At 33.9% G+C, this 230686-nt stretch carries 202 protein-coding genes, 2 tRNA genes and 3 pseudogenes (2 of these 207 running past the window's edge); 112 read left to right on the top strand and 95 right to left on the bottom strand.

Features of this window, described 5'->3' with window-relative positions:
- Positions 1 to 964: the 3' portion of an excinuclease ABC subunit UvrB gene (gene uvrB / locus LNP81_RS12570; protein ID WP_230036281.1), read on the top strand. It extends 1028 nt beyond the left edge of the window; only the last 964 of its 1992 coding nucleotides appear in the window; its start codon lies beyond the left edge, outside the window; its stop codon occupies positions 962 to 964.
- On the opposite strand, the gene LNP81_RS12565 is transcribed toward uvrB, so the two are convergent.
- Positions 961 to 1362, bottom strand: coding sequence for an excinuclease ABC subunit B (locus LNP81_RS12565; protein ID WP_230036279.1), 402 nt, complete (start codon positions 1360 to 1362; stop codon positions 961 to 963). The genes uvrB and LNP81_RS12565 overlap by 4 nt on opposite strands.
- 55 nt (positions 1363 to 1417) lie before the next feature.
- On the opposite strand from LNP81_RS12565, the gene LNP81_RS12560 reads away from it, so the two are divergent.
- The 4 genes from LNP81_RS12560 to LNP81_RS12545 all read left to right on the top strand — a co-directional run bounded on the left by LNP81_RS12560 (position 1418) and on the right by LNP81_RS12545 (position 4894).
- Positions 1418 to 2218 carry an alpha/beta hydrolase gene (locus LNP81_RS12560; protein WP_230036277.1) on the top strand — a complete coding sequence of 267 codons (801 nt, stop codon included), beginning with the start codon at positions 1418 to 1420 and terminating at the stop codon, positions 2216 to 2218.
- A gap of 22 nt (positions 2219 to 2240) precedes the next feature.
- On the top strand, positions 2241 to 3251 hold the full coding sequence (locus LNP81_RS12555; protein WP_230036275.1) for a dipeptide epimerase: 1011 nt from the start codon (positions 2241 to 2243) through the stop codon (positions 3249 to 3251).
- Between the two features lie 5 nt (positions 3252 to 3256).
- Complete coding sequence (locus tag LNP81_RS12550) at positions 3257 to 4282, top strand: aminotransferase class I/II-fold pyridoxal phosphate-dependent enzyme (protein WP_230036273.1); 1026 nt, start codon at positions 3257 to 3259, stop codon at positions 4280 to 4282.
- A gap of 147 nt (positions 4283 to 4429) precedes the next feature.
- A complete protein-coding gene (locus LNP81_RS12545) occupies positions 4430 to 4894 on the top strand; it encodes a DUF1456 family protein (RefSeq protein WP_194616402.1) in 465 nt (154 codons plus the stop codon).
- A 159-nt stretch (positions 4895 to 5053) separates the two neighbouring features.
- Here LNP81_RS12545 and LNP81_RS12540 read toward each other — a convergent pair whose 3' ends face one another.
- Both LNP81_RS12540 and LNP81_RS12535 read right to left on the bottom strand, forming a co-directional pair.
- Entirely contained in the window at positions 5054 to 5758 is a 705-nt protein-coding gene (locus tag LNP81_RS12540; protein WP_230036270.1) for a LytR/AlgR family response regulator transcription factor, read from the bottom strand.
- A gap of 4 nt (positions 5759 to 5762) precedes the next feature.
- Positions 5763 to 6803: a sensor histidine kinase gene (locus LNP81_RS12535; protein ID WP_230036268.1), complete on the bottom strand. Its 1041-nt coding sequence runs from the start codon at positions 6801 to 6803 to the stop codon at positions 5763 to 5765.
- Between the two features lie 220 nt (positions 6804 to 7023).
- On the opposite strand from LNP81_RS12535, the gene LNP81_RS12530 reads away from it, so the two are divergent.
- The gene (locus LNP81_RS12530; protein WP_230036266.1) at positions 7024 to 7827 is read left to right on the top strand and encodes a DUF5694 domain-containing protein; all 804 of its coding nucleotides are present in this window, start codon (positions 7024 to 7026) and stop codon (positions 7825 to 7827) included.
- Positions 7828 to 8147: 320 nt separating this feature from the next.
- Here the strand turns inward: LNP81_RS12530 and sucC are convergent, their stop codons facing one another.
- The gene (gene sucC / locus LNP81_RS12525; protein ID WP_065448167.1) at positions 8148 to 9341 is read right to left on the bottom strand and encodes an ADP-forming succinate--CoA ligase subunit beta; all 1194 of its coding nucleotides are present in this window, start codon (positions 9339 to 9341) and stop codon (positions 8148 to 8150) included.
- A 415-nt stretch (positions 9342 to 9756) separates the two neighbouring features.
- Between sucC and gltB the strand changes: the two genes are divergently transcribed.
- The 12 genes from gltB to LNP81_RS12465 all read left to right on the top strand — a co-directional run bounded on the left by gltB (position 9757) and on the right by LNP81_RS12465 (position 24800).
- A complete protein-coding gene (gene gltB, locus LNP81_RS12520) occupies positions 9757 to 14271 on the top strand; it encodes a glutamate synthase large subunit (protein WP_230036265.1) in 4515 nt (1504 codons plus the stop codon).
- 106 nt (positions 14272 to 14377) lie between these two features.
- Entirely contained in the window at positions 14378 to 15832 is a 1455-nt protein-coding gene (locus LNP81_RS12515; protein WP_230036264.1) for a glutamate synthase subunit beta, read from the top strand.
- A gap of 839 nt (positions 15833 to 16671) precedes the next feature.
- Positions 16672 to 17895 (top strand): diaminopimelate decarboxylase, encoded by a 1224-nt coding sequence (lysA, locus tag LNP81_RS12510; protein WP_194616396.1) that lies wholly within the window; start codon positions 16672 to 16674, stop codon positions 17893 to 17895.
- A gap of 583 nt (positions 17896 to 18478) precedes the next feature.
- Complete coding sequence (locus tag LNP81_RS12505) at positions 18479 to 19168, top strand: hypothetical protein (protein WP_230036263.1); 690 nt, start codon at positions 18479 to 18481, stop codon at positions 19166 to 19168.
- 521 nt (positions 19169 to 19689) lie between these two features.
- A complete protein-coding gene (locus LNP81_RS12500) occupies positions 19690 to 20139 on the top strand; it encodes a hypothetical protein (RefSeq protein WP_230036262.1) in 450 nt (149 codons plus the stop codon).
- 548 nt (positions 20140 to 20687) lie between these two features.
- Positions 20688 to 21050 (top strand): hypothetical protein, encoded by a 363-nt coding sequence (locus LNP81_RS12495; RefSeq protein ID WP_230036260.1) that lies wholly within the window; start codon positions 20688 to 20690, stop codon positions 21048 to 21050.
- Positions 21051 to 21197: 147 nt separating this feature from the next.
- A complete protein-coding gene (locus LNP81_RS12490) occupies positions 21198 to 21587 on the top strand; it encodes a VOC family protein (RefSeq protein WP_230036258.1) in 390 nt (129 codons plus the stop codon).
- A 61-nt stretch (positions 21588 to 21648) separates the two neighbouring features.
- Positions 21649 to 22734, top strand: coding sequence for a DUF6688 domain-containing protein (locus LNP81_RS12485; RefSeq protein WP_230036256.1), 1086 nt, complete (start codon positions 21649 to 21651; stop codon positions 22732 to 22734).
- Positions 22735 to 22745: 11 nt separating this feature from the next.
- On the top strand, positions 22746 to 23465 hold the full coding sequence (locus tag LNP81_RS12480) for a PA3715 family protein (protein WP_230036254.1): 720 nt from the start codon (positions 22746 to 22748) through the stop codon (positions 23463 to 23465).
- Positions 23446 to 23934, top strand: coding sequence for a DUF2947 family protein (locus LNP81_RS12475; protein ID WP_230036252.1), 489 nt, complete (start codon positions 23446 to 23448; stop codon positions 23932 to 23934). The genes LNP81_RS12480 and LNP81_RS12475 overlap by 20 nt, the downstream gene beginning before the upstream one ends.
- Positions 23935 to 23945: 11 nt before the next feature.
- On the top strand, positions 23946 to 24314 hold the full coding sequence (locus LNP81_RS12470; protein ID WP_230036250.1) for a DUF5071 domain-containing protein: 369 nt from the start codon (positions 23946 to 23948) through the stop codon (positions 24312 to 24314).
- Between the two features lie 6 nt (positions 24315 to 24320).
- Complete coding sequence (locus tag LNP81_RS12465; protein ID WP_230036248.1) at positions 24321 to 24800, top strand: DUF3592 domain-containing protein; 480 nt, start codon at positions 24321 to 24323, stop codon at positions 24798 to 24800.
- A gap of 11 nt (positions 24801 to 24811) precedes the next feature.
- Here LNP81_RS12465 and LNP81_RS12460 read toward each other — a convergent pair whose 3' ends face one another.
- The gene (locus LNP81_RS12460) at positions 24812 to 25132 is read right to left on the bottom strand and encodes a nucleoside triphosphate pyrophosphohydrolase family protein (protein ID WP_230036245.1); all 321 of its coding nucleotides are present in this window, start codon (positions 25130 to 25132) and stop codon (positions 24812 to 24814) included.
- Positions 25133 to 25664: 532 nt separating this feature from the next.
- Here LNP81_RS12460 and LNP81_RS12455 point away from each other — a divergent pair.
- The 10 genes from LNP81_RS12455 to LNP81_RS12410 all read left to right on the top strand — a co-directional run bounded on the left by LNP81_RS12455 (position 25665) and on the right by LNP81_RS12410 (position 33036).
- A complete protein-coding gene (locus LNP81_RS12455; protein WP_230036243.1) occupies positions 25665 to 26852 on the top strand; it encodes a COG3014 family protein in 1188 nt (395 codons plus the stop codon).
- A 76-nt stretch (positions 26853 to 26928) separates the two neighbouring features.
- The gene (locus LNP81_RS12450; RefSeq protein WP_230036241.1) at positions 26929 to 27675 is read left to right on the top strand and encodes an ankyrin repeat domain-containing protein; all 747 of its coding nucleotides are present in this window, start codon (positions 26929 to 26931) and stop codon (positions 27673 to 27675) included.
- A 39-nt stretch (positions 27676 to 27714) separates the two neighbouring features.
- Positions 27715 to 28260 carry a hypothetical protein gene (locus tag LNP81_RS12445; protein ID WP_230036239.1) on the top strand — a complete coding sequence of 182 codons (546 nt, stop codon included), beginning with the start codon at positions 27715 to 27717 and terminating at the stop codon, positions 28258 to 28260.
- Between the two features lie 24 nt (positions 28261 to 28284).
- Positions 28285 to 28995 carry a M949_RS01915 family surface polysaccharide biosynthesis protein gene (locus tag LNP81_RS12440; protein ID WP_230036237.1) on the top strand — a complete coding sequence of 237 codons (711 nt, stop codon included), beginning with the start codon at positions 28285 to 28287 and terminating at the stop codon, positions 28993 to 28995.
- Between the two features lie 202 nt (positions 28996 to 29197).
- Positions 29198 to 29524, top strand: coding sequence for an ArsR/SmtB family transcription factor (locus tag LNP81_RS12435; protein ID WP_065448153.1), 327 nt, complete (start codon positions 29198 to 29200; stop codon positions 29522 to 29524).
- Positions 29514 to 30014 (top strand): SRPBCC family protein, encoded by a 501-nt coding sequence (locus LNP81_RS12430; protein WP_230036235.1) that lies wholly within the window; start codon positions 29514 to 29516, stop codon positions 30012 to 30014. Before LNP81_RS12435 ends, LNP81_RS12430 begins: the two co-directional genes overlap by 11 nt.
- 50 nt (positions 30015 to 30064) lie before the next feature.
- A complete protein-coding gene (locus LNP81_RS12425) occupies positions 30065 to 30565 on the top strand; it encodes an SRPBCC family protein (RefSeq protein WP_230036233.1) in 501 nt (166 codons plus the stop codon).
- Positions 30566 to 30772: 207 nt separating this feature from the next.
- Positions 30773 to 31336 (top strand): HD domain-containing protein, encoded by a 564-nt coding sequence (locus LNP81_RS12420; protein WP_230036231.1) that lies wholly within the window; start codon positions 30773 to 30775, stop codon positions 31334 to 31336.
- A 97-nt stretch (positions 31337 to 31433) separates the two neighbouring features.
- Positions 31434 to 32306 (top strand): alpha/beta hydrolase, encoded by an 873-nt coding sequence (locus LNP81_RS12415; RefSeq protein ID WP_230036229.1) that lies wholly within the window; start codon positions 31434 to 31436, stop codon positions 32304 to 32306.
- Between the two features lie 43 nt (positions 32307 to 32349).
- The gene (locus LNP81_RS12410) at positions 32350 to 33036 is read left to right on the top strand and encodes a GNAT family N-acetyltransferase (protein ID WP_230036227.1); all 687 of its coding nucleotides are present in this window, start codon (positions 32350 to 32352) and stop codon (positions 33034 to 33036) included.
- A gap of 64 nt (positions 33037 to 33100) precedes the next feature.
- Here LNP81_RS12410 and ccsA read toward each other — a convergent pair whose 3' ends face one another.
- The 4 genes from ccsA to nrfH all read right to left on the bottom strand — a co-directional run bounded on the left by ccsA (position 33101) and on the right by nrfH (position 37465).
- On the bottom strand, positions 33101 to 33904 hold the full coding sequence (gene ccsA / locus LNP81_RS12405) for a cytochrome c biogenesis protein CcsA (RefSeq protein ID WP_230036225.1): 804 nt from the start codon (positions 33902 to 33904) through the stop codon (positions 33101 to 33103).
- A gap of 55 nt (positions 33905 to 33959) precedes the next feature.
- Positions 33960 to 35207, bottom strand: coding sequence for a cytochrome c biogenesis ResB family protein (locus LNP81_RS12400; protein ID WP_230036222.1), 1248 nt, complete (start codon positions 35205 to 35207; stop codon positions 33960 to 33962).
- 110 nt (positions 35208 to 35317) lie between these two features.
- Entirely contained in the window at positions 35318 to 36784 is a 1467-nt protein-coding gene (gene nrfA / locus LNP81_RS12395; protein WP_230040906.1) for an ammonia-forming cytochrome c nitrite reductase, read from the bottom strand.
- Between the two features lie 60 nt (positions 36785 to 36844).
- A complete protein-coding gene (gene nrfH / locus LNP81_RS12390) occupies positions 36845 to 37465 on the bottom strand; it encodes a cytochrome c nitrite reductase small subunit (protein ID WP_230036220.1) in 621 nt (206 codons plus the stop codon).
- Between the two features lie 236 nt (positions 37466 to 37701).
- Here nrfH and LNP81_RS12385 point away from each other — a divergent pair, with 236 nt between their 5' ends.
- Together LNP81_RS12385 and LNP81_RS12380 are read left to right on the top strand one after the other, a co-directional pair.
- Complete coding sequence (locus LNP81_RS12385) at positions 37702 to 38004, top strand: hypothetical protein (protein WP_230036218.1); 303 nt, start codon at positions 37702 to 37704, stop codon at positions 38002 to 38004.
- Between the two features lie 58 nt (positions 38005 to 38062).
- Complete coding sequence (locus tag LNP81_RS12380) at positions 38063 to 38431, top strand: nuclear transport factor 2 family protein (RefSeq protein ID WP_230036215.1); 369 nt, start codon at positions 38063 to 38065, stop codon at positions 38429 to 38431.
- Positions 38432 to 38861: 430 nt separating this feature from the next.
- Here LNP81_RS12380 and LNP81_RS12375 read toward each other — a convergent pair whose 3' ends face one another.
- The gene (locus LNP81_RS12375; protein ID WP_230036213.1) at positions 38862 to 40397 is read right to left on the bottom strand and encodes a YifB family Mg chelatase-like AAA ATPase; all 1536 of its coding nucleotides are present in this window, start codon (positions 40395 to 40397) and stop codon (positions 38862 to 38864) included.
- Positions 40398 to 40517: 120 nt separating this feature from the next.
- Here LNP81_RS12375 and LNP81_RS12370 point away from each other — a divergent pair, with 120 nt between their 5' ends.
- The 6 genes from LNP81_RS12370 to LNP81_RS12345 all read left to right on the top strand — a co-directional run bounded on the left by LNP81_RS12370 (position 40518) and on the right by LNP81_RS12345 (position 45529).
- Positions 40518 to 40802 (top strand): hypothetical protein, encoded by a 285-nt coding sequence (locus LNP81_RS12370; RefSeq protein ID WP_230036211.1) that lies wholly within the window; start codon positions 40518 to 40520, stop codon positions 40800 to 40802.
- A gap of 658 nt (positions 40803 to 41460) precedes the next feature.
- Entirely contained in the window at positions 41461 to 41895 is a 435-nt protein-coding gene (locus tag LNP81_RS12365; protein ID WP_230036209.1) for a GNAT family N-acetyltransferase, read from the top strand.
- 36 nt (positions 41896 to 41931) lie between these two features.
- Positions 41932 to 43005, top strand: a complete 1074-nt coding sequence (locus LNP81_RS12360; RefSeq protein ID WP_230036207.1) for an alanine/ornithine racemase family PLP-dependent enzyme — start codon at positions 41932 to 41934, stop codon at positions 43003 to 43005.
- 126 nt (positions 43006 to 43131) lie between these two features.
- Positions 43132 to 43830 (top strand): DUF1963 domain-containing protein, encoded by a 699-nt coding sequence (locus LNP81_RS12355; protein WP_230036205.1) that lies wholly within the window; start codon positions 43132 to 43134, stop codon positions 43828 to 43830.
- A gap of 57 nt (positions 43831 to 43887) precedes the next feature.
- On the top strand, positions 43888 to 44307 hold the full coding sequence (locus LNP81_RS12350) for a hypothetical protein (RefSeq protein WP_230036203.1): 420 nt from the start codon (positions 43888 to 43890) through the stop codon (positions 44305 to 44307).
- Positions 44308 to 44410: 103 nt separating this feature from the next.
- The gene (locus tag LNP81_RS12345) at positions 44411 to 45529 is read left to right on the top strand and encodes an ankyrin repeat domain-containing protein (protein ID WP_230036201.1); all 1119 of its coding nucleotides are present in this window, start codon (positions 44411 to 44413) and stop codon (positions 45527 to 45529) included.
- Between the two features lie 25 nt (positions 45530 to 45554).
- Here LNP81_RS12345 and LNP81_RS12340 read toward each other — a convergent pair whose 3' ends face one another.
- On the bottom strand, positions 45555 to 46532 hold the full coding sequence (locus tag LNP81_RS12340; protein WP_230036199.1) for a Gfo/Idh/MocA family protein: 978 nt from the start codon (positions 46530 to 46532) through the stop codon (positions 45555 to 45557).
- A gap of 128 nt (positions 46533 to 46660) precedes the next feature.
- Between LNP81_RS12340 and LNP81_RS12335 the strand changes: the two genes are divergently transcribed.
- From LNP81_RS12335 to LNP81_RS12325, 3 genes are all read left to right on the top strand, one after another.
- Positions 46661 to 49651 carry an amidohydrolase family protein gene (locus LNP81_RS12335; RefSeq protein WP_230036197.1) on the top strand — a complete coding sequence of 997 codons (2991 nt, stop codon included), beginning with the start codon at positions 46661 to 46663 and terminating at the stop codon, positions 49649 to 49651.
- A gap of 40 nt (positions 49652 to 49691) precedes the next feature.
- Complete coding sequence (locus tag LNP81_RS12330; protein WP_230036195.1) at positions 49692 to 50999, top strand: amidohydrolase family protein; 1308 nt, start codon at positions 49692 to 49694, stop codon at positions 50997 to 50999.
- A gap of 340 nt (positions 51000 to 51339) precedes the next feature.
- The gene (locus tag LNP81_RS12325; protein ID WP_065448139.1) at positions 51340 to 52656 is read left to right on the top strand and encodes an ammonium transporter; all 1317 of its coding nucleotides are present in this window, start codon (positions 51340 to 51342) and stop codon (positions 52654 to 52656) included.
- Between the two features lie 464 nt (positions 52657 to 53120).
- Here LNP81_RS12325 and LNP81_RS12320 read toward each other — a convergent pair whose 3' ends face one another.
- The 3 genes from LNP81_RS12320 to LNP81_RS12310 all read right to left on the bottom strand — a co-directional run bounded on the left by LNP81_RS12320 (position 53121) and on the right by LNP81_RS12310 (position 58152).
- Positions 53121 to 55214, bottom strand: a complete 2094-nt coding sequence (locus tag LNP81_RS12320) for a protein-disulfide reductase DsbD family protein (RefSeq protein WP_230036192.1) — start codon at positions 55212 to 55214, stop codon at positions 53121 to 53123.
- On the bottom strand, positions 55204 to 56523 hold the full coding sequence (gene tilS, locus LNP81_RS12315) for a tRNA lysidine(34) synthetase TilS (RefSeq protein WP_230036190.1): 1320 nt from the start codon (positions 56521 to 56523) through the stop codon (positions 55204 to 55206). The genes LNP81_RS12320 and tilS overlap by 11 nt, the downstream gene beginning before the upstream one ends.
- A gap of 342 nt (positions 56524 to 56865) precedes the next feature.
- Entirely contained in the window at positions 56866 to 58152 is a 1287-nt protein-coding gene (locus tag LNP81_RS12310) for an anthranilate synthase component I family protein (protein ID WP_230036188.1), read from the bottom strand.
- Between the two features lie 186 nt (positions 58153 to 58338).
- Between LNP81_RS12310 and LNP81_RS12305 the strand changes: the two genes are divergently transcribed.
- Both LNP81_RS12305 and LNP81_RS12300 read left to right on the top strand, forming a co-directional pair.
- Complete coding sequence (locus tag LNP81_RS12305) at positions 58339 to 59235, top strand: DUF4349 domain-containing protein (RefSeq protein WP_230036186.1); 897 nt, start codon at positions 58339 to 58341, stop codon at positions 59233 to 59235.
- A gap of 208 nt (positions 59236 to 59443) precedes the next feature.
- Positions 59444 to 59818, top strand: a complete 375-nt coding sequence (locus tag LNP81_RS12300; protein WP_056247280.1) for a DoxX family membrane protein — start codon at positions 59444 to 59446, stop codon at positions 59816 to 59818.
- Positions 59819 to 59903: 85 nt separating this feature from the next.
- Here LNP81_RS12300 and LNP81_RS12295 read toward each other — a convergent pair whose 3' ends face one another.
- The 6 genes from LNP81_RS12295 to LNP81_RS12270 form a co-directional block, all read right to left on the bottom strand.
- Entirely contained in the window at positions 59904 to 60446 is a 543-nt protein-coding gene (locus tag LNP81_RS12295) for a lipocalin family protein (protein ID WP_230036184.1), read from the bottom strand.
- A 288-nt stretch (positions 60447 to 60734) separates the two neighbouring features.
- Positions 60735 to 62138, bottom strand: coding sequence for a dihydrolipoyl dehydrogenase (lpdA, locus tag LNP81_RS12290; RefSeq protein ID WP_072964517.1), 1404 nt, complete (start codon positions 62136 to 62138; stop codon positions 60735 to 60737).
- Positions 62139 to 62376: 238 nt separating this feature from the next.
- Positions 62377 to 62889 (bottom strand): hypothetical protein, encoded by a 513-nt coding sequence (locus tag LNP81_RS12285; RefSeq protein WP_230040963.1) that lies wholly within the window; start codon positions 62887 to 62889, stop codon positions 62377 to 62379.
- Complete coding sequence (locus tag LNP81_RS12280) at positions 62831 to 63013, bottom strand: type II toxin-antitoxin system RelE/ParE family toxin (protein WP_230036182.1); 183 nt, start codon at positions 63011 to 63013, stop codon at positions 62831 to 62833. The genes LNP81_RS12285 and LNP81_RS12280 overlap by 59 nt, the downstream gene beginning before the upstream one ends.
- A gap of 97 nt (positions 63014 to 63110) precedes the next feature.
- Positions 63111 to 63356, bottom strand: coding sequence for a hypothetical protein (locus LNP81_RS12275; protein WP_230036180.1), 246 nt, complete (start codon positions 63354 to 63356; stop codon positions 63111 to 63113).
- A gap of 333 nt (positions 63357 to 63689) precedes the next feature.
- Positions 63690 to 64145, bottom strand: coding sequence for an Lrp/AsnC family transcriptional regulator (locus tag LNP81_RS12270; protein WP_099711220.1), 456 nt, complete (start codon positions 64143 to 64145; stop codon positions 63690 to 63692).
- Between the two features lie 335 nt (positions 64146 to 64480).
- Here LNP81_RS12270 and LNP81_RS12265 point away from each other — a divergent pair, with 335 nt between their 5' ends.
- Positions 64481 to 65683 (top strand): aminotransferase class I/II-fold pyridoxal phosphate-dependent enzyme, encoded by a 1203-nt coding sequence (locus LNP81_RS12265; protein ID WP_230036179.1) that lies wholly within the window; start codon positions 64481 to 64483, stop codon positions 65681 to 65683.
- 263 nt (positions 65684 to 65946) lie between these two features.
- On the opposite strand, the gene LNP81_RS12260 is transcribed toward LNP81_RS12265, so the two are convergent.
- From LNP81_RS12260 to LNP81_RS12215, 10 genes are all read right to left on the bottom strand, one after another.
- On the bottom strand, positions 65947 to 67041 hold the full coding sequence (locus LNP81_RS12260; RefSeq protein ID WP_230036177.1) for a DUF695 domain-containing protein: 1095 nt from the start codon (positions 67039 to 67041) through the stop codon (positions 65947 to 65949).
- 159 nt (positions 67042 to 67200) lie between these two features.
- Positions 67201 to 69135, bottom strand: coding sequence for an amino acid permease (locus LNP81_RS12255; RefSeq protein ID WP_230036175.1), 1935 nt, complete (start codon positions 69133 to 69135; stop codon positions 67201 to 67203).
- A 644-nt stretch (positions 69136 to 69779) separates the two neighbouring features.
- Positions 69780 to 72686 (bottom strand): FAD-binding and (Fe-S)-binding domain-containing protein, encoded by a 2907-nt coding sequence (locus LNP81_RS12250; protein WP_230036173.1) that lies wholly within the window; start codon positions 72684 to 72686, stop codon positions 69780 to 69782.
- Between the two features lie 337 nt (positions 72687 to 73023).
- Entirely contained in the window at positions 73024 to 73245 is a 222-nt protein-coding gene (locus LNP81_RS12245; protein WP_072975947.1) for a hypothetical protein, read from the bottom strand.
- A gap of 167 nt (positions 73246 to 73412) precedes the next feature.
- Positions 73413 to 73850, bottom strand: a complete 438-nt coding sequence (locus tag LNP81_RS12240; protein ID WP_230036171.1) for a DUF6896 domain-containing protein — start codon at positions 73848 to 73850, stop codon at positions 73413 to 73415.
- Positions 73851 to 74152: 302 nt separating this feature from the next.
- Positions 74153 to 74665: a hypothetical protein gene (locus LNP81_RS12235; RefSeq protein WP_230036169.1), complete on the bottom strand. Its 513-nt coding sequence runs from the start codon at positions 74663 to 74665 to the stop codon at positions 74153 to 74155.
- A gap of 215 nt (positions 74666 to 74880) precedes the next feature.
- The gene (locus LNP81_RS12230) at positions 74881 to 76281 is read right to left on the bottom strand and encodes an SIR2 family NAD-dependent protein deacylase (protein WP_230036167.1); all 1401 of its coding nucleotides are present in this window, start codon (positions 76279 to 76281) and stop codon (positions 74881 to 74883) included.
- Between the two features lie 123 nt (positions 76282 to 76404).
- Entirely contained in the window at positions 76405 to 77088 is a 684-nt protein-coding gene (locus LNP81_RS12225; protein ID WP_230036165.1) for a hypothetical protein, read from the bottom strand.
- Positions 77089 to 77335: 247 nt separating this feature from the next.
- A complete protein-coding gene (locus LNP81_RS12220; protein ID WP_230036163.1) occupies positions 77336 to 78292 on the bottom strand; it encodes a DUF3137 domain-containing protein in 957 nt (318 codons plus the stop codon).
- Complete coding sequence (locus LNP81_RS12215; RefSeq protein WP_230036161.1) at positions 78292 to 78849, bottom strand: LemA family protein; 558 nt, start codon at positions 78847 to 78849, stop codon at positions 78292 to 78294. Before LNP81_RS12215 ends, LNP81_RS12220 begins: the two co-directional genes overlap by 1 nt.
- Before the next feature lie 422 nt (positions 78850 to 79271).
- Here LNP81_RS12215 and LNP81_RS12210 point away from each other — a divergent pair, with 422 nt between their 5' ends.
- The 20 genes and pseudogenes from LNP81_RS12210 to LNP81_RS12115 all read left to right on the top strand — a co-directional run bounded on the left by LNP81_RS12210 (position 79272) and on the right by LNP81_RS12115 (position 99656).
- Positions 79272 to 80843, top strand: coding sequence for a glycoside hydrolase family 10-like protein (locus LNP81_RS12210; protein WP_230036159.1), 1572 nt, complete (start codon positions 79272 to 79274; stop codon positions 80841 to 80843).
- Positions 80830 to 82146, top strand: coding sequence for an MFS transporter (locus LNP81_RS12205; protein WP_230036157.1), 1317 nt, complete (start codon positions 80830 to 80832; stop codon positions 82144 to 82146). The genes LNP81_RS12210 and LNP81_RS12205 overlap by 14 nt, the downstream gene beginning before the upstream one ends.
- A 21-nt stretch (positions 82147 to 82167) precedes the next feature.
- Positions 82168 to 82509 carry a hypothetical protein gene (locus tag LNP81_RS12200; RefSeq protein ID WP_078008433.1) on the top strand — a complete coding sequence of 114 codons (342 nt, stop codon included), beginning with the start codon at positions 82168 to 82170 and terminating at the stop codon, positions 82507 to 82509.
- A 168-nt stretch (positions 82510 to 82677) separates the two neighbouring features.
- Positions 82678 to 83127 (top strand): GNAT family N-acetyltransferase, encoded by a 450-nt coding sequence (locus LNP81_RS12195; protein WP_230036155.1) that lies wholly within the window; start codon positions 82678 to 82680, stop codon positions 83125 to 83127.
- A 2-nt stretch (positions 83128 to 83129) separates the two neighbouring features.
- A complete protein-coding gene (locus LNP81_RS12190; protein ID WP_230036153.1) occupies positions 83130 to 84743 on the top strand; it encodes a glycoside hydrolase family 3 protein in 1614 nt (537 codons plus the stop codon).
- Positions 84744 to 84879: 136 nt separating this feature from the next.
- Positions 84880 to 85518, top strand: a complete 639-nt coding sequence (locus LNP81_RS12185) for a peroxiredoxin (protein WP_230036151.1) — start codon at positions 84880 to 84882, stop codon at positions 85516 to 85518.
- Between the two features lie 246 nt (positions 85519 to 85764).
- Positions 85765 to 86073, top strand: coding sequence for a thioredoxin family protein (locus LNP81_RS12180; RefSeq protein WP_230036149.1), 309 nt, complete (start codon positions 85765 to 85767; stop codon positions 86071 to 86073).
- Between the two features lie 109 nt (positions 86074 to 86182).
- On the top strand, positions 86183 to 86440 hold the full coding sequence (locus LNP81_RS12175; protein WP_017495510.1) for a DUF6952 family protein: 258 nt from the start codon (positions 86183 to 86185) through the stop codon (positions 86438 to 86440).
- A gap of 712 nt (positions 86441 to 87152) precedes the next feature.
- Positions 87153 to 88127, top strand: a complete 975-nt coding sequence (locus LNP81_RS12170) for an IS110 family RNA-guided transposase (RefSeq protein WP_230033283.1) — start codon at positions 87153 to 87155, stop codon at positions 88125 to 88127.
- Positions 88128 to 88342: 215 nt separating this feature from the next.
- Entirely contained in the window at positions 88343 to 88840 is a 498-nt protein-coding gene (gene tpx / locus LNP81_RS12165) for a thiol peroxidase (protein ID WP_230036147.1), read from the top strand.
- A gap of 9 nt (positions 88841 to 88849) precedes the next feature.
- Positions 88850 to 89224, top strand: a complete 375-nt coding sequence (locus tag LNP81_RS12160; protein WP_230036145.1) for a diacylglycerol kinase — start codon at positions 88850 to 88852, stop codon at positions 89222 to 89224.
- A gap of 18 nt (positions 89225 to 89242) precedes the next feature.
- On the top strand, positions 89243 to 91690 hold the full coding sequence (locus LNP81_RS12155; RefSeq protein ID WP_230036142.1) for a DNA translocase FtsK: 2448 nt from the start codon (positions 89243 to 89245) through the stop codon (positions 91688 to 91690).
- Between the two features lie 52 nt (positions 91691 to 91742).
- A complete protein-coding gene (gene lolA1, locus LNP81_RS12150) occupies positions 91743 to 92390 on the top strand; it encodes an outer membrane lipoprotein periplasmic chaperone LolA1 (protein ID WP_487318664.1) in 648 nt (215 codons plus the stop codon).
- A gap of 9 nt (positions 92391 to 92399) precedes the next feature.
- Positions 92400 to 93827 (top strand): annotated as a pseudogene (locus LNP81_RS12145) (LptF/LptG family permease); the annotation flags it as partial.
- 575 nt (positions 93828 to 94402) lie between these two features.
- Positions 94403 to 95536 carry a 3,4-dihydroxy-2-butanone-4-phosphate synthase gene (ribB, locus tag LNP81_RS12140; RefSeq protein ID WP_230036138.1) on the top strand — a complete coding sequence of 378 codons (1134 nt, stop codon included), beginning with the start codon at positions 94403 to 94405 and terminating at the stop codon, positions 95534 to 95536.
- 1 nt (position 95537) lies between these two features.
- On the top strand, positions 95538 to 95936 hold the full coding sequence (locus LNP81_RS12135) for an acyl-CoA thioesterase (protein ID WP_173970686.1): 399 nt from the start codon (positions 95538 to 95540) through the stop codon (positions 95934 to 95936).
- Positions 95937 to 96076: 140 nt separating this feature from the next.
- Positions 96077 to 96164: transfer RNA gene (locus tag LNP81_RS12130), tRNA-Ser, on the top strand.
- Between the two features lie 260 nt (positions 96165 to 96424).
- Complete coding sequence (locus tag LNP81_RS12125) at positions 96425 to 97648, top strand: site-specific integrase (protein ID WP_230036136.1); 1224 nt, start codon at positions 96425 to 96427, stop codon at positions 97646 to 97648.
- Positions 97649 to 98223: 575 nt separating this feature from the next.
- Positions 98224 to 98805, top strand: a complete 582-nt coding sequence (locus tag LNP81_RS12120) for a type IV toxin-antitoxin system AbiEi family antitoxin domain-containing protein (protein WP_230036134.1) — start codon at positions 98224 to 98226, stop codon at positions 98803 to 98805.
- Positions 98802 to 99656, top strand: coding sequence for a nucleotidyl transferase AbiEii/AbiGii toxin family protein (locus LNP81_RS12115; protein ID WP_230036132.1), 855 nt, complete (start codon positions 98802 to 98804; stop codon positions 99654 to 99656). Before LNP81_RS12120 ends, LNP81_RS12115 begins: the two co-directional genes overlap by 4 nt.
- Positions 99657 to 99795: 139 nt before the next feature.
- Here the strand turns inward: LNP81_RS12115 and LNP81_RS12110 are convergent, their stop codons facing one another.
- On the bottom strand, positions 99796 to 100011 hold the full coding sequence (locus LNP81_RS12110; RefSeq protein WP_230036129.1) for a DUF1016 N-terminal domain-containing protein: 216 nt from the start codon (positions 100009 to 100011) through the stop codon (positions 99796 to 99798).
- A gap of 15 nt (positions 100012 to 100026) precedes the next feature.
- On the opposite strand from LNP81_RS12110, the gene LNP81_RS12105 reads away from it, so the two are divergent.
- The gene (locus LNP81_RS12105) at positions 100027 to 100188 is read left to right on the top strand and encodes a hypothetical protein (RefSeq protein WP_230036127.1); all 162 of its coding nucleotides are present in this window, start codon (positions 100027 to 100029) and stop codon (positions 100186 to 100188) included.
- A gap of 362 nt (positions 100189 to 100550) precedes the next feature.
- Here LNP81_RS12105 and LNP81_RS12100 read toward each other — a convergent pair whose 3' ends face one another.
- The 4 genes from LNP81_RS12100 to LNP81_RS12085 form a co-directional block, all read right to left on the bottom strand.
- Positions 100551 to 101474: a HipA domain-containing protein gene (locus tag LNP81_RS12100; RefSeq protein ID WP_230036125.1), complete on the bottom strand. Its 924-nt coding sequence runs from the start codon at positions 101472 to 101474 to the stop codon at positions 100551 to 100553.
- Positions 101467 to 101781: a HipA N-terminal domain-containing protein gene (locus tag LNP81_RS12095; RefSeq protein WP_230036123.1), complete on the bottom strand. Its 315-nt coding sequence runs from the start codon at positions 101779 to 101781 to the stop codon at positions 101467 to 101469. Before LNP81_RS12095 ends, LNP81_RS12100 begins: the two co-directional genes overlap by 8 nt.
- A gap of 3 nt (positions 101782 to 101784) precedes the next feature.
- On the bottom strand, positions 101785 to 101994 hold the full coding sequence (locus LNP81_RS12090; RefSeq protein WP_230036120.1) for a helix-turn-helix domain-containing protein: 210 nt from the start codon (positions 101992 to 101994) through the stop codon (positions 101785 to 101787).
- A gap of 789 nt (positions 101995 to 102783) precedes the next feature.
- Complete coding sequence (locus LNP81_RS12085; RefSeq protein WP_230036118.1) at positions 102784 to 104976, bottom strand: alpha-galactosidase; 2193 nt, start codon at positions 104974 to 104976, stop codon at positions 102784 to 102786.
- A gap of 243 nt (positions 104977 to 105219) precedes the next feature.
- Here LNP81_RS12085 and istA point away from each other — a divergent pair, with 243 nt between their 5' ends.
- From istA to LNP81_RS12065, 4 genes are all read left to right on the top strand, one after another.
- Positions 105220 to 106767, top strand: coding sequence for an IS21 family transposase (gene istA, locus LNP81_RS12080; protein ID WP_127340990.1), 1548 nt, complete (start codon positions 105220 to 105222; stop codon positions 106765 to 106767).
- A gap of 15 nt (positions 106768 to 106782) precedes the next feature.
- Positions 106783 to 107520, top strand: coding sequence for an IS21-like element helper ATPase IstB (istB, locus tag LNP81_RS12075; protein WP_056251131.1), 738 nt, complete (start codon positions 106783 to 106785; stop codon positions 107518 to 107520).
- Positions 107521 to 107814: 294 nt separating this feature from the next.
- A complete protein-coding gene (locus LNP81_RS12070; RefSeq protein ID WP_230036116.1) occupies positions 107815 to 108687 on the top strand; it encodes an AraC family transcriptional regulator in 873 nt (290 codons plus the stop codon).
- 82 nt (positions 108688 to 108769) lie between these two features.
- The gene (locus tag LNP81_RS12065) at positions 108770 to 109558 is read left to right on the top strand and encodes an alpha/beta fold hydrolase (RefSeq protein WP_230036114.1); all 789 of its coding nucleotides are present in this window, start codon (positions 108770 to 108772) and stop codon (positions 109556 to 109558) included.
- Positions 109559 to 109679: 121 nt separating this feature from the next.
- Here the strand turns inward: LNP81_RS12065 and LNP81_RS12060 are convergent, their stop codons facing one another.
- The 14 genes from LNP81_RS12060 to LNP81_RS11995 form a co-directional block, all read right to left on the bottom strand.
- On the bottom strand, positions 109680 to 110528 hold the full coding sequence (locus LNP81_RS12060) for an enoyl-CoA hydratase/isomerase family protein (protein ID WP_230036112.1): 849 nt from the start codon (positions 110526 to 110528) through the stop codon (positions 109680 to 109682).
- 59 nt (positions 110529 to 110587) lie between these two features.
- Entirely contained in the window at positions 110588 to 111559 is a 972-nt protein-coding gene (locus LNP81_RS12055) for an SMEK domain-containing protein (RefSeq protein ID WP_230036110.1), read from the bottom strand.
- Positions 111560 to 111706: 147 nt separating this feature from the next.
- A complete protein-coding gene (locus LNP81_RS12050) occupies positions 111707 to 112696 on the bottom strand; it encodes a DUF4238 domain-containing protein (protein WP_230036108.1) in 990 nt (329 codons plus the stop codon).
- Between the two features lie 56 nt (positions 112697 to 112752).
- Positions 112753 to 113553 (bottom strand): hypothetical protein, encoded by an 801-nt coding sequence (locus tag LNP81_RS12045; protein WP_230036106.1) that lies wholly within the window; start codon positions 113551 to 113553, stop codon positions 112753 to 112755.
- Positions 113554 to 113708: 155 nt separating this feature from the next.
- Complete coding sequence (locus tag LNP81_RS12040; protein WP_230036105.1) at positions 113709 to 116087, bottom strand: TonB-dependent receptor; 2379 nt, start codon at positions 116085 to 116087, stop codon at positions 113709 to 113711.
- A 161-nt stretch (positions 116088 to 116248) separates the two neighbouring features.
- Positions 116249 to 117346: a DJ-1/PfpI family protein gene (locus LNP81_RS12035; protein ID WP_230036103.1), complete on the bottom strand. Its 1098-nt coding sequence runs from the start codon at positions 117344 to 117346 to the stop codon at positions 116249 to 116251.
- A 274-nt stretch (positions 117347 to 117620) separates the two neighbouring features.
- Positions 117621 to 117917, bottom strand: a complete 297-nt coding sequence (locus LNP81_RS12030; protein WP_230036100.1) for a hypothetical protein — start codon at positions 117915 to 117917, stop codon at positions 117621 to 117623.
- A gap of 180 nt (positions 117918 to 118097) precedes the next feature.
- Positions 118098 to 118814, bottom strand: a complete 717-nt coding sequence (locus LNP81_RS12025; protein WP_230036098.1) for a competence protein CoiA — start codon at positions 118812 to 118814, stop codon at positions 118098 to 118100.
- A 28-nt stretch (positions 118815 to 118842) separates the two neighbouring features.
- The gene (locus LNP81_RS12020) at positions 118843 to 119487 is read right to left on the bottom strand and encodes a hypothetical protein (protein WP_230036096.1); all 645 of its coding nucleotides are present in this window, start codon (positions 119485 to 119487) and stop codon (positions 118843 to 118845) included.
- Positions 119488 to 119641: 154 nt separating this feature from the next.
- On the bottom strand, positions 119642 to 120058 hold the full coding sequence (locus LNP81_RS12015; protein WP_230036094.1) for a hypothetical protein: 417 nt from the start codon (positions 120056 to 120058) through the stop codon (positions 119642 to 119644).
- A gap of 139 nt (positions 120059 to 120197) precedes the next feature.
- On the bottom strand, positions 120198 to 120872 hold the full coding sequence (locus tag LNP81_RS12010) for a DUF4339 domain-containing protein (protein ID WP_230036092.1): 675 nt from the start codon (positions 120870 to 120872) through the stop codon (positions 120198 to 120200).
- A 154-nt stretch (positions 120873 to 121026) separates the two neighbouring features.
- Positions 121027 to 121812 (bottom strand): hypothetical protein, encoded by a 786-nt coding sequence (locus LNP81_RS12005; protein ID WP_230036090.1) that lies wholly within the window; start codon positions 121810 to 121812, stop codon positions 121027 to 121029.
- Between the two features lie 74 nt (positions 121813 to 121886).
- Entirely contained in the window at positions 121887 to 122408 is a 522-nt protein-coding gene (locus LNP81_RS12000; RefSeq protein WP_230036088.1) for a hypothetical protein, read from the bottom strand.
- 166 nt (positions 122409 to 122574) lie between these two features.
- Complete coding sequence (locus LNP81_RS11995; RefSeq protein WP_230036086.1) at positions 122575 to 123672, bottom strand: DUF4238 domain-containing protein; 1098 nt, start codon at positions 123670 to 123672, stop codon at positions 122575 to 122577.
- 289 nt (positions 123673 to 123961) lie between these two features.
- Between LNP81_RS11995 and LNP81_RS11990 the strand changes: the two genes are divergently transcribed.
- From LNP81_RS11990 to LNP81_RS11960, 7 genes are all read left to right on the top strand, one after another.
- Positions 123962 to 124843, top strand: a complete 882-nt coding sequence (locus LNP81_RS11990) for a site-specific integrase (protein WP_230036084.1) — start codon at positions 123962 to 123964, stop codon at positions 124841 to 124843.
- Positions 124844 to 125433: 590 nt separating this feature from the next.
- Positions 125434 to 126192 (top strand): metallophosphoesterase, encoded by a 759-nt coding sequence (locus tag LNP81_RS11985; protein WP_131427288.1) that lies wholly within the window; start codon positions 125434 to 125436, stop codon positions 126190 to 126192.
- A gap of 131 nt (positions 126193 to 126323) precedes the next feature.
- A complete protein-coding gene (locus tag LNP81_RS11980) occupies positions 126324 to 127313 on the top strand; it encodes a MarR family transcriptional regulator (protein WP_041519131.1) in 990 nt (329 codons plus the stop codon).
- Positions 127307 to 128071 (top strand): nucleotidyl transferase AbiEii/AbiGii toxin family protein, encoded by a 765-nt coding sequence (locus tag LNP81_RS11975; protein WP_041519130.1) that lies wholly within the window; start codon positions 127307 to 127309, stop codon positions 128069 to 128071. The genes LNP81_RS11980 and LNP81_RS11975 overlap by 7 nt, the downstream gene beginning before the upstream one ends.
- Before the next feature lie 237 nt (positions 128072 to 128308).
- Positions 128309 to 128527 carry a type II toxin-antitoxin system Y4mF family antitoxin gene (locus tag LNP81_RS11970; protein WP_083558753.1) on the top strand — a complete coding sequence of 73 codons (219 nt, stop codon included), beginning with the start codon at positions 128309 to 128311 and terminating at the stop codon, positions 128525 to 128527.
- Positions 128528 to 128532: 5 nt separating this feature from the next.
- Positions 128533 to 128865: a HipA N-terminal domain-containing protein gene (locus LNP81_RS11965; RefSeq protein ID WP_041519127.1), complete on the top strand. Its 333-nt coding sequence runs from the start codon at positions 128533 to 128535 to the stop codon at positions 128863 to 128865.
- Positions 128858 to 129811, top strand: coding sequence for a HipA domain-containing protein (locus LNP81_RS11960; RefSeq protein ID WP_041519126.1), 954 nt, complete (start codon positions 128858 to 128860; stop codon positions 129809 to 129811). The genes LNP81_RS11965 and LNP81_RS11960 overlap by 8 nt, the downstream gene beginning before the upstream one ends.
- Positions 129812 to 130190: 379 nt before the next feature.
- On the opposite strand, the gene LNP81_RS11955 is transcribed toward LNP81_RS11960, so the two are convergent.
- The 8 genes from LNP81_RS11955 to LNP81_RS11920 all read right to left on the bottom strand — a co-directional run bounded on the left by LNP81_RS11955 (position 130191) and on the right by LNP81_RS11920 (position 142957).
- The gene (locus LNP81_RS11955) at positions 130191 to 131180 is read right to left on the bottom strand and encodes a glycoside hydrolase family 43 protein (protein ID WP_230036082.1); all 990 of its coding nucleotides are present in this window, start codon (positions 131178 to 131180) and stop codon (positions 130191 to 130193) included.
- A gap of 238 nt (positions 131181 to 131418) precedes the next feature.
- Positions 131419 to 132594: an aldose epimerase family protein gene (locus LNP81_RS11950; RefSeq protein WP_041519123.1), complete on the bottom strand. Its 1176-nt coding sequence runs from the start codon at positions 132592 to 132594 to the stop codon at positions 131419 to 131421.
- A gap of 74 nt (positions 132595 to 132668) precedes the next feature.
- Positions 132669 to 133697 carry a glycoside hydrolase family 43 protein gene (locus tag LNP81_RS11945; protein WP_041519121.1) on the bottom strand — a complete coding sequence of 343 codons (1029 nt, stop codon included), beginning with the start codon at positions 133695 to 133697 and terminating at the stop codon, positions 132669 to 132671.
- 367 nt (positions 133698 to 134064) lie between these two features.
- Entirely contained in the window at positions 134065 to 135876 is a 1812-nt protein-coding gene (locus LNP81_RS11940; RefSeq protein WP_041519119.1) for a glycoside hydrolase family 2 protein, read from the bottom strand.
- A gap of 191 nt (positions 135877 to 136067) precedes the next feature.
- Positions 136068 to 137096 carry a glycoside hydrolase family 43 protein gene (locus LNP81_RS11935; RefSeq protein WP_041519117.1) on the bottom strand — a complete coding sequence of 343 codons (1029 nt, stop codon included), beginning with the start codon at positions 137094 to 137096 and terminating at the stop codon, positions 136068 to 136070.
- A gap of 54 nt (positions 137097 to 137150) precedes the next feature.
- On the bottom strand, positions 137151 to 138326 hold the full coding sequence (locus LNP81_RS11930; RefSeq protein WP_131427290.1) for a glycoside hydrolase 5 family protein: 1176 nt from the start codon (positions 138324 to 138326) through the stop codon (positions 137151 to 137153).
- Between the two features lie 79 nt (positions 138327 to 138405).
- A complete protein-coding gene (locus tag LNP81_RS11925) occupies positions 138406 to 139932 on the bottom strand; it encodes a RagB/SusD family nutrient uptake outer membrane protein (protein ID WP_041519115.1) in 1527 nt (508 codons plus the stop codon).
- Positions 139933 to 139948: 16 nt separating this feature from the next.
- The gene (locus tag LNP81_RS11920) at positions 139949 to 142957 is read right to left on the bottom strand and encodes a SusC/RagA family TonB-linked outer membrane protein (RefSeq protein ID WP_230036080.1); all 3009 of its coding nucleotides are present in this window, start codon (positions 142955 to 142957) and stop codon (positions 139949 to 139951) included.
- A gap of 390 nt (positions 142958 to 143347) precedes the next feature.
- Here LNP81_RS11920 and LNP81_RS11915 point away from each other — a divergent pair, with 390 nt between their 5' ends.
- Positions 143348 to 147304, top strand: a complete 3957-nt coding sequence (locus tag LNP81_RS11915; protein ID WP_230036078.1) for a hybrid sensor histidine kinase/response regulator transcription factor — start codon at positions 143348 to 143350, stop codon at positions 147302 to 147304.
- A 132-nt stretch (positions 147305 to 147436) separates the two neighbouring features.
- Here LNP81_RS11915 and LNP81_RS11910 read toward each other — a convergent pair.
- Positions 147437 to 148109 (bottom strand): annotated as a pseudogene (locus tag LNP81_RS11910) (IS6 family transposase).
- 186 nt (positions 148110 to 148295) lie between these two features.
- On the opposite strand from LNP81_RS11910, the gene LNP81_RS11905 reads away from it, so the two are divergent.
- The 8 genes from LNP81_RS11905 (at position 148296) to LNP81_RS11870 (ending at position 154189) form a co-directional block, all read left to right on the top strand.
- The gene (locus tag LNP81_RS11905) at positions 148296 to 149084 is read left to right on the top strand and encodes a helix-turn-helix domain-containing protein (RefSeq protein ID WP_230036076.1); all 789 of its coding nucleotides are present in this window, start codon (positions 148296 to 148298) and stop codon (positions 149082 to 149084) included.
- A gap of 71 nt (positions 149085 to 149155) precedes the next feature.
- Positions 149156 to 149665 carry a dihydrofolate reductase family protein gene (locus LNP81_RS11900; RefSeq protein ID WP_041519107.1) on the top strand — a complete coding sequence of 170 codons (510 nt, stop codon included), beginning with the start codon at positions 149156 to 149158 and terminating at the stop codon, positions 149663 to 149665.
- Between the two features lie 23 nt (positions 149666 to 149688).
- Entirely contained in the window at positions 149689 to 150354 is a 666-nt protein-coding gene (locus tag LNP81_RS11895; RefSeq protein ID WP_041519189.1) for an NAD(P)H-binding protein, read from the top strand.
- A gap of 135 nt (positions 150355 to 150489) precedes the next feature.
- Complete coding sequence (locus LNP81_RS11890) at positions 150490 to 151416, top strand: AraC family transcriptional regulator (RefSeq protein WP_041519105.1); 927 nt, start codon at positions 150490 to 150492, stop codon at positions 151414 to 151416.
- 204 nt (positions 151417 to 151620) lie between these two features.
- The gene (locus LNP81_RS11885; RefSeq protein WP_041519103.1) at positions 151621 to 152373 is read left to right on the top strand and encodes an SDR family oxidoreductase; all 753 of its coding nucleotides are present in this window, start codon (positions 151621 to 151623) and stop codon (positions 152371 to 152373) included.
- A 13-nt stretch (positions 152374 to 152386) separates the two neighbouring features.
- Positions 152387 to 152782, top strand: coding sequence for a hypothetical protein (locus LNP81_RS11880; protein WP_230036074.1), 396 nt, complete (start codon positions 152387 to 152389; stop codon positions 152780 to 152782).
- Positions 152783 to 152930: 148 nt separating this feature from the next.
- The gene (locus tag LNP81_RS11875) at positions 152931 to 153671 is read left to right on the top strand and encodes an SDR family oxidoreductase (protein ID WP_041519187.1); all 741 of its coding nucleotides are present in this window, start codon (positions 152931 to 152933) and stop codon (positions 153669 to 153671) included.
- 47 nt (positions 153672 to 153718) lie between these two features.
- On the top strand, positions 153719 to 154189 hold the full coding sequence (locus LNP81_RS11870) for a DUF1097 domain-containing protein (RefSeq protein WP_041519100.1): 471 nt from the start codon (positions 153719 to 153721) through the stop codon (positions 154187 to 154189).
- A 267-nt stretch (positions 154190 to 154456) separates the two neighbouring features.
- Here LNP81_RS11870 and LNP81_RS11865 read toward each other — a convergent pair whose 3' ends face one another.
- The 4 genes from LNP81_RS11865 to LNP81_RS11850 all read right to left on the bottom strand — a co-directional run bounded on the left by LNP81_RS11865 (position 154457) and on the right by LNP81_RS11850 (position 157518).
- Positions 154457 to 154618: a hypothetical protein gene (locus LNP81_RS11865; protein WP_165587340.1), complete on the bottom strand. Its 162-nt coding sequence runs from the start codon at positions 154616 to 154618 to the stop codon at positions 154457 to 154459.
- Positions 154615 to 155190, bottom strand: coding sequence for an ATPase (locus LNP81_RS11860; RefSeq protein ID WP_041519098.1), 576 nt, complete (start codon positions 155188 to 155190; stop codon positions 154615 to 154617). The genes LNP81_RS11865 and LNP81_RS11860 overlap by 4 nt, the downstream gene beginning before the upstream one ends.
- A gap of 467 nt (positions 155191 to 155657) precedes the next feature.
- Positions 155658 to 156593, bottom strand: a complete 936-nt coding sequence (locus LNP81_RS11855) for a hypothetical protein (protein ID WP_230036071.1) — start codon at positions 156591 to 156593, stop codon at positions 155658 to 155660.
- 163 nt (positions 156594 to 156756) lie between these two features.
- On the bottom strand, positions 156757 to 157518 hold the full coding sequence (locus LNP81_RS11850; RefSeq protein WP_230036069.1) for a Cthe_2314 family HEPN domain-containing protein: 762 nt from the start codon (positions 157516 to 157518) through the stop codon (positions 156757 to 156759).
- 525 nt (positions 157519 to 158043) lie between these two features.
- Here LNP81_RS11850 and LNP81_RS11845 point away from each other — a divergent pair.
- The 3 genes from LNP81_RS11845 to LNP81_RS11835 all read left to right on the top strand — a co-directional run bounded on the left by LNP81_RS11845 (position 158044) and on the right by LNP81_RS11835 (position 166002).
- Complete coding sequence (locus tag LNP81_RS11845) at positions 158044 to 158541, top strand: hypothetical protein (RefSeq protein WP_230036067.1); 498 nt, start codon at positions 158044 to 158046, stop codon at positions 158539 to 158541.
- An 81-nt stretch (positions 158542 to 158622) separates the two neighbouring features.
- Positions 158623 to 163266: an anti-phage protein ProA gene (gene proA, locus LNP81_RS11840; RefSeq protein WP_230036065.1), complete on the top strand. Its 4644-nt coding sequence runs from the start codon at positions 158623 to 158625 to the stop codon at positions 163264 to 163266.
- Between the two features lie 69 nt (positions 163267 to 163335).
- Positions 163336 to 166002 carry a UvrD-helicase domain-containing protein gene (locus LNP81_RS11835; RefSeq protein ID WP_230036063.1) on the top strand — a complete coding sequence of 889 codons (2667 nt, stop codon included), beginning with the start codon at positions 163336 to 163338 and terminating at the stop codon, positions 166000 to 166002.
- 363 nt (positions 166003 to 166365) lie between these two features.
- On the opposite strand, the gene LNP81_RS11830 is transcribed toward LNP81_RS11835, so the two are convergent.
- From LNP81_RS11830 to LNP81_RS11820, 3 genes are all read right to left on the bottom strand, one after another.
- Positions 166366 to 166602, bottom strand: a complete 237-nt coding sequence (locus tag LNP81_RS11830; protein ID WP_230036061.1) for a hypothetical protein — start codon at positions 166600 to 166602, stop codon at positions 166366 to 166368.
- A 113-nt stretch (positions 166603 to 166715) separates the two neighbouring features.
- A complete protein-coding gene (locus LNP81_RS11825) occupies positions 166716 to 168071 on the bottom strand; it encodes a HEPN domain-containing protein (RefSeq protein WP_230036059.1) in 1356 nt (451 codons plus the stop codon).
- A 290-nt stretch (positions 168072 to 168361) separates the two neighbouring features.
- On the bottom strand, positions 168362 to 169162 hold the full coding sequence (locus LNP81_RS11820) for a hypothetical protein (RefSeq protein WP_230036057.1): 801 nt from the start codon (positions 169160 to 169162) through the stop codon (positions 168362 to 168364).
- 443 nt (positions 169163 to 169605) lie between these two features.
- Between LNP81_RS11820 and LNP81_RS27350 the strand changes: the two genes are divergently transcribed.
- Both LNP81_RS27350 and LNP81_RS11815 read left to right on the top strand, forming a co-directional pair.
- Positions 169606 to 169740: a hypothetical protein gene (locus tag LNP81_RS27350; protein WP_255700748.1), complete on the top strand. Its 135-nt coding sequence runs from the start codon at positions 169606 to 169608 to the stop codon at positions 169738 to 169740.
- Between the two features lie 646 nt (positions 169741 to 170386).
- Positions 170387 to 170474: transfer RNA gene (locus tag LNP81_RS11815), tRNA-Ser, on the top strand.
- A 171-nt stretch (positions 170475 to 170645) separates the two neighbouring features.
- Here LNP81_RS11815 and LNP81_RS11810 read toward each other — a convergent pair.
- The 19 genes and pseudogenes from LNP81_RS11810 to LNP81_RS11715 form a co-directional block, all read right to left on the bottom strand.
- Complete coding sequence (locus tag LNP81_RS11810) at positions 170646 to 170927, bottom strand: helix-turn-helix domain-containing protein (protein WP_230036055.1); 282 nt, start codon at positions 170925 to 170927, stop codon at positions 170646 to 170648.
- Positions 170928 to 170975: 48 nt separating this feature from the next.
- Positions 170976 to 171398 carry a hypothetical protein gene (locus LNP81_RS11805; protein ID WP_073411894.1) on the bottom strand — a complete coding sequence of 141 codons (423 nt, stop codon included), beginning with the start codon at positions 171396 to 171398 and terminating at the stop codon, positions 170976 to 170978.
- An 18-nt stretch (positions 171399 to 171416) separates the two neighbouring features.
- Positions 171417 to 171704, bottom strand: coding sequence for a hypothetical protein (locus tag LNP81_RS11800; RefSeq protein WP_073411892.1), 288 nt, complete (start codon positions 171702 to 171704; stop codon positions 171417 to 171419).
- A 5-nt stretch (positions 171705 to 171709) separates the two neighbouring features.
- On the bottom strand, positions 171710 to 172495 hold the full coding sequence (locus LNP81_RS11795) for a hypothetical protein (RefSeq protein ID WP_230036053.1): 786 nt from the start codon (positions 172493 to 172495) through the stop codon (positions 171710 to 171712).
- Positions 172496 to 172522: 27 nt separating this feature from the next.
- Complete coding sequence (traN, locus tag LNP81_RS11790) at positions 172523 to 173353, bottom strand: conjugative transposon protein TraN (RefSeq protein ID WP_230036051.1); 831 nt, start codon at positions 173351 to 173353, stop codon at positions 172523 to 172525.
- An 18-nt stretch (positions 173354 to 173371) separates the two neighbouring features.
- Entirely contained in the window at positions 173372 to 174667 is a 1296-nt protein-coding gene (gene traM, locus LNP81_RS11785; RefSeq protein ID WP_230036049.1) for a conjugative transposon protein TraM, read from the bottom strand.
- 4 nt (positions 174668 to 174671) lie between these two features.
- Positions 174672 to 175130 carry a hypothetical protein gene (locus tag LNP81_RS11780; RefSeq protein ID WP_230036046.1) on the bottom strand — a complete coding sequence of 153 codons (459 nt, stop codon included), beginning with the start codon at positions 175128 to 175130 and terminating at the stop codon, positions 174672 to 174674.
- Entirely contained in the window at positions 175127 to 175735 is a 609-nt protein-coding gene (gene traK / locus LNP81_RS11775) for a conjugative transposon protein TraK (RefSeq protein ID WP_230036044.1), read from the bottom strand. Before traK ends, LNP81_RS11780 begins: the two co-directional genes overlap by 4 nt.
- 29 nt (positions 175736 to 175764) lie before the next feature.
- Positions 175765 to 176964: a conjugative transposon protein TraJ gene (gene traJ, locus LNP81_RS11770; protein ID WP_230036042.1), complete on the bottom strand. Its 1200-nt coding sequence runs from the start codon at positions 176962 to 176964 to the stop codon at positions 175765 to 175767.
- 11 nt (positions 176965 to 176975) lie between these two features.
- The gene (locus LNP81_RS11765; protein WP_073411880.1) at positions 176976 to 177611 is read right to left on the bottom strand and encodes a hypothetical protein; all 636 of its coding nucleotides are present in this window, start codon (positions 177609 to 177611) and stop codon (positions 176976 to 176978) included.
- Between the two features lie 11 nt (positions 177612 to 177622).
- Entirely contained in the window at positions 177623 to 178237 is a 615-nt protein-coding gene (locus LNP81_RS11760) for a hypothetical protein (protein ID WP_230036040.1), read from the bottom strand.
- Positions 178238 to 178251: 14 nt separating this feature from the next.
- Positions 178252 to 178940, bottom strand: a pseudogene (locus tag LNP81_RS27560) (conjugal transfer protein TraI).
- A gap of 13 nt (positions 178941 to 178953) precedes the next feature.
- On the bottom strand, positions 178954 to 181422 hold the full coding sequence (locus LNP81_RS11745; RefSeq protein ID WP_230036034.1) for a TraG family conjugative transposon ATPase: 2469 nt from the start codon (positions 181420 to 181422) through the stop codon (positions 178954 to 178956).
- A 35-nt stretch (positions 181423 to 181457) separates the two neighbouring features.
- Positions 181458 to 181769, bottom strand: a complete 312-nt coding sequence (locus LNP81_RS11740; RefSeq protein WP_230036032.1) for a DUF4133 domain-containing protein — start codon at positions 181767 to 181769, stop codon at positions 181458 to 181460.
- Positions 181770 to 181790: 21 nt separating this feature from the next.
- On the bottom strand, positions 181791 to 182129 hold the full coding sequence (locus LNP81_RS11735) for a DUF4134 domain-containing protein (protein ID WP_073411870.1): 339 nt from the start codon (positions 182127 to 182129) through the stop codon (positions 181791 to 181793).
- Positions 182130 to 182259: 130 nt separating this feature from the next.
- Positions 182260 to 182745, bottom strand: a complete 486-nt coding sequence (locus LNP81_RS11730) for a hypothetical protein (protein WP_230036030.1) — start codon at positions 182743 to 182745, stop codon at positions 182260 to 182262.
- A gap of 201 nt (positions 182746 to 182946) precedes the next feature.
- A complete protein-coding gene (locus LNP81_RS11725) occupies positions 182947 to 184146 on the bottom strand; it encodes a hypothetical protein (protein WP_230036028.1) in 1200 nt (399 codons plus the stop codon).
- A gap of 49 nt (positions 184147 to 184195) precedes the next feature.
- A complete protein-coding gene (locus LNP81_RS11720; RefSeq protein WP_230036026.1) occupies positions 184196 to 185074 on the bottom strand; it encodes a helix-turn-helix domain-containing protein in 879 nt (292 codons plus the stop codon).
- Positions 185075 to 185422: 348 nt separating this feature from the next.
- Positions 185423 to 186031 (bottom strand): hypothetical protein, encoded by a 609-nt coding sequence (locus LNP81_RS11715; RefSeq protein ID WP_230036024.1) that lies wholly within the window; start codon positions 186029 to 186031, stop codon positions 185423 to 185425.
- Between the two features lie 331 nt (positions 186032 to 186362).
- Here LNP81_RS11715 and LNP81_RS11710 point away from each other — a divergent pair, with 331 nt between their 5' ends.
- The 11 genes from LNP81_RS11710 to LNP81_RS11660 all read left to right on the top strand — a co-directional run bounded on the left by LNP81_RS11710 (position 186363) and on the right by LNP81_RS11660 (position 202223).
- On the top strand, positions 186363 to 188036 hold the full coding sequence (locus tag LNP81_RS11710; protein ID WP_230036022.1) for an AraC family transcriptional regulator: 1674 nt from the start codon (positions 186363 to 186365) through the stop codon (positions 188034 to 188036).
- Positions 188037 to 188114: 78 nt separating this feature from the next.
- Complete coding sequence (locus tag LNP81_RS11705) at positions 188115 to 188291, top strand: histone H1 (RefSeq protein WP_072974225.1); 177 nt, start codon at positions 188115 to 188117, stop codon at positions 188289 to 188291.
- A 321-nt stretch (positions 188292 to 188612) separates the two neighbouring features.
- Positions 188613 to 191537, top strand: coding sequence for an ATP-dependent helicase (locus tag LNP81_RS11700; RefSeq protein WP_230036020.1), 2925 nt, complete (start codon positions 188613 to 188615; stop codon positions 191535 to 191537).
- A gap of 5 nt (positions 191538 to 191542) precedes the next feature.
- Complete coding sequence (locus tag LNP81_RS27345; protein ID WP_305070236.1) at positions 191543 to 193465, top strand: site-specific DNA-methyltransferase; 1923 nt, start codon at positions 191543 to 191545, stop codon at positions 193463 to 193465.
- Entirely contained in the window at positions 193458 to 196082 is a 2625-nt protein-coding gene (locus LNP81_RS11690; protein ID WP_230036018.1) for a TnsA endonuclease N-terminal domain-containing protein, read from the top strand. The genes LNP81_RS27345 and LNP81_RS11690 overlap by 8 nt, the downstream gene beginning before the upstream one ends.
- Positions 196083 to 196120: 38 nt before the next feature.
- Positions 196121 to 197548, top strand: coding sequence for a MotA/TolQ/ExbB proton channel family protein (locus LNP81_RS11685; RefSeq protein ID WP_230036016.1), 1428 nt, complete (start codon positions 196121 to 196123; stop codon positions 197546 to 197548).
- Positions 197549 to 197550: 2 nt separating this feature from the next.
- On the top strand, positions 197551 to 198267 hold the full coding sequence (locus LNP81_RS11680) for an OmpA/MotB family protein (RefSeq protein ID WP_230036014.1): 717 nt from the start codon (positions 197551 to 197553) through the stop codon (positions 198265 to 198267).
- Complete coding sequence (locus tag LNP81_RS11675; protein ID WP_230036012.1) at positions 198264 to 199079, top strand: hypothetical protein; 816 nt, start codon at positions 198264 to 198266, stop codon at positions 199077 to 199079. Before LNP81_RS11680 ends, LNP81_RS11675 begins: the two co-directional genes overlap by 4 nt.
- 80 nt (positions 199080 to 199159) lie before the next feature.
- Positions 199160 to 199615, top strand: coding sequence for a hypothetical protein (locus LNP81_RS11670; RefSeq protein WP_230036010.1), 456 nt, complete (start codon positions 199160 to 199162; stop codon positions 199613 to 199615).
- A 6-nt stretch (positions 199616 to 199621) separates the two neighbouring features.
- Entirely contained in the window at positions 199622 to 199804 is a 183-nt protein-coding gene (locus LNP81_RS11665; RefSeq protein ID WP_230036008.1) for a hypothetical protein, read from the top strand.
- A complete protein-coding gene (locus tag LNP81_RS11660; protein ID WP_230036006.1) occupies positions 199794 to 202223 on the top strand; it encodes a hypothetical protein in 2430 nt (809 codons plus the stop codon). Before LNP81_RS11665 ends, LNP81_RS11660 begins: the two co-directional genes overlap by 11 nt.
- 129 nt (positions 202224 to 202352) lie before the next feature.
- Here LNP81_RS11660 and LNP81_RS11655 read toward each other — a convergent pair whose 3' ends face one another.
- The 8 genes from LNP81_RS11655 to LNP81_RS11620 all read right to left on the bottom strand — a co-directional run bounded on the left by LNP81_RS11655 (position 202353) and on the right by LNP81_RS11620 (position 211253).
- Positions 202353 to 202832 (bottom strand): hypothetical protein, encoded by a 480-nt coding sequence (locus LNP81_RS11655; RefSeq protein ID WP_230036004.1) that lies wholly within the window; start codon positions 202830 to 202832, stop codon positions 202353 to 202355.
- Between the two features lie 157 nt (positions 202833 to 202989).
- Entirely contained in the window at positions 202990 to 204015 is a 1026-nt protein-coding gene (locus LNP81_RS11650) for a Kiwa anti-phage protein KwaB-like domain-containing protein (protein WP_230036002.1), read from the bottom strand.
- Entirely contained in the window at positions 204008 to 204598 is a 591-nt protein-coding gene (locus LNP81_RS11645) for a hypothetical protein (protein WP_230036000.1), read from the bottom strand. The genes LNP81_RS11650 and LNP81_RS11645 overlap by 8 nt, the downstream gene beginning before the upstream one ends.
- 181 nt (positions 204599 to 204779) lie before the next feature.
- Positions 204780 to 205511 carry a hypothetical protein gene (locus LNP81_RS11640; protein WP_230035998.1) on the bottom strand — a complete coding sequence of 244 codons (732 nt, stop codon included), beginning with the start codon at positions 205509 to 205511 and terminating at the stop codon, positions 204780 to 204782.
- A gap of 200 nt (positions 205512 to 205711) precedes the next feature.
- Positions 205712 to 206674: an HTH domain-containing protein gene (locus LNP81_RS11635; RefSeq protein WP_230035996.1), complete on the bottom strand. Its 963-nt coding sequence runs from the start codon at positions 206672 to 206674 to the stop codon at positions 205712 to 205714.
- A 159-nt stretch (positions 206675 to 206833) separates the two neighbouring features.
- Positions 206834 to 208174, bottom strand: a complete 1341-nt coding sequence (locus LNP81_RS11630) for a DUF2971 domain-containing protein (protein WP_230035994.1) — start codon at positions 208172 to 208174, stop codon at positions 206834 to 206836.
- A 192-nt stretch (positions 208175 to 208366) separates the two neighbouring features.
- Positions 208367 to 210694 carry a coiled-coil domain-containing protein gene (locus LNP81_RS11625; RefSeq protein WP_230035992.1) on the bottom strand — a complete coding sequence of 776 codons (2328 nt, stop codon included), beginning with the start codon at positions 210692 to 210694 and terminating at the stop codon, positions 208367 to 208369.
- Positions 210695 to 211016: 322 nt separating this feature from the next.
- Positions 211017 to 211253: a helix-turn-helix domain-containing protein gene (locus LNP81_RS11620; protein WP_230035990.1), complete on the bottom strand. Its 237-nt coding sequence runs from the start codon at positions 211251 to 211253 to the stop codon at positions 211017 to 211019.
- Positions 211254 to 211804: 551 nt separating this feature from the next.
- Here LNP81_RS11620 and LNP81_RS11615 point away from each other — a divergent pair.
- The 3 genes from LNP81_RS11615 to LNP81_RS11605 are packed head-to-tail and all read left to right on the top strand — an operon-like array spanning position 211805 to position 218900.
- Entirely contained in the window at positions 211805 to 214828 is a 3024-nt protein-coding gene (locus LNP81_RS11615; RefSeq protein WP_230035988.1) for a SusC/RagA family TonB-linked outer membrane protein, read from the top strand.
- A 10-nt stretch (positions 214829 to 214838) separates the two neighbouring features.
- On the top strand, positions 214839 to 216221 hold the full coding sequence (locus LNP81_RS11610; protein WP_230035986.1) for a RagB/SusD family nutrient uptake outer membrane protein: 1383 nt from the start codon (positions 214839 to 214841) through the stop codon (positions 216219 to 216221).
- A 15-nt stretch (positions 216222 to 216236) separates the two neighbouring features.
- Positions 216237 to 218900 carry an alpha/beta hydrolase family protein gene (locus LNP81_RS11605; protein WP_230035984.1) on the top strand — a complete coding sequence of 888 codons (2664 nt, stop codon included), beginning with the start codon at positions 216237 to 216239 and terminating at the stop codon, positions 218898 to 218900.
- Between the two features lie 65 nt (positions 218901 to 218965).
- Here LNP81_RS11605 and LNP81_RS11600 read toward each other — a convergent pair whose 3' ends face one another.
- The 3 genes from LNP81_RS11600 to LNP81_RS11590 all read right to left on the bottom strand — a co-directional run bounded on the left by LNP81_RS11600 (position 218966) and on the right by LNP81_RS11590 (position 221383).
- A complete protein-coding gene (locus LNP81_RS11600) occupies positions 218966 to 219256 on the bottom strand; it encodes a DUF6520 family protein (RefSeq protein ID WP_230035982.1) in 291 nt (96 codons plus the stop codon).
- Positions 219257 to 219357: 101 nt separating this feature from the next.
- Positions 219358 to 220878, bottom strand: a complete 1521-nt coding sequence (locus LNP81_RS11595; protein ID WP_230035980.1) for a DoxX family protein — start codon at positions 220876 to 220878, stop codon at positions 219358 to 219360.
- A gap of 214 nt (positions 220879 to 221092) precedes the next feature.
- A complete protein-coding gene (locus LNP81_RS11590; RefSeq protein ID WP_230035978.1) occupies positions 221093 to 221383 on the bottom strand; it encodes a hypothetical protein in 291 nt (96 codons plus the stop codon).
- A gap of 356 nt (positions 221384 to 221739) precedes the next feature.
- On the opposite strand from LNP81_RS11590, the gene LNP81_RS11585 reads away from it, so the two are divergent.
- From LNP81_RS11585 to LNP81_RS11540, 10 genes are all read left to right on the top strand, one after another.
- Entirely contained in the window at positions 221740 to 222132 is a 393-nt protein-coding gene (locus LNP81_RS11585) for a plasmid mobilization protein (RefSeq protein ID WP_230035976.1), read from the top strand.
- Entirely contained in the window at positions 222117 to 223385 is a 1269-nt protein-coding gene (locus LNP81_RS11580) for a relaxase/mobilization nuclease domain-containing protein (protein ID WP_230035974.1), read from the top strand. Before LNP81_RS11585 ends, LNP81_RS11580 begins: the two co-directional genes overlap by 16 nt.
- A gap of 21 nt (positions 223386 to 223406) precedes the next feature.
- Positions 223407 to 225401, top strand: coding sequence for a conjugal transfer protein MobC (gene mobC, locus LNP81_RS11575; protein ID WP_230035972.1), 1995 nt, complete (start codon positions 223407 to 223409; stop codon positions 225399 to 225401).
- Positions 225402 to 225622: 221 nt separating this feature from the next.
- On the top strand, positions 225623 to 225919 hold the full coding sequence (locus LNP81_RS11570; RefSeq protein WP_230035970.1) for a hypothetical protein: 297 nt from the start codon (positions 225623 to 225625) through the stop codon (positions 225917 to 225919).
- 234 nt (positions 225920 to 226153) lie between these two features.
- Positions 226154 to 226546, top strand: a complete 393-nt coding sequence (locus tag LNP81_RS11565) for a single-stranded DNA-binding protein (protein ID WP_230035968.1) — start codon at positions 226154 to 226156, stop codon at positions 226544 to 226546.
- Between the two features lie 27 nt (positions 226547 to 226573).
- Positions 226574 to 227602 (top strand): DUF932 domain-containing protein, encoded by a 1029-nt coding sequence (locus LNP81_RS11560; protein WP_230035966.1) that lies wholly within the window; start codon positions 226574 to 226576, stop codon positions 227600 to 227602.
- 263 nt (positions 227603 to 227865) lie between these two features.
- The gene (locus LNP81_RS11555) at positions 227866 to 228330 is read left to right on the top strand and encodes a JAB domain-containing protein (RefSeq protein ID WP_230035964.1); all 465 of its coding nucleotides are present in this window, start codon (positions 227866 to 227868) and stop codon (positions 228328 to 228330) included.
- A 373-nt stretch (positions 228331 to 228703) separates the two neighbouring features.
- The gene (locus tag LNP81_RS11550; protein WP_230035962.1) at positions 228704 to 229267 is read left to right on the top strand and encodes a hypothetical protein; all 564 of its coding nucleotides are present in this window, start codon (positions 228704 to 228706) and stop codon (positions 229265 to 229267) included.
- A 1-nt stretch (position 229268) separates the two neighbouring features.
- The gene (locus LNP81_RS11545; protein WP_230035960.1) at positions 229269 to 229859 is read left to right on the top strand and encodes a hypothetical protein; all 591 of its coding nucleotides are present in this window, start codon (positions 229269 to 229271) and stop codon (positions 229857 to 229859) included.
- A 167-nt stretch (positions 229860 to 230026) separates the two neighbouring features.
- Positions 230027 to 230686, top strand: the 5' portion of a protein-coding gene (locus tag LNP81_RS11540; protein ID WP_230035958.1) for a hypothetical protein. The gene runs 129 nt beyond the window's last position; only the first 660 of its 789 coding nucleotides appear in the window; the start codon lies at positions 230027 to 230029; its stop codon lies beyond the right edge, outside the window.

The following is a 230686-nucleotide window of genomic DNA, read 5'->3' as shown; positions in this document are numbered from 1 at the left end:
TCAGGTTCACGCCATGTACGGAGGCGACAGAAGCCGTAAAGAAAATCTGGTGGAGTACGGTTTTCGTTTACCTGCGGCAATGGACAACAGACCTTTGAAATTTGAAGAGTTTGAAGCCATCCAAAATCAGGTAATTTATGTATCTGCAACTCCGGCAGATTACGAATTACAAAAAACAGATGGTGTTTATGTAGAACAAATTATTCGCCCAACGGGATTATTAGATCCAGTTATCGAAGTAAGACCAAGTTTGAATCAAATTGATGATTTAATCGAAGAAATTCAGGTGCGTTGCGAATTGGACGAAAGAGTTTTAGTGACCACACTGACTAAAAGAATGGCCGAAGAACTAGCCAAATATTTGACTAAAGTAAACATTCGTTGTCGTTATATACATTCTGAAGTAGATACGCTGGAACGTATCGAAATCATGCAGGATTTACGAAAAGGTATTTTTGATGTTTTGATTGGAGTAAACTTGCTTCGTGAAGGTCTTGATTTACCCGAGGTTTCGCTAGTTGCGATTTTAGATGCTGATAAAGAAGGTTTTCTTCGTAATCACAGATCTCTAACACAAACTATTGGTCGCGCGGCAAGAAACCTGAACGGAAAAGCCATTTTGTATGCCGATAAAGTTACGGCAAGTATGCAACGAACAATAGATGAAACAGATTATCGCAGAACCAAACAGATCAATTATAATACAGAGCACGGCATTACGCCACAGGCTTTAAACAAAAAAATCGAAAGTGCTTTTACTAAAAATCCTTTGGTAGAATACGAATTGGGTCATACATTATCTGTTGCTGCAGAACCGGAAACGGCTTATTTATCGAAAACAGAATTAGAAAAAATGATTCGTGAGAAACGTAAATCTATGGAGAAAGCAGCAAAAGAACTGGACTTTTTACAAGCGGCTAAGTTGCGTGACGATATCAAAAAACTACAGGAACAATTGGCTTAATTGTGTTGTTCCTGAAAAACTTTCAATAAAACATTAGGATCAATAATAGCGTTTGGTGCGTTTTTCATTAAATCCAAAACGCGTTTGGTTGCATTTGGATTCAAACCCATTTCAATAGCGATTTGCTGAATAGCTTTGGCTTCTTTTTCGTGCAAAATACCGTCACAATACATGATCAAAGCCAGTCTGTAGAATTGCTGAATGCGCTGAAACTCTGATTTTATAATCGAATGGGGATTTTCCTGATGAAATAAGTCATGAAAAACAGCTAAATCAATGCTTAATTCCTGAGCCACAAGCCACAAAAAATCATACTCTCTTTTGTGCAAATGCCCATCAACAGTAGAAAAAGCAATCATTTCTAAAAGTAAACTTCTCTTTTCTGTTTCGGTATTCATCAATTTATTATTTTTAGCTAAAATATTGTTTTTAAATCTAAAATGCAAAGAACTCATGATTAGAGGATTCTTCTTTTTTATAATGCTTTGGATAACCTCTGTCACAAGCGCGCAAGAAAGTACCGCTTCAAAAAACGTATCTACTTTTACGATCGAAGCGCCTCAACTTAAAACCACTAAAAAAATCTGGATTTACCTTCCGAAAGATTATTCGGCTACAGCCAAAAAATATAGCGTGATTTATATGCACGATGCCCAAAATCTATTCGATTCTAAAACCGCTTATTCCGGAGAATGGAATGTCGATGAAAAACTGGATAGCCTGAAAGCCCAGGTAATTGTAGTGGGAATCGAGCACGGAAATGAAAAACGCATCGACGAATTAACACCATTTAAAAATGAAAAATATGGTGGCGGAAATGCCGATAATTATCTTGATTTTATTGTAAAAACATTAAAACCTCATATCGACAAAAATTACAGAACCAAACCAAAAGCCAAAAACACTATTATTATCGGAAGTTCTCTTGGCGGATTAGTTTCATATTATGCCATTCTAAAATATCCCGAAACATTTGGCAAAGCAGGCGTTTTTTCGCCTTCCTTTTGGTTTTCGAATGACATTTATACTTTAACGGAAAAAGCTCCCAAAATAAAAACCAAAATTTATTTTTTGTGTGGAGATAAAGAAAGTGATGATATGGTAAAAGATATGACCAAAATGGAACGTTTATTAGATACAAAACGTTGCTATTGCTTACATCTTACCAAGTCTAAAATTGTAAAAGGCGGCGAACATAACGAGAAACTCTGGCGGGATGGATTCGTAAAAGCAGTGCTTTGGCTAGGTTATTAATAAAAAACAATCAAAAAATATTATGGAATTAATTTTAAGAGAATACAATCTAAAACTAAAACATACTTTCACTATATCAAGAGAATCAATTGATTTTCAGCCGTCGTTAATTGTCGAACTCAAAAGTGATGGTTTCTCGGGTTTTGGAGAAGCTACTTCAAATCCGTATTATAAAACTACGGTTCCTATGATGATGCAGGATTTAGAAGAAATCAGGAACATTATTGAAACGACCGAAAATGAAACTCCTGAAGTATTTTGGGCAAAAATCTATCCGTATTTAAAAGACGATATGTTTGCTTTGTGCGCTTTAGACTTGGCGCATAACGACTTGTACGCACGCAAGAAAGGAAAGAAATTGTATGAATTATGGAATTATTCAATCGAAAAAAATCCGCTTACAGATTATACCATTGGGATTGCTTCGATAGAAAAAATGGTTTCGAAAATGCAGGAACTTCCGTGGCCAATTTATAAAATAAAATTAGGTACCAAAGAAGATATTGCGATTGTAAAGGAACTCAGAAAACATACTAATGCCATTTTTAGAATCGATGCCAATTGCGGTTGGGGCGTTGAAGAGACGATAAACAACGCGATTGAGCTCAAAAAATTAGGCGTAGAATTTCTGGAACAGCCTATGAAAGCCGATAATTGGGAAGCGCATAAAGAAGTTTTCAAACATTCTGTCCTGCCTGTAATTGCTGATGAAAGCTGTATTATCGAAGAAGATGTTGCCAAATGTTTCAACCATTTTCATGGTGTAAATGTAAAACTGGTAAAATGTGGCGGATTAACTCCCGGAAAGCGCATGATAGAAGAAGCGAAAAAACTGGGCTTAAAAACCATGGTGGGCTGCATGACCGAATCGACTGTGGGAATTTCGGCAATTGCACATTTATTACCTCAATTGGATTATGTAGACATGGACGGAGCATTACTTTTGGCAGAAGACATTGCAACCGGAGTAACAATAAAAAATGGTGTTATTCATTATTCTGAACTTGACGGAACCGGAGTTACTTTATTATAAAAGCTATGAATGTCAATCAATTTCCGGATAGGATTATCGAAATCGACCAGGAACAGTATTTGTATTTTGGAGGAACGGCTTATTTGGGATTACCAACCAATAAGGAGTTTCAGGAATTGGTGATTAAAAACATTCGGAATTGGGGAACAACTTACGGTAGCTCGAGAAGTGCCAATATAAAACTAACGGCCTATGAAAATGGTGAGACTTTTTTAGCCCATCATATCAAAGCCGAAAGTGCTGTTACGGTTTCTTCCGGAATGCTCGCAGGTAAACTCGTTATTGATGAACTAAAAAAACAAACAGATTCTTTTTTCCACTTTCCGAATACACATCCTGCAATTCAGATTAAGGATAGTTCGCCTGTTTTTTTTAATGGAAATATAAACCCACGTTTGTTAGATTCTCAATCAGAAAAAATCACGATTTTAACTGATGGTGTTTCAGGGTTTCAGACTAAGGCGATTGATTTGTCTATTTTGGCCACGATTCCTGATCATAAAGAAATTACGCTTCTTATTGATGAATCGCATTCGTTTGGAATTTTAGGCGAAAATGGCTGTGGAATTTATTCTGAAATAGATCTTCCAATCAAACGAAAAATCATGATTTCGTCTTTAGGAAAAGCATTTGGTTTAAGCGGTGGCGTTATTGCAAGTGATGCTTCTTTTATTAATCAAATAAAAAATCTCGACATTTTTATTTCTGCTGCGGGAATGAATCCTGCCTTTGTTCAGACTTTGGCTGATGCAGCAAATCTTTATAAAACTCAACATCAAAAATTACTGGAGAATCTGAATTATATTGATCGAAAGTTAATCAAAAATCAAAGTATCAAATTTAACAAAACCTATCCTCTGATTTATTTAGAAAACGAGAATTTGATAGAAACATTAAAAGCCAACAAAATCATTATTGCCAATTTTAAATATCAGGAAAACGCCAATAATCTAAACAGAATTGTAGTTACGGCTAATCATCTTCGTGAAGATTTAGACAAATTAATAAATATCTTAAACGAAAAGGTTTGACACTAATTTCACAAATTTTCACGAATTAAAATTTAAGCGCAATAGAATTTGCGGAAATTCGTGAAATTCGTGGCAAAAAAACTTAGCTCAACTCAATAAATTGCATTCAAATTACTTTTAAAACGTACCTTTGTAAAAAATTAAACGATGACGAACAACGATATCCTAAAAAAACTTCGCGTGGCTTTGATGCTCCGTGACGACCAAATAGTTGAAATTTTAGAATTAGTAGATTTTAGAATTTCAAAATCTGAATTGGGAGCTTTTTTTAGAGCCGAAGATCATGAAAATTACATGGAATGTGGTGATCAGGTTTTGCGTAATTTCTTAAACGGATTGGTAATTCATTTAAGAGGAACGAAAGAAAACCCTAAAAACCCAAATGATGTTTTAGCAAAACATAAAGCTGAAATTCCTAAAAAAGACAGTACTAAAGAAAGACCTGAATTTAAAGCCAGTGCAAAAGATGCTGAAAAAGGAAGAGGCGATAAAGCTCCTTCTAAAACAGGACCTGCCGCTAAAAAACCTTTCAAGAAAAACAATACTAAAACTGCTCCTAAAGTACAGGTTGTAGAAAAAGTTGTTTACAAAAACGGAAAAAATAAGAAATAAAATTTAACCGCAAAGGGCGCTAAGAATTACGCAAAGTTCGCAAAGTTTTATTGATAAAGCTTTGCGAACTTTGCGTTTATATAAATTCTTATAATTAAAAATCCTTGCTCCCGATAGCTATCGGGATTGCGGTTAAATCATCATCAAAATAAAATAGATCTATATCTTATTCTGATCAATTCGTTCAAAAAAAGCATCTTTATACGTTGCCCCTATAGGCAATTCTTTACTATTAATAAAAACAGAAAAACTATCTGTAGATTCTATTTGTTTTAACGAAACTACAAAGGATTTATGTATTTGGATAAAGTCTTTTTCGGGCAATGATTCAAGTACGTTTTTTAAAGAAGAGTGAGTAATTAACTGCTGTTTTTGAGTATGAATACAAACATAATTCTGAAGACTTTCTACATATAAAATATTCTCTAAAAACAATTTCTGGAATTTATTTTTCCCATCGGTTTTCACAAAAATAAACTCAGATGAATTATTGGTTACAACTTCTGTTTTTGGTTCAGCATTTAGTTTAGAAACTGCCTGATAAAAACGTTCGAAAGCAATTGGTTTCAGTAGATAATCAATAGCATTAAGCTCAAAACCTTCTAATGCAAAATCAGGATATGCTGTTGTAAAAATGACTTTTATATCTTTTGAAATTATCCTGGAGACCTGCAAACCTGTGAGTTGCGGCATCTGAATATCCAAAAAAATAACATCGACGCTTTGTGTATTCAGAAATTCTAATGCTTTTAATGAATCATTAAAAACGCCTACTTTTTCGAGAAAAGATACTTTTTCGATATAATTTTCGAGTATGCGCGTTGCTGGCGGTTCATCATCAACAATGATACATTTAAAATTCATGGAATTATTTTTTTAGTGGTATTTTTAAATAGGTTTTAAAGGTATTATTTTCTGCTATTTTCTCCAGTATAAATTGATCTTTATATGTGTACTCTAAACGTTTGGTCAGATTTTCGAAACCAATTCCGGTCGAGGAATAATTCTCTCCTCCTACGTTATAATTAAAGGTTGATAGCTCTAAAAAGTCTCCTTTTATTTGGATCGAAATAATCGCTTTTTCATCCGGATTATTGAGTTTTGCATGTTTAAAAACATTTTCGATAAAATGAATTAAAGCCGATGACAGAATTTTTTCGGTTGCATAATTTCCTTCAATTTCAAAGTCCAGACAAAGCTGATCTTCAAATCGTTTTTGCTGCAAATGAATGTAGTTTTGCACAAACTGAATTTCATTAGAAAGTAACACTTCATCTTTCTCTGTTTCTGTAATCACGTAGCGCAACAAATCTGATAACACTAAAATATCCGAAGCCATTTTATCGTCTTTCAAAATCAACTGACTATAAAACGAATTAAGCGTATTAAACAAAAAATGCGGACTTACCTGCGATTTAAGCATTTGAAGCTGAGCCTTTTTATTTTCTAATAACAATTCCTGGTTTTGCTTATTGGCATCCTGAAATTGCCAAAACAAATAATTAAGAGCGCTTAAAATTACAGATGGTAATCCGAAGAAAAAATTATCCCGAATATAATATCCAATTTTACGTGTTTCCTCTCCGTAATTGTGAATTCCCGTAATTTCAAACACAACTACTTCCTGCAAAAAATAACGGACTCCTGCAAAAATTAACAATGAAACAGGAACGCTTAAAAAGTACCATAACATCCTTTTTTTATTTAAAAACCAGTCACAAAATGTATAAAAATTCAGAAGATAAACGATGAAAATAGAGAGTAAAAAACCTGAATTAAAAAAGAAATACATGATACTGAAAACAGACTCCAATTTTCGATTACTCACGCCAATATCCCAAAGATAAAAGGTTAGAAACAATCCTAAGAAAAGGAGAATATGATAATAAAAAGGGATTTTGAGCTTCATAATAATGCTGTTGTTATTTCAAAAATACAACTATGCAATTACATGAATACTATGTTTATACAAAATAGCTATTTTCTGTGACGAACTATTAAAAACGATACACGAAATTTTTTGACAGCTTATTTTTAATGTTTGTGATTTGAAATATCATGTTCATCAAAAACTAAAATATGATGAGAAAAGCTGCAATACATTTGCCTTGAATTTAAAACAAATCATCATGAAAAAAATCGCTTTATTACTCGTTTTTACAATGGTATTAACGACTGTTTCTGCTCAAACAAAAAAGAAACAAATATTATTATTTGGAAGTTTCCATTTTGAAAATCCGGGACTTGACGTTGCCAAAGTAAATACCTTTAATGTAATGTCAGACAAAAGCCAGAAAGAACTTGAAAACATGACAAATAAAATTAAAAAGTTTGGTCCCGATAAAATCTTCATTGAATGGAATTATCAAAAACAAGCCAAATTAGATCAATTTTATGCCAAGAACACTGATAGTTTACTTAAGAATGATTCAGATGAAATAGTACAAATAGCTTTAAGATCAGCTAAAAAATTAGGTCACAAAAAGCTATACGGAATTGATTACAAAGGCGCTGATTTCCCGTATGACAGTTTGGTAAAAGGAATGAAAGAAGCTGGTCAGCTTGATTTAATCAAAAGAAATGACGAGACTATGAAGCATTATGAAACAGATTTCAATACAAAAATTACAAAGTATTCTTTAACAGAACTTCTTTTAGATATTAATACAAAAGCATCAAATGGCGACAATCTCCAGTGGTATCTTGAAACTGCCATCAAAGGTGGAAAAACTGATAATTTTGTGGGTGCTTTTTTAGTTTCAGAATGGTACAGAAGAAATCTTTATATGTATGCTTTAATTCAAAAACTAACCGAAAGCAAAGATGATAAAATAATGGTTTTACTAGGCGCCGGCCATACGGCAATGATTCGAGAATTTGTCAAGCATAATCCTGAATTTGAAATTGTTGAATTGGCTACGGTTTTAAAATAGTTTTCTAACCGCAGAATTGTGATAGTTTTTACTCGCAAAGTCGCAAAGTTTTTGAATAGCCTCCGGTTTTAACTGGAGGTATGAGAATTAATTAGAAAAAGGCTTTAGCCAAACCGTTACAAGTTTGGCTAAAGCCTTTTTCTTCTAATCTATATTGTCATCCAGCTGAAGCTGGACGCTATTCAATCTGCTTAATCTTTAAACTTTGCGTCTCTGCATCTTTGTGAGATTATTTTTATACACTCCGTTAAATTAAACTCCAAAAAAAATCCTTCCAATGACTGGAAGGATTTTCTATATATAATTGATTTCTTATTTGATTAAGAAAGTGCAGCTTTAACTTGATCAGCAGCTTCTTGAAATTGAGTAGCTGATAAGATTGGCATACCTGAATTGTCAATTAATTCTTTTGCAATTTCAGCATTTGTTCCTTGCAAACGAACTATAATTGGCACATTGATAGCATCACCCATATTTTTGTAAGCATCAACAACTCCTTGCGCCACACGGTCACAACGAACGATTCCACCAAAAATATTGATTAAAATAGCTTTTACGTTAGGATCTTTTAAGATAATTCTAAAAGCAGTTTCAACACGTTTTGCATCAGCAGTTCCACCAACGTCTAAGAAGTTAGCAGGCTCAAAACCAGCGTATTTAATTAAATCCATAGTTGCCATTGCAAGACCTGCTCCGTTTACCATACATCCTACAGTACCGTCAAGATCTACATAGTTCAAACCTACTTCTTTAGCTTCAACTTCGATTGGATTCTCCTCACGGATATCTCTCATCTCAGCATATTTTGGTTGTCTGTATAAAGCATTATCATCGATATTTACTTTAGCATCAACAGCCATAATTTTATTATCTGAAGTTTTCAAAACCGGGTTGATTTCAAACATAGAAGCATCAGAACCAATGTAAGCATTGTATAATGAATCGATGAATTTCACCATTTCTTTGAAAGCATTTCCAGAAAGACCTAAGTTAAAAGCAATTCTTCTTGCCTGAAAACCTTGTAATCCAACAGAAGGATCAACTTCTTCAGTAAAAATTAAATGAGGAGTGTGCTCAGCAACTTCTTCAATATCCATTCCACCTTCAGTAGAATACATAATCATGTTACGACCAGTAGCTCTATTTAATAAAACAGAAACATAAAATTCAGAAGTTTCACTTTCACCAGGATAGTAAACATCTTCTGCAACTAATATTTTGTTTACTTTTTTACCTTCTGCAGAAGTTTGAGGTGTAATCAATTGCATTCCGATGATTTGTCCAGCAATTTCTTCAACTTGTTGCAAGTTTTTTGCTAACTTAACTCCACCACCTTTTCCACGACCACCTGCGTGAATTTGTGCTTTTATTACGTGCCATCCTGTACCAGTCTCGGCAGTTAATTGTTTTGCAGCAGCCACAGCTTCGACTGCATTGTTAGCCACAATTCCGCGTTGAATGCGTACTCCGTAACTTGCTAAAATTTCTTTTCCTTGATATTCGTGTATGTTCATAATATAGAATTTGTCTGGTTCTGAATTTATTTCAGAATAAAAGTGCGACAAAAGTAGCAAAATTCAACTGAATAGTAAAATCTTTTTCAATTAAAAAACGTGTGAGATATTTATAAAACGTTTATTCTTTTTCAATGCAAAGAAATAGTTAACTAAACAATTTGTTAATATTAACTCAAAACGACTAAAACGTTTGATATTTAACAAAAACTTCACTGTATTTACTAGCCTTACGGTGATTTTTCTTAATATATTTTAATAGCCGTTATCATTTTATCAATTCGCAATGGTTAATATAATATTATTATCAATTAAGAAGCGTTTTTCTAATATTACAATAAAAATGTAAGTCGAATTACTATTCCACTACATTATATTTAACGAAATCTTTATTTTTGTAGAAAAAATATCAAGAATGAAAGTTAAAGAACAAGGGCTTTATTTGCCTGAATTTGAACACGACAATTGTGGTGCAGGATTTATTTGTAATTTGAATGGTATTAAATCTAACGATATTATTCACAAAGCATTGGATATCTTAATAAAATTGGAACATCGTGGTGCCGTTAGTTCTGATGGAAGAACTGGAGACGGGGCTGGAATTTTATTCGATATCCCACACGCTTTCTTTAAAAAAGTATGTGACTTTGAAATCCCTGAAACACGTGAGTATGCAGTAGGAATGGTTTTTTTACCAAAAAGCAAAAACCAGGTTTCTTTTTGTATCAACGCTTTCGAATCGACTATTAAGGATCAGAACTTAAAGATCCTGGGTTGGAGAGATGTACCTGTTGAAGTAGAAAATTTAGGGCAGATTGCCGCAGAAAAAGAACCAACAGTTAAACAGGTTTTTGTTAGCAAGAACGGTCAGGATTTAACTGAAAACGAATTTAATGCAAAACTTTTTGCAGCTAGAAAAATTGCTGAACATGCCGTAAGAGGATCTAAAACCTCTGAAAGCCATATGTTTTATTTCTCTAGTTTATCGACAACTACCATAATATATAAAGGTCTATTGATGCCGGAAGACATCAGCCGTTATTATGTTGACTTAAAAGATCCAGATTTAGTGACTCGTTTGGCGTTAGTGCACCAACGTTTCTCTACTAATACTTTCCCTTCATGGGAGTTAGCGCAGCCGTTTAGATACATGTGTCATAATGGTGAGATTAATACATTACGTGGAAACGTAAGCCGTATGCGTGCTCGTGAAGAATTGATGGAAAGCAAAGTTTTTGGAAATGATATCAAAAAATTATTCCCAATTATCTTAGAAGGAAAATCAGATTCTGCTTCTATGGATATGGTGGTAGAACTTTTATTAATGACAGGTCGTTCATTGCCGGAAGCGATGATGATGGTGGTTCCTGAAGCTTGGGAAAAACACCAAACGATGTCTCCTGAAAAAAGAGCATTCTACGAATTCAACTCTTGCATTATGGAGCCTTGGGATGGCCCTGCTTCTATCCCGTTTACAGATGGTAACGTAATTGGTGCCTTATTAGACCGTAACGGTTTGCGTCCTTCTCGTTATACATTAACCAAAAGCGGTTTCGTAATCATGTCATCAGAAATTGGTGTATTGGATGTTGAGCCGGAAGATGTAGTACAACACGGTCGTTTAGAGCCAGGAAAAATGTTCTTGGTTGATATGAACGAAGGTCGTATTATTGAAGATGATGAAATTAAAAAAGCAATTGTAACCAAACGTCCTTACCAGGAATGGATCGATGCTAACTTGTTACAATTATCTCAAATACCTTATACTAATAATCCAACTCCTGTTGAGAAACTTGATTTTCTAACAAGACAAAAATTATTTGGTTATACTATCGAAGATTTAAAAACAATCATTAACCCAATGGGAGCTCAGGGCGCTGAAGCCATCAGTTCTATGGGTAACGATACACCATTGGCTGTATTATCAGATCAGCCACAATTATTGTACAACTATTTCAAACAATTATTTGCTCAGGTTACCAACCCGCCTTTGGATGGTATTCGTGAAGAAATCATTACTGATATTAGTTTAGCAATTGGTGGAGATTTTAATATTTTTGAAATTGAATCTAAACAATGTAAAAAACTAAAAATCCAGAATCCGGTTATTTCTAATGAGGATTTGGATAAAATAAGAAACATTGATCACGCAGATTTCAAATCGGCTACTATTTCTACTTTATACAAAATAGAAAAAGGAGTTAACGGTTTAGAAAGAGCATTAGAAAAATGTGTTCAGGCAACTTTTAAGGCTGTTTCTGAAGGATGCAACATCATCATTTTGTCAGACAGAGGAGTTAGCGAAGAATTGGCTCCAATACCAATGTTATTGGCTTGTTCTTACATTCACCACTCTTTGAACATTTTACAGGTTCGTTCTAAATTCGGAATCATCATCGAATCTGCCGAACCACGTGAGCCGCATCATTTTGCTTTATTGTTTGGATATGGTGCAAGTGCCATCAATCCTTACATGGTAAACGAGATCATTCACGATCAGGTAAACCAAGGATTCATTACAGGAGTAAAAGCTGATTATGCGATTGTAAATTACAACAAAGCGATCGCAAAAGGTATCCTTAAAATCATGAACAAAATTGGTATCTCGACTTTACATTCGTACAGAGCTGCTCAGATTTTCGAGATTTTAGGTTTAAACAAAACTTTTACTAATAAATATTTCCCATTCACTCCTTCAAGAATCGAAGGAATTGGTTTGATGGAAGTAGAAAAAGAAGTGAAGAAACGTTTCCAAAAAGCATTTCCAAACTCTAAAATTGCCAACTTGCTTTCTTTAGAAATTGGAGGTATTTACAGATGGAGACGTGGTGGAGAAAAACACATGTTTAATCCAACAACGATTTCAAAATTACAACAGGCCGTTCGTTTAAACAGTCCTGAAAGTTATAAAGAATATTCTAATATGGTCAATGAGCAAAGCTCAAACTTAATGACTATTAGAGGTTTATTCGAATTCAATAATTTAGACCCTATTTCTATTGATGAAGTAGAACCTTGGACAGAAATTGTAAAAAAATTCAAAACGGGTGCGATGTCTTACGGATCTATCAGTAGAGAAGCACATGAGAATTTAGCGATTGCAATGAACAGAATTGGCGGAAAAAGTAACTCTGGAGAAGGTGGAGAAGATCCTAAACGTTTCCAGAAAGAAATTAACGGAGATTCAAGAAACAGTGCTATCAAACAAGTGGCTTCTGGACGTTTTGGTGTTTCGATTAACTATTTGACAAACGCTAAAGAAATCCAGATTAAAATGGCTCAGGGCGCAAAACCTGGTGAAGGTGGTCAGCTTCCTGGAGAAAAAGTAGTGCCGTGGATTGCTGAAACAAGAAACTCTACTCCTTATGTAGGTTTGATTTCGCCTCCGCCACACCACGATATTTATTCTATTGAGGATTTATCTCAGTTGATTTTCGACTTGAAAAATGCCAATCGTGAAGCACGTGTCAACGTAAAATTAGTTTCTGAAGTTGGAGTTGGAACTATCGCTGCCGGTGTTGCCAAAGCAAAAGCTGACGTTATCCTGATTTCAGGTTATGACGGAGGAACTGGTGCTGCACCATTGACATCTTTACAACACACTGGAATTCCGTGGGAACTTGGTTTAGCAGAAGCACAACAAACTTTGATCTTGAACGATTTAAGAAGCCGTGTGGTTCTTGAATGTGATGGACAATTGAAAACGGGTCGTGACGTAGCTATCGCTGCATTGTTAGGAGCCGAAGAATTTGGTTTTGCTACTGCACCGCTTGTTGCTTCTGGTTGTATCATGATGAGAGCTTGTCACTTGAATACTTGCCCGGTTGGTATTGCTACTCAGGATCCTGAATTGAGAAAAAATTTCAAAGGAACTCCGGAGCACGTTATTAACTTCATGTATTTTATTGCAGAGGAATTAAGAGAAATCATGGCGCAGTTAGGTTTCAGAACCTTAAAAGAAATGGTGGGGCAGTCACAAAAATTAAATGTGAACAAAGCGATCAAACATTACAAAGCAAATGGATTAGATTTATCATCAATTTTATACAAACCGGAAAAAGCTAAAACAGAGCCAAATCATAATACAACTACACAAGATCACCAGCTTGAAAATGTATTGGATTTTGATATCATTAAAGAAGCTATTCCTTCTATTTATAGAAAAGAAAAAACAAGAGTTACATTTAAAATTAAAAATACAGACCGTTCTGTAGGTGCTATTTTGAGTAATGAAATCTCAAAAATATATGGCGCACAAGGTTTACCTGAAGACACTATTTTAGTTGATTTTGAAGGTTCTGCCGGACAAAGTTTTGGTGCTTTTGCAACAAACGGATTGTCGTTTAAAATTCACGGAAACTGTAATGATTACTTAGGAAAAGGTCTTTCTGGAGGAAAACTAATTGTAAAAGTACCTCCTACTGCAACTTTCAAACCTGAAGACAACATCATTATTGGAAACGTTGCCCTTTACGGAGCTATTACCGGAGAGGCTTATATTAATGGAATGGCCGGTGAGCGTTTTTGTGTGAGAAACTCTGGAGCAACTGCTGTTGTTGAAGGAATTGGAGATCACGGATGCGAATACATGACAGGTGGTACAGTGGTTGTTTTAGGAAAAACAGGAAGAAACTTCGCAGCGGGTATGAGCGGTGGTGTTGCTTATGTTTACGATCCTAAACAACAATTTGATGCAACAGTATGCAACATGGAAATGGTTGCTTTTGATCCTATCGAAGAAGAAGATGTGACTAAATTGAGAAAACTAATCAAAAATCACTCTTTGTACACCAACAGTCCATTAGCAAAAAGAATTTTAGCAGACTGGGAAAATGAACAAAACCATTTCGTAAAAGTAATGCCAACTGATTACAAAAAAGCATTGCAACGAATTGCAGAAGAGAAAAAAATAGAAGAATTAATTGCTTAATAAAAATCAATTTCAAAAATCAAATTTCAATGGCAATGCCAAAACGCAATGTCAATAACAATTGAAATTTGGAATTTAAAGAAATTGGAATTTTAATTAAAAAGTCATGGGTAAAATAGGCGGATTTAAAGAATATAACAGAGCCGACGAAAGTAATTTAGCAGTAGCAGAACGCGTTTCTAACTATAATGAATTTACAATTCCGTTAGCAAAAGATAAAATAAAAGAACAAGGTTCAAGATGTATGGATTGTGGTATTCCTTTTTGCCACAGTGCTTGTCCGTTAGGGAATTTAATTCCTGACTTCAACGACATGGTACATCAGGAAGAATGGCAGAGCGCATTAAATATTTTGCAGTCAACCAATAACTTTCCTGAATTTACAGGCCGCTTATGCCCTGCTCCATGTGAGAAATCATGTGTATTAGGAATCATCAAAGAACCTGTTGCGATCGAAAACATCGAGAAAAATATCATCGAAAGAGGTTTTGCAGAAGGATGGATCAAACCACAAGCACCAAAAACCAGAACAGGAAAAACGGTTGCCGTTATTGGTTCAGGTCCTGCAGGTTTAGCAGCAGCTCAACAATTAAACAGAGCCGGTCACACGGTAACTGTTTTTGAAAGAGACAACGCCATTGGAGGTTTATTACGTTACGGGATTCCAAACTTCAAATTGGAAAAAGGAATTATCGACAGACGTGTATTAATCCTTGAAGCTGAAGGAATCACCTTTAAAACTAATGTAAACGTTGGGGTAAACTTTAGCGTTGAAGAACTTAATGCTTTTGACTCTATCGTATTATGCGGTGGAGCAACCGAAAGAAGAAGTTTGCCAACTAAAGGAATCGAAAGCAAAGGTGTTGTTCAGGCAATGGATTTCCTTACTCAACAAACTAAAGTTTTATACGGAGAGTCAATTCCGGATCAGGTTAAAGCGACTGGAAAAGATGTAATCGTAATTGGTGGTGGAGATACAGGTTCTGACTGCGTTGGAACATCAAACCGTCACGGTGCAAAATCAGTAACTAACTTTGAGATTTTACCAAAACCTCCGGTTGGAAGAAGCGAATCTACGCCTTGGCCTTTCTGGCCTTTGCAGTTGAAAACTTCGTCTTCTCACGAAGAAGGTTGCGACAGAAACTGGTTAATTAATACTAAGGAATTTTTAGCTAACGAAAAAGGTGAATTAGTTGGATTAAAAACAGTTGAAGTACAATGGAAAATGACTCCGGGTCAGCGTCCTGAATTGATCGAAAAAGAAGGCTCTGAGAAAATCTGGCCTTGCGATTTGGCTTTATTGGCTCTTGGATTTACAGGTCCTGAAAAAACTTTAAGCGAGCAATTGGGTCTTGAAGTTGACATGAGAAGCAACTATAAAGCAAAAAATTATCAAACGAATGTTCCTCATATTTTCACCGCTGGTGATATGCGTCGTGGACAATCATTAATTGTATGGGCTATTTCAGAAGGTCGCGAAGCAGCAAGAGAAGTAGATTTGTTCTTAATGGGCTCTACTAACTTGCCAACCAAAGGAAACGGAGACTTACCGAGTTTATAAACTAAGGTTCTAAGTTGCTAAGATTCTAAGAGACTGAGTTTTTCTCTTATTCTCTTACATTTATGAACTTAAAGATAAGCATCAGGACTTTATTCCGATAAACAACATAACTACTAACAAACCCTTGAATTTATATTCAGGGGTTTTGTTTTTTGCCACAGATTATATGGATTAAATTGATTTTTTGTTTGCCACAAATTTTCAAAAATTTTCATTTTCTGGCTGATTTCTATATTTCAAATATAGCCCGTGGTTTCAACCACGGGAATGCAATATATGATTATGTTCAATCCGTAACGACTCCCGTGGTTTCAACCACGGGCTATGTTTTATGCATTTTGTAGAAATTCAAAATAAAAATTTGTGAGAATTCGTGAAATTCGTGGCAGAAAAAAATAAAAAATCTCTGATAATCTTATAATGTGTGGCAAAAAAACTTATTTCCTTAGTCCCGATAACTATCGGGATAGCAGCTTAGCAAATTTTCTTCAAAAAACCAATTGTTCTAATCTAGCCCCGATAGAGGCGATATCCTCGCAGTGAAACGGAGAGATAAAGCCGAAAGCGGGAACTATGTTTCTTAAAATGCCAATTGTGCTGCTCCAAAAAAATATAAAAATCTGTGGTAAAAACTTTTCATCGAAATAAAAATCTTAGTATCTTAGAACCTCAGCAACTTAGAATCTTTTTTTACTAGGCACGCATTGTAGTTTTATAAAAAATCATTTTAAGTCGATTTTTGTTTAAAAACAAACAATTTGTTACAATTTGTTATTTTTCTACAAAAAATTTGCTGTTAGTCAAAAGTGTAATAACTTTGCTCAAAATAGTTTAAACAAATGCAAGCAAAAGATTTACTGCAGTTAGCAGACCAATTTGGAAGTCCATTATATGTTTATGATGCCGAAAAAATCCAATCACAGTACAATAGGTTAACTAAAGCTTTCTCTAAGGTAGAAAACTTGAGAGTTAATTACGCCATGAAGGCATTGTCGAACGTTGCGATTCTTCAGTTATTAAAGAACATGGGGTCTGGCTTAGATACTGTATCTATTCAGGAAGTTTTATTAGGACTTCATGCTGGCTATGATCCTGACAAAATTTTCTTTACACCGAACGGAGTTTCTCTTGAAGAAATCGAAGAAGTTGCCGCAATGGGTGTACAAATCAATATTGACAACTTATCTATTCTGGAGCAATTCGGAACAAAATATCCACAAATTCCGGTATGTATTCGTATCAATCCACACGTAATGGCGGGAGGAAATGCAAATATTTCGGTAGGACATATCGATAGTAAATTCGGAATCTCTGTTCACCAAATTCCGCATATCTTACGAATTGTAGAGAATACAAAAATGAGCATTGTAGGTATTCACATGCACACAGGATCTGATATCCTTGATATCGAAGTATTCTTGTATGCTGCCGAAATCTTGTTTGATACTGCAAAACACTTCAAAGATCTTGAATTTTTAGATTTCGGAAGCGGATTTAAAGTTCCTTACAAAAAAGACGATATAGAAACTGATATAGAAGAATTAGGTAAAAAATTATCAAAAAGATTTAATGCTTTCTGTACAGAGTATGGCAGAGATTTAACTTTGATTTTCGAACCAGGGAAATTCCTTGTGAGCGAAGCAGGTTTCTTTTTAGCGAAAGTAAACGTAGTAAAACAAACAACTTCGACAGTTTTTGCCGGAATCGATAGTGGTTTCAACCATTTAATCCGTCCTATGTTTTACGGTTCACAACATTATATCGAAAACATCTCGAACCCTAAAGGAAAAGAGCGTTTTTACTCTGTTGTAGGATACATTTGCGAAACAGATACTTTTGCGAACAACCGCAGAATTTCAGAAATTACCGAAGGTGATATCTTAGCGTTCAGAAACGCCGGAGCATATTGTTTCTCTATGGCATCGAACTACAACTCAAGATACAAACCAGCCGAGGTTTTATGGAAAGACGGAAAAGGAATCTTAATTCGTCAACACGAAACATTCGAAGATTTGCTTAAAAATCAAATTCCGTTGCCACAAGAAGTTGCTGCAACAGTTTAAAAATAAAAAAAAAGAGAATATCTATTGAATCCCGTTTCTTAATTGAGGCGGGATTTTTTTATTTTAGATTTTAGATTGCTGATTTTAGATTTTGAACCTGTTGTCAGGCTGAGCGGAGTCGAAGCCCACGCAAAGTTGACCATACCACAAAACAAGTCGCCAGTATAGAACGCGGATGACGCGGATTTGCTTTGCAAAAACACGGATTAAAACGGATTTTTTATGACAATATTCTAGACTCAATTTTGTCAGGCTGAGCGAAGTCGAAGCCTACGCAAAGTAACCATAATGTTTGTCATTCTGAGGAACGAAGAATCTCCGCAAGTAACTCCACAAAATATATCAAATCCAGAGCTAAAAAAAAAAGAAAGAAAAATCTTTAAATTAAATTTCTAACTTTAGCCAAAAATTAAAAATGCAATTACAAGAAGGCTATCACAGTTATTACATATACCCGTGCTATCGTCCCGCTCGTGAACACAAGCCATTCAAAATCTACAAGCATAAAAACTTTATTGGCACGAGCGAGATGCTCGCGCTAGCGATGAGAAACAAAAACTTATGATTATTAACCTTTTATAAGATGAAAAAACTATTTTCAACAATTATAACTACATTATTGTTTGCGACTTGTATTGGGCAAAAAAAGCCAATACCTCAAAAACCAGTTTCGATTACAAAACTAATCTATAAAACAGCTTGTGGAGATTCAGAAATCAAATTTAAGAAAACTGATAGTTGGTATAATAATAAAAATATAGCAACAATCATAAACTATGATTTCAAACATTCTAAAAGTATTGAAGTTATTAAGAAACAATATAGTATGAAAAACGGAGTACTATATTATAAAGACAAAGAAATTGATAGCCTTCAAATTTTTTATCGTTCAAATGAAGAAATTGACTATATCATTTATATAATTAAAGGAAAACCTATGCGCTACACAATAAATGTAAATAACAATCCTGGTCCTAGTATGTATTCTGTTTCATATAATAGTGAAGGAGATATACAGTATAATTTTATTAACCAAAATGTTTTGCTTTTAAAAGGAAATGGTATTTTTAAAAACTATTATTATGGCGAATGGAATAGTAAAAATCAAAAATTTAGTAATGAGATTTTAAAAGAAGAGGGCGAAATAAAAAATAATTTCAAATTGGGAGAATGGAAATATTATAATAAAAACGGATCAATAGACCATATAAAAACATATGAAATGAAAGATTCTGTAGATATTCGCTTTCCACATTGTATTTTCCTCCACTAGACAACTATCGGAGAACATACATTAACAGGATTATAAAATCAGAAAAACAGCAATAATTAATTTGTGCGAAGAATTAGATCTAAGAAAATAAAAACATATTAGGTAAATACTATGAAAATCATAATACGAATATTATTTTTTATTGGGCTTTTTCTTTTCATTGGCAGCTATTTTATTACTCCATATATTATCGATGACGAACCATATATTGTAATTGACAGAGATGGTGTAGCATTCTTAAAGATGTTATATACCATAACTAGTATTATTTTTGGCTATGTCCTTTTTGCATTTCTTAGAATTTTTAAAAATAAAATTTATCTGATTTTTTCTTTTATTTTTCTTTCTTTAAGTTTACTATTTTTAGCTAAAATGTTTTTGTATTTTAATACTTTTTTAGAATAAGGGCACGAGCAAAATTCTCGCGATAGCATTTCCTTCTAAAAATTTATTCCAACATTTTAAAATAAAAAAACTATTTTAGCTTTAGCACAAATCCCCAAACCTAACCCCAAAAACTAATGAAAATTACGATTCCCCTATCGCTATTATTACTGTTATTCACTACTACTATATTCAGCCAAACTATTGCTGATTTAAAACTAAAACAAAAAGAAATCCCTAAAGGTTATACCTTAAATGATGGAAATATTTGCATTACACCTCAAGCCTGCACTTTCTATAATGATATCGAAACTTACAGCAACCTTGTTGGAACCTTAAAGAGTAAATCGATTCAAAGTTTTAAAAATAAAACGGATCGCGGATCTATCATGTATTTTGAATTTGAACACACCTTCAAAGGCGATAGATTTTTGCAAGGATTACTTTGGGGAAAAGAAGGTCAGCCAACAGATGAGCGCCCGGAAGAGTATCTTGCAAAAGGAAAATTTCTCATAATCTGGAGTTTTCGTCCGGACAGTGCTTTAAAGGAGAAATCTGAAGCTAAAATAGAAAAGATTTTGCAATAAATAAGTGTATACACTAATAATCAAAATTGAATGATAATAAAATTTATAACGTTAATTCTATTTAGTTTCTTTTCGCTTTCAATATTTAGTATGAATATGTCCAAATCGTCAAGAGACACAATTCAGAATGAAAAGAAATGTTCAAATGAGAACATAGAACTAAAAACGGAAAGAGTTGAAAAAAAACGAAAATTTGTTTTTTGGAAATTGCGTCATAAAAAGATAATTATTACTGATCGGGTGATTACTAGAGATCAAAAATTAATAGTAAGGACGCGTTCTATTCATATTTGTTCTCTAGATGCTTGCGACACTAGAAAATTTCGACGTATAAAAATTATAAAAAATGAAATATGGATATTTCAATATAACAGAGATCCTGAAAAAGCAATAATAAAACGTTATAATTCTTGTGGAAATTTTTTAAGTAAAGAAAATTGGGACGAAAAAAAGTCATTTGAAGATTATTAAAAAACCGTTTTTTAAATATACCTTAATTACAGCTTCATTTTTAATTCGTAATTTCGCCAAAGCAAAATAAATTTCAAATGAAACCACAAATAAGAATTCTAATTTATTCGATCCTATTTTTTCTATATCTTTCTACAACTTCACCTTTACTTTCGTTAGGAGAATTATTAAAAACAGATCCCTACATTACTTTAGGCTGTGGTTTTGCCGTTTTAAATCTTATTTACGCTTTCTTAGCTCTCAAATGGACACCTTTATTGAATATAATTTGTTCTATCGCAATTGCAGCAGCATCTTTATTTTTAGCGGTACAATTTGCCAATTTGCATTTGTTGGCAAAGTACGATCCATATTTGGTTAAAACAGCAATATTTACAAATGCTGTTTTATCAATATTATTTTGGGAAATTGTGTATCAGGTAAAAAGCAGAAAATCATAAAACATACCAAATGTTAGACGCACTGCTGTACGTCTCTACGATTACATCGCCACATCTCAATCTGCAAAGTTACACTACAGCAGATCTCAGTCCCTATCTTAATTTTAAATTTCATAAATTTATATAGTATTACTTAAAATAAATCTTATGAAAACTAGTAAAATATGGGCCAATTTAGGCGTAGAAGATCTGCAACGAACAACAAAATTTTATAGCGAACTAGGTTTTAAACCCAACGGAACAAATACAGAACTGACAAGTTTTATGTTTGGAGAGGATAATTTTATTATTCATTTTTTTGTAAAAGAGAGATTTAAATGGGCGGTTAATGATGAGGTAGCCGACTTGAAACAAGGAAATGAAATTATATTTTCTCTCTCTGCAGAAAGTGTAGACGAAGTACATCAGTGGTTGTTGGCTGTTAAAAATGCCGGTGGAAGAATTTTTGCTGAGCCTCAGAGTTTTGAAAAAGGTTATTTCTTCGGGTTTTCTGATCCGGATGGTCATAAATTTAATGTTTTATATTGGCCAAAGTAAACGACAAAAACTCTCTGATATCAAAAGAGAAATTTCAAAAACCAAACACCAACACCTTTATATGATTTTTTTTTATGCCTCATTAACTGCTTTAGCAGTAATTACTACTGTTGTTTTAGTTCTTAAAAAAATTAAAAAAGACATTTCGATTTTAGAACTTATTCTGGCTGTTGGTTATGTTTTTTCATTCGTATTTTTTTTTTTTGGATTACTAATGCACGATAATGAATATTATACAGCTATTGATCCTGTCGATGTCGAATGCTATATTCCTTTTGGTGAGAAACACATTCTCACTTTACTATTTTATTTTATTGCTTTCAATATATCAATTGCATTAATATGGTTAAAAGGTAATAAATTGCCTCCTCTGGCTCAGGTTTTGTCTTTTAGTTTTCTTATAATTGGTACAATTATCTCATTTTTAGTTTTTCTGCAAATATCAGAACACAATACCGAAAGTATAGATATGTATGATAAAACAGATCATATCCTTTTTTTCATATTTGCTCCGGTTGTAAGTCTTATTATTTCGACAAGCCTTATAATTCAAACTGTGACAAATACGATGATAGTTGCCAGTCAAAAAACATATTCTAATAAATTTTTGAATAGATTAAATCAGTTTTTTGCTAAAAAAAGCAATCTGCCACTTTGGAGTATTATTTTGATAATTCCGTTATTATTATTGGTAACCATTGTTCTTATTTTGTTTGGTCAGGATTCTAATTCGCTTATAAAAGTATTTACAGAAACAACTACCTGGAGGTTTTCGCAACAAATGCATCCGCCCATCCTTGATCATAAAGGACATTATTTATGTACGGTTGCAGCATCAGGAGATCCTGAAATTGTAAAACCGCTAAGATTTGGAAAAAGAAACGGTAATACCATAATTGTCAATCGGCAATTGCTTATTGCAAATGCATTCGAGGAAATGATTCAGGATTTCTCTCCAAAATTGCATCGTTTTATACGTGGCAATTATGATAAATACGGGTATAATTTATCGCTAAAAATCAATACAAACCGAATGTCTAATTTGACCTATTTATTAATGAAACCTCTAGAATGGGTATTTTTACTTTGCCTTTATTTATTTTGCGAAAAACCCGAGGAAAGAATTGGCAGACAATACAAGTTTTAAAATAAATTCTAATGAAAAAAATACTACTTGCTTTAATGCTTTGCTTTCAGTTTTCGTTTTCTCAAAATACAGATCACTTAAATACTGTTTTAAAACAGCTCAATATTAAAAAAAGTGAAGTACATCAGGAATTTTTTACTCAAAAAATCTTACCGTATGACAAGGGTAAGAGTGTTTTGGTTATTCCTAAATATGATATTAATGAACAAGATAATGAAGGCCATGATTATTTTGTGTTGGATGCCTATATCGTTGTGATCGATAATGCAACAGGTAAAATAATCTGCAAATTTATCGAACCCAATGCCTGGACATCTGATGCATTAATGTTAAGCAGTATTTCGATTGATACCGGATTATATCACCTTAATAAAACTACAAGAGCCTTTGGAGTTAGGGTGTCTTATAACGGCAGCAGCAGGCCTAATCCTTTTAGTGAAACTCACTTATCATTGTACATTATAAACAAAAATTCTTTGAAGCCAGTGCTCAACAATTATTCTATTTCGCGATCTGGCGGAGAATGGGATACCAATTGTGCAGGAGAATTTGAGGATCGTAATTCGACTTTTGATATAGACAAAACGCAAACCAATAATTACAACAATATCATAGTGAAGACCACAACTATAAAAAGCATCAGCACTCCTACAAATGATGATTGTGTCTCTAAGGAAACGACTAAAAAATCGACATCAAAATTAATTTTTAATGGAAAAGATTATAAATAAATATGAGGCTCTGGAAAAATTCTATTATTTTGAAAATGATTATTGTGAACCTCAATTAACCGATGTTGATAAACCTGAAATAAAGGCTTTGACTGATGATTATTGTGCTGCACTTTGGACTGAATATGTTTCGGAAAATAAAAGACATTTGATGCTTATCAATCATCCTGAAGAATTGAAAATAAAAAATGAGATTAAAAAGGAATATAACTGGCAAAACGATTGGAATGAATCTAATATTGACGCATTCGACAAAAATTTAAAAAATCTTATTGATTGGGAAGATGATGATTCGGTTATCTTTTTTTGGAACAAAACTTCGGGAATAGAATCTAAATGGGCTTTGATTTGCAAATACTGGATTTCATTTTTATATGAAGATGAAGCCAATATTATTATCAATCCTAAAAGCAGGAAAGCCATTATTTTAAGCACAAACGGAAACTTGTCTATTGCTTATCGATTATAAATGAACCTTTTATGGATATTAAAAGCTTGATACCAAAAGATAAATTTGATCTTGAAACTGTTGAAAAACTAAAACAGCATTCTTTTGGAGATATCGAACCAATTATTCCGGATTTATTAGAATGGCTGCAAGATATGAACTGGCCAGTTGGCCAACCCATTGCTGCATTTTTACTTCCGTTCTCTGAAAAAATTGCTCCTGAAACAGTAAAAATATTAAAAGGCAAAGACGAAATGTGGAAGTATTGGATTCTTGTTACTTTTGGAAAAAACATCAAAAATAAATGGGTCGTTCAGGAGATTACTCGAATTGCCGAAAATCCAACGCAGGATGAAATAGATCATGAACTTAATGTGATTGCACACGAAATAAATCAATAATTTAATATGGAAACTGCATCATTAATCTGGAAATCGGCTTGGGATATTTTACTTGTTCTTATAGGTTTGATATTAATGTTTATGGGTATTAAAGTATATATCAAACAACAAAGAATTATAAAAACCGGAATAAAAACAATTGCAACCGTTATAGGTTTTAGCAATGAAAAGTCATTAGCAGAAAATGAAGCACCTGTTAAAATACCACTTTTTATATTTTATGACACCTCAAGGAATCAGATAAGTGTAAAAGGAAAAAGCAATTCAATTTGTACTATACACGAAACAACACCTATTTACTACAATCCGGCAAAACCCGAAACTGAATATTATTTGCCAAAGAAAGATTTTTTAGTAAAATTTTTGTTCTTTTTTGTTGGTTTGTTTTTCCTAAGTTTAGGTATCTATTATTTACGTACACACAATATTGTATTCGATAACTTTTATATTGGAATCGAAGAAAAATTATCATCAATTATTTCCTAAAAGATACCTTGCTACTCATCAGCATTTAATGTTAGATACGAAAACCATTTATCTTCCATAGACTTCTCTATATCAATATCGTGATAATTTGCGAATAATAAAATCTGCCCCAGAATGTCAGCTACTTCATTCGACATATTTTGCTTTAATTCTTCTGGTGTTAGATTTCTTTTCCTTCCTCTAAGCGTATAGGAAAGATAATTCTGTGTCAATTCTCCAACTTCTTCATGTAATTTTAAAATATACCAATCTGCATCTCTTTTAATATCACAGTTTTTTTCATACTGATCAGATACCATTACTACTTTCTTTGTTATTATTTTTAAATCCATTAGATTTTGTTTGTTTTAAATTATTTAATTGATTGCCTGTTTATCTGTTTTTTTCTGCTGTTACAAACGAAAAAACAAAGTCTTCAAAGATAAGAATCATATTTGCTTTTTGTAAATAAAGTTTTACAGAAAAAAAATACTATTTATTAAATACATCTTATTTAATCTTAAGAATTCATAAGTACTAAGAACCTCTTTTGAAAGCACTGAATCTTAATCAAGGATAAAACACACATTGCTTCATCTCTGCAAAAAAAAATCAAAATTGGATTCATGAGATTGTTTTGTATTAAGGAAAAAAGTTCTTACTCGCATAAACAATACAGTTCATCTTAAGAGAACAAAAATTCTAAACTAGCCCCGATAGAGCCGATATCCTCTCCTCCAGATGGCTATCGGGAGGAGAGATAAAGGTGAAAGCGGGACAGGTGATTCTTATGAAAAATGAAATTTATGCTCCTGAAAATAAATCAAAAAAAGGCATAGTTGTTGAATGTTAAAAAAGATATATTTACACCTTCAAAAAAATACTATGAAAAAAATTACTTTACTGTTTTCTATATTATTTTTAGCACTTTCGTCATGTGGTGTAAAAACCACCCAATCGTTGCTAAGCGACGGAAATTATGACGCTGCAATAGACCGCGCCGTAGAGGCATTGAGAACCAAAAAAGATTCAAAAGGGAAACAAGATTATGTGTTTTTGCTCGAAGAGGCTTTTGCAAAAGCAAAGGACAGGGATTTACGCAATCTTGATTTGATGATAAAAGAAGCTACTCCAGCCAATGCAGAACGAGTTTATAATACGTATTTGCAATTGAATAATCGTCAGGAAAAAATTAGGCCTTTACTGCCGTTGCCTTTACTAAAACAGGGTAAAAATGCTTCGTTTGTATTTGATAATTATTCGGATCAGATTGTGAGCAGTAAAATTGCGCTTTCTAAGTACTTATATGAGAATGCTTCGGCACTTTTAAAATCAAAAAACAAACTGGATTTTAGAAAAGCATATGATGATTTTTTCTATTTGGAAAGTCTGAGTCCAAATTATAAAAACACCAAAAAATTGATGGAAGATGCACAGTTTAAAGGGACTGATTTTGTGGATGTTTATGCCAAAAATGAAACCAATATGGTAATTCCGAAAGTACTTCAGGATGATTTACTGGATTTTAAAACCTACGGATTAAATGATAAGTGGACAGTTTATCATAACCTGAGACAAAAAAATGTTACGTACGATTATAGTTTGGTGATCAATTTTAGACAAATTAATATTTCGCCGGAACAAATTAAGGAGAAAGAATTTATTAAAGAAAGACAGGTAAAAGATGGTGTAAAAACACTATTGGACAGCAGAGGAAGACCTGTAAAGGATAGTTTGGGCAAGGAAATAAAAGTCGATAACTACAGAACGCTTCGTGCAAATGTATATGAATTCAGACAATTTAAATCCTGTCAGGTAACGGCTCAAATAGATTATGTTGATGTGAAAACGAATCAGTTACTACAATCATTTCCGATAACTAGCGAATTTATTTTTGAGAATATTTATTCTACTTATAAAGGAGACAGAAGCGCCTGCGAGGAGAATTATATGTCGTATTTTAATAAGCGCGCTGTGCCTTTCCCTAATAATGAACAAATGGTTTTTGATACGGGAGAAGACTTAAAGGCGAGACTTAAAAATATAATTGTCAGTAATAAATTTAGGGGATAAGTCACATTCTTATGTATTTCAATATGGATTTTAAAATATTTTCGGCATCCTAAAAAATGAAAAAATAACCTTAGTTATGAAAAAAATAAAACTGATTGTTTTAACTCTCCTGGCCCTTTCTTTGAGTAGCTGTTTTTCAGAATCAAAACAAGTCGTTCCTTCACCAGAAGTTGTGGATGAATTTTATGATGCTGTTTTTGCAAATAATACTCAAAAAGCACTTAAAATGATTGGTACAAAATTCCCTGCCAATTATGAACCAAAGAATAAAATTGCGCCTCTGCAGGCTGCCATCTGGCAAAATAATCTCGCGGTGGTTAAGGCTCTTGTAGAAGGCGGAGCGGTAATTAACAAACCTAAAAGCGACGAATCGTATGTTGAAACTGCGGCTGATAAAGGAACTTTGGAAATATTAAAATATCTAATACAAAAAGGAGGAAATATAAACAACTCTGATGCTTTCAACACTGCTGGTTTTGGTAATTTTTACGACTGTGCAAAACTGCTTTTATTAAAAGGTGCCAATCAGGAAAAAGGAGATATTCGAGGGAAATTTCATGTATTTGAAGAAGCTGTAAGAAGATCTGATTATGAGGTTTTGAATGCTTTAAAATTCAATAAAGGCGATATAGACGGAGAAACTGCATTGATAATTGCTGTAAAAAAGAATAATCCGGAGATGGTGAAATACCTTTTGAAAAAAGGTGCAGATAAAAACAAACCTGAAACTTTTGATGCCGGAGATGATATTTCGTACGGAGAAAAGCCAATTCAAATTGCTACAAAAATGAAATTTACAGAGATTGTTAAAGAATTGAAATAAATTTTTAAAATATTATGCTATTCAAAAAAGAAGCAAATTATGAAAATTAGAATTCTGGTAATTATTACGCTTGTTTTCATTTCGTGCAAGAAAGAAGAGAAACAACAAACAGAAATAAAAACTGTAAAAACCGACAGTATAAAAAAGCCAGTTGAAAATACAAACAATGCCGACACTATTCTTATTTCGACAAAGCATAAAGTAAATAAAATTGTCTGTGATCTTGACGGCGACAATCTTGACGAAACTGTCGAAATTGTACGAAGCACAAAAAGCGGAAAAAGCGGTTTGAGAATAACATTTGGCAACGGAAATAAGACGGATTATTTAGGGCTAGGAAATAATGTTTTGAGTCAGGGTTTTGATGAAATTGACTGGGCAGGAATATTCGAAAAAGCACCTAAAAATGAGGTTTACTGGAATAATGTAAATGACGATGGCGAAATAATGGGCGATGAAGAAATCAAGGAAGAAGATAAGATAAAACTCCTGAATGACGGAATACTTATTCATGCCGAAGAAAGCTGCGGCGGTGGCGTAATTTATTTGAAAGACGGTAAATACGAATGGATTCAGCAGGAATAAATCATTTCTTTTAAACACTTTTCTATGAAAAATATTGCCTTTTTATGCCTGTTACTTATTACTTTTTCAAGCTGTAAATCAGATAAAAAAGAGTCCCGAGAAGAAGTTGAAACCTCAGCATTAACAGAGGAAAAAGAATATTCTTTAGTTGTAAACAAAATCGATTCTACTCAGTTTCCGGGTTCCATAAAATACGAAGGTTTTATAAAAAGTGCCGTTCGCTGGAAAGATAAATCCGGAGATAATATTGTCATTACAACTGAAACCGGCATATATCATAATGAGCAACTGAAACATGAATTTGAAGATGGTAGTGATGCTGAATTATATGCCTATCACTTTATACTTTCAAATAATGTAGCAACTCAAACCTGGAGAGTGAAGGATTTTATTGTCGATTGTCCCGTTGATATTACTGCTTCTTTTGTTAAAAATACTTTTAAAATCACCGACTTAAATAAAAACGGAATTGCCGAAGTATGGCTTATGTATAAAACCGTTTGCCATGGTGATGTGAGTCCGTCTAACATGAAAATAATCATGTACGAGGGAAATAATAAATATGCCATGCGCGGAGAAAATAAGGTTCAGGTTGGAAGTGATGTAAATGATAAAGCATCTTTTATTGGCGGTGAATATAAATTGGATGCCAATTTTAAAAATGGCCCAAAAGTATTCAGGGAATATGCTCAAAATTTGTGGCAGGAAAATATAATCGAAAAATGGGATAACTAAAATTGTGTTAATCCTTCTCCATAAAATCCAGAGCCATTAACTGCTTTTTAGACAAAACTTAATACAATTTAAGACGTACAAATAGTGCATCTTTTTTTTTGTTTGCATAAATCCGTTTTAAAAATAATTGCAAAATATTTTTGAGAAACCAAACGGTTGCGTATATTTGCAACTAATTGGTTGCTTATTTAAATAAATAAAAATGAAACGAGATATTTTTCAGGCTATTGCTGATCCAACCCGCAGGGCTATTTTAGTATTGGTGGCTACAAATGCACTAACACCCAACGCGATTGCAGAGCAATTTAATACCACAAGACAGGCCGTTTCTAAACACATCAAAATCCTTAATGAATGCGACTTATTAGCCGAAAAAAAAATAGGCCGTGAGATATATTATCAACTCAAAATTGACAAAATGAAAGAAGTTGACAAATGGCTGGAGCAGTTTAAAGCAATTTGGGAAAATCGTTTCAGTCAGCTTGATCAGGTATTAATGAATTTAAAATCTAAAGAAAATGAAATCTAATCTCTTAATGAATTTTGCTGTGAACAAAGAAACCATCACGGTAAATATAACACGTGAGTTCAAGGCATCCCTTTCTCATGTTTGGTCAGCATGGACAGAAGCTGAAATTTTAGATCAATGGTGGGCTCCTGCCCCATTTACATCTAAAACAAAACACATGGATTTTACAGAAGGCGGACATAGATTATACGCCATGGTAGGAACTGAAAATCAGGAACGATGGGGACGTATTGATTATACCGCGATTTCTCCAAAAACCAATTTTAAATATTCCGCTACTTTTTGCGATGCCGAAGGTAATCCGGATTCAACTTTTGGAAGTTCGTATTGGGATATCAATTTCTCTGAACAAGGAGATTCTGTAATTGTTGATATTGAAATTAAACGCAATAGCTTATCTGATTTAGAAAAAATAATCGAAATGGGCTTTAAAGAAGGCTTTACAAGCACTATGGAAACTTTGGATAAAATCCTTGAAGCACAAAAGTAAACAGTGCAATAAGCCAGATAAAATAATAATGAATTTAAAATCTTAAGAAAATGAAATCTAACTTATTAATGAATTTTACTGTAAACAAAGAAACCAGTACGGTAAATGTAAAACGTGAGTTCAATGCATCACTTGCCAATGTTTGGTCAGCTTGGACAGAAGCTGAAATTTTAGATCAATGGTGGGCTCCTGCCCCTTGGAAATCTAAAACAAAAAGAATGGAATTTAAAGAAGGCGGACAAAGACTTTACGCAATGGTTGGGCCTCAAGGCGAAGAACATTGGGCTTTGGCTGATTTTACTTCGATAACTCCAAAGACAAATTTTAAATATCTGGATGCTTTTTGCGATAACGAAGGTAATTTAAACAATGATTTTCCGCGTTCTGATTGGGATGTCAATTTTTCAGAACAAGGCGATACTACTTTTGTAGACATTGCTATTAAACACGAAAAACTATCCGATTTAGAAAAGATTATCGAAATGGGATTCAAAGAAGGATTCACCATTGCTATGGAAGGCCTGGACAAAATTTTTGCTTCGAAAGCTTAATCATTTTATTTTGTACTTACGAAATCCTGTTTCGATTGAAACGGGATTTTTTTATTCCGGTTATTAAAGATGTGTTCTGATTAAATCCCTGTAAAATCAATCATTTTAGATAATCCTAAATTTAATTTGTATTTTCGTATAGCAGAAATATTCTATCAAACTGCGAGGCTTGCAAACTGCAAAGTATTTACCCTTTGAAAAAATAATATGATCAACATACAAACGCTTTATCAAAAAGCAATAAAATTTGCCGCAAAAAAACACGCAGATATCAATCAATTAATTCCTGGAACAAACTTACCATACGTTGTTCATTTAAGTAATGTAGCAATGGAAATATTGGTTGCTTCACAAAACACAAAAGAGTTTAATGCTGAGTTTGCCGTTCAGGTGGCTTTACTTCATGATATTTTAGAAGATACAAATACCACATTTGAGGAACTTTCTCAAGAATTTAGTACAGAAATTGCTAAGGCTGTTTTAGCATTGACAAAGAATGCAGAAATTCCAAAAGAAAGCAGAATGACCGACAGCTTAGATCGTATCAAACAACTACCAAAAGAAGTTTGGGCTGTAAAACTGGCGGACAGAATAACAAATCTACAAACTCCACCTCAACTTTGGGGAATAGAAAAAATTAGTGCATATCAAAAAGAAGCAATTCAGATAGCTGATGCTTTAAAAGGCAGTAACGATTTTTTAGAAAAAAGGCTTCAGGAAAAAATTGTTGATTATTTAGAATACTGTATCACGTCTCATAACCAGAATTAGACAATCCATATAAAACACTAACACAGAGAAGCTGTTAATTTACTACAATACATTAAACCTATTATGAGAAATCATACTAGACATAAAATACCACAAAATGAATAAAATTATTGCCCTTGCTTTTTTTCTTTTTACCTCCACAATTTTATCTAGTCAAACGAATGAATCTAAATCAACAGATACCAGTAAACCTTTTGTATTAGGTGTTATAGACGAAATACAATCGAAAGAACTGGGCGAAAAAAGAATTCTGAATATTTATCTTCCTGAAGGTTATAAAGCTGATGACTCAACTAAATATCCTGTAATTTATTTACTAGACGGTTCGGCCGATGAAGATTTTATTCATATCGCTGGTTTGGTACAATTTAATAGTTTTGAATGGGTAAATCAGGTTCCGAAATCAATTGTGGTGGGAATTGCAACGATTGACAGAAGGAGAGATTTTACTTTCCCGACAACTATAGAAAAAGATCAAAAACGTTTTGCAACTTCCGGACATTCAGATAAATTTATTGCTTTTATCGAAAAAGAATTACAGCCATTTATTGATAAAAAATATAAAACAAATGATTCTAAGACCATTATAGGACAATCGTTAGGAGGGTTATTAGAAACTGAAATTTTATTAAAGAAGCCGACACTTTTTAATAAATACGTTATTGTAAGCCCAAGTATTTGGTGGAATAATGGTTCTATTCTAAATCAGGATAGTGTTATTTTTCAGGAAAATTTTAATCAAAAAACTGAGGTTTATGTCGCTGTTGGTAAAGAAGGCCTTACTCCTACCGAAATCCCGAGAGTGATGGAAATAGATGCTAATTTACTTGCCGAGAAAATCAAGGCATCAAAAAGTAAAAACATAAAAGTTTATTTTGATTATTTCCCGCAGGAAAATCATGCTACTATTTTACATCCCGCAGTTGCAAGTTCTTTCAAATTCTTTTATCAAATAAAAGAAAAAGAGTAATTTAAAGTATTTTAAAGATTTATCGAAGACAAAATTTACAATAATGAAAAGCATACAAGAAAATAAACTAGACAATCCGGTTTGGAATTCACTTTCAGAAACTCATAGAGGATTTGTTTTAGATTATGGAAACACTAAATTTTACAATCCGGATTATTGTCCTTTTGGAGGTTTTATAAATTCTGAAAGTACTTTAGAAGCATCAAATCAATATTCAGTAGCAACAGAAAATTTCTTTATTGTTGGAGAAAAACCTGAAATATCAAATTCATTAAAAATTGTAAAAGAATTAATTTGCCTGCAAATGATTGTTTACAACAAAATCGAACTATCAATAACGGATAAAATTGTAAAACTTACTGAAGAACATAATGAAGAATTGGTTCAGTTGGTCAATTTAGTTCAGCCCGGATATTTTAAAAACAAAACAGCTGCATTAGGCAATTATTACGGAATTTTTAAAGAAAATCAATTGGTTGCGATAACAGGCGAACGCATGAAAATGAATGACTTTACTGAAGTTAGCGCTATTATTACCCATCCTGACCATACCGGAAAAGGCTACGCAAAACAATTAATTGCCCATTGTGTGAATAACATTTTTAATGAAAATAAAACTCCTTATTTACACGTTGTAGAAAGCAATATTGGAGCAATTGGGCTATATGAAAAACTAGGTTTTGTAACCAGAAGAAAAATGAGTTTTTGGAATATTGCTAAAAATCAATAGAAAGATAGAATTAATAAAAAAGAAGCAGAAACTTATGGTATAAATTTCTGCTCCTTTTTTTAGTTTACCCATTTGTGTAAGTGTGAACACTTTGTGCCGAAGATGGCATATAATTCACCCCAAACCAGCAAAGCAACAATATAACAAACGCCAGCGCCAAAGTTATCAAAACTGGTTTAACACTATCCGGATAACGGTAGTGCATGTGTATATAAATTAAATATCCTAACCAGGTAAGCATCGCCCAGGTTTCTTTTGGATCCCAGGTCCAATAATGTCCCCAGGCTTCTTTTGCCCATAAAGCCCCAAACAATAAACCTAACGAAAGAAAACCAAAACCTACATAGACTAAATTATTGGCCAACTGAAGTATGTTGTTTTTATACTTGCCTCTGTAATATTCGAATAATCCGTAACACGCCACAATTGATGAAGCAGCGAGTAAGGCATACGAAAATATGTAGACTAAAACATGAGGTACAAACCAAACACTTTGTAAGGCCGGCATTAAGGCTTTATTGTACGTATCCGGATTAAAATAATTGATGGTTAAAAATACGGTTGCCATTACTAAGCTATAATTGAGCAGCCATTTATATTGCCACCTGATGTAAGTTATTATTCCAATAACAGGTAAAAAAACAGCATACCAAAGTCTCGTTTCACCCAGAGTACGCATTGGCGGACGTCCTAAATTTTGCCATAGGTTATACGTAAACACCACCATAGACAAACCTCCCAATGCTGCAAAAAGCAGAATAGGTAACATTTTATTGCGCTTCAGTTTTACAACCTGAAGTAGCATGCAAATTAGCCAGCAAATAATGGCGAAAAAAGCATAATTAGAAAAATAGATCCAGTAATTCATTTAAAAAATCTTTATTTATATATAATTCAAACATTAATTCATACTCATAATTGAGTTAAATCACAGTTCCTCTTCCTTTAAATATCAAGTAAGCTGCTCCAATAATCATCATAAAAATACCGGAATAGACTACGGGTAACCATGGATCACGTACCAATTCTACAACACTTAATTTGGACCATTTCCCAAATTTCTCATCATAACTTAACTGGTATACTTTCCATCCTCCAACTTTATAAGGTTTATTGACTTCGATTACAGTTTTATCGTTTTTATCATCTTTTACATATACATTTACATGTGAACTGTATTTTTTTGCTTCAGGCTGCAACATTACAATGGCCTCTTTATCATTCAACTGTAAATAAGAATATTCGGTTGCAAAACTTCCGCAACTAATCCACGCTGTAGTATCTATTGTTGCAGACTTTACTTCGACCAGAGCTGCCGGAGTTGCGCCTTCTTCATTAACGGGAAAATAGCCGTTTCCTGTAAACTTGCTATCTTCGATATAATTAACAATCTTAATTTTATAGCCTTTATAATCATAACTGTCGCCTTTGCTAATCATTCGCAACGCGTTGACTCCTTTTGTTTCAATACTATTGTTTGTGATGTCAGCTAATGCTAGTTTTGGAGTAAAGGTTTCCATATCAAAACTGGTAAGCTCAAAAGCAATTGGCATTGGTACCATGACGCCTTCTTCATTTTCGGCACCCCAAACCAACTGATTTTCATACAATTTCATTGTGTATCGCTGTAAATCTCCGCTTCCCAAAATACCGGCAGTCATTGCGATAAAAAGACCTAAATGATTTAGTATAAATCCCCAGTTTTTCCATTGCCAGGGTGTCATTCTATTAAGAGTTGCAAGCCCAAGGGTAGTAAGAAAATATAGTTGTGCTATTATAAATGGCCAGCTCGTTAGTACAAAAGAAAAACCAAACAAATCCGGCTTTACGCCCTCAACAAAATTTTGCTGAGGAAGTGTTCCCATAATAACGGCCTGTATTAAAACTAAAACAATAGCACTCACTGATGCAGGTACAGATCTTAGCCATTTTACCCAAGGATGCGTTCTACTTGTAAAATGCAGTAAAAGCAACATTATTATAAACAAAGCACCAATTATATAATTTATGGGTGCACTTACCGCTTTTATACTTGTTCTTGTAGTAATCTGTAATAAGTATCCTGTTACCAGTAATCCGGCAGCAATTATAAATGATTCTTTATAATCCCACGGAAATTGCCAAAGTTTCTTTTTAGCAATTTTCTGATCTTCTAAATTAACTATTCTCATTCTTATTTTGAATTTGAAACATTTAACTTGAAAAAGGGTTTCATACAATTTATCAAAATTTGTATGAACCCTCTTCAATATATTTTATATTTATTTGCTGAATACAGCAATTACTTTTTCTTTGCCTGCTCCAGCCATTGCGGCAAAAGTGTTTTTTTGAATTCAGCTTTATTAGCTCTTTCTTTAGCCATATCCAGACCAATAAATTGCTGTGCTTTTGCTTTGGTCGAAATATCAGGATATTGTATTGGTCCTGTTTGTCCTAAAGAAGCTAATACTTTACCCAAAGCAATTCTTGCCTCTGCTGCTTTGTTCAAACCATTGGTAATTACTCTTGCAGTTTCTAACGGAGCGTGGAATGATCCTCCGTGTGATGCTGCAGTAAAATCCCAACGCCATTGAGACTGACGAATTAATTGCAGAATATTTTTCATCTGAGCTTCTGTAGCTCCTTTATCCCAGGCTAATTTTGCTTCAATATGTGCTTTTACTAATTGATCTTCAAGCTCAATACGTATTTGATAAATTTTATCCTGGCGCTCGGTTACGTTTGCTACCAATGTTTTTTCTTCTTCACGGTGACAAACCTGACAAGAATTTGCGACGTTATTAAGAGGCGATTGTATTTTATGATCTGTAAATTTTTGTCCGCCTTCGCTTTTATATGGCATATGACAATCTGCACAAGAAACACCTCTTTGTCCGTGAATACCCATTTGATGAATTTCGTAATCAGGATGTTGTGCTTTTAGAATTGGCGCCTTACTTAAAGCATGTGTAAAGTCTGAAAACTCAATACCATCATAGTATTTTTCCATATCTTCTACCCCCATACCATTCTTCCAAGGGAATTTTACTTTAACAGCACCTTCTACAGATTTTTTATCAAAGTAATACTCAACGTGACATTGTGCACAAACTAATGAACGCATTTCGTTGTGAGTCGCTTTTGTAATATCTTTTCCTTGTTCTTTAAATGCTTCAATTAACGCCGGACGCGTAATTTTCAGGTTCATTGTTTTAGAATCGTGACAATCTGCACATCCAATAGGGTTTACAATTTCTGGCCCAAGAGCAGCCCAAGTTTGTTTGTAGAACTCATCGATACCTAATTTATCCATCATACGTGGTACATCCGGTGATTTACATACCCAACAGCTGGCAGGTTGTGGTCCGTCCTGAGGTCCTTTTGGAGCTCCTGTTCTTAAAGTATTGTAAATATCTTCCAGCGCATAAAAATGCCCTCTTCCCTGATTGTAATCTTTAGAGAAAGCATATCCTGCCCAGAGCACCACCATGCGCGGATCTTCATGCAACATGTCTTTCATTTTTCCACCTCCGTATTTACTTGAAAAAGTAGTATCTGCCGTTTCAATATAGGTTTGATATTCACGAGGATAATTGGCTCCCCAAACTTCATTTTTAGATTCGAATTCACCAACAGGAGCCAATACTCTATTTACAAATAAAGCTTCTGTGCGGCGTTCCATTACACTATTTACCAGTAATCCCAGCATAAATACAACTAGCATTGTAACGCCAAACATTACCCATCCTAACCATGGTTTGCGTTTTATAGTTTCTTTTAGTGGTGCCATAATTATATCTGTATTTAATTAATTTTTTAGTTTGTATTTTTATTTAGTTTGTTTTGTTTCTTTCTTTTTTTCAGTTGCGGTACTATCGGTTTGTTTTTGCAGCCACTCAGGAACTGGAGATTGTAATAAAGGAACTCTCGCATTAGGTACTGAGGAAAGGCTATTTACTTTTCCGTGCGGAACTTCGCGGTGACAATCCCAGCATAATTTTCCTTCGCCATGACTTTTACTTTCAAGTGTCACTCCTGTTGTCTTTACATTGGCATTAAGATCTCCGTGACAGCGCTGACAGTTTTTTTGAACCACATCTGTTCCTGCTTCCTTAATATGAATAACTTGTGGTTCTGCACGCCATGTAAATACTGTTGCGTGGTAGATACCATCTTTAGCTTTAAAAAAATATTTATTAAAAACATTGTTATGAGGTACATGGCAATCATTACAAGTGGTCACACGTCCGTGCGAGCTATGTTGCCAGGTGGCATAAAAAGGAGTCATTACATGGCAGTTCACACATGTTTTAGGATCATCTGAGAGATAAGACACTGCATTGGACACATATAATAAATAAGCAAATAATCCTGTTCCTACTCCAACTGCCACTATAACAAAGGGTACCCATTTACGTGGAGGCAATAAATAATTTAAAATCTTGATCATAATAATTTCCCTTAATTTTACGATCAAAATTACATGAGGAATTCCTACAATTAAATGATATTTATCAGATTATGAGGTTCGTGTTAAAAAAAGTATAAATAAGGCATATTCATCCGGATATTAGGCTTGGATTTAATAATTAGAAAACATAAATTTCAAATAGAAAATTCACTTAACTTACAGATACAAAACAGATTAATTACTAATTTTATATTTCACCTCTAATTATTTTAATGATGAAAAAAATATTCTTAATCCTTATTTGTATAATAGGATTTTCTGTAAATGCCCAAACCTCAAAAGAACTTATAGGAAAATGGCAATTGGTAAAATGGACCAAAAAAGGGAAAGAAAAGAACATTCAGGAGTATTATAAAACAGATCAGGTGTATCAGGTTTTTAAAGAGAATGGAGATTTTGAAAGTTTGGTTGGTGACGAATCTCACAAAGCAAAATGGAAACTATCGAAAGACAATTCTGAACTTACCATTATTGTTGTTTTGATGCCAATAAACGTATCATTACAAAACCCCAGATAGGAACCTTTGAATATAAAAAGGTTAGCGAATAGATTATTAACTCTTATTAGTCTTAGACATGTCATTAAACAAACAAACTGTAAACGAATACATGGCTGCTTTTAGAGTAAGCGATCATGAAAGAATACTTGACTGCCTTACTGAAGATGTTATTTGGGAAATGCCTGGTATTTATCAGCATGTTGGTAAAGAAGCATTTGACAAAGAAATTGAGAATGATAATTTTGTTGGAAGTCCTTCTATTCAGATTATAAAATTGATAGAGGAAAATGATATTGTCATTGCAGAAGGTGCTGTACAAGGAAATATGAAAAACGGAAATATGCTGGATGCTGTTTTTTGTGATGTTTTTGAAATGGAAAAAGGGAAGATAAAAAAGTTGACTTCGTATTTGATGTCGAGAAATGCAAGTTTAAAATTTGAGTGATGTCTTAAACGCAATCCCAATAGCTATTGGGAGCAAGGTTTTTAATAGATTATGCTGACAAAACGCAGAGTTCGCAAAGCTGCGGAAGAAATAGCACGCAGATTAGCAAAGATTTAAACTGATTATCGCAGTTTTTTTATTTAGTTATTAATTGTATTTCTCTTTTAATGTTGATTTATGGTTTTCTTATAAATGACAAAACCTCTCGCCTAGCCCCGATGGAAGCGGTATCCTTTTTCTGGCTCCTTTAGACAGAAAAAGATATAGTGTACAGCGGGACTGGAGGTTCTTATGAAAATTGATTTTTCTGCTACTAAAGATTAAATTCCAAATTTTAAATTCCAAATTCCAATCCCGATAGCTATCGGGAGTAAATTCCAAAATTTGTGCAATTCCAAGTTTCAAAATCTAAAATCTGAAATCTAAAATACTAACCAAGCCAACCTTCTCTATCCAGGCTTCTATATTGAATAGCTTCGGAGATGTGTTGCGAAACTACGGTTGGTGCGTTATCTAAATCGGCTATTGTGCGGGCAACTTTTAGAATTCTGTCGTAGGCTCGCGCAGAAAGATTGAGACGTTCCATAGCAGTTTTGAGTAATTGTTTTGATTGGTCGTCGAGTGCGCAATATTCGCGAATTAATTTACTGCTCATTTGCGCATTATAATGTATGTTTTCCAGCGCTTCGAATCGCTTGGTTTGAATTTCGCGCGCTGCTGTAACTCTTTTTCTAATTTCGACGCTGCTTTCGGCTTTTCGATCATCAGATAATTTCTCGAAAGGCACTGGCGTAACTTCGATATGAATGTCGATTCTGTCTAGTAAAGGTCCGGAAATCTTGCTGAGATATCGCTGCATTTCGTGTGGTGACGAAGTATTGGGCATACTTGGATCGTTGAAAAAACCACTCGGACTTGGGTTCATACTCGCCACTAACATAAAAGATGACGGATATGTTACGGTGAATTTAGCGCGGGAAATGGTTACTTCGCGATCTTCGAGCGGCTGACGCATCACTTCCAGAACATCGCGTTTGAATTCCGGCAATTCGTCCAGAAACAAAACGCCATTGTGCGCCATCGAGATTTCGCCCGGCTGTGGGTAACTTCCTCCGCCTACAAGTGCTACATTCGAAATGGTATGATGCGGACTACGAAACGGCCGCTGATTCATTAGTCCAACTTCTTTTAATTTTCCGGCAACGCTATGAATTTTGGTAGTTTCAAGAGCTTCGCGCAATGTCATTGGCGGTAAAATACTTGGAACTCGTTTGGCAAGCATTGTTTTTCCTGCTCCGGGCGGACCTATTAAAATAATATTATGACCTCCGGCTGCCGCAATTTCCATACAGCGTTTTATACTTTCCTGTCCGCGAACGTCTGAGAAATCGTGTTCAGGAAAATCTAAGGTTTTATAAAATTCGGCTCTTGTATCGATTACTGTTGGTTGAAGCGTGTCTTTCCCTGCAAAGAAATCAATTACTTCCTGCAAATTCGAAACTCCGTAAACATCTAATCCTGCTACAATTGCGGCTTCTTTTACGTTTTGGATGGGAAGAAAAAATCCTTTATAACCTTCTTCCTTGGCTTTTATGGCAATGGGTAAAGCGCCGCGAATGGGCTGTAAACTTCCGTCGAGAGAAAGTTCGCCCATAATAATATAGTCGTCGATTGCGGGTGCTTTTATCTGATCTGAACCTACTAAAATTCCCATTGCAAGGGGTAAATCGTAGGCAGAACCTTCTTTTCGAAGATCAGCGGGTGCCATATTTATGGTAATTCTTTTTCCGGGCAAACTTAAACCGTTGTTTTTTAAGGCAGCCGCAATTCGGAAACTGCTTTCTTTTATGGCGCTATCAGGTAATCCAACTAAATGATAACCAATCCCTTTATCCATATGCACTTCTATTGTAATGGTTGTGGCTTCTACTCCAAAAACAGCGCTTCCGTAAACTTTTACTAACATAATTAATCTTTAATTGGACAGTAAAAGTATTTAATTATAAAGAGAAAAACATATTTTTTGTAAATATTTTATTACAATAAATTATTGTTTTATATTTACCTCAGAAAAAACAATTTACTCATGGATAACCAACACATCATAGATCAACTACAAGAAAAAATCTCCCACAATTTCGAATATTTTGTGGTTATCATACAAAGTGAGGTCTTTTTTAAAGGAAAAAATGGAGCCAATAAATGTGCACAAAGTACAAACGATAAAGATTTGGCTTGGGAGCTTTATTCTAATGAATCAATTGAGTCTCCTTATTATAATTGGGTTGAGGTTAAATATTCTTATAATTTTTTAGGAGGATTTAAAAAAGACGAGTTATCAAAAGATATTATTGATCTGGGGATCAATTAACAGATCAGGAGAATTTAAGATTAATCAATATTTTCGACAGCAAGTATTACCAAAAACTTTATCATATTATAGCAGAGGTTTTAGAAGAAATTAATTTATCTGACTTCACTGATTTTGTTGCCAACGACTTTTATAACTTCTTGCTTTTTCACACTTACCTCGATCAAAAAATTCCTTTTATTGAAAACGAAATTAGTATTTATAAAAATGGCGGATTTCCTTGTGGCTGGAAAGGTAATTTCCCGAATGGGGATTTTGTAGTTTTTTCGCCTGTCCTGATTCGATAATTTATCTGATAATTTACAAAAAGATATTGCAGACCAACTACAGGAAAAAATAGCTTTTATTTACATCTGAAGTTTATCTAATCTTCCAACATTAGCCGTGTCTTTTTATGCTTTATATTGAAAGAAAAAAGACTTAAAAACTTCACTGTTCGCTATTTTTATAAATTTAAAATGGTAAACTTCCTGAACAGTAAAAGTTAAAAGGCACGTTTCGATTGCCATAAAACCAGTATTTATGCCTATCTTGCGAAAATATCATCGATTTCTCGTGATAATTTCGATTTCTAATTCTGGAAATCTTCTGCAATTGATTTTGCATCTTATATAAGCTGAAAATTTACTATCAGCACAAATAATCTAAAATTTAAAAAATGGAATTTAAATTAATTAATCCAATTTCTGGAGACGACGCGACCTATACTCAAAAAATAATTGCCGCTTTTTTACATACGCATTTAGAACAATATGGAGATGAAACAGAAGATATTCTAAAAGCTATTGCTTATGCCATGAATCCTGATAAGGGTGGTAATATTGTTATTGGTTTAGAGGACCAAAAAATTGTTGGAGCTGTAGTTGTAAACAATACCGGAATGAAGGATTATATTCCGGAAAACATTCTCGTTTATATTGCCGTTGACAACTCTAAAAGAGGAAAAGGATATGGAAAAAAACTAATGGAAAAAGCAATTTCTGTAGTCGAAGGTAATATTGCATTACACGTAGAACCGGATAATCCTGCGAAAGTTCTATATGAGAAACTTGGTTTTACGAATAAGTATCTCGAAATGCGTTTAGTAAAATAATCGCAAATTCATTAATTCAATAAAAAACAAAGCCTAATGGCATTCATAAAATTATACCGAAAGAAGCTGAAAGAGAACTACGATTTCCTGAATTCAATTTTTGAATCTAAAAATATTCAATGGGGAGTTGTATCAAAACTTTTATGTGGAAACAAATTGTACTTAAAAGAAATTATCTCACTGGGAGCTAAAGAAATACATGATTCAAGAGTTAGTAATCTAAAGAAAATTAAATCTCTCGATGATACTATACAGACTGTTTATATAAAACCGCCCGCTAAACGCAGTATCGCTAACATTGTAAGATATGCTGATGTAAGTTTTAATACTGAATTTTATACGATACAAATGCTTTCTGATGAAGCCAAAAAGCAAAACAAAGTTCATAAGATCATTATTATGATCGAAATGGGAGATTTGCGTGAAGGCGTTATGGGCGAAGATTTAATCGAATTTTACGGCAAAATTATTAGCATGCCCAACATCGAAATTCGTGGAATTGGTACGAATTTAAATTGCCTTAGCGGCGTAATGCCAACGCAGGATAAACTGATACAATTGAGTTTGTACAAACAACTTATTGAGGCTAAATTCAATATTACAATTCCGTGGGTTTCCGGCGGGACTTCGGTTGCTATTCCTTTACTTTTAAAAAATGCCAGGCCAATGGCTGTGAATCATTTTAGAATTGGTGAAGCACTATTTTTTGGAAAGGATTTATTTACCGGAGAAACGATCAAAGGTATGCATAATGACGTCTTTAAACTTTTTGCTGAAATTATCGAAATAACCGAAAAACCAGATGTTCCGACGGGAGAACTCGGTGAAAATGTGGCTGGAAATAGTTTTTCTATGCAGGATATCGAGAGCTTTGGAGGAACTTCATTACGTGCTATTTTAGATGTTGGATTGCTGGACATGCAGCCTCAATATTTAGAAGCCGTAGATAAAGAAATTACGATTGTAGATGCCAGTTCTGATATGTTGGTAATTGATATTTCGCATTCAGCACAAAAATACAAAGTGGGCGATTTAATCTCTTTTAATATTAAATACATGGGTGCTTTGTACTTGCTGAATTCCAATTATATTGATAAAAATATAGAGTAAAAGAAAATCCGCATTTTAATTGAAAATTATCTTTATAAAAAATCATAGATTTATAATCGTGAAAAGAGCGTGCCTGAAGCCATTTATTCCAATTTTTTTACATTTAAAATAAGAATTAAAAAAGAAATGACTGAAATTCAAAAAATAAAAAACAGCCTTGCAAAAAAAGCAACAGAGTTTACTGCAGGCGGTTTTAAACCAACAAACTCAATTTCTGAAAGCTGGATTGGCAGCGTTTATTTATATCAGGAAAATGAAGAAATTCCTTTGGATAATAAGGGTGAATTGATGCTTCCCCTTTTTCAATTATGCCTAAATCAACTGCCTTTTGTTCCTGAAATTTTAGAAGAAACTAAAATTATTACTGTTTTCATTTCTAAAGAATTCCCAATGGACTTAACTCCTAATGGAAATAATTGGGTTTTGCGTGAATATAAAAGCGTAGATAATATTGTAGTTAAGGATTTAAAAAATGATGCTTCGTTTGTAAAGCCATTTCCTCTGTCAAATAAACTAATTGAAGAAGATTATCCGGTTTGGGAAGATCCTGAAATACCAGACGATATATCAGATAAAATCAATCAACTTGAGGACTCGGGAATTATTGATTCTTATTACGATATTATCGAAAACAATTATAGCCATAAAATTGGCGGTTATGCAACATATTGTCAATCCGGAATTGATTTTGGAGAAGATTTTGAATTTGTTTTTCAAATTGCTTCTGATGAAAAAGCAAATTTAAATATTGTAGACAGCGGAAATATTTATTTAGCCAAAAACAGAATGACTGGGGATTGGGTTTATTATTGTGATTTTTATTAAAAAAAAATCCCCTTTTACTCAAATCCAAACTTTTATATTAAACAAAATAAACTTTATATGAAAGAATCTTTAGAAAATCTATCTGTAGAATTAAAAGTATTCGCTGTTTTGAGTGATCCGGATACTATTTGGATGCAAGGAGATCTTGAGATCTTAATTAATGGCGAAAGACCATACAAAGACGGTGAAATTATTGATTCTTATATCCTTCAGGAAAGTTTAATGAAAGATGGAGAGCATTTTATTTTTTCCTGCTGTTGCGGTATTCCCGAATGTAGTGGCTGGATCAAAGGCATAAAAGTTACGCATTTACAAAATATCGTAAAATGGGAAGATCTTAATAATGACAGAACCTGGTATTTAGAAAAAAATAAAATTGAACAGGACCTGAAAGATATAAATGAAGAAGTACAGCTATTTAAAAAATATTTTGCTAATAAAGAAATAGAATACGTTGGCTTTGGGTATAATTTATAGAAGCAACCTTATCTATTGACACTTTGCTAAGTTGGTACAATAAACTTTTTAATTACTATATTCGTTTTTCAAACGTAACCATTGTAAAAACCATAAATTTAAAATGTCATTTTTTAAAAATATTTTCGGAAAAAAGGAAGAGCCAAAATCTTCTGATCAAATAGAATTACCCTGGATACCAGAAACAGAAAATCCCTGGGGACATACACTTTTAGATTTGCGCCCTTTTTCCCAAACCATGATTTCTACTTCAGAAAATAAAGAAATGGCTATAAATGCAATTTCCTACAACGCAGAAAATGGCACTTCTTTTTTTGGACAGAAACCTGCAAATAAAAAAAAGATCAGTGCAAACATTTCATTTAAAACAGATAAAACTCTTTATCCCGGAGTTTTGTTCACTCCCAATACAATGGAGCATAAATGGGCTGTTTATTTTGATGGGGAATTTCTGATTTTCATTCGCAGCTGGCTAAGAGAAGTTTTAGTTGTCGCAAAAACAACACAAAAAGAAAATGAACTTACTGTTGAAACAATCACTGGAGAATTTACACCAGATGAAAGTCCGGAATTTACAAAAGCTATCCTTAACTTTATTTTAATCAGCCATTCGATTGGCGAAATAGTTCCTGCTCTCTTACCTGTTGAATTTCAAAATAATACAAAAAGCGCAAGTCATTGGGCATTTTCGACTTATGGAAATATGGCTCAATTGGGAGTATTTGATGATCAGTTTCTTCCCGTTTCAAATTCGCCATTGCGATCGCATTCATTACTTCATATAGCAGTTGCTCAGGGAGAAATAAAAGAAATTGAGAACGAATTTAAAAAAGGGGTAAGTTTAAATGCTTTAGCCGGAGATGGATTAGCGCCATTGCATTGGTCAATGGCTGCAGAAGGTATCGAATCAATGACAAAATTACTTGAATTAGGAGCTGACCCCAATTCACGAACTTATGAAGGTGCAACACCTATAATGAATGCGGTACAATCTAATAAAACAGAAAAATTAAATTTACTTCTAAAATCAGGTGGTTTGATAAATCTACAAGATAATAGAGGATTTACAGCATTACATCGAGCCTGCGAAATGGGTCATATTGATGTTGTAAAAATGCTGCTGGAAAATGGCGCGGATAAATCCATTTCGGCAGAAGGACATACTGCACTTTCACTTGCAATTATGACGAAACAAAATAAAATAGTTGAGTTACTAAATTAATAATGTCATTTGTTCTCCAATCAGATTAAGAAAACTCTAACCCAATTTGATTTTTAATTTCCTCCACAATCTTACTCAAATCCAGACTATTCTGATGTGACCAAAGCTTACTTTCGATTTGGTTGTTTCTAATGCAATTATGACATTCGATTGCTTCATGTGTATAACCTATGCCTAAGTTTGGTAAACTAAAAGTTTCTTTTTTATCATTTTTAGAAACAGAATATCCATCAGCAATATACCAAGGAGAATTAAGCTGAATATGTCCCTGAGTTCCACTTATTGTTGCTTTCATGTCAGATTCTGAAATTATGGAGGCATGCAAAACTGATTGGGCGTTTTCGTACTGCAAAATCATTGAAGTCTGTAAATCGATTCCGTTTTTATGATAAATAGATTTTGCCATTATGTCTTTTGGAATTCCGAGTAATATATAGGAAAGAAATAATGGATATACGCCAATATCAAACAAAGCTCCTCCGCCCAGTTTTTTGTCAAAAAGTCTTCCACCTGCAGCATCATCTGCATAAAAAGCAAAATCGGCTTTTATATATTTTACATCGCCAATTATTCCCTGATGTACTTTTTCGAGAATTTCTTTTACAGACGGGATGAAACGCGTCCAGAATGCTTCCATAAAAAACTTATTATGTTTTCTTGAAGCTTCAATCATTCGTAATGCATCTTTATAAGAAAGCGACATTGGCTTTTCACATAAAACATGTTTGCCATTTTCTAATGCTTTTATAGATAATTCGGCATGCGAATCGTGTGGCGTTGCAATATAGATGATATCAACCTGATCGTCCTGAAAAAGTGCTTCATAAGAATCGTAGGATTTTGTGCAATTGTACTTTTTAGCAAACTCAATTGCTTTATTATGGTCTCTTGAAGCTACTGCAACTAATGCTGCATCTTGCAATAACAATAGATCAGCAGCAAACTGATTTGCAATATTTCCTAAGCCAATAATTCCCCAATTTATTTTATTATTACTTTTCATAATATTATCTAAGCACTACTTATCAGTGATTTAATTAAAAAAAAATCTAAATAAAGAAAAATCATTCAAAAAATAAATTTTAAATAACATATATTTCATAATTTTAGCAACAAATTTGCAAATTAACTATGAAAAAAGCCCTACTTCTACTCTTTTTGAGCGTTTTTTTAACAAAAACATATGCTCAGGATTATTTCCCTATTAATGAAAGTGTGCAAAACAAAAACAAAAATTACACTGTTTTTACAAATGCCACCATTTATGTTACTCCAACTCAAAAAATCGAAAAAGGAACTTTACTAGTTCAGGACGGTAAAGTTGTTGCAGTTGGTAATAATATAACAATTCCTAAAAACAGCATTACGATTGATCTTGCTGGAAAAACAATTTATCCTTCGTTTATTGATATCTACACGAGTTTTGGAATTGAAAAACCAAAAAGCAATTTAGGCCGTTACCGCGATCCTATGTACGATACAAAGAGAGTGGGTTATTACTGGAACGAAAGCGTTAGACCAGAAATAAACACCTATGAAACTTTTAAATACGATCAGCCAAAAGCAGAAGAGTTATTAAAAGCTGGTTTTGGAGTTGTGGGAACCCATATTCCTGACGGAATTGCTCAGGGAACCGGAATTTTGGTTGCCCTGAATAATACTGAAAACAGTAAACAAATTATTGCCAACAAGATTACCAATCACCTTGCTTTTTCAAGAAGCGCTCTAACAAATCAGGCTTATCCAAGTTCATTAATGGGTATGATGGCTTTGTTGCGTCAAATGTACCTGGATCTGGATTGGTACAAAAAAGGAAATTCTGATACTAAAGATTTATCATTAGAAGCTTTGGCAAATAATGAAAAACTAGTTCAGATTTTTACGACAGAAGATAAATTAAACAGTTTGAGAGCGGCTAAAATTGCCAAAGAATTTGGTTTAAACTATATTCTAAAAGGAAGCGGAAATGAGTTTGAACGCATCGACGAAATCAAAAATACGAACGCTAAATTTATTATCCCAATAAGTTTTCCGGAAGCTTATGATGTTTCAAATCCGTATTTATCAAATCAAATCGAATTGACCGATATGCGTTTTTGGAATCAGGCACCATCAAACCTCAAAGTATTATCTGATAATGGTGTTGTTTTTGCCCTGACGACAGACAAATTAAAAAAGACGGAAGACTTTAAACCTAATTTATTAAAAGCCATTAAATATGGTTTTGATAAAACAAAAGCTTTAGAAGCCCTGACTACAATTCCGGCGGCAATTCTTGGAAAAAGCAACGAAATTGGAAGTTTAAAAACCGGAAGTTATGCTAATTTTGTGATTACTTCAGGTGAAATATTCGACGAAAAAACGGTTTTATATGAAAACTGGGTTCAGGGAACTAAGTATGTCGTAAATGATATTAACTCAAAAGACATTCGAGGAAATTATAATCTAACGGTTGGAAAAGATACCTACAAATGGAAAATTGAAGGAACTGCTAATGCCCCAAAATCTGAAATAACAACAACTGACGACAAAAAAGTAAACAGCACTTTTGCAGTTTCTAAAAATTGGATTTCCCTTTTGATTAAACCTGCAGATACTATTAAATCTAACTTTACCCGTTTGACAGGATTTATAGAAAAACCGGAAAGTTTATCCGGAAAAGCGGTTTTTGCAAACGGAGACGAATTGGCATGGACGGCATTAAAAACGAGTGCATTTGTTGCTGTAAAAGATACTGTAAAACCAGAAAAACCAAATCCTGTTCTACCTTTAACTTACCCGAACGTGGCTTTTGGTGATGCTAAAAAACTAACGGCTCAAACTTTATTATTTAAAAATGCTACAGTTTGGACGAACGAAAAAGAAGGTATTCTAACAGAAACTGATGTTTTAATTAAAAACGGAAAAATCGCTGCTGTTGGTAAAAATCTTTCAGATGCAGCTGCTACTGTTATTGATGCTAAAGGCAAACATATCACCAGCGGAATCATCGATGAGCACTCTCATATTGCTATTTCTAAAGGTGTAAATGAAATGGGGCACAACTCTACTGCCGAAGTTACGATTCAGGATGTTGTGAATTCTGAAGATATTAATATTTACAGAGATCTTGCCGGAGGTGTCACCATCTCTCAATTATTACACGGATCTGCAAATCCTATTGGCGGGCGTTCTGCAATTGTAAAATGGAAATGGGGATCTGCACCAGATGATATGTTATACAAAAACCAACCTAAGTTTATCAAATTTGCTTTGGGAGAAAACGTGAAACAAGCCAATTGGGGTATCGACAATCCAACCCGTTTTCCGCAGACCAGAATGGGTGTTGAACAAGTTTTTACCGATTATTTTCAACGTGCAAAAGAATATGACGAAAGCTGGAAAAAATTCAACGGCGGTTCGAAAAAAGGAAAAGCGCCAAGAGTTGATTTAGAATTACAGACTATTGCTGAAATCATCAATAAAGAACGTTTTATAACCTGTCACTCTTATGTAGAATCTGAGATTTTGATGTTGATGAATGTTACCGAGAAATTCAATTTTAGAGTAAATACTTTCACGCATATTCTTGAAGGTTACAAAGTGGCGGATAAAATGAAAGAACATGGCGTTGGAGCTTCGACTTTCTCTGACTGGTGGGCTTATAAATTTGAAGTAAATGATGCAATTCCGTTCAATGGGCCAATTATGCACAACGCAGGATTGGTTGTAGCCTATAACTCTGATGATGCTGAGATGTCCAGAAGACTGAATCAGGAAGCTGCAAAAGCAGTAAAATACGGAAACATTTCTGAGGAAGATGCCTGGAAATTTGTAACCCTGAATCCTGCCAAATTATTACATATTGATGATAAAGTAGGAAGCCTTAAAGTAGGTAAAGATGCCGATGTTGTATTATGGAGTGACAATCCTTTATCTATTTATGCTAAAGCCGAAAAAACAATTATTGAAGGTGTTGTGTATTTTGATATTGAAAAAGATGCCGAAAAACAATTGGCCATTACTAAAGAAAGAAGCTTGTTGATTGGGCAAATGCTACAGGAAAAAAACAAAGGAATGAGCACGCAGCAACCTACAAAGAAAGAAAAAACAGAATATCACTGTGATACTTTAGAACAATAATTAAGGTGTTATAAATTCGAAAAGATTAAAAAAAGACAATATGATACATAAAAACATATATATAATGCTGCTCGCAGTTTGTGCTTCGGTACAAATAAAAGCACAACAAATACCGGCACCAAAACAAACTAAATCGGTTTTAATTTTAAATGCCACTGCACATTTAGGTAACGGAACTGTTATTCAAAACAGTGCGATTGGTTTTAAAGACGGAAAAATTACTTTAGTAGCCGATGCTACAACCATAAGACTTGCTGCTAATGCCTATGATACTACTATAGATGCCGCTGGAAAACACGTTTACCCGGGATTTATTGTTCCTAATGCAACACTGGGTTTGGTAGAAATTGATGCTGTAAAATCATCAGACGATCAGGAAGAAATTGGTAGTTTTAACCCGAATGTGAGAAGTATTATTGCTTATAACTCAGAATCGAAAGTAGTAGAAACGGTTCGTCCAAATGGTGTTTTAATTGCTCAGATTGCTCCGCGTGGAGGCAGAATTTCAGGAACTTCTTCAGTAGTACAATTGGATGCCTGGAGCTGGCAAGATGCTATCTTAAAAGAGAACGACGGGATTCATCTTAATTTTCCATCCAACTTTAAAAGATCAGGATCTTGGTTTGAACCCGGAATAATCGAAGCCAACAAAGATTACCCTAAACAGGTCGAAGAAATCGCTGCGTTTTTAATCAACTCAAAAACATACAACCAAGCGCCTGCAAAAGAAAGAAATGTAGTTCTTGAAGCTACAAAAGGGCTTTTTGACGGAACTCAAACGCTTTATATTCATGCAGATGAAGAAAAACAAATTGTAGATGCCATACAATTAGCCGTTGACAATCAGATTAAAAAAATTGTTATTGTTGGAGGATTCGAAGCTCACAAATCGACTGATGTATTGCAAAAATACAATGTAGGTGTTTTACTAAGACGTGTTCACGATATGCCAACAAGTGACGACCAGGATGTAAATCTTCCGTACAAAATGGCTAAAATACTTACTGATAAAGGTATTGTAGTAGGACTTGAAAATAGCGGAGATCACGAACGTATGAGCGTAAGAAACCTTCCGTTCCTGGCAGGAACCTGCGCAGCTTTTGGTCTGGACAAAGAAAAAGCATTACAGCTTATTACTTCAAATACAGCCAAATTATTAGGTATCGATGCTACTTGCGGTACATTAGAAACCGGGAAAGATGCAACGTTATTTATATCTGAAGGTGATGCACTTGATATGAAAACAAATAAATTAACGACGGCTTTCATTCAGGGAAGATCAATTAATTTAGAAACTTTTCAAACCAAATTAAACGATAAATTCAAAGCAAAGTACAACCAGAAATAAGTAAACTCTTTTCTATAAAAAAAGGCATCATTTGAGCAATTCATTTGATGCCTTTTTTATTTAAAATTATCATCATTCTGATCAAATCTTTAAATAGTTGAACATAATTACTCTTAAATTTAAAATTATTCTTTCATTTTTCTGTTAACAAAAGCTTCCCAGAGGTAAATTTTGATGTTTCTCATTAATAAATTATAAATTTTAAGTTGATTTTAACAAATACATGCAAAATACAGGGGGTTAAATTCTAAAATTAACAAAAATTAAACATCTGACTCTATTTTTTATAGGGGTGTCGATTGATTTTATACTTTTATAAAAAATTTAAAACTAAATAACTATGCGAAAAATTATTTTAAGTGTGATCCTTATCACTATTTTGGTACTAACCTTTATATCCAACTTTATCCTGTCTGATAATCCTATTCCGGCAGAGGCTGTAAAGTTTGACACAGGAGATACAGCTTGGATGATCGTAGCAACTGCATTTGTATTGCTTATGACACCAGGACTAGGATTTTTCTACGGAGGAATGGTAGGTAAGAAAAACGTTATCAGTACAATGCTTCAAAGTTTCATGGCAATGGTAATTGTTACTATTTTATGGGTTGTTGTTGCTTTCGGATTGGCTTTTGGTCCTACTATTGGAGGAATCATCGGAAATCCATCTACTAATTTATTCTTTGAAGGTGTTGGTACTAACACTGCATGGAGTCTTGCCCCAACTATTCCGTTTATGTTATTCGCATTGTTTCAGGCAAAGTTTGCTATCATCACACCTGCATTAATCACTGGTGCATTTGCAGAGCGTGTACGTTTCTGGGCATACTTATTATTCATGGTTTTATTCATCTTACTTATATACGCTCCTTTAGCACACATGACATGGCATCCTGATGGAGTTTTCTTTAAAATGGGAGTATTAGATTTCGCCGGAGGAACAGTTGTGCATATGAGTGCTGGTTGGGCTGCATTGGCCGGAGCAATCTTCCTAGGAAAAAGAAAAATTCAAAAAGTGAATCCTGCCAGAATTACTTACGTATTATTAGGTACAGGTTTACTTTGGTTCGGATGGTTTGGTTTCAACGCAGGTTCTGCACTTGGAGCAAACGGCTTGGCTGTTCAGGCTTTAGGAACTACAACTGTTGCAGCTGCTGCAGCTGCTATGGCATGGGTTTTCCTTGACAAAATCATAGGACACAAATTATCTGCACTTGGTGCGTGTATCGGAGCTGTGGTAGGCCTTGTTGCTATTACACCTGCCGCAGGTTTCGTTAGTATTCCTCACGCTATTTTTATCGGAGCTTTCTCTGCAATCGTTAGTAACCTTGTAGTAAGCAAATTCCCTAAAGGTAAAATTGATGACGCATTAGACGTTTTTGCTTGCCACGGTGTTGGTGGTATGGTAGGAATGTTGTTAACAGGAGTTTTTGCTTCTAAAGCAATTAACCCTGCTGTTGGAGATAATCAAGGTTTGATCTTTGGAACTCCAACTTTATTCATCAACCAATTAACAGCTTTAGTAATCGTTTCAATCTTCGCTTTCGTAGGTTCTTACATCTTATTCTTTGTTGTAAATAAAATTACACCTCTAAGAGTTACTGAAGAAAAAGAAGAATTAGGATTAGACATTTCTCAACACGGAGAATTTTTATAAAAAACAAACCAAAACCAAAACCAAAACCTAACCAAAATTAAAAAAGCGCTCTGAGTCTGACTTAGAGTGCTTTTTGCTTTTCTTAGATTATAGAGGATAAAAAATAGAATAAAGAGAATAGAAGATAGACTCTAAAAATGACAAAAAAATCTCATTTCTCTTTTATAAATATCAATTATCCATACTGTTTGTCCTAGCCCCGATAGTAGTGGAAATCCTTTTGTGCCGATCCCGAGGCTTCGGGAGGCACAAAAGATTGGAACGGATAGCGGGATTAGCTCCTGAAAAAAACTATTTTCATCATTCCTAAAAACAAAAAAAGCACTCTAAGTTCTTTACCCAGAGTGCTTTTTATTTTGAATTAATTCAACCTTATTATTATAATTTTAGATTTTAGAATTCAGATTTTAGATTCCCCAACTTCTTTATTCTATTGTCTATATTCTATCTTCTTTAAAAAAAGATTATTTAAAATTTCCAATTCCTTCTTTCAGCCAATGCAAATATTCATCTGCATTTACATAACTAATAGTTGGTTTTGAAGTGTTTAAATTCTTACCTTCTAAATCAGTAATAATGTATAATGGCTGCGTATTGGTTTTATATTTTGAGATCATGAAATCGGTCCATTTGTCGCCAACTGTAATGATCTTATCGCCAGATTTAGTTACAAATTGTTCCTCTTTTGGCAACTCGCGTTTATCATCTACATACAGAGAAATCAAAACAACATCGTTTTTCAGGATGGGCAAAATTGTTGGTTCAGACCAAACATTGTTTTCCATTTTTCTGCAATTCACACACGCATAACCGGTAAAATCAAGCATGATCGGTTTGTTGATTGATTTTGCATACGCTAGTCCATCTTCGTAATCATGAAAAACCATAATACCGTGCGGTCCTAATTCAGCTCCGTCTGGCAATCCTTTTATAGATTCGGCACTTCCGCCTGAATTAGCAGAACCTCCTACTCCAAACGGACTTTCACTATATTGTGGCGGTGGCGGGAAAGCGCTGATTAATTTTAATGGTGCTCCCCAAAGTCCCGGAATTAAATATACTGTAAACACTAATGTAAGCAATCCTAAATACAATCTTCCCACTGAAATATGCTGTAGCGGACTATCGTGCGGTAAAGTAATTTTTCCGAATAAATATAAAGTCAATGCTGCAAAAATGGCAATCCAAATTGCGATAAAAACTTCTCTTTCTAATAAATGCAATTGTAGCACTAAATCGGCATTTGATAAAAATTTAAATGCTAAAGCCAGTTCTAAGAATCCTAAAACTACTTTTACAGTATTCAGCCATCCTCCGGATTTTGGCAAAGAATTTAACCAGCCCGGGAACATCGCAAATAACATAAATGGCAAAGCCAATGCTAAAGAGAAACCTAACATTCCGATCACCGGAGCAATACCGCCGTTTGAAGCCGCTTCAACCAATAATGTTCCTACAATTGGTCCTGTACAAGAAAACGAAACAATTGCCAAAGCCAAAGCCATAAACAATATTCCAATTATTCCGCCTCTGTCTGCTTGTTGATCTACTTTATTTCCCCATGAATTTGGTAACATAATTTCGAAAGCTCCCAAAAATGAAGTAGCAAAAATGATCAATATAATAAAGAAGATTAAGTTAAACCAAACATCTGTAGACAAAGCATTTAATGCATCTGCACCAAATATTTTAGTGACAATTAATCCTAAAATAACATAAATAGCAATAATCGAAAGTCCATAAAAAATAGCGTTTCTAATTCCTTTAGCCCTGCTTTTACTTTGTTTGGTAAAGAAACTTACTGTCATTGGGATCATCGGGAAAACACAAGGCGTTAACAACGCTGCGAATCCTGATATAAATGCAATAAAAAAGATCGACCATAAACTTCTTGCAGGAGCTGGTCCGGGAATATCTTCTTCGGCAGAAGCATCAGCAACAGCTGCTTTTGCAGTTTCAGTTTTAGCCGGTTCAATAGTTGGCTTTACTGTATCAACAGCCAAACCTTCTACTTTAGTTTCATCTTTCTTTACTTCTGCTACACTGGCAACCGCATCCATCTTAAATGTTGACGGAATTGCAATCGAGAATTTTTTATTCGAATTGATACAAACTTCTTTACAAACCTGAAAATCAAACTCAACATCAACCGTTTTTAAGTTCGGATTTATGATGGTGATTTCCTGTTCGATATGTGCTTTACCTTCAAAGAAAGTTTCGTTTACGCCAAAAACATCATTAAAAGCCGTTCTTGTTTTTCCTTCTTTCGCTTTACCAACTAAAGTATAATTTCCTTTTTGATTTTTAAATGCAATTTCCAACGCAAGCGGTCCACCATCAGGCGTAAATTGCGAATACATGTGCCAGTCTTTTTCTATTGTTCCATCAAAAATTAAAACAGCATTATTTCCTGATTTCTTTTCAATTTTTGAAGTCCATTTTACTGGTTCCAGGATTTGCGCATTTCCTTTTGCAAAAGCAAAAAACAGGAAAAATATGATGATTTTATTCCAAACACTTTTCGACATTATCGTTTGATCGTATTGATTAAAGTTCATTATGTAATTCTATTTTAAGTATTTTATTTGTGGTATTTTCAATTTTAAAACGTTCATCCTGTCTGATTCCAACAACCCAGACAATCTGATTATCTGAAGACAAAATCCATGTTTTCTCTTTTTCGATCAACGATAATTTTTCATCTTTAAAAAGTTTACTCACTTTTTTCGATTTTCCGTTCATCCCAAAAGGCTGAAAAACATCTCCTTCATTCCATTTACGTAAAACAAGCGGAAATTGGATTTTTTCAGCGTCGACAAATATAGCCTTATTTGAATCTATTGTTATGTGACTTACATTACAAAGCCTCAATTTTAAGGGAAAATTAACTTCTGTATCGTTTGCAGTAATCTCAAATTCTTCCTTTTCTGACATTTCAGAAATTGGACTTAAAATCAAAGTATCTCTGTTTTTCAATAAGCGAAATTCTGCCGAAAGTACTTGTTTTCCAGATTGCCCATCAACCAAATCATAAATATCATTCCAGGCCAAAAAGCCAAATTCATTAAGCCATTGGTACAAATACGATTTATAATTGGGTAATTTTTTAAGCTGATTGAGATCGAAATGAATATCATCACCTTCCTCTTTCGCAACTTGCTGATAAATCATTATCGAAGCATCTTCGACCATTTCCTGCGATTCCTGCAAATACGATTGTGTTTTCTGGAAAGCACTCAAAAAATTAGGATTGATTTCTTTGAGCATCGGAACCAAATCGTGGCGAATCTTATTTCGAAGATATTTATTTGATGCATTGCTGCTGTCTTCCCGCCATTCTATAGTATTATCCTCTGCATATTTCAGGATTTCTTCTCTCGAAAATGGCAAAAGCGGACGAATAATTCGATCGTTTTGTTCCGGAATTCCCGTTAATCCTTCTAGTCCTGTTCCGCGCGTCAGGTTGATAATAAAGGTTTCCAGATTATCATCAGCATGATGTGCGGTTAAGATATAATCGAAATTCTCCTTTTCTAAAAGTTCGTAAAACCAACTGTAACGCAATTCACGTGCTGCAACTTGCGTCGATAATTTATAATCTTTAGCGAAAGCTTCGGTATCGAATTGTGTGGTGTAAATAGGAATATTATTTTGATCACAATATTCCTGAATGAAATTTTGATCGCCAAAACTTTCTAATCCGCGAAGCTGAAAATTGCAATGCAAAACCGCAATTTCATAAGGCAATTGCTTCATTACATGCAATAAAACCATACTGTCCAATCCTCCGCTAACAGCAAGAAATAATTTTTGATCTTCCAGAAATGGAAATCTTGAAACGATATGATTTTGAAATTTTGAAAACATTCGATAAATGTAAAAAATTAAATTCGATCTATTTTTAAATGAAATGTTAAGCGTTTGTTTTTTGGCGCGAATTAGCGCGAATTATTTTTTCACGCAGATTTCATTTTTTGGCTACAGATTAAAGGATTAAAATGATTTTTTTATATCAATTTCTCGCAGATTTAAAAAGATTTAAGCAGATGCGCACAGATTTCTTTCATAACTAAATCAAAATTAAATCTGTTTAAATCTGCCAAATCTGCGTGAAAAAAAAATATTATAATCCTTAATTACTATATGTTTTAATTATGCAATTACTTTATAAAAATTCGTGCTAATTCGTGAAATTCGTGGCAACCCTTTTTATCTTAAAACTTCATGCATCGCTTTCGCCTTCAACAAACATTCTTCGTATTCTTTTTCAGGGATTGATTGTGCTGTAATCGCGCTTCCTACAGAAAACGAAACGTATTGATTCTCCTGATTGTACAAAATACTTCTGATAACGACATTAAAATCAAAATCGCCTTCGGGAGTAAAATATCCAATTGATCCGCTATACAAACCGCGTTTGGTTTCTTCGAGATTTTCGATAATATTCATCACCGAAATCTTTGGAGCACCCGTCATACTTCCCATTGGGAAAGTGGTTTTTAAAACATCGATTGGCGAATATTGCGGATCTAATTTTGAAGTTATCGTAGAAATCATTTGATGTACTTGCAAAAACGAATAGATTTTACAAAGTTCTACAACCTCAACCGAACCTTTTTGCGCTGTGTGTGATAAATCATTTCGTACCAAATCGGTTATCATGATATTCTCAGCACGTTCTTTTGAATCTGATTCCAGAAATTGTTTTGATTTTTCATCTTCAACAGGATCTAAAAATCGTTTTGAAGTTCCTTTTATAGGTTGCGAAATCAAAGTCTCTCCTACTCTTTTTAAATATCTTTCAGGCGAAGCAGAAAGTAAAAATTGTTTATTATTTTTAAAGAAAACAGAAAACGGTGCTTGCGAAATACCATTTAGTTTCTGAAATTTTTCAAGCGGATTTATAACTGCATTTTCAGCATAAAATTCCATACAAAAATTCGCTTCGTACATATCACCTACGTGAATGTGATGCAGCATTTTTGTTACTTTTTCGATATAAAATTCTTTTGAAATTCGTTGCTCCACTTCGAATCCGCTCAGTGTAACAAACGGCTCATCATTACTTTTAACTATTTCCTCAAAATCATCTTCAACCTCATCATCACAAAGCAATAAATACTGTATTTCTAATTGATTTTCTTTCAATAAAAATATTTTTTTTGGTTGAAAGAAAAACAAATCCGGAAAATCTAAACCATCAAAATTAGAAGATTTTAACGGTTCAACATCATTTTTTAAATCATAAGTAAGATAACCAAAAAGCCAGTCTTTGGTCGTTTGCTGATATTGTTTTAAATCCTCGAAAGCATTATGAAAATCGGTTTTTAAAGATGTAAAAGCATCCACAGCCAACACGCAATCAAAACTGGAATATTCTTGCGGATACGAATTACTATCCAGAAAAATGACCTCGCGAAATTGCTGCGACCAGCTTAAAAGTTGTTGTTTAAAATGCTCTGGATTTGAAATATGTTTATGAATAGAAACTCTCAAAAAAGTATAATTTTTAGATTTCAAAATTACGACAAAAAAAATCCTTCGATAAAATAATACTCAAAAATTATTGGCACACTTTTTAGTACACCGAATTAAGACTTATTATTAAAACAGATTTTTAACATAAAATCACAAATAATAATTCTAAAAAACATTATTTATTAATCAAATTTTAAAACCTTTATGAAAACAATTGTAAAATTAGGATTGACTTATGTAGTAATCATCGCATTACTATTTTCTTGTAAAAAAGCTGATAATTCTTCGTACGGAGAATCGGCAGATATGAAAGTTTCAGCAGATAGTACGGCTGTTTCATCATCGGCAGCGGTAGTCGATAAAAACAGTAAGCAAAAATTTATTCGAACTGCCGATATTAAATTCAAGGTCAAGAATGTCGTCAAGTCTACCTATGCAATTGAAAACGCTACTCAAAAATTTGGCGGTTATGTTACCTACACCAATTTACAAAGTAACATTCACGACCAGATTAAAACAAAAATCAGTCAGGATAGTACGCTTGAAACTACGAAATATACGGTCGAAAATAATATTACGATTCGCGTTCCTAACACGCAGCTTGATACTGTTATAAAAACTATCGCTAAACAAATCGATTTTCTTGATTTTAGAGTTATCAAAGCTGATGATGTTTCATTGAAATTATTATCGAATCAGCTTTCGCAAAAAAGAAGTGCGACAAACGAAAAAAGAGTTGAAAATGCAATTGATGCCAAAGGCAAAAAATTAAATGATGTTATTGAAGCCGAAAATACTCTGGCCAACCAAAAAGAAGCCAACGACAATCGTACAATTGATAATTTATCATTAAAAGATCAGATTAATTTTAGCACTATTACTTTGCAGCTTTATCAAAATGAAACCATTAGACAGGAAACAATGGCAAGCGAGAAAAACAGCAATGCTTACAAACCAAATCTAGGTTTGCAAATTCTCGATTCGCTTAAAAATGGTTGGTATATCCTTGAAACAATTTTTGTTTTCTTAATTAATCTTTGGCCATTTATTTTACTTGGGTCACTTGGTTTTTTTCTTTACAAAAAACACGGAAAGAAATAATAAAAGTGTTAATAAATTAGCAATTTCATAATGAAAAATTCATTATATTTGATATAGCATTAAATTAAACACATTTTACAGTTATAATGATTATTGAATCCTCAATAAAATAACGTTAAAAACAGATTTTCATTTTATTAGGGACTTCAGATTTAAGATGTTTATCAGCAAATAAATTATATTTTTTAACCTTATTAAATCTAGTATTATGAAAATTGCTACTATTATTGTCCGCGTTTTAATTGGTCTTTTGTTGCTTTTTGCTTCTATAAGTTATTTTTTTCACTTGGCGCCGGAACCGGAAACAACAGGAAACTTTAAAGCTTTTAATGTTGGTTTAATGGCCTCTACGTATATTATGCCTTTAGCAAAGTCGATTGAATTGCTTTGTGGAATTGCTTTTGTAACCGGGCGTTATGTAACATTGGCTAATATTTTGATCTTGCCTATAACGGTAAATATTTTGTTCATCAATTATTTTTTAGCTCCGCAAGGTTTACCAATTGCGGTTTTATTATTCTTAGCTAACTTATTCTTGATTTACAGATATTGGGATAATTATAAATCAGTTTTTACCAGATAATCTCTTTTTACTTAAAATACAGAAACCCGATACTTCTTGAGCATCGGGTTTCTTATTTAATAAAGACTCAACGTTATAATCTTTATTAATTTGTCTTATTGTGTTGTGTCCAAACCAGATCTGTCACTTTATAACCAATTTCCTGAGCTTTTATCAGATAATCTGCTTTTATGCTTTCCGGTATGGTGGTTTCTCTCGAAAGTATCCACATGTATTTTAAATTTTCACCGGCAACAAGTGCGTATTTGTAATTTTCATCAATTGCAATTACATTATATCCGGCATAAAAAGGACCAAAAAATGAGACCTTAAGCATACCAATATTGTCTTTTTTGACAAATTTGGCTTTTCCTATGCTTTCTTCCCATTTGTCTTTTTTGACATTGTAGCCCTTATTATTAACTCTAATCGTACCGTTATCGTTTAGAGAATATTCGGCTGTGACGTTGTTGAGATCTTTTTCATACTTAAAATCCAGTCTGGCAATTTCGTACCATTTTCCTAAGTATCTCGATTTGTCAAAATTAGTGACTGCTTTTGCTTTTTCCGGAATTGTCGCTCCACAGGAATAAAGAGCAAGTGCAACTCCTGCCCCAAGAAGAACCGGAGCTATATATCTATTTTTCATAATATTATCTTTTAGACTTGTAAAGATAACCTGAGAAACCTAAATTTAATTTACAACATTTCTATCTGATTTTATATCTTTTCTGCTACCAATATATAATCTCTCCGAGATATAAAATTTATATGTTATGCCTTAAGTTCATTCAACTCCGTTAGGAGTTTAATGTTGGTAGGAAAAAAAAGTGGTTGATAAAAAGTGTCCCGTAGGGACAGCATAAATAAAACAATAAAAAACCGCCAATCCCAAAAAAATATTGGAATGGCGGTTTTAAATTATGATGTCCGTAGATTATACGTGTAAAGCTCTATTATCTGTAGCGGCCAATGCTGCTTCTTTTACCGCTTCCGCGAAAGTTGGATGCGCATGGCTCATTCTTGAAATATCTTCAGCAGAAGCTTTGAATTCCATTGCTGTAACTGCCTCAGCAATTAAATCAGCTGTACGTGCTCCAATCATGTGAACTCCTAAAACTTCATCTGTTTTCGCATCAGCAATGATTTTCACAAATCCGTCAAGATCTCCACTTGCTCTTGCACGCCCTAATGCTTTGAAAGGAAAACTTCCCACTTTATATTCTGTTCCTGAAGCTTTTACCTGCTCTTCAGTTTGTCCAACTGCAGCAACTTCCGGCCAAGTGTATACTACACCAGGAATTAAGTTATAATCAATATGTGGTTTTTGACCCGCTAAGATTTCAGCAACCATAGTTCCTTCTTCTTCTGCTTTGTGCGCCAACATTGCTCCACGAACAACATCTCCAATTGCATAGATATTTGGAACATTAGTTTGTAAATGATCGTTTACTTCAACTTGTCCTCTGTCTGAAATTTTTACTCCAGCTTTGTCAGCGTTCAATCCATCTGTGTACGGACGACGACCAACAGAAACTAATGAATAATCTCCTTCAAGAGTGATTGTTTCTCCTTTTGCATTTTCAGCCTGAACTACAACAGCATCGCCGTTTCTTTCTACCGATTTTACTTTGTGAGAAACGTAGAATTTCATTCCTTGTTTTTTCAATACTTTAGTCAATTCTTTAGACAAAGAACTATCCATACCCGGAATAATTCTGTCCATGAATTCAACTACAGAAACCTGAGCACCAAGACGTAAGTAAACTTGTCCAAGCTCAATTCCGATAACACCACCACCAATAATTACCAAGTGTTTTGGAACTTCTTTTAAAGCTAAAGCTTCAGTAGAAGTGATGATTCTTTCTTTATCAATTTTGATAAAAGGCAAAGATGATGGTTTTGAACCCGTAGCGATTACAGCATATTTTGTTTCGATAGTTTCTGATGTTCCGTCAGCTTTAGCAACTGCAATGTGCGTTGCGTCTACAAAAGAACCTAAACCATTGAAAACAGTGATTTTATTTTTATCCATTAAGTAGTTGATTCCACCTACGGTTTGATCTACAACGGCTTGTTTACGCGCGATCATTTTCTCTAAATTGATTTTTACATCTCCGGAAACCTCGATTCCGTGATCTGCAAAATGAGCAATTTCGGCATAATGATGAGAAGAAGATAATAATGCTTTTGAAGGAATACAACCTACGTTAAGGCAGGTTCCGCCAAGAGAGTTATACTTTTCTACAATTGCTGTTTTGAAACCTAATTGTGCGCAACGAATTGCTGATACATATCCGCCAGGACCTGAACCTATAATGACTACGTCAAATGAACTCATAGTTTGTAAATTTTATTTTTAGCGATACAAAATTAAGGAATAAAGTTTTGTTTAAAGTTTAAATGGCAATGTTTTTTGTGTGAAATTTTGGATTGGAGGGTTTCTGCCACGAAGGCACTAAGGCACAAAGTTTTTTATGAATTGGGTATTTTAGCGCAGAGTTTGCTAAGGTTTATTTTTTAGTCTCGCAATCCCGATAGCTATCGGGAGCAGAGGCGCAAAGTTTTTATTTTTTGATTTAAATCATATTGTGTGGACCACTTGCTTGTCCGATAACGCCTCCACCAAATTTAACTAGTTCAAACAATCTAGCAACTGACCACGCAATCTCGTCCTGATTACACCAATAGCCATCAATTTCTCCAAATATCTTATAATTAGAAATATTAAATCCTTCCTCAATATCATTAAACCAAATAACTTTGTATCCGCAAATAGCGACAACCCAAAAACCTCCTCCCATTTCACCATATTCTTTCTCTTCCCATTTTATTGGATCGATTTTAATCAAATCCCAGAAATTCTTCAATTCCCCATCTAAATCTTTTTCTGTTTTCTGAATTTCATCAAAAAGCTCACTTAAAGATATCGGTCCCCACTGTTCCATCTTATTATTTTTTTTTATGACTTTCAAATTTAATATTATTTTAAAGACCTTTGCCACTTTGCACCTCAGCCTTTGTCCCTTTTTACTAAGGTTTTCTCTGAGGATTTCTTGAAGTATGAAATACAGGATGAATAATAACATCATTTCCGATAATTTCATAAATAATTACAAAAGGGAATTTTACCAATGTTAATTCGCGATAACATGGTTTCTTTTTTATTTCAAATAATTCTGGATTTGTCTTTAAGACTTTTAGATACGATTTCAAATACGATAGAAATTGCTTTCCTAAACCTTTACTTCTGCTTTCGTAAAATTCAATAGATTAGTCAATTTCTTTTTCTGCTAGTGGTAAAATTTTAAGATTAAAGACTGTATTTAGCGTTCAATCTCTCTTCCTCTTCTTCCCAGGAACTTATTTTATTTTCTCCGGAGATGTATTTTTCTCTCTCTTCAGCAACTATATCATAATAAGAATCAAAAACAATTGATTCTTTTTCATCGTGATTTATGGCATCAAAAACACTTTCTAAAATTTCTAACTTAGAATCATCTTCAATAAATTTTCCAAAATCTTTTATAAGCTTACGTCTTAATTCTTTTGTTTCCATTATCGTTGCATTTTAAATCTTTTTTTTTTGAAATGTGTTAAGATCACTTTCTTTTTTGCTTGAAAAGGCGCGAAGTCGCAAAGTTTTTTAAATATTGGACATACTCATTGAATAGCGTCCAGCTTTAGCTGGATGGAAATATTGTCAATCCGAAAGGGCTTTAGCCAAATCTATGTCGTTTGGCTAAAGCCTTTTCTAGTCGGATCTTATTCCTCCAGCTAAAGCTGGAGGCAACTCAAAAGAACTTTGCTACTCTGCGACTTTGCCTTTAATTAACCGCTATAATAAAAACTTTAAGCCTTAGAATCTTAGCAACTCAGAACCTTAGTATCTTTAAAAAATCACCGTCGAATTCTTTACTTCGCTAATCATAAACATACTTTGCGTACTGCCTATATGTTGCAACGTTGTGAGTTTGGTTACCAGAAATTCTCTGTAGGCTTCCATGTCTTTTACCAGAACTTTTAGGATATAATCATAATCGCCGCTTACGTGGTGACATTCCAGAACTTCGTTGAGTTTGATGACTTCACTTTCGAATTTGGTTAAGAATTCTTTGGTATGCTGAATGAGTTTTAAATGACAGAAAACAACAAATCCTTTTTCCATTTTTGATTTGTCGACTAAGGCTACATAGTTTTTGATTATTCCTTCGCGCTCTAACTTTTTGATTCTCTCATAAACAGCGGTTACCGAAAGATTGAGTTTTAAGGACAACTCTTTGGTTGTTTTTTTACTGTCGGTTTGTAATAGAACCAAGAGTTTTTTGTCGGTGGCGTCTAAAGTCATTTTTGGTTGTTTTATGAAATGAAAGAAAATCTAGTAATTTGGTTTTCCTGAATCAAATTTAGAATAATAATCTATACAAAGTAGATTTTATAGTTTTAAATTCTAATTATTAAACACATCATTGATTAATTTTCCAATAAGATGTTATTTTGAATAGAATTTATTTTGAAAACGAATGCCCTAGCCCTGATAGAAGTGGAAATCCTTTTGTGCCGGGGTTCGGCACAAAAGATTGGAACGGATAGCAGGAAATAGCTCCTAATCCTTTGACTTCGCTCAGGATGACAAATAAATAAACATCAAAAAACAATAAAATATCAATTCAAAAACTAATTATGAAAGACTTTAACCCAGCTGATAAAATTCAGGATTTGCAATACTTTGGTGAATTTGGGGGTGTGAATCCTTCAATTTCTGATTCTTCGACTTATACGTTTCTTTCGGCAAAAACGATGTTCGATACTTTTGAAGGAAATATGGAAGGCTGTTATTTGTATTCACGCCATTCTTCGCCGAGTAATTTGTATCTGGATCAGGCTTTGGCGGCGATGGAAGGAACGGAAACGGCTAATGTTTCGGCTTCAGGAATGGGCGCGATTACGCCTACGCTATTGCAATTGTGCGGTGCGGGCGATCATATTGTTTCGAGCCGAACTATTTATGGCGGAACGTATGCTTTTTTGAAGAATTTTACGCCGCGTTTTGGCATTGAAACGAGCTTTGTAGATATTACTAAACTGGATGTTGTGGAAGCTGCAATTACGCCAAAAACGAAAGTTTTGTATTGCGAAACGGTAAGTAATCCGTTATTGGAAGTGGCCGATATTGCGGGTTTGGCTAAAATTGCTAAAAAGCATAATTTGAAACTGGTTGTCGATAATACTTTTTCACCATTATCGGTTTCGCCTGCTAAATTAGGTGCTGATATTGTGATTCATAGTTTGACAAAATACATAAATGGAAGCAGCGATACGGTTGGCGGTGTGACTTGTGCTTCGAAAGAATTTATTAATTCGCTGAAAAATGTAAACTCAGGAGCAAGTATGCTTTTAGGTCCAACGATGGATAGTTTGCGATCGGCTAGTGTGATGAAGAATCTTCGTACGTTGCATATTCGTATCAAACAACACAGTCATAATGCGCATGTTTTAGCTGACAAATTCGAAAAAGACGGACTTAAAACAGTTTATCCGGGATTGAAAAGTCACCCGAGTCATGAATTATACAAAACGATGATTAATCCTGAATATGGTTTTGGCGGAATGCTAACAATTGATGTTGGCACTTTGGCGAAAGCCAATGAATTAATGGAGTTGATGCAAGCCAGAAATTTGGGTTACTTGGCAGTAAGTTTAGGGTTTTACAAAACGCTTTTTAGCGCGCCGGGAACTTCGACTTCTAGTGAAATTCCGCTTGAAGAACAACACGAAATGGGTTTGACGGATGGTTTGATTCGTTTTTCGATTGGGTTGGATAACGATATTGAGCGTACTTATGAGATGATGAAGGCTTGTATGATGGAATTAGGGGTTCTATAGGGTTATTTCACAGAGATTCGCGGAGAGTTTTCACAGAGATGCACTAAGTTATTTCACGCAGATTTTAAAAGATTGAAGCAGATGTGAGCGGATTTATTTATTGGCTAGCTCAAACAAATCTATTTTAATTTGCTTAAATCTGCAGACCCGAGCGACAGCGAACAGGCGAAGCAATCTGCGTGAAAAAAAATCTTTTTAATCTTTTTAATCTGTGGCAAAAAATAAAAAGCCGTTCTGATATTATTTTCAGAATGGCTTTTGCCTTAATTTTGTTCGAAATGTCTAAAAGATTGCCAATATTTATCTTTGTAAATTTCATAGCTTATTTCAAAAGTGTGGCTGTATTTTTTGATTATAGCATCTAAAACTTTTGGTGGCTTTCTGAACTCTTTACATGCAAAAAAGATTTCTCTGTTATTGTTGGCTGTCTCTCTTCCAATGTTTAGATATCCATCAGAGTCTGGCAAACTAACCATTATTTCTTCTTCAATGTCATTTAATAACTTATAAGTTACCTCATCAGGCAGACCGGTTTCATCTGTTTTTTGAAATGGAATTGCAACAATAAAAATCCAGGGATGAGATGCTTTTTTATCCCATTCTATAAGCGTCGAATTGATTATTGCTAAGACAACTCCGCCTTCTTGACTTTTTCCTTCAAAATTTGCATAGCCGTCATTTTCTGTATTGTGTCTGATCCCGTAGTACTTTTCTACAAATTCTTTTTCTCTCCAGATTAAATAATCTTTTAATTTTTCAATTGGAATCAATTCCTGAGAAACGTTCTCATTTCCTATTACTTCGAGATTATCAATTAAAGTTACTGAATGTAATTCTCCCAAAAAGTTATCTAAGAAAATATAAACTCCATTTGTAACTGTAGCTTTTTTATCTTCCTCAAAATTCTCATAAACCACAGTTAGGTCAATTTCGTCCGGATAACTTTTATGCAAATTGGGATAAAACTTTAAATTACCAGAATTAAATTCAAAGTTCTCGTAAGTAATACTGACATCTTCAATATTTGATGCTGGTTTAAGTGCAGTAAACTTCCACCCTTCAATTTTAGGAGCCGCATTAACGAGCTCCTCTATTATATAAATATTTCTGATTATTCCGTCTGGAGTCAACACCAATTCTGCCGTTTCATCATTTAACATCCCTGCAAGAAAATAAATCCCATCATGGATTTCGTTTAATTTTGGTACTAATTTATCAAAGAAATCCTGATGTATGTTTTGTCCGTTTTGAACAATTTTGAAAAACTCTTTTTCATGTTTTAGAAACCAATTCCAAAAGTCGCTGTAGGATTCAATGGGAGTGTCTTTTTTGCCCAGTAAATTTTTAAGGAAACTCATTTATTTAAAATATTAAATTAAAATTATAAGTGTAAACTTAAAGAAAAACTTTCAGAACAAATAAGAATACAACCACAAAAACAAAACAAAAAAAGCCGTTCTGAAATCGATCAGAACGGCTTTTCCATTTATAATTTACAATTCACAATTAATAATTATCTACGCTTCTGCAGGGAAATTAAGTTTACTGTTTTTTCTACTGTAGGTAAAGTAAATCACAAGTCCGATTAGTAACCAGATGGTGAAATAAATCCAGTTCCAAACGCTTAATTCGGCCATCATGTAAAGGCAACAAATAAGCCCTAAAAGTGGAATTAAAGACAGATTTTTTCTGAATGCCCAAACGGCTAAACCAACTAAAACGAATAAGAATATCCACATTGGGATTTTGTGTTTGAATAAACTGAAACCTGATTCGTATTTTAAGGAATCGCTGATCGGCAATCCTTTTACAACCTCAGCATATTTAGCATCATCGTCTTGGTATTGACTTAGTAAATGTTCTAAATCTGATGTTTCGGCAGTTATATTTTTAACATCGATACTTTCTAAATAATTGAAAACTTTCGCTGATTGTTCTTTGTCCAGAGAGGTAATAATTGTCGTTGCATCGTTTGTTTGTGCATCATTATTTATAAAAGCCATTGTCGCTTTACTGTTGAATGCGAAAGCATAATACAATCCGGCAATCATTAAAACAGGCAAGATAAATTTTGAATTTACATAAGGGGTTTTGAATTTTCCTCTTGGAATCTCCGGTTTATTTTGTAAAACCAAAACTCCTGCACAAACCAAAACAAAGGCAAATAATGTTCCAATACTACATAAATCCGTAACCATCGTCAGGTTCAGGAACAAGGCCGGAACTGCAACAACAAAACCGGTTACAATGGTTGCAAATGAAGGTGTTTTGAATTTTGGGTGAACAGTAGAAAATTTCTTTGGCAATAAACCATCACGGCTCATACTCATCCAGATACGAGGCTGTCCCATCTGGAAAACCAGAAGAACGCTCGCCATAGCCACTACAGCACTTACGGCTATAATTCCTGACATCCATTTAAGGTTTAATTTATCGAAAACAAACGCCAGAGGATCTCCAACATTTAATTCGTTATAACGCACCATTCCGGTTAAAACCAAGGCAATGGCAATATATAAAATAGTACAAATAATAATCGCCCACATCATTCCGCGTGGTAAATCACGTTGCGGATTTTTACATTCTTCAGCAGTTGTTGAGATCGCATCGAAACCAATATAAGCAAAGAAAACAGCCGAAACTCCTTTTAAAACGCCACTTACACCATTTGGTGCAAACGGATCCCAATTGGCTGTATCGACATAAAATACACCAACTGCAATTACTAAAAGTACGATACAAAGTTTTACAATTACCATTAAGTTACTGGCGTTACGAGATTCTTTCATCCCTCTGTAAACCAAAGCGGTAATTAAAACAATGATGAACAATGCCGGCAAATCGGCTACGAAATGGAAAGATCCAATTGTTGGCGCTGTAGTCCAGGCTGTATACGCTTCTTGTAGACCTCTACCCAAATTGTCGTATGATTTTCCGCCCTGCATTAAAGCTGTGGCATCTTTAAATCCGTTTGAAGCGGTTAGATAATCCATCTGTATCCATTGCGGGAGATGAATTCCGCCACTCTGGAGCAGTCCCGTAAAGTAATCACTCCACGATATGGCGACCGTTATATTCCCAACTGCATATTCCATGATTAAAGCCCAACCTATTATCCAGGCGATTAGTTCTCCAAAAGCTACATACGAGTACGTATAAGCACTTCCTGAAACGGGAACCATTGAGGCAAATTCGGCGTAAGCAAAAGCCGCAAAACTACAGGCTAATGCCGTAAATAAAAACAAGAAGATAACCGCTGGACCACCGTCTGCACTGGCTTTTCCGATAGTACTAAAAATTCCGGCTCCTACAATAGCAGCAATCCCGAAAGCAGTTAAATCTTTGGTCGTTAAATGTTTTCCTAATGCATTATGACCGTCTGCTTCGTTTTTTGCAACTTGTTTCAGAATATCTTGTACCGTTTTTTTTCGGAATAAACCTGATAATGCCATATATGGTTTTACTTTTAAAATTAATTTAAATCGGTGTTTGCGGTTTTATTTTGCAAATAATGCAAAAATTATCCTGATTTCAAATATATAAAACGATTTTGTTTTATCAGTGAATTATTTTTGCCACGAAGGCGCTAAGTCACAAAGTTTTTTTTTGCACGCTGGTTTTAACTGGTAAAACGGATTAACGCGGGTTTCTTTTTAGTCTTTGTCAAAAAAAATCTGCTAAATCTGCCAAATCTGCGAGAGAAAAAATTTAGCCACAGATTAAAATGATTAACACAGATTATTTTAATATGAATTTCACGCAGATTTAAAATGATTTAAGCAGATGCGCGCAGATTATTTTATAAAAATCTAAATTAAACCTGTTGAAATCTGCTCCAGATAGCTATCTGGATTGTGTTAGACAAAATCATTTTAATCTTAATAATCTGTGGCTGAACTTTTTTAACCGCAAATTTCACAAATTAGCACAAATTATTTCACGCAGATTTGGCAGATTTAAGCCGATGCGCACAGATTCTTTATTAAACAAAATCCAAATAGATCTGCTTAAATCTGCAGAATCTGCGTGAAACAAAAAAAATCCGTGTTCATCCGCGTTTTCACGAAGTGAATCTGTGTCATCTGCGTGCCATCTCTCAACGCAAGCAATTTCTCAAAATACTCACCGGATGTTGTGCTTCTCTACTCGTTCCGTCAAAAATTTGATGGCGGCAGCTGGTTCCTGCGGCGGCGATTTTTACGTTTTCTCCGGTGGCACGCACTTTTGGGAATAGGGTATCTTCTCCCATTTGCATGCTTACCTGATAATGTTCTTTTTCGTAACCGAACGATCCTGCCATTCCGCAACAACCCGAATTGTAAATTGTAACTGTATTATTGGTTGGTAAATTCAGCATGGCGAAAGTCGCTTCTACCGAACTCAATGATTTTTGATGACAATGTCCGTGAATCTTGATTTCTTTCTTTTCATCTGAGAAAGAATCCGGTTTTATTTTTCCGTCGATGATTTCTTTTTTAAAGAATTCTTCGATTGTAAAAGCGCTTTGCGATACTTTTTCAGCAGCTTCCTTATCATCAGCCAAACGTAAATATTCGTCTCTAAAAGTCAGAATTGCCGAAGGTTCGATGCCTATCAATGGCGCTTTCGCGGAAATTAAATCCTTGAAAATATTTACATTGATATTCGCGATCTTTTTGGCTTCTTCCAGAAATCCTTTTGATAAATAGGTTCTTCCGCTTTCTTCGTGATCTACGATTAGCACTTCGTAACCTAATTTCGTCAATAATTCAAAAGCGTCGATTCCGATATTTACATCATAATAATTCGTGAATTCGTCATTAAACAAATACACTTGACCGTTTGGGAAATCGCTTTTTTGTGCTTTATGATTCTCGTACCATTTTTTGAACGTCTTTTTCGCCAAAAGCGGAACTTGTCTTTCAGGCGCAATTCCCATGCTTTTTTTAACAAGCGATTGATTCGAAATAAAGTTGGTGATCGACGGAAACTTACTTCCCATTTTATTCAATTTTGCGTTGTGCGCAAAAATCTTATTTCGGGTCGAAAATCCGTTTGCTTTTTGATATTGGTATAAAAATTCGGCTTTCAAAGTTGCAACGTCCACATTACTCGGACATTCGCTGGCGCAGGCTTTACAGCTTACACACAACTCAAAAACTTCGTAAAGTTCTTTCTGGTCGAATTTATTTTCTTTTTCAGAATACGTCAAATATTCACGCAACGCATTGGCTCTTGCACGCGTTGTTTCTTTTTCATTTTTGGTCGCACGATAACTCGGGCACATTGCTCCTCCTGCCGATGGTAATTTTCGACAATCGCCAGATCCGTTGCATTTTTCGGCAGCGCGCAAAATTCCTAAACTGTCTGAGAAATCCTGAAACGTTTTAATATCCGGTTCTACCCTGCCCGAAACTACACGATGGTTTTCATCCATTTTCAAGGCATTGACAATCTTCCCAATATTCAAAACCGAATTCGGGTCAAATGCCAATTTGATTCTTTTCAGCAATTCATAATTGGTTTCGCCAATCATAAACGGAATAAATTCTCCGCGCACAATTCCGTCGCCGTGTTCACCGCTTAATGAACCTCTGTATTTCTTCACCAAAATCGCCACATCGGTCGCGATGGTTCTAAAGAGTTTAAGATCTGATGTTTTCTTCAAATTCAAAACCGGACGCAAATGCAGTTCGCCCGCTCCGGCATGCGCATAATAAATTGCACCTTGTCCGTGGCGTAACATCATTGCCGAAAACTCCGCAATATAAGCCGGTAAATCACTTAATTCAACCGCTGTATCTTCAATAGAATCGGCTGCTTTTTCGTCGCCTACAATACTTCCTAAAAGTCCGAGACCGGCTTTCCTCAATTCGTTTACTTTTTCGATATCGGCACCGTAAATTTTTACGAGCGCGTAACCAAAGTTATTTTTTTCTAAATCGGCCACCAAAGCATTCGCTTGTCTTTCGGCATCTTCAGGATCGTGCGAAGCCACTTCAAACATCATAATTGCTTTTGGTTCTCCAACCAAAAAGAATCTGTTTTTTATGTGTTCACGACTTGTTTTGGTACAATCTAAAATCGTATCGTCGATCATTTCGCAAGTGTACAAATGATGTTTCATTGCTACCTCAACAGATTCCAGCGATTCCTGAATGCTATGATAATGCGCCACGACCATAATATTATTCGCAGGCGGTAAATCATCGACTTTTAAGGTAATTTCATAAGTAAAGGCCAAAGTTCCTTCGCTTCCGCAAAGTAATTTCCCTACGTTTATTGTAGGTTCAGTTCCGCCAAACAAATCCGATTTTAAGAGAATATCAACGGCATAACCTGTATTTCGTCTATGAATTTCCGGTTTCGGAAACTCTTTTATAATTTCGTCCTGCGTTGCTTTTACCGAAAGTTCGTCGTAAAGACTTTTATATATTTTATTTTCTAAAGTATCTCCTTTGGTTTTTTCGATAAATTCAGCCGAAGTCAGTTTGTTAAAAACCACTTCCGACCCATCGCTCAAAAGTCCTTTGATTTCGACAATTTTATCACGCGTTACACCATATCTGATGGAAGTTGTCCCAGAAGAATTATTCCCCACCATTCCGCCAATCATACATCGGTTTGTCGTCGAAGTATTAGGACCAAAAAATACGCCGTGGGGTTTCAGAAATAAATTAAGTTCGTCGCGAATCACACCGGGCTCAACTGTAACTGTTTTTTTTATCGGGTCAAAATTCAGGATTTTGGTAAAGTTTTTCGAAACATCGACCACAATTCCGTCACCAACCGTTTGCCCGGCAAGCGAAGTTCCGGCCGTTCTTGGTGTAATCGAAAGATGATGCTGTGCTGCAAACCTGATTATTTTACTAATGTCTTCGATTGTTTTAGGCACAGCAACCGCTTTTGGTCTAATCCTGTACACCGAAGCATCGGTCGAATAAAGCGTTTTATGAAGATCATCGTATAAAAGTGTTCCTTCTAGCGATGTTGATAATTGTTCTAACTCCTTAGTTATTGACATTTTTGCTGAATATGATTTCACAAAAATAGTTATTTTTTTTAAGGTTCTATCCCGAAACTTCGGGACTAAGACACTAAGGTTCTAAGGTTTTCTTGTGATGCCATTTTTTGAAATGGAATTTGGAATTTTTAATATTGGAAGTTCATTTTTTTCAGGAGCTATTTCCTGCTATTCGTTTCAATCTTTTGTGTCCGCCGCGGCGGACACAAAAGGATTTCCACTTCTATCAGGGCTAGGGTACTCTTTTTCATAAGAAGTTTTGTCTAAAATTAATTGACAAGAAATCATTACCCAACAATACCCTCATTCAATATTTACAATCCCTACTTACATGACTTTACTTTGATTTGTTGACAGTATAAATTCCGCCCACAAGTAAAATGATGCCCAGTCCTAAATAAAGGTATCCTTGTTGTTTACCGGATTCGTTTGACGCATTAATTTTTAGTCCTAATAAATTGATTTCTTTTGTATTATCAGCTATTTTGTTGATACCTATATATCCCACACCGAGACTAATAACGATTAGAATTATTCCTATTATTTTTGATGGATTCATGTCTTTTGAATTTAATTGTTTCTCTAATTTAAGAAAAATATTTTTCAATCAGACTATAATAGTCATTTTATCCTAATTGATTAGCGAAATAGTGGGTAGTAAATCTATGTCTTTTGGTGCTCGATTGCATTGAGGACTCTTTTTCATAAGAAGGTTTATTGGAAAAACTAATTTATAACATAAGGCGGTTCCAGAAGAACTCTATATTCCATAAAAACACATCCAAAATCTTTTCCTTCTATTCCCTCAATAATAACCCAACCCAAAATTCCTTTATTGAAAAGTTGATACAATTCATATTCAATAAATTCAGGACTATAATTTAATTTTTGATATTCAGGGTGCGTTCTAATAAGTTCTGAAAATTTCCATTGCGAAAACTCAATTTCATTTATAGCAATGTCATAAGCATAAATAACTCCATCTTTTTCTGCCGTACAGCCACTTCCATGAAACCAATATTCAATTCCATCAATATTTCCTTTTCTTTCAAAAAAAGTACGAGAAAACGAACATGGATTTATATCTTGTTTGTACTTATCCTTTAGTAAAGTTTCAAAATTTCTAATGAACTTAATATAGTTTGTTAAGATTTCTTCTATCATAGTTTGCACTTCAAATCTAAATCTAAAAATGCAATTTTCCAAAGAGATTTTCCAATCTTGTCATTTCTACAAAATAGACACCGCTCTGCGAAGTCTCCCGACTTCGTAGCGACAACGATTGGCAAATACAGTTATTTTAATATTGGAACGGGTACGAAGTCGGGAGACTTCGCACAGCAAAATTTCACGTTTCGAGAAGACTTCAGAGAGCTGGGTAATTTCTAATAATATTTTTTTATAACGAAACCTCGATCTTAAAAAGATCAAGGTTTCTTTGTTTATTTTTTCTTAATTTATAAAAGCTAAAGAAGATCATTTTCAATTTGTAATGATTGATTTTTTCTAAAGTTTTTATTATAAGAACTTAAAGCTTTACCTAGATCTCTTTCTAAATTGTTTATTTTTATTTTTTGATTAATATAATGCTTGTGATATTCAAAATTTACTAAAACCAAATTTATATTATCAAAAGCAAATTTAGCAGCTATATGTAATGAATCATCTGTTATCTCTTTATCGGCAAATTCATTTTTAATAATCGTTTTTAATAAAGTATTAAACCATCCTACCTTCCGTAAGTCGAAATGAGCAGGAATACGTTCAGCAAAACATCTTGCTACACAATTACCTACATAATAACATTTATCCTTTGATTTAAATATATATACTCCAATTCCTGAACGAATTGGTTCTCCGTTATAATAAAGCAAATCTCTGACTTTCAAATCTTTTAATGCTATTCCTTCAATACGATTTATCTCATCAACAAATTGTTCAGTTGTTTTATTATCACGAAATGTAATTAGGTAATTCATAGATTTAATTTTTATTAAGAATCATTAGTATCGCCTTTGATACAAATACAATAGATTAGAAAGACAGTTCTGGAAAAAACTACGAGAACAATGACCAGACTATTTTAGAAAGTGATATTAATTGATATTCTATTTGGGCAAGAGCGAGACACTCGCGCTAGCGGCGAATACTTCAAATTTATTTTTATTTATTATTAACTTGATTAAATAAGTTTTCAATTGTTATACTTTTTTAAATCATAGACACTTAATAGTTTTCTATAATCAGTTGATGTTGTTGACATTTTCTCCCTTAAAAATTGCTCTATTTCATCCAGATTAATATTATCTTGGAAAGTACTCCACATTAATGCATTCATTTTACTCGATGGAGGAATATGTTCATCTTCCATAATACCATCAATAGATCCATGCATAACCTTACATGATACTGGCATATTTTTCATGCATAAATTTATATTATTTACCTGTTGTTTTTTTAATTTATCCGCAGTCTCAAATCCACTATTAATTTTGTGGAAACCAAAAACTGGAAAATATTGAGTTGCTTGAATTTTAAATTTATCAATTAAATTTAAAATTTGAATATTAGACTCGTCAATAACATTAAAGTAATTTGATAAAAGTTCAGCTCCTGTTTCAAAATGATAACTTATTGTTTTTTGTGAGCCGATTGCTAGAATTTTTTCTCCATTTTTTAAGGTGTCTAAATCTTCCGTAATACTAACTTTTATATCTCCTCCTGCATACATTTCCTTGACTATGTTTTGAACTTTTCTAATATCTAGGGCACTTACTGGTAATTGAAGATCTGAAATTGAATTATATATTGAAGAGAAATCATCAGTTTTAATTTTATTAATACGAATTGTTAAATCTCCTTCTAAAACTATATCATGCTCACTTATAGTTAGATCATCAATATCTTTTCCATATTCAACAAGCAAAAAGTTATTTTTTATTTTTGTAGCTAATTCAGAATTTGGCTCTACATAAGAAAAAATTGTTTTTAAAATTTTCTTTATATTTTCATCTCCAACACTATAACCTAGAAAAACAATCGGATTATGAATAAATAATGATAGCAACTGCGCTCTTATCAATTCAAATTTATTATCAAAAGCCTCATAATCATTATTTGTTATAATAATTTTTTCAGGATTCTCAAAACATCCATGAATTTTATAAACTGAGCCATAAGGATTACTTAATAAAATATTATTACCAATCAATTTTGTAAACTCGAAAATATTTTCAATTAAGCCATCATAATTTGTAGTAATAACAGAACCTATATTTTTCCTAATCTTTTTAAGATCTTTTAATTCTTCAAGCATTTCATCTCTAAATTCTATTTTAGAAAATAACTCTGCAATATAAATTTTAAACCTACTTATGCTTATTGAATTTTTCATCTTTTCATAAAAAACATCATTGATATGTTTAAATTTTCCATTTCTATCTTCTTGTAAAGTAGAATTAAATTTTTCTTCAATAATATTAGCAATTTTTAAATAATCAAAAGTAGAATTTGTATGACAGTGAGACTTTACATCTAAATAATATTCAGGATTTCCAGTTAGTTCTAAAGCGATTTTACTTAATAACCATCCCATGTGTAAGAATTTTTTAAATATCTTAAACTTATACCTGTCCCTATAAAAAGAATTGGGTGATTTCTATACTGAGAAATAAATTCTTGAATTTCCATAATGTTTCAATTTCAAATGATGTTTTAACTAGTCTCTATCTACTTCTTTTAAATCTTCCAATGTTGAATCAATTAAAATCGGAACTTTACCATTTTGAATTTCCGAGTAACTCACTTCTTGTCCATTATAAAGGTCAACTGCAATACAATAGTCTGGATTTACATAAAAATCTTTTGAATGGTGTTTATCTAAATATCTATAAATCATATCTGCAAACATTCCAAGTTCACTTTTTTTGAAACCATTTATTTGAGCTACAAACCAAACTCCTGCTATTTCTTCACTTTTTTTATTTGAAAATGTAAAAATGTGACAAGGTTTGGCTTCAATTGGAAATCCTTTTATATTAAGTATAGCATGATCTTTTGGTTGCGTAAGAAAAATCAAATCAACATCTGGTTTTAAATGTTTAAAATCATAATCCTTAAAATTATTTACAATGTCGAGATTTCTTTGAAATTGATCTTTTATTCTTCCATCTTCTTCAATATTAATTTTATCAATCAATAGATTAATCTTCTCATCTAACAAATCTGCATTGTCAAACTTAAAAGTATTTCTAATAGCACTCAAACAACTAATCCAGTAATCACCTCCAGAATCATCCGGCGATTTTATTTTCTCTTTATCAAGATTTTTAACAAAAGTGATCTTAGTTCTTTCACTTTTTCCTCTGAATTTAATTAATTGTTTTACTGTAATTTTTTCCATAGCTAGAAATCTTTTAATATTGATAGAATATTTTTTATACTAAAAACAAATATCAATACTCAAGTAATATCTTTTTTACGGAAAACCATATTGTATCAATAATTCACTGAAAACAAGATTAGTAATAAATAAAAGAAAACAAGCAAGTAGTAATACCTGTTTTATATTGTAATAAAAAAAACCGCTTCATAAATCTTGAACAAATCAAAATCTATCAAACGGTTAAAATATTTTATAAAAAGAAAGCTTACCCCTTCCCCCAAATCCTCGTATTCAAATCCAGTTCATGAACAATATCATGCATAAACTGAACAATCGAAAGATCATCGGTAAGTAAATCGGGTACTAAAAGCGACGTATGTATAGGCGCTTCGAAGTAATTGTTGCTTAGCGGGAAAGCGATATACATTTTTGAACTTATAAACGAAAGCGAAATCGTTTCGTCGGATTTATTGTTTAAGTCCAAAATTCTTTCCATCATGGCGGGCGTTAAGATATATCTTGCCTCGATTTGATTTCTGGAATAGGTAACAAACTGATTATCGAAATTGGTGTTTTCTAACTGTACAATTTCAGTATTTCCAAAACTGAAAATATTTTTAGAAAACCATGCGCCAACCGTATTTCCAAAGCTTTTTGGCCTGACAACTGTCGAAACCGTGAAGTTTTTATTAAAGTCGGCTACAAAAATAATTCCTTTAAAAATCGTATGCCATTCGGTACGCGTTCCGTTTTTGGTTTGCGTCTCGGTTTTATATTCGGCGTGAACTTCGGCAAACGAGAAAGAAGTTTTATCGACAGTTCCGCTTATTAAATCCTGTGTTTTATAGCGATCCGGTTCTGTTGTAAAAAGGTCAGAATCTATAAATTCACCTTCCATAAGTCCGCTTTGAGGTACAAAAGTGAGACTTTCGTTGATCTTTTTTAATGCCGTTGATACAACATTCATTTTATAAGCTACTTTGTATTTTTGGGCATCACCATCGATCTGAAAAAGCATTACAATACCCACAATTATCGGAATCAAACTTAATATAATAGCCACAGTTGCAGCTCCTATAAGTAATCCGCCCACGATAAGTAATGCTGCAATACCAAATACGGTGTAACAAACGGTATAAGTCGACGCAATTTTTTTACGGTCAACTTCTAATGTATTCAAAACCTCCTGCAAGGCGGGATTATTACTGATTTCTGAATCCATTAGCGATTAAAAAGCTCTTTTGCACTAATATTTTTACGCTCTTCTTCGGCTGTTGCCAAAACTTCGATTGGAGTATAACTCAACATTCCGGCAAATAAATTACCCGGAAACATCATAATAGCGTTATTAAAATCTGTTACCACAGCATTATAAGTTCTTCTGGCAGCAGCAATTTGCTCTTCGCTTTCTGTCCAGGTGGTTTGCAAATTAGTAAAGCTTGCGTTTGCTTTTAGATCTGGATAATTTTCGACATTTACCATTAAACCTCTTACCGTCGTGCTCAATTCTGCATCAAGACTTGCTTTTTCGGTATCACTAACGGAACCGGAAGTTGCTTTGGCACGAAGCTCAACGATTTTTGTTAAAGTACTTTGTTCGTAATCGGTATATTGTTTTACAATTTCAACCAGATTCGGAATCAAATCAAAACGTTTTTTAAGCATCACATCAATAGCCGAAAAAGCATTCGTTACCTGATTTCTTTTTCCGATAAGGGAATTATAATAAAAGATCCATAAAAAGATAAAGAGGATAAGGATGGGTAAAATAACAAACATGAATTTAGTTTTAATTGGTTGGGTTCAAATATAAAAAACAAAATGAATCTTTTTTAATTTTCATACGGTATTTCTTAAATTATAATAAAAATATAAACATGTATTTTACTGTAATTAAATTGAAAATTTAAATCCTGAATTTCGGTTGACAAACCTAAAATTGCGCTTTCAAGAAGATTTCGGCATTAGATTTGCTTGCCCTTTATTTTGTTTATTGTTTAAAATACTGAAACCCAAACAGGAAATTTGCGGTTAAATTTCTTTTTCAAAATCAATCTTTGTTTTTCGATAAAATTATAAATCATAAAAAACACAAGCTATTATATGAAAACCAAATAAATACCGTTCAAATTATAATTTATTAATTATTTATTATAGTCCGCTAAAAAAACTATTTTTGGTTTCTGTTAAAAAAGATTGAAATGCATAAAAATCAGCAAGTACTTTTCTCTATTATATTTTTATTTTTCGTTGGATTAATTTCTAATGCACAGGAAAAAATAATTTACCCTAAAAACGAATTTAGAGGTGTCTGGATTGCAACCGTTGTCAATATCGACTGGCCGAAAACAGCCATTGACGGTGTCGAAAAAGAAAAAGCTGATTATCTTGAGATTTTAGAAGCTTACAAAAAGCTCAATTATAATGCGGTAATCGTTCAGATTAGAAGTGTTGGAGATTCTTTCTACCCATCAGAATTTGCGCCCTGGTCACGTTTTTTAACTGGTAAAGAAGGTGTGGCTCCCAATCCTTATTACGATACATTGGCGTGGATGATTGAGGAAGCGCATAAAAGAGGTTTTGAGTTTCACGCCTGGCTGAATCCGTACCGTGCTACTTTCGATTTAAACAAAAATCTTTTAAGCCCAAATCACGACATTTTTAAACATCCGGAATGGATGATAGAATATGCCGGAAAATATTATTACGACCCTGCATTGCCTGAAGTTCAGCAACATTTGACAAAAGTTGTAAAAGAAGTCGTTGACAAATACGATATTGACGCGATTCATTTTGATGATTATTTTTATCCTTATACAGTTCCCGGAAAAACTTTTAACGATACGGCATCGTATAGAAAATATGGTGCGGGTTTAACTCTATCAGACTGGCGTCGTGCGAATGTGAGCAGCTTTGTACACACAATTTCCACTACGATAAAAGCCAGTAAACCATGGGTACAATTCGGAATCAGTCCGTTTGGGGTTTGGCGTAATAAATCGATGGATCCAAAAGGTTCTGAGACACAATCGACCTCTAATTATGATGATTTATATGCAGATCCTGTTTTATGGATGGACCAAAAATGGATCGATTATATCTTGCCGCAATTGTACTGGAGTATGAATAACCCAAGGGCTTCTTACTCGAAATTGGTAAAATGGTGGTCTGAAAACTCTAATAATACTGCTCTTTATATTGGTCATGCTTCGTATAAAATTAGAGGCGATAGTGACAAAAGCTGGAACTTTGTAAGCGAAATTCCAACCCAGATTGATTTTGCAAGAAGTTTCAAAAAAGTAGGCGGAAGTGCGTATTTCAGTTCTAAATGGTTCATGAACAAAAATGCTGATGTTGTACGGGTTTTAGAAGAAAATCAATATAAATATCCTGCGCTTCCTGCTCCGGTTCCTAATTTAAAACATATTGTAATTGATATTCCGGTGGTGAATGAATATCAAAAAGACAGCGTACATTATGCGTTTAATATTAAAGCGCCGCTGAATACAAAGGTGCGTTATATGGTAGTTTATGGAGGAGAAAGTACCTCGAAAATAGACATTAACGATCCGAGCAAAATAATTGAAAAAATCACGGTTTATGAAAATGAAGGCACCATCCAGTTTTCGATCCCGGCTGAAAAAATGAATCAATATAAAGCTTGCGCTGTAACATTTATTGATTATTTTGCGAACGAAAGTACCCCGACTACGATCGACTTAAAAAAGACATTTAAACTTTATTCACCTGCTCAGCCTAATGAAAACAGATAATAAACCCTGGTTTTGGATTCCGCTTCTTAATTTCGCATCTGGTTTACCTTATGCCGTAATCATCTCAGTTTCTGTCATTATGTACAAAAATCTGGGAATTTCAAATGAAGATATTGGAGTTTATACCAGTTTATTATACTTACCATGGGTTATAAAACCACTCTGGAGTCCGTTTATAGAATTACACGGAACTAAGAGAAAATGGTTTTTATCGATGCAATTATTGATTTCGATCGCCTTTTTACTGGTCGGATTTACGATTCCCGCAAGTGGCTTTTTTATTATGACTCTGGCCATTTTTTGGGTTGCTGCTTTTGCTTCGGCTTCTAACGATATTGCGAGCGATGGTTTTTATTTGTTGGTTTTACCAAAAGAACAACAATCGTTTTTCCTCGGAATCAGAAGTACTTTTTACCGACTTTCACTGTTAGCCGGAAACGGATTGATTGTTTTGTTTGCAGGATATCTGGAACATAAATATGGTGATAATACCAAGGCATGGTCGTATACCATGATTGCCGTTGGTTTATTAATGACTTTTATTACTATTTATAATTTCTTTTTTACACCAAAAAATGAAATCAATGCTGATGTAAACCACAAAATCGTTCCGCATCAAAACTTTGCCACCATCTTTGTAAGTTTCTTTAAGAAAAAACAAATCGGATTGGTTTTGGCTTTTATTCTGGTTTTCCGTTTAGGCGAATCACAATTGCTTAAAATGTTAAGTCCATTTTTATTGGACAAAAAAGAAATAGGCGGAATGGGATTAGACACTGAAGCTGTTGGAATTATCTACGGAACTTTAGGGATTTTCGCTTTAACAGTTGGAGGAATTTTGGGAGGTATTGCCATCTCTAAACAAGGACTTACCAAATGGATGTTTCCTATGTTTTTGGCCATGCATTTACCAATTCTTGGTTTTATTGGATTAGCTCATTTTCAGCCGGAAGAAATTTTCCACCTGCATATAAACCTTTATTTTTTCGAAATAAACTCCCCGCTTAATCTTTATACCTGCATCACTGTTATATTGGAACAATTTGGATACGGTTTTGGTTTTACAGGCTTTATGATGTTTTTAATTCATGTTGCCGAAGGAGAATCAAAAACAGCTCATTACGCATTGGCAACCGGATTCATGGCTTTAGGAATGATGTTGCCGGGAATGTTAAGTGGTTATATACAGCAATTTTTAGGCTATCAAAACTTTTTTATATGGGTTTTGCTGGCAACAATTCCGGGATTGATTCTTTCCCGATTTTTAGAGTTCCCAAAAGATTTCGGTAAAAAAACAGCATAACAGCTATACAATATAACGCCCATGGAAATCAATGAAAACATCCAGGTTGAACGAAACCTGAAAGCAATTGAATTGGAGAAAGCAGGAGAAATTGAGAAAGCAATTGCGTTATACGAAGAAAATATTAGCGAAGGTTTTAAAGGAAATCATCCTTATGACCGACTGGCAACTCTCTACAAAAACCAAATCGATCTCGACAATGAGATACGGGTTTTAGAAAAAGCCATTATTGTTTATGAAGAAATCACTCTCGAAGACCGTTTAGAAGGTTTGCCGAAACTTTTCCGTTTTAAAAACCGACTCGAGAAAGCTATTGAAACCAAAAAGCAATTAGCCAAACAAAAGAAAGCAAAACTGAAATAAGTAAATGCCTCAAAATAATATTCATAATTATTTAAAGGATCTTTTTTTAAATTAAAACTTATTTTTTTACCATTAAGACATTAAGGTCATAAAGCTTGGATTAAATTACTTAATGGTTTTAATGGCAAAAAAAAAAGAAAACTTCTATTAAAATATTTTTATTGAATCATGATTACCTTAAAAAGAACAAACTCTGACGATATCGATTTTAAAAATCTAGTGGTGTTATTAGATCAGGATTTAGCGATTAGAGACGGAGAAGATCACGCCTTTTACAATCAGTTTAATAAAACTGACGCGATAAAACATGTTATCGTTTTTTATGAAAATGATATTGCAGTGGGTTGTGGCGCTTTTAGGGAGAAAAAAGAAGATACAGTCGAAATCAAACGAATGTACGTGCATCCTGAGCATCGCAAAAAAGGAATTGCTTCTGCAGTTTTAGCAGCATTAGAAATTTGGGCGAAAGAAGTCGGTTATGATTATACCATTCTCGAAACCGGAAAAAACCAGCCCGAAGCCATCAACTTATATCAAAAACTAAATTATACCATAATTCCAAATTATCCGCCTTACGAAAAGATGGATAACAGTGTCTGTATGAAAAAGACTTTATAATAATGAAAATGACAGCTCAAGCACTAAGACAAAAAGTGGGACAATTCTTTTTTCCCGCAGTTTTTATAAACGATACCGAAGAAAACATTCAGGAAACTGAACGATTAATCGCAGCACACAACATTGGCGGACTAACATTTTTTCACAGCCGTGCGAGTGCTGCAACAAATTACGAAAGCAAGAAAAAAATCGTTTTTAATGATGATAGTTATCAAAAAATAAAGGATCTGATTGTTCGTTATCAAAAAGCAGCACCTACTCCACTTTTAATCAGTATTGATGCCGAATGGGGTTTGGCCATGCGCATCGAAAAGACACCTCAATATCCGTACGCCATTACACTTGGCGCTTTACCTGAAAGTAAATCGAGTTTGGTTTACGAAGTGGGTAAACAAATTGGTTTAGACCTGAAAGCTGCGGGAATTCATTATAATTTATCGCCTTTGGCAGACATTAATAATAACCCGAACAATCCCGTTATTGGTTATCGTTCTTTTGGTGAAAACAAAGAAAAAGTCGCTGATTTTTCGATTGAATATCTTAATGGAATGTCGCAAGTTGGTGTTCTGGGCTGCCTGAAACACTTTCCCGGACACGGAAACACCAATGTCGATTCGCATTTGGGATTACCGGTTTTAAACGAAACCCTTGAAGAATTATTAGAAAACGAATTATATCCTTTCATTAAAGGAATCGAAAATAATGTAGACTCGATTATGATAGGCCATCTTGCCGTTCCGAGTTTGAATGACGGAAAAAATACATCGGCTACTTTATCAAAACCTATTATCGAAACGCTTCTGCGCGAGCAATTGGGTTATGACGGTTTGGTGATTTCTGATGCCTTAAACATGCACAGCGTTTCTAAACTATATGAAACCAAAGGAGAACTGGAATGGGAAGCCTTCAACGCCGGAAACGACGTTTTATGTTTCGCCGAAAATGTTCCCGAAGGAATTGAAGCGATCCTTAAAAATGCATCACCGGAACGTATCGAAGAAAGCTTTAACAGAATCATGAAAGCCAAAGAAAAAGTTGGAATTTTATCGGATAATAACTTTACTTCAGGAGAATTAGATTTCGAAAAAACATCAGCTTTAAATTTTGAAGTTGCGCAACATTCGATTACAAAAATAATCGATAACACAAATATTGAATTGGCTTTTGAAGCACAAAAAAACAGTCAATTAGCAAAACTGAGTTTATATAAAGGTATAGAGAATACTTTCTTTCAAACCTTAAATACAAAATTAGAATCTCCGGAATTTGCTTTCGAAAACTTAGAAGTTTCAGATATTAAATCAATTGCATCGAGTTTAGAAAATTTCGAAACTATTATTATTTCATTATTTGTTCCAAAAGCAAAACCTATGAACAATTTCGAAATCGACGACGAAGTTTTAGAATTGCTTTCGAACTTATTGCAAACTAAAAAATGCATCGTTTACGTTTTCGGAAATCCTTATGTTTTGCCTATTATTCCTTATTTAACAAAGGCTTCAGGATTAATTCAGGTGTATCAGGATTTTAATGAGTTCCAAAAAAATGCAGGAATTCAATTTCTTGAAAATTTAACATGCAACGGAAAATTACCTGTAAATATTGACTTACAATAAGTTACACAACAAAAACAATACATAATAGTCAAATACTATCAATATATAAATATTTATAATCACTTCTTATTGTAAGAACATGTAGTTATGCCCTACTTTTGCATCAGAAATAAATTTTTAACGTAAAACGAAAAATATGTCTTTAGTAGGAAAGAAATTCCCAAGTATTGCAGTAGATGCTATCTCAGAAATGGGTGACAATTTAAAAATCAACATCTTTGAAGAAGCAGTAAACAACAACAAAAAAGTATTATTGTTCTGGTACCCAAAAGATTTTACTTTTGTATGCCCAACTGAATTACACGCCTTTCAAGCTGCATTACCAGAATTTGAAAAAAGAAATACAATCGTAATTGGAGCTTCATGCGACACAAACGAAGTACACTTTGCTTGGTTAAACACTCCAAAAAACAACGGTGGAATCGAAGGTGTAACTTACCCAATTTTGGCAGATACAAACCGTAACTTATCTAACATTTTAGGAATTTTAGATATCGATTCTACAGAATACAGCGAAGAAACTGATTCAGTAATCATCGAAGGTTCAAACGTAACTTACAGAGCTACTTACATTATTGACGAAACTGGAAAAATCTTCCACGAAAGTGTAAACGATATGCCATTAGGTCGTAACGTAAACGAATACTTACGTATGGTTGATGCTTATACTCATATCCAGGAAAAAGGAGAAGTTTGTCCTGCAAACTGGGAAGCTGGAAAAGAAGCAATGAGCGCAGACAGAATCAGTACTGCTGAATACTTAAGCGCAAACTAAGAAATAGAATACCACATTTTTTAAAATTCCAAATCCCAAATCCCAATTTGAGGATTTGGAGTTTTTCTCTCACAAGAATCCAATCACATTTCAAACATTATTTTTTTAAGTTTCAATCATACGATTTGGAATTTGAAATTTATAAACTTGGAATTTCATTAAAAAAATAACCCTCAAATTTAAAAATTTTAGCTCCGATTTTGGAATTTGGAATTTTAAAAAATTTGGAATTTAAATTTAAAAGATATGTTAATCGACTTAAACGAAGATACGTTAGCAGATTTAGTTGCTAAAAACGAAAAAGTAGTAGTACAATATTCAGCTTCATGGTGTGGAAATTGCCGTATTATGAAACCAAAATTCAAAAAATTAGCAACAGAAAATGAAGCTATCACTTTTGTTTTGGTTGATGCAGAAAATTCTCCGGAATCAAGAAAATTAGCCAATGTAAGCAACTTGCCAACATTCGCTACTTTCGTAAACGGAAAATTAGTTGGAGAAACTCAAACCAACAAACAAGAAATTTTAATCGACTTGGTAAACGCAATTGCTTAAATTTAGATTAGTTAGACTGGTTTAGATTTTTAGACTTCTTAGATGTTGTCTTAAATTTTAAAAAAGTCTAAGGAGTCTAAGAATGTCTAAAAATCTAAGAAATCTAAACATGAAATTACCCGTAATAAAGCAATTGACCCAATTTATCGAAGAAAACGATCAGGATTATATCATTGAAACGATTGAAGTTCTGGAAGCAATGACTGAAATTCCGTCTTTAAAAGATGAAGAATTGGATGTAATTGGCGAACTAATATCTAATATGTATGGCGCACTCGAAGTACACAAAATGGTAGTTCAGGGCACCGATAAAAAAGAAGCTTTAAATGCGTTTATGAAACGTGTTTTAGGTTCTATCGATAAATAAATCGACCTCTTTTTCAGAGAAAAAACAAAAAAACATGACGTAAGAAACGCTTTCATTCCAAGAGAGCGTTTTTTTTTGTTTGTAGTTTTCGGGTGCAGTTTGCAGTTTTCAGTCCCAGTTTTCAGTCCCAGTTTTCAGTTTACCTCTACTTTGTCGCTCAGCCTGACAAACTGCATCAATCTTAAAATCTAAAATCTAAAATTAAAAATTATTTGGGCGAGCCACCATCCCGGTAAGAGGGCAAATTTACTTTACGCTTATTCGCCCTCTTATCGGGATGCTGTCGGGCTGTACGCGCTACTTCGGTAGCTAGCTTCCATCCCTCTCGCGGAAAAAAGAACAGAGAATTAAGGATGAAAGACTTCAACCATAGTTTTTTCAAAAAAAGCAACCACAAAGTATGTCATCCCGAGGAACGAGGGATCTCCGCAAGAAACTAACACAAAGTATTTCATAAATTGTCGAGCTACTAACGGAGATCCCTCGTTCCTCCTTTAGATTTGCTTTTTGAAATTTAATTAAATTTATGATTGAGAAAGGAAGCAAAAGTAAACTATTCGTTCCTCTGAGTTTGTGACTCATATCTTGATTAAGACTTTCGCTTCCCTTTCATCAAAGACTCAGATAGAAATTTGGGCTAGAGACCCGTTATCAAGGAGTTGAGCTTATGATGAATTTCTCAAATCATTTGTTGAATCGTAAAAGCAAAGTTATGAAAAACATTATTATCGGCATTGATATCAGCAGTAAGACTTTGGATATCTGTATTAAAAATGAGACAGTAAGCTACTTTTCCATTGAAAATAAAGTACCTGTTATTAAACGTTTCTTCAAAAGCTACTCGGAAGAAAAGGTAATTATAGCTATGGAAAATACAGGCAGATATAATTGGAATCTGTTTGAAGTGCTTGAAAAATTTGATTTTAAAGTTTATGTAATATCAGCTTTACATATCAAAAAAAGTATAGGACTTGTTAGAGGTAAAAATGATAAAATTGATGCTCTTCGCATTTGTAATTTCATCGAAAAAAATCATCAGGAAAGCAGAGAATGGAAGCCATGTTCTTGTTCGATTAAAAAGATAAAAATACTATTAACCGAAAGAGCTTCAAGAATAAAGATTAAAAAGCAGCTAATAGTACAGCAGCATGATTACAAACTCATGAAAAGTATTGGCTTAGATAAACACCTAAAAGACTTAAATATTAAGCTTCTTAGAGATATTGACGTCCAAATTAAGATAATAGAAAATGATATTGAAAATATAATCCAAAACCAAGAGAGCCTTAATCAGAAACAGAAATTGATTAAATCTGTTCCTGGAGTAGGTCAGGTTTTATCATGGACATTGTTGTCAAAAACAGAAGGATTTACAACTATAACTGATCCTAGGAAAATGGCATGTTACAGCGGAGTAGTTCCTTTTGATTTTCAATCTGGAACATCATTAAAAAGAAGGCCTGGAGTATCAATGCTTGCTGATAAAAATCTAAAAACTATTCTGCATCTGGCAGCGATGAGTGCGGTCCGATCAGATAATGATTTAAAAACATACTACATTAGAAAAGTTGATGAAGGAAAGAATAAAATGAGCGTTTTAAACGCTGTGAGAAATAAAATAATCCATCGAGTTTTTGCGGTAATAAAAAACCAAATCCCTTATCAAAAAGATTTGGTTTTATCATAGAAATCGGGATGACAAAAATGACCGCCAAAATCCGCTTAATCCGTATTATCTGCGTTCCATATTCACGCAAAGAAAAATAGCATCATTTATAACATAAACGCACAAATTATTCGTTATCTTATAACTAGCTTAATTGTCATGACAACAGCTAACAAATACTTTTAGATTCAAATATTAATCCTTACTTTTGAACCTCATTAATTTAAACAAACATCATGGCTTCAATAACATTAGGAGGAAATCCGATACATACTTCAGGCGAATTACCAACAGTTGGTTCTCAACTAGCTGATTTCAAATTAGTACAAAACGATTTGTCTGTTGCTTCATTAAGTAATTTCGCAGGAAAAAAATTAGTTTTAAACATTTTTCCAAGTGTTGATACAGGAACTTGTGCAACATCTGTTAGAAAATTCAACGAAAGTGCAAGCGGTTTAGAAAACACAACCGTTTTATGCATCTCTAGAGATTTACCATTTGCTCAAAAACGTTTTTGTGGAGCCGAAGGATTAGAAAATGTAGTAAACTTATCTGATTTTCAAGCTGGTGCTTTTGGTAAAGCAAACGGTTTAGAAATTATTGACGGACCTTTAGCAGGTTTACATTCAAGAGCTATTATTGTTGTTGATGAAAACGGAAAAATTACACATACGGAACAAGTTGCTGAAATCGCAAATGAGCCAAATTACGAAGCAGCTTTAGCAGCACTATAATACCTATAAATGGAATTTCAAAAAGATAATACTTTTGTTACTGGCCGTTTAAAAAGCATGACATATGCGTTTAACGGAGCTGTAAAATTGATTAAGACAGAACACAGCATAATGGTTCAATTCTCATTGGGAATTTTAATGACCATTGCAGGATTCTATTTTCATATTTCTCAAACCGAATGGCTTTGTCAAACCTTAGCCATAGGTTTAGTTTTAAGTGTTGAAGGATTGAATACAGCAGTCGAAAAAATTGCTGACTTTATTCATCCTAATTATCATGAACGAATCGGGTTTATTAAAGATATTGCTGCAGGAGCGGTATTTTTTGCCGCAATGACAGCAATTGCAATCGGCTTGATCATTTATATCCCAAAATTTATCTAGGCAACAGGAAACGCAAGAATGGCAAAAACAACAAAAAAAGAAACAGTAGACAAAAAAAACGCACCAAAAACTGAGAATTTAAAATCTTGGAGACCCAACAAACAGCAACGTTTTGTTTTGGGTTGCCTTTTGGTACTATTTTCTATTGCACTATTAGTTGCATTTATCTCTTTTTACGTCAACGGACAATGGCAAACAGATCAAAGCGCCGTAAGTGAGCTTGGTGATCGCTCTGAGGTGGTACAAAACTGGCTCGGAAAATTTGGTGCTTACATGGCCGATTTGATTGTTTACAGAGGTTTTGGACTTGCTTCTTTTGTATTGGTTCGCTTATTTTTCTTAACCGGATTATTTCTGGCATTAGAAATGTCTACCAAAAGACTCAAAAGTATTTGGTTCTGGGATTTATTTGCCATCATTGTTGTTTCGGTTTTATTTGGATTTTTCGCCACATCGGCACCTGAATTAGGCGGAACAATTGGGTATGAGCTGAATTTATTCCTTCAGGATTACATCGGAAAAACAGGTACTTTACTATCCTTGCTTTTTGGATTAATCATTTACCTCATCTTTAAAATTAAATTATCTCCGGAGAAGATCCAGTCTTACTTTGATTCTACTAAAAAAGAATTCAAATCAGAACTTGGTTCCCTAAAACCACAACAGGCAGAAAGCGCTTATAATCTTGAAGAATTTGCAATTGAGGAAGATCCTGAATTAGATAACATTCATTTAAAAACAGAAGATACTCAGTTCGAAATCAACAAAGAAGCCTTAAAACCTACTATAAATCATTCATCAGAAATTGATTTGAATCCGGTTGTAAAACCTCTTCAAATGGATATAAAACCAGCAACAGTTGCGCCTGTGGTTCACACGGAAGAATTTGTTGTTGAAAAACCGGAAGAAGAAGATATTATCGAAGAAAACCTGGCTTCTCGCCTTGTGGCTGATTTTGGATTATTCGATCCAACTTTAGATCTATCAAATTATAAATTTCCAACAATCGATTTATTAAAAGAATATTCGACTGGCGGAATTACGATCAACCAGGAAGAATTAGAAGAAAATAAAAATAAAATTGTAGATACGCTTCGTAACTACAAAATAGAAATTGCCCAGATTAAAGCAACCGTTGGTCCATCGGTAACTTTATACGAAATTGTACCGGAAGCCGGAATCAGAATCTCTAAAATTAAGAGTTTGGAGGATGATATTGCTTTGTCTCTTTCGGCATTAGGAATTCGTATTATTGCGCCAATTCCAGGAAAAGGAACAATTGGTATCGAGGTTCCTAACAAGAACCCAACAATGGTTTCTATGAAAAGCGTTATTGGATCTGCGAAGTTCCAGGAAGCTGAAATGGAATTACCAATTGCTTTAGGAAAAACAATTTCGAACGAAACCTTTGTTGTTGATTTAGCTAAAATGCCTCACTTATTGATGGCGGGTGCTACAGGACAAGGAAAATCTGTTGGATTGAATGCTGTTTTAACTTCACTTTTATACAAAAAACATCCTGCCGAAGTAAAATTCGTTTTGGTGGATCCTAAAAAAGTAGAGCTTACCTTATTTAATAAAATTGAAAGACATTATTTGGCCAAACTTCCGGATACTGAAGACGCAATTATTACCGACAATGCAAAAGTGGTGAATACTTTAAATTCGCTTTGTGTTGAAATGGATAATCGTTATTCATTGTTGAAAGATGCAATGGTTCGTAATATTAAAGAATACAACGAAAAATTCAGAGCCAGAAAATTAAATCCTGAGGCCGGACACAGATTCTTACCTTATATTATATTAGTTGTCGATGAGTTCGCCGATTTGATTATGACTGCCGGTAAAGAAGTCGAAATTCCGATTGCGCGTTTGGCTCAGTTAGCACGTGCTATTGGTATTCACTTGATTATTGCCACACAAAGACCGTCTGTAAACGTTATTACAGGTTTGATTAAAGCGAATTTCCCTGCGAGAATTGCTTTTAGGGTAACATCAAAAATTGACTCGAGAACGATTCTTGACACACAAGGAGCCGATCAGTTAATTGGTCGTGGAGATTTATTATATACCAACGGAAATGATGTGGTTCGTGTACAATGTGCCTTTATCGATACTCCTGAGGTAGAAAAAATTACGGATTTTATTGGTTCGCAAAAAGCTTATGCTACAGCTTATTTGCTTCCGGAGTTTGTTGGAGAAGAAACTGGCATTAATCTTGATATGGATATTTCCGAAAGAGATACCCTATTTAGAGAAGCTGCTGAGATTATTGTCAATGCGCAACAAGGTTCAGCTTCATTATTGCAAAGAAAATTAAAATTAGGTTACAACAGAGCCGGTCGTTTGATCGATCAGCTGGAAGCAGCAGGAATTGTTGGACCGTTTGAAGGCAGTAAAGCAAGAAGTGTGAACATATCTGACTTAAGTGCTCTTGATCAATTTTTTAATAATGAACAAAATTAATCCAATCATGAAAACAAAAATTCAGGAAATCCAAAACAATTCTATTACTAAGATGACTAAAAAGTGCTTTCAAATGGCAGTTATATTGCTTTTGAGCTTCACTTCTATTCAGGCTCAGGATAAAAAGGCCAAAGATTTATTGAACGAAGTAACTGCCAAAATAAAGAGTTACGACAATATTGTTATTGATTTTAAATATTCTTTGAATAACGCCAAAGAAAACATCAACCAGGACAGCAAAGGAAACGTAACCATGAAAAGCAATCAATATGTATTGAACTTTATGGGTGTGACTAAAATATTTGACGGACAAAAAACATACACAATTGTTCCTGAAGACGAAGAAGTTACAGTTTCTAAAGTAAACGAAAAAGACGATGCTGCCATTACACCTTCAAAAATGCTTACGTTTTTTAATTCCGGATACAAATACAATATGGATATTGTGCAAAATGTAAAAGGAAGAAAAATTCAATACATTAAATTAGCGCCTACAAGTGCAAAAGATCAAAGAAAAGAAATCCTTTTAGGTATTGATGTTCAGACAAAACACATCTATAATTTAATTGAAACTGGTAAAAATGGAACAAAAACCACTTTAACCGTTAATTCTTTTAAAACCAATCAGCCTTTATCAAAAAATCAATTTACATTTGTAGCGAGCAAATATCCAAAATACTACATCAACAAATTAGATTAAATTACAAGGTTGAAAATTTTAGACAAATACTTACTAAAAACATTCCTGATTACATTTACTACGGTATTTGTAATCCTTTTTTTTATATTCATTCTTCAAACCGTCTGGCTCTTTATATCTGAACTGGCAGGTAAAGATCTGGATTTGATTTTGGTTGTAAAATTCCTGTTGTTCTCGATGCCGCGAATCATTCCGCTGGTTTTACCTTTATCGGTTTTACTGGCTTCGATTATGACTTTTGGAAATTTAGCTGAGAACTACGAGTTTGCCGCTATGAAATCTTCCGGGATATCACTTCAGAGAGCAATGCGAGGCTTAATTGTCTTTATTTTTGTTTTAAGTATTGTTGCGTTTTGGTTTGCCAACAATGTGATTCCATTTGCGGAATATAAATTTATGAATTTCCGAAAAAACATCGCTCAGGCCAAACCCGCAATGGCTATTGCCGAAGGTCAGTTTAGCGATGTTGGCTTTTATAATATAAAAGTGAACAAAAAATCAGGTGAAAACGGAAATATTTTAACCGGTGTTACTATTCATGAAAAACCTAATAACGTTGGTGAAAACAAAACTGTTATTAAGGCAAAAGACGGTAAATTAATAAGTAACGAAAAGTCCAGCATCTTGAAACTGGTTTTGAATGACGGATATTACTATCAAGATGTTACGCCTACAAAATATGAAGATCGTGCTAAGCTACCTTTTGTAAAAGCAGCTTTTAAAAAGCAGGTTATCAATATTGACTTATCTGAACTAAATAAAGTCGACGAAGACAAAGAAAGCGTTGGTAGCACAAACGCAATGCTAAATGTAAACGAATTACGTTATACGTTAGATTCTTTGAATAAAAATCTGGACAATGAAATTCTTTCTTTTTCAGAGAATATCAACCAGCGCGTTGGTATTAGAAAATCTCCAATTTCAAGTTCAGTTCAGGCTAACAAGAAGAAAAAACCATTACCTAATAATGTTTTATCTTTATATACCAACAAACAAAAGTCGGATATTCTGAAAATGGCCAGCAGTAATGTTACCAGCAACATCTACTCTATTGAAACCACTCAAAAAGACCTTAAAGACAAACAACGCGATATCAATAAACACTTAACGGCTTTATACGAAAAGTTCGTAATTGCTTTTGCGTGCTTTTTAATGTTTTTTATTGGGGCTCCGTTAGGTGCTATTATCCGAAAAGGGGGACTTGGTTTACCAATTGTATTCGCCGTTTTGATTTTTATTACTTTCCACTTTATCAATACTTTTGGAAAAAGACTCTCGCAAGAAGGTGGAATGTCTCCGTTTATGGGGTCATGGATGTCTTCTTTTGTATTATCGCCATTGGCCATATTATTAACGTATCGGGCCACAAACGACAACGGATTAATCAACTTTGATGCGATTACTACGCCAATACACAATTTAATTAGCAAATTTACAAACACTGAATTTCATTTTAAGGAAGAAATAGTTTCACTTGATTTAGTTAAACTAAATAATGAAGATGAGGAATATCAAAAATATTTACAGTTACCAGATAATGTCTTAAAAGGAATTATAAAAAACACTGAACAATTTGGATATTCATCTCAGCAAAGATTAAAAGTTTTAAAAGTTTTAGAAAACAGAGGAATCACTCAAGATGATCTGTTAAAATCTAATGATTTATATAATGTAGATTATTTTAAACTTAAACATTATTTTGAGTTATATCGCCAGCAAAGTAATTTGGTTTTGTTTTTATATGTGCTAGGATTCATCCTGTCTTCATTGTTCTCAACACATTTCTTATTTATAATTGCACAAATACTTAATCTAATTTTGTTTTATCTATTTATTTATAAAACAACCAAAACTTTATCTGAAATCACAAAACTTACTGATAATTCAAATTTTGCGAATCCTTATTTTACATTGTTCTTAGGATTTCCTTTTTATATCTTTTTTTATTTATTTAATAAAACACACATGAAAGAGGCGCTTGCCGAATTCAATAAATAACAAACAATTACCCAATGTCAACAACAAAAATACAACTGAATACCATTGAAGAAGCTATAGAAGATATTCGTCAAGGTAAAGTAATCATTGTAGTCGATGATGAAGATCGTGAAAACGAAGGTGATTTTTTGGCTGCAGCCGAAAAAGTAACACCAGAAATGATCAATTTTATGGCTACTCACGGACGTGGATTAATCTGTGCTCCATTAACTGAAAGCCGTTGTAAGGAATTGGATTTAAGACCAATGGTTACCAATAATACAGATCATATGGAAACTGCTTTTACGGTTTCGGTAGATTTAAAAGGACATGGAGTAACAACAGGAATTTCTGCTGCTGACAGATCTAAAACAGTATTAGCATTAACAGATGCAAATGTAAAACCTCACGAATTAGCAAGACCTGGACACATTTTTCCTTTGGTAGCAAAACAAGGTGGTGTATTAAGAAGAACTGGTCATACAGAAGCGGCTATTGATTTTGCAAGATTGGCCGGATTTAAATCTGCTGGTGTGATTTGCGAAATTCTAAATGAAGACGGAACAATGTCGCGCTTGCCTGAATTGGTAAAAGTGGCTAAGAAATTTGATTTAAAATTAGTTTCGATTGAGGATTTAGTTGCCTACAGAATGCAACACGATAGCCTTATCGTTAAAAAAGAAGATTTTGATATCGAAACCCGTTTTGGAACTTTTAGACTAAGAGCTTACGAACAAACGACAAATAAACAAATTCATATTGCCTTAACAAAAGGAACCTGGAATCTTGGAGAACCTATCTTAACCAGAATTCACTCTTCGCAGGTAAATAATGATTTATTAGGAACTTTAACAAACAATGCTGAGCAACAATTAGACGGCATGTTTAAAGTTATTAACGAAAACGGAAAAGGAGCTGTAATCTTTATTAATCAGGATATGCAGGCAGTAAACTTATTAAGCCGTATCTCTGAACTTAAGGCTTTACAGGCAGAAGGAACGATGAAAGCACCAAAAGTAGTCATTGACAGCAAAGATTACGGGATTGGAGCTCAAATTCTGCATGATATTGATATTTCTAAAATTAGACTGGTATCAAACACAGAGCAAACAAAACGAGTAGGAATGATTGGATATGGTCTTGAGATCACAGAATACGTAAGCTACTAATATGGGAACATTAGAAGAAAGAATTAAGAAATCTGAGACACACATATTCAAAGCGGTTTTCCCGAGTACTACGAACCATTATGACACATTATTTGGAGGAACTGCACTTCATCTTATGGACGAAGTGGCTTTTATTTGTGCCACGCGTTTTAGCCGCAAAAAAGTAGTAACGATATCAACTGGCCAAATTGACTTTAAAAAAGCAATTCCGGCAGGAACTTTAATCGAATTAGTGGCAAAAGTGGATAGCGTTGGAAGAACAAGCTGCAAAATTCATGTTGATATTTTTATGGAACAAATGTATTCAGAACTTCGCGAAACGGTTGTTTCAGGAACTTTTTCATTTGTTGCCGTGGATGAAAACAAAAAACCAACACCAATTTTAGACGACTTAGACTAATTTTTTCGAAAATCTCTTTTACAGAAATACTGATAATTAGACACTTAAAAATTAAGTAAAAAAAAGCACTAAAAAAGTTTTTATAATCAGAAAAGCGCACTATATTTGCACTCGCAATCAGCAAATGATCGCAACATACTGGAGAAATGGCAGAGCGGTCGAATGCGGCAGTCTTGAAAACTGTTGACTGTAACAGGTCCGGGGGTTCGAATCCCTCTTTCTCCGCCAGTAGAAGTTTCAGAAGAAACTTTAAAAGTCAAAAGCCTTTAAACACTAGTGTTTAAAGGCTTTTTCGTTTTTGCAGACTTTTCAAAAAGCACATGTTTTATCAAAAAATGGTGGCACAATTAGTGACCCACTTTTTTTGAGATCTTTTTTCTCAAAATTGGACCACTAAAGCAAAAGAATTCCCTGGGAATTCCCTGCTATCAATGGGCTCTCTTAAAATTTTTAATTCAATTTGATTATTAATTTTAAAACTAGATAACATGTTAAAAACAATTTTTCTGCTAAAATCTGGCAGAGTTAATCGGGACGGAGAAAGCTCCATTATTCTAAGACTTTCTTATAAAAACAAAATAATTACAATCGCCTCGGGAAAATTCATCTCGAAAGAAAGATGGATTCAGACAAATCACTTGAAAAATACATTGAAGGCGGAAAAAGAGAAGGTAATTAAAAGCTCTCTTGATCTTACGCAGCTTAATGCCGAAAAAAAGTTTACTGAACTCTTCAGGATTGACCCTGAAGTTGACTTGGAATTATTAAAAGCTGAACTCACAGGAAAAGTAAAAATAGACCAGCCTGAAGGCCCAACCATAATTGAGATTATGGACACTTACAACTTATTTTTTACTAAAAGAGTTAACTCAGGAGAGCGCGCACCGGCTTCACTGCAGAAGTACAAAAGAGCGAAGGATTTACTTTTGGATTTCATCACCAGTACCTACAAAAAGGAAGATATGCCCGCATCTGAAATCTCAAGCTCCTTTGTCTTTAAACTGGAGCAGTTCCTTAAATACGAGAGCAGTTTCAAAGAGCAGACAGGCATCAAAAACAATTCGGTGGTAAAATATATGAAAATGTATAAAACTGCATGCAATTACGCCATTAAGATGGATTTGATCATAAAAAATCCATTCAATATTTATGACGGCAGATTAAGCGTAAAAGATGCCGTTTTCCTAACCCAGCTGGAACTGAATACAATTGAGAATAAAATATTCTCAACTCCGCGTCTGGAAAAGGTTAAAGATATATTTCTTTTTAGCTGCTATACTGGCTACGCCCCTGTCGATGCCTTGGAGCTGACCGAGAGAAACTTATCTGAAGATTCAACTGGAAATTTATGGATTATGACCAGCAGAGCAAAAACTGCTATTAGAGCTAATGTTCCGGTACTCCCTACCGTTGAGAATATCATTTCTAAATACAAAAACCAGCAGAAAGGTCTTATCCCGAAAATTTCCAATCAGAAAATGAATGCTTATCTTAAGGAAATAGCTGATGTATGCGGCATAAATAAACACCTTACTTGGTATGTTGCCAGACACACTTTTGCCACCACTGTAACTTTAGGAAACGGAGTAAGACTGGAAAATGTATCTGCGATGATGGGTCATACCAATACCAAGCAGACACAGCATTATGCAAAGGTTTTAGATGTAAACATAATGGAAGACATGGAAAAACTCAAATCTAAATTTAAGTGATATTCTTTCAAAAAGAATTTTCTACTTTAAAACCTCTTTCCACTCATAGATAGTTTCAATTATCTGATCCATTAATTTTCAATTTTTATGACTAAATTGTGGGAGACTACAGCAAAAAGAAAATTTAAATAAAATACAACATCAAACTCTAGATTCGAATGACATACATTCCCTTTTAACCAATATCGCATATTGCGATATGCAATATAAAACAATAACGATGTGTTTTTCATACAAATATAACTCAATATTGCATATCTCAATATGCATCAAAAGCTAATTGACGCGACATTAAAAGCTAATGTTAAAAAAACTGATCTGGGTCATTTTTATGACCCAGATCACAATCGAGTGTGTCCCTTTTTTCTATTTTAGATTGAGGCTGATTATTTACTGCTAAAAATTTCACAGATAATCGGAAAATTTCCGATTATCTGTGAATAATAAAGCAAAATTAAATGTGTGAATATTTGTTAATAATCGGAATTTTTCCGATTTTAGCATCAAATTAAACAACAATGGACTTAAAATATTCAATTCAAAAGTTAAATAAAGCGCCTCTCAACAGGCATATCATGCTAGATATACTAAAAGAATACAAAAGGCCAAATGATAAAATCAGCGAGCTGATAAAAAATGGCGACATAATTTCTTTGAAAAAAGGACTATATGTAAACGCTACAAAAAATGGAGTTTCAGGAACGGAACCATTTCTGATTGCAAACCACTTATGGGGGCCCAGTTACGTATCATTGGAATCAGCTTTGTCCTACTGGGGACTGATTCCGGAACGTGTATATGAAACAAGCTCGATGACAATAAAGCTTTCAAAAAAATATAAAACTCCCGCAGGCCGATACACATATCGCACAACACCTTGGCCGTATTACAGTTTTGGTATAAAAAGCATTGAACTTTCTGACGGCCAGACTGCACTTATCGCATCGCCGGAGAAAGCATTGTGTGACAAAATCATCACAACTTCGCGCCTAGTTCTTCGCGGAACTGCACAGACATTAAATTTCTTGACTGATGATCTTCGCATTGAACCCGAAAGTCTACGGAAGCTTAATCTCAAAGTCATACGCTCCTGGACTAAAGATGCACCAAAAAAACAAAGTTTACTAATGCTTATTAAAACACTAGAGAGATTATGATAAAGGAATGGATTGCCGAGTATGGTCCTAAAAATACGGATGATGTATTATCTGCTTTGCGTGAGATCATGCAAGAAATTGCTCTGGCAGGATTGTCAAGAACTGATTTTTTCGAAAAAGCCGCCTTTTATGGAGGGACAGCTCTTCGGATATTTTATGAACTGGACCGTTTTTCAGAGGATCTAGATTTTTCTCTTCTAAAAGAAGATCCGGATTTTTCTCTAGAACCTTATTTCGAATCTATCGTAGATGAATTTAAGGCAGTCGGAATGCAAGTTAGCATCCGCGAAAAAGACAAGGCCATCAAAACCAATATTGATTCAGCATTTCTTAAATCCACAACCGAATGGAAAGAACTTGTACTGGAAGATATTATCAAACAGGAAGGAATAAAAACAACAAATAGAACTGTAAAAATTAAAATTGAAGTAGACCGTCGTCCACCTCTGGGATTCGAAACAGAAAATAAACTTCTGACCCGCCCTTTTTCTTTTTATGTGAAATGCTTTGACAAGCCGAGTTTATTTGCGGGCAAAATGCATGCACTATTATTCAGAAAATGGGGAATAAGAGTAAAAGGCCGCGACTGGTACGATTTTGAGTGGTACGTAAAAAGAGGCATTCCTCTTGACCTGCACCATTTTACTCTGCGTGCCAAAGATACAAAGGACTGGAATAAGGACGAACTGACAAAACAAGATGTCATTGAACTGTTGCAAGAAAAATTTAAAACAGTTTCTATTGACAATGTAAAAGAAGATGTTATTCCGTTCATTAAAGACGACAGTGTTCTTAAAATCTGGGGAGAGCAGTACTTTAACGATCTTTTGGACAAACTGAAATTTAAATAGAAAGGAAAACTTTACTAACTAACCAAACCCTTACAATATGGAACCTATAACAACCACAGCATTAATGTTACTCGGAAAACATCTAGCCGAAAAAGGATCTGTAAGTTTGCTATTTCTGTACATTCAAAAGTTTTCTTTTCTATTTGTTTTCGCCCCCCCCCTTTACACTCATTAATTGACTGTTAACCTGATTTGCATAAAAAATCATGGCATCATGATTTTTTATGGGTAATAATTCAATAAAATATAACCATCTTAATTTTTGAGAGAATGCTATCACCATTTGCTTATCTGAAAATTGTTCTACAAAACGAAGCATTCGTCTTAATTTTTTTTTCAGTAAAACATCTGCCATATTTAGTTTCTAATTGTGCCGACACTGTCGGGACAATTTGTTTTCCATATTCAGCACCATCACGTCAACGTTGCTGATTTTGAGATTGGAAATACAAAACTAATAACCAATCAATTAGGCTATATTAAATACAATGAAAATACAGGATTTAATGATAAAGCTATTATTTCGATATAAACTGATTTTTTTTATACAATAATCACTATACTTTATTCATTAATGAATTAATTTCAATACAATAAACCTATACTTGCACAATAAACCTATATGGTTTACTATTAATTTTATTAGTTTATTATGGAAAAATTAAAAGACTATATCCAACAAATACTTGGCGTACAACTCGAAATAAAAAGAGTTGCAAAATGAACAATTGAATAAATTGCCTTACTGTTTACTAATTTTAACACAACCGAATATACTAATTAAAGCACGTTTGATTTTACTCTTTTTTTTGCAAACCAACGACTAAGCTGATATGAAAAATTGGACTAAAAATTGAATCAATAAAAAAATACAAAATTCAAAAATGTCAATAACTAAAACCTCGCCAATCGTTCTTTCATCAATTTAAAATACTTTTCTTTCATTGGCTCAGACAAAAAAGAAATCTCAATTAATTCATTCCATTTCGTTGTCTTCTCAAACATTGTTTTTAAAACGATATCGATAATTTTATCATTTAACCCTAATCTTTCTTTTCCAAAATAATCAACAAGATCACTAGCTTTAAAATTACTTTTTTTGCCTTTTAATTTAAGTGCCATTTCTTCCTGTGGATTTTTAATGGCAATTGATGAATTAAGAAAATCATACGCAGGTGTCAGGGTTGTTTTTCCTGATTTTGTTATCAAGGAAAAATTTTTGAGATGCATGTCTTCGTTACCAGTGATAAAACAAAATAATATCCTTTTGAAAAACTCTGCTTTTTCAATTGAAGGAAATGTACAGAAGTCCTCTATCACTTTTACAATTTTCTCCATCGTAAAATTGTATTTGGTATCTCTGGAACTCCCTGTCAACTGTGCAAAATCTTCAGTGGCATATTTTTTGCCTTTACCATACCGGTCAAACCTTTTTATGAAATAAGATTTCGAATTATCTTTAGAATATATCAGTCCGTGAAGCGGCACTTCAATTCCATAAACCTTAGCCATTCGCATAGTAAGATCCTCATTTTCGGGTAATTCCGGAAATATATCGCTCTGCGGTTTTATAATAAAATTACCGTACTGATCTACAATTTCAAATTGCTGGTTTTTAATCGATAATACGGCGCTTAATTTAGGCTGAACGCCCTGAATTGATAACTTAGCTGCTCTATTTGCTGCTTCCTGACGTAGCTCCGATGCAGAAAAAGGAAGCGTTTCTAATGAGAGTAACTTAGAAGATAATAATTTCAAGCCTTCTACGCTGTAAAGATCTTCTCCGCAAGGTTTATAACTAATCGGGCATCTATTCATTATTTTCAGCTTTAACCGTTACTGCCCCTACCAGATCATTTCCTACAGCCATAAGCTGTGAAAAATAATCTTTCTTATCTATTTTATTTATTTTTAAAAGGCCTTCGAGCATTATACCTTCCGGTAACAGCCCTTCAAAAAAAGGCGGAAAATCTAGAAATGAATATTTTTTATGGGCAGTAGGCATAGTTAAGGACACTGGCTCTGAAGAATAATCATCATCATAGATAAATAAATACCTTCCGTTTTCTTCTTCCATAAGCTCACCAGCCCTGGTACCGTGAACATAAACTACTGCTTTTCTCATCTCTTATTTTTTTAATGGGCTTATAAATTGAACATCAATATTCAAAACATTCAAGACCGCTATCAGACTGTCCAATCTTATGGATTGTTTATTTTTTTCAATATCGAACACAGTTGTTTTGCCTATGCCTGCCAAATCAGCTAATTGGAGCTGCGTAAGTCCCGCAGCTTTGCGATGTTCTATAATTAACTTCCCTAAATTAAAATCACTCATAATTACTGTCTAAGCAGTAAATATAATCATTTTTCACCTTGCAAATATCTAAAACTATATTTTTATATTTGTTTTACCGCTTTAACAGTAAATATTTGTAAATATTTAAATTTTTTCAAAATTTGCTGTATAATTAAATAGAATTACTGACCTAACAGTAATTTAAAATTAAAAAATCGCGTAGTTGCCTTATTAACGCGACAAATTAAGACTAGCTTATTATGAGCAATATAAAGATTCCAAATCTCTCAACATTGCTGAGAGAAATCAGCTGTCCACACAATCTTGCTATTTTTTCCCGATGTAAAAATGAGAATAAAAATTACAGCAAAGGAATTATACTACTTAAAGACAGAGATAGTGAAGTTGTAGAATATGCTTTGAGCAAATTTTGCTACTATAACTCCACATGATCAAAGTATTCCTCAGAGATAAAATATGAATTACTAAACAAAAGCTAATTACAACTTCCAGAGTACTACTAACTAATATAAATGCTTTTGGAGTACATATAAGATACAAATTCATATATTACTTCTGAGGACAAAAGTGATGCTTGGATTTTGTTGCAAAATCTTGGCACAAGCTACTTTTAAAGAAAAAAAAACAACAAAATCAAGGCCTAACAAGCTTAGGTTGGAATATATTATAACCAATTAAAGAAAAAAAACAAGCTATGTTCCTAAGAAAGTGATAGTTTATTTTTTATTTTTCATCTTGGGGTTTTAACATTTAATCACCCTTTACAAACAAACTTATTTTTTTGATCAAAAAAAAATAAAAACCAACTTAATTCAAAGCCTTCACCCGTAAGATTACACTGGTTCTTCTAGCATTGGCTTCAGGATTAAAACCAATCTTCATCAGGAAATCTCCCGAATAAATCTTGGAGCTATCAATGGGTGACTGTATTCCGGGATAAAGGTTTACTTCTTCAATTATGTATTGTTTTTTTGGATCGAGCCCCTGCATTTTAATAGGCAATCCAATTGTGGTATTGAATGTAGTGGCTACATAATAGTTGAACACAATTGCTTCCTCTTGATTCTCCTTGACATAAGCCATCGACGCTACTTTTTCCTCATCTGGGTTTTGTAGCCTATATTGATCACCATGCCAAATGATATCTTTAATTCCATTATACAGTTTCACTGCATTTTGCGCATACAATAAATCCTTAGCATCTAATTCATTTACACGAATGTCAAAACCCAACTTGCCCATCATGGCAACATCTGTTTTAAACTTAATGGGTTGTTTACCCATATCCGTTACATGATTGTCCACAGCAATAGAAGGGAAATAATACGAATATTCCCACTGCATAAATATTCTGTCGAACGGATTGGTATTATCACTTGGCCAAAACTCTGTAAAGTACTGCAGGGCAGCATAATCAACTCTTGAGCCACCGCCTGCACAAAGCATCATGGGTGTTTTTGGATATTTGGCTCTTACTCTTTCCAATACTTTGTTTAAACCACGAATATATTCGATATAAAAGTGATCCTGGTTTTTCAAGAATGGTGAGTGGGCATTGTAGATAAGCGAATTACAATCCCATTTGATGAACGCCAATTCAGGCACTTCTTTGAACAATTGCTCCACAGTATTGTATACAAAATCCTGAACCGCTGGATTAGTAAGATCAAGCACAAGTTGGTTACGCATATAAAATTCTTTTATACCTGGTTGCCTGATGATCCAGTTAGGATTTTTTTCATACAATTCGCTTTTAGGATTCACCATTTCGGGTTCTATCCATATACCAAACTTTACACCATGCGCAGTAGCTTCCTTACCTACAGAGCTGATACCATTCTTGAGTTTTTGTTTATTATACTGCCAGTCACCAAGCCCTGCTGAAGCTCCGTTACGGGGATATTTATTACCAAACCATCCGTCGTCTAGCAGAAAAACATCCACCCCTAGTTTCTTTGTGTCTTTAGTGAGTTCGCTCAGCTTTTCGTCATTGAAATCAAAATAAGTGGTTTCCCAATTGTTTAATATGGTTTGGCGTTGGCCGCTGCCTTGCGCCAATTGATAGTTTCTGGCCCAGCGTTGCAGATTCCGGCTGGCTCTGCCTTTACCTTCATCAGAATAAGTGTACACAAAACGTGGTGTAGTGAACTTCTCAGATGATTTTAATGTGTAGTTTGATGAAAAATTATTGATGCCCGCTGTTACACGCAAGTAGTATTCATCAAAGGTTTCAAAATCAATTTTAAAATTACCGCTCCATTCCAATGAACCGGCAATTACTTCTCCTTCTGTTTCGCCTGCAGGCTTGTTGATGGATATCATAAAAGAGGATGAATGCAAAAGGTTGCTGCGTGTACCCAACTTTGAATCGAGTGTACGAATGCCATGCAATAACTGCTGTTCTTCTGAGAGCATCTCACGTCCCCAGCCACTGTAGTGATTTTTAAGAAAAAACTTTTTACCCTGGAGTGTAAGGTTGGCAGAAGCATATTTATTCAACACAACATTACCCGTTTCCTTATGCTCTATTTCCGACCATTGTTCAATTACATCTTCTTTATAATAGGCATTGTAAAATAATGTAACTTGGAATTTGTACCTCGTATCTTTCAATACAATAGTAGTCAATGTCTGGTTATTGTCAATTTTTTTTACTTCGTGGTTTACATACTGCAACACTACGGATTTATTCCCATCGCTATGGGTTACAGACAAGGCAGGCTCCATCAGGTTAAGCGAGCCGGATGCTACGTAGGCTTCCCGCTTGTTAAACAAATCATCATTACCGACCTTAAACTTATCCAGCGAGTTGATGACCGCATATTCATCTGTATTTTTTAGCTTTTTCCCAAGGTAGGTGACCAGTAAAGAGCTGTCTTTGTCTGTTTGCAGTACAAGAACTGTATTTTCAGTGGATATTGTAATGGTTTCCTGGCTAGTAGCTTTGCCGGTAAAAAGTATCATCACGACAAAACAGGTTTTAAAAAACTTAGAATGCATTATATGTGGATTTTAAATTAGTAAGTTGGGGAACTTTGATATTAAAATCAGCTTTCCCATGGCTGGAAAAACCGGTGAATTTGACCACCTAATTCCGGAGTAAATTGACCACCCGTTCCGGAGCAAACTGACCACCTAATTCCGGAGCAAATTGACCACCAGGTTTTGTGGTTAATTAACGATTAAAAACTATTGATTTTTTCATGTTGTTAGAACCATACATTCGTTAAAAATATACGGATTATGGCAAACAAAATAACAGACATGAGTAAAATTAGAAAAGTAATTAAATTCTATTGTAATGGAAAGAGTAAGTTATTTATAAGTAGCTACTTATCCCTTTCAAGAAATACGGTAAAGAAATATATTTCTTTATTTGAAGTTCTCGGATTAAGCTTTGAATTAATCGACCAAAAAACCGATGCAGAGCTGGAACTTTTATTCTCCCAGACTAGTGTAGAGGCCATTAGCCCGAGATTACAGACACTTTATGATTTTTTTCCTAAAATGGAACGTGAACTAAAAAAAGTTGGCGTTACCGTACAGCATATGTGGGAACAATATATCGCTGTAAATCCGGATGGTTATCGAACTTCACAATTTCATTATCATTACAATATATGGGGCAAACGAGTTAATCCGGTCATGCATATGAACCATAAGGCTGGTGATAAAATGTATGTCGATTATGCTGGAAAGACACTCTCAATTATTGATATAGATACTGGAGAAGTCAAAGAAGTACAATTTTTTGTAGCAATATTGGGCGCTAGCCAATACACGTATGCTGAAGCTTCCATGAGCCAGCAAAAGGAAAACTTTGTTGACTCGGTAGAGAATGCCATGCGCTTTTTTGAAGGCACTCCTGCCGCCATTGTTCCGGATAATTTAAAATCTGCAGTAATAAAAAGCAGTCGTTTTGAACCGACAATCAATGAAACCCTTGCTGATTTAGCAGAACATTACGAAACCACAATTTTACCTGCCAGAGCTTACAGACCCAGAGACAAATCATTAGTTGAAGGAGCTGTTAAGATATTATATCGAAGGATTTATGTAACCATAAAAGAAACTAAGTTCTTTTCTCTGGAAGAATTAAACCAGCAGATCTGGGATTTACTTGACTCTCACAATAACAGAAAACTAACAGGACGCCCTTATTCCCGCTTTGAATTATTTTTAGAAGACGAAAAAGAAAAACTGCGTCCACTCCCACAAGATCGTTTTGAAATTAAATACCAGTCTTTTGCAACAGTAATGCAAAACGGTCATGTTCAATTAAGCCAGGACAAAAACTATTACAGCGTTCCGTATCAATATGTAAAGAAGAAAGCCAAGCTGTTATATACCAAATCAACAGTAGAGATTTATTATAAATACAATCGAATAGCTGTACATCCAAGAAACTACAAACCTTATGTCTATACAACAACTCCTGAGCATTTAGCCAGTACACATCAATTTGTAGCCCAATGGAGTGCTGCCCGCTTCATTGAATGGGCTAATAATATTGATGAGTCAGTAGGAGAATATATAATGCAGATAATCGAAAGCAGAAATCATCCGGAACAGGCTTATAAAAGCTGTTTAGGAATACTGAATTTTGAAAAAAAGGTAGGCAGACAGCGATTAATAAATGCCTGCAGGCGGGCACTTGATTTTAAAATTTACAATTTTAAGACCATACAAAATATTTTAGAAAACAACTTGGATCATATTGATTTTGATCAAGAACCTGAGCAGGAACTTCCTGATCACAGTAACATAAGAGGAAAACACTATTATAACTAAATTAAATCTTGAAAAATGAATGAATCCACAGTAACCAAAATGAAACAAATGAAGCTTTATGGCATGTTTAATGCTTTTAAAACAGCCATTGAAAGCGGAAAAACAGATCATTATACCCTTGACCAGTTTGTATCGATGATTATTGATGCAGAATGGGATGAAAGGTACAATCGTCGTATTGAACGAAGTATCACTAATGCCAAATTCCATTACAAATCAAATATTGAAAGTATCAATTTTGATGTATCACGTAACCTGGACCGAAACATGGTACTGCGTCTGGCAGAATGCGAATTTATAGAGAAAAACGAAAACATCTTAATCACTGGAAGTACCGGGGTTGGTAAAAGTTATTTAGGTACCGCATTAGGTTATCAAGCCTGTATACAGGGTTTTAAGGTAAGTTATTTTAATACCTCAAAATTGTTTGCTAGACTAAAAATGGCTAAAGCAGATGGCACTTATCTGCGGGAACTTACCAAAATACAAAGACAGGATGTTATAATACTTGATGATTTTGGGCTTCAGGCACTTGACAGCCATAACCGAATTACTCTTTTGGAGATCATAGAGGACAGGCATAATAACGGCTCTATAATCGTGACATCACAAATCCCAGTCCAAGGCTGGTATGACATAATTGGAGAAAAAACGATAGCCGATGCAATATTAGACAGACTTATACACCAATCTCACAGGCTTGAATTACATGGCGAATCCATGAGAAAGAAAAGAGGAATAAACAAAGAGTGATATTTTATTATATTTGAATACTAATTAACAGATGAAAAAATATAGTTTTTAATCAAAACGGAGGTGGTCATTTTGCTCCGGAATTAGGTGGTCATTTTGAAATGGAATCAGGTGCTCACTTTAAAACGGAATGGGGTGATCAATATAACCGGAATTTGCACTGTAACAAAGCTGAATAAGGTTTAATCAAGAATAAACATAACTGCAGTTCACAAATGCAACCGGTTAAAAAGTGTGGTAGACAACACTACTTCTTTGTTACTCAAGAATTATACAATATCAAAGAGCAAAAATATGCGAGCAAAAATTAAAAGAATAACATATGATGCTGACTCGAATCTTGGAATTGAGATTATCGCAATAGACAATGAATATGTTGCTTCAAGGGAAAACCTTTTACAGCCCATTCGGAGTTCTTTTTTTACCATACTTTGGTTTTTGGAAGGCTCCCCTACTCATCTGGTAGACTACCAGAGTGTAAAAATTATAGAAGACAGCTATCTTTTCGTGGGAAAAGAAGTCGTACAATATTTTGACCAGCAGGAATCTTTCAAAGGCTTTGCTTTGCTCTTTACAGATGACTTTCTCTGCAGGGATAATTTTGATTATCACCTGTTCAGCAACAACATCCTTTTTAACACTATCAATCATCAGGAAGCCGTCTGTACCATTAAAGCCGCTCCGCCTTTAAAGGAAATATGGACACTTATAAAAGCGGAACTCAACAATCCAAAAGATATCTACCAGTCACATCTGCTCAGAAATCTGCTTCATAATTTTCTTTTTACGGCCGAACGGACTACAGGACAGCGAAACCTTAATTCCAGCTCTCATTCAGCTCATCTGGAAATTTTAATGAAGTTCAAGGATCTTATCGAAAAAAAATTTAAAGAGCAAAAGCCGGTAATCTATTACACCGATTTATTACATGTTTCTAATAAAGTTTTAAGCAGAGTAAGCCAGGGGATAATAGGACGAACTCCAAAGCAAATGCTTGATGACCGGATATTATTGGAAGCAAAACGGCTGCTTGTAAATAGTTTGGATGCAGGTAAAGTGATAGGTTATGAATTAGGCTTCAAGGAACCTACAAATTTCATCAAATATTTTCGACTTCGTACGGGTATGACACCGATTGAATTTCGGAGCCGTTACACAGAGGGATAAAATGTATCATCGAAGGGCTTTATTTTACCTTTTTCAATACTGCATTGAGATATTACTTTGCAGTAATTAAAAACGCAATAAAATGAAATTTCAAGTAAACAATATCAAGCTTCATGTCGTGGACGAAGGAAACCAGTCCCCTGTCCTATTATTTCTTCATTTCTGGGGCGGTTCTTCAAGAACCTGGACCGAGGTCGCTCAGCTGCTCGCCGACCGTTATCGTACCGTTAGGTATGACCACCGTGGCTGGGGAGAATCTGATAAACCTGAAAGCGGCTATGATATAAAAACGCTCGCATCCGATGCGATCGAACTGATTAAACAATTGCAGCTGGACAACTACATTTTGGTAGGCCATTCAATGGGAGGCAAAGTCGCACAATACATTGCGGCCCAAAAACCTGACGGCTTACAAAAACTGATTCTGGTTGCACCTTCCCCTGCAAGTCCAACCATTTTTCCCCAGGAAGCACGTGAGCAGATGCTCAGGGCCTATACCACTGAAGAAGGAATAAACATAACTATTGACCAGGTATTTCAGGCTGGCAATATCGATGCGCAAATAAGAGAACGCACCATTGAAGACATCACAAAACATAGCACAGCTTCAAGGGAGGGCTGGCCAAATTTTGCTATGCTGGAAGATGTTTCCAAGGGACTAGATAACATTAAGGTGCCAACACTCATTATTGCCGGCGAGAATGATGTGATAGACAGCCCGAAACGCTTAGAGCAGGAAGTAAAAGATAAGATACCAGGTTCTTCCTTGGTAATTATACCAAAGGCAGGACATTTACTGATGCTGCAGTCTCCTGAACTGGTAGCTTCCCACATAGATACTTTTGTGAAGCAGTCTTCAGCTGATAAATAGAACCAGTAGTCTAAAAGGCAAGATTCAGCTCAAAAGTTCAATATCCAATTTCATTAAATTAATAGTCCCAAAACATTTGGGACTATTTTCTTTCAAGAGCTATGCTCAGGCTTTGTTATGATCACTCATATCTGGGTAGATCAATTTCTAATGGCTCGTCACCCCATCCGTTGGCTTTAGCCCTTCTTACGGCCTGTTTGGCTCCTTCACCACCAACAATTTTGGCAAGCGTTAGAAAGGTTTCCTGGAGATCTTCCACAGCAGGAACCGGTGATCGCAGGTTTATAAGCTGTTTTGCCGTCGCCAGCGCCGTTTTATCCATTTGCGCAATTCGTCTGGCAAGCCGGTCTACATATTCATCCAGTTCCTGGTCCGGGATCGACCTGTTTATCCAGCCGTAAAGTTCTGCAGTGTCAGCATCGAAATCATCCCCGCTCAGTATAATTTCCAATGCCCTGGATCTTCCCACATGGCGCACTAACCATTCAATACCACCGCCGCCTGGTCCGCCGCCGAAATTTATCTCCATTTGAGATAAACGGCTGTTCTCCCTGCTGGCAAAACGCATATCAAGCGCGCATAAAAATTCGTTACCCATACCTCTGGCCCTTCCCCTGATCTTGGCGATGGAAACCAGTGGTGTAGTGCTCAGCCAATGGCTGAAAGCAGGCCATTCTTTAAGTACATGTTTTGCACCGGGAATGTCCGGAACAACATTCATCTGCGCAAGGTCCAGATGAGCTATGAAGAAATTAAGCACGGCAGATTCGAAAACAACAACCTTTGCGCCGTTGTCCCCTTCAGCATACTCTTTTAGAAGCTGCAAACCTGCAAATACCTCAGGGCCAAGCAGATTTAAAGGAGGATTGATAATGGTCGCAAGAAGGTATCCCGGGCTTTCTTCACTTACTATAAGTACCTGACTGTCTATCAGATTTGTTCTGTTAGGGAATAACTTATCTGAGTTCATAATCTAATATTTTTTTAGGTTTATTAAATCTATATTGGTTATTAAAAAATACAAGAATTTTACTTGTCTAAAACTGTGAAATCCATTGCAACCATAATTTTGCTAATCAATCCATTTTGTTGGGCATAATCCACTATATCTATACCACTCTCCTTGAATCTAGTTGCCATTGTGGGATCATCAGCATCCGGTGCAGAGATAAACCTCCTATTGGATAATATGTCTATTTCTTCCCTTACCTCATTCAAGGGCCACTTAAGTTTTCGCTTGAATTCATTAAAATCAACATAATAATTTCCGTCAGACCACTCACCGTGAGATACTATTAAAGACAAAAATTCTCGGGTAATCCTGGGTAGTTTTGCAAGATCAGAATAAAACAAACCAATAGTTCTTAGGTCATTACCTTCATAATTATCAATAAAGAGATGTGCGTTCTCACACATAGTATTTGGCGTTATTTCATACTTATCAATAAGGGATGTAGGATAAACTCCCTCGGCGTTGGGGATTTCTATTTCGGTTATCACAATTTGAAATTCTTTCTCGAAGAGTTTGTGAAGCTGATAGAGTTCATCATATTTAAGAACAACAATCTGCCTCGCCAGGTCGGATATATCCATTATATCGCCGATATCGAATTTAAGCACTGTTAAAAGCTCTGGCTTGACAGCACTGTAGGTCTGCTGTTTTTTTCCTAAAATAAAAACCTTTATCGAATCGTACTGCTTTTGCTGCTCCACAGTAATTTTTTCCAATGTATTGTTGACCTTTTCCGACGTACTTGTTGAGGTTATCTGGAAAGCAATCTTATTTTTTTGGTCTCCTAAATCCAATCCCGGCTCATTGGAACGTTCATTATTAAGATTTTTTAAGTTTAAACTGTAGCAGATATTGAGTAATTCCTTAAAAAAGTCCTCGCAGTATTTATTAAGGTCTGTCAAACCAATTTGGCATCTTAAGTCAATTTGACCTTGCAGTACGCTGAGGTCGTCAACAAGCTTCCCGATAATAATTCCTCTTGTAAGCATATATTTTTATTCTTTAACTGTTAGAGATATAAGTCTTCATTTTTCTTCACCGACCACGGAAGATATTCTATCGATTCCCAGGAAAACTTTATTTTATATTAAAACAAATGCGGCAGCCGCCAGCGGGCTGCGAAAAATTGTTTTTTTTCATATGCCAAATTTCCCGATGAACTTCTGTAACGCTGCCCTGTCCTCTTCACTCATTTCAGCAGTAGGCTTTTCCGTAATGTCTTTGGTGTCGAGATAGGATTCCAATTCATCTCTGGTTCCCATCATGAACTTTTCAGAATTCTCCATCTGCTGGTAATTGGAAGTCAGCTTTTCCATTGCCGCCATGAAACCGGTTGAAGTTCTCCTGAATATTCTGTTTTCTAAGCCTTCCGATTTTTCAGGAATCAAAATCAGCATGTGTTTTGGATCCAGAGGCAGATACAATAAGTTGTTGGGGTCGAAAGGTGCAAATCGTGTAGCCGTCGGATTACTAGCTATAACGGGATTATCGCTTATCACAAATTCCAAATCGTCTTCTCCCAGCCTTACCACCGTTATGGCATCCACCTGTACTCGGATATTGATCAGCTTGAAGGCAACCTCCAGTTGGGTCAATATCATATGGGGCTGTCGCTCTTCATTGAACTCCTTGGTAAACTGCTCCAATGTTTTTCCTGCAATGGATATTTTTTCACCTTCAAAGACAAAATAATCCTTCCCGGTCTGCTCGCAAAGCTGGAACATTTGGTAGAAGACCCTGCTCATAAGGCTCTTACTTGCGTTGACCCACTTAGTTGTGCGATAATACATCGTAATGACCGTAGAAATAATTAGCTTCCTTTCCTCAGGGGTAACTTCTGTTTTTACGGGATTGACAAGAATGTCATAAATGGTAGAATAATGCTGTTCAAATTCTTCAGCATAGAAATTTTCAATTGCCATTTTCTGGTCATCAGTTTCCCCTGGCAAAGTATAAAAGTCCTTTTCAAGACCGATATTCTTGATATTTACTTCAAAAATCTTATCTTTATCTGTTGACGAATTTGGCAGCGCGCAAATGAGATAATCCTGACCATCCTGCCTGGCAAAATGCTTAAGGTAAGTACGGGGAACAAAATGCTGTCTTTTTACTAAATTTCCTGCCATTCTATTTTTTGCTATAAAGTGAATAATTTCCCTGCTTTAACTACAGTTAGGCCTTTTTACAATAAGTTTGTTTCAATTGCATGATCTAACAGCCTTTTGCATTCATGAATTGAAAAGCCGAAAACTATTTGGGAATTTTTCAATACAGAAGCAGCTAGAGCTACGAGTTTTCCTTCTTCATCAACAATAGGTGCACCGCTGCAGCCTCTATAATCATCTGCGTCTCTTATGATTTTGTCTGCCAGAAACATATGGAATCTTCCTTTTGTCTTATGGAAGGTAAGACCAATTTTTAATGTGATTTGACTCTCTATTTTTCCCGGGTTTATCTCTTGCCTTATGTAACCGCTAAAACCGTAAACTTTACTTTTGTCCGGATTATCAATGGCATCAAAATCAAAAATTATTTTTCTACCTTTTTCAATTTTGTGGTAAATAAAATCTGTTTCCGGCTGTATTAATTCTATGGGCTCTTTGATTTCACAGAAAGTAACATCCAGTGTCTCATTAAAATTCTGTAATAGGTCATCGAGCGACTGAATTTCTTCCAGTATTTGGTCCTTTGCCAATTTGTATTCATCAAAGAAACACATTGCACCTACTGAATATATAACTCCCTTACCGTCTTTTGGCAGCTGGTTTGTGATGATACAGGTAGATTTACCTTCATAATCTGTTACATGGGCTACGGAAAGTAGAAATAATCTTTCACGATGTCTTACAATGCAGCCGCTGCCAAAACCTTCAGGCTCAAGGTCACCGGGTGAAACAACTATTAAAGGTATTGATGCCTTGACTATCACATCTAATGCAGAACCAACTTGTTCAGGCTGTAATTCCATTTTTCCTTTCTCCATACTTTGCTTAGTTTTATATTTTTCGTTATACGGGCAACCCTGACTGTAAGGGAAGACGTAAATCCTTCCCTGCCTAGCTCAGACGAAGTTACAAAAAAAGCCACTCAGATTGCCATTAACCACCACTATCATACGATCCAGCTGTGATACACAATTTAAAATTTTAAAGTGGCGCTTATTGTCAGCTTCCTGAGCATTCCGGGAGAATACGTCCAGAAAGAGCCTGTGTAATACTTACTGTTGGCAAGATTATCAACATTGGCAGCAAATCTGTAACGGCTGCGATTATAAAAAATCCCGGCATTGTAAATCCTGTAAGCCTCCAGATAAAATTCACCCTGATTCCTGTTATTTATTATGACATTTTTACTGCTGTAATTCCCTCCAAACCCAGCTCCCAAACCGCTTAACACTCCTCTGGAGATATTATAGCTTGCGTAAAATGTTAAAGTGCTTTCAGGTCCTGCATCTTCAGGCCTGAGCCCCTGAAAGGCAGCATTTGAGGACGTAGCGGTACTGTGGTTATAGGCATATCCTGCATTTAGCAAAAGGCCTTCTACTGGTTTGGAATAAATGTCTGCTTCAAACCCCCTGCTGTTTTGGGTGCCGTCCTGCACACGATAATTCGTTCCCTGCGTGGTCCCGCTCGACCTGATGATATTGCTCAGGCTTATATCATAATAGCTGATTGTAGCGGTCAGCTTCTCATTGCTCAAATCTGTCTTGATTCCAAATTCCCACTGATTTGCCATTTGGGGCTTGAAGACCGATACCGTACCATCGGGCTGCGTAAAAGGAGCTACATTCTGAAATCCGTTCATGTAGTTTCCAAAGAGTGAAACTCGATCTTTAAACAGCTGGTAGACCAGCCCGAACTTTGGGGAAACTGCCGTCTGGTTATAAGCGCCCGTTGTCGTATTGGTGGCAAGCCTGGTCGTTCCCTCATTGATGTACCGGTCAATCCTGACACTCAGCATGGCTGAGAGCCGGTCAGTAAAATTAATTACATCCGAGCCGTAAACAGAATAGGTTTTGACATCTGAAAGGCTGCTTGTCGGGGTGTAAGCGCTTAATTTTTGGTTAATAATAACTGAATTAAAATTACTGTACCCGGGCATCGGATGCAGGATATTCAGTGTATCTATTGAAGGCCTCCCGCCCTCTCCCAGCGAATTTGATACCGTGTTTGAAGAATTGGAATAATAGTCCAATCCCAGCAGTACACGGTTTCTTAGTTTCGCAAGCCTGAATTCCCCTGTAAAGTTTTGCTGTATCTGGACGATCGCATAGGTACTTTTGCCATACTGGATCGTATTTCTCTGCAGCAGGCTGTCACCTTGCAGAAGCCTGTAGTGAGGGTAATCCCCGCTGTTTTCGGTTACCGTTCTAATTATATTGGTCTGAGAGTTCCATTTGTCCGATATTTTGTAGTTGATCTGGCCGTATAAACTCTGTGAAGGATTTTTTAATACCTGTGAGTTATTGCTAAAGGACTTCTTATAGTCAATAGGAATAGCCGATGAGTGGTTTTTTGTGTTATTGCCAAGCCATTTACCTGCAGGTGTCAGCTCAAATTCAGGTGTGCTTTCCTTACTTAAGATTTCTATATCCATATTAAAGCTAAGCCTGTCATTTACCCTATAAGTCAGGCTAGGCGCTATAAAGGTGCTCGACATAAAGCCCGAATCCTGAAAACTGCCCGAATAATGATAGGAAGCGTTAACCCTGAACAATACATTCTTTTCCTTATCCAGCGGAACGTTCACATCTGCTGTGAACCTGCTCAGTCCATAACTTCCTCCATGATAGCCGATTTCTGTATGAAAGCCATCGAATGGCTTTTTTGTAATCCTGTTAATAAGGCCTCCAAAAGATACAAGAGTACTGCCGTACAGGGTTCCGGAAGGTCCCTTAATTGCCTGAAGCTGTTCCAGATTGGTTACATCAGGATCTGAGGTAGCATAAGATGCTACGCCGTTCCTCATATAGGTTGGCTTATGAAATCCTCTGATGATATAAAAGCTGTTGGTCCATGCCCAGCCTCTGCTCACCCCGTTCAGGCTTCGCACCGCCGAATTAAGGGTTGACACTGCCTGCTCGGTCAAAACCTGGCTCGAGACTACACTGCTTACCTGAGGGTTTTCTATGTCCTTGAGCCGCATCTTGGAAGTATAGACACTGGCCTGGTCTTTAAAGCTGTTTCTTCTGCCCTCTATTATTACTTCCTGAAGCAGAGTGGTCAGTTTGCTGAGTTTGAGATTTAAGAAGATACTGTGGTGTTCCGATAACAGCACAAGTTCTTTTTTGGCAGAATAAGCTATCGCAGATGCGACAAGGGTATAATTTCCCTTAGGCAGATTCTTGAATGTAAATTCTCCGTACTCATTCGTTACGGTATGAAAATTTGTGTTTTCCAGCTGTACGTTGATGCCCTCCAGTGCCTCATTATCATCTGAGAAGATTCGCCCGGTGATCTCCTGGGCTGAAACGGAATACGAAACAAGCAATATTAGTATGTATAATAGTTTTTTCATGTATATGTATTGAAAATCCCCGAAACAAATTCAGTTTCCATAGTGGATGCGGAGTTGTCATCTGCATAAGATGGCGCCGTCGATAGTATTTAGCAGGACTGAAAACTTAGCAATTGCAGGTCTTCTGGAACAATTGAATGCTGCTTAAGGGGATTTAGTGATTATTTTGCGGTTTTATATTTGGCGAAGCCGGGATATTCCATAATACGTCCCACTGAGTATGCAGATTCGCGTCCATAACGATCGGCAATTTCTTCAAGAGTCCTGTCAATTATCCTTACTGCCTTTTCGCCTCCAAAAGGCGGCAGTACCCTTGTAAGCTCATCTGTATCTGCAACCTTATCCGGAATGATCCGAATACCATTTGCCAGTGCAACAGGGGCATTTGTCCCGGCAAGGATTTTGACCGACGTCCTGCCCGTCATCCTCAGCGCATCTGCCGTAATAGCAATTGCGATCTCTTCATCTCCTTTTTCGACGCGAATGCCGGTAGATTCAATCCTGCCTGAACCTGCCCCGAACTGGCCTGGACCGTCATAGTTCACGAAAACTTCACTGTTGTGCTCAGTCCCCCATTCCTTGACACCCAGCTCCTGTGCAAGGGATAACGCCTTCTTATGTCCGGCAATGGCCTCCACTAAAGCGATCGACACCGGGATGGAAGCGCTTATACCTGCGCTGGAGACTATTTTCCCATCGGAAACATACCTGATATTCTTTTCCCATTTTACCTTAGGGTATAACGTTGTCCGCTCTTCAAAATTTGGAAAATACGACGTAGCCCTATGACCATCCATCAAACCTGTGTTTGCCACCGCCATAGCGCCAAGGCAGATGCTTACCACTGTGCCTCCCTTTTCACCTTGGGATCTGACCCAATTGACAAGATCTTGGTCCCCTGTATTTCTGATATTGGGCACAATGATATAGTCTGCCCCATTTGGATACAGACTGTCAAATTCTGAAATGGTGGTTTGAAGGCTGAACGTTAACGGCGACATGGTAACATTCCCGGATCTCGTCGAGACGGAGATAACTTGTGCTGTTCCTGATTTTCCCAGAACTCCGTAAGGAAGCATAAAGTCCATCAATTCTGTTCCCTCGTTAAGGGCAACGACAGCCACTACCGGCTTGTCTCTTCCAAATCTGGGTTTGTAAGGATCGATTTTTTCGCGTCCGGAATTGCTTCCGGTTTGCGCGCATGATATATGGCTGAGCAATGTTAATAGTGTCATCAGTAATGGTATTATTTTTTTCATTTGGAAAGTTTATACGCAAGATCCTGCAGGCAGTTTTTTGCCGGCAAGGTATCCGTAGTTAGAAGTGGTTACAGTACTGCCTGAAACTGCAGCTGTAACATTTAGGTATGTCCTCAGTATATCGTGGTAAGTTCTTCCCCGTTCGCCAAACCGCACCCTAAAGATTTAGTCAGATAAAATAGGTAGACAGCAGGTCCGTCCGCAAAATTGCAGAACAGTATTAAATACTCACCACTGGGAACAAAAGCCGGCCAAAGTTGCTGCTGTGCAAAAATTATACAGCAGAACGCGGCGGCCGGAAAATGCTTCCAATGCAGTTTTTTGCATAAATGGGGTTGTTTTGGGAAGCAGGTTTGGGAATTAACTCGCCTGTGAAAGGAGGAGTCAGGGAAACCTCGAAAAATTGCAGCAGGTACAACTCCATATTTTTGAGGTCGTCCTTTTCTCCATGCTTTTTTTCATTGTCGTCGGCCTGTTTAAGCTTTTTTTCCAGGAAGCATTTGCCGTTGCAGTGCATTTCGGGTTTCTTCCTGTTTTCGCATAGGTTCGCGACAATATATTCTTTATTCACGTTGAAACTGGCAACGACTATATATCTTGAAAAGTACGAACCGTTCAATGCGATACTAAGTAATATGGAAACAATCCGATTAAACATTCCCGCAAAGCTACGGATGGTAGTATCGCGTTACATATCACTTTTGCGCTTTTTCATTTCACTTATGAATGAAACACAAAAAAAAATCTTTTTTTAAATTGGAGCGTAATTGGTTAGATTGTTCACTTCGCCGGTGTCTGTTAATTTCCACCATCGATCGAAAATCATTTTATTTTCGACTAGTGCTGAAATGAAATTTGGAACTGAATGATCAAATTTGCCGACTCCTTTTATTCGAAAGTCTACTTCATCAATATAAAAAACCGGCAGGCTTTTTATTGATGGCATTATACCCCCTGATGGGAATTTATTATTATAATCGTTTTTTAAAATATAGTGATAGATTGCCTTGGTAACAGTTTTATATCGTGGGTGTTTTAACAGCCAAATTGCCTCAACTCCAGAATTGTTGTATTTTTCCTGTCTTTCAAGGTAGGTTTGTAAAGTTTGTGGGGACCTTTGAATTTCAATTGCATATTTTTTATCATCGGATTCAAAGTAGATATCTGCAATCCAGTCAGGTCCAATCTTTTCTTCCACGGCCGTGATTCCTTTTTTTGACAATTGATTGATTATGAATTTCTTTGCAGTCTTATGCCATACTGTTTCCGGCGCTGTTGCGCACTCCCCGTTTTGGTGCGCAAAGAATCTTGTAAATCTCATGCTTGTCTTTGGAATCGCATTGGCATCACAGCAGAGCATCTTTATTTTTCCGATCTCATAATTCTTTTTAAAATCGTTCCAGGAATCATCGTCAAAAAAATTTGAATCTAAAAATTCCCCATCAATTGTTACTGCAAAGTCTGACATAATTTGGTAGTTTCAGCTGTTTATGTTCTTAGAAGCCATATGGCATTATGGTATATTTGATCTGCACCTCTTTTGGATTGCAATTCATTCTTTCAGTCTCTATAAGCAAAAAGGCTTTTCCAAATTTCTTGTCATTGAATGTCTGGGCAGCCTTGTCAATTATCGCTGTATAGGAATTTTGTGAATGGGTTGGGTCACTAACTTTAATGTGAAGAACTATAGTTGAAAACACACTCATTATGTGCAGAGAGCTTTGGTCAAAAAGCGTTCTTGAGAGCCCGCCAAATGGCGATTGGACGAGTTCTTCGCAATTCGCAAATGAATCCAGTAATGATACCGATAAAGTAATTTCCTGATTGTTTTCTGTTTGAACAGTTTCAGTAACTGCACTGTTTTTCAAATTCAGATCGACAATTTCGAACAAGGCATGGTATTCCGAATCACTTTCGATACTTGCTGTCTTGACTACCAGGTATTTCTTCAGTTCCGAATAAATATGATAATACAGGATCCGCTTTAAAACCAGCGGTGGATTCTCTAATTTCCTAAAACTTCCTTCGTGATTTAACAGCTGGATGTATCCTTTTATATGCTTTTGATCAAGCTCGGTCGATATGTGGAATGAATAATCAATTCCATCAATATTCTCGGTTTTTCTTGTGATAGGGTTCATATTTTAATTTTAAGTTGAAAAGGAAGGTCCAGTGACCAGCAGTCAGTTATCTCTCCGTATGGCTTTTTTTTATAGGGCGACACCCGCGCACTCCACTGTATCTTTTTGCAAAAAGGATGCCGCTTCGGTCACTGTCGCAGCTGCAGACAGGTACTCAATCGGCGTGCGTGAATGGCTTATATAATTGACATTCAATATCACGGTTCATGATTGAAATAAGCATGGAATAAATTCCCTGATGTAGATTTAAGTTTGCAAAATTATGTGCCTCGATTTGCTTTTTGAAAGGCTTTAATTTTTTCGATTTATTAACTTCATAAAAGACCACAAATGGATGCTCGTAAATATCAAATTTGTATTTCAGGTAAATATTATCACGAATCAATTCCCTTTCCCTGATATTTTTAACCTCTGCCTTATCATCCATAGATTTCGAAATTTCTTCCGGTAATCTTCTCTGTTTGTATTTTTCAGGAAAATTATCATGGCCAATTTCCATCATGAAATTTGAATGGAGAAAAGTGATAAAGTCGACTTCGGAATTAATTTGATTTAAAGTATTATTTAGCATAAATGATTAAATTTAAATTACATAAAAGCAAGCTGAGCATTATCAGTCGAAGATAATATTTCTTTGTGAAATGTAAACTTTCATTTTTCTAAAAACCAAGCTTTACTTAACTGCACTGTAAACAATGCTTCACATAGAATTAATTAGCAGTTGCTGTAATAACCTGCCAGCCAATTGATTTTACATCTTTGTAATTTTCAATTTTCAATTCGAATGGTTTTTCTGAATGGGGAGCAAAAACTTCATAAATTGTGTATTCTTTGCTGCCAAGGGCAGTTTTAGTTTTACTGTAATAGGTAACTTTTACAACAGCATCTTTATACGTTGCAACAGTTGCATTATTTTTAATCAGGCCATGAACTTTTAGCTTCGTTCCCCAAAAGTTTTCATTATAATTTCCTGAAGCAGCTAAGAAATTTTGTGGTTCAGATTTTTCAACCTCTTCAATTGACATTACCTTTTCAACATAAGTTTCATCAACGGGATCGGAATTATTATCGGCACTTGCTATAATAATTAATACAATAACCAGTAAGGCTAAAACTCCAACAAATTTTAAAGACGTTTTTCCTTTTCTTTTTGGCGCTTCATTTTGAAGGCTTTGAGTAGCGGGCATAACGTCTGCTGACGGTTTAAATTCAGGGGGCAGAGCTTTAAAAAGTACGCTTAATTCTTCGATATTCCCGGCAGTCGTCCATTCCGGAATGCCATCATACCAAATAGAAGTCTGCTTGGTTATATTCTTATTTTTTAATTCATCAATAGTAAATGGACCTTCTTGTTCATTTCCATTGTGTAAAAAATATTCTCTCATATGTTACGGTTTTTTAGAATTAACACTAAAGTTTTGAGCAGCCTCCCAAGCGTACTCATGCGGCCAAGTTGTCTTTGCCAAGTTAGTGTTTCTTCTGTAAATAGAATTTTCTGTAGAAAAAAACTTGCACCCTATAAATAGAATATGACGGCAGTTATTCCTTTTTAGTATTAAATTCAAAGGTTTTATCCCCCATATCGACAAACGTTGGTATTCCTGCTTTTATCAGTTCCATTGCAAGTAAATTTTTAGGATCTTTAAAGTCTGAAGCCTGAAAAGCAACAAAAATTTCAGTACCGCCGTAAAAGGTCATAACCAGACCTATTAGTCCAAATGCATCAGGTTCAAAAAATTGATACTTAAAAATACTGGGGTTTTTACCTTTAATTTCTTTGGGTTTTTCCTCAGTTTCAAATTTTTCCTTCACCAGTCCCATCATGTTTTTTGTGTTCGGATCGTTATAATTGACGAAGCCCAAAAGCATTTTGATGTTTCCATTAAATTTAATGCCAAATTCATGCATGTATAATCCATATGCTATATGCTCAAAACATTTTTCTAATCTCTCGTAATTAGGGTTTCCTTTTAAAACTGGGTATTTTTTTCCCGATGTAGATTTAATTACTTGGTGCTGCATATTACGGACAATTTCTTTTTGTAAAAAGTCTTTACTTTTTCTTCGCAGTGCCCTGTCAATTTTGGTCTGCGTTTGTAAATAACCCAAAAAATTATTTCCAACCACACTTGCAATAGATACCATAAGAAATTCGTCATCCTTAGACTTGCACGAATTATGTACATCGCAGGAGGGAACTGTAATTAAGTCATTGCGAAGGTTTAGCCCCAGGACATCCTTTGCTTCAGGGAACAAACATAAAGGGGGAACGTGTTCTCGAGTTATTGCAGGCTCATCGCACATGTAGCAAGTTTGTATGTTCATAGTCGAATTTAATAATTGTTCCTATCAGTTCTGCAGATGTACCAAGGTATGATGATTAAAGTGGCGTTTTGCTATTATTGTTGTGGTATAAAGCTGTATTCGTTATCCAGTAATAAATTTGTATTTTCAAAAATCATTCTATTGATCTTTTGAGGCTTAACCGTATCGGAAACACTTCTGGATGTAACCAGAATATCAAAGTTTTTCGCCCGGTCAATATCTGCAATTGAATTGCTGTTGCATACTGCGCCGAGGTTTAAAGTTAAACTCGAACATCTTGCTGCTACTTCGTTACAGGCATCAATTAAATCTTCCCAGGTAATTAAAGTTTGCAAATCTCCTAAATTTAGTTCTTCTCCATCCAGCAGCTCTTTACAAATTCCCTCTTCGAAACCATGTGCATTAATATGAATGATTAGGTTTTTATTCTGGCAGTCATAATTACGCAGATATTCAAGTATCGTCTGCGAATCTTCTTCATCTAAAATATTAGTAGGCCGCACTCCTGAATTGTTATTGTGTCTTTGATAAAGGTTATTAATGTTTCCTGATATGTTGTGATTACCTAAATATTTTATTACTAATAAATCATTCATGTTGATTCGGGATTTTAATTTGGAAACATAAAATTTTGGCGCTAAGCCACAATTTACAGGTAAAAGCGTAATTCATTTTCTCTGCCAAGATAAAAATTTATTCGTAGAATAAAACATTCTGTAAGATGAAAACAAATAATTGCGATTAGAATATATTTGCTGTAGTTCAATCTAATTTCAATCCGGCATCTTTAAATTTATTATACAAATCTTGCAAATCTTCACTTCCTGCTTCATCCATATTCTTTTTCAATTTGTGCAGACTTTCTATTAATCCCAAATTTTCATTAGAAACTCCTTTCTCTGCTTGCTCCAGAACATCCTCCATTAATTTAAGCTTTGTTCTAAATTTGATAAGCATAGGATGATCATCTTCAACTGGTTTTGTATATTCTTCTTCATCTTTCAAAAATTGTTGAACACCTTTTGACGTGCCAATTATCCAGCGTTCAGCATTTTCAAATGAAACATGATTCAGTCTAATATGTTGCACAAAATTATCTTTTTGATAAAAAACTTCATTAATTATTGAACCTTTGTCTTTTGGTGCAATAAACAATGCGTGTTTTGGATCTAATGGTATATAAATAGAATTTCTTTCACTAAAAAGGTTAAACCCGATGTCACTGAGATTTCTAATCTCTACAGGATTATCACTTGTAATAAATTCCTGTTCTCCAATTAATTCTGTAATAACGAGTCCGTCATAAAACTTAAACTTAACCAAATCATCAAGCAATGCTAATTGTGTTTGTAGAAAATCTATACGATTTGTTGCTCTTATATCTTTTTTAATATCAGTAAATGATTTTTGATCAAGAGAAATTTTATAGCCTAAAAAATCGATTGATTTAGCATTGGAACCATTCTTCACATTTTCAACCAATCTTCCGGCAAAACCAACAAATTGATTTAAAACTTTAGGCGTTCTAAAATACATGCTTAAAGTCGTATAAAGAATAAAAGTTTTTTCCTCACTAGTGATTATTGACTTTTTATCTTCAACTAGTAATTTAAACACTTTGGGATATTTATTTTCAATATTATCGGAGAAAAAATTTTCGATTGCATATTTTGCATCCCCCTCTAAATGATCCAGAGTATATAAGTCCGTTTCAACGCATAAGTTTCCAACGCTCATTTTTGGATTATATTTTCCTGATATTTTATCATAAACAGCAACAAAATAATTTTTGTCATCAACGGTATGGGAGAACTTTTTAAGGTAGGTTTGCGGTATAAAATGCTGATGTGATTTTTTCATTTCAAATTTGATTTTAGCCCGGATTTAATTCTGAAAAGCAGGCCAAGTTTGGCTTGCAGCCAGTTGATGATTTAAATGGCCCGAGTTTTTTCACTGACATAAAACTCTGTCATTAAAGAGAAACTTTCCTGCTGCTGAAAGTCAACAATGGTAGTTTGCAACAGTTGGCATTCATTTTACTTTAGATATTCTCCAACGAGCTTCAGGCACTAATCTAAAATCCTCATTATGTTTTAGAATATGTATTGTTGGATTTTTTTGACCAACGTTTGTAACTCTTATCATTGATATGGACACTTACAACTTATTTTTCACCAAAAGAGTCAATTCTGGAGAACGCGCACCGGCTTCACTGCAGAAGTACAAAAGAGCAAAGGATTTACTTTTGGATTTCATCACCAGCACCTACAAAAAGGAAGATCTGCTCGCATCTGAATTATCAAGCTCGTTTGTCTTTAAATTGGAGCAGTATCTTAAATATGAGAGCAGTTTTAAAGACCAGACAGGTATCAAAAACAATTCGGTGGTAAAATATATGAAAATGTATAAAACTGCATGCAATTACGCCATTAAAATGGACTTGATCATAAAAAACCCATTCAACATTTATGACGGCAGGCTGAGCATAAAAGATGCTGTTTTCCTAACCCAGCAGGAACTGAATACAATCGAGAACAAAATATTTCCAACTCCCCGTCTGGAAAAGGTGAAGGATATATTCCTTTTCAGCTGCTACACAGGTTATGCCCCTGTCGATGCCTTGGAGCTGACCGAAAGAAACTTATCAGAAGATTCGACAGGAAATTTATGGATTATGACCAGCAGAGCGAAAACTGCCATCAGGGCCAATGTCCCGGTACTGCCTACCGTTGAGAAAATTATTTCTAAATATAAAAATCAGCAGAAAGGTCTTATCCCGAAAATATCCAATCAGAAAATGAATGCCTATCTAAAGGAAATCGCTGATGTCTGCGGCATAGACAAACATCTTACATGGTATGTTGCCAGACATACTTTTGCCACTACAGTCACTCTAGGAAATGGAGTAAGACTTGAAAACGTATCTGCTATGATGGGGCATACCAACACCAAACAGACTCAGCATTATGCGAAAGTTTTGGATGTGAATATAATGGAAGATATGGAGAAACTGAAATCTAAGTTTAAGTGATTTTTTTTATAAAGGAGCTCCTGAATTTGAAACCTCTTAAAGAACTTCAATCCATTTAGAACAAAAATACCATTTGAAATATATCACAAATTTTGCAGTACATTTCCAATTGCGTCCGCAGTGCGGACGCAATTGACATGGACACAAAAAGTATATTCTTTTTAGTTTTTAAAACTAATCCTGTTTACTAATTTTAACACAACCGAATATACAAATTTAAACACATTCATATTTACCAATTGAACGGCAGTGAATTGTTTTCAGAATTAGCGCGACGAGGAAACCCAGTTGGGGAAAACAATTTTATCTTAGGCAATTTAGACAAAAACGATTGATTTTTTACATTATGATGAGAAATCCTATTCTTATGATTTACAATTTATTCAGGATATCAAATTTTTAGTTCAAATTCGATTGACAAAATTGACAAAAAAGATAAAATTTCAATTGAACCCACCAATATGAGTATCTTCGTAAAGGATAAAAAATAAACAATGCAATAAGTATTAATATTTCAAAAAAATATTAAATTGTAAAAGCGATTGCGATAAATTAACTATTGTTGATTAAAAATAAAACCTGTTTTGTAAATGAAAATCCAATACTGCTCAGACCTCCATCTAGAGTTCCCAGAGAACAAAAAACACATAGTTGACAATCCTATAAAACCAGAAGCAGATATTCTAATTTTAGCTGGAGATATAGTTCCATTCGCTATAATTGATAAACATCAAGATTTCTTCGACTATATTTCTAGTAATTTCAAAATGACTTTCTGGATACCAGGAAATCATGAATATTACTATTATGACATTGCTGAAAAAAGTGGTTCTTTAGATATCCAAATCCGAGAGAATATAATTTTAGTAAACAACTGTATGAAAGAAATTTTGGGTGTAAATATTATTTTTTCTACCCTTTGGTCAAATATTTCAGAAACAAGGCGGTGGCTAATTCAACAAAGCCTTTCCGATTTTAAAGTAATTAATTTTACTGAGAGATTATTAAATGTTGATGATTACAATCTATTACACCAAAAAAGTGTAGAATTTTTACAAAACGCATTAAATGAAAAATCAAATAAAAAAACAGTTGTTGTAACCCATCATGCGCCAACATTTATTAACTATCCTGAGAAATATGCCAATAGCAATATCAATGAAGCTTTTGCTTCGGAATTAGAAAAACTCATTGAAGGTAGTAATATTGATTATTGGATTTACGGACACCATCACGTCAACCTTGCTGATTTTGAGATTGGAAATACAAAACTAATAACCAATCAATTAGGATATATTAAGTACAATGAAAATACAGGATTTAATGATAAAGCTATTATTTCGATATAAACTGATTTCTTTTATACAATAATCACTGTACTTTATTCATTAATAAATTAATTTTCAATATAATAAACCTATATTTACACAATAAACCTATGTGGTTTATTGTTAATTTTATTAGTTTATTCTAATTTATTATGGAAAAATTAAAAGACTATATCCAACAAATACTTGGCGTACAACTCGAAATAAAAGAGTTGCAAAATGAACAATTGAATAAGTTGCCTTTTATATTCAAGAGCAATTTTAAATTCTATAGCACTACTTTAAGTAATCACGAATTAATTTTATTGGAACTTAATAAAGAAGATACTCTCAATGCAAGCCAATTGAGAAAGCAAATAGTAGAAATTCAAAAAAAGCTTGAAAAAAGAATAATTATAGTTACTGATACTATAAGCGCACTAAATCGTAAACGACTAATAGAGCATAAAATCAGTTTCATTATTCCTGGGAAGCAAATGTATCTAACAGAATTATTAATAGATATTCAAGATTACGAGAAAGAAAAGGAATTTAAAAAATCTTTCTTGTTACTGCCCTCAGCTCAGCTAATCTTACTATATCAAATTTTACACAAAGACGATAATTTAAGCCAATATACATTCAAAGAACTAGCAGAAAAGTTACAATACACCCAAATGGGAATAACTAAAGCAATAGAAAATCTGAGAAGATTAGCGATAGTGAAAGTTGAAGGAACAAAAGAAAAGAATATTATTTTCGAAAAAGACCTGCAAAAGCTTTGGGGAGATAGTGAACGATTATTAATTAACCCAGTTATGAAAACTGTTTATGTTGATGAAAAGCCAAAAGGATTATTAAAATCTAATACAACTGCACTAGAAGAATATACGGATATGAATCCAAGTGCATTAGAATATTTTGCTATAGAGAAAAAACAATTTTACGAGTTAGAGAAAAACAATAAGTTAGTTAATCTGAATAATGAAAATGGAAATTTTGCATTAGAAGTTTGGAAATACAATCCGGAACTAATCACAAAAGGAATCACAAAGAAAAATAATGTAGATCCACTGTCTTTATATTTAAGTTTAAAAGACAGATTTATTGACGAAAGAACAGATATGGCATTAGACCAAATAATTGAAAAATACATATGGTAAGAGGTTTAGAAATTTTCAGACAACACTTTAAAGAATTCACAGACAACTATATTATCATTGGCGGAACCGCTTGTGATATTGTTATTAATAATGTAGGACTTACACCAAGAGCAACAAAAGACATCGATATCATTTTAGTAATCGAAGCTTTAAGTCCTGAATTTGCAACTCACTTTTGGGAGTTTATTAAACAAGGAAATTATGAAGTAAAAGAAAAAAGCGAAGAAGACCGAAAATACTATCGTTTTCAAAAACCTCAAGTAGAAGAATTTCCATTTCAAATTGAATTGTTTTCAAGAATCCCAGATTTGTTAGATTTAGAAGAACAAGCACATCTAACGCCAATTCCAGTAGATACCGAAATTTCAAGCCTTTCAGCAATATTAATGGATGATGATTATTACAATTTTACAATCAAACATAGCCAATTAGATAACGACATCCATTTAGCCAATACAGAGGCTTTAATAGGTTTAAAAGCAAAAGCATTCCTAGATTATAAAACCCGAAAAGAGAATGGAGAAAAGATTGATGAAAGACAGTTACGTAAGCACAAAATAGATGTATTCAGATTGTTATTATTATTAACACCTGAAGATAATTTCACAATTCCTACAAGTGTAAAAGCAGATATAGCAAATTTTACCGAAGCTGTAAAAACAGATTTACCAGATAAACAAATTTTTAAAGAAATGGGTGCTGGAAATGTAAACGTAAAAGAATTATTTGAGCAATTAATTAAGGTTTTTAATATTTAATAAAAATAAGCAAAGTATCTGTCAAAAATAAAAAACTTTAGAAATTTTAAAGGAGTATTATTTAATGTAAAACTCTCAACAGCGTTGAGAGAAATTCGCCTTAAGATAATCAATACATTAAAAGACAGCTTAATAAACATTATATGTTTAAAGATATAATTAACAATTACACACACATTTTATATGTTTAAGCATATAAATTATTATATTTGCTTAAATTCGTTGTAAAAGCATATAATTATGACACTTGCAGATTTTGTAAAAGAAAAAAGAAAAGAAGTAAACCTAACACAAGAGGCTTTTGCTGAGCGTGCTGGAGTAGCGCTAACTGTAATCCGAAAAATTGAACAAGGGAAAGAAAACCTTAATCTGGAAAAAGTAAACCAAGTACTCAAAATGTTTGGACATACCCTGGCACCAGTTAATGCAAGAGAATTATCCAAAACCAATAAATAGTAAGGATGAGAAAAGCGGCTATATACTATAAAGACCTCTTAGCAGGAATACTCACAGAAACTGACGAAGGTGAGTATGTTTTTCAATACGAAGAAAAACATATTAAAGAGCATCCAAAGCAGTTTCTCACGTTTACTATGCCGGTAACCCCAAAACCTTATAGCGACAAACGTCTATTTCCTTTTTTTGAAGGATTAATTCCTGAAGGATGGCTATTAGATATTGCTTCAAAAAACTGGAAAATCAATCAAAATGACCGCATGGGCTTGCTTTTAGCATGTTGCCATAACTGTATCGGAGCTGTAAGTGTCCAACCAATACCACAGGAAAATGAATAATAAAAAGTGCTTATATTGTTACAAAGTATTGGATGAAAATACAACCGGAGATTTTCACGAACAGTGCAGTCTGGATTTTTTCGGAACCAAACAGCAGCCATTATTTGAACATTCTCTGAAACAAATGGTTGAATTGGCAAAAAATGTAGTAGAAAGAAGCATAGCTGTTCCAGGAGTGCAACCTAAGCTTTCCTTATCATTAATAGATGACACTATTCAGGAAGGAAACAAAGGACGTCTTACCGTAGTGGGTGCTTTAGGAGGGAATTATATTTTCAAACCACCATCCGATCACTTTCCCGAAATGCCAGAAAACGAACACCTAACGATGCGTATTGCTGAAGCCTTCGGCATAAATGTAGTAAAATCAAGTTTGATACGGTTGCAATCAGGAGAGCTTTCTTATATTACAAAACGTATTGACAGAACAGATTCAGGAGAAAAAACCCATATGCTAGATATGTTCCAAATTACCGAAGCTTTTGATAAATACAAAAGCTCAATGGAAAAAATAGGCAAAGCTCTTAACGAGTATTCAGATAATACTTTGTTGGATAAAGTTTACTTTCTGGAATTAGCTATTTTCAGCTTTTTGACAGGAAACAACGACATGCATCTTAAAAACTTCTCCATGATAAATATAGGGGATAAATGGACATTAGCCCCAGCATATGATCTCCTAAACGTAGCTATAGTCAATCCAGACGATACCGAAGAACTCGCTTTGACTCTTGAAGGAAAAAAGAAAAAGATCAAATGGGAAAATTTCGAACGATTAGGTAAAATGTTAGAGTTAAACGACAAACAAATTGGAAGTATTAAAAAACGTTTCTTAATGAACAAAAACATAGCCATTCAATGGATTGATAAGTCATTCTTATCAGAAGAGTACAAAGAAAAATATAGAGCACTTTTGGAAGACAGATATATCATACTTCTTCAATAAAAATTATCAAATCAAACACTATTTTTTAAATTTTACCACAACTAAAACCTTTAGCAGGTTTAAAAAAAATCTAATAATTGAAAATGTAGGAGAGAGAGGGTTCCGAGCTTATGGTTCGAATCCTGCTCTCCCTATCACTAAAAGGGTAATGTTGTGAAATTAATTTACCCACAATTGTTTTAATTTTAAAAAGGCCATTTTAAGAATGGAATAAGAAGTCCGAAAATCCAATAATCTAATTATACTTTCAAAAAGTAAAAATCAACACTTTAAGTTTTATAAAAAACCTTTAAAAAGTTAATTAAAATTTATTTTTAAAGAAAGTAGTGATGTGGAGAAACCTCTCAATGGTAATTTGCATCCTATCAAAATTCCTTTTTTAATTATTCAAAAAACTAAAACTATTATTAACTGCTTTTAATTCATTCCCTACAAACTCAACATCAATAATGGCGGCTTTTCGAGGAGAAACAGCGCTTTTACTAAAATGCGTATGCAACACATAATGCATTTTTTGATCTTTGTCCCAAAAAATATCTCCATGACCAATTCCGTTTTGACTGGTATTTTTTCGACTAATAATTGGACTATCTTTTGATTTTTCCCAAGGCCCAAACGCACTTTTACTCGTAGCGTAACCAACCGCATAATCAATATTTCTAAAATCATTTGCCGAATAAATCAGATAATACAAACCGTTGTGTTTTAAAACCGTTGGTCCTTCTGTAACCGGCCAATTTGTATTTTCAGTATTCTCCCAAGGCAAAGTTTCGGAGATACATTCCGTTAGCGTTTCTGGTTTAATACTTTGAAGATCATCATTTATTTCCGCTGCAAAAATTCGGTTTCCGTTTGTTAATTTCACAAAATATAAATATTTTTTTCCGTTCTCATCGATAAAAACAAACGGATCAATCTGATTTCCTGTTTTAATAATTGGTTCTTTAGTTTCACTCTTAAACGGCCCTAGCGGACTATCACTAACTGCTGTAGCAATGTTTTCATTGGCCGTATAAATCATATAAAATTTGTTTTTATACGAAAGAACCTGTGGTGCCCAAAAACCTTTATCTCCATAAGAATCTCCTTTTTTCAAAGCCAGACCATTCTGCGCTCCAACCGGCCCTTTCCAATCTTTTAAATCCGATGACGTATACACCTGAAAACCTTCGCCATTTGGGATATTTCCTGATGTCGTGCCGTATAAATAATAAACCCCATTATTATAAAAAATGGTAGGATCTGCCAATAAAATGGTGTTTTTTTTAGTTTCTTCTTTGACTTCTTCTTTAGGTTTATCTGTATTTTTTTCCTGCGAGCAGGCTGCAAAAACGCAGAGTAATGTAATTACGCTTAATATTTTTTTCATGTTTTTTGGTTTTAGATTTTATAGGAATGTTTTTTTTTAACCGGAGAACGAAACTTTTTTTTTCAAGGGATTAAAATCCCTTGCTACAAAACAAATCATTCCTCCGGAATTTTTTAAAAAGTTCCAGAGGAACGAAATATATTGCTATGATGGATTTTAATCCATCATAGCAATTAGAATTTGTCATTTTTTCATTCTCCATCCTCCCATTCTCTCATTTTCTAATTATCTAATTCTCTCATTTCACAGAAAACTGATAATAAGAAACCGTATGATATTTTTGTCCCGGTTTTAAAACAATCGGTGCAAATTTTGGCTGATTGGGTGCATCCGGAAAATGTTGTGTTTCTACAGCAAATGCCGTTCTAAAATCATCTTTCGAACCTGATTTAAAGGTGTTTTTAGACTGCATAAAATTTCCGCTGTAAAATTGCAATCCGGGTTCTTCTGTAAAAACATCCATTATAATCCCTGATTTGTCTCCAGAAATTGTTGCAGCATGATTCAATCCGTTTTTCTTTGTTCCGTTAAGAACGTAATTGTGATCGTATCCTTTTCCGAATTTTAACTGCTTATCTTTGGTTTCAATTCGCTCTCCAATAGTATGTTTTGAAGTAAAATCAAATGGTGTATTTTTTACCACTTTCAATTCTCCACTCGGAATCAAACCTTCATCAACCGGTGTAAATTCATTGGCATAAATTTGTAATTCATGATTTAAAATCGTGCCGCTTCCTTCTCCATTCAAATTGAAAAAAGCGTGATTGGTTAAATTAACAACGGTAGTTTTATCAGTCGTCGCTTCATATTCCATTTTTACCGAATTATCCTCCGTAATTGTGTAAGTCACTTTTACCTTCAAATTCCCTGGAAAACCTTGTTCTCCATCTGGCGAAACATAACTAAAAACCAAAGTATTTTCGTTGGTTTTAACAGCATCCCAAACCACATCCTGAAAACCTTTTATACCTCCATGCAACGCATTTTTCCCATTGTTTAGCGAAACCTGATATTGTTTTCCCTTCAATGTAAATTTTCCCTTTGCAATTCGGTTTCCAACTCTTCCGATAGTTGCTCCAAAATAAGGTTCTGTTGCATTTTTAAAGCCAGTTGCACTATTCATTCCAACAACAACATCGGTTGGTTTTCCATTTTTATCAGCCACCCAAAGTCCCACTAGTCTTCCTCCATAATTGGTAAAAGCCGCTTTGATTCCTTTGTTTTCTATCCAAAATAAATTGACTTTTTTACCATCAATTATGGTGTCAAAGTTTTTAGTTTCTAAAACTGTTTTTGCCGAATCTGCTATTTTTTCAGCAGTTTCTTTTGATGCTGCATTTTCTTTTTTAGCGTCTTTACAATTAAACTGAAAAAGTGCCAGCATGATAACAGCCGCTATCTGAGTATTTCTCATTTTTTATATCATTGCGAGGAAGACCTGTTCGCCGGAGCGAAAGCAATCATCCTCTGATTAGTATTTATTGTTTTCTAATTTGATGGCAGCGCCAATTTTGTTGCTTCGCTTACAGGTTCTCCTAAAACTGGAAATCCGTTTGCATCCCAATCGATTTTCTGCATTCTTGGTGATCTTTTATTGCCGCATCCTTCTCCCGGATTCGAATTGGCGTGGTATAAAATCCAGTCTTCTTTTCCGTCAGGAGATTTAAAGAAAGAATTGTGTCCCGGTGCATAGACTTTGTTTTTATCAGATTGTTTAAAAATAGGTTCAGGCGATTTTTTCCATGCCGATGCATCTAATAAATTGTCTCCACCATTAAAAGTTAATAAACCCAAAGCGTAGAAATCGGTCCAGCAACCGCTCGCCGAAAACACTATGAATATTTTACTGTTTCTGGACAAAAACTGAGGTCCTTCATTTACATTTACCTGTGCCGGATTGATATCATCATGCAAAGCCCCGTGTGTTTCCCAATCGTTTGTTGGCGCAGAAATCATAACACGATCCCCTTCTATTTCAAGCGGATTTTTCATTTTGGCAATATAAATATTCTGCTGTCCGTTAGTATTGCCTTCCCATCCTGCCCAAATCATGTACAGCTGTTTTTTGTGTTCAAACACATTTCCGTCAATTGCCCATTTATCGGTTTTAGCAGCAATTTTTCCTTTAAATTCAAAACTCCCTTTAAACGGATCTGATGATTTATTTTCTAAAACATACATTCTGTGATTGTTGTTGTCACCATTATCCGCTGCAAAATAGCAATACCATTTTCCGTTTATGATATGAAATTCAGGCGCCCAGATATCTGCCGAATAATCGGTTCCTTTTGGAGCTGTCCAAATAACTTTACTTTCAGCATTTTTCAGATCAGATAAATCTTTTGTTTTCCAAAGTTCTAATCGATTCTGTAAAGTATTCGTGTAATAGTAATATCCTTTATAATACGTGCTATATGGGTCTGCACCCGATGGCAAAATGGGATTTGTGAATGTTTTTTGCTGTGAATATCCGGTTGAAACAACCACTAGTAAAAATAGTAATAGGTATTTTTTCATTTATTATTATTGTTGTTGTTATTGTGTGTGTGTTTAAGCACAAATTGATAAACGTATTTTTGTCATCACATTTCCCCAAAAGTTGAAACTACGGGCTATGCTTTATCCCTATGTTTAAAAACTTATTTCTTTTACTTTCTCTTTTTTTTCCAAAAAACCTATGTTTCGATGTGTTTAATAGCATTTAAACAGTTATTTACTTTTCTTAAGTAAACTTGTCAAACATAGCCCGTGGTTGAAACCACAGGCTATGTTTGAATATAGAAATTAAATCAGGTTACAACTTTAAAATTAAACTTTTACAAAAGTTCCTTACATTCTTGGTTTGAAACTTTGACAAAGTTTACTCAAACTAGAAAACTCTTATTTAATGTTTTAAAGCATCAATCACCTCTCTATTAATTTTATTTATAGCTTTAAAATCCATTTTATCTACTTTTCTGTCGTAGGTCATGAAACCATTTACTTCTCCTTCTACATCTGTTGTTTGAGTATAAACTGCTGCCGAAAATCCTGTTTTTACATAGTTTTTCAGGATTTGAGCATATTTAATATACTCCGCTGTTACTTCACTTTCATTTTTAAATTTAATGTACCCCCAGTTGTCATTTGCTCTCCATAAATGACCTTCGAGTGGCAAACCAATTCCGCCGTATTCTCCTAAAACAGTGACTCTTCTGGCATCATACAAATACATTTCCGGTCCAGGATAATTGTGTAAATCAAGAATATCTCCGGTTTGAAAATGATTTCCTCCACTTGATGAATTGGTTAAACGGCTTGGATCGTGATTTTTTGTCCATTCGGTAATTTCTACCGTTTTAAATTGTCCCCAGGCTTCGTTAAACGGAACCCAAACAACAATACTAGGATAAGAATACAAATGGTCCATTATTTCTCGCCATTCTTTTCTATAGATTTCTTCTGATTTTGCTGAACGCTGCAATTCGGTTCCTTCAAAGTATTTTCTGTTTTGCCAAAGCGGCTGTTCGTCTCCGCTTGGCATATCCTGCCAAACCAAAATCCCTAACTGATCGCAGTGCGTGTACCAACGTTCCGGTTCGACTTTTACGTGTTTACGAATCATATTAAAACCTAATTCTTTTGTTTTAATAATATCGTATTTCAGAGCTTCGTCTGTTGGCGCCGTATACAAACCGTCTGGCCACCAACCCTGATCTAATGGGCCAAACTGAAAATAATCTTTGTTATTTAACTGCATTCTCACAATGCCGTTTTCATCTCTTTTTGATGCAATTTTTCGCATCGCAAAATAACTTTTCACCTCATCAACCACTTTATTATTACTAATTAAACGAATTTTTGTCTGATACAAAAACGGACTTTCCGGCGACCATAATTTAAGGTTATTTAATACGATATCATTGCTTTCGCCAATAACCGCTTTTTCTTTGGCGATTGCTGCATCGCCATCAAAAACAGTAATTTCGACTAAATCTCCGGCTTCCGCACCCGCAACATCTGCTTTGATTCTTATCGTATTCTGATCAATATTTGGAGTTGTTTTTAGTGCTGTAATATTTTTCGCATTTACCGGTTCTATCCAAACCGTCTGCCAAATTCCGGTTACCGGTGTGTACCAGATTCCTTCAGGATTTTTCACTTGTTTCCCTCTTGGTTGTGGACCATCATTTGACGGATCCCAAACTTTCACCACCAGTTTTTGATTTTTTCCTTTTTGTATAAAAGGCGTAATATCAAACGAAAATGGAGTGTAACCTCCTGTATGCGAACCTACTTTTATATCATTAATAAATACTTCTGTTTTCCAGTCTACGGCACCAAAATGCAAAAGGATATTTTTACCGTTCCAGTTGGATTCAAGCGCAAAATGGGTTTCATACCAAAGTTCATTTTTTGCTCCCACATCTTTCATCACACCGGACAAACTGGATTCTACCGCAAACGGAACCAAAATTTGCCCGTCATATTTTGAAGGTGCTTTTTTTCCAAATTCCTGAATGGCATAATTCCACAAACCATTTAAATTTTTCCATTGGCTGCGCTCCATAATCGGGCGGGGATATTCTGGTAATGTTTTATTAGGATCAACCTGCTCCGCCCATTTTGTTTTGATTTTATCTCCCTGTGGTTTCCATTGTGCATGAACCAGACAGCTTATAAAAAGCGCCAGTAAAACAGTTGTTTTTTTATTCATTATATCTTGTTTTGTGCAATGCTTCTAAAAATTATTGCCATTTCAATTTCTTCTTTACTAAATAAATTACCAGACTATATCCACATAGCCTGGTAATTTCAAACACTAACTTAACTAACCATTTTTTTGAGTTATGAGTTTGGAGTTATGAATTATGAATTGACCCCAATCCTCACTCATAACTCATAATTTCATAACTTTTTAACGAGGCCAAATTTCTTCACCAAACCATCGTATTCTTTTTTCGAAATGGTGATCATACAACCATGACGAACTTTTTCAGGAAAACTGTATTTATCCCAATCGGCAAAAAAGGTGTAACCTGAAGCTTGAAACCAAGGACCGTTTAGGTTATCTGCAATCGATAATCCGTAAGAAACTCCCGGATATTGCTCGTAATACATGTACCATATTTTATCATCCGGAGAAGGAATCAGCATTGGCGCTTCTCTAAAGTTGGGACTAATCGATTGTTGGGGCAAAGAATAAGGTCCTAAAAGTGATTTTGATTTGGCGATTCGGATGGTTTTTCCGGTTGTCCAGTATAAAGTTGGATAGGTTTCATCTTTAATTACAGCGTAATACGAATCACCTACTTTACGGATAAAAACATCTATGGTTCCCATATCCCAGTCGAACAAACGTTTTGGTGCTCCTTCGAAAGTTTTTAAGTCTTTAGACAAAACATACAAAGTTCGCTGACTTGCCCAATAACGTTCCGGATCTTCTTTTGTACCATCAAGATGCGGCGTGTGCCAGGTCATGATAAACTTTTCTGAGTCTTTGTCGTAGTATAATTTTGGGGCACCAATTCGTTGTAAAGCGTTCGAATAATCTGGCGTGCTTTTTAAATCCGGCGTATAATCTGAGTATTTTTTCCACGTAATTAAATCCTCTGAAACCCAGATATTGATTGTTTTTGCATCGTCGCCAGTGTTTCCTGCAATGTAGTATTTCCCGTCCGGCCCTTTGCAGATATCGGGATGTCCTTTGTAATCTTCAAAAACTCTTTTTCCGCTGTTTAAGTTTTCCCAATGCAAACCATCAAGACTAACAGAGTAATACAATCTGCCGTAATCGTTGTGCGTCATATGCGCAAAAAGATAGGCTTCATTTTTAGGTTTTTCATTTCCTTTTACTTGTCCCGGCGGATCTGGCTGTTGCGCTTTCGCGGAAAATCCAATCCAGAATATTCCCAGAAAAATAAGCTTCTTTATCATATTTATCGGTTTTAAAATGTGTCAATTGACTAATTATCTAATTGAATTAATTATCTAATTCTTCTTATTCGCCTCAGCAGTCATCTTTTTAATCAAATCTGTTTCTGCTTTTATATAAGGCGTTCCGTCGTTTTTAAGTACTTCGTGAAACCATAGTTTTGGCTCTGCATCGTATTTTTTAGTCCAGCTGTCCCAGGCATATTTTGTTTGTGTTTTTCCGTCAACAAAACCCCAGTTGATCATCCCAACATTGTATTTTTTTGCAATTGGTAAAAATCCTTCAAAAGTACTTCCGTTTGGTCTTGCCATATACTCAGTACACAATAACGGTTTTCCGTAACGCTGTAATTGTTTTATTACTTTTTCGAAATCTGCAGGTGTATTATAGTTGTGAAAAGAAACCACATCCGATTGTTCGATCTGCATTTTGTGCATTGGTTTCATCTCTGCTTCATCGCTCCAGTCTCCTACCCAAACCCCAGAGGTTAAAGGTTGTGACGGATTGCTTTCTCTTGCCCAGGCAAAAACATCTTTTAAAAGCGGCAAAATCAAATCGACTTTATTTTTGATTTCGATTTTTTCATACGATGGTCCGGTCATATTATCCGGTTCGTTCCAGACATCCCAACCCAAAATACGTTTGTCGTCTTTGAACTTTGCAACGGTTTCTTTTACATATTTTTCTAAACGCGGATATTGTGTTTTGTCCTGTAAAACTTTTTGTCCCGGACTCTGTACCCAACCTGAATTGTGTGTGTATGGTTTTGGCACATGTTGTTTTCCTAAAGCAGGAAAAGGATCCCAGCACGAATCAAATAAAACAAATAGCGTTTTGATATGGTGTTTATCTGCAATTTCCAAAAATGTATTCATGCGTTTGTAAAGTCCTTCGGCATCTTGCTGATGCAATAAATCGTGCAGGTAAACGCGCATTACATTCATACCAATACCCTCTGCCCAGCCCAATTCCTGGTCGATTCTTTTGGGATCGAATGTATCTTCCTGCCACATCTCTAACTGATTTATAGCTGTGCTAGGATAATAATTTGCCCCTACTAACCAAGGTTGTTCTGCATACCATGTATTGGCCTGATCTTTTGTCCAGATTTCTCTTTTTTCGATTTTAGCGGTTTCACTTTTACTTTCTTCAGTATTATTTTTTTTGTTGTTGCAACTAAGCAATACTAGTCCTGCCAACATTAATGTCAGACACAATTTTACTTTTTTCATTATAAATTTTGTTATTATGAACGATCGTTCTTTTTATAAGGGAATCAGATTTATTGAATCTGATTCCCTTTAAACTATTTTAATATTCAGCGTGTTGATCCAGGTTTGGATTATTATCCACATCAACCTGCGGAATTGGTAATCTTTGGTTTTTACCTACTGTAAAGTTTTTAAAATCAGGATCACGAAGCGCAATTTTATCCACAGAAGCCTGAGTATTTAAATCACCCCAACGTTTTAAATCTTCCCAGCGAACACTTTCTCCGGCCAATTCTAAAACTCTTTCTGTTTTTAATCTTTCTAAAAATTTATCGTGATCATTTCCAATTTCAGGATGTGCGACCGCTAGTGTGTTCATGTTTGAACGTGCTCTTACTAAATCAACATATTGATAAGCGCCAGCTGTATTTCCTAATTCGTTCAGCACTTCGGCATAACGCAATAAGATATCTGCGTAACGAACCAATCTGTAATTTACCTGATTGTAATAATCTTCGTTGTTTCTGTAATAATCACGGCTTCCTTTTCTAAACCAGGCTTCATCATTGCCCCACTCCCAGTTTTTACCGTATGTTTTGTCTCCAAAATCAGCTAGTAGGCCAGGATAGTATAAGGTATATCTTAATCTTGCATCCAGATTTCCGTCTTTATTTTTTTCTTGTTTAAATGCATTTACTAACCAGAAACGAGCTTGTCCGTCTGACCATCCAATTCCTCTTGGTGCAAAAAATTGACTGCGATTACTGGAAACTGCAGCATTTTGATCTTCTCCAGTTCCTCCTTTTCTTTGATCTCCAAACTGAATTTCAAATACAGATTCGATGTTGTTTTCATTTACGTCTGTAAAGTTGTCTCTGTAATTTGCTACTAAATTGTACTTGGCACCAGGACCGGTAATTAAATATTCCAGAGCCCCTTTTGCCTCTGCCCATTTATGCTGTTGCATGTATACTTTTGCCAGAAAAGCTTTTGCTGCACCTTTATCAGGACGTCCGGTTTGGTCACCTGACCATGAAACAGGCAAATCGGCGAAAGCCTCATTTAAATCTTTTTCAACCTGTGCCCAAACTTCGGTTACGTTTCTTTGCTGGGGTAAATCAGCCGGCGTAGAAGGATCCAACACTAAAGGAATATTTTCCCAAAGAATTCCGGCGTAATAGTAATGTAAGGCTCTGAAAAATTTAGCCTGTGCCAAAATTTTCTTTTTATCGTCTTCATTTTGAAATGTAATATTAGGCACATTCGCCAAAACCTGATTACATCTAAAAACAGCTTTATAAGTATCTCTCCATGTTACTGCATTTCCTTCCCAGAAATTATAATTGATATAATTGAATCTTGTCCAATCTGCCAATTCTGTCCACGGGCTGTTACTAAATCCTTCATCAGAAGTTAAATCCAGACGGAAATAAATCCATCTTGCCCATAATCCATCTTTATAAAACATGGCATAAATAGAGTTAACACCAGCTTGTGCATCACTTTCAGTTTTCCAATATTGATCTACTGTTATATCATTTGGGCTGTTCAGATCTAATTCATTTTCACAAGATGATGTAAAAAAGAGACCTAGAAAAACTACGGTTGTTATTATTATTTTTTTCATTATCCTATTTTTTTAATTAAAAGCTAAATTCAACTCCAAAAGAATATGTTCTAAGATTTGGGAAAGCTCCGTTATCTACACCTCTTTCAAAAATATTACCGTTTGAAAATTCAGGATCTAAACCTTTGTATTTTGTAATTGTAATAATATTTTGTGCTGATAATGTTAATCTTGCTCTTGCAATTCCTGATTTATTCAAGATACGTTCTGGCAAATTATAACCAAACCCAATATATTTAAGTCTGATAAAATCGCCATTTTCTAAGAATCGGTCACTATCTCCTCTTGAGTTTAAAGTTGAACCTTTTGTTACTCTCGGGAAATCAGTATTTGGGTTCTCAGGTGTCCACGGCTGAATTCCTGCTCTGTAATTACTATTGTCGTCAAAACGATCTACAACGCTTCTAAAACCGTCATAAACAGTTGCTCCGTGAGAAGCAATCCAGTTCATAGAAAAATCAAAACCTTTGTATTCTGCTCCTGCATTTAAACCCATCTCAAATTCAGGCCACGGGCTTCCAACAATTGCTTTGTCATCACTTGTAATTTGTCCGTCGCCATTAACATCTTTAAAACGGATATCTCCTGGTACTGCACCTGGCATAATTACTTTTCCGTCAGCATTTTTATAGTTGGCTATTTCAGCTTGATTTTGAAACAATCCATCAGTTTGCAATACATACCACATTCCTACAGGAGATCCTGCTCTTGTCATTGTATTTCCAACGATGTTTTCGTTTTGACCATTTCCTAAAGACACCAATTTGTTATTTACTTTTGTAAAGTTTACAGAAGCATTAAATGAGAATTCATTAATTTTTTTGCTGTAAGCCAATTCCAGTTCAATACCTTTGTTTTCAACAGTTGCGGCATTAGAAATAGGATTTCCTCCGTCATTTCCTGTTGTTAATAAAATTGGAAAACCAAATAATACATCTTCTGTACGGGCAATAAAATAATCTGCCGTAAAACGTAAATCATTATTTAAAACTCCAAGATCTAATCCAAGATTGGTTTGTTTTAGTTTTTCCCAACGTAACTGAGAATTAGATAATTTTACCTGAGTTGCAGATGGATACAAAGTCTGTCCTGTTCCTAACACAATTTGTCCAAAATTATTCACGAAACTTTTGTATTCGTAATTTCCAATGTTACCAGAACCTAATTCTCCATAACTTGCTCGTAATTTCAGATCTTTAATAAATTCAGATTTAAAGAAAGATTCATTATTTACTCTCCATCCTGCAGAAACAGAAGGGAAATTTCCCCATTTGTTTTCGTCACTAAATCTTGATGATCCGTCGCGTCTCAAAACAGCATTAAATAAGTAACGATTATCATAATTGTACTCTAATCTTCCTAAATAAGATGCCAGCGAAGCCTCATTGATAAAACCACCAACTACCGGTGAATCTCCCTGATTTAAAACCTGATAATATTGACCCGTTCCTGAGTTTATCGGAATATTTCTCTTTGTTCCATAAATTTGCTCATATTTATCTTTTTGAAAAGTCTGCCCCACTAAAATTGTCAAATCATGTTTTCCAAATTGTTTTTTGAAATTCAAGGTGTTTTCAAACAACATCGTTTCAGATCTTCCTTTATTTTGATCAATAATAGAAGGATCCACCGGTTGATTTAATGTCCAGTTTCCTATTTTTCTTAAAAATTTATAAGAATCAAAACTAGTTTCATATCCAAAATTGAAACGGTATTTTAACCACGAAGCCAATTTTAATTCTGACCAGACATTTCCTCTGATTCTGAAATTTTCATTTATTGCATTCGAAAAATCAGCAATTGCTAAAGGATTTGTACCAAAAGTATCTGCTACTCCTTGTTTTCCGTAACCATATCCTCCAGGATTTGCAGCATCATAAAGCGGAATTGTTGGCGTCATTCTGTAAACATCAATAATTGGATTTCCAGACATTTCATCTGTTTTCGAATTGCTGATCGCAATGTTTTCTCCAATACTAAAAATTCCTTTAGTTCCACTTGCATTTACACGGAATGAAATTCTGTCAAAATCTGTTCCTACAACTGTTCCTTTATTGTCAAAATAATTTCCTGACATAAAAAAGGTTGAGTTCTCTCCCCCTCCGGAAACACTTACATTGTAATCATTGATCATTCCGGTTTGAAAAACAGCATCCTGCCAGTCTGTATTAACAGCCATATTAAGATTTTGTTTTGGATATCCCGCATTATCATATGCCTGATTATTTAATTTTGCAAACTCCTCGGTTCCCATTAAATCATATCTTGGCATTGTGGTAATACTTGATTTCACAGAAGCTTCAACCTTAAGTGGTCCTTTTTTACCTTTTTTGGTTGTAATGATGATTACACCATTTGCCGCTCTTGAACCGTAAATTGCTGCTGCAGATGCATCTTTTAAAACCTGAATAGTTTCGATATCATTTGGGTTAAAATCCCTGTTTGCTGAAGTAATTACACCATCAATTACATATAATGGATTGGTATTTTGAAGATTTTTTAAACCACGAATTTCAATATTCGCTTCCTGTCCCGGGCGACCACCGCCACGAACTTTAACTCCGGTAACTAAACCCTGAAGTCCGTCTGCGACAGTTGTAACCTGACGTTTTTGAATTTCTCCGGCTTTTACCAGAGAAACGGCTCCTGTAAGGTCTTTTTTCTGTTGAGAACCGTAACCTACAACCACAATTTCGTCGAGTTTCATTGCATCTTCAGCTAAAGTGGCGTCGACTGTTGTAGCATTATTTATCGCAATTTCGATTGTTTTATATCCCTGCGAACTAAAAATCAGAGTTTGATTTGAAGCTGCTGTAATCTTATATCTTCCGTCGAAATCGGTAACTGCACCGTTTTTGGTATTCTTGATCACAACATTTGCAAACGGAATGGGTTCTCCTGTTGCAGAGGCTACTTTTCCTGTTATGGTTATTTGCTGTTGCGCGTGCATTTGCTGCACTAATAAACTAAAGAAAAACAAGAGGTAATATCTCTGCTTTAAAATTTGAGTGAACTTTGTTTTCATTGATTTTTCATTTTAGATAGTTTCCTTTTTTGGTTGGTTTTGTAAATTAAATTTGTAAAGTTTTAAACGTCTTTGTGCTGGCGACGTACCATTTTTAATTGGTTAGTAATAATAATGTGTTCATTTTAATTCAATAGTGGTAATGTTGTTATTTTTTAAAGTTAATTTTATTGATGTCTTATTTTTTAACCTAAAAAATTGTCAATATCACTTATTTAAAAAGTCAAAGTAGATGATTTTAATTCAAAATAAAATGATTCATTTGTGTCAATTTCTATCTTAAATGAGTCAAATCGTATAATTATATCCAATTAAACAGCGGTTTGCATCATTTTGTTGAACATTGACACGATTTGATTAAAACATGATTTTATCTTAAATAACACAACAATGCGTAAATTCTTTCTTTTTTCATTTTTATTGATTTTTTCGATAAATTTTACTCAGGCACAAGAATATTATTTTAAACATTTTCAGGTTGAAGAAGGACTTTCAAACAACACCGTTTTGACTTCTTTACAGGACGAAGATGGTTTTATGTGGTTTGGAACCAAAGATGGTTTGAACCGATTTGATGGTTATCGATTTAAAACATATCGCAGTAATGGCAACCCTATTCATAGTTTAGGAAGCAATTACATTCAGTCTCTTCATGAATATAAAGGTGTGATTTGGGTAGGTACAGATAAAGGTTTGTATCAATACAATAAAAAGACAGATGAATTTACTGTTTTAAATGAAGCTATTAATGACCGGATCAACGATATCAACCATGATAAAAACGGAAATATCTGGTTTATTTCAGGCAATATTCTGTACAAATATTCGACGATAAAGAAAGAAACCAAAACTTTTAATCCGAATAAGTATTTTATCGTGACTTCGATTTCGCGGGATTTAAATGACCAAATTTGGGCTTCATCATTAAACAAAATCTACCGTTATTCTGAAGAAAATCTTTCGTTCGAAAATATTCCGATAACGCCTCCGGTAAATTCAGCTAATTTTAGAATCACCGTTATTTATGCATTAGATAAAAACAATATTGTAATTGGTACGCAGGACGATGGTGTTTTGGTGTATAATATTCCGAATAAAACTACTTCATGTTTACAATTTTCGAGTAAAAATCCGGTTTATGTGCGCCAATTTAAAAAGAAAGGCGATGACGAACTCTGGATTGCCAGCGAATCTGGCGTTTATGTTTACAACCTGAAAACAAAAGTGAATGTAAATCTCAAAAAAAATTACAATGATCCTTATGCTATTTCAGACAATGCAGCTTATTCGATCACTATAGATAAAGAAAACGGTATTTGGATTGGAACCTATTTTGGCGGTATTAATTACCATCAAAAACAATACACGCAATTCAAGAAATATTTTCCGCAAAAGGGACAAAATTCCATTAGCGGAAGCGCCATAAGGGAAATTCATAAAGATGATAAAGGTGATCTCTGGATTGGAACTGAAGATGCGGGCTTAAACCGATTTAATCCAAAAACGCAGCAGTTTACCTCCTATTTACCTAACGGAAGTAAAAACGGTGTTTCCTATTACAATATACATGCCCTGATGCCCAGAAAAGACAAAATTTGGGTGGGAACTTTTGAGCATGGTTTAGATGTTTTGGACAGAAATACGGGTGCGGTGCTCAAACATTATAGTGCCAATAATCCTTCATCGGGATTGCGAAGTAACTTTATTTTTTCTTTTTATCAAAACAAAAAAGACAAACTAATTGTTATTACCACAATGGGACTTTATAAGTATAATGAGCAAAATGATAATTTCGATACTTTAAAAATATTTCCGGAAACTACACATTACACCAATTATAAAGAAGATAGCGACGGAAACTTGTGGGCCGGAAGTTATCGCGATGGTTTATTTTATTACAACCCGAAGACCAAAAAGAAAGAGGTTTTTATCTATGATTATAAAAACCCGAATGGCATTAGCAATAATTCTATCAATTATATATTTGAAGACAGTTCGAAAAATCTATGGTTTGCCACTGAAAATGGTCTGGATTTATTTGATAAAAAAACAAGAGCTTTTAAAAAATTCACTACCAAAAATGGTTTTCCAAGCAATGTTGTCTATTCTATTTTAGAAGATGATGCTAAAAATTTATGGCTGACAACTTCTAAAGGTTTGGTAAAATTTGGCCCGGACCATAAAAGCATAAAAATTTATACAACGGCAAACGGTTTATTGAGCGATCAGTTTAATTATGCATCGGCGTTTAAAGATACAAACGGCGATATGTATTTTGGAAACCTCAACGGAATGATTAGTTTCAACCCGAAGAATTTTACCAAAAACAAATACACTCCGTCTATCTTTATAACCAATTTGCAGATTAACAATAAAGATATCGATGCCAACGGAAACGATTCGCCTATAAAACAATCTATTTCTCATATTGACGAACTGGAACTCAACAGCAGTCAATCGTCGTTTAATCTTGAATTTGCTTCTTTAAATTATACAGCTCCGGAACTTACCGAATATTGGTATAAACTTGAAAACGTAAACAATGACTGGGTTTACCTGGAGCGCAACCACAAAGTTTTCTTTACTGAACTAGCTCCTGGCAATTATGTATTTAAAGTAAAATCACTAAATAGTTTTGGAGTTTGGAGTAAAGAAGTAGAATTAAAAATCAGGATTTTGCCTCCGTTTTGGGCGAGTTCTTACGCTTACTTTTTTTATTTTCTGCTTGTTTGCGGCGCATTTTATTACATCATACGTTACTCGCAACACTTAACCCAGATTAAAAACAATCGAAAAATAAAGCATCTCAACGACGAAAAAGAAAAAGAAATCTATCAGGCTAAAATTGATTTTTTTACCAATGTGGCGCACGAAATCAGAACACCTTTGACATTGATAAAGGGACCTTTAGAAAAACTTTTGGTGATGGAACATCAATTACCTGAAGTCCCTCAGAATCTTTCTATAATGAAAAAAAATACATCACGATTATTGAAATTGGTGAATGAATTACTGGATTTTAGAAAGTCGGAAATTGGCGGATTGAAACTGACTTTTGTCGAAGCGAATATTTCATCGATGGTTCGCAATTTTCATTTAAGATTCAGTCAACTGATTGAGGAAAGAGCTATTGAATTTGAACTGGAATTGGGAGATAAAGATATTTCTGCTTTTGTAGACAAGGAGGCTTTCAAAAAAATCCTGAGCAATTTGATGAATAATGCCATTAAATACGCAAACGAAAAGGTTTCTATTACACTTTTTAGGGACGAAAAGAAACTGACTTTGATAGTAAAGAATGACGGGAATCTAATTCCGTCTCATTTGAAAGATAAAATTTTCGAGCCATTTTTCAGGGTCGATAATATGGATGCAACTTCCGGAACCGGAATTGGGCTTTCTCTGGCACATTCGCTCACACAATTACATCACGGAAGTCTGCAGGTAATTCCGGATTCGAAACTGAATATTTTTGAACTTGTGGTTCCGCTTCGTCAGGAAGAAGAATTTATGTTTTATAATGAACCTGAAAAAGAAGAAATTGAAACAGAATCTGAAATTACTGAAATCGAAAACAAACACGAGAAACCTCAGCTTTTGATTGTAGAGGACAATGAAGATTTACTGAATTTTATTACCGCAGAAATGTCGTCAATCTACACGGTTTTAAAAGCAGATAATGGCGAAAATGCCCTGAAAATCATTCATAATGAAAATATTCAATTGGTGATAAGTGATGTCTCGATGCCGGTTATGGACGGGATTACTTTGTGTAAAGAAATCAAAGCTAATTTGGAAACGAGTCATATTCCGGTTATTTTGCTTACGGCTAAAAACTCGCTAAAATCACAAATTGATGGTCTTGGAGCTGGCGCCGATGCGTATATTGCAAAACCTTTCTCTATGGACTATTTGAAAGTTCATGCAAATAATCTGATCGAAAATCGAAAACAGATTATGAATTATTATGCTAGTTCGCCCCTTTCTCATATTAAAAGTATTGCACATAATAAAACCGATGAAAAATTTCTTAAAAAACTGGACGAAGAGATTTTAAAAAATATTACTGATTCTGATTTAAGTGTAGAATCTCTGGCAGAAATCATGAATATGAGCCGTTCGACTTTATACCGAAAAATCAAAGATATTTCGAACTTAAGCCCGAATGAGCTCATCAATATTGTACGTTTGAAAAGAGCTGCAGAACTACTTTTGAATGAGAATTTTAAAATCTATGAAATTGCCGAAAAAGTGGGCTATAAATCGCAAACAAGTTTTGGCAGAAACTTTCAAAAACATTTTTCGATGACACCATCTGAATATATTGCTATGAATAAAAGGCTTTAATGCTTTTTATCTCAAAAAAAATAAATCTTGATTTTATGCAAAAACCCAATTCTGTATTCTTTTTTAATATTTAAAAACTTGGTTCTGTCGCATCTGTCAGACTCAAATATAAGAATTTATGTAATTTAAAAGTTAGCCCGCCAATTTACAAAAGGATTTAAACATAGTTTCCCTGGGATTGACCATCTGATTCTTTCTAAGCATATGAACAACCTCAATACCCGTTAAAGTTTTCTTTGCAGATTCAAAACTTTTAAAGCCTAATCCGTTTTGTATGAGCCACTTGATAAAACGATGATCCTGTTCTACCATATTGTTGAGATATTTACACTGTCGGATTTTAATCTTTGAGAACGAACGTTTGTTATATACTTTGATCACTTCAGTATTAGAACCGCTTTTATCAATGTTTATTACTCTTGGCCCGAGTTATTACTAATTGCTTTAATTAGAAACGACTGAGCACTCATTCTCAGTCTTTTTCTGGTCAATAGAAAGTCTACTGTATGGCCTGATTTATCTACCGCTCGATATAAATAACACCAAATCCCTTTTACTTTGATATAGGTCTCATCCAATCTCCAACTCGTACCCACTCTGCCTTTTCTCTTTTTCATCTCTGACTCAAGCAAAGGTGTAAACTTATACACCCAACGCTGAATCGTGGCATGATCAACAGAAACTCCTCGCATTTTCATAATCTCTTCAACATCGCGGTAACGCGGTAACTAAGTGTAAATCTTAATTTGAAATATACGGCCTGAAGTATAATAGATTTCGGATAGCAATGACCTTTCGTATTCATGAGTTTAACAATTTAAAAAAGACAAAGATAAAACTTAGCTTTAGATGCGACAGAACCAATAAATCTTCTGTTTATTAATTATGGTTATATCGCAAGATAAATTCGTAAATTTGTTATTCTTTTTGGAAATTCTATCTTCCTAAAGCCTTACCTTAAATATCAAATTACCAGTTGTCCATAAATCTTGTGAAAGAATCAGAAAGCACAATGCAATATCACTATGAAATAAATACCCCAGAAAAAGATGTACTACTGCTCTACATTCATCAATACATTCATTTTTCTTCTTCAAGTGAAAGAATAGTGAAAAAAAATTTATGGCCAAGTGCTAATGCTTCACTTATATTTAATTTCAAAAAAACAAAATTAAATAACAAATTAAGCCCTGTTGTTACTATAGTAGGATTACATGATACTATTCATACAATACAACCTGATGAAAATGATATTGATACTATTATAGTTCATTGTTGTCCTTCTGTTTTTTCTGTTTTTAATACTACACAGAATTCTTTTCTGACTAATACTATTATTGATGCAAAAGATGTATTTGGAGAGTCTGTTGACTCACTTGCCACAGCGCTTCAACTGACAAAAAACACAAAAGAAAGACAAAATTTACTAGATACTTTTTTTATCGGATTACTTAATAATACTACCGAACAAATTTCTTGTTTTGCAAAACTTGCTGCAACTATTCAAGCAGATCCTGAATATAAAATAACATTAGGAACAGAGATAAGCTATCGTCATTTATCCCGAATGTTTAAACAGATAATAGGAGTGAATATTCAAACCTACAAGCGTTTAGCCCGATTTGAATTAGCCAGGCAATTGATAATCAAAGAAACGACTCCTTCATTAACAGATGTTGGTTATCAATCTGGTTATTACGATCAGGCTCATTTTGCAAAAGAATTCAAAAAACTATCCGGTTTAAGAGCTAAATATTTTGGCCCGCTGTGTTCCATTTAAATTTTCAATGTCCATTGTGTACAATTTTATGCTTTTAATGCGAAGTAATTTTGCTTAAAAATATATAACCAATGAAAACAATTATTTATGTAGCCGTTTCAGCTAATGGACTAATTTTATTGACAAGCGAAGGCAATTATCAAATACCAGTCGAGTTATTTCAGGACTGTATAGGTTTAGCGCACCAAACAGGAAATATGGTGATCGGATTAAATACATACCGCCTCTTTTCCAGTAACCCTAATGCTCTTGAAGCCTTTAAAGGAGTAGAAATCGCAGTACTTTCGGCAAATTGCAAAGAAGAACTCGAAGGGGTAACCGTTTTAAAGAATATAGATGCGGTTATGGAATTTTACAAAACAAAAGGATATTCAAAAATATTTGTTGCTGGGGGTACCTATACCTATCAATCTTTTCTTAAAGAAGGTAATGCAGACGAATTTTACATCAACTATCTTCCCATTTTAACAACTGCAGGAGCACTTCTTGTTAGTCATATACCAGCTGATAAAATTCTTGAAATAAAAGAAAATAAACTAATTGCAGAAAATATTGTTCAACTGCACTTTACAACAAAATAATGTCAATTTTAGAAAACAGTAAAATGAAAAAAGCGGTATTATTTGGCGCCAGTGGCTTTGTTGGTTCTGAATTACTTTTGGAATTATTAGACAATCCGGTTTACAAAGAAGTAACTATTGTTGTAAGGAAACCATTAAATACTACCCACCCTAAGTTGAGAATTTTACTAGGAGACTTTAATTCTATGCCTGGGCTAATTGAAAAGATTAGTGCGGATATTGTTTTTATTGCGCTTGGTGCCATTCAAAACAGCAAACAAAACTCAGTTGAATTTTATCAAATTGATCATGATTATCCTGTTATAGCAGCAAAAATATTGAAAAAAAATGGAGCAAAATCTATTTTTCTGGTAACAGCAGCCGGAGCAAATCCAAATTCAAAATTCAAGTATGTAAAAACAAAAGGAGAAACAGAAAGAGACATTATTGCATTAGATTTTGAATTCACCCATATTTTCAGACCTACAATGATTGTTGGAAATCGAAAAGATAAACGTCCGTTCGAAAAAATAGGAATGAAAATATGGAAACTTATTCATCCTGTTTTTATTGGCCGACAGACTGACTACAAAGAAATCGACGGAAAAGAAATTGCAAAAGCAATGAATAATGCTTCTTTAAATCAGACAGAAAAAATTAAGATTTATAATTGGAAAGAGATGAAATTTTACTCTAATTCTAAAGAATAAATTACACTGGTATAAAAAAAATAATACTAAACTTTTTTCTCTAACTTAATTTTTTAAATGAAATAAAATGAGTCACATGATTTCTTAAGACTCCAATTTAGTAGATTTGTATTAATCCATTCCAATGAGTCTACAATGAGTGAAAAAGATACCGCAACGAGGTCATTATATGATTTGTACATCGAATTAGGTGTATCGGTAGATATGCTTGACCCTAAAGCCGGCTTCGCTGTAGTTAATTTAAACGATGTCGGTTTTGAGCTCCCTTATAAATCGCCTCCATTTAGGCCCAACTATTTTTCGTTCCTATTTGTAAAAAAAGGTTCGGGACAATACACCATTGACAATCAAACTTTCCTGACAGAACCTGGATCTATTTATTTTACAAATCCAAGTAATTACAGAACCTTTGAATGGAATACAATTGATGAAATTTATCTAATTTGTTTTGATGAAACATTCCTGAAAGAAAATGTACATCAGGATGTTTTTAATGAGTTTTCGTTTTTATTGACCGAAACGGTACAGCCTAAAATATTGAATACAGTGTTTTATCAGCAAATCGAACAGCTTTATCTTCAAATTCATAAGGAATATTTAAACAATTCCAGATATAAGTACAGAATAATAGGCAGCTTGTTTGTTGTGTTATTAATAAAGATAAAGGAATATTTTTGGGAAGATTATAATCCTATATATGAAGGTAATCGATCCTCACAGATTGTAAAAGATTTTAAGCGTACATTAGAACAGCATTATCGCGATTTAAGCAGCGGTAAAACTCAGACTGTTTTTAGAGTGCAGGATTATGCCAGTACTCAAAATTTGCATCCCAATTATTTAAGCACGGTAATAAAAAGCAAAACAGGGAAACCTATCGCCACATGGATTGTCGATAAAACAATATCGGAAGCCAAATCTTTACTGCAAAATTCAACAATCTCAATTAAAGAAATTGCTTTCTTACTAGGTTTTTCAGAAGCGGCACATTTTAGCAATTATTTTAAAAAACATACCAATTCCTCTCCTGTACTCTATCGGAAGGAACACATCGCCAACTAAAAAATCAAGCCTGCAAATTTAAATTTTGCAGGCTTTTTTTATTAATGCCTCAACCACTTTCAGAAAAACGACAGCTGCAAATTCTAAATATTTAAAATTTGCATGGAATGCTTTATTCCTTGCAATATTCGACGCTTGCCACCGCCATACATTTGTCCTTTCAAATTAAAACAACATTTTAAAATCATTTAAAAAATTAAAAGCATGAAAAAATTAAACAACAAAGTAGCGGTAATTACAGGCTCAGTTAGAGGATTAGGAAAAGCAATTGCAGAAAGATATGCCGCAATGGGTGCAGACATCGTAATTAATTATTCCAAAGACAAAGCTTCGGCAGATGCAGTTTTAAGTACTATTAAAGCAATGGGGGTAAAAGCAATTGCTGTTCAGGCTGATGTGAGCAAAGTGGCCGATTTGGAAAGATTGTTTGCTGAGGCAAAAGCAGCATTTGGAAAAATTGATATTGTAGTGGCCAATGCAGGAATCGAAATGGTAGAAGTTCCTGTTACTGAATTTACAGAAGAACAATTTGATAAAGTATTTTCTATTAATACTAAAGGAACTTATTTTACGCTTCAGCAGGCTGCCAAACACATTGAAGATAACGGCAGAATTATTTACATCGCTTCGAGTACTACTTCTTTCCCCGTTCCCGGAATGGCTGTTTACGGAGGAAGCAAAACTACGCCAAGATATTTAGTCGATATTTTATCTAAAGAAATAGGACATAGAGGTGTAACAGTGAATTCAATTATCCCATTTGCTGTAGATCACTCGGGGATATTTGCAGAGGCAGACAGCTACCCGGAACTAAGAAAACAATTGTTAGACAGCTGCCCGATGAGACGATTGGCAGAAGTGGAAGATGTAGCAAATGTGGCTGAATTTTTTGCAAGTGATTTATCTTCTTTTGTAAGCGGACAACACTTATTGGTAAATGGCGGAGCTACAAACTAAAATCAAACCGTCTATGAAAACATTAATAATGGGACTGTTTTTTACTTGCTTTGCCTGCGGGCATCCCACAAATAAATTAGAGAAAGTGAATTTAGATAAAATAAAAAATCAAACGGTGAAAAAAGCCATTGAGGCTTTGCAAAATGCCGATGAAATTGCATGGTTTTCATTATTTACTGAAGATGCCCAACTGTATGATGATGGAAATAAAAAGAATTTTAAAAGTTTTTTTGGAAGAGCATTAGGACATGAACAATTTACTTCGATTGACAAAACAGAGAACAATTCACTTGACATTTACGGAAAATTTCATAGTGATGTGTGGGGCAATTTTAAAACTTATTTCAAATTCCAAATCAATAAAGAGGGAAAAATTACAAGACTAGATATCGGACAGGCAAATTATTAAGGTTTGTTTTTTTAAGTTTAAACCGTAGAAGCAATCTTTAAAATGTATAAGTAATCCTTTAGGGCTTGTATTTTTAAAAAGTAAAAAGTAACAACCTTTGTATCTGCAAATTAAAACAACAAATAATAACAAATTAAAAAACATAATTATGAAAAATTTAAACAACAAAGTAATTCTGGTAACAGGAGCTTCCAGAGGAATTGGTGCAGCAGTAGCTAAAAATTTAGCCGGAAGAGGCGCAAAAATTATCGTTAATTATTCCGGCAGCTTACAGGCTGCAGAAGAAACTGTGAATGCAATTAAAAATGCCGGAGGCAATGCTATTGCTGTTCAGGCAGACGTTAGTAAATCAAACGAAGTAAAAACAATGTTTGATCAAGCTATTGCTCACTACGGTAAAATTGATGTATTGGTAAACAATGCTGGTATTATGATTACCAAATTGATAAAAGACACCACAGATGAAGATTTCACAAGACAATTTGATATCAATGTAAGAGGTACTTTCAATACCCTTAGAGAAGCTGCTACAAGATTGGCTGACAATGGAAGTATTATCAATTTTTCTACTTCTGTAAATAGAATCATGTTGCCTACATACAGCACTTATGTCGCTACAAAAGCTGCTGTAGAACAATTAACCCGGGTAATGGCTAAAGAAGTTGGCGCGAGAGGAATCAACATTAACTCTATCTCTCCCGGTCCAACAAATACAGAGCTCTTTACAAACGGAAAACCACAGGAAGTTATAGACAGGTTGGCCTCACTTTCTGCTTTTAATCGCCTTGGAGAACCGGAAGATATTGCACAGACAGTTGCTTTTTTAGCCAGCGACGATGCTAAATGGATTACAGCTCAAAACATTGGAGTTAATGGCGGAATGGCATAACTCCCGGACATACTAATTAGTTTAATCAATTAAAAATATAAATACTCATGAAAACTTTTCAGACCGCAATCATTTTTGGCCTTTTTGGAGCAGTTGCTGTTTCCATATCGTTCGCGGCACAATGGCCAACTTGGGTTATGTTTATTGCCTGGGTGAGTTATTACATTTTTGGAAGAAATATTAAAAACTCAGCCTTCGCTTTTATCCAAATTATTTTAGGGATTTTAATGGGCGTTCTGATCCAATTAACCGGAATGTTTTTGGGTAGTTATCTTGGGGCAATTGGCCTGCCTGTATCCATATTTATTTTTATTGGTTCATTGGCTTACATTTCAAAAATAAAAAGTTTAAGTACTATCCCTGCCTGGTTTCTAGGACTTATCGTATTCTTTGGTATTCATCCAAAACTTGAGCCTCTTTCACTTTTAGAACTGGGAGTACCGCTTATTTTCGGATTCATTTTTGCCTTTTTAAACGATACTGCTGTACATAAAATTCAATCTGCTTCTGAACATTAAGTAAGATCTTTATTTCTTATTCAATTATAATACTCGATGAGTAAAAGATGGCGTCAACCAAAGAAAAATGACGCCATCTTTTTTTTATAAAAATCAGTAGAATTGACCATTTATTATTAAAATCAAATGACAGAATAAATTTTTAAAGCATAGTTTTACAAAATTTGATGTATGATATATTATTGCCCTTTATGATTTAAATTCAAATAAGAAAAATAAAAAAAGCCCTCATTTCTGAGAGCTGTTGATTCTTAGAAGTGTACTTTTTTATAAAGAACTGGCTTTTATCCTTACAATCTTGCCATCCTGCATAACAACTAGGTCGCTGTTATTTTTCTTTTTAAACTCAATTAATTTTTCAGAAACTTTATCCATTGCCTCTATAATCTTTTTCTGAGTCGCTGTCGTTGTTGGTTTGTCTTCTCTCATGATTGGTTCTTTTTGAGTTTATCGAACTTGATTTCATCTATAACTTCAATATCATTACCTAAAGTTTTCTGTGCTATCAATTCAGCTTTTACAGCTGTATTGTCAAAAATCAATGCCTCGTTAACTATAGGCAAATATATAGCAAACAAATTAGTTATTCCGTTTTTATATCTGCGTTTAATAACATCGGTTTCAATATTGTGTCCGCCTTCCTGAACCCTCGTCTTGACCCTTTCAATTGCCAGGTCAACACTATCGAGCCAAAAAAATAAAAGAACCACTTTATAGCCTTTTTCTTGAGCCGAAATCACTTTCTCCTTATAGCTCTTTGTGGCTAAAGTCGTTTCAAAGGCAAAAACTTCATTATTTGCTAATAATTCATTGATTCTGTGGAGCATTATTCTTCCCGATTCAAAGGCAGCTTTTTCAGGCTGGAAAGGAGAAAGTCCTTTAGCAATTTCGTCCGCATTTACAAACTCCTTACAATTTAGTATTTCAGGAAGTATTGTAAATGAAGCAGTAGTCTTGCCTGCACCATTACAACCTGCAATTATATAGAGATTTTTATTCATCCTTACAAAGATAATAAATTACACTTTTAGTATACAATATTTACACTTTTAGTTTATTCTTCAAATGTCTTAAAAACCTGCAAGCAAACGACAATATTGATAAATTTTAATAATACTTTTTCCTTACCTTCCATCCATCTCCTCAATCATCGCCCAAAATCAAAATAAAAAATCTAAAAGAAATAACGAAAAAAGAACAACTTACTAAGTAGTAATTTATCAGATCATCCTTATGTTGCGGAGTCTGAAGTTCCGTAATAGCATGTTTCACTAGCTCAGTCTTCGAGACTAACCATAAGTGCTAATGAATAATTAGTCATGTTGAAATCGTCATTCGTCTCAACATCCCTGAAGTCTAAGTTTAATCAAACCGTATTATAATTGAACTAAACACAATATAAGTTTCTAGTTTTTTCAATTGAGCTAATTGGCTAAATCCATTATAGAAGCTTTTCGTTTTAGTACTTTTACCAATCTTCATATAGAAAATCTGCAATTTCTTTTGTTGTTTTATGTTTTAACATTGACATATACTCTAAACTAATATCTGGTGAAATCTTTTCGATTTCTGCAATTCGTTTATTGTGTAGATTGAATTTTTCAACATTTTCAGCATTCTCAGTTATTGTAAGCTGAATTACTTCTTTCGTTTCAGTATCTGTCGCCTTTAACCCTTTCTCATTAATTTCTACATTTTCTAATTTTAGAATTAGTGAAGGAGGAAAATCATTTACCTGCTGTATAATTTTATTACCTGTAATAGGAATAAAAACCCATAACGATTTATTTGAATTATTTATAATTCCAGTTGCAAAAGGTTTTGCTCCAAAGATTAATATTTTTTGAGTTTTATACTCTAAAATTAACAAACCTTTTTCTAAATGCTCGCTCTGTTGAAGCAAATTTTTAAGATTGCTTTCTTTATTTAAAATAGTTGAAGAATCAAGAAAAATTGAGTTTATAAGGTTCAAGTTATGCTTGAATGCATTCATCAGAATGATACCCATTAGAGCACCAGCTTCACGATGTGCAAAATCATTTCTGAACTTCTTAGCTATTATCCATTGCTCAAACAAATCATTTGAACATACTTCTTTTAATCGTGTAAGCTTTGAATGTAGTGGTTCGAAACCATCTCTCTTTAAAACTAAAATTTCGAGTTTTAAGGTAACACTTGCTTCAAAAATTCGTGTCGATTTTGAAAATGCTTCATCAATTAATGGATAATTAAAATAGCTATAATACATTAGCCTTTCAACTACTTTGTAATCATTAATTATCGTCTCTGGAACTAAAGAATGGAATTTCCCTTTTAGTAAATATTTTTCTCTAAAATCATCCTCAGATTTCACATTAAATACTTCCCAGATTTCATCAGGTTTAAAATAATCTATTTCTTTCATATAAGTTATTGTTTAAAAGTCTCTTGAGAAGGCATTACACCTAATATCCCCACAAGTTACTCTGTTTGCGACTTTCGAAATTGAATCTTTCCGGCTAAACGAAAATTTACTAAAAACGATAATTCTACTAAATTACTAAATTGCACAAGACACGTAGTAGCGCTTATTGTTTTGCTTTAGCCCTATTTAAAAATTCAGGGATTGTTACGTTCATAAAAAAATTGATATACTGCTCAGCTGCATTATTTCCACTCTTAATGTACAATAATCTTTCATTTTTGTATTTTTTCAGCTTATATTCCAATAAAAATTTGGGCATCATTTTTCTGAAGTCATCACCTAATTTCATATTAAATTTTTCTGAATTCCTGTAAATCATCAGTGGAGCTTCAATATCATCTTTTTCCGAATCCTTGAATATTCCACGATGAGTATTTAAATTTCTGGCTTTAATTATGTGCTCAAAACTTTTATGATAATATTCTATTACTTTTATTGATAATGAGTCTTTAACTACTTCCGATTTCATTAAATTACCCCAAGTACATTTTTTTTCGGAATACCCAAGTTCGTATACTTCATTGGTAAATAATTTGAACAAATCTAAGAGTGTATTGGATTTGTGAAAGAAAACTTCGGTGTGATATTTAATATAATCTAAATGAGAAATTTCATTTTCTTCATAAAACTTTTTTAATGGAAGTCGACGAAGAAAAACTTCTATTTTTCTTAAATCTTCTTTCGTTTCACTTATTTTAGAATAAATGCCAAAAACTCTATTAGCATAATTCCCCTCTGGACTAAATAAATGATGATTGTTTTTGGATAAGCTATACTCTGGATGAAAACGAATCTCTTCCATTGTACGATGAACAATTTCAAAAAAATCTTTAAACAATTTGTCGTTAAAGTCTGTTATTTCCATTTAATCTCTTTTACATTTAATAATGTTCCGGGACTACAGCAGGTTCGGGACTGCTGTACCATTCTTCTGAATTATTAAGTTTTCTAAAGACAATATCAATTTACAATAGACCAATATTGCCTAAATCTACTTTACTACCTATTCTCTTCAATTTTTTATTTAATAATGATGGCATTTAGATATGCTTATTAAACAAGATCAAAAATATCCAAGAATTACGCAGTTATTTTGCGTAGTTAAAAATAATTATTACTTAGGATTTTAAGTATGAAAAAAAGCTTCTTTTTTTACTGCAAAACTTTTTCGTCCAGTAACTAGCTCTAACTAAATGTTCATATTTTAAAATAGGTATTAATACTCATTGGAAACAACAATACAATTAATATTTTTGAAAACATCGATAAAGTCCAAGTTCTCACCAAGAACAATTTTCGAAATTACGTTTTTCCGTAACACTTTAAGTTGTAAAAACTTAATCTTTGCAGTTAACGTTATTAATTATTTTACCACAACTTAATGAAGAATATGGTTTTACATCAGAAAACGCTCGAAAAATTAAGAAACCTAATTAATGAGGAAATAGAATATCGGTCAGGTCCCAAATTAGTTGCATTCTTTAAACAGTTAGGTTTTAAAGATTCATATTGTGACGAATTTCCATCTAGATGGAAATACACTGATGAGAAACTTATTAAAATAAATGGGACACCAGAGCTGCAACAATGTATAGCCAATCTCTTTGCTCCCATAAATTTCATTGAAAACCCGAATAAATTAGATCATTTTATAGATGAGTGGACATTGGTCAATCTAATAGAAGTTTCATGTGAAATCGGATATATCAAAGAAGACGTAAAAAAATTCAGCCATTCCCTACGAGATTTCCGCAATTATATCCATCCAAACGAACAAGTAAAAAATGGCTTTAATCCCGACCACCATACTGCTAAAATTTCTTGGCAGGTTCTTAAGGTTGCCATCCAGCAGATTAGTCACAAAATTAACAATACCCCGCCATCATAGATCTTCTAAAAGTTTAAAAATATTGTGCTTATCTTTTTGTAATGTTTTATTTAATAACTTAGGAAATTTAATTATCAAAATATGTCTGAATCAATTCTACCCAAATTGGAAGCCTCTCGTAAAGAGCTTTTAGATCTAGGAATGCGCAATACACTGCTTAATTATAAGGCTTCGAAAGTTAAAGGCCTGCAGATTGTACAGGAACAATCTTCTTCTATATATGATATCTTGGTAAAACAGAATAAGGCAATGACTTTTCTGGGCCGTCCCGGTAAAGATGAAGATGATGAATTATTTGAGCTTCCGGAACTTACCGAACCGGAACTGCAGGACGCTTACAATGATACCCGATTACAGACCAATGAGACAGAAAAAAAGCTTCAGACCAAAATATTAAACACCTATTATTTTGCCAGAACCAGCATTGAAGAGCAGGGTGTCAACATGCTCTATCTTGCCTTGGGAATACTTAACTGGTATGAGAAAGGAAATAATGACGATACAAGAAAAGCACCATTGATTCTACTTCCTGTAGTTCTGGAGCGTTCCAGTGCAAATGAACGCTTCCGTTTAAGATACAGCGGGACTGAAATTGGAGCAAACCTTTCGCTGCAGGCTAAAATGATGGTGGATTTCAGCATCACTATTCCCGATCTTCCTGAAGAAGAGGAATTGGACCTCAAAACATATTACAGCATTGTAAAGGAGCGAATCAGCCATATTAAAAATTGGAGTGTTGACGAGGACGCCATTGAACTCGGATTCTTTTCTTTTGGTAAATTCATGATTTACCATGATTTAGACAGTGAAAAATGGCCGGAAAATAAAAAACCGTTCGACCATACTATTCTACAATCCTTATTTGGCACCGGATTTAACGAGCCCCAGCCGTCAACTGGTGAAGAGCATCATCTTGACAACGATACAAATGCTGACGAGCTGATGCAGGTAGTGGATGCCGACAGTTCACAGGTTATAGCAATGCTTGCCGTACATGAGGGACGAAACATGGTAATACAGGGACCTCCCGGAACAGGTAAATCACAGACTATTACAAATCTTATAGCAGATGCTGTCGGCAATGGAAAAAAAGTACTTTTCGTAGCTGAAAAAATGGCCGCGCTGGAAGTTGTAAAACGAAGACTGGATAATATCAACCTGGGCGAGGCATGCTTGGAACTTCACAGCCACAAAGCAAATAAAAGGGAATTACATAATGAATTAAAACGGATACTTGAATTAGGAAGACCGACAATTACCCGATTGGAGGAAGAAATCAGGTTTCTCCATCCTATGATAAACGAGCTTAACCAATATTGCACTTCCGTAAATTCCGAGATTTCAAAAAGCGGCTTCTCAGCACAGGAAGTGATGGGCAAACTATTACAAATTGCAACCCTTAACAAAGACTACAAATTTCCGAAAATACACGTTGAAAATATCAGCGAGTGGGATTCAATACGAATTAAGGAAGTTGAACAGCTAGCCGACAAAATACAGGTAAGACTGGAAAAAATCGGACAACCGGAAAACCTGCTTTTCTACGGGACCGGTATCAAAATTTTTCTTCCAATAGATGAGGAAACCTCAAAAGAATTATTAGAAGTCGCAATCCAAGATACATCTGAAGCAATAAGTCTTATTAATTCCGTATCAGGTTACATCGGAATTCATCCTTCCATGAAAAAAGAAGATATTGACCAATTGTTAAAAACCATCAAAACTGCAGCTGAAAATCCGGGACTTTCGTCGATAAATATAAGCGACCCGGCCTGGCTGAACAATCAAGCTGATATTGCTGAATTACTGGAAACTGGAATTCGTCTGCAGGAAATGCATAAAAAATATGACAGTTTAGTTATTCCAGAAGCTTGGGATTACGATCTGCTGGAAGTCAGACAAAATTTAATTGTACACGGGAGTAAATGGTACAAATTTTTAATAGGAGATTATAAAAACAGTGTAAAAAAATTAGCTGCAATTCTTACAGCTCCTCTGCCTTCAGATTTGAACGAAAAATTGGAATATGTCAATTCTTTAATGGAAGGAAAACGCCTTACAGCTTCTCTGCTATCATTAGAACCCTTAGCACAGAAATTATTTGATATCAGATATCAAAAGAAACGTACGGATTGGAAGATCATTAAAAATGCAGCCCAATATCTCCAAGAGTTGCACATTCTTATTCAAGACAACGTAATTTCAAATACTTTCCTTTTGTTTCTCAGCAAAAATGAGAACCCTTCTACTGCGGCTGACTTTTTAATTGATCTGGAGAATTCCTTAGAAAAACAAAAAAAATCATTAAAATCCGTTTTGGAAAAACTGGATCTAAAAGATAATCCAATACTGGATACAAGTTTAACCACACAGCAGAACTTATTGGAAAAATGGTCCAAAAATCTACCTGAGATACATCAGGCAGTATCTTGGAATGTAATGAAAGAAGAGATCACTCAAAATGGGGTTGATTTCTTAATTAAAGCTGTTTATAATTGGCCAGACGCCGTTCTGCTCTTAAAAACAGCAGTACAAAAAACCTGGTACGAGCATTTGATCGAGCAGGCAATGACAAATAGTGCCGAACTTCGCAAATTCGAAAGATCCAGCCATGAAGAAATTATTGAAAAATTTAAACGGCTTGATGTACTCAACCAGTTTTACAATCGTGCCAAAGTCGCTCTTAGACACTGGGAAAGTTTACCAAAGCAGGAAGGCGGCGGCCAGATAAATGTACTTAAAAACGAATTCAATCGCAAAGCCAGACATATGCCCATTAGAAAACTTATGCAGGAAGCAGGGCTGGCGATTCAGGCAATCAAGCCTGTTATAATGATGAGCCCTATGTCAATTGCCAATTTTCTTCCTCCAAACAGTATCGATTTCGACCTGGTTATTTTTGATGAAGCCAGCCAGGTACGTCCTGTTGATGCTCTGGGCGCTATTTTACGCGGAAAACAGGTAGTCGTTGTGGGTGATACGAAACAAATGCCTCCGACAAGTTTTTTTGACAAACTGAATACCGACACTGAAGATGAAGAAAATGTAACGGCTGATATGCAGAGTATCCTTGGAATGTGTGATGCCCAAGGTGCTCCCCAGCGTATGCTACGCTGGCATTACCGCAGCAGGCATGAGTCTTTAATCAACTTGTCAAATCAAGAGTTTTACGAAAATAAATTAATAATTTTTCCAAGTCCCGGTTCTAAAAACAAAATGGGATTAGCATTCAATCACCTGCCGGAGACTTATTATGATAAGGGTAAGACACGCACCAATCCTAAAGAAGCGGAGAAAGTTGCAGATGCCATTATTTCCCATGCCTTAAATAACCCGAAGCTAAGCCTTGGTGTCGTTGCATTCAGCACTGCACAAATGCAGGCGATCCAAAATGCTCTTGAGATAAAAAGAAGGAAAAATCCCGAAGTTGAAAGTTTCTTCAGAAGCCATCCTACTGAACCTCTTTTTATCAAAAACCTTGAAAATGTCCAAGGAGACGAAAGAGATGTTATTTTTATCAGTATTGGTTATGGAAGAACTGAAGACGGTAAATTTCCTATGAGTTTCGGCCCCCTAAATAATGAAGGCGGTGAGCGAAGACTTAATGTTCTGATTACAAGAGCAAAAAGCAGATGTGAAGTATTTACAAATTTTACCGCTGGTGATATGAATCCTGGACCAAATGCAAAATTTGGTATCAGGGCATTAAAAAGCTTTCTTTATTATGCCCAGCATGGAAAATTCGAAAGTGACAAGGAAGAAATAAAAAGCAGACCACAGCCATTTGAAGAAATTGTTGCCCAAAGCCTTCGAGACAATGGGTATATTGTCAGGGAAAAAGTAGGTTCTGCAGGATTCTATATTGATCTGGCCATAGTGGATAACGAGAACCCTGGAAGATATATGCTTGGAATATGCTGCGACGGAAAATCTTATGAATCTGCAAAGTCAGCCAGGGATCGAAATAGATTGAGAACTATGGTTCTTGAAGGAATGGGATGGAAATTATTTAATGTTTGGAGCACCGATTGGTTCCGCAATCCCGAAGGAGAACTAAGCCTTTTAATGGAAACCATCGAAAATGCCAAAAATCAAATCGAGCATAATGATGTGCTTGAAGAAGAATTAATGGAAGATTTGAAAAATCTTGTCCGAGAAGAGCCTGAAGAGATCGATGATTCGATCCCAAGATATATAAAAGCCTCACTACCGACTGATGTCGCTCATCAGGAAATCCACACTTATTCCCTTGGAAAACTTGGCACATGGATACAGGAAGTTGTCAAAGTAGAAAGTCCAGTCCACTTTGAAGAAATGGCACGCCGGATTGCAGATGCAAATGGCATTTCAAAAATCGGAAGCCGCGTCAGAGCATCTATTACAGATGCGACAAATTATGCTTTAAAAGCTGGATTGATTAAAAAGAAAGATGATTTTCTTTGGCATTTCGAAGATCACTTACCAATTATCAGGGATAGAAGTTTCCTTAATCCAGCTTCGAAAAAACTAAGTTTTATCTCCGATGAAGAAATGAACTTGGCAATAATCAAAGTTATTGAAAGCTCCATAGCTATCCAGCCGGATAATGCTGTTGTGTTAATTGCCAAGCTTTTTGGATTCGCAAGAGTGACAGAAGATATGCGAAACCATATTTTACAATCTTTAGCAAAAGCAGTCAAATCTGAAGTCATAATAAAAGATGGAGAGTTTTTAAAATTAGTGTAATACTAGATTATATAAGGAAAAACAAATTAAAATTTCAAGTTTAGTCTCAGGTTTTAAATAAAAGTAAAGATGGTTTCAGCATTTATTATCATTCTTAGCACTCTAGTATTTCTTATTGTTGTCCATAACCAAAATCTGCAAAAGAAAAAATATCAGGACAAAAAGTATTTAACTAATCTTAATGAAGCCCAGAGTTTTATTAACTACATTGAAAATTTAAACGACTACATCACCTGGGTGGAACGCGACCGGATAAAGTCTGAATATGCATCAGCAATACACTTCTTTAAAAACAGAACTAATTTTTACAAAAAAGAGCAAACCGTAAAGGTCTTCAATGACATATTCGAAGACTTTGACAAATACATCGTCCAGTACAACAAAAACTACATCAGCACTCAGAAGGAAGAGCTGAAACTGTTTTTCGATACTATTGAAGAAAAGAAATTAGACGATCAGCAGCGCACTGCCGTAATAACAGACGAGCATTCAAACCTCATCATTGCAGGAGCCGGTTCTGGAAAGACACTTACCATTCTTGGAAAAGTCCAATATCTTATTGAGCAGAAAAACATCAGGCCTGATGAAATCCTTGTGCTGTCCTTTACCCAAAAAACGGTTTCGGAATTGAATGAGAGGCTGCAAAAGATTAACCTTGGCGTCCAAGCCACCACCTTTCACAAACTTGGCTATGATATCATTAAAAAATTTCATACCGATATTCCCGCCGTCACCAATGAAAATACTTTATGTGGCGTTATCAGGGAATATCTGAAAGCCGACATTCTAGATGACGATCAGGCCCTGCAATCTTATATCCAATACGTGGCCTGCTATATGAATATCCCAGAAGAGCATGACAGCTACGATTCCTTGGGAGAAAAACTGGACACAGAAAAAGGGATCGATTTCGGTACGCTTAAATCAAAATGCGAGCCGTTAAACATAGTGGCAAACCCTGATCTAAATACCATGAACGGAGAAAGAGTCAGAAGCGTCGAAGAGCTTATGATAGCCAATTACCTTTATCTCAATGGAATTGAATATGAATATGAAAAGCCTTATCCCTATGGTGATTCATTGTACCGTCCTGACTTCTTTCTAACCGACTATAATATTTACTTAGAACATTTCGGCGTGGATGAGCATGATGAAGCTAAATGGCTCACACCGTTCAATGCACAGAAATATGTGGAGGAAATGGAGCTGAAAAGAAATACCCACAAAGAATATAAAACCAGGCTGCTTGAAACGTATTCCTATTACAACAGAGACAAAATTTTACTGGAGAAGCTTAAAAGTATGCTGACCGCAGAGAATGTAGCCTTTAAGCCCAGGGACATAAAGGATATCTATGCAAAGGTTTCAGATGATGAAAAAAACTTTGGCAGGGAGATAAACAAGCTTATTGAAAGCTTCATCAATCTCATAAAATCACGGCAACTGGACCAAAACTCACTGATGGAGCTTTTGTCGGAGAAAAATAAAACGCAAAACACTTTCATGATCGAACGCCAAGGAATGTTTCTGGAGTTTGCACTTCCCATTCTTGAAAAGTATGACCAGAAGCTGAAAGAGAGAATTGAGATCGATTTCAATGATATGATCAATAAGGCCGCAGACGCTGTAAAAAGAAATAGGCCAAGTTATCCATACAGATATATTATCATAGATGAATATCAGGACATTTCTTTTTCGAGATTCAATCTGATTAAGGAAATCCGAGATCTCTCAGGCGCAAGACTGACCTGCGTCGGGGATGACTGGCAGTCCATTTACCGTTTTGCGGGAAGCGATGTTTCACTATTCAGTAATTTTGAAAAGCATGTCGGCAAGCATGAAAAATTACTCATAGAGCAGACTTACAGAAACGCACAGTCCCTTATTGACATAACCTCAAAATATGTCCAAAAAAATCCCAGCCAAATTTCAAAAAAACCTAGTTCCAATAAAGATCCTTTAACTGAGCCCATAAATTTTGTGAATTATCATCCTGATGAAATCGAGGATGTTTTTATAAAACAAATTCAAAACTTAGTAGTCAAGTATGGAAATAAATCGATTTTAGTCTTAGGAAGACACAGCTTTGACATCAATGATCTGATAAAGCTTAGGCCAGAAAGCAGAATTAAATATATCGAAAGAAATGACGCTTTAGAGATCAAAGGCTTCGAAGAAATCAATATTAAATATCTGACGGTCCATAAATCCAAAGGAACTGAAGCGGACAATGTAATTATTTTAAATCTCAGAAATCATCTGTTGGGGTTTCCTAACAAGATGACCGATGATCCTATCTTATCCCTCCTGCTGAGTGATGAAGAAGAATATCGATTTGCAGAAGAGCGCAGGCTGTTTTATGTAGCCTTGACCAGAACCAGAAATGAAGTCATACTGCTAATTCCAGCAGATGCATCGTTATTTACAGAGGAGCTGTTAAAAGATCATAATTATCTTCTTGGTAAAAATAACGGCAGATTAAATATTACTAATTGTCCTTACTGTAAAACAGGAAAATTGGTAATCAGACAGAATCCTTTGAATAGCAATCATTTTTTGGGTTGCTCGCATTATCCCAGCTGTAACCAGACCTACAACAGCCTAGAAATTTTGAATGATAGTTTTCTATGCTTTAAATGCGAAAGCGGTTTTATGACAAAAAGGACAGGGATTTATGGAAGCTTTCTGGGATGTACAAGTTATCCTGAATGCCGAAACACAATAAATTTAAAATAGAGCACCAAGAAGTACTAAACAAATTATCCATCGTGCCATAGTTTATTAAATAGACAAAACTAATTAATCTTCACGCTGAACAAATCGCTGGCTCCAACTAACCTACCCCTTACTGGCAATAGAATGTTTCTCCAATGTAGCCTTCCACACTAAACATAGTCCTGATTAATAATCAGTCGTCTTGAAACCTCCATTGGTCTAGTCATCCATAAAGTCTAGTTTATGCCCATTTCTAATTATGTCCGCATGCGAACATAATTAGGCTGGACACAATAAGAAAAACACATGACGTAAAATTGTTATAGACTGTTGTCTCAATAAAACTAAAATTTGATTTAGTTCTTTATTAGCTAATCTGCTTTTTTACAATCTCTGAAATTCTGGAGTACTGTCAATCGGCATTCCAAATGCATCTTTTTGGGTTCCGCTATAAAACACTTCTTCGGTCATATAATAAGTAAAATCTTTTTCCCTAATCAATTCGTTCCAAAATTTGTCAATTTCCTTTTTGTCACCAGTTAATAAAATTTCAGTTGATTTTGCTATTCCAGTTTTATTTCTGCACACTTGGAATCTACCCGTACTATGTTTTATTGCCATTTTTTATATATGATTATAAATAAATTATTTGCTAATGTGTTAAATGAAACTGAATACTGATCCTTGATAAGGACAAAAGTGTTGGAGGAGAAAGTTTATTTTATGCTACTTCTTTATTTTGTAGCATAAAACAATAGCATTTTCTTATTGTCTTTCGAACTGTCTATTTGCAAAGCATTCTCCGTAACAAAATTAACGACTTTGCAGTACATACGATAAATCACAATAAAATTTATTTCTTTACTATTAAACTGTGCATTGTGAACTATATTATTTCGTTCTTTAATTACCTTGTTGACTTGTTCCAATGCCTCTGTTTTCTCGCGGTAGTATTTCAATGATTTATTCAATCTATCAAATATTTTAGGTACCTTATCTCCTTCATTGTCTAAAAGCAATGCTTCTATTGCAATATTTATATTGATAATTTTATCTTCCTCATTTACTGCTTTCACACTTCTTCTGAAGTATTTGAGGGAATTGCTTATCTTGTGGTAAATATTAAAATTTCGATCCCCTGACAGTAGATAATTCTTATTTCCGGCAAATATCTGGTCAAGACATTTGATTGAATCTTTTTCCCACTTTACTATTTTTTTTGTACTTGATAATAAGTCAATATTTAAATGCATTTCATTAAACAGCAGATCGTACTTATAATGAATTGGCTTGCAAAGCATAGATTGGTTAAATCCGTTAATTGTCAAAAAATGCTTTAAATCTAACGTTTCCCAATTATTAGTCCTTTTTGTAGAAAAAAGTCCACCTAAATGAGAATTATCACTTCTTAAAACACTTACAAAATAAAGTTGATTTGTGATATGGGCTAATTTTTCCAAAATTATAGCCTGATTCTCATATGGAGTAAGTTGGGAAAAATTAAAACTAAAAAGCAAAAGCGGATTCCGTTCCAGCCATTTTAGGTTTCTTGATAAATAAAAATGTTTCAAATCTTCAATTTTCAATCGTTTGCCAGTTTGCTTCAAGCAAAATGAATTAATTAATTTATTGGTTTTCTCGATTGAATTAGTTTGAGTGGAGATCTGAAAATCTTCATACATCAATGAAGTTAAAGATCCATTGAAAAAGTTTTTAATACCTAAAAATTGAAATCCAAAATTATGTATGGGAAAAATAACCACTGACTTACCTCCCAGATTGCTTAGTTGTACCTCGTTAAAAACATCATTAATAAAATTACTAATTGCAGAATTTTGAACGCAAAAAAATATTATTTGATCAAGACCACTAGAAGAAATGTAAAATTCATTCTTTTTAAACTGAAAATCAAAATATTTTTTTATGGCATCAAGATACTCTACTTCCCTATTTGCTTCTGCTTCATTTATGCTAGATGCTTCCAAATACCAATCTTCGAAGCAATCAAAATTTGAAAAAATATTCTTATTTCTTACAAATCTCTGAATCGAGTTTTCGCAATTTTTTTTTAGTTTATTCTCCTTGCTCATAAATTATAAAAAAAGGTTCCAATTATACAGTTTATGCAACTATTTATACTCAAAATATTCTGTTAAGCAAGTGCTAAATCATTCAAATGCAAAACCATCGTTCATTTAATTTTTAAGTACATATTGGCTTTATAATTTTTTACACGATATATCTATTTTTTAACCTAGTTGATCACTTTTAATACCTACCATAAACTTCAACAATCTTTAAAGCTTCTTCCACAAATAAAAATAAAGCGATTAAACAAATACTGCCAATACACTCAGATCTGGCAAATTAGATTATCTGTCTAAAATGGCAAACCACTGTCATTGTCTGAAACATTCCAAGACAAATTTTGGACCATCTTCTCATTTCTTGCTAAGGTTTCGTTAATTTTTAAATCAAATTGTTCAGGCAATTGAATCAGCAAATCTTTTAATTCTGAGATGAATGCAACCTCTCTTGGATTATTACTGCTTGTTACTTCCGTAACTTCTGTTAGCCTCTTTAAGTCTAATCGACGCATGACTTCATCATATCCTCGTGATAGTTTTGAATTCAATGAATGGACATCTTCCCAAGTTTTAATGTTATCAATTTCACCTGCACTTTTCCATCCAACTCCCAATTTGAATCTAGCTGTGTCTATTGCGTAGTGAAGTAAAATTGTTTCCTCATCCTTTAACCTACCTTCTTGGAGATCCTTAAAGAGCTTGTCTACCTGTGTATTATTGCTGTATGTATTAATTATTCTTTTTGCAGAATCTTCAACTATCACTTTTTCTTCTACTTTGGCTGTAATAATAGGATTTGCACTATTCTCCTTTTTTACAATTTGGCTTAGTGACAAACTTAGTTTCGGAGTTTCGAAAGAATTAACCTTTTCAATAAACTCACGTATCTTTTGACTGACGAAAACCGTTTTAGTCGAAATTGGAAATAAATTGCGAAGATTTTCGACAAAGTCAATTACTCTATCGTGATTATTTATCTTGAATCCCCTTTCTCTAGGATCGAGTGCCCCACTTTGGAACTCTGAACTTGATGCTTTAAATTCAGGTGTAAATATAATTGTGTGTTCATTTTCTACAATCCAAGCTGCTCCCATCTCATTAAGACATGCCACACTAGAATAATATTCTGAAGAAAGAAGATAAATAACATACGGTTTCTCGGTGATCCTAGCCCTCAGCCAATTGAAAATATTTTGACCTGTAGGAATACCAAATGCGTCATTGCTTGTGTAATTTGTTCGTTGTTAACACCAACAGCGACCAGCAAGTCTACAATGGCTTGTCCGTAGTTCGCGTTTCTAGACGAGTGAGAAATAAAAATTTTCATTATTGAATTTGATAAATTAAGTAATTAAAATATTTAATTGAAACTTCAGACATTGGAAGCTGAAACCCTCATTATTTGTCGTATATGCGAGACAACTGATTACACATCTGCATTTATCGAATGCGATGTCCGACAATTTTCGTTTTTCTCTTGCTTTCAAAAATAGGATTTTTATTTCATAAACCATCAAACCGTATTTTTATTTTTTTGATGGCTTTTTGTATTAATGGAATTACATACTTTGCTACAAGCGTTAAAGCATACAACATTCATCCCGAATCTGAAGATCAAGATTCCTATTTTTACTATTATGACGATTACGATCAATATGATTATGAGAAATAAAAAATGTCATATGGCGGAAATGTCGCAAGCTCCAGACTGGCTAATTGGGCACGATGAACTTCCATTTTAGCTAAATCGTGGAAAACCTCAAAAAACTTCCAGCTGATCAAATTCACCAGGTGAACTCAGAGATTGTTGAAAAGCGTCATTCTCATGGAAGCACACCTTCAAGATTATAATCTTTTGCAATCCCTGTATTCTCCATTTCATTTTATAGCAACGCTTATTAAAGTACTACATTTCTTACGGTAATAAATTACAATTATTTACATAAGTAAGACATTTGCTTCATACTTCTTCTAACAATTTGGAATAAATTAAACACTTTAAATACCAAAAATTTTAAACTAAAACTTAACAAACTTGACATGTAACATATGATGCAATTCTCTAAATTTACCTCAAAATGTGAACGGATACATAACTCTTTTTAACTGCGCTTGCTATTTGGATCCTAACTAATCATTAGACATACGGTTGAAAATTATTCTAAGAAAAAAAATGCGCTCCTCTTGGATTTTATAAATGATTTTCTTCGCTTATGATGCTGATATCCTTTTCTTCATAAATAGTATCAAAAAAATTTCTGCATTTAAAAAAACATTTTATCTTTGCACCCGCAATGAGCAAATGATTGCGTCTTACTGGAGGAATGGCAGAGCGGTCGAATGCGGCAGTCTTGAAAACTGTTGACTGTAACAGGTCCGGGGGTTCGAATCCCTCTTCCTCCGCCAGATAAAGTCAAAAACTTGACTTTAAAAAATAAAAATCCTTTAAACATCAGTGTTTAAAGGATTTTTCATTTGGAATGGTATCGAACCCTGCTTGAAAAACAGTTACCATTGTGGTTACCCCTCTCTATTTTGTGCTGCTTTTTAAATCTGGGTAACTGCATAAATGCTGGATTATGATTCGTTGCTTTTAAGTATTTTATCAATCTTGCCACTGTCATATAAAAAAATATCTCCCAGCTTAGTGTAGGGCAGAATTCCGGTCTGCCTGTATTTTATAATAGTGTTATTGGACAACCCAAACATTTTTTTTAAATCTTCATTTCTGTAGTATTGAGGCCTCAAGACTTTTCCCTGGCTGATTTTTGAATCAATTGTTTCCAGTCTTAACACAACAGGCTCTATTAACTCCTTCACTTTTATTATAAAAGCCATTTTCTTTTCATTACTATTCATTGCTCGTATTTTTAATGTTTAACTTTTGCTCGTATTTTTTTATAAAAATTACCAACCTTCAAGCCTGTTCTTTCTTTCTGAAAGAATCAATATCAGTCTTTCTAAAAACCTTAGCTGTTTTTCACGATACGTAAATCCGATGCATTCTGAAAACTGTTTATTTATTGTAGTAATTCTCACCTGGCAGCCCTCATCCCCTGCATAAGTGAAATGGGTGCAGATAAAATTTTGAAAAACGCTTCTGTTTTTCCTTTTGTCAGTACGGTCAAAATACAGTAGGCCTTCATCCATCAGAGTGTAAAAAAGACTGGCTGTTTCAAACTTGTTAAGTGCACTTTTACACTTTTCCGAATTTACATTTACACTGCCGGCTGCTTTATTTTCGTCCTTTTGCTGGAATATAAAATTTTCCAGCCGCTCGAGTTTTAATTCAAAAAAAAGTAACCTATCAGTATTAAGTATTTTTTTCATAGTGCCGCGTTTTTTATTTTAATCTGAATGAAAATATATACTGCTTCTTTTATTTTTATTCTTTGTAGGCAAGTAAATCACATAACCATATGCATCCAGCTCGCGCATACATTTATGATAGGTCTTTGGTGAGGCTATTTTAGCTATATTTTGAATTTCTATACTGTAAGCCTGCACCGGATTTATAAAACCCTTATCAATTCGGAACTGAAGTAGGGCAGCATATATGGCAATATGAGTCGTACTGATTCGAAAGTCTTTTTCAATGGCCAGAAAAAAGGCTGATAAAGGTTTTAAATTATCCATAACCTTTAAATTGAATTACCTTGTTTCTTTTTTTTTGTATTTTTCTGTGGCCCTGGCCCCGATTCAGCATCTGCATCTTGGTTCTGCTTTACATCCTTACCTTGTGCTTTTGACTCCGATTGTTTTTTCTTCTGATCATTGATCCTCTGCATTGAGCTATCATAGACATTAACTGTTTTAAAATGCGGATTTGCTTCCACAAACTGTTTTCGTTCCTCTCCCGCAATTACGAATGTAACAGACTGAAGATTTCCTTTTTTGAGTGAGTTTATCAAATCTTCCTTGTACTTAGGAGTTTCCAACTCTTTAATAGGATGTTTAGACAGACTAGCTTCAAGATCATAACCGTAATTCTGATGATAATGATTGAGTTTAAAGTTTCCTTTTTCATCATCAGCCACTTTGAAATCGATCTTGATCCAAGCATTGTACACTTCCCCTTCTTTATTTTTAAGATCCTTATTAACTGCCCTGCCTTCCATTAAATTGTAGGCTTCCTTAGCTGTTATGTTATTATCTCTATTGATGTAAAAAGTCTGCGATAATTCCTCTGGTTGTCCTTCTTTTTGAATTTTCATATTGTATGAATTAAAAAAGTACATATCACTCTGCTCCGACTTCTTGAAATTTAATGAAGTCAAAACGGTATCAGTCCCATATTTGGCCTCATGATCCAATTTAAATTCGAGGTTTCCTTTTTGGATATTCTCTACCAATACATTTTCCAATCCTTCGCCAAATCCAGTATATTTTAACTGATCTTTCAAGTATCCTACATTTTTCTCGTTCATGATCTTTAATTTTAAATTAGTATTTGTTTATAAGTTTGACAGTATTTCTACATCAGTTAGATCACTGTTTTTAATGTTTAATTCGAGATGCCTACCTCCGTTTTTTTCGATTAACTCAAGGGTAAAAAGTTTCTTTTCCGGAATAGTGAATTTGGGTATCGCAAAAACAAGAGTAAACTCAGACTGATCCGAAATTTTAGAAATATCAGACGTTGTAAAAAGAGGAAGTACTTCCAGTTCCTGAGAGGCTGTACGTTTTGATTTCTTTTGATCCCTGATAAAAAAACGAAGCTGATCTACATCATAATTAATCCTTGAATTATTTCCCAGCAGTACTCTAAAATACATTACATCCTGATGAATGAATATCCCGTTTACTCTGAGCTGTACAGAAAATCTGCCTGTACTAAGTCCCGATATTTTTTTCTTTTTTGACAATGCCAATTGCGAATACTGCTGAACTTCTTTTTGGTTTTGATTCTCTGCAGAAAAAAGCACCTCTTTATCAGAATTCGAACTGTATTCTGCCGTTAAAGTCAAAGTGGGACACAGTTCATCAAAATTTAAAACAAAACCGTAAAGTTTTCCATCTGCTGTAACAACCGTCAAATTCGTTTGCGCAAAGTTTTGTTTGCCAGCCTTTAGCAATAAAATATTTTCTACACCTTTTGCTTTCTGCACCAAAATATCCTGACTGCCGCGATCCACACTTTTCACTGCGTACGGAAATACAAGACTTGTTGTTTTAGCGTAACTTAACTGCACATTATTAGCTTTAACACTTTGGCTCTCCTGAGAGAATCCTGTTATACTAATGATCAAAAGTCCAATGATTAACCATGATTTAATATTTTTCATCTTTGTAATATTTAAGTGTTATTTGGCATTTTTTTCTTTCTCGTCATAAAGAAGCACTTGATAGCCTGCTTTTACAACCACCTTTATTAATTTTACTTTTTTGCTTAATAGTGATTTAGCGGCCTCAACACCCATTGTGGCTGCCTGTGCTCCCCATGAATCACTCAATCCTTCTATACCGATGCTCTGCATGGAACGGTCTGCTGAAGCTTTTGCAACATCTCTGTTTATCGCTCCGGGAATATAGATCCCATCAATGCCATCCATATCGTAAACAGAGAGTTCTACTGGAAAAATCGAGTTCTTAAATTTGATCGTGTTGATCTTAATCTCCAATCGCTCTCCTTTTAAAGAGGCTGTTCCGAAAACAAAACTGTTTCTCGGAATGAATGTTCCATTAATAAAAATATCACTGGTTAATCTCAGTTTTACTATTGAACCGTTTACAATAGACTGCGTTTCATGAATTACCGCTTCTAGCGCATTCTGGACCTCATCATTTATATCCATTTCGTCTAAAGAATAAAAAGAATTAGCGTTTGCTGTAGTGGCTGACTGCTTCACAGCACCGCCTTGCAGTGAACTAACATGCCCTTCTTCTAACTTTTTATTGACAGTAAAGACTTTTCCTTTTTGGCTTTTTGAGGTCTGTCTTAATCTTTCCTGTACACGCTCAGGATGCTGAATATCCAGTATATTTTCCAGCATCCCTCCCAATTGTTTGAGTTCAGGATCAGGCTCTGAAGGTGCATTCATAGCAGACATCATTTGTTCTAAATTTTTCATCTCTTCTGATGCAGTATTGGAAGAATTTCGATATTCGAATTCTCTCATATCTTGATCACTGCTTATGGATTTGGGCGGCTCGGCAATTGCCTTTTGAAGAGCTTCTAATTTTTGATACATTTTCTGTTCATTCTCCCCCCTGAAAGAACTTGTGTTTAAAGCAGTTTTTCCTTTTCTAAACATTGCAGGATCTATATCCGATTCGTTTGAATCTAAGGCGGAATCTTTCGATAGTCCCGTCATTGAATAATTGGGATCTTTTTTGATCTGTTCCTGCAGTTTTAAGGAGTCAATTGTTGCCTTATCATAATAACTCATTTTATCCAGCGCAGAATCTTCTTTAAATTTCGGATTGGGGAGAGCGATATTAAAACCTCTTTTTTCTTCTTCCACATTACTAACAGCATTACCTTTACCTCCGCCTAATGTCCAAAATAACATCGTTAAAAAAGGAAGCGTTATAATTGGCAGAACAAGTAACATTTTGCGCTGTTTAAGCTCTTTGAGTGTCATTGTTTTCTTTTCCATGGGTTTATTTTTTAAAATTCGTTTTATAATAATTTTCAACAAACACAAGACTATCTAAAAGGCCCGGTCTATAATTTTTGATACTATCGTAAAGTTTCTGTCCTTCTTTTGATTGCTTAAGACTGTCTAGATAGGAGTTAATGCGGATAATCTTTTCAAATTCTACTTTTGATAACACTCTATCATTTGTTCTAACCTGTACCGGTTTCATAACTACAGATGTAGAATTAGAAATAATTCCGATCGCTACGGACTTTTCTTTAGAAGAGAAAGCGCCGTATATATTATAAATACTGATACTTCCACTGGCAGTTATAAATAGCATAAGATAAACAACAAGACTTCTCCTTGATAAATTCGACGTTAATCCGCTCATTTTTTTTGCCCATTTATCCTTTATCAACAGATAATATTTCTGATTGATTTTAATTTCTTTCTGATTTTTAAATACTGACCACATCATTTCCTGTTTTCAACTCCTAAATCCTTATTCTCTATAGTATTCCAACGTTCTATCAAAAACCCATGAGGGTTATTATCACTTCTTGATACATTTCTGAGTGTTCCTTCAGTGATCAGGTTTCGATTTAATATACTGGTCGTTCTTATAATATTTTGCTTTGCATAGCATTTGAAATGATAGGGATATTCATTAGTATCAATATTGATGCTGTCAATTGAAATCGTTTGGCTGATATTCCCCGAAATAATACCGGAATAATAGCCGTTCTCTTTTAGATCATCATACACTCTTTTGGCTGTATCATCCGCCAGGTAAAGTGCTTTGGTTATATTGGATTTAATCACTTTATCATCTGGATCGAGGGTAAAGAAAAATCGGTGAAATGTTTTCACATGATCACGAGCTTCCACTGGAACATTATCCTTTCGATCTGAGGAATAAGCCTCCAAGGCTTTACCATTTACCAGAATGTAAACCCTGTCTTGCATCAGAGTAACAGCTGTAAAACTTTTGTAAAGCGTATAACAACAGATAATAATGCAGCCGACAATCACAAGCATTGTAAATCCTCTGACATAGCGAAACGCTGTGTCTATATTTTTCATTTTGGTAAACATGATGACGATGATTTAGATTATTTAGAATTTCCCTTGAGTTTGTCACTCATATAATTTCCTTTCTCTTGAAAATATGGAGATTGTGCCGAGGAAGAAGACATGCTTTGCGACATTTTTCCAGCTGCATTTCCCATTGAATCCATTACCATTCCAGCCCCTTGAGAGGTTCTTGCAATAACTGAAGAAGTCGAGTTTCCAAAAACACTGGTCACTTTTTGCCCAAGGGCTCCACCTCCACCGGCATGTACAATATAGTTAGCTACAGATGGCACTGTGAAATAACCGACAATACCGATGATCATAAAAATTAAATATCCCATATCAGTCCGGCTGAAAAAAGTATCTCCCGAGGTATTGATTTGAGAGATATCCAGTTTGAGCATCTGCTCTTGAATTTTACCTATTATACTTCCAAAAATATTGGCAACTGGAAGCCATAGGTAGATGTTTATATATCTGGCCAGCCAGACCATGAGCGTATGCTGGAATCCGTCAAATACTGCAATTCCAAAAACGAGCGGACCTAAAATAGACAGCACTACCAGTTGGAAAGTCCGCAGCGTATCAATACACAATGAAGAGGCCTCGAAAAGAATTCTCAGAATTTCGCTCACCCATTCCTTGACAGAATTTCTAAAACTATACGAAGCCTTTTCCATTGCAAACTTTACATCATTGCCGATTCCTTCGAGCATACCTTCATCGGCTGGATCAGAATCACTATGTGTATACTTGTACCATCTATCGCGGTCACCTGTTCCCAAAACACCAACATACATTTTCCATGGATCACTTTCTTTCACTGCTTTTTCTTTCTCCTTTAGAAGAATCCCTATCGCTTTATTGGATCCCTCCACCATTGCCCCTGTAGCTGTAACTGTTGGTTTCATAACCCCATTTATTAAATAAAGCACTGATGGAAAAATCATGATACAAAAGCCGATCACAAAGGGTCTGAAAAGCGGATAGAAATCAATCGGTTCCGCATTGGCAATATGACGCCAAACTCTCGAGGCTATATACCAAATCGTTGCAAATCCGGCTATACCCTGTCCCACTCCAATCAGGTTACTGCACAAAGGCATCATCTGATCATAAAGTTGTTCCAACACACTATGCAGACTTCCAATCTCACCTCCGATTCCCTGCGCATGGCTTAAAAAAGGCATAAGTAAAGCCAGGGCTGCAAAAGCAGTCCTTTTATTTAGATTTACCATATTAACAAGAGTTAGTTTTTTATTTGGTAAGTATCACGTAGTGCAGTTACATCATTTTTCTCTTTAGTACGCTGCAGAGTCAGGATATTCGATGAAGAATTAAAGGCTTTTAGAAATAGTACTTTCTCCTGCATATCGAGGTATATTTTATCAATGGCCTCCAATCTTTCATCATCCGACATTCGTAATTTATCAGCGGTAACAATTGTGGCGAGCTCATCAAGATTTCTCAGACTTTGTTTGGACAGATTGGAATATACTTTTTCAAAGTAGTTAATTTCCTGGACGGTAAAACTTCCGCTCTTACTAAAGCGATTGACAGCCTTTTTACTTTCCTTTATAAGCAACAGCTGGTAGTTTACAATATCTCCGACCCTTTTGTAATTCTTAACCACTGGACTTACCTGCATGAGCGCATCGAGAAAAGTTTTATGAAGAGAAAAATTCCCCTGAGACAAATCTTTAACCGCTTTATAACCACCGTTTAAAATTTCATAGCCTTTTTTCATATCACTCAAAATCTTCTTAAACTGGGAGAGTTTTTCGATATTCAAGATCAGCTGCTGGATTTCCTGAGACTGTGCCTGCACTTTACAAGGAGGACATAACAGCAGCAACAACGCAATAACTAATACTAACTTTTTCATCACTGATTTCTTTATAAGCCAAGTAAAACATGACTTTGTTTAACATCATTTTTCTCTTTAGCCTTCGATAAGGACAGTACTTTTATCTCTTGATTAAAATTTTCACAGAAAGAATAATCGTCCAACATCGTTTCATGTAGGCCATCGATGCGTTTTATCCTCTGGTCATCGGTCATTTCAAGTTTAACATCAGTTGCAATTACCAAGAGCTGATTCAGCGTTTCATTGCAATTATCAATCAGCTTATCAAAAGTTCTTTCGATATAATCCAATTCGTTTCCATAAAACAAATCATCTTGTCGCAATTGCTCGAAAGTCTCTTTATAAACCTTTATGATTTTGATTTGTAAAGCGATAATCTCTGCCACTTTCACATAGTGTTGTACTTTTGGATTAACTTTTTTAAGCGAAATCAAATAATCACTGTGCAGATTTACCTCTCCTTTTTTCACATCTCCAATAAAATTAAGGCCATTTTTAACAACAGTATAACCTTTTTTAGCATAACCGATATAGGTTTGAAGTGCTGCTATTTGTAACAGCAAAACCTTTCTTTGCTTGGCCTGTGCTTGTATTTCTTGCGAACTAAGACCAATAATAAACAGCAACAATAGTATCTTTTTCATTTTATTTATGTTATTTACGGAATTCCGTAAAATTGTTTGACTTTATTTATATCGTTCGTGGTTTTGGCTCTTTGCAGGCTTAAAAGAATATTCTGCTCGTTAAAAAGTGTCAGATCATCGTAATTAGCATCAATCTGATCAGCGGCAGCATTAATAATCTCTAGCCTTTTAAGATCACTCATTTGTGTAGTAAAAGACTCTATAATTAAAAATATCTGATCAATATTTTTCATACTGTCTTCCAAAATTCCTGCATAAACCTTTTCCATATAATCCAGTTCAGAAGCATTAAAATGACTGTCTTGTTTGAATAAGTTCCATGCTCTTTCATACTCCTGAATTAATCTGGTCTGTTTTGGGAGATCTCCTTTATTCTCTGGTAATAGGTAATGATTGATTTCACTTTTTGCAGCTCCTCATAGTAGTTTTTATAAAGATCACGCTGCTTTTTAGTCCAATTTGAAATCTCATCCAGCTTTAATTTCGACAGCGTATTCTCTACCTGTTTTTGTGCGTTCTGCAGCCAGATTGTTTTATTCTGTAATCGCTGAATCCCCAAATCAATGGCTTTAATTACTTTTTTTGTTACCGCTTTCACAATCTCAAGTATGGGAAGAGCGGCTGCACTTTCAGCTGGTCGTGCTGGTGTACTGATTAAAAACAGGCACAACATACAAGTGAGTAATTTCATTTTTGTCTTCATCTTTCCTTTTCATTTAATTTCCATTTCTCATGTCAAACGCCAGTGCGGCTATTCCCTTCTTTATATCGCCATCATACTTTTTGGCATAAGCATTCACTTTAACTTTTTCACTTTCTTCAGTTGTATAAGCCAAATATTCCTCTAGCGAAACTTCCGTTCGATACACTTTGGATTGCATTCCCCCCAATGAAATAAACACTTCCTTATATTTTTTATCAGGATCATTGGACTTATTTACCGATAACACCAATGCTTTTTCTTTTTCGGTCAAACCTAAAAGCTCTTGAATCTGATCAAACTTATTCTGATACTTACTTTGATCCAGTAGGATCTTACAATCGCTGTTATTGATAATCGCCTGTTTAACCACTGGAGAAGAAATAATGTCTTCCACCTCTTGGGTAACTACAATAGCTTCTCCAAAGAACTTCCTCACAGTCTTAAATAAATACTTGATATATTCTGCCATTCCCTCTCTGGCAATAGCTTTCCACGCCTCTTCGATCAAGATCATTTTACGGATTCCTTTAAGCTTTCGCATTTTGCTGATGAATACTTCCATAATAATGATCGTCACAACCGGAAAAAGTATAGGATGATCTTTGATATTATCAAGTTCAAAAACAATAAAGCGTTCATTTAAAAGTTCCAGATTTTCCGTTGCATTCAGCAAGTAATCAAACTCTCCATTTTTGTAATAAGGACGAAGTACATACAGAAAGTTATTGACATCAAAATCTTTGTCTTTTACCTTATCACTTTCGAGTATGGGAACAAAATCATCTTTTAAAAATTCATAAAAAGTGTTGAAACAAGGAAAAATATCTTTATTAATCTTCAACTTTTCATAGTATAATTGCAGAGAATTGGAAAGGGCAACATACTCACTTCTATTGAAGGTTTCATCGTCTTTTTTCCAAAGCGCCAAGAGCAGCGTTTTAATACTTTCTTTTTTCTCGGTATCCAAACTGTCGCCCTCACTAATGTAAAAAGGATTGAATCTTATAGGATTCTTTTCGTCGTAAGTGAAATAGTATCCGCCAACCATATCACATAAGCCTTTGTAACTATGCCCGACGTCCACAAGAACAATATGTGTCCCTTGTTCATAATAACTTCTGACCATATGATTGGTAAAAAAAGATTTCCCGCTTCCCGATGGCCCCAGTATAAACTTATTACGATTGGTGCAAATTCCTATCTTCACAGGCTCATCACTTATATCTACATGAACAGGTTTTCCTGTTAACCGATCTCCCAATCGAATTCCCATTGGGCTCAATGAAGATTTGTAACCTGTTTCCATATTTAGAAAACATACAGCCTGTTCTGTGAACGTATCAAAAGTGTCGTTCATTGGAAAATCAGCTGCATTTCCGGGTATTCCAGCCCAGTAGATTTGAGCTGCCCCAACAGTTTCTTGTTTGGCGGCCGCATCCATCTGCGCCAGTGCTGATGATACTTTGTTCTTGATATCTTTTAACTCCTGTAGATCTGATGTCCAAGCCAGTACATTAAAATGTGCCTTGACAGGTAATCTTTGTTGAGAAATTGCCTCGTTTAAAAAATCGTTTGTAGCATCTCGCGCAATTAGATTTTCTCTGCTGTAAGCCGATAAGGACTGCAATCGAAGTCTTTTACTCTCTAATTTTTGAATGGTCTTCTGCGCGTCCTCAATAAAAATATACTGGTTGTAGATATGATTACAGGATAATAATTGTCCTAATGTCGAAGCAAACCCTACACTGAACTTTGTTTTATCAGTAGAATACCGGTCATAATTAATTCTGGATCCGCATAAGGCTGGCAGATCAGCTGCATCTCCTAAAGTAAACAATTGGCAGTGTTTGTCTCCCACCTGTAGTCCTTCGTTAAATTTAATGTCCTTGTAAACAAAAGAAGTTTCACTTTCCGATAAAAAACAATATTGCTCTACAAGTCCAATATTTCGGCTTTGGCTTTTAAGCTTATCATTTCTTAAACGGGTAAGTTTTACAAAACCACTGTCCTCCATAATCCTTTTAAACTGTCCCGTACTATCAATAAAATCCTGTAGCAATTGCGCTTTTAGCGTTTCCTCAGGGACTAGTGAACTCCTAATGAGATTTGAGAACAAAGAACTCGAGTTCTTTCTTCCTGCCGGTTTTTTAGTAATCATAATATAACAGGAATGGTCCAAAAATGGTCTTTCGTTAAAAAACCGCTCACTACTTCTACTTAGAAAACTGCTGTCGTCCCTTGTAAAATCTGCCTTATATTGACTCTCCAAAAACCAATCCTGCTTATGAAACACACAAAACTTTGGAAGTATTTTTATCGCTTTTATCCAAGACTGATGAAACGCTTCATATTCCTGATCTGATAAAGTAAAAATCTCAGGAAGCTCTGCTTTAAAAACTACTGTCACATCACCTTGCTTGGACAATATACAGTCGTACTGTACATCCATAATTGGTAAAACATCATCTATCACTTTCTCCATCTCTGCTCAATTTTACCATTAACACTCTACAATTATCACTTAATAAAAATTCTTCTGCTGTAGACTTTTACATTCTTCGGGATCTGTTTTTTAGCAATCGCCTTCATCATACCATATTCTCCGTACTGACGACTCATTTTGTAAATTTTGACAACCATTACAGTTCCTGCGATGCCGGTAAATGCAACACAGATCAGCGAGGGAATTCCAATAAAAAAGAGAATTGAAAAAACAATCATAAGCCCGACAACACCTCCTCCCAAGTACCATATATACTGAGCTTTTAACCCCTTGAACTCTATGGATTGGTTGATTCCTTTGTTGATTTGATAGACACTATTACTCATTTTTTCAAGTGCTTTTTTCTATTAAACTCCAAAGAAAGATTTGATAACAGTAGCCACTACCACTAAAAAAACACAGCTTCCAAACCACGCAGCCGCAACTTTTCCGGTATCGGGATCACCAGCATTCCATTTCTGGTAGACCTTCACTGCTCCTATAAGTCCGAGCAAAGCTCCAACAGCATACATAAGTTCTGTACCTGCATCAAAATAACTCCTTACTTTTTGATTGGCTTCATTAATTCCAGCTACACCGTCCTGGGCATATCCTTTGAAGTGAAAAAATAACAACAACGCAAATGTGCCAATTGATATTAATTTCATCTTCGAAAAACGCTTTAATTCTCCTTTACATTTTTTCATCACACATCATTTTAAAGTTTCGTTTTTTAATAATAAGCGGAGGAATATTCGCCGTTGCCACTCTATCTCCTTGTCACATAAAGCCATACCGCACCAGAGAGAACAGGGTTTATTCCTCCACTAATATTTTTTAAACAGTCTCATTCCACAAGTTATCAACCTGCTCTAAAGTCAAGGCCAGACTTGTATGTTTTTGAGATTCAGAGACTACTAAATCATTTACTGTATCTCGCAAAGAAGAAATTTTCACGTAGGGGTGCTCAGCAAGAATTAACTTTAGAAAGTTTTTAAATTCTTGTTGAGACAGATTTCTATCTGCACTTTCAGCTGTTGCATCAATGATGCGCGCAGATAATTCTTTTACTTCATCCAATGTTGCAAAAGATTCTGAAAAGGATTCAGATAGATTAGACTTTGAAGTTCCATTTTTACTTTCTGCGAGCGAGGCATCCTTTCTATTATGATTTCTTAAAAACGGAAATATAATTTTTCTTTGGCCAAATAAGACCTGCTTTATTTCAAAAGAATAAAATCGAAAACCTAAAAACAGATACCAAGTAAATAGTAGTATCCCAATTGCAGTTACATAACTGCTCCAAGAAATAGTTGTAAACATAGCCTTTTCATTAATCATTCAACATCTACTCACGCTCTCAACAAATCATTAAAGTGTTTATGATTTATTTTACAACTCAAAGGAACAACAACAGTATTCATTCTACAAGTACAAGATTATCGTACCCTTTTGTACCCCTTACGAACACCTACTTTTACAGGGGTATTTATCTAAAGGTTATAAAATATCTAACCGAATAATTCAATACGTTTTAATTTTTCGAATGATTTTCTCCAGACTTTGGATGGCTATTTCTTTATCCCTTTCTTCAGCATTATAGGATTTACTTCGTACAGATTGATAAGAGAGGTCTTTTTTAAAGGGAGTTGAAAGATATGGCACAATACTTTTGAAGAAATAGCTCATCGATTTTGCCTTTATTATTCTTGTTTCATCTGTGGCCCTTAGAATAAGACCAATTTGATCAGCAGATAATATACATTCAAGTTTACCATTATCCTGTGACTGCCAAATGCTGTTCCCATTTACTAAACTGTTATGTTCTTGAATTAGAAAATTTATTTTTTTTTCTAGATACTTGATTTCATTTGCAAACCAGTATTCTAGAAAAGTAATGAGATTTTGCTGTGAAGGATTAAAAGTGATTTTTAAATTGGAATTAACCTGTACTAACTTTGTATAACAATATAGTACGTTTTCAAATCTTTCGGACAAAATCTCAAAACTGCTTAAGTAATTTGCAACTTTTGTAATTAAATAATCTGCATATTCGGTGTTGTTAAAATTCAGTCTGATGAGCAAGGTATCAAGAGAAGAAAAACATTCTATTTCAGACCCAGGATCACTAAACTCTTCAAGTTCTTTTACCAGCTCCCTTAGATACAACACTTGTCTATAGGTAAACTTGACTTTTTTATTTCCATAAAGTTGTGATAAGAGCAGATTAATAATCATTTTGAATTCTTTATTTTGCTCTTCATCTAATCCTTTTTTTTTAAGCAACATTTCCAAACTGGTTTGAAGCTCCGTTCTCCAGACAATCAGATAAGTGATAGGAGCCCTTTGGTCAAGACTAATAAAATTGGAAAACCTTATTTCAACAAATGACAATAAATCGTCAAGAGCGGTAACGATCATATCAAAAATTTTCACAAAACCAGAACTGATAAACCTTTCATTTTTTCTACTTTCCATTATGCTGTCGAGTAAAAACACGAATGATGAATGGTACTTTCGAACCAGCAGCCTTATCTGGCGCTTACTTTTCAGTTCAAACACTTCTACCTTAATTTGAACTTTAATTTTTTGCGACTCACCGATAATATTCTCGCACAGAACTTTTGAATCATATTCCGAAATAGAACTGATGGAATCTGTATATGGACTAAATGTGTTTACTATTAATGAATCGAACCATTCCAAAGGATACATCTTAATCATCATTATATTGTTTTAATTAAACAATTTCTGGCAGTACAATAAGAGATTTTTAAAGTGTATGATTTTTATTCGAACGATATTCCGATGGTAAAATACTAGTATGTCTTTTAAAAAATACACTAAAATTAGCAGCGCTGCTAAATTCCAGTTCATCAGAAATCTTTGCGATAGAATCTTGCGAATCCTCAAGAAGATTTTTAGCTTCAGTTATAAGGGCATCAATTATAAAAGTTTTTGCTGACTTGCCTGTCCGCAGTTTTACCATTTTATTCAAATGACCTGGAGTTACATAAAGTGCACCTGCATAAAACTGAACATGATGCTGTTTTTTATAATGAATTGCCAGTACTGTCAAAAACTGAATTACAAAACTTTCCTTCCTGCTAAAATCCAAATTTGCATCAGGTACATATTTGGAATAAATGACCTTAAGTTCGTACATAAATAAATTAAAACTTATGCGCTTAAGGTCATTATATATTTCCCGACTTTCTGAAGTGCATTGCAAAAAATACATTAATTTATAGATCATCGACAAGACTGTAAAATCTTTTTCTTCAAGTTTAATCTTGTAATCTGACTGCAGCATTAGTATACTAAAAGCATCAGCAAGTTCCTTTTTGTAGCAATTATCAAGTACAAAATCAACAGACGTCCTAATGAGGTATAACTGAATATTATCTGTCGTCTCAAGATGAGTACATATAGAATTGGCTGGTATTACAAATAAATCTCTGCGTCGTATAACTTTTCCCTGAGAAGAAAACTGTATTCTCAGATTACCGGCTTTAATTAAAAGCACGGAAAAATTAAGAATCTGAAACGGAACTTTCACTTCGTTCTTTACGGTATAGTTCTTAATAACATTTATAAGTAATCCGTCATTTTCCGCGGTTTTTACTTCCGTATTTAATATTTCCTTGATCATAAATTATCATTTTAAGCACATTTAATTTTTAAATTTTGTCTTTAAAAAGATATTCCATCCATATAAAAAACTGAAAATATAGATTAGCAAATGAGCATAATAGCAGCAGATAAGCACGTTTTCTCGGGCATTCTATTAGTCTTCCTTCATTTAAAACATATCTGACAAGCTCATCATAACTAAACAGGTTAATAATAAAATAAAGCGCGAACAGATTAAAAAGGAAAAGTATTATATAGAATATTGGTCGTTTTTTCATGACAAAAAAAGCTTAGATAGTTAGTAAAACTGAGAGTTAAAATCATACGATTAACGATCATGTTGCTGAAATTTGAGCATCACAGCAATTCATTCTCTCTTTTTACTCGTAGTTGATGTCTCCCAATCCCTATCCCTACGTTTCTTTTCACTGTAAAGAACTGTTTCAGAAACAGATGAAATACTCAAAATCGTATTCTTTTCATCAACGCTCAGAGATTGATCAGCACGTTTCCCTATTTCATATTGTATAATATAATCATCTACAATTCCATAGTCTTGGCCTTTTAAAGCGTTTAGACTTACAATGTAATTCTTGACGTTTTCTTGGAGAGAAATACCTAGTAAGCTTTCTTCTACAATTGCAAATAAAGCTACTACAGGAGTCGTTTCCATCACAATTGTATCCTTGGATAAAGTCTGATTATCAAACTTACCTGAACCCGCTTTTGATTGCCCATGATTTACAAGGGAGATGATCTGATCAGATATCCTCTCAGGAACTATTAGAATTTGATTTCTAACTTTAATTTTTCTTGGCAAACCGTTCTTATTTGATTCATAATGAAAGTTTGAATTCACTTCAAGTGAATCTAAAACAGAAGCCCTTGGATTAATCTGCGTTTCACTATATGCGAAATCATCTGTTGAACATGAACAAAACAAAATTGTCAAACTGATAAATAATAAATTTTTCATGATATAAAATGGTTAAGTGAATGAGAATTTCTTCTCAGTTCATTTCACCCGGGTTAGCAGAACTTTTGTTCAACACGATGTTGAATATTTTGCTATTGAATTCGAAGCAAATCTATGAGGATCAAAACAATAAAAAAAGGACATGTTTGTGGATATCCATGAAATCGATTGTCGATTTCCACGAAATCGACAAAGTATTTTTCTTACAATAAGACGTTGCATTAGAAATGTTTGATTATTTTTGATTGCTTTATTTTACAGCAACTTTCATTTAAATGTTTTAATCAGAATCGTGTATTTCATAAACATGAATTCGAAATATCTATACATTATGAATAGTAAACTATATGTACTTCCATTTCTACTTTTAATAAAAATCCTTACGGCTCAAACTCATCTACACCAAATTCCTGATTCTCTTGCCGCAAAAAGTTTTGATTATCTGGACGAAAAAATCTACGAGAATAAAAATAACAGCACTAAAGCCTCACTTTATTTATACTCTTATTTATTCAAGGCAAAAAAAGAAAGTAACTGGAAAGAAATTGTCTACGGCTATCAAAATATCCTTCATCAGTCACCTGTTGAATTACGCCTACAATACGCAGACAGTATGATACATTTCGCTAAAAAATCAAATGATCAGGCATTAATTGGTTCCTCTTTTCTATCAAAGGGAATAGTATATTATAGTCAAAAGAAGTACAATGAAGCATATAATTATTATATCAAAGCAAACGAACATATTTCAAAATCTGGTGATAAATATCTTATTTATAAGGTAAAATATAACATGGCGCAGATAAAATACTATCTTGAATTTTATGATGAAGCTATTTCACTTTTAAAAGAATGCATTGATTATTTTAGAAACCAGGAGCCCCGCCCCTATTTAAATTCACTCCATTCCTTAGGAGTCTGTTATAACAGAATAGGTGATTACGATCTCTGCTCGAAAACGAATCTGTTAGGCATACAAGAATGTGACAAATTAAAAATTCCGGAAATGAAAGCATTTTTCGAGCATTCCGAAGGCATTAATCAATATTTCAAAAATAACTTTAATACCGCTATCAAAACATTACAGGATGTTCTCCCTAAATTAAATAGCAATACTGAATTTGCTAATGAATCAATAGCTAGCTTTTATATTGGAAAGAGTTATTGGAAACTTAATGCACCTTCTAAAGCAATTCCTTACTTTCAAAAAGTAAATCAGACCTTTAACGAAAAAGAATACATCCGTCCAGATTTAAAGGAGGTATTCGAATTATTAATTAAATACTCTAAAAAAAAGCAAGATCTTAACTCGCAGCTGTATTATATAGATCAGCTCCTTAAAGCAGATTCCTTATTAACTGATACAAATAAATATTTAATCGGAAAAGTTCATAAAGAGTATGATACTAAAGAAATCTTAATTGATAGAGCTAAAATTCGCCAACAGCTGATTTATGAGAGATACTATGATATCGTGTTCATAGGAATTATTCTAATTATGTTTTTAGTAATCATCTATTTTACGTATAAACATTTCAAAACTAAAAAACTAAACAAACTAAAATTTGAAGAGTTATTAAAAAAAATTGAGGAGAAGAATGTCCCAAAACCAAGATTGGAAAAATCAGACTTATTAGATGTCACACCGCAAGCAGTTGAAACAATCTTGAAACAACTGGATAAATTTGAAAGGGAAAAAAAATTTCTTGACAAAAATTTGACGCTTGCTAAACTTACAGTAGCATTTAATTCAAACAGCAAGTACTTATCTAAGGTAATTTACCATCACAAAGACAAAGGTTTTGTAGACTATATAAATGATCTGAAGATTGACTATCTGATAAATCTCCTTAAAGATTCTAGCACTTCTCAGAATTATACTATTAGCGCATTGGGCGAAGAAGCAGGCTTTACTACCACTCCCCGATTTACTAATGCATTTCAGTCCAGGACTGGCATATCGGTTAGTTATTTTATTAAACAGTTAAAAAAGGGAAAGATATAACAACAATTTCTTGGTAGTAGCGTTTTGTTTTTGATGCAAAATTTTACTTTTGCTCTCTTAATTTAAAAAAATTGTATCATGAAAGATCTAGTTGCAAAAATCAACGCAGAAATCGAAACATTTAAAACCGAATCAGATTCACTAATTGAAAAAGGTGTTAAAGCCGCTGGAGCAAGAGCTCGTAAATCAACTTTGGAAATTGAGAAACTTTTGAAAGAGTTTAGAAAAGTCTCTATCGAGGAATCTAAAAAATAATTCACCTTACTTTTACTTATTAAGGCCTTTCATATTTTTGAAAGGCTTTTTCATTTTCTATAATTACATTTTTTTTACTCATCGGATTAACAAAAACCATTATTCAGATCAAAACATTATTATTTATTATTTCTAAAGAAATTATGAAGTAAAATTATTTTTTATTCAAAATTACCTTACCCATCCTGTCCTAAAATTAGATACCCTATTTTTCTTCTTTTTTCATCCATTTACGGTTTTCCTCATTTTTCTTTCCCTTACTTTTTCATACATTTACAGATTGAGTAAAAAAATTGAAAATTATAAATATAATTCTGTTAGATGAATTCAGCTTCTTTTATTAATAATCTTATCGCTGATGGTATCGACCCTGAAAAGATAGCTGCTATTACAACCCTTGAAGGTCCTTTATTGGTTATTGCTGGTCCAGGTGCAGGTAAGACTAAAACATTAGTAGAAAGAATAGTCTATTTAATTATTAAAAAGACTCCAGCCGAAAACATCATGGTTGCGACATTTACCGAAAAAGCAGCTAAAGAATTAATTACAAGAGTTTCAAACAGATTGTTGGAATTAGACTTAAAAATAAATCTGAATGAAATGTATATTGGAACATTACATTCAATTTTTTTAAGAATTATTGAGGAAAACAGAGAGTACACTAAACTCAAAAGAAACTATCGTTTATTAGATCAGTTCGACCAAAAGTATTTAGTATTTAGAAATTTATCAAGATATTTAGAAGTTGAAGATTCTACTCATATTATTGGAAGTCACTATGTGAACAGATGGGAAAAAGCAAGTAATTTAATTTACTATATTTCAAAAGTATCAGAGGAATGTCTTGATATTGATGTGCTTTGTAATGCCGATGAAGATGAAATAAGAGCTATAGGTGAATACTATAAAATCTACCAAGAACAGCTTGAAGAAGAAAATGTATTAGATTTTTCAACTATTCAAATAGAAACATTAAAACTATTAGAGAATCACCCAAAAATCCTACAAGCATTACAAGATAAAATTCATTATCTAATGGTTGATGAGTATCAAGATACAAATACTATTCAAGAAAAAATATTATTGTTATTATCTGCTAAGAACAATAATTTTTGTGTTGTTGGTGATGATGATCAAGGTTTATATAGATTCAGAGGTGCAACTATTAGAAATATATTAGAATTTTCAAATAATTTTAAAAAAGGACTTTGTAAACAAGTTTCATTAGTAACTAATTATCGTTCTCATCCAGATATTATAGAATTCTATAACAAATGGATGGAGGAATTAGACTGGACAGAAGGAATCAAAAAATTCAGATACGATAAAAACATTAAACCTAGAAACGGCATATTTACAAAAATACCAGCAGTACTAAAAGTTTCGAGTGATGTTTCATATGAAGAATATTGTGAAGAAGTTCTTTCATTCATTCAAGAAATGATAAGCTCTGGAGCAATAACAGATTACAATCAAATAGCTTTTCTGTTTAGATCTGTCAAAAATGATAAAGTAATAGCTTTAGCTCAATTCCTCGAAGATAATGGTATAAATGTATTTTCTCCTCGTTCATCTTTATTCTTTGAACGTGAAGAAGTACAATTGTTATTTGGGGCATTAATATTCATTTTTCCTAATCTATTTGAAGATTTAAAATGGAAAGAAGATGCACATTTGGAAGTATGGAATAAATACCAATCTTGGAAAGAAAAATTTGCTAACGAAATACGAAAAGACCCTAAAGCAAATGAAGCACTTTTAAAATGGTGCCAAATGAGAGCCAAAGAACACATTGTGTTCTCTAAAAATACAAACTATGGTTTTGCTGCTTTAATATACCAGCTATTAGAATTTCCAATGTTTGGTAATTTCATTGATGTTGAACTTACAGATAATAAAATTCAGCTACGTGCTGCCTATAACATAGCGCAGGTTACTAAACTTTTATTCAAATTCGAATATCTATACAACATAACTGTTTTATCTAAAAAGAATATTGAAAAAATACTTCAAGATTTATTCAACACATATCTAAGATTTATAATTGAGGGTGGTATTGAAGAATATGAAGATTTTGATGAGTTTGCTCCCTCAGGATGTGTTTCTTTTATGACTATTCACCAATCAAAAGGACTTGAATTTCCAATTGTAATTACAGGTTCTTTAAACCTTAATCCATCAAAACAATACGATGAAGTAGATGAAATTCTACAACAAAACTATTATCATAAACCACCATTTGAACCAATTGAAAAAACTAAGTATTATGACTTCTGGCGTTTATACTATACGGCTTTTTCAAGACCTCAAAATTTGTTGGTGTTAACAGCATATGAAAAAAGTGGTGCAGGTAGAAATCCATCAAAATATTTAGAGAAATCATTTGCAAAAGCTATTTCCTGGAAAAGTGATGAATTCAAACCTAAAGAATTAAAATTACAACCAATCAAACCAGTAAACATTAAAAAAGAATATTCCTTTACATCACATATTCTTTTATATGAAAACTGTCCATTGCAATACAAATTTTATAAGGAGTTAGAATTTACAGAGGTAAGAACCGGTGGTGTTTTAGGGGGTAGTTTATTACACCAAACCATTGAAGATATTCATAAAGCAGTTTTACGTGATGAAGTGAAAACATTAACTGATGATAATATTACAAACTGGTTCAATGAAAATTATTATTTACTTTCAAAAAGCCAAAGAACTTATTTACACGAAGCTCAACAAAAAGCTTTATTAACCCAAATTCTTCGCTACCGTGACAATCAAAGCCAAAGATGGCATCTTATAAAAGAAGCTGAAGTAGATGTTTCATTAGTCAAAGAAGATTACATTCTTAAAGGAACTATTGACCTTATTGAAGGAGAAAATGGAACAGTTGAACTAATTGATTTTAAATCTGGAAATAAACCAGAAATAAACTCAAACGATCCAAAAACAAAACAAATTTTAGCACAATATAGGAGACAATTAGAAATCTATGCTCATTTAGTGGAAGAAAGAACGGGGTATATTGTAAGTAAAATGCACTTGTACTACCCAAAAGAAGAAAGTAGTAGTCCTTATGTAACATTCAAATCAAACAAAGACAACATACAACATACTATTTCTGTTTTTGATGAAGTAGTAAATAAGATTGAAACTAAAAATTACGATATGAAACATATCGTTAAATCAGAAAAACAATGTGGGGAATGTGATATGCGCTACCATTGCAACCCAAAACAATATAATAAATAATTTTTATGCAACAACAGCCAGACTTAGGACTTAAAATAGAACAAAAAATTACGTCAGTTGAAGATTTCAATTTTGAACCAATTAAAGGATACCCGATGCTTAATTGGAAAGGAAAAAGACCTTTTTCAACTACTCAATTCTATCCAGCTCAATTAAAAGAGACACATGGTGAAGAAGTAAATGGTTGGTTAAATAAAATATTCTGGGGAGATAATCTTCAAGTAATGAGTCATTTACTAAAGAAATATAGGGGTTTAGTTAAACTTATTTATATTGACCCTCCATATGATTCTAGAGCAGATTATAAAAAGAAAATTGAATTAAGAGGTGTTGGGGCTGCTGGAAATTTTAATGCTTTTGAAGAAAAACAATATACTGATATTTGGACTAATGATGAATATTTACAGTTTATATATGAACGAATTATTCTAATCAAAGAGTTATTGAGTAGTGATGGTTCCATATATATTCAATGTGATCCTACAAGAGGTCATTATATTAAAATAATCTTAGATGAGATATTTGGTCAATCAAATTTTGTTAATCAAATTGTATGGAAAAGAACTTTTTCACACGGTGATTCAGGGCAAGGAGCAAAACATTTAGGTCGTTTACATGATATGATATTTTTTTATAAGAAAACTGAGGCAACCAAAATTAATACTGTTTATACACCATATTCTGAAAAATATGTTAATGATTTTTATAAATATATTGATGAAAAAACAGGAAAAAAATATCGTTTAGTTTCATTATTAGGCCCAGGTGGTGCTTCTAAAGGAAATCCATATTATGAATTCTTAGGTGTTACAAAATATTGGGTACATTCTAAAATCAAGATGGAACAATTATATCAAGATGGTATAATTATACAAACAAAGCCTGGAGCAGTACCGCAGAAAAAAAGATTTATTGATGAATCACCAGGTGTTCCACTACAAGATATTTGGGTAGATATAAATGCAGTACAAGGAGGAGCATTAGAAAATTATAAATATCCGACGCAAAAACCTGAAAAATTACTAGAAAGAATTATTTTAAGTTCTTCTAATCCTGGTGATATTGTGTTTGATTGTTTTATGGGTTCTGGAACTACTCAAGCAGTTGCAATGAAATTAGGAAGAAAATTTATAGGTGCAGATATAAATCTTGGAGCAATACAAACTACTACGAAAAGATTACTTAAAATAGCTAGAGAAATAAATAATAAACTTCAAGATGAACCTAAATATACTGGTTTTTCTGTTTTTAATGTCAATCATTATGATGTTTTCAGAAACCCTATTGAAGCAAAAGATTTATTAATGAATGCATTAGAAATACAAACACTTCCAAATAATGGTATTTATGATGGCGAAAAAGATGGTAGAATGGTAAAAATAATGCCTATAAATCGCATAGCAACAAGGGCAGATTTAAATGAACTTATAACAAATTTTGATTATAAAAAGTTTGAAAAAGCAATTGAGAATAGTCCAAATAAACCAGTCGAACATTTATTATTAGTTTGTATGGGACATGAACCAGATTTAGCCGCTGAATTACAAAATGCACTTCCATATAAATTAGACATAGAAGTAGTTGATATTCTTCGCGATAAAGCAAATTTAGAATTCAAAAGAGATGCGGAAGCTGAAATAGTAATTGAAGGAGGTAAAATTTTAATTAGAGAATTTTATCCAATGAATTTGATGCAAAAAATGTCATTATTAAAAGAAAATGTAGAAGATTGGAAGGAATTAGTAGATAGTATTATGATTGATTTCAATTATGATGGAGCAGTATTCGAGCCACAAACTGTTGATGTTCCTGAGAATAATGAATTTGTAAAAGGGGTTTATTCTATTCCTAATAATGCAGGAACAATTAGAGTAAAAATAACAGATGTATTAAGTGAAACTTTTGAAACTACGCTAAACAATGGCTAAGAAAAAAAATCAAAATATAGATTTTCCTTTTTACATCTACTTAAATCTTTTTTTACAACAAGAAACTAAGAAGATAAGGGCATCATACAATCCATTAACAAAAAAGTTTTTAGATTTTAACAATCCTTCAAATTCAACAGCATATCTAAGAAAACCTCAATTCGAAGCATTAGAAATGTATGTGTTTTTAAAAGAGTTTTGCAACAATAAATACTTATATGATATTTTCCAAGATTGGTTCAAAAAACAAAATCAATTTGAAGGTAGAACTGCTACAGGAATCAATAGTAAAGGACAAGGTCAATTATTTGATCCTATAGAAGATAATAATGTAGAAGATCTAAAAATATTTAATGAGGTTTTCAAACAGATTAAATCATTCGAACAAATTTACCCGAACTACATTTTTGCACTAACAATGGGTTTAGGTAAAACAGTTCTAATGGCGACTTCTATTTTCTATGAATTTTTATTGTCAAATAAATATCCAAAAGATGAAAGATACTGCCACAATGCTTTAGTTTTTGCTCCTGATAAAACGGTATTACAATCTTTAAAAGAAATAGAAACATTCGATAAGTCACAAGTTATTCCACCGGAATATGTGAATTGGTTAGATACTAATCTAAAATTTCATTTTTTAGATGAAACAGGAGATGCTTTAAATACTATTGAAAATTCAAAGTATAACATTATCATTTCCAATACTCAAAAAATCATTCTGAAAAAGCGACATAAAGCTAAAACTCCATCACAAGCTCTTTTCGCTGATACTGGAAAAGCATACAAGGCAAAATCTCTAAACAAAGATTTTGAAGATTTATATGGCTTTGAAATTGATACTGATACGGATTTAATAACCAATCAACGTTTTGCTAAACTGACAAGACTAAAACAATTAGGAATTTATGTAGATGAAGCGCACCACGTTTTTGGAAATGCTTTGGCAGCTGATTTTGGTTTAAAAAACACAGCTACTTCATTAAGAGTTACAATTAATGAATTAGCAGAAAATCTTAAAGAAGCAGGAACAAGTGTTGTTGGTTGTTACAATTATACTGGTACACCTTATGTTGGAAGTCGTCTTTTACCAGAAGTCGTTTATTCTTATGGATTACAAGATGCTATCACGAATAAATACCTGAAAAAGGTTGATATACAAGGTTTTGAAAACATAAAAGACAAAACAATTCCTTTCGTTAGATTGGCTATTACTGAATTCTGGAAGAAAAATAAGGATAAAAAGTTTGAAAATCTATTACCCAAATTAGCTTTTTTCGCTTCTTCAATTGATGAACTTCAAAATGAATTAAAACCGGCAGTAGAACAAGTTCTATCAGAATTAAATATTTCAACATCTAAAATATTAGTCAATGTTGGTGATAGTTCTATAACTACAAACGACGATTTAAGAGAGTTTAAAAACCTTGATACTCCTTCTTCTGAAAAACAATTTATTTTGCTTGTAAACAAAGGAAAAGAAGGTTGGAACTGTCGTTCATTATTTGGTGTTGCTTTACATCGAGAACCAAAATCAAAAATATTTGTACTCCAAGCTACAATGCGTTGTTTACGTTCAATAAATCCTGTTCAACAAGTAGGACAAGTGTTTTTATCTGATGAAAACATCAAAATTCTTGATTCAGAATTACAAGAAAACTTCAAAATGTCAGTTGATGATTTTAAAAATGCAGGAGACAATAAAGAGCAAGTAGAAGTTAGATTGGTACCACCACCAGTAAAGATAAAATTCAAAAAAATAAGAAAGCTTCATCAATTAAAGGATAAAGTAATTAAATCAGAAATTGACTTTGAATTTGAAAAGGCTGATGTTGAAAAATATAAAATTGTTGGTGCAGGTAGAAGTATCATGGATATTTCAAAAAAAATAAGCGCAGACAAAGATTATTCATCATTCAAAGACAAAAGAGACTTTTCAGCATTCACATTGATAGCCGAAATTTCAAGATACTTAAACATTCAACCACTAAGAATAAAAAAGATTTTAGAAGAAACAAAACAAGGAATAGAAGAAACAGTAAATCAAGTAAATGAATATAATGAGTTACTTTACGATTGGATTATTCCACGTTTATTCAATGAATTATACGAGATTGAAAGTTTTGAAAAACTAGACGAAATTGAAATTGAATTAGTGAAAGAACCTAAAGATGGGGATTGTTATAGAATAAATACAAACAAAGAATTACTAGCATCATTAAGTAATCCTAAGTTTTCAGAATTCAAAGAAAAATCATTTCACTTGGACCACTATTGTTTTGACAGTAAACCCGAAAACGCATTATTTTGGACCTTATTGCATGATGAAACAATAGATAAAGTATGGTTTACTGGAATGCTTACTCACGGTCAATCAGATTTTGTTATCAATTACATTGATCCAGTTTCTCATACAGTTAGAAATTATTATCCTGACTTCTTAGTGAAATTAAATGATGGCACCTATACAATAATTGAAGTTAAAGGTGATAATATGATTGATGATGAAGTTGTTAAAGCAAAAGCAAATTATGCTTCTCAATTAGCTGTTGCAAGTAATATGACCTATAAAATGATTAAAGGTTCTGATGCGAACAATGGTGTTGGCCTACAATAATAGAAAGAAAGTATAAGTACAAAAATAACATCAAAACAATGACGGAAATATCAGTTGCTCTAATAATCTTTGCCTTCTGGACTAGTTTTTCAGTGGTTTATTATAAGCGTTATAAGCGATTCCAATTAAATGCTGACAAACAAAAAGCTAATTTCTGGAATAACTCATACATATTTGATATAATCCCATCTGTATTTCCAACACTTGGTATTTTCTGTACAGCTTTAGGTATAACTATTGGTATTTGGAATTTTGATACTACGGATATTCAAGGAAGTATTCCACAATTACTTGATGGGTTAAAAATTGCTTTCATCGCCACAATGGCTGGTATTATTGGTTTGATATTATTTCAAAAATGGAATGCCTTAATCCAAATGGAAATAGAAGAAAGTCCAAATCGTCCAGTAAAACATACTGATGAATTATCAGCAATTAATGCGTTAAGTCAACATATAATTGATTTAAAGGAAAGTTTAATTGTTACTATTGAAAAAAATTTAGAAGAAAAAGTAGCTATAAAACTAAGCTCATTAGAAAGCGAAATTGTTACTTTAAATAAAACTGTCAACGAAAATCATAAATCAGCTAAAGAAAGTATAACCCAATTAAATACAACCACAAACAACTCAAGATCGGAACTTAATGAACAGTTTAAATTGTTAAGAGAAGAAAGTAAAGCAATTGGCAAGAAATCAAATGATAATACAAAAGAGATAATAAATGCAATGACGGATAATAATAAATTCATTGTTAAAAAATTTGATGAATTTTCAGAATTAATGTCAAAAAATAATACTGAAGCATTGGTTGATGTAATGAAAAACGTTACTGAACAATTCAACAAGCAAATGAGCGAATTGATAAATAGATTAGTTCAAGAAAACTTTGCTGAATTGAACAAAAGTGTTCAAAGTATGAATGACTGGCAAAAAGATAACAAAGACCAAATAAAAAAACTTACAAACAACTTTCAAAAGACAACTGAGCTTTTCGATATTTCATCTAAAACCTTATCTGAAGTAGCTTTAAATTCAAAATCATTAATTGACGATAATAGTAAATTAGTCAATCTAGTAGAAACTTTAGAAAAAGTAATGGTTTCTGATAATAAGTTTTCTGAAATTACAAATAATCTTGTATCAACAATAGACACACTAAAGGAAACCACAGATAGCTTTGAAGAAACGACAAGCAAATTAAATGACTGGGTTAGAACAGAAAGAAATTTCAAAGATAGTGCTGATATCATAATTGTTAAACTAGAAGAATTTAGAGATTTTAAAAGTGATGTCTGGATGAATTATCGAAAAGAAATGGATGCTGCTGTTGGTATTATTGAGAAAACGACAATATCTTTAAGTAAAGAGCTTTCAGAAATAGATACTTTTTTTTATGATAGACTTAGTAATACTTTAGAAAATCTTGATTTATGTATTCAACGATTCTTGCCAGAAAATAATTAACTATGAGTAATAAAAAAGATAATTTCTGGATACCTTACGCAGATTTAATGACTGTTTTAATGGTTGTTTTTCTTTTTATCTCCATTGCTTATATGGGTTTAGTTCAATTTCAAAAGAAAGAACAAGACAAAATATTTAAAGATTATAGAGAAACCAAGGAAAATTTATATAAAGATTTAAATGAAGAATTCAAAAATGATTTTAAAAAGTGGGATTTAGAATTAGACAAAGATTTATCAATAAAATTTACAAATCCTCAAGTACTTTTCAAATCAGGAGCGTCTGAAATAACTCCAAAATTTCAACAAATACTAACTTCTTTTTTTCCAAAATATTTGACAATAGTATTACAGGATAAGTACAAAGATAAAATAGCAGAAATTAGAATTGAAGGTCACACAGATAATATTGCCATACACGAAACAAATGATCCTTATATTGATAATGTTAAACTTTCGCAAGATAGATCAAGAAATGTACTACAATTTTTAAGAAAACTACCATATTATAGAAATTTATCTTCTGAAAAAGAAGAAATTTTACAATTCTGGATTACAGCCAATGGACTTTCATATGGAAGAACTTTAGATAGTAATAAAAAGCTCGTATACATAACTAAAGGAAAAATTGATATAGAAAAGTCTAGAAGAGTTGAATTCAAAATAGTAACAACCAGCGAAATATTAGTTGATGAAGTTTTAAAACAAATGAAACAATGAAACTTTACGATTTTAAAAAATTATCAGAAAAACTTGATTTATTAAAATATTCAAAAGTTACAGAAAGTCGTTTTGAGATTGTTCGAAAAGACTTTTCAGAGGAAGAAAGAAGAGGAAATATTACTTTTAAAGAAGATGGTATTTATCTAATGATAAATGGTATTGAACACAAAGGTTATATGTACATCAAAAAAGCTGATGTTGTAAGATTTGGCCAACCTAAGTTCCATATAACAAACTGTTCAGTAATTCAAGACCAAAAAAATAAAGGTTATTTCAATGGTCATTACTTTTGGCACAATTCAAATACCGTAACAATAGAGGACAGAAACACGCATGAGATGTATGAAAATATAAATATTAATTTATGTTCAAGATGTAGTGACCAAGCTAACATTGAAAATTATAGAAGCACACAAGGTTTTTTTGACTTACTAGACATACAGGATAATGACCCTATAAACAATGCTGAACTTGATATGTTTGGCTATGTAAAAGATTGGCGACAAATTAGTAAGAAATTTAGAATTGAAAATGAGTTTACATGTGATATCTGTACAATAAAAATTGAAAATAGAGTTGACCAAAGATTTATTCAAGTTCACCATAGAAATGGAAATAAATTGATAAATAAAAGAGATAATTTACAATGTTTGTGTACACTTTGTCATTCAAATATTGATGAAATACATATTGCTAACTTTCAAAAGAAAAGATCTATTCGTGAAATAGAAACTTTTGTAGAAAAATATAAAGAGGAATTAATAAGCATTAATAATCCATATATAGAGGATTATCTAACTAAGGTTTAGCAAATTTAATAGATTAGTATTAATCAAGTATATTTATAGAATTATAATTATAATAGAATATTTAAGGAAACATTAAATATATGAATAACGAAGTAACTATATTTTTTGATAGTCCTAAACCGTTTGTACTAGCTAATATAAAACCATTAAGTGGGATTGCGGGTTTGTATTTCATTTTTAGCCAATCTATTGATATTCAATACCCTTTCAAGAAATCAAAATTATTGTATATTGGAATGAGTGAGAAAAAAACCAATAGTATTTCAAGTAGATTATCAGGGCATTTTGATGGAAAATCTAAAAATATAGGACTTACTAATTACAGAAAAGTTGAGCCTCTTTTATTTACCTATATCAATTTTGAAATGCTTAATAACATTTGGCATTTTAGGATTGAAGATTTAGAAAGTTATTTTTTATTAAATTTTGTCGAACATTTTGGTGTATATCCAATTTGTAATAACAAGACAGGTTTTGAAATCCTAAACAATAAACTCTCAACAAGTTTTAAAATTGATTGGGATTATTTTAAATAAAATATTATGGAAAGCAAAGTAAAATCGGGTAAAGAGATATTAGATGACTTTTTTAAAAATATTGAAAACATTCCAGATGTCGATAAAGACATTGCAAAAATGCTAGCTGACTTGTACACACAAGGCAAACTTACTGATACTAATGTAAAAAATGAACTCCCTAAACTCCGCAAAATAGATGAAAATTAAAATACAAAATCTTAAAATAAAAGGAATTAGAGGGGCAAAAGAAACCGTAGAATTGCCTCTAAATGGCAAATCTATTTTACTTTATGGTGATAATGGTACTGGAAAAAGCAGTATTTCAGATTCCATAGAATGGTTTTATACAGATAAAGTTTCCCATTTATCGGGTAGCGAAATTGATTTAAAAGATGCAATTAGAAATGCAACTATTAATGATATTGATAACTCAGAAATTACAATTTCTTACAATAATACTAATTTAGATTGTACAAAAGAGCTTGCCAATAAACGTGGTAAACTTGCTTCAGAATTATTAAATGGAACTGATGAGTTTAAAAAGTATTTAAATGATTCTGAAAATGAGAATCTGTTATTACGTTATCAATATTTAACAAATTTCATAGATAATACTAAAGGAGAAAAACTCAAATATTTATCTGACATTATAGGATTTGGAGAGGTAACTAAGAAAAAAGAAGTCCTGCAAAAATCTCATAACTTTGTAAAAAGTGAAATAAAGGCACAAAACTTTGATGCTCAAATAAGTTATCAAAAGCAGATTCTTATTGATAAATTAGGTGCATCTATTAGTCAAGAGCAACAGCTTTTTGATATTATAAATGTGAAAATAAAGCCATTGAATTCAGGCATTGAAATAAAATCAAATAATGATATTGATATACTGCTCGATCACATTAAAAAATCTGTAAATAACAATCTACATCTAGAATTAAAATTTTTAGAGGATACAAAAAATGCTTTACTAATTTTAAAAGGTGAAGCAGAATTTATAAATACTGAATATGAAAAGTATTATACTGAATTTGAAATTATTGCCAATGATGTCGATGCAATAATGAAAACCTATTTGGCAGAACTTCTAAATGTAGGGAAAACGGTTTTATCAAAAAAATATCATAAAGAAAATAGTTGTCCACTTTGTTTACAGGATAAGGATATTAATGAGCTACAAAAGGAAATACAAAAAAGGCTAACTGAAATAGAAGAATCTTCAAAGAAAAAACTGTCTTATGATAAAGCAAAACAATCAGTTGTTAGTATAACAAATGAAAGAATCAAAAGATTGGAATTTATTCTTGCAAATACCGAAATAAATAAAGAAGCAAATAAGGAGATAAAAGAAGCACTTACATTATTACAAAATAAAATTAGTGAATATCAAAAAGCTAGCGTAATAAAAGTCACTTCAGGAGACAAGCTTATTAAAACAGAAGAATTAAAGCTTTTAGATATTGATTTCATAATCCAAGGAAAAATTGGAGAAAGAATTTTGAAAATACAGGAATTTCAAAAAAAAGACAACGCAACCGTTTTGTTCTCAAATATTTCAGCATCAAAAGAAGCTTTTTTAAAGATTCAAAATTTTAACAAACAAAAAAATATTTTAGAGAAGCAACGTAAATCACTCGAAATAATTTATAATGAATTTGTAAAAAAACAAAAAGAAGGTCTTGAAAATTTCATAAATACATTTTCTGATAGAATAAATGAATTTTATCAATATATGAATCCTGGAGAACCTTTTCAAGAAATCAAAATTGTTACAATTGGAGAAGATGATGAGTTGAACGGTATCACAATTGAATACAAATACAATGGAAAATGGGTTTCCCCTCCACAAAAGTATTTTAGTGAATCACATCTTAACTGCTTTGGAATATCTTTCTTTTTAGCATCTGTTGAAGCATTTAATAATGTAAATAAATTCATTGTTCTCGATGATGTTATTTCAAGTTTCGATTCAAACCACAGAAAAAGATTTGCTGAACTAATATTTGAAAAATTTTCTGAATACCAAATCATTTTATTAACTCACGAGAAAGAATGGTTTACCAATATTGTAAGCCCACTTGCCAGGAAGAAAGGTTGGCTCACAAATGAAATTAAATGGAACGAAGTAAAAGGGACTCATATTAAAGAAAAACCAAGTGATTTAAAAGAATCCATTTTATTTCAAATTGCAGAGGGTCGTATTGAAAACATTGGTAATCCTATGCGCAAATACCTAGAGCATTGTCTGAAAGAAATTGCACTGAATCTTGAAGCTAAATTAAGTTTTAAATTCAATGATTCAAACGAACATCGTATGCCTTATGAATTACTTATGGCAATAAGATCTGCTATTAAAGACTCAAGTAAAGAATTAAAAGATGAATATCCACTATTGAATAGAATTGAGAGTTCTGCATTATTTGGTAATGCACTTTCCCACGATAACCCCATTAATGCTAGTACGGGAGATATTAAATCTTTTTGGGCTGATATTATAGAATTAGAAAAATTATTTATCTGTCAGGAAATAACTTGTAGAAGACCTAAAGTAAGTTTGCTAAATTATGATACCGTAAATCATAAAATTCGTTGTGGTTGTGATGCTACAAAGTATGATTGGAAAAGGTAAAAACGTTCTCGCGCCTATAGCCCCGTTTGAGACTTATGAAGACGGTGATTTTTAGCTAAACGAAAATACAAATTAAAACGGTAATTCTATTAAATTAGTAAATGATTATAGATGTGCGGAGATAGTAGGCTATTTTTTCCATATTTTGTCGTAATCATTAATTAGAGCCCGCAGTAACATCTCCCCGTTTTCTCCTAATCCATCATTTTTAAGCCCAATATCTTTTCGCATTTCCAACATAATTTTTGTCATGTATTCTAAACTTTTTTTTGAGTCTTTATCATTTTCAAAATCATTTTGATTATATATAAATTGAAAATAATTAGAAAATGCTTTTATTACATTTGGAGATGCGTAAAGAATATATTTTTTGTAAAATTCAAATAATTCAGCTAATAAATTATCTTCTTTTTTATTTTGCTTTATTTTGTTTTTGGAAAACAAATCAATTATTAGATTAACATATTGTTGATATATTTCTCTTCGTTGCTTTGTGAGTTCGTTAGTTAATTCTTTATTTTTTTCAATATAATATTTTGTTAGATAACCAATTCCTGCACCAATAAAAGGAAGTGAAATAGTCAAAATAGTTAGGCTTGTTTGTGTCATAATCTTCGTTTTTTCGTAGGTTAGCAGTAACGTTCCTTCGCCTTTCGTAGTTTACGACTTACGAAAACGAGTATTTTCTGCTAAATGAAAATACGATAAAAAACGGTAATTACACTAAATTTGCAAATGTCTAGAAATGTGTGTTGAACTAAACCTTTTATACTTCTTCGGTTTTCTGTATCTTTCCTGCGTATGTTCCGTAAGAATTTCCAGAATAGTCACCCGTTTTATAGTAATCACAAAGTAATTTTATAGTATTATCTATGTCCTGGTCAGTTTCAAAAATTATTTTCCCGTCTTTTATATTAATTGGTGCTTTTTTACTTTTTCCTAGTTTCTCAAGTTTCTTTAAGGTCCTTTCATTTAGGTTATTTAAACTTCCTAATTTTTCTAATTTCATTAATTTTTTATGAAAAGAAGGAGATTTTTGAATTTTATTAGAAAGAAGAGAAACTTCACCGAAACAAACGTGTTTTTTTAATGTAACAGCTATTTCTTCTGCTCTTTTTTTATATTCTTCCTGTAATCCAAGTATTTGTTCAAAATAGAATTTTCGTAGAATATAAAACACTTCACCATAAAAAATACAATCAATATTTTTGTCTAAATAAACTGTTTCTCCTTTTAATAATGATAACGTATTTGTGTTTGTGTCAAAAAAAGTTCTAATTGTATTTGATATCCCCTTTTTCTGATTATCGTCTTTTTCATCAATTCCAACTTTACCTGCCGATATTTTTCTAAATGTATAAAATGTGTTTTCACTATCAATTTGAAAACCTACACAATACGCCCACAAACTTTCGGAACTTAATATTTGATTTAGGTTAGTTATTTTTTGAGGTGAATTATTCAGTTGGTTATATACAACATCAGAAAATGAACCAACTTTATTTAACATTGAATAAGTAAAAAGATGTTCAGTATCATCGCTTATAACATCATAATCGACAAAATCTAATTCATTATTTTTTTCAATTTTTTCAAATTGTTTCATTGATAAATCGAACAGATATGTTCGAATTTCATCTGTAATTTCAATTTGATATACTTTAAAGTCAAACTTTTCCAGTACTTTGGCATTGTTTTTTACACCTTCTTTAAGTATTCTTGTAACAAAATACATATTCAAATTAGTTGAAACTGCTTTTTTAATTGTTTCAATTAGTTGAGATTTATCCATAAAATATATTCTTTGAAATTTGGTTTATTTTTAATTCTTGATTTTCATCTATTTCATCTAATTCTGTAATTAATAATCCTTTCCTTTTTTTACCATTTACAGAATATTCAATTTGAAATAATGAATGATTAATATTTAAAATTGGATTTATAGCTATCATATTTGATTTTATGTAAATCAAGAAAATTATAATTAGAACTAAAATAATTGAAATTAAATCAAAAACATCATTTGTGTCTTGAAAAATAAATGGAACTATGTACGTAGATATATAACCAATTGCTTCACTATTTTTATTTTCAACTTCTAATATTTTTACAATTTCACCATTATTGATTTTTCTTTTTAAATTTTTCATTAATAAATAGAGACCAAATAAACCATAAATTGATATTGAAATTAGAAAAATTGATAAACCAAATTTTGAAAAAAATACTGTAATAGCATCTTTGCTTAATCCCTTAAAATTTAAAAAATCTCTATTTTGTTTAATTTGGCGTAAAACTAAAAGCCCAAACAACGGAAGGTACGATGTTAGGAATAAAACTACAAGAGCAGTGTTTTTTAATTTTAATTTTTCCATTTAGTTGTCAACGATTTATTTTTTTTTCCGGATTTTTTTTAAGATATCACCTAACGTCCCCACGCCTCTCGTAGTTTGCGACTTATGAAGACGAGTATTTTCGGTTAAATTAAAATACGATAAAAAACGGTAACTCCACTAAATTCACAAATTGCGTGAGACATGTGTTGGTAGCTGTTTTTTATTTTAATTCCACGTATTTACTTTTCTTATCATCAAATTTCATAATAGAATTTGGGACGATAGATTTAAAATCTTTAGTTTTATACTTAATTAATATACTTGAATTACCAAATGAATCTGAACTTTTTTGCAAGCCAAATGTAAGTTCATAATTGTTTTGTTTGTCTTTAATAATTTCTTCTAATTTATTAGTTTGCAGAATACAATCCTTTCCACCAACTTTTTCAAGAAGTAAATTAAGTTTTTTGTTATCTGCTTCGTTCAATTTAAAATCAATATTTTTCATTTCATTTTTATCAAGTAAAAAATATTGTTGTCTCAAAGAAGAATTCGTTCCGTAATTAAATTCAAAAACGAAGAAATTTTTATTTATAACTCTTTGGTCTATTTTATTAATTGAAGATGAAGTTATTTCACTTCCCCAATAATCACTATTTATTTTATCAAAATCTAAATATGCATAATGAGTTAAACCAAATCCGTCTTCAAGCAATTTATTAATAATAAAATTAAAGTTTTTTTCAGATAAGTTTTTTAACTTACCTTCATTTTTGAATTCAGCTATTTTTTCATTACTCGCTATTTTTTGAGTTTTATCTTCTACATTTTCATTTATGCCTTGTGCTTTTTCAATATTTTTAAATTTTACTTCTTCAGAAATTTTATCATCAGATTTTTTCTGACAAGAAACAATTGAAATTAGTAATGCTGAAATAAGAATTTTTTTCATTTTTTATGTTTTGATTATTTTTTTATTATTCATTTTTTATAATATTTTGTGTAGTTCGAAAATTTCTATCAAGATCATACCTAAAATGGGTTTGGGATTAAATTAAGACTATTTTTCAGATTTGCCATATCATCTCAAATACAAAACCATTTTTCCATTAAGCCAATTAACCAAATCCGTTGTAGTAGTGCTACCTGCAGTTATGATATTCCTTTGTCAATAATGAATTTTGTTAATTCATCAATATCAAGGATTTTGTCGTATTCACTTTTAATTTTGCCTAATTTACAATCTTCAGTTATTGATTTTAGAAAATCGCTAAAATTTTTATTTTCAACTACAAGTCGATTTACTGTATCCCAATCAATTATTTCATTAATTTTTGAAGGGAATAATATTTCACTTTCATAAACATTTTCTGCGTTAAGTTTTACTATGCCTATTCCAAAAGCATTGTTCAATCTCCTTATTTCATCAAGTAAAGCTGGATCATCATCAATGTTTAAGATTACTAAATATCCTTCATTTGCCCAACTTGAATTTGACACAGCTTGAAAATAATATTGTCTAAGATTTGTAAAGTTCAAATTGATTTTAAGTTCAAAAGAAAACAACTTTATCGAACTGATATTCAAATGATTTTGTATTTCTAATGTTTCGTGTTTGTAATCTTGATAAGGAAAATAAACACCAACTATATCAGGATGTAACCATTCATTTTGTCCCTTTGTCCCTTTACTAGAATTTTCGTGGAAAATTGTTTTTGTATTTGCTTTAAAATGCTGATTTGTGAATGTAAAAGCTGAAAGCAAACAATGTAAATCTCTTTCTTTATATTTTTTAGCAATTTCCTTTTCATTTTTTATCTCTTCTTTATCTTTTTCCTTAGAAATTTTATCTAAATCGAGTTTTTCAATATGTTTTCTTAAATAAAACTCTGCAGGTCTTTCATTTGTTTGTATAATCGTTGAAGATTCACCTGCTCTTTGAATATCTGTATAACAATACGCACCAATAGTTGCCCAAGGAGTTTTCCCTGTAGTTGTAAAATCACTTAATAATTTGTAGTCATTAGCTTTTTTCCAAATCTCTTTTGGACTTAATGGTTTTTGTTCTTTTTCTAAAGTAGAAATGATAATATTCCAAAATGTGGTTTTAGCCATAATGTTATTTTTTATAATTGCAGGTAACGTTCTGATAGTAATCAGTGGGTTTGGAACTAAATTAAGCCCTATTTTCGGATTCGCTAAATCATCTCAAATACAAAACCAACTTTCCATTAAGCCTATTGCCCAAATCTCTTGTAGTTGTTGAACTGCAGGCTATCTATAGTTTTTAATTTTACTTATTGAAACTTTTAATTTTGAAATAATATATTCAGGGTTACGATTTAATTCTCGAATGAATTGTTCGAATTGTTTTTGATTAATTTCTTTTTCAGGACATTTTGGACCAAGTAATATTTCAGTCATTTGTAAAGGTAAATCTTTGTCATTAAGTTTAAATTCAACAAAGGGATTGAGAATATTATGGCTTGCTGTTAAAAGCCAACCTTTTTTCATTTCCTCCGTCATAATGAAAAGAAGACGAACTTCTTCTTCAACGGAATAATCATATGGTTTAAAAAAATGCTTCCATATATTCAATGTTTTAAATTCAAAGTCGACACCTAAATTATCTTTTATAATTGCTATAATTTTTTTAATTAAATCTAATTCAGGATGTGAATTATCTTTTTCTCCATAGCTAATTCGTTTAAGTACAAATTTTGAATTTAAAAGTTCTTGATTAACATTTAAAACAAGACAAACACCTTTAGAATCATCAGCATATAATCTCCATTGTGTCAAATCATCGTCCTTTAATGAACAAGAAGAAATGAATCGTCTATTATATGCATCAACAGTTCTCCAATGAGCTTGTGTATAATCCCGATTTGTTCCAGTTACGTAATTTTCGGCATAATTTACTTCTGTAGTATCGTTCATTCCTACAAGACAATTCATTCTAAATGAGTTGTAATTAAGCATTGAGTAAATTGTAGAAAGTGTAGTGTATCGATAAACTTTTGTTAACGGTTTATCATCCTTAAGTAGGAATCTAAATATTTTATTTTCAATATTATTTATATCCGAAGGATTTTTAAACGAAAAGCTTTTTTCAATTTCATTATACTCTATCCCATTCAAAATTTGTGATAATAAGTTTTCTAGCTGATTTTTTAAATAAGCAAATTTACTTTCAGTAATTGTGGACTTAAAAATTGAAGCTATTTGTTCTTTTGTGTATTGAACATTAATTTCATCCCTTTCTTGTATAAGTTCTATAAACTCGATAAAATTTAATGTAGCTTTTTCTGAACCCTTTTTCCGGTCAGTTACTATAAATCTCTCAGTATCGCTTAAAATAATATATCTAACATTATTTTCAGAGGCAAATTTTTCAATTTTGGAATAGTCATAAATGTCTATAAACTGTCGACTTTTAATTTCTATTAAACCAATAATTCTATTAGAAATTTCAATTGAAAAGTCATATGGAGCAAATCTTCTTATAGGTTTTACTAGCCTTATGTCGTATTCCTTTTTACTTGTTGCAAATTTTAAATTTTGCTCTTTAAAACGATTATAGAAATATTCTTCTAATTGACTATCAAATCTCATTTTTGAATTATTTTTATGTTTTTTATTCGCAATCTTGGGCAGCTTGTAAGTAATGTTCCCGCGCTACAAGCAAGCTGGGATTAAAAATGCGTAATCTTTCGGTTAAATACTAATTTTTCAAATACAAAACCATCTTCAAATTAAGCCAAATGTCCAGCTTGCTTGTAGCTTGTGTTAAGCGCTGTCGCTGGTTCAATCCATCTTAGGTTTGTCATGTAATTCTGAGTAACTAGTTATAAAGTCATCTCGATGCGAATTTATAAGAGAATCTTTCTTGGACGGCAGACCACATGTAAATATCCATTTCAACCCTACTTTCATTTTATCTTTATCTGCAACATAGGTTCGATTTAATAATTCCCATCCAGCTAGAAAAGCAAGTACAATAATTAGAACGATTAGGTTGATTTCTGAGTAACCTGCGTTACTCAGATAAGTCTTTAAATCGGAATAATAACGTGCTAGTAAAGGGGTTGTTATAGCAACCGTTAATAATGTGAAACAGGGTCTTATGCAATATTTTGAAAATTCAACATATTCATTTCTCTTTGTAATAAGGTGCGATTTTACGTATTCATCCCTTCGTTCTTCCCAATCTTTCAAGCTTTTTAGATACGTGTTTTCTCTTTGTTGCAATTCTAAAGATTCTTTAATTTGGCGAAGTTCAGAACCGAGTTGTTCAATCTCCGTTTTCTTTGTTTCTATTTCTGTAACGGCAGATTTTTTTTCCTTCGCTAGCACTTCATTAGCTTCTTTGAATGATCTAATATTTTTTTCTGCTCTTAATTTTTTATCTTCCAGTTGCTCTTTTTCATGTGTAACATATTGAATGCTTTTTAGATAATCGTCTTTTTGTTGGGCAAGAATTTGATTTTCTAGTGCAATATGGTTTTCTATTATTTCAGTTTGTTTACTATAGTCTTCATTAGCTTTCTCTAATTTATCCAAAATTACGATGTCGCGTAAAATATTTACTTTCGTTTCAAATGATGTTGCGTGATAATTATCATTAATTATTTGCAATGCTTTCGATCGAGTTGTGGAATAATCAATTTCAAATGAACGAAATTCAGGTACTGAAAATGTATCTATAAACCGCTTGTTGGCAGTATAATCGTTCTCAATAAATGGTCTTATCAGTTGTAAAAAAACACTAGGATTAACGACATAGCTAATCTCCCAATTTTTCTTGTAAAATTTTTTTTCGAACTTTGCTAATACAAAGTCTGAACTAATAAAAAATGCTTTGCTGTCCAAAAACTTTGTCTTTTTGGGATTAAGTTCCCGTACTTCCCGAAGGACAACAACGTCATGTTTAAAACCAATAAAAGATTTTGATTTTCGGTTTTTTACTGATTCATAAAATTCTTGATATTTTTCGACATCCTTTTCAATTTCATAAAGTTCTTCATCTCTTTTATTATGAGGAACATATTCTATAAGTCCTAAGTCTTTTAAGATGATATCAACATGATTATACTTTTCAAGGAATACTACAGGATCGGTTTCATTTTCCATGTTTTGTTTATGGAACAACTCTTCTAATGGACTAAGGCCATCAACTTTTATTGCAACTCGACTTGTTTCTTTTGTCCATTTTGTAGCTCGTATAAATAAAGCCCTTGCGTCAAATGCTCGTTTAAATTCGGCTAAAGTTTCTGGATGGAATACAAGTTTAAATGGGAGGCGATTTTTTTTTACTTCTTCTAGAATTTCGCGTGCAGATGCATCCTCACTGTTTTTATGCAAATCTAAAATTCCGAAAATAAAATTAGTATCAAGAAATAAATTTAGGTTATTGAACCTTTTATTTAAAAAATTTACAGTTTCAGCGTCAGATGTTAATGCAAAACTTGTAAATGTAGAATCTGCTAATTGTGAAAGGTATTGTGCCCTAATCTCATCAGCATTTGAAATAAATTGGTTAATTGATGATGCTAACTCTTCCTTTGTAAATGGGTCACTGTTTTCCTTCAGAATTGTTTCTACTATAGTTAAAAGATGTTTTTCATCTTCTTCCTGAATTTTTAAGTTAGGATTTAAAAAATTTAATGTTTGGATGCCGTGTTGTTCAAATACATTGCTCAAATATAGTTTTAATAAACTCCACATTTTTTCTAGTCCCTCATCAGAAATGTCTGTAATGAATAGTTTAAGTTCTTCAAACCACTTGAGTTTTACTGAAAGCTCATTTGCATTAGCTTCATCAAGTCGAGCAGATAATTTGTTTGCAACAGCAGGAATGATACTATACTCACGTGAATTTCTATCCCTGACAATCTCAGAATTATCAATTAATTTGTCTAGATTAGATTGTACAATTGTATCCCTAATAGAAATTCCATAAACATATTTAATCATCTTCGAAACCTCTATTTCATTTTTTGGTTTTGAGTCGAAAGTTCCATTTAAAGTATGAGTAATTAGATTTTGGACGATTTGATCAAATTTCTGATCGTGTGAAAGTGCTTTAATATGGCTTAACTTAGAAAAAACTTTTTTGTAATCTATATTCAACATATGTTAATTTTTTTTTAAAAAGTACAAATAAAATACTTATTCTCCGTTATTTGTTGCGATTGCGCCCAACTTATTTATTCCAGCCATAAAATGGCCTCAACTAATCTAATTTTATAAAGCTTTATGCCATTATTAACTTCAAGATCAAACATACAAAACCTTTTTACTTTTCTTTTACGGTTTTCCATAATCTGTATCAATAATAAGTTGCAAAATAATTCTTTTAATAATGAAAAGGCTACCGTATAAATACCTATTTTAGATTTTCATTGAGCATAAAAAAAGATGCCTAAGCATCTCTTCTATCCTTTAAAACTTATAATTATTTATCTATGTCATAATCTAATAACTCTTTTGGGTGCTTCCCAAGTCCTTTTGCTAAATCTAAAAGAGTAGTAAATGATAAATTTCTCTTTCCATTTTCAATATCACTTATTGTAGCTTTAATAAGCTTATCACTATTTAATGCTACTTTATCTTGACTTATGTCCAATTCGGTTCGAAGCTTTTTTATATGTAAACCAAATTTTTCTAATTTTTCCCCCTTGTGTTTCTCCATTTTTTAAGCTTTTAAACAAAAGGCGTGATAATTTTCAAAAAAAATGTTATAAGATCTTATAACAAATAAAGATATTTTGTTATATTTGTTTATTATTTGAATTATTATTCAATAATATTTGCTTTAAGCATTTAATTAAATAATTTTGCGATTCTTCATATAAAAAATTGAAGCATTCGCTTAGAATCTCGTTTTCAAAAACTGGCGTTTTATATACCACGAGAGGATAAGTAAGATGCTCACGTCTTATGGCGTGGGCTCACTTATTTGTGGTAGGGCGCCGCCAGTGCCTTGAAAACTATAAGCTGAGTTCCATGCCTTTTTTATGATCTAAACTCTCTTTCATTCTTAGCAATACTTCTTTCCATTTTAAAGTTTCGCAACAAAAAGTCTAACCTTTAAATTGTTATTGCCTGTGTATTAAAAAAATTTCCCTTATGACCATTAAGCCGCTTACTTAATACATAAAAAATGGTCCTCTAACTTGTCGCTAAACTGTTATAGAGGACCGTAGCTAACAAAACCAACGTTTCACTAACCAACCCAATATTATGAAAAAAATTTCATTTCACAAGGGTGGCAAGGCTCTTTGTTGCCTGTTTTTAATGGGTTTCTTATCGTCTTTCTCCTCTTTATCTTCCAAAAATATAATCCGGAATACTGCAAATTTTATTCAACAACATCAAATTCAGGGTACTATCACCGATGGTACGAGTCCGTTGCCTGGTGTAACTATTTCCATTAAGAATAAATTAAATTCTGCGACCATATCTGATTACAGTGGACAGTATTTATTTGCTGCATCACCGTTGGATACTTTGATTGTATCTTTCATAGGATATAAAACGGCTTACATTGCTGTTAATGGGCGCAAAGTTGTAGACGTTCAGCTTCTTTATGATACAACTACACTTCAAGAAGTACGAGTGAATGCTGGATATTATTCCGTCAAAGAAAGTGAACGTACAGGAAGTATTGCGCGAATTACGTCCAAAGATATTGAGGTACAGCCTGTCACTAATGTGTTGGCTACTATGCAGGCTCGTATGGCAGGAGTCAGCATTACACAAAATACGGGGGTGCCCGGCGGAGGTTTTGAAATCAAAATCAGGGGACAGAATAGTCTGCGAGTTGATGCGAACGCTCCGCTTTATATTATTGATGGTGTACCTTATTCCTCTGAATCCATAGGATCCTATAATACAGGAACAACATTTCCAACACAATCAAGTCCCTTAAACAACATAAATCCCGACTCGATTGAAAGCATTGAAGTGCTTAAAGATGCCGATGCCACTTCAATTTATGGCTCTCGGGGAGCCAACGGTGTTGTTTTAATAACTACAAAAAAAGGAAAAGCTGGTAAAACCAAATTTTCAGTTACCGCTTCAACTGGCGCTGGAAGGGTCACAAAGTTTATAAAACTCATGAACACTCAGCAGTATTTATCCATGCGCAGACAGGCATTTGTGAACGATGGAATTACACAGTATAATCCGTGGGATTACGATGTCAACGGAACGTGGGATCAAAACCGCTATACAGACTGGCAGAAGGAACTCATAGGCGGAACTGCTCAGATTACAGACCTTCAAGGATCTGTATCTGGTGGTTCCGATAATACCCAATTTCTACTCAGTGGGTCTTATCATACAGAGTCAACCGTGTTTCCTGGCAGTTTTATGTATAAAAAAGGAGGTAGCCAGATTAGTCTCAACCATCATTCCGTCGATCAGAAATTCAGGCTATCTTTTTCAGCAGGCTTTAATACTCAGGATAATGACCAACCGTCTTATGATTATACCTATGACGCAAGAACCCTGCCTCCTAACGCTCCGGCACTATATAATGCAGACGGAACCTTAAATTGGGAGAACGGAACTTGGCAGAATCCGCTGCGAAACCTCAACACAAAATTTGAATCCAAAACCAACGATTTGACAGCCAATACCGTTCTATCCTACGAAATCATTCCCGGACTTACAGCAAAAGGAAATTTCGGATATACGAATTTGGACAATAACGAGACTAGAATTATACCATCGACCATATATAATCCCGCTTATAATGTCAGTAGTGCCAGATCAGTTATCTTTCTCAACAACACAAACAGGTCGTCATGGATCATAGAACCGCAGATCAGTTGGAAAAAAGATTTAGGATCTTCAAAAATTGATCTTCTTTTGGGCAGTACTTTCCAAAGCCAACAGACCTCAAGAATTTCTCAGTCCGGTACAGGTTTTACCTCAAACAGCCTTATCTACAATCTGGCAGCGGCAAAGATTACCCGAGTGCTGCTCAGTGATGAAGCTCTCTATAAATATCAGGCTTTTTTTGGAAGGGTAAATTATAATTTTCAGCAGCGTTACATACTAAATCTTACTGCTAGACGTGATGGTTCTAGTCGTTTTGGTCCTGGAAATCAATTTGCAAATTTTGGAGCAGCCGGCCTAGCTTGGCTGTTCAGTAACGAGGCTTTCATGCGAGGGGCTTCCTGGCTTAGCTTTGGAAAACTTCGTACTAGTTATGGTACAACTGGAAATGATCAAATTGGAGATTATCAATTTTTAGACACCTATTCCAATACCGGCGTAATTTATAATGGAACCGCAGGTTTATCCCCTACCAGACTATTTAATCCAAATTTTGGATGGGAAATAAATAAAAAACTCGAAGCAGCGCTCGAAATTGGATTTTTACAAGACCGTATTTTTACTACGGCAGCATGGTATCAGAACAGATCTTCAAACCAGCTGGTAGGTTTCCCTCTGCCAGGCTCAACGGGTTTTACATCCTATCAGGCCAATCTGGATGCAACGGTGCAGAACACAGGTCTTGAATTTACGCTTCGCACAATTAATATTAGCGGAGGTTCTTTTACATGGACTACAAATCTAAATCTGACCTTTGCAAAAAATAAACTTGTGCGTTTTCCCGGACTGGAAAATTCCACTTACAATGAGCAGTACCGTATAGGCCAACCTCTTAATATTGAACTACTCTATAAGTTTAAAGGAGTTGATCCCCAAACCGGAATTTATTCCTTTGAAGATCTAAATAATGATGGACAGATTACTTTTCCGGAAGATCAGCAGACAATTGTTGACCTTAATCCTAAGTACTATGGAGGCTTGCAAAATCAGCTGGTATATAAGCGACTCAGCCTTGATTTTCTTTTCCAATTTGTCAAGCAGAAAAACAGAATATACCCGATGGGGCCAGCCGGCATGATGTCAAATCAACAACAGAGAATGACAGACAGCTGGACAAAAGCAGGAGACCAGACACCTTACCAGATCTATACTACTGGATACAACTATGATGCTCTTAACGGGGATTATTTATATTATGACAGCACCGCATCTTTCACTGATGCCTCCTTCATACGTTTAAAAAATATTTCCCTGTCGTACAATTTGCCCTTAGGACTTAACAGCACACAGTGTAAAGTTATGATACAGGGGCAAAATCTGATCACCTTCACAAAATATAAAGATGGTGATCCTGAATTTACCAGCTATGGTTTTCTTCCTCCTCTCAAAGTATTGACCGTCGGAATACAATTAACCTTTTAAACTAACTGCGATGAAAACATTCTATAATATAAAACTGCAGGGATTATTGCTCGTATTAATTACTGTTGCCTCTTGCGATTCATTTGTCGAAGTGGAACTTCCAAAATCACAGCTTACTGCTGCTGTTGTTTTTGAAGATTATAATACAGCTGAAGCTGCCCTTACAGATATCTATTCCAGCCTGCGAGATAAGGGCATCTTGGCAGGTAACGGTACTGGGATTTCAAACCAGCTTGGCAACTATACCGATGAGATGATCAGCAATGACAGCCCCGGCAATCCCAGCACACCTTTTTATGTAAATGCACTTCTGCCTACCAACTCTTTTGTGACAGGATATTGGAATTCAGCTTACAATCAAATATATGCTGCTAATGCCATAATTGAAGGCTCTCAAGCAAGTAAAAACCTCACCCTCGCACAGAAAAAACAGTTTCAAGGGGAAGCTTTGTTTATAAGAGCATTGGTACACTTCTACTTAGTTAACATTTTTGGTGATGTTCCTTACATCACACAAACCGATTTTAAGATCAACAAATTGGCAACCAGAACTTCAAGTGCAATCGTATATCAAAATATCATTGCTGATCTTAATAAAGCCGTTGAATATCTCCCAGCCGATTACCTGGATCAGCAAAGAGTTCGTCCCAATGCCTCAACTGCGAAAGCTTTACTCGCAAGAACCTATCTCTATATTGGCGCATATCCAGAAGCTTCCAATACTGCATCTGCAGTTCTGAACCAGCAGGAGCTTTACTCCCTTGAAAATATTGACAATGTATTTTTGATCAGCTCCTCCGAAACGATCTGGCAGCTACAGTCCGGGGAGCAGGGGCAGAATACTGCTGAAGCATCTTATTTTATTTTTACATCTGTACCTCCCCCATATGTTTCACTAAGCGAAGCACTGGTAAATTCTTTCGCCTCAGAGGATCTTCGCAGAGTCAGCTGGATCAAATCTATCGCAGATGGAACATTCGTATATTATCATCCTTACAAATACAAAGAAAACTTCCCTACAGCTATTTCAAAAGAATACTCTGTCATGTTCCGTCTGGCAGAACAATTTCTAATTAGGGCAGAAGCAAGAGCCCATCAAGGGGATTTGATCGGAGCAAAAGAAGATTTAAATAAAATCCGAAGCCGTGCAGGGCTGTCTGAAACGTCGGCCATAACACAGATTGAAATACTTGACGCCATCCTCTTGGAAAGAAAGTTTGAACTATTTACAGAAAATGGACATCGATTCTTTGATCTAAAGAGAAACGGAAAACTTAATATAACGCTCGGTGGCATTAAACCGGGATGGGATTCTACAGACAACCTTTTTCCTATTCCACAGAACGAACTTAGCGCAAACCCAAATCTGAGACCTCAGAATCCTGGATATTAAAACGTACCATACATTATGACAAAAGCAGTATTCACCAACAAGTGCAAGCCTTCTTGCTTTTCTTCGGTGCCTATTTTAGAATTTTTATTTTTATTTTTTATTTTGCCATTAGTAACCTGTCCCTCATGGGGACAGGTGGTGCAAAAAAAGGACCTTACCCCTGCTGACTATAAGCTTTGGGGAGAGGTACACTTAGATGGGATTTCTCCAGATGAAAAATGGGCCAGCTACAAATTAACTCATGAGAATGGAAATGATACCCTATTCGTTCAGAATATAAAAACTGGAAGCAGACACAGTTTTGTTGATGCAGAAAAAACAATATTCACGCGGGACAAATTTTTCTTATACATGATCAGCAGTGATTTGAATATACTAAACCTTGAATCATCAAATGTTGAAACAATTTCAGGAGTCGAGCAGTACCAATATAATGAAGATACTGATGTATTGCTTATCCATTTGGGTTCTGGCACGGAAAAAGGAACACTTCTTATAAAATCTTTAAAATCCGGATACCTCACAAAAATTAAAGATGTATCGTATTTTGCTGTGAACCTTAAAGGAGGAATGCTTGCGTGCAGCACCATCACTGATAATAAATCTTCGGTAGCTATTATAAATCTTAGAAATCCTCAGGTCATAAAATGGATCTTTAAGAACAGCGTCGAGCAGTTTACTGGTTTAACCTGGCAGAAAGAAGGGTTTGCAGTCGCTTTTTTAGGAAATGCTTTAGAGCAGAAAATAAATGCGCTCTACTATTTCACCATGTCCGATAGCAAATTACACCAGCTGATCCCTGCAAAGCAGCCAGACTTTCCCGAAGGCGGTACCATTGTTTATGACGTCTTCAGCCCATTAGTGATCTCGGATGATCTGAAGAAAGTTTTTTTCTCAATTAAAAACGATACAGGCAATTCTGAGAACTTGACTAAAACTACTGTTGAAATTTGGAATGCTAATGACAAATGGATTTATCCGCAGAATAAATATTTAGGAAATTTTCAAAATAGACCCAAATTGGCTCTATGGAAACCATCATCAAATAATGTTAAAATCATCACGACAAATGAACTTCCAGAGGTTATGCTCAATGGAGATATGAATTATGCTGTTTTATCCAATCCTATTAATTATGATCCGCATTCTGAAAAGATTTTAAGTAGAGATTTTTACGTATTAAATCTGGATACATTCGAAAAAAAAATATTTCTGAAAAATCAGCCTTTTGAACCTTGGGCACTTAATCCTTCGCCGGGAGGGAAATATTTTGCTTACGTTAAAAATGATAACTGGTGGTTATACAATTTTCAAACAGATATCCATACCAATATTTCAGAAAAAGCCGGAACAAATTTTGTCGGCAAAGATCAGGAATTAGTACCCGAATCCGTCTATGGCAGTCCAGGATGGAGTCTTGAAGACAAAGACATTTTGATCTATGACCAATATGATATCTGGGCCGCAACACCAGACGGAACTTCCTGCAGAAGACTTACCAAAGGAAGAGAGTTGGGCATAAAGTACAGGATAGCTTCGAGGCCGAATAAGTTTGGAAATGATTATCTTTTTGATGGTCCTGTGGCCGGGAATTTTGATCTGAATCAAGATTTATTTATGTGTGGAAGCGGGCAAGATGGACAGACAGGTTATTTTAGATGGAACAAAAAATCTGGCGAAAATGCAATTTCTTATGGGAACTATTATGCAGATGAAATAAAATACAGTAAAACAAAAAAAATGATCCTTTTTAGAGAACAGAATTTCGACCGATCACCAGAGCTCTTCAACTCTTCAACTGTAGCAGATAAAAAAAGTTTTTTCAAAAGTAATCCACAGCATAAAAACTATTTCTGGGGAAGATCGGAACTCATCGAATTTCAAAACTCAAAGAGTAAAAAATTAAAAAGCGTTTTATTCTATCCCGCTAATTATGATCCTAAAATAAAGTATCCTATGATTGTAAATATATATGAAAGACAGTCCCAGGAACTTCATGTCTATAATAATCCAAGCTTCGAAAATGGCGGAGGTTTTAATAGTACTCTTATGACTGCTCAGGGATACTTTGTTTTACTTCCAGATATTGCTCTGGAATATCAAAATCCGGGACTCTCAGCTGCTGACTGTGTTGTTACATCAGTAAAAGAAATAATTAAAAAAGACATTGTTAATCCCAATAAAATCGGGCTGATGGGACATTCGTTCGGAGGATTTGAGAGTTCCTTTATTATAACACAGACCAAACTTTTTGCAGCGGCGATTGCCAGCGGCGGTATAACAGATCTTTTCAGTTTTTATAATAGTATTGGCCGATCGGGAACTCCTGAAAAATGGCGATTTCATGGAGAGCAGTGGAATATGGGGAAATCTCCTTTTGAAATCCCTTCATTGTATGAGGCTAATTCACCAATTGTAAATGCTTCGAAAATTACAACTCCTGTTCTGCTCTGGACAGGCAAAAACGACCGCCAAGTCGACCCGCATCAGAGTTATGAATTTTATCTTGCACTTCGACAGCTCGAAAAGAAAAGTATTATGCTGATATACCCCGACCAAGGCCATGTTATAACGGATCCTATCAGTCAGAAAGACATAACAATTCGGACACTTGAATGGTTCAATTATTATTTAAAAGACAATCATTCATATCCCTGGATTACTAGTGGAACGAAGTAAAATTTTTCAAATTAAAATAAAAACAATGCAGTTCCTTAGAACTGCATTGTCAATTTATGCAGCGATTATTGTCCATTCACAAGACGATATAAGGGCTGAACGCAATTGTTTTGATTGTCACGTTCATAGGCAACCGCACCAGCAGTACCCATCTGGCACAACTGTGGCTTTTGAATATCACTGCAGGGAACCTGTATACTGGAACATGTTCCATTGGCATTAGGTACATAACCCCATTTAAATGCCACAGCACTTTTTTCCGGCGCGCTTTGCATTGAAGTTGTTAGGAATGCTCCGGAAATTGCCAAAGCTACAACAGCAGCTGGCAGTACATTTTTTAAAAATAAAGTCTTCATAATATTAAATTTAAAATAATAACTTGATCTACTTTTTTCTACAGGTGTTCGATCTGATTCCTGACGCCGGCCGGCATATCGTAATAGTCAAAACTTTGTATTTATTGACTATCTTTTATTTCTTTTCTAATTGCATGATTTAATTTATAAGCCACAAGATCATTCCCGATAATAGCAAACAGATGGCTGTCTGTAACGATAAAGGAATAAAGGGAACTGCTGCCTGTATGATAAACCGGAAAACTAAGTAAGTAGCTTTTGCTCTTTAAATCGTAAAGGTCAATAATAAAGGACTTATTCCACAGCTTTTCATTCTCATATCTCCCCTGTACCAGCGAATGAACAAATAGCAGATTGCCAGAAACTGCAGCATTTGAGTTAACTATTAGAGGCGGTGCAGACATTTTATATTTCGAACCATTTTTAAGTGCAGAAACTTTTAATCTGACATGTGTTATAGTATCAATCGTATGCCCTCTGTAACTAAGACTACCTGTTTTATCGGCAACAATAAACTCATTGCGGTAATAATACAGGTATATCATTTTTTTCATACCATCGCTGTATAACAGTGCTCCATCGGTATCAAATATTCCATCAATCTGCTTCTGTAGAAGATCTCTTTTGTAGTTGATTTTAGGGATCGAATCCTCGCTAAAAATACCCAGTACATTAGCCAGTTTCTTTGAATTATTGGATCTAAACGCTAGGGTTGTTCCATCAATAGGCACCGCCCTTGTAAAATATGGAATGCCTTTAAATTCTTTTGTGATTTTCCAGTTTTTCAAATCACCCCTGAAGAAAGCCGGTACACTTCCATCGTATAAATAAAAATAAGGTGGCTGGACATTTATAGTAATTATTTTAAATGGTATTTTACCTGGGGAAAAAGATATCTTTTCTGATTTATGGTGCCTCAGATTTGAATCCATGGATAAAATATAAGATGGAAAATCATAATTTCCCAAGTATATTCGATTACCATCATGTCCTGCAAAATAATAAGAATTGTATTTTAAATCTATTGAAGCAGAGTATTCAGCAGGATGATGCGGATATCGTCTTAAAAATGGATTACGGTGATGCATTGCATCTTCAGAAGACAGAAAAAGAAGAACAACAAATCCTGTACTCAAAACCATAATTACCGCCATCAATTTAAAAGAAGGAGCATATTTAAAGTTAGTTTTTCCGGTCTCTCTTAATGATCCGTTTAAAGTAAGAGCCAAAATGGAGAGAAGAACAAAAAAAATATTGAATGCCAGGTGAACATTCCAACTCATTTTCTCTAATATTCCACCGCACGAACACGGTATAAATGAACTATAGTGTAGTATTATAAATATATAGGCTGTAAACACTGTCATCAGCGCAAGCGATCCAGCAAGACCAGCTTTACGATACTTGGGAATTAACAGCAATATCGCAGTAATAAATTCTGCTGCAAGCACTACCCAAGAAATCCATGAAGCAAAAGCACTTAATAAAGGTGACTGTCCAAGTTGTACTTGAAAATTTTCAAAGTCGAGTATTTTACTCACCCCCGCATACACAAACAGCAGCATATATAAAAGGCAGATAACCTGAACGATATAACTTTTAATATTAGTGCCTGAATTCATGATCTAAATATTTGATTTATATTATTGAAATAGCTCTCTTATAGATAATACTCTAGTGCAAATGTAGATGAGATATTTCTGAGGGATACTATGAAAATAAAGCCAAAAATTCTGAAAATCAAGCAGTTTTAACTTCTGGAGCAGTAATAAAAAAATATGCCTGCAGTTTCACAAAAATCTGCAAGCATACTACTAGGATATCTATGGCCTGAACTTACCCTTTAATTGAAGCGCTTATTCTGGCAAGTTTCTCATTGAGTTCCACCAAGCCAGCTCTTTGCAGACACTCCTGCGAAAGAATTTTTAGTTCTGATTTTCCTTCCTCCGATATGCTCTCCAGCAATGCGGAAGATTCCTTTTCCAGATCCAGACCATCACTGATGATATGACTCAATAAGAGTGCATTTTTTCGTGAAATTTTCAAATCCATCTTCACCATCTCACTCATACCTGGGATACTCAAAACAGTATCAAAAACCTTGGCAACATCATTTTTTGTAATCATAATTTCAACGTTTTAAATTAATAAATCAAAGGGTAAAATTAAGCATGCATCATCAAAGCATCATAAGCATAATTTACCTGTGATGAGCTGTATTGATAGGCCTTACGTAAATTCGCATTATAATAAAAAGCCGATAGAATTATCCAATGACAGGAATTATTAAAAGATTTAAACTTGTCTGTTTTCAAGTAAGAAATTAATACGGAAATAGTAAAAAACGCTTAAAGATTGCAACGTTCCTGCAATCTGCAAGATGTCCGGTTGTATCACAACCGATATCTTGCCACCTTTTTACTCGGAACTCGTTGGCGGTGAAACCAGAAGAAAAATAGTTTGTGAAATGAAAAAGATTAATGATGAAAGAAGAGAACAAAAACAGAACAAAATGGTTACATCTAAGATTGAGTAAGGATGAATTTGAAATACTACAAAAGCTTTTTAAAAAATCAACCTGCCCAAAAATGAGTGATTTTGCCAGAAAAAATCTATTACAGAAACCTGTTGTAATGAAATATCGCAATGAATCTCTAGATAATTTAATGACCGAACTTATACTACTCAGAAAAGATTTAAATGCAGTTGGAAACAACTTTAATCAGGCTGTTAAAAAGCTTCATACACTCAATCAAATTCCGGAATTTAAACACTGGATTACCGTTTATGAATTAGAAAAAAAAGTCCTTTTTAATTCAATCGATCACATTAAAAAAAACATTGAAAATCTCTCTAAAAAATGGTTGCAATCATAAATACAGGACACTCTATAAGAGCGATTTTCAATTACAATGAGAACAAAGTTTCTCTTGGTTTTGCTGAGTGCATTGGAGAAGGAAATTATCCAATGGACATAGTGCAAATGGATAAAGCCATAAAGTTGAACCTTCTTTTAAAACAACTGGAACTCAATGAAAATGTAACGAGAAATAGTGTACATATTTCGCTGAATTTTGATCCTTCAGAAAAAGAATTATCAAAAGAGAAACTTATAGAAATTGCTGGCACATACATGAGCAAAATTGGTTTTGGTTCACAGCCTTATCTGGTCTACCAGCACTATGACGCCGGCCACCCGCACATCCACATCGTTACTATAAAAGTAAAATCAGATGGTAAAAGAATAGACATGCAGAATATTGGAAGAAATCAATCTGAAACTGCCAGAAAAGAAATTGAACAAATGTTCAATTTAGTTCGTGCCGAGAGTAAAAAAAATAAAATTGAAACAGATCTAAAACCAGTAAATGTTAGTAAAATTCAATATGGCACCTCAGATTCAAAAAAAGCAATTGCCGGAATATTAAACAATGTAATTCCAAATTATAGATATACCACGATAGGTGAATTAAATGCTGTTTTAAATCTATATAATATATCAGTCCACCAAGGAAAAGAGACTTCCAGAATGTTTAAGCATAAAGGATTGGTATATCAAATAATCAGTGATGATAAAAAACCTATTGGAGTCCCTATAAAAGCTAGTAGCTTTCATTTCAAACCAACACTAGTAAATCTTGAAAAAAAGTTTGAAATCAACAAAAAAACTCGAATTGCAGAAATGAAAAGAGTCAAAAACACAATTGATTTAGCATTTTTAAAAAACATCAAATTATCGCTCAACGACTTGGAAAAAAAATTACTTAATGAAGGTATTGTCATAATTTCTAGAAAAAGCCCCCAGGGTCTTATCTATGGAATTACTTACTTAGATCATACTACAAAATGTGTTTTCAATGGTAGTTCTTTAGGTGTTGCTTATTCCGCTAAAGCAATACAAGAACGTTGTGGTATAATTCAATCTCGTTTAACTCATAAAACTTTACCCAATTTTAAAGAAACGGCTTTGTCTGAGAATCTAAAAAACTCGCATTCCTTTATCTCTGAAAGCGAATTACAAAAAATAATCGACAACATTTTACAACCAGAATATGCTGCCGAATATGTTTCGAACCAATTAAAAGACAGGCACAAAAAAAGAAAAAGAAAAGGACAATCTAATAACTAATAAAACTATAAAGCCATGGGGATGCAGACGGGAGAAAATGATCAGGCACTTAGAAAAATTTTAGATATGACAAGGCTTATAAGTATATTGCTTTTAAGCATACATTTTTATTATTACGGTTACTTAGCTTTTAAAAATTGGCAACTAGTGAGCCCATTTAGCGATAGAATTTTACACAACATTAACAATACAGGCATTTTCCATAATTTTCATAGATCAAAGCTGTTTGCCTTAGGTTTTCTGGCTATTTCATTATTAGGAGCAAAAGGAAGAAAAGATGAAAAATTAAAATACAAAATGGCTTTGTATTATATACTGATAGGATTACTACTATACTTTATCAGTTGCATTTTATTTTTAAACTTTGATCAAGGTGAGTGCCTAATTATATTGTACATGATAATAACATCTACTGGTTACTTAATGATTCTCTCTGGTGGCACGCTCCTATCTCGTATTATCAAAAGAAAATTAAACAATAAAGATATCTTCAATAAAGAAAATGAAACATTCCCACAAGAGGAACGCTTAATTGAAAACGAATACTCCGTTAATTTACCAGCTCGATATCATTTAAAAGATAAAGTACGAAACAGTTGGATTAATATTATCAATCCTTTTCGTGCTCTAATGGTCCTTGGAACACCTGGTTCTGGTAAATCTTATTTTGTTATCCGACATGTTATTACCCAGCATATCAAAAAAGGATTCAGCATGTTTGTCTATGATTTTAAATTCGATGACTTAACCATTATAACCTATAATACTTGGCTAAAATACAAACACCTTTATGGAGTTGAACCTAAGTTTTACATCATCAATTTTGACGATCTGAGTCGCACACACAGGTGCAATCCTTTAGATCCTAACTCCATGACCGACATAACTGATGCGACGGAATCGGCACGTACTATTTTACTCGGACTCAACAGGGAATGGATTAAAAAACAAGGAGATTTTTTTGTAGAATCCCCCATCAATTTTCTAACTGCCATCATATGGTATCTGCGTAAATATAATGATGGGGAATTTTGCACTTTGCCACATGTTATAGAGCTCATGCAGATGGATTACGCTGGTCTTTTCACACTACTCAGAACAGAAAAAGAAATCGAAGTGCTCATCAATCCATTTGTCAGCGCCTATCTCGAAAATGTTATGGATCAGCTTGAAGGACAAGTTGCCTCTGCCAAAATTTCCATGGCAAGGCTTTCCTCCGCTCAACTTTACTATGTTCTTTCAGGAAATGACTTTACGTTAGACATTAATAATCCTTTGGAACCCAAAATTGTATGCATGGGAAACAACCCGCAGAAAATACAAACTTATGGAGCCGTTTTATCTCTTTATGTAAGTCGATTAATCAAGCAAGTCAACCAAAAGGAAAAACTGAAAAGCAGTTTAATATTTGATGAATTTCCTACAATATACCTCAACAATATGGATAGTTTAATTGCTACGGCGAGAAGCAATAAAGTGGCAACCTGTTTAGGAATTCAGGACTTTAGCCAACTAAGAAAAGATTATGGTCGTGAACAGGCAGATGTGATATTAAATATTACAGGAAACATTATAAGTGGTCAGGTTACAGGAGATACTGCCAAACAGCTCTCTGAGCGTTTTGGAAAAATTATGCAGGATCGAGAAAGCCTTTCCATTAATAGTACAGACACTTCTATAAGTCGTTCCAAACAATTGGAATCTGCCGTCCCTGCATCAAAAATTTCTTCACTTAGTTCAGGAGAATTCGTAGGTATAGTTGCAGATAATCCAGATTGTAAAATAGAACTTAAAACGTTTCATTCTGAAATTATAAATGATCATGAGTTGCTAAAAAAAGAGCACGATGTCTATCAGGAAATTGCTCCTATTCGTAAAATTGACAATGCCATGGTACAGCGAAATTATCTACAGATCAAACAGGATATTCAGGATATTGTACATGCCGAAATGGAACGATTACTGAGTAATCCAAGTCTATTGCACTTGATATTAAAAAAAGACAATTCTAACTAGATAATCAATTAGGTCCGTTATTAAATGACAAATTTAGACTAAAAAAGTAATCTCTTTAGAATCTAATATTGATTACAAAGGTCATCAATATAGTACACCTCTATTTAATGCCATAATTAATAAATTTGTAATTGAAGTTCGATATGAACCATTTCATAAATCAGAATACTTAGTAACTCTTCATCCTTATTACTTCAAGCGATACAACAATAGATGTTTTTTTGGATACAATAAATTCAATCAAAATCAATAATTCACCCGAACCTGTTTTTGAAACTGACCAACAAAGTACCTATTTTCTTTCGGTGCTAGAAGCAAGAGAACAAATAGTAGGTTCTACTGAAAGGGTTCCGTTTACTAATTTAGAAAAGCTTAGTTCCTTTTTAAACACCCTGCACGACCAAGCTAGCGACCAAACTAAACCTATTAATGATAAAGGGTTAGGGACTTTAATCCCATGGAATGACCAAGCTCGCGACCAAGCAGTTCAAATTATTCAAAGCAACTATCTTGAATAGATAATTTAAATTTTCATTCGAAACGGACTAAAAGGGCAGCTAAGATAGTAACGCCCCAATACCTCCTGCACATAATGGTCTGCGCTGCTCTTGCCCACCCTTCGGGACTTATAGCACTCACTACTGGATGCGCTACTGGCATCTTGCTTTCTTTTTTTCCGTTTTTTCTTTGAAAACATTTTTTTACAGAGCGGATGAGGAACAAAAAAAGTAGTAACCTTAAAAAATAATCCTATGGAAATCACTGGAAGAATTACCAAAGATGCCACACTGGTTAAAATCAGTAAGGACAAACAGGTGGTCAATTTTTCAATTGCCATCAACGATGCCTACAAACCAAAAGGCAGTACAGAAATGAAACAAATCGTAACCTATATCAATTGCGATTACTGGCTCAGTCCCAAAATAGTAGCCTATCTAAAAAGGGGATCTCAGGTCTCACTTTTCGGCAGAATCGGTTTAAGTGTGTATTGTAATGCAGAAGGAAAAGCTCTGGGAAATTTGACCTTTCATGTCAACCATCTTAAAATTTTGGTTTTTGCAAAAAAAGAGAATGACAGTTCCAGCACTTTGATCCCACCTGCCTCACCTATCACCGAGGACAAACCCGATGATCTTCCCTTTTAATTATTGTTTCACTAAAATATTTACATCATGTCACATCAAATCCATTTTAACGAAGAAACACAAAAACATGCCTTCTTTTCTGTTAAAGAAAAACCTTGGCACAACTTAGGCCAAATTATCTCTGATTATCCCACCAGCACAGAAGCCATTGAGCATGCAGGACTAAACTATGAGGTGATTAAAACACCATTATATACAGAGTATAGTGAGAATGAAAAAATTACAGTATCCGATCTATACAGTACACTTAGAACAGATACCCAAACGGTATTGGGTGTTGTAGGTAAAGATTACCAAATCGTACAAAACAAAGATGCTTTTTCTTTTTTTGACAGTATTGTAGGAGGTGACGGAATCCTTTATGAAACCGCTGGCGCTTTGGGAAAAGGGGAACGTATTTTTATTACCGCAAAACTTCCCGACTACATTCGTGTGGGTAAAGACGACCTCATCGAAAAATATTTATTTCTCACCACCTCCCACGATGGCAGTGGCAGTATTACCGCCGCCTTCACTCCTATCCGTATTGTTTGCGCCAATACGCTTAATGCCGCCCTGCGCACTCAAACCAATACTATTCGCATTCGTCATACCAGCAATGCCCAATCTAGACTCGAACAAGCACACAAAGTCATGGGAATATCGGATCAATTATCCTCTGATTTAGGAAATATTTTTAACCATTGGGCAAAAGTACGCATCTCAGATAGCGAAGTAAAAAAACTTATTTCACTGGCCTTGGCACCGAGTCCGGTAATTGTAAATCAACTTAAAAATGATGAAATAGAAGAACTTTCGTCTTGTTTTTCTAATATTATCGAAAACGCCTATCAATACGCTTTGAGTGATGAAACTCAGCTCATGACTACCACCGAAGGAACACTTTTCGGGGCTTATAATGCTGTGACGGGGTACTTTCAAAACGTGAGAACCTACAAAGATTCAGAAGCCAAACTAAAATCTCTTTTATTAGGAGGTAATGCGCAACTGCGATCTCAAAGCGCTTTTAACCTCTGTCAGGAGTTTGCCAAAAACGGGAGCAGTATTTTAAATTAATAATCCTATAGCAATGGGTGGTAATGACACCCATTGCTATTTTGGTGCGCGACAGACACTTGAAGCTCCGGCAGTTTTCAAAAGGCTGTTGTTTTTTATTTATATGTTATTAATAACATCACAAAGTTCGGAAACCTTCAGCGGTTCGCTACAAAAAATTCCCCCATAAATGTACAGGCGCAGCTGCACTTTATTGCGTTGCTTTTTGCGCTCGCTCGAAGATTTCCGGGTGCAGTTCCATTATTAATTTAAAATATAAAATCATGGAAACTAGCACTAAAAACTGGCAAATGGTCTCAGAAGTAGAACTTGTTTACAAAACAAGAGTAAAAGCATCTGAAAGACTTCAGATTAAATCCTCAAAAGAGGCCTGCAATTTACTACAATCCACTTGGGATCAAGGGAAAATTGAATACTTCGAGCAGTTTAAAATACTCTTCTTAAACCATTCGCTAAAAGTACTTGGTCTTTACGAAATGTCCTCAGGAGGTATCACAGGAACCATCGTAGATATTCGCATGATATTCTCGGCAGCCCTCAAAGCCAATGCCACCAACCTAATGATTGCCCATAATCATCCCTCAGGAAATACAACCCCGTCTGAAGCTGATAAAGCTATAACCAAAAAGATCAAACAGGCAGGGGAAATCCTCGATATAAAATTATTGGATCATCTGATCATTACCTCAGAATCCTATTATTCTTTTACAGATAATGGCGCCTTGTAAGCGCCATTATTTTAATAATTTGAAATAGGAAAAGGCAAACCTTAGTCTTGGACATGACGGAGTCCATTTTAAACTCATTTTTACACAAATAAATCAAACCCTTTTACGTATTTCCGTATTTATTCTATTTAATTATTCTCTACTTTAGCCAAACAAGTAAATGTATTTTTCACACAATATGAATACAAAACTTATAGTGTCATATTTTAAAAAATTGCTATAAGCATTAATCATAGACAAATTAAGGTTAAGTAATTTCGTATTCAAAATAATAATGCAAACACATTTTTACAGCGTCACGTTTTGGCATTGTGGAAATATATTTTTGAAGAACCAAAACATTTATTTCACTTTATTAATATAAAACAAAAACATGAAAGCATTACTATTGAGAGAACTAAATGAGAAAACACTTATTTCCATAGAGCTAAATGAGTTTTTTTTATATCATTTAAACACGGGGATCCAAGCAGTTAAAGATTTAAAACCAAAACTAAAAGCATCTCCGAAACTAAGTATTCCAATTTCGGACTATGTTGACTTTACTATTTATGCTCTTGGCAATGTTTTTTCAAGAGAACTAGAAAATGGAAACATAACAGTTCCAAGAATGGGTATTGAATACCTACTGTTAAAAGAAAATTCGGAAGAAAATATAGTTTTTTCTAAAGAACAGAAACAACAGTATGATTGGCTTACAATAGAGTACTCAGATGATTATTATGACAATACGGTGCATAATAATTATTTTAAAAACCTTAAAAAAGTTAACACTAACCTACCCTATTGTGAAGTAATTATATACGAAACTTCATTTCAAATTACAGTTTTTGATCCGATTGGCATTAGAAAATTAATCAGTGAAGAAATTGATTATAGCATTTTTGAGTCTGAGGTAAAAAATGATCTTGATTTAATTAAAAATAAAACGAAATAAGATGAGTGAATTTTACTATCAAGTGAAGGGAAACTTATTTCGCTCTAAAAATAATCCAGAAGATTTAATTGAAATCAATGAAGTCTTCAAAAATGATTCACCTATACTCGCTAGAGAACGTGCTTTTGAAGTTTATCAGAATTATGTAGATGTTTTACTGGAAAGTAAAGACTTAACTTACGATAGCCATCGAGAGACTGTTAGTGCTATAAAAGATTTTTTTTCTACTCAAACGGACACCACTCCACTTTACCTCAGTGAAATATTTGGACCTATCGAAAACAATTTGGATAAAGGTATTAGTATCTATTTGATAATGTCAGATTCTAAAACCTTCAACACACTTGAAGGGGAACTAATTTATGACGACAAAATATTATTGCACGATCTAAACAGTGAAATCAAAGGTCTAAAAGAAGTTATGCATACTGGCTTACTTCAAGAATACCAACTATACAAAAAATACGATTATAACTGTAAAGACTACCTAGCCTCTTTCCCAACAGCTGAAAAGTCAGCCAAAAATAAATATGAATATATCCTGAGAACACCTATCAACCATGAGATTACTCATTTATTAAAAGGATTATAGGATTGAATTGATTACAGCTCATATTTTACATCAAGACAGAATTCAATCACTTGCTGTTTTCTATTAAATAGAAAACAGCAAGTCGTGACAAAAAAATATTAAAAGTAATATCTTTTACATAGGCAGGATTTCTGAATAAATTTCCTGATAAAAATAAGAATAAAACAATGGCAAAATTTGAAGGTACATTACCAGAATTCATTGACTTTATAGGTCCGATGACTCGAAATATAGTATGCGATCTTTCGAGAAGTTTCAAAAAAAATACGACCTGTAGACACGATGGCTGCAATAAACGTAAGCCTCTTGAAGCAGCACATTTAAAAGGAAAAGAACGTCCAAAAATAATCGGTGATATCCTATCATTATACGAAGTAGATAGTAATATATTTGAGGTCGACTTGATAGAATTTAAAAAACTTTTTATTGAAGCACACACGCCTATAGAAAACATCATCTTACCAATGTGTAAGCAACATCATTTAGAGTATGATCGTAAAGAAAATATAGCTACTGAATACCCAATATTACTGGATGAATTTGATAATGAAGATGGTCAAGATACCTATACCCAACAAGAATTGGACAATTTAAAGAACAGTGAAGTTATAAATATAGAAAAGGCAATCAAAGAATCTTCTATTAATAAAATTAAAGAAGTCGTTATAAACAAGTATAAAGTAGAAAAGAAGCAAATTACATTCTCCAAAATTTCTGACTCTAATGGCCTATGGAATTTTGATGTTAATAAAAACAAGTTTAATAACATTTTCTGTTTTATATTCTTCACACAATCAAATAAGACATATAAGGTTGCCGTAATTAAT

It is taken from the genome of Flavobacterium piscisymbiosum, assembly GCF_020905295.1.
Classification (GTDB): Bacteria; Bacteroidota; Bacteroidia; order Flavobacteriales; family Flavobacteriaceae; genus Flavobacterium; species Flavobacterium piscisymbiosum.
The sequence above is the reverse complement of the archived record's forward strand: the minus strand, read 5'-3'. Positions and strand labels throughout refer to the sequence as shown.

Coding starts and splice junctions, on each gene's coding strand:
- LNP81_RS12015 (WP_230036094.1), bottom strand. CDS start 120,058: ATGCTAAATAATACTTTAAATCAAATTAATTCCGAAGTCGACTTTATC.
- LNP81_RS11845 (WP_230036067.1), top strand. CDS start 158,044: ATGGTTTTACATCAGAAAACGCTCGAAAAATTAAGAAACCTAATTAAT.
- LNP81_RS12495 (WP_230036260.1), top strand. CDS start 20,688: ATGAAACCACAAATAAGAATTCTAATTTATTCGATCCTATTTTTTCTA.
- LNP81_RS12160 (WP_230036145.1), top strand. CDS start 88,850: ATGGAATTTCAAAAAGATAATACTTTTGTTACTGGCCGTTTAAAAAGC.
- LNP81_RS11805 (WP_073411894.1), bottom strand. CDS start 171,398: ATGAAAAAAATACTTAATACTGATAGGTTACTTTTTTTTGAATTAAAA.
- LNP81_RS12545 (WP_194616402.1), top strand. CDS start 4,430: ATGACGAACAACGATATCCTAAAAAAACTTCGCGTGGCTTTGATGCTC.
- LNP81_RS11855 (WP_230036071.1), bottom strand. CDS start 156,593: ATGAAAGAAATAGATTATTTTAAACCTGATGAAATCTGGGAAGTATTT.
- LNP81_RS11810 (WP_230036055.1), bottom strand. CDS start 170,927: ATGAATAGTAATGAAAAGAAAATGGCTTTTATAATAAAAGTGAAGGAG.
- LNP81_RS12220 (WP_230036163.1), bottom strand. CDS start 78,292: ATGGATTCAGAAATCAGTAATAATCCCGCCTTGCAGGAGGTTTTGAAT.
- LNP81_RS12370 (WP_230036211.1), top strand. CDS start 40,518: ATGGATAACCAACACATCATAGATCAACTACAAGAAAAAATCTCCCAC.
- LNP81_RS11675 (WP_230036012.1), top strand. CDS start 198,264: ATGAAACTTTACGATTTTAAAAAATTATCAGAAAAACTTGATTTATTA.
- LNP81_RS11650 (WP_230036002.1), bottom strand. CDS start 204,015: ATGGATAAATCTCAACTAATTGAAACAATTAAAAAAGCAGTTTCAACT.
- LNP81_RS12005 (WP_230036090.1), bottom strand. CDS start 121,812: ATGAACATACAAACTTGCTACATGTGCGATGAGCCTGCAATAACTCGA.
- LNP81_RS12535 (WP_230036268.1), bottom strand. CDS start 6,803: ATGAAGCTCAAAATCCCTTTTTATTATCATATTCTCCTTTTCTTAGGA.
- LNP81_RS12195 (WP_230036155.1), top strand. CDS start 82,678: ATGATTACCTTAAAAAGAACAAACTCTGACGATATCGATTTTAAAAAT.
- LNP81_RS11580 (WP_230035974.1), top strand. CDS start 222,117: ATGGTTGCAATCATAAATACAGGACACTCTATAAGAGCGATTTTCAAT.
- LNP81_RS12070 (WP_230036116.1), top strand. CDS start 107,815: ATGCGAGCAAAAATTAAAAGAATAACATATGATGCTGACTCGAATCTT.
- LNP81_RS27345 (WP_305070236.1), top strand. CDS start 191,543: ATGCAACAACAGCCAGACTTAGGACTTAAAATAGAACAAAAAATTACG.
- LNP81_RS12505 (WP_230036263.1), top strand. CDS start 18,479: ATGAAAAAACTATTTTCAACAATTATAACTACATTATTGTTTGCGACT.
- LNP81_RS12100 (WP_230036125.1), bottom strand. CDS start 101,474: ATGAATAGATGCCCGATTAGTTATAAACCTTGCGGAGAAGATCTTTAC.
- LNP81_RS11565 (WP_230035968.1), top strand. CDS start 226,154: ATGGAAATCACTGGAAGAATTACCAAAGATGCCACACTGGTTAAAATC.
- LNP81_RS11995 (WP_230036086.1), bottom strand. CDS start 123,672: ATGAAAAAATCACATCAGCATTTTATACCGCAAACCTACCTTAAAAAG.
- LNP81_RS11550 (WP_230035962.1), top strand. CDS start 228,704: ATGAAAGCATTACTATTGAGAGAACTAAATGAGAAAACACTTATTTCC.
- LNP81_RS11730 (WP_230036030.1), bottom strand. CDS start 182,745: ATGTTTACAACTATTTCTTGGAGCAGTTATGTAACTGCAATTGGGATA.
- LNP81_RS11655 (WP_230036004.1), bottom strand. CDS start 202,832: ATGACACAAACAAGCCTAACTATTTTGACTATTTCACTTCCTTTTATT.
- LNP81_RS12385 (WP_230036218.1), top strand. CDS start 37,702: ATGAAAAAAATATTCTTAATCCTTATTTGTATAATAGGATTTTCTGTA.
- LNP81_RS11780 (WP_230036046.1), bottom strand. CDS start 175,130: ATGATGTGGTCAGTATTTAAAAATCAGAAAGAAATTAAAATCAATCAG.
- LNP81_RS11930 (WP_131427290.1), bottom strand. CDS start 138,326: ATGAAAAAAGTAAAATTGTGTCTGACATTAATGTTGGCAGGACTAGTA.
- LNP81_RS11630 (WP_230035994.1), bottom strand. CDS start 208,174: ATGAGATTTGATAGTCAATTAGAAGAATATTTCTATAATCGTTTTAAA.
- LNP81_RS11745 (WP_230036034.1), bottom strand. CDS start 181,422: ATGGAGAAAGTGATAGATGATGTTTTACCAATTATGGATGTACAGTAC.
- LNP81_RS11620 (WP_230035990.1), bottom strand. CDS start 211,253: ATGGAGAAACACAAGGGGGAAAAATTAGAAAAATTTGGTTTACATATA.
- LNP81_RS11645 (WP_230036000.1), bottom strand. CDS start 204,598: ATGGAAAAATTAAAATTAAAAAACACTGCTCTTGTAGTTTTATTCCTA.
- LNP81_RS12420 (WP_230036231.1), top strand. CDS start 30,773: ATGATCAACATACAAACGCTTTATCAAAAAGCAATAAAATTTGCCGCA.
- LNP81_RS11710 (WP_230036022.1), top strand. CDS start 186,363: ATGAATAGTAAACTATATGTACTTCCATTTCTACTTTTAATAAAAATC.
- LNP81_RS12000 (WP_230036088.1), bottom strand. CDS start 122,408: ATGAATGATTTATTAGTAATAAAATATTTAGGTAATCACAACATATCA.
- LNP81_RS11615 (WP_230035988.1), top strand. CDS start 211,805: ATGAAAAAAATTTCATTTCACAAGGGTGGCAAGGCTCTTTGTTGCCTG.
- LNP81_RS12445 (WP_230036239.1), top strand. CDS start 27,715: ATGAAAATTAGAATTCTGGTAATTATTACGCTTGTTTTCATTTCGTGC.
- LNP81_RS12320 (WP_230036192.1), bottom strand. CDS start 55,214: ATGAACTTTAATCAATACGATCAAACGATAATGTCGAAAAGTGTTTGG.
- LNP81_RS11875 (WP_041519187.1), top strand. CDS start 152,931: ATGAAAAATTTAAACAACAAAGTAATTCTGGTAACAGGAGCTTCCAGA.
- LNP81_RS11960 (WP_041519126.1), top strand. CDS start 128,858: ATGAATAATAAAAAGTGCTTATATTGTTACAAAGTATTGGATGAAAAT.
- LNP81_RS11990 (WP_230036084.1), top strand. CDS start 123,962: ATGGACACTTACAACTTATTTTTCACCAAAAGAGTCAATTCTGGAGAA.
- LNP81_RS12095 (WP_230036123.1), bottom strand. CDS start 101,781: ATGAGAAAAGCAGTAGTTTATGTTCACGGTACCAGGGCTGGTGAGCTT.
- LNP81_RS12055 (WP_230036110.1), bottom strand. CDS start 111,559: ATGCTTACAAGAGGAATTATTATCGGGAAGCTTGTTGACGACCTCAGC.
- LNP81_RS12435 (WP_065448153.1), top strand. CDS start 29,198: ATGAAACGAGATATTTTTCAGGCTATTGCTGATCCAACCCGCAGGGCT.
- LNP81_RS12360 (WP_230036207.1), top strand. CDS start 41,932: ATGGCATTCATAAAATTATACCGAAAGAAGCTGAAAGAGAACTACGAT.
- LNP81_RS12430 (WP_230036235.1), top strand. CDS start 29,514: ATGAAATCTAATCTCTTAATGAATTTTGCTGTGAACAAAGAAACCATC.
- LNP81_RS11765 (WP_073411880.1), bottom strand. CDS start 177,611: ATGAAAAAGTTAGTATTAGTTATTGCGTTGTTGCTGCTGTTATGTCCT.
- LNP81_RS11825 (WP_230036059.1), bottom strand. CDS start 168,071: ATGAGCAAGGAGAATAAACTAAAAAAAAATTGCGAAAACTCGATTCAG.
- traJ (WP_230036042.1), bottom strand. CDS start 176,964: ATGGTAAATCTAAATAAAAGGACTGCTTTTGCAGCCCTGGCTTTACTT.
- LNP81_RS11835 (WP_230036063.1), top strand. CDS start 163,336: ATGGTTTCAGCATTTATTATCATTCTTAGCACTCTAGTATTTCTTATT.
- LNP81_RS12200 (WP_078008433.1), top strand. CDS start 82,168: ATGGAAATCAATGAAAACATCCAGGTTGAACGAAACCTGAAAGCAATT.
- LNP81_RS12345 (WP_230036201.1), top strand. CDS start 44,411: ATGTCATTTTTTAAAAATATTTTCGGAAAAAAGGAAGAGCCAAAATCT.
- LNP81_RS12155 (WP_230036142.1), top strand. CDS start 89,243: ATGGCAAAAACAACAAAAAAAGAAACAGTAGACAAAAAAAACGCACCA.
- gltB (WP_230036265.1), top strand. CDS start 9,757: ATGAAAGTTAAAGAACAAGGGCTTTATTTGCCTGAATTTGAACACGAC.
- LNP81_RS11820 (WP_230036057.1), bottom strand. CDS start 169,162: ATGGGAGCAGCTTGGATTGTAGAAAATGAACACACAATTATATTTACA.
- LNP81_RS11860 (WP_041519098.1), bottom strand. CDS start 155,190: ATGAATAAAAATCTCTATATAATTGCAGGTTGTAATGGTGCAGGCAAG.
- LNP81_RS12255 (WP_230036175.1), bottom strand. CDS start 69,135: ATGGCATTATCAGGTTTATTCCGAAAAAAAACGGTACAAGATATTCTG.
- LNP81_RS12555 (WP_230036275.1), top strand. CDS start 2,241: ATGGAATTAATTTTAAGAGAATACAATCTAAAACTAAAACATACTTTC.
- LNP81_RS12540 (WP_230036270.1), bottom strand. CDS start 5,758: ATGAATTTTAAATGTATCATTGTTGATGATGAACCGCCAGCAACGCGC.
- LNP81_RS12215 (WP_230036161.1), bottom strand. CDS start 78,849: ATGTTTGTTATTTTACCCATCCTTATCCTCTTTATCTTTTTATGGATC.
- LNP81_RS11955 (WP_230036082.1), bottom strand. CDS start 131,180: ATGAAAAAAATATTAAGCGTAATTACATTACTCTGCGTTTTTGCAGCC.
- LNP81_RS11700 (WP_230036020.1), top strand. CDS start 188,613: ATGAATTCAGCTTCTTTTATTAATAATCTTATCGCTGATGGTATCGAC.
- LNP81_RS12265 (WP_230036179.1), top strand. CDS start 64,481: ATGAAAGACTTTAACCCAGCTGATAAAATTCAGGATTTGCAATACTTT.
- LNP81_RS12025 (WP_230036098.1), bottom strand. CDS start 118,814: ATGTCAGACTTTGCAGTAACAATTGATGGGGAATTTTTAGATTCAAAT.
- LNP81_RS11545 (WP_230035960.1), top strand. CDS start 229,269: ATGAGTGAATTTTACTATCAAGTGAAGGGAAACTTATTTCGCTCTAAA.
- traK (WP_230036044.1), bottom strand. CDS start 175,735: ATGAAAAATATAGACACAGCGTTTCGCTATGTCAGAGGATTTACAATG.
- LNP81_RS12120 (WP_230036134.1), top strand. CDS start 98,224: ATGCTAGATATACTAAAAGAATACAAAAGGCCAAATGATAAAATCAGC.
- LNP81_RS12560 (WP_230036277.1), top strand. CDS start 1,418: ATGATTAGAGGATTCTTCTTTTTTATAATGCTTTGGATAACCTCTGTC.
- LNP81_RS12045 (WP_230036106.1), bottom strand. CDS start 113,553: ATGGAGAAAGGAAAAATGGAATTACAGCCTGAACAAGTTGGTTCTGCA.
- LNP81_RS11885 (WP_041519103.1), top strand. CDS start 151,621: ATGAAAAAATTAAACAACAAAGTAGCGGTAATTACAGGCTCAGTTAGA.
- LNP81_RS12010 (WP_230036092.1), bottom strand. CDS start 120,872: ATGAGAGAATATTTTTTACACAATGGAAATGAACAAGAAGGTCCATTT.
- LNP81_RS11605 (WP_230035984.1), top strand. CDS start 216,237: ATGACAAAAGCAGTATTCACCAACAAGTGCAAGCCTTCTTGCTTTTCT.
- LNP81_RS12035 (WP_230036103.1), bottom strand. CDS start 117,346: ATGAAAAAAATAATACCATTACTGATGACACTATTAACATTGCTCAGC.
- LNP81_RS11850 (WP_230036069.1), bottom strand. CDS start 157,518: ATGGAAATAACAGACTTTAACGACAAATTGTTTAAAGATTTTTTTGAA.
- LNP81_RS11555 (WP_230035964.1), top strand. CDS start 227,866: ATGGAAACTAGCACTAAAAACTGGCAAATGGTCTCAGAAGTAGAACTT.
- LNP81_RS12450 (WP_230036241.1), top strand. CDS start 26,929: ATGAAAAAAATAAAACTGATTGTTTTAACTCTCCTGGCCCTTTCTTTG.
- LNP81_RS11975 (WP_041519130.1), top strand. CDS start 127,307: ATGGTAAGAGGTTTAGAAATTTTCAGACAACACTTTAAAGAATTCACA.
- LNP81_RS11945 (WP_041519121.1), bottom strand. CDS start 133,697: ATGAAAAAATACCTATTACTATTTTTACTAGTGGTTGTTTCAACCGGA.
- traM (WP_230036049.1), bottom strand. CDS start 174,667: ATGGAAAAGAAAACAATGACACTCAAAGAGCTTAAACAGCGCAAAATG.
- proA (WP_230036065.1), top strand. CDS start 158,623: ATGTCTGAATCAATTCTACCCAAATTGGAAGCCTCTCGTAAAGAGCTT.
- LNP81_RS12240 (WP_230036171.1), bottom strand. CDS start 73,850: ATGATAGAAGAAATCTTAACAAACTATATTAAGTTCATTAGAAATTTT.
- LNP81_RS12295 (WP_230036184.1), bottom strand. CDS start 60,446: ATGAAAAATAGATATATAGCTCCGGTTCTTCTTGGGGCAGGAGTTGCA.
- LNP81_RS11935 (WP_041519117.1), bottom strand. CDS start 137,096: ATGATAAAGAAGCTTATTTTTCTGGGAATATTCTGGATTGGATTTTCC.
- LNP81_RS12065 (WP_230036114.1), top strand. CDS start 108,770: ATGAAATTTCAAGTAAACAATATCAAGCTTCATGTCGTGGACGAAGGA.
- LNP81_RS12020 (WP_230036096.1), bottom strand. CDS start 119,487: ATGAACCCTATCACAAGAAAAACCGAGAATATTGATGGAATTGATTAT.
- mobC (WP_230035972.1), top strand. CDS start 223,407: ATGCAGACGGGAGAAAATGATCAGGCACTTAGAAAAATTTTAGATATG.
- LNP81_RS11660 (WP_230036006.1), top strand. CDS start 199,794: ATGAAAATTAAAATACAAAATCTTAAAATAAAAGGAATTAGAGGGGCA.
- LNP81_RS12040 (WP_230036105.1), bottom strand. CDS start 116,087: ATGAAAAAACTATTATACATACTAATATTGCTTGTTTCGTATTCCGTT.
- LNP81_RS11705 (WP_072974225.1), top strand. CDS start 188,115: ATGAAAGATCTAGTTGCAAAAATCAACGCAGAAATCGAAACATTTAAA.
- LNP81_RS12340 (WP_230036199.1), bottom strand. CDS start 46,532: ATGAAAAGTAATAATAAAATAAATTGGGGAATTATTGGCTTAGGAAAT.
- LNP81_RS12190 (WP_230036153.1), top strand. CDS start 83,130: ATGAAAATGACAGCTCAAGCACTAAGACAAAAAGTGGGACAATTCTTT.
- LNP81_RS11680 (WP_230036014.1), top strand. CDS start 197,551: ATGAGTAATAAAAAAGATAATTTCTGGATACCTTACGCAGATTTAATG.
- LNP81_RS11965 (WP_041519127.1), top strand. CDS start 128,533: ATGAGAAAAGCGGCTATATACTATAAAGACCTCTTAGCAGGAATACTC.
- LNP81_RS11950 (WP_041519123.1), bottom strand. CDS start 132,594: ATGAGAAATACTCAGATAGCGGCTGTTATCATGCTGGCACTTTTTCAG.
- LNP81_RS12205 (WP_230036157.1), top strand. CDS start 80,830: ATGAAAACAGATAATAAACCCTGGTTTTGGATTCCGCTTCTTAATTTC.
- LNP81_RS11900 (WP_041519107.1), top strand. CDS start 149,156: ATGAAAACAATTATTTATGTAGCCGTTTCAGCTAATGGACTAATTTTA.
- LNP81_RS11920 (WP_230036080.1), bottom strand. CDS start 142,957: ATGAAAACAAAGTTCACTCAAATTTTAAAGCAGAGATATTACCTCTTG.
- LNP81_RS12175 (WP_017495510.1), top strand. CDS start 86,183: ATGAAATTACCCGTAATAAAGCAATTGACCCAATTTATCGAAGAAAAC.
- LNP81_RS12465 (WP_230036248.1), top strand. CDS start 24,321: ATGGAAACTGCATCATTAATCTGGAAATCGGCTTGGGATATTTTACTT.
- LNP81_RS12230 (WP_230036167.1), bottom strand. CDS start 76,281: ATGGGATGGTTATTAAGTAAAATCGCTTTAGAACTAACTGGAAATCCT.
- LNP81_RS12365 (WP_230036209.1), top strand. CDS start 41,461: ATGGAATTTAAATTAATTAATCCAATTTCTGGAGACGACGCGACCTAT.
- LNP81_RS11670 (WP_230036010.1), top strand. CDS start 199,160: ATGAATAACGAAGTAACTATATTTTTTGATAGTCCTAAACCGTTTGTA.
- LNP81_RS12485 (WP_230036256.1), top strand. CDS start 21,649: ATGATTTTTTTTTATGCCTCATTAACTGCTTTAGCAGTAATTACTACT.
- traN (WP_230036051.1), bottom strand. CDS start 173,353: ATGAAAAATATTAAATCATGGTTAATCATTGGACTTTTGATCATTAGT.
- nrfH (WP_230036220.1), bottom strand. CDS start 37,465: ATGATCAAGATTTTAAATTATTTATTGCCTCCACGTAAATGGGTACCC.
- LNP81_RS11625 (WP_230035992.1), bottom strand. CDS start 210,694: ATGTTGAATATAGATTACAAAAAAGTTTTTTCTAAGTTAAGCCATATT.
- LNP81_RS11890 (WP_041519105.1), top strand. CDS start 150,490: ATGAGTGAAAAAGATACCGCAACGAGGTCATTATATGATTTGTACATC.
- LNP81_RS12235 (WP_230036169.1), bottom strand. CDS start 74,665: ATGAATTACCTAATTACATTTCGTGATAATAAAACAACTGAACAATTT.
- LNP81_RS11925 (WP_041519115.1), bottom strand. CDS start 139,932: ATGAAAAAAATAATAATAACAACCGTAGTTTTTCTAGGTCTCTTTTTT.
- tilS (WP_230036190.1), bottom strand. CDS start 56,523: ATGTTTTCAAAATTTCAAAATCATATCGTTTCAAGATTTCCATTTCTG.
- LNP81_RS12180 (WP_230036149.1), top strand. CDS start 85,765: ATGTTAATCGACTTAAACGAAGATACGTTAGCAGATTTAGTTGCTAAA.
- LNP81_RS11665 (WP_230036008.1), top strand. CDS start 199,622: ATGGAAAGCAAAGTAAAATCGGGTAAAGAGATATTAGATGACTTTTTT.
- LNP81_RS12415 (WP_230036229.1), top strand. CDS start 31,434: ATGAATAAAATTATTGCCCTTGCTTTTTTTCTTTTTACCTCCACAATT.
- LNP81_RS12335 (WP_230036197.1), top strand. CDS start 46,661: ATGAAAAAAGCCCTACTTCTACTCTTTTTGAGCGTTTTTTTAACAAAA.
- LNP81_RS11795 (WP_230036053.1), bottom strand. CDS start 172,495: ATGAACGAGAAAAATGTAGGATACTTGAAAGATCAGTTAAAATATACT.
- LNP81_RS12210 (WP_230036159.1), top strand. CDS start 79,272: ATGCATAAAAATCAGCAAGTACTTTTCTCTATTATATTTTTATTTTTC.
- LNP81_RS12300 (WP_056247280.1), top strand. CDS start 59,444: ATGAAAATTGCTACTATTATTGTCCGCGTTTTAATTGGTCTTTTGTTG.
- LNP81_RS11915 (WP_230036078.1), top strand. CDS start 143,348: ATGCGTAAATTCTTTCTTTTTTCATTTTTATTGATTTTTTCGATAAAT.
- LNP81_RS12060 (WP_230036112.1), bottom strand. CDS start 110,528: ATGAACTCAGATAAGTTATTCCCTAACAGAACAAATCTGATAGACAGT.
- LNP81_RS11590 (WP_230035978.1), bottom strand. CDS start 221,383: ATGATTACAAAAAATGATGTTGCCAAGGTTTTTGATACTGTTTTGAGT.
- LNP81_RS11720 (WP_230036026.1), bottom strand. CDS start 185,074: ATGATCAAGGAAATATTAAATACGGAAGTAAAAACCGCGGAAAATGAC.
- LNP81_RS12285 (WP_230040963.1), bottom strand. CDS start 62,889: ATGATGTTATTATTCATCCTGTATTTCATACTTCAAGAAATCCTCAGA.
- LNP81_RS12115 (WP_230036132.1), top strand. CDS start 98,802: ATGATAAAGGAATGGATTGCCGAGTATGGTCCTAAAAATACGGATGAT.
- LNP81_RS12460 (WP_230036245.1), bottom strand. CDS start 25,132: ATGGATTTAAAAATAATAACAAAGAAAGTAGTAATGGTATCTGATCAG.
- LNP81_RS11980 (WP_041519131.1), top strand. CDS start 126,324: ATGGAAAAATTAAAAGACTATATCCAACAAATACTTGGCGTACAACTC.
- LNP81_RS11760 (WP_230036040.1), bottom strand. CDS start 178,237: ATGAAAAAGATACTATTGTTGCTGTTTATTATTGGTCTTAGTTCGCAA.
- lpdA (WP_072964517.1), bottom strand. CDS start 62,138: ATGAGTTCATTTGACGTAGTCATTATAGGTTCAGGTCCTGGCGGATAT.
- LNP81_RS11735 (WP_073411870.1), bottom strand. CDS start 182,129: ATGAAAAAATGTAAAGGAGAATTAAAGCGTTTTTCGAAGATGAAATTA.
- LNP81_RS11865 (WP_165587340.1), bottom strand. CDS start 154,618: ATGAGAGAAGACAAACCAACAACGACAGCGACTCAGAAAAAGATTATA.
- LNP81_RS11685 (WP_230036016.1), top strand. CDS start 196,121: ATGACGGAAATATCAGTTGCTCTAATAATCTTTGCCTTCTGGACTAGT.
- LNP81_RS12400 (WP_230036222.1), bottom strand. CDS start 35,207: ATGAGAATAGTTAATTTAGAAGATCAGAAAATTGCTAAAAAGAAACTT.
- LNP81_RS12480 (WP_230036254.1), top strand. CDS start 22,746: ATGAAAAAAATACTACTTGCTTTAATGCTTTGCTTTCAGTTTTCGTTT.
- LNP81_RS11715 (WP_230036024.1), bottom strand. CDS start 186,031: ATGAAAAATTTATTATTTATCAGTTTGACAATTTTGTTTTGTTCATGT.
- LNP81_RS12050 (WP_230036108.1), bottom strand. CDS start 112,696: ATGGCAGGAAATTTAGTAAAAAGACAGCATTTTGTTCCCCGTACTTAC.
- LNP81_RS12305 (WP_230036186.1), top strand. CDS start 58,339: ATGAAAACAATTGTAAAATTAGGATTGACTTATGTAGTAATCATCGCA.
- LNP81_RS12565 (WP_230036279.1), bottom strand. CDS start 1,362: ATGAATACCGAAACAGAAAAGAGAAGTTTACTTTTAGAAATGATTGCT.
- LNP81_RS12250 (WP_230036173.1), bottom strand. CDS start 72,686: ATGTCAATAACTAAGGAGTTAGAACAATTATCAACATCGCTAGAAGGA.
- LNP81_RS12470 (WP_230036250.1), top strand. CDS start 23,946: ATGGATATTAAAAGCTTGATACCAAAAGATAAATTTGATCTTGAAACT.
- LNP81_RS11725 (WP_230036028.1), bottom strand. CDS start 184,146: ATGATTAAGATGTATCCTTTGGAATGGTTCGATTCATTAATAGTAAAC.
- LNP81_RS11560 (WP_230035966.1), top strand. CDS start 226,574: ATGTCACATCAAATCCATTTTAACGAAGAAACACAAAAACATGCCTTC.
- LNP81_RS12530 (WP_230036266.1), top strand. CDS start 7,024: ATGAAAAAAATCGCTTTATTACTCGTTTTTACAATGGTATTAACGACT.
- LNP81_RS11830 (WP_230036061.1), bottom strand. CDS start 166,602: ATGGCAATAAAACATAGTACGGGTAGATTCCAAGTGTGCAGAAATAAA.
- sucC (WP_065448167.1), bottom strand. CDS start 9,341: ATGAACATACACGAATATCAAGGAAAAGAAATTTTAGCAAGTTACGGA.
- LNP81_RS12440 (WP_230036237.1), top strand. CDS start 28,285: ATGAAAAATATTGCCTTTTTATGCCTGTTACTTATTACTTTTTCAAGC.
- lysA (WP_194616396.1), top strand. CDS start 16,672: ATGCAAGCAAAAGATTTACTGCAGTTAGCAGACCAATTTGGAAGTCCA.
- LNP81_RS11985 (WP_131427288.1), top strand. CDS start 125,434: ATGAAAATCCAATACTGCTCAGACCTCCATCTAGAGTTCCCAGAGAAC.
- LNP81_RS27350 (WP_255700748.1), top strand. CDS start 169,606: ATGGCTTTTTGTATTAATGGAATTACATACTTTGCTACAAGCGTTAAA.
- ribB (WP_230036138.1), top strand. CDS start 94,403: ATGTCAACAACAAAAATACAACTGAATACCATTGAAGAAGCTATAGAA.
- LNP81_RS12170 (WP_230033283.1), top strand. CDS start 87,153: ATGAAAAACATTATTATCGGCATTGATATCAGCAGTAAGACTTTGGAT.
- LNP81_RS12125 (WP_230036136.1), top strand. CDS start 96,425: ATGTTAAAAACAATTTTTCTGCTAAAATCTGGCAGAGTTAATCGGGAC.
- LNP81_RS12380 (WP_230036215.1), top strand. CDS start 38,063: ATGTCATTAAACAAACAAACTGTAAACGAATACATGGCTGCTTTTAGA.
- LNP81_RS12270 (WP_099711220.1), bottom strand. CDS start 64,145: ATGACTTTAGACGCCACCGACAAAAAACTCTTGGTTCTATTACAAACC.
- LNP81_RS12185 (WP_230036151.1), top strand. CDS start 84,880: ATGTCTTTAGTAGGAAAGAAATTCCCAAGTATTGCAGTAGATGCTATC.
- LNP81_RS12085 (WP_230036118.1), bottom strand. CDS start 104,976: ATGCATTCTAAGTTTTTTAAAACCTGTTTTGTCGTGATGATACTTTTT.
- LNP81_RS11640 (WP_230035998.1), bottom strand. CDS start 205,511: ATGAAAAAAATTCTTATTTCAGCATTACTAATTTCAATTGTTTCTTGT.
- LNP81_RS12500 (WP_230036262.1), top strand. CDS start 19,690: ATGAAAATTACGATTCCCCTATCGCTATTATTACTGTTATTCACTACT.
- LNP81_RS11740 (WP_230036032.1), bottom strand. CDS start 181,769: ATGAGTAATAGTGTCTATCAAATCAACAAAGGAATCAACCAATCCATA.
- istB (WP_056251131.1), top strand. CDS start 106,783: ATGAATGAATCCACAGTAACCAAAATGAAACAAATGAAGCTTTATGGC.
- LNP81_RS12455 (WP_230036243.1), top strand. CDS start 25,665: ATGAAAAAAATTACTTTACTGTTTTCTATATTATTTTTAGCACTTTCG.
- LNP81_RS12550 (WP_230036273.1), top strand. CDS start 3,257: ATGAATGTCAATCAATTTCCGGATAGGATTATCGAAATCGACCAGGAA.
- LNP81_RS12325 (WP_065448139.1), top strand. CDS start 51,340: ATGCGAAAAATTATTTTAAGTGTGATCCTTATCACTATTTTGGTACTA.
- LNP81_RS12375 (WP_230036213.1), bottom strand. CDS start 40,397: ATGTTAGTAAAAGTTTACGGAAGCGCTGTTTTTGGAGTAGAAGCCACA.
- LNP81_RS12515 (WP_230036264.1), top strand. CDS start 14,378: ATGGGTAAAATAGGCGGATTTAAAGAATATAACAGAGCCGACGAAAGT.
- LNP81_RS12110 (WP_230036129.1), bottom strand. CDS start 100,011: ATGGCAGATGTTTTACTGAAAAAAAAATTAAGACGAATGCTTCGTTTT.
- LNP81_RS11610 (WP_230035986.1), top strand. CDS start 214,839: ATGAAAACATTCTATAATATAAAACTGCAGGGATTATTGCTCGTATTA.
- LNP81_RS12225 (WP_230036165.1), bottom strand. CDS start 77,088: ATGGAAAAAATTACAGTAAAACAATTAATTAAATTCAGAGGAAAAAGT.
- LNP81_RS12425 (WP_230036233.1), top strand. CDS start 30,065: ATGAAATCTAACTTATTAATGAATTTTACTGTAAACAAAGAAACCAGT.
- LNP81_RS11595 (WP_230035980.1), bottom strand. CDS start 220,878: ATGAATTCAGGCACTAATATTAAAAGTTATATCGTTCAGGTTATCTGC.
- LNP81_RS12475 (WP_230036252.1), top strand. CDS start 23,446: ATGGAAAAGATTATAAATAAATATGAGGCTCTGGAAAAATTCTATTAT.
- LNP81_RS11600 (WP_230035982.1), bottom strand. CDS start 219,256: ATGAAGACTTTATTTTTAAAAAATGTACTGCCAGCTGCTGTTGTAGCT.
- LNP81_RS12355 (WP_230036205.1), top strand. CDS start 43,132: ATGACTGAAATTCAAAAAATAAAAAACAGCCTTGCAAAAAAAGCAACA.
- LNP81_RS11690 (WP_230036018.1), top strand. CDS start 193,458: ATGGCTAAGAAAAAAAATCAAAATATAGATTTTCCTTTTTACATCTAC.
- ccsA (WP_230036225.1), bottom strand. CDS start 33,904: ATGAATTACTGGATCTATTTTTCTAATTATGCTTTTTTCGCCATTATT.
- LNP81_RS11880 (WP_230036074.1), top strand. CDS start 152,387: ATGAAAACATTAATAATGGGACTGTTTTTTACTTGCTTTGCCTGCGGG.
- lolA1 (WP_487318664.1), top strand. CDS start 91,743: ATGACTAAAAAGTGCTTTCAAATGGCAGTTATATTGCTTTTGAGCTTC.
- LNP81_RS12090 (WP_230036120.1), bottom strand. CDS start 101,994: ATGAGTGATTTTAATTTAGGGAAGTTAATTATAGAACATCGCAAAGCT.
- tpx (WP_230036147.1), top strand. CDS start 88,343: ATGGCTTCAATAACATTAGGAGGAAATCCGATACATACTTCAGGCGAA.
- LNP81_RS12135 (WP_173970686.1), top strand. CDS start 95,538: ATGGGAACATTAGAAGAAAGAATTAAGAAATCTGAGACACACATATTC.
- LNP81_RS12350 (WP_230036203.1), top strand. CDS start 43,888: ATGAAAGAATCTTTAGAAAATCTATCTGTAGAATTAAAAGTATTCGCT.
- LNP81_RS12245 (WP_072975947.1), bottom strand. CDS start 73,245: ATGAATCCATCAAAAATAATAGGAATAATTCTAATCGTTATTAGTCTC.
- LNP81_RS11940 (WP_041519119.1), bottom strand. CDS start 135,876: ATGAATAAAAAAACAACTGTTTTACTGGCGCTTTTTATAAGCTGTCTG.
- LNP81_RS12490 (WP_230036258.1), top strand. CDS start 21,198: ATGAAAACTAGTAAAATATGGGCCAATTTAGGCGTAGAAGATCTGCAA.
- LNP81_RS12275 (WP_230036180.1), bottom strand. CDS start 63,356: ATGGAAACAAAAGAATTAAGACGTAAGCTTATAAAAGATTTTGGAAAA.
- LNP81_RS11800 (WP_073411892.1), bottom strand. CDS start 171,704: ATGGATAATTTAAAACCTTTATCAGCCTTTTTTCTGGCCATTGAAAAA.
- LNP81_RS12260 (WP_230036177.1), bottom strand. CDS start 67,041: ATGAGTTTCCTTAAAAATTTACTGGGCAAAAAAGACACTCCCATTGAA.
- LNP81_RS11585 (WP_230035976.1), top strand. CDS start 221,740: ATGAAAGAAGAGAACAAAAACAGAACAAAATGGTTACATCTAAGATTG.
- LNP81_RS12330 (WP_230036195.1), top strand. CDS start 49,692: ATGATACATAAAAACATATATATAATGCTGCTCGCAGTTTGTGCTTCG.
- LNP81_RS11870 (WP_041519100.1), top strand. CDS start 153,719: ATGAAAACTTTTCAGACCGCAATCATTTTTGGCCTTTTTGGAGCAGTT.
- LNP81_RS12410 (WP_230036227.1), top strand. CDS start 32,350: ATGAAAAGCATACAAGAAAATAAACTAGACAATCCGGTTTGGAATTCA.
- istA (WP_127340990.1), top strand. CDS start 105,220: ATGGCAAACAAAATAACAGACATGAGTAAAATTAGAAAAGTAATTAAA.
- LNP81_RS11895 (WP_041519189.1), top strand. CDS start 149,689: ATGAAAAAAGCGGTATTATTTGGCGCCAGTGGCTTTGTTGGTTCTGAA.
- LNP81_RS11635 (WP_230035996.1), bottom strand. CDS start 206,674: ATGGCTAAAACCACATTTTGGAATATTATCATTTCTACTTTAGAAAAA.